This is a genomic window from Bradyrhizobium sp. SZCCHNR1015 (assembly GCF_032489875.1).
In the GTDB taxonomy this organism is placed as follows: domain Bacteria; phylum Pseudomonadota; class Alphaproteobacteria; order Rhizobiales; family Xanthobacteraceae; genus Bradyrhizobium.
This window is the reverse complement of sequence record NZ_JAUEYW010000014.1, coordinates 1-228110: the sequence shown is the minus strand read 5'-3', so window position 1 is coordinate 228110 and position 228110 is coordinate 1. Positions and strand designations below refer to the sequence as shown.

214 protein-coding genes and 2 riboswitches (1 of these 216 running past the window's edge) are annotated in these 228110 nt (G+C 66.1%); of the genes, 105 read left to right on the top strand and 109 right to left on the bottom strand.

The window, feature by feature from the left end:
* A protein-coding gene (locus QX128_RS24245; protein ID WP_316238721.1) for an SET domain-containing protein crosses the window boundary here: on the top strand, positions 1 to 472 show its 3' portion. The gene continues 194 nt to the left of window position 1, outside the view; the window shows 472 of its 666 coding nt (coding positions 195-666); the start codon falls outside the window, past its left edge; the stop codon is at positions 470 to 472.
* Positions 473 to 498: 26 nt separating this feature from the next.
* On the opposite strand, the gene QX128_RS24240 is transcribed toward QX128_RS24245, so the two are convergent.
* The 3 genes from QX128_RS24240 to QX128_RS24230 form a co-directional block, all read right to left on the bottom strand.
* Positions 499 to 1116, bottom strand: a complete 618-nt coding sequence (locus QX128_RS24240; RefSeq protein ID WP_316238720.1) for a class I SAM-dependent methyltransferase — start codon at positions 1114 to 1116, stop codon at positions 499 to 501.
* A gap of 118 nt (positions 1117 to 1234) precedes the next feature.
* The gene (locus tag QX128_RS24235; protein ID WP_316238719.1) at positions 1235 to 1633 is read right to left on the bottom strand and encodes a hypothetical protein; all 399 of its coding nucleotides are present in this window, start codon (positions 1631 to 1633) and stop codon (positions 1235 to 1237) included.
* A gap of 27 nt (positions 1634 to 1660) precedes the next feature.
* A complete protein-coding gene (locus QX128_RS24230) occupies positions 1661 to 1891 on the bottom strand; it encodes a hypothetical protein (protein WP_316238718.1) in 231 nt (76 codons plus the stop codon).
* Positions 1892 to 1991: 100 nt separating this feature from the next.
* On the opposite strand from QX128_RS24230, the gene QX128_RS24225 reads away from it, so the two are divergent.
* The gene (locus tag QX128_RS24225) at positions 1992 to 2810 is read left to right on the top strand and encodes a helix-turn-helix transcriptional regulator (RefSeq protein ID WP_315804268.1); all 819 of its coding nucleotides are present in this window, start codon (positions 1992 to 1994) and stop codon (positions 2808 to 2810) included.
* Between the two features lie 66 nt (positions 2811 to 2876).
* On the top strand, positions 2877 to 3542 hold the full coding sequence (locus QX128_RS24220; RefSeq protein ID WP_315804267.1) for a DsbA family oxidoreductase: 666 nt from the start codon (positions 2877 to 2879) through the stop codon (positions 3540 to 3542).
* On the opposite strand, the gene QX128_RS24215 is transcribed toward QX128_RS24220, so the two are convergent.
* From QX128_RS24215 to QX128_RS24205, 3 genes are all read right to left on the bottom strand, one after another.
* Entirely contained in the window at positions 3520 to 4755 is a 1236-nt protein-coding gene (locus QX128_RS24215) for a GNAT family N-acetyltransferase (protein WP_316238717.1), read from the bottom strand. The genes QX128_RS24220 and QX128_RS24215 overlap by 23 nt on opposite strands.
* A gap of 139 nt (positions 4756 to 4894) precedes the next feature.
* Positions 4895 to 5941 carry an HD-GYP domain-containing protein gene (locus tag QX128_RS24210; protein WP_316182497.1) on the bottom strand — a complete coding sequence of 349 codons (1047 nt, stop codon included), beginning with the start codon at positions 5939 to 5941 and terminating at the stop codon, positions 4895 to 4897.
* Positions 5942 to 6151: 210 nt separating this feature from the next.
* Entirely contained in the window at positions 6152 to 6541 is a 390-nt protein-coding gene (locus tag QX128_RS24205; RefSeq protein ID WP_316238716.1) for a hypothetical protein, read from the bottom strand.
* A gap of 249 nt (positions 6542 to 6790) precedes the next feature.
* Here QX128_RS24205 and QX128_RS24200 point away from each other — a divergent pair, with 249 nt between their 5' ends.
* Together QX128_RS24200 and QX128_RS24195 are read left to right on the top strand one after the other, a co-directional pair.
* A complete protein-coding gene (locus QX128_RS24200; RefSeq protein ID WP_316238715.1) occupies positions 6791 to 8287 on the top strand; it encodes a caspase family protein in 1497 nt (498 codons plus the stop codon).
* Positions 8288 to 8566: 279 nt separating this feature from the next.
* A complete protein-coding gene (locus QX128_RS24195; RefSeq protein WP_316238714.1) occupies positions 8567 to 10540 on the top strand; it encodes a pyrroloquinoline quinone-dependent dehydrogenase in 1974 nt (657 codons plus the stop codon).
* Positions 10541 to 10556: 16 nt separating this feature from the next.
* On the opposite strand, the gene QX128_RS24190 is transcribed toward QX128_RS24195, so the two are convergent.
* Together QX128_RS24190 and QX128_RS24185 are read right to left on the bottom strand one after the other, a co-directional pair.
* Positions 10557 to 10808: a PilZ domain-containing protein gene (locus tag QX128_RS24190; RefSeq protein ID WP_315716061.1), complete on the bottom strand. Its 252-nt coding sequence runs from the start codon at positions 10806 to 10808 to the stop codon at positions 10557 to 10559.
* A 147-nt stretch (positions 10809 to 10955) separates the two neighbouring features.
* Positions 10956 to 11414, bottom strand: a complete 459-nt coding sequence (locus QX128_RS24185) for a PaaI family thioesterase (RefSeq protein WP_409997964.1) — start codon at positions 11412 to 11414, stop codon at positions 10956 to 10958.
* Between the two features lie 253 nt (positions 11415 to 11667).
* Here QX128_RS24185 and QX128_RS24180 point away from each other — a divergent pair, with 253 nt between their 5' ends.
* Entirely contained in the window at positions 11668 to 11964 is a 297-nt protein-coding gene (locus QX128_RS24180; protein ID WP_316182504.1) for a hypothetical protein, read from the top strand.
* Positions 11965 to 12075: 111 nt separating this feature from the next.
* Positions 12076 to 12321 (top strand): hypothetical protein, encoded by a 246-nt coding sequence (locus QX128_RS24175; RefSeq protein WP_315804260.1) that lies wholly within the window; start codon positions 12076 to 12078, stop codon positions 12319 to 12321.
* A 338-nt stretch (positions 12322 to 12659) separates the two neighbouring features.
* Here the strand turns inward: QX128_RS24175 and QX128_RS24170 are convergent, their stop codons facing one another.
* Both QX128_RS24170 and QX128_RS24165 read right to left on the bottom strand, forming a co-directional pair.
* On the bottom strand, positions 12660 to 12899 hold the full coding sequence (locus QX128_RS24170; protein WP_012045383.1) for a DUF6894 family protein: 240 nt from the start codon (positions 12897 to 12899) through the stop codon (positions 12660 to 12662).
* 1266 nt (positions 12900 to 14165) lie between these two features.
* On the bottom strand, positions 14166 to 14459 hold the full coding sequence (locus QX128_RS24165; RefSeq protein ID WP_315804347.1) for a hypothetical protein: 294 nt from the start codon (positions 14457 to 14459) through the stop codon (positions 14166 to 14168).
* Positions 14460 to 15041: 582 nt separating this feature from the next.
* Here QX128_RS24165 and recA point away from each other — a divergent pair.
* Positions 15042 to 16130, top strand: a complete 1089-nt coding sequence (gene recA, locus QX128_RS24160) for a recombinase RecA (RefSeq protein WP_315804259.1) — start codon at positions 15042 to 15044, stop codon at positions 16128 to 16130.
* A 295-nt stretch (positions 16131 to 16425) separates the two neighbouring features.
* Positions 16426 to 17505: a DUF1835 domain-containing protein gene (locus tag QX128_RS24155; RefSeq protein ID WP_316238713.1), complete on the top strand. Its 1080-nt coding sequence runs from the start codon at positions 16426 to 16428 to the stop codon at positions 17503 to 17505.
* Here the strand turns inward: QX128_RS24155 and gcvP are convergent.
* The 3 genes from gcvP to gcvT all read right to left on the bottom strand — a co-directional run bounded on the left by gcvP (position 17484) and on the right by gcvT (position 22038).
* Positions 17484 to 20357, bottom strand: coding sequence for an aminomethyl-transferring glycine dehydrogenase (gene gcvP / locus QX128_RS24150; RefSeq protein WP_316238712.1), 2874 nt, complete (start codon positions 20355 to 20357; stop codon positions 17484 to 17486). The two genes, QX128_RS24155 and gcvP, sit on opposite strands and share 22 nt — an antisense overlap.
* A gap of 157 nt (positions 20358 to 20514) precedes the next feature.
* A complete protein-coding gene (gene gcvH / locus QX128_RS24145) occupies positions 20515 to 20880 on the bottom strand; it encodes a glycine cleavage system protein GcvH (RefSeq protein WP_316238711.1) in 366 nt (121 codons plus the stop codon).
* A gap of 9 nt (positions 20881 to 20889) precedes the next feature.
* Positions 20890 to 22038 carry a glycine cleavage system aminomethyltransferase GcvT gene (gene gcvT, locus QX128_RS24140; protein ID WP_316238710.1) on the bottom strand — a complete coding sequence of 383 codons (1149 nt, stop codon included), beginning with the start codon at positions 22036 to 22038 and terminating at the stop codon, positions 20890 to 20892.
* Positions 22039 to 22184: 146 nt separating this feature from the next.
* Positions 22185 to 22296: riboswitch (glycine riboswitch) on the bottom strand.
* 181 nt (positions 22297 to 22477) lie between these two features.
* Between gcvT and alaS the strand changes: the two genes are divergently transcribed.
* From alaS to QX128_RS24115, 5 genes are all read left to right on the top strand, one after another.
* A complete protein-coding gene (gene alaS, locus QX128_RS24135) occupies positions 22478 to 25159 on the top strand; it encodes an alanine--tRNA ligase (RefSeq protein WP_316238748.1) in 2682 nt (893 codons plus the stop codon).
* 2 nt (positions 25160 to 25161) lie between these two features.
* Positions 25162 to 26391, top strand: coding sequence for a cyclic nucleotide-gated ion channel (locus QX128_RS24130; RefSeq protein WP_316238709.1), 1230 nt, complete (start codon positions 25162 to 25164; stop codon positions 26389 to 26391).
* 764 nt (positions 26392 to 27155) lie between these two features.
* Positions 27156 to 27362, top strand: a complete 207-nt coding sequence (locus QX128_RS24125; protein WP_316238708.1) for a hypothetical protein — start codon at positions 27156 to 27158, stop codon at positions 27360 to 27362.
* 2 nt (positions 27363 to 27364) lie between these two features.
* Positions 27365 to 27652: a type II toxin-antitoxin system RelE/ParE family toxin gene (locus tag QX128_RS24120; protein ID WP_316238747.1), complete on the top strand. Its 288-nt coding sequence runs from the start codon at positions 27365 to 27367 to the stop codon at positions 27650 to 27652.
* Positions 27649 to 27954, top strand: a complete 306-nt coding sequence (locus QX128_RS24115) for a hypothetical protein (RefSeq protein WP_316238707.1) — start codon at positions 27649 to 27651, stop codon at positions 27952 to 27954. Before QX128_RS24120 ends, QX128_RS24115 begins: the two co-directional genes overlap by 4 nt.
* 14 nt (positions 27955 to 27968) lie before the next feature.
* Here the strand turns inward: QX128_RS24115 and QX128_RS24110 are convergent, their stop codons facing one another.
* Positions 27969 to 28475, bottom strand: a complete 507-nt coding sequence (locus QX128_RS24110) for a hypothetical protein (RefSeq protein ID WP_316238706.1) — start codon at positions 28473 to 28475, stop codon at positions 27969 to 27971.
* A gap of 390 nt (positions 28476 to 28865) precedes the next feature.
* On the opposite strand from QX128_RS24110, the gene QX128_RS24105 reads away from it, so the two are divergent.
* Positions 28866 to 30212 (top strand): carbohydrate porin, encoded by a 1347-nt coding sequence (locus tag QX128_RS24105; protein WP_316182525.1) that lies wholly within the window; start codon positions 28866 to 28868, stop codon positions 30210 to 30212.
* Positions 30213 to 30407: 195 nt separating this feature from the next.
* Positions 30408 to 31607 (top strand): adenylate/guanylate cyclase domain-containing protein, encoded by a 1200-nt coding sequence (locus QX128_RS24100; protein ID WP_316182526.1) that lies wholly within the window; start codon positions 30408 to 30410, stop codon positions 31605 to 31607.
* Positions 31608 to 31639: 32 nt separating this feature from the next.
* Here the strand turns inward: QX128_RS24100 and QX128_RS24095 are convergent, their stop codons facing one another.
* The 6 genes from QX128_RS24095 to QX128_RS24070 form a co-directional block, all read right to left on the bottom strand.
* Positions 31640 to 32839, bottom strand: a complete 1200-nt coding sequence (locus QX128_RS24095; protein ID WP_316238705.1) for a hypothetical protein — start codon at positions 32837 to 32839, stop codon at positions 31640 to 31642.
* Positions 32775 to 33182 (bottom strand): hypothetical protein, encoded by a 408-nt coding sequence (locus QX128_RS24090; protein WP_316238704.1) that lies wholly within the window; start codon positions 33180 to 33182, stop codon positions 32775 to 32777. The genes QX128_RS24095 and QX128_RS24090 overlap by 65 nt, the downstream gene beginning before the upstream one ends.
* A complete protein-coding gene (locus tag QX128_RS24085; protein WP_316238703.1) occupies positions 33179 to 33466 on the bottom strand; it encodes a DUF3303 domain-containing protein in 288 nt (95 codons plus the stop codon). Before QX128_RS24085 ends, QX128_RS24090 begins: the two co-directional genes overlap by 4 nt.
* Positions 33467 to 33582: 116 nt before the next feature.
* Positions 33583 to 35001 carry a TolC family outer membrane protein gene (locus QX128_RS24080; protein WP_315804245.1) on the bottom strand — a complete coding sequence of 473 codons (1419 nt, stop codon included), beginning with the start codon at positions 34999 to 35001 and terminating at the stop codon, positions 33583 to 33585.
* A 471-nt stretch (positions 35002 to 35472) separates the two neighbouring features.
* Positions 35473 to 36252 carry an enoyl-CoA hydratase gene (locus QX128_RS24075; protein ID WP_315804244.1) on the bottom strand — a complete coding sequence of 260 codons (780 nt, stop codon included), beginning with the start codon at positions 36250 to 36252 and terminating at the stop codon, positions 35473 to 35475.
* Between the two features lie 83 nt (positions 36253 to 36335).
* A complete protein-coding gene (locus QX128_RS24070; protein ID WP_315804243.1) occupies positions 36336 to 36725 on the bottom strand; it encodes a hypothetical protein in 390 nt (129 codons plus the stop codon).
* Between the two features lie 336 nt (positions 36726 to 37061).
* Here QX128_RS24070 and QX128_RS24065 point away from each other — a divergent pair, with 336 nt between their 5' ends.
* The gene (locus QX128_RS24065; RefSeq protein WP_315804242.1) at positions 37062 to 37607 is read left to right on the top strand and encodes a sigma-70 family RNA polymerase sigma factor; all 546 of its coding nucleotides are present in this window, start codon (positions 37062 to 37064) and stop codon (positions 37605 to 37607) included.
* A 2-nt stretch (positions 37608 to 37609) separates the two neighbouring features.
* Positions 37610 to 38248: a DUF1109 domain-containing protein gene (locus QX128_RS24060; protein WP_316238702.1), complete on the top strand. Its 639-nt coding sequence runs from the start codon at positions 37610 to 37612 to the stop codon at positions 38246 to 38248.
* 5 nt (positions 38249 to 38253) lie between these two features.
* On the opposite strand, the gene QX128_RS24055 is transcribed toward QX128_RS24060, so the two are convergent.
* Both QX128_RS24055 and QX128_RS24050 read right to left on the bottom strand, forming a co-directional pair.
* Positions 38254 to 39363 carry a DUF2336 domain-containing protein gene (locus QX128_RS24055; protein ID WP_316238701.1) on the bottom strand — a complete coding sequence of 370 codons (1110 nt, stop codon included), beginning with the start codon at positions 39361 to 39363 and terminating at the stop codon, positions 38254 to 38256.
* Complete coding sequence (locus QX128_RS24050; protein ID WP_315804239.1) at positions 39360 to 40523, bottom strand: GGDEF domain-containing protein; 1164 nt, start codon at positions 40521 to 40523, stop codon at positions 39360 to 39362. Before QX128_RS24050 ends, QX128_RS24055 begins: the two co-directional genes overlap by 4 nt.
* A gap of 322 nt (positions 40524 to 40845) precedes the next feature.
* Between QX128_RS24050 and QX128_RS24045 the strand changes: the two genes are divergently transcribed.
* The 4 genes from QX128_RS24045 (at position 40846) to QX128_RS24030 (ending at position 45017) form a co-directional block, all read left to right on the top strand.
* Positions 40846 to 41415: a sigma-70 family RNA polymerase sigma factor gene (locus tag QX128_RS24045; protein ID WP_008961196.1), complete on the top strand. Its 570-nt coding sequence runs from the start codon at positions 40846 to 40848 to the stop codon at positions 41413 to 41415.
* Positions 41412 to 42248, top strand: coding sequence for a hypothetical protein (locus QX128_RS24040; RefSeq protein ID WP_316238700.1), 837 nt, complete (start codon positions 41412 to 41414; stop codon positions 42246 to 42248). The genes QX128_RS24045 and QX128_RS24040 overlap by 4 nt, the downstream gene beginning before the upstream one ends.
* Positions 42249 to 42282: 34 nt before the next feature.
* Positions 42283 to 43920, top strand: a complete 1638-nt coding sequence (locus tag QX128_RS24035; protein WP_410053176.1) for a S8 family serine peptidase — start codon at positions 42283 to 42285, stop codon at positions 43918 to 43920.
* A 470-nt stretch (positions 43921 to 44390) separates the two neighbouring features.
* Positions 44391 to 45017, top strand: coding sequence for a TIGR03809 family protein (locus tag QX128_RS24030; RefSeq protein WP_316238699.1), 627 nt, complete (start codon positions 44391 to 44393; stop codon positions 45015 to 45017).
* Between the two features lie 4 nt (positions 45018 to 45021).
* On the opposite strand, the gene QX128_RS24025 is transcribed toward QX128_RS24030, so the two are convergent.
* The 14 genes from QX128_RS24025 to QX128_RS23960 form a co-directional block, all read right to left on the bottom strand.
* Positions 45022 to 46395: a TIGR03808 family TAT-translocated repetitive protein gene (locus tag QX128_RS24025; protein WP_316238698.1), complete on the bottom strand. Its 1374-nt coding sequence runs from the start codon at positions 46393 to 46395 to the stop codon at positions 45022 to 45024.
* A 112-nt stretch (positions 46396 to 46507) separates the two neighbouring features.
* Positions 46508 to 47158: a pyroglutamyl-peptidase I gene (locus QX128_RS24020; protein ID WP_316238697.1), complete on the bottom strand. Its 651-nt coding sequence runs from the start codon at positions 47156 to 47158 to the stop codon at positions 46508 to 46510.
* Positions 47155 to 48138 carry a methylmalonyl Co-A mutase-associated GTPase MeaB gene (gene meaB / locus QX128_RS24015; protein WP_316238696.1) on the bottom strand — a complete coding sequence of 328 codons (984 nt, stop codon included), beginning with the start codon at positions 48136 to 48138 and terminating at the stop codon, positions 47155 to 47157. Before meaB ends, QX128_RS24020 begins: the two co-directional genes overlap by 4 nt.
* A gap of 1 nt (position 48139) precedes the next feature.
* On the bottom strand, positions 48140 to 48481 hold the full coding sequence (locus tag QX128_RS24010; RefSeq protein WP_316238695.1) for a DUF86 domain-containing protein: 342 nt from the start codon (positions 48479 to 48481) through the stop codon (positions 48140 to 48142).
* 1 nt (position 48482) lies between these two features.
* Positions 48483 to 48797: a nucleotidyltransferase family protein gene (locus QX128_RS24005; protein WP_315804232.1), complete on the bottom strand. Its 315-nt coding sequence runs from the start codon at positions 48795 to 48797 to the stop codon at positions 48483 to 48485.
* A 50-nt stretch (positions 48798 to 48847) separates the two neighbouring features.
* Positions 48848 to 49624, bottom strand: a complete 777-nt coding sequence (locus QX128_RS24000) for a DUF3298 and DUF4163 domain-containing protein (protein ID WP_316238694.1) — start codon at positions 49622 to 49624, stop codon at positions 48848 to 48850.
* A 125-nt stretch (positions 49625 to 49749) separates the two neighbouring features.
* Positions 49750 to 51906, bottom strand: coding sequence for a methylmalonyl-CoA mutase (gene scpA, locus QX128_RS23995; RefSeq protein ID WP_316238693.1), 2157 nt, complete (start codon positions 51904 to 51906; stop codon positions 49750 to 49752).
* Positions 51907 to 51925: 19 nt separating this feature from the next.
* The gene (locus tag QX128_RS23990; RefSeq protein ID WP_315804229.1) at positions 51926 to 52390 is read right to left on the bottom strand and encodes a GFA family protein; all 465 of its coding nucleotides are present in this window, start codon (positions 52388 to 52390) and stop codon (positions 51926 to 51928) included.
* Positions 52387 to 54255 carry a methylmalonyl-CoA mutase subunit beta gene (locus QX128_RS23985; protein WP_315804228.1) on the bottom strand — a complete coding sequence of 623 codons (1869 nt, stop codon included), beginning with the start codon at positions 54253 to 54255 and terminating at the stop codon, positions 52387 to 52389. The genes QX128_RS23990 and QX128_RS23985 overlap by 4 nt, the downstream gene beginning before the upstream one ends.
* Before the next feature lie 102 nt (positions 54256 to 54357).
* Positions 54358 to 54849, bottom strand: coding sequence for a 2-amino-4-hydroxy-6-hydroxymethyldihydropteridine diphosphokinase (folK, locus tag QX128_RS23980; protein ID WP_315804227.1), 492 nt, complete (start codon positions 54847 to 54849; stop codon positions 54358 to 54360).
* A gap of 5 nt (positions 54850 to 54854) precedes the next feature.
* A complete protein-coding gene (gene folB, locus QX128_RS23975) occupies positions 54855 to 55223 on the bottom strand; it encodes a dihydroneopterin aldolase (RefSeq protein ID WP_315804226.1) in 369 nt (122 codons plus the stop codon).
* Positions 55220 to 56077 carry a dihydropteroate synthase gene (folP, locus tag QX128_RS23970; RefSeq protein WP_315804225.1) on the bottom strand — a complete coding sequence of 286 codons (858 nt, stop codon included), beginning with the start codon at positions 56075 to 56077 and terminating at the stop codon, positions 55220 to 55222. Before folP ends, folB begins: the two co-directional genes overlap by 4 nt.
* A 74-nt stretch (positions 56078 to 56151) precedes the next feature.
* Positions 56152 to 56559 (bottom strand): DUF4332 domain-containing protein, encoded by a 408-nt coding sequence (locus QX128_RS23965; protein WP_315804224.1) that lies wholly within the window; start codon positions 56557 to 56559, stop codon positions 56152 to 56154.
* Positions 56560 to 56626: 67 nt separating this feature from the next.
* A complete protein-coding gene (locus tag QX128_RS23960) occupies positions 56627 to 56833 on the bottom strand; it encodes a hypothetical protein (protein ID WP_315804223.1) in 207 nt (68 codons plus the stop codon).
* Between the two features lie 335 nt (positions 56834 to 57168).
* On the opposite strand from QX128_RS23960, the gene QX128_RS23955 reads away from it, so the two are divergent.
* Both QX128_RS23955 and QX128_RS23950 read left to right on the top strand, forming a co-directional pair.
* Positions 57169 to 58776 carry a helicase HerA-like domain-containing protein gene (locus QX128_RS23955; protein ID WP_315804222.1) on the top strand — a complete coding sequence of 536 codons (1608 nt, stop codon included), beginning with the start codon at positions 57169 to 57171 and terminating at the stop codon, positions 58774 to 58776.
* Positions 58777 to 58935: 159 nt separating this feature from the next.
* A complete protein-coding gene (locus QX128_RS23950) occupies positions 58936 to 60339 on the top strand; it encodes a M20/M25/M40 family metallo-hydrolase (protein WP_315804221.1) in 1404 nt (467 codons plus the stop codon).
* A 51-nt stretch (positions 60340 to 60390) separates the two neighbouring features.
* Here the strand turns inward: QX128_RS23950 and QX128_RS23945 are convergent, their stop codons facing one another.
* Both QX128_RS23945 and QX128_RS23940 read right to left on the bottom strand, forming a co-directional pair.
* Positions 60391 to 61602, bottom strand: coding sequence for a GGDEF domain-containing protein (locus QX128_RS23945; RefSeq protein ID WP_316238692.1), 1212 nt, complete (start codon positions 61600 to 61602; stop codon positions 60391 to 60393).
* 145 nt (positions 61603 to 61747) lie between these two features.
* A complete protein-coding gene (locus QX128_RS23940; protein WP_316238691.1) occupies positions 61748 to 62842 on the bottom strand; it encodes a trypsin-like peptidase domain-containing protein in 1095 nt (364 codons plus the stop codon).
* Positions 62843 to 63064: 222 nt separating this feature from the next.
* Between QX128_RS23940 and groES the strand changes: the two genes are divergently transcribed.
* From groES to QX128_RS23915, 5 genes are all read left to right on the top strand, one after another.
* Positions 63065 to 63379, top strand: a complete 315-nt coding sequence (gene groES / locus QX128_RS23935) for a co-chaperone GroES (RefSeq protein ID WP_315804218.1) — start codon at positions 63065 to 63067, stop codon at positions 63377 to 63379.
* A 41-nt stretch (positions 63380 to 63420) separates the two neighbouring features.
* On the top strand, positions 63421 to 65043 hold the full coding sequence (gene groL / locus QX128_RS23930) for a chaperonin GroEL (protein ID WP_316238690.1): 1623 nt from the start codon (positions 63421 to 63423) through the stop codon (positions 65041 to 65043).
* 263 nt (positions 65044 to 65306) lie between these two features.
* Complete coding sequence (locus QX128_RS23925; RefSeq protein WP_315716108.1) at positions 65307 to 65537, top strand: hypothetical protein; 231 nt, start codon at positions 65307 to 65309, stop codon at positions 65535 to 65537.
* A 265-nt stretch (positions 65538 to 65802) separates the two neighbouring features.
* Positions 65803 to 66252, top strand: a complete 450-nt coding sequence (locus QX128_RS23920; RefSeq protein ID WP_315804216.1) for an Hsp20 family protein — start codon at positions 65803 to 65805, stop codon at positions 66250 to 66252.
* A 90-nt stretch (positions 66253 to 66342) separates the two neighbouring features.
* The gene (locus QX128_RS23915) at positions 66343 to 66876 is read left to right on the top strand and encodes a hypothetical protein (RefSeq protein WP_316182574.1); all 534 of its coding nucleotides are present in this window, start codon (positions 66343 to 66345) and stop codon (positions 66874 to 66876) included.
* A gap of 108 nt (positions 66877 to 66984) precedes the next feature.
* Here the strand turns inward: QX128_RS23915 and QX128_RS23910 are convergent, their stop codons facing one another.
* Both QX128_RS23910 and QX128_RS23905 read right to left on the bottom strand, forming a co-directional pair.
* A complete protein-coding gene (locus QX128_RS23910) occupies positions 66985 to 67764 on the bottom strand; it encodes a class II aldolase/adducin family protein (protein WP_315804214.1) in 780 nt (259 codons plus the stop codon).
* Positions 67765 to 67869: 105 nt separating this feature from the next.
* Positions 67870 to 69522: a glycosyltransferase family 39 protein gene (locus QX128_RS23905; protein ID WP_316182575.1), complete on the bottom strand. Its 1653-nt coding sequence runs from the start codon at positions 69520 to 69522 to the stop codon at positions 67870 to 67872.
* Positions 69523 to 69963: 441 nt separating this feature from the next.
* Here QX128_RS23905 and QX128_RS23900 point away from each other — a divergent pair, with 441 nt between their 5' ends.
* A complete protein-coding gene (locus QX128_RS23900) occupies positions 69964 to 70884 on the top strand; it encodes a hypothetical protein (protein ID WP_316182618.1) in 921 nt (306 codons plus the stop codon).
* A 230-nt stretch (positions 70885 to 71114) separates the two neighbouring features.
* Positions 71115 to 71531, top strand: a complete 417-nt coding sequence (locus QX128_RS23895; protein WP_315716114.1) for a MucR family transcriptional regulator — start codon at positions 71115 to 71117, stop codon at positions 71529 to 71531.
* A 9-nt stretch (positions 71532 to 71540) separates the two neighbouring features.
* On the opposite strand, the gene QX128_RS23890 is transcribed toward QX128_RS23895, so the two are convergent.
* Positions 71541 to 71966: a SufE family protein gene (locus QX128_RS23890; protein ID WP_315804212.1), complete on the bottom strand. Its 426-nt coding sequence runs from the start codon at positions 71964 to 71966 to the stop codon at positions 71541 to 71543.
* Between the two features lie 74 nt (positions 71967 to 72040).
* Complete coding sequence (locus QX128_RS23885; RefSeq protein ID WP_315804211.1) at positions 72041 to 72502, bottom strand: DUF5330 domain-containing protein; 462 nt, start codon at positions 72500 to 72502, stop codon at positions 72041 to 72043.
* A 452-nt stretch (positions 72503 to 72954) separates the two neighbouring features.
* On the opposite strand from QX128_RS23885, the gene QX128_RS23880 reads away from it, so the two are divergent.
* From QX128_RS23880 to QX128_RS23870, 3 genes are read left to right on the top strand one after another with little or no spacing between them, the layout of a single operon-like run.
* Entirely contained in the window at positions 72955 to 74718 is a 1764-nt protein-coding gene (locus QX128_RS23880; protein WP_316238689.1) for a PAS domain-containing sensor histidine kinase, read from the top strand.
* A complete protein-coding gene (locus tag QX128_RS23875; RefSeq protein WP_316238688.1) occupies positions 74711 to 75403 on the top strand; it encodes a peptidoglycan-binding domain-containing protein in 693 nt (230 codons plus the stop codon). The genes QX128_RS23880 and QX128_RS23875 overlap by 8 nt, the downstream gene beginning before the upstream one ends.
* 49 nt (positions 75404 to 75452) lie before the next feature.
* Positions 75453 to 75803, top strand: a complete 351-nt coding sequence (locus QX128_RS23870; RefSeq protein WP_315804208.1) for a DUF1491 family protein — start codon at positions 75453 to 75455, stop codon at positions 75801 to 75803.
* Between the two features lie 31 nt (positions 75804 to 75834).
* Here QX128_RS23870 and QX128_RS23865 read toward each other — a convergent pair whose 3' ends face one another.
* The gene (locus QX128_RS23865; protein WP_316238687.1) at positions 75835 to 76788 is read right to left on the bottom strand and encodes a DUF2336 domain-containing protein; all 954 of its coding nucleotides are present in this window, start codon (positions 76786 to 76788) and stop codon (positions 75835 to 75837) included.
* Positions 76789 to 77186: 398 nt separating this feature from the next.
* Between QX128_RS23865 and QX128_RS23860 the strand changes: the two genes are divergently transcribed.
* Positions 77187 to 77375: a hypothetical protein gene (locus tag QX128_RS23860; RefSeq protein ID WP_315739858.1), complete on the top strand. Its 189-nt coding sequence runs from the start codon at positions 77187 to 77189 to the stop codon at positions 77373 to 77375.
* Between the two features lie 19 nt (positions 77376 to 77394).
* A complete protein-coding gene (locus QX128_RS23855) occupies positions 77395 to 78156 on the top strand; it encodes a hypothetical protein (protein WP_316238686.1) in 762 nt (253 codons plus the stop codon).
* A 27-nt stretch (positions 78157 to 78183) separates the two neighbouring features.
* Here QX128_RS23855 and QX128_RS23850 read toward each other — a convergent pair whose 3' ends face one another.
* The 5 genes from QX128_RS23850 to QX128_RS23830 form a co-directional block, all read right to left on the bottom strand.
* Positions 78184 to 79674: an acetyl-CoA hydrolase/transferase family protein gene (locus QX128_RS23850; RefSeq protein WP_316238685.1), complete on the bottom strand. Its 1491-nt coding sequence runs from the start codon at positions 79672 to 79674 to the stop codon at positions 78184 to 78186.
* A 108-nt stretch (positions 79675 to 79782) separates the two neighbouring features.
* Entirely contained in the window at positions 79783 to 80286 is a 504-nt protein-coding gene (locus QX128_RS23845; protein WP_316238684.1) for a CYTH domain-containing protein, read from the bottom strand.
* Positions 80287 to 80405: 119 nt separating this feature from the next.
* A complete protein-coding gene (locus tag QX128_RS23840) occupies positions 80406 to 80990 on the bottom strand; it encodes a DUF1254 domain-containing protein (protein WP_315804202.1) in 585 nt (194 codons plus the stop codon).
* Positions 80987 to 81568 carry a DUF1214 domain-containing protein gene (locus QX128_RS23835; RefSeq protein WP_315716128.1) on the bottom strand — a complete coding sequence of 194 codons (582 nt, stop codon included), beginning with the start codon at positions 81566 to 81568 and terminating at the stop codon, positions 80987 to 80989. Before QX128_RS23835 ends, QX128_RS23840 begins: the two co-directional genes overlap by 4 nt.
* A 15-nt stretch (positions 81569 to 81583) precedes the next feature.
* Positions 81584 to 83863, bottom strand: coding sequence for a PBP1A family penicillin-binding protein (locus QX128_RS23830; protein ID WP_315804200.1), 2280 nt, complete (start codon positions 83861 to 83863; stop codon positions 81584 to 81586).
* Between the two features lie 342 nt (positions 83864 to 84205).
* Between QX128_RS23830 and QX128_RS23825 the strand changes: the two genes are divergently transcribed.
* A complete protein-coding gene (locus QX128_RS23825; protein WP_315804199.1) occupies positions 84206 to 84718 on the top strand; it encodes a YcgN family cysteine cluster protein in 513 nt (170 codons plus the stop codon).
* A 168-nt stretch (positions 84719 to 84886) separates the two neighbouring features.
* Positions 84887 to 86470 carry an MDR family MFS transporter gene (locus tag QX128_RS23820; RefSeq protein ID WP_316238683.1) on the top strand — a complete coding sequence of 528 codons (1584 nt, stop codon included), beginning with the start codon at positions 84887 to 84889 and terminating at the stop codon, positions 86468 to 86470.
* A gap of 181 nt (positions 86471 to 86651) precedes the next feature.
* On the opposite strand, the gene QX128_RS23815 is transcribed toward QX128_RS23820, so the two are convergent.
* The 4 genes from QX128_RS23815 to QX128_RS23800 form a co-directional block, all read right to left on the bottom strand.
* Positions 86652 to 88385: a cell envelope biogenesis protein TolA gene (locus QX128_RS23815; protein ID WP_316238682.1), complete on the bottom strand. Its 1734-nt coding sequence runs from the start codon at positions 88383 to 88385 to the stop codon at positions 86652 to 86654.
* Between the two features lie 12 nt (positions 88386 to 88397).
* Positions 88398 to 90515 carry an OmpA family protein gene (locus QX128_RS23810; protein ID WP_316238681.1) on the bottom strand — a complete coding sequence of 706 codons (2118 nt, stop codon included), beginning with the start codon at positions 90513 to 90515 and terminating at the stop codon, positions 88398 to 88400.
* A gap of 258 nt (positions 90516 to 90773) precedes the next feature.
* Positions 90774 to 92366, bottom strand: coding sequence for an MBL fold metallo-hydrolase (locus tag QX128_RS23805; RefSeq protein ID WP_316238680.1), 1593 nt, complete (start codon positions 92364 to 92366; stop codon positions 90774 to 90776).
* Positions 92367 to 92412: 46 nt separating this feature from the next.
* Positions 92413 to 93945: a thymidine phosphorylase family protein gene (locus tag QX128_RS23800; protein WP_316218084.1), complete on the bottom strand. Its 1533-nt coding sequence runs from the start codon at positions 93943 to 93945 to the stop codon at positions 92413 to 92415.
* Positions 93946 to 94334: 389 nt separating this feature from the next.
* Between QX128_RS23800 and QX128_RS23795 the strand changes: the two genes are divergently transcribed.
* A complete protein-coding gene (locus QX128_RS23795) occupies positions 94335 to 94499 on the top strand; it encodes a Flp family type IVb pilin (protein WP_315716136.1) in 165 nt (54 codons plus the stop codon).
* 199 nt (positions 94500 to 94698) lie between these two features.
* Here QX128_RS23795 and QX128_RS23790 read toward each other — a convergent pair whose 3' ends face one another.
* The 3 genes from QX128_RS23790 to QX128_RS23780 form a co-directional block, all read right to left on the bottom strand.
* A complete protein-coding gene (locus tag QX128_RS23790; RefSeq protein WP_316218083.1) occupies positions 94699 to 96195 on the bottom strand; it encodes a porin in 1497 nt (498 codons plus the stop codon).
* Positions 96196 to 96599: 404 nt separating this feature from the next.
* Positions 96600 to 97601, bottom strand: a complete 1002-nt coding sequence (locus tag QX128_RS23785; RefSeq protein WP_315804192.1) for a LysR family transcriptional regulator — start codon at positions 97599 to 97601, stop codon at positions 96600 to 96602.
* A 414-nt stretch (positions 97602 to 98015) separates the two neighbouring features.
* Positions 98016 to 98990, bottom strand: a complete 975-nt coding sequence (locus QX128_RS23780) for a Ku protein (RefSeq protein ID WP_316238679.1) — start codon at positions 98988 to 98990, stop codon at positions 98016 to 98018.
* Positions 98991 to 99253: 263 nt separating this feature from the next.
* On the opposite strand from QX128_RS23780, the gene QX128_RS23775 reads away from it, so the two are divergent.
* From QX128_RS23775 to QX128_RS23695, 17 genes are all read left to right on the top strand, one after another.
* Positions 99254 to 99406, top strand: coding sequence for a hypothetical protein (locus tag QX128_RS23775; protein WP_009027687.1), 153 nt, complete (start codon positions 99254 to 99256; stop codon positions 99404 to 99406).
* Positions 99407 to 99677: 271 nt separating this feature from the next.
* Complete coding sequence (locus tag QX128_RS23770; RefSeq protein ID WP_006614547.1) at positions 99678 to 100352, top strand: response regulator transcription factor; 675 nt, start codon at positions 99678 to 99680, stop codon at positions 100350 to 100352.
* Positions 100353 to 100414: 62 nt separating this feature from the next.
* Positions 100415 to 101791, top strand: coding sequence for a sensor histidine kinase (locus tag QX128_RS23765; RefSeq protein WP_316238678.1), 1377 nt, complete (start codon positions 100415 to 100417; stop codon positions 101789 to 101791).
* A gap of 110 nt (positions 101792 to 101901) precedes the next feature.
* On the top strand, positions 101902 to 103368 hold the full coding sequence (locus QX128_RS23760; RefSeq protein ID WP_315804189.1) for a hypothetical protein: 1467 nt from the start codon (positions 101902 to 101904) through the stop codon (positions 103366 to 103368).
* 107 nt (positions 103369 to 103475) lie between these two features.
* The gene (locus tag QX128_RS23755) at positions 103476 to 103745 is read left to right on the top strand and encodes a hypothetical protein (protein ID WP_315804188.1); all 270 of its coding nucleotides are present in this window, start codon (positions 103476 to 103478) and stop codon (positions 103743 to 103745) included.
* 138 nt (positions 103746 to 103883) lie between these two features.
* A complete protein-coding gene (ccmI, locus tag QX128_RS23750) occupies positions 103884 to 104984 on the top strand; it encodes a c-type cytochrome biogenesis protein CcmI (protein ID WP_316218079.1) in 1101 nt (366 codons plus the stop codon).
* Positions 104985 to 105015: 31 nt separating this feature from the next.
* Positions 105016 to 105570 carry a cytochrome c maturation protein CcmE gene (ccmE, locus tag QX128_RS23745; protein WP_316182607.1) on the top strand — a complete coding sequence of 185 codons (555 nt, stop codon included), beginning with the start codon at positions 105016 to 105018 and terminating at the stop codon, positions 105568 to 105570.
* Positions 105567 to 107546, top strand: a complete 1980-nt coding sequence (locus QX128_RS23740) for a heme lyase CcmF/NrfE family subunit (protein ID WP_315804185.1) — start codon at positions 105567 to 105569, stop codon at positions 107544 to 107546. Before ccmE ends, QX128_RS23740 begins: the two co-directional genes overlap by 4 nt.
* 5 nt (positions 107547 to 107551) lie before the next feature.
* On the top strand, positions 107552 to 108040 hold the full coding sequence (locus QX128_RS23735; protein ID WP_316238677.1) for a cytochrome c-type biogenesis protein: 489 nt from the start codon (positions 107552 to 107554) through the stop codon (positions 108038 to 108040).
* A 328-nt stretch (positions 108041 to 108368) separates the two neighbouring features.
* Positions 108369 to 109712, top strand: coding sequence for a HAMP domain-containing methyl-accepting chemotaxis protein (locus tag QX128_RS23730; protein ID WP_316238676.1), 1344 nt, complete (start codon positions 108369 to 108371; stop codon positions 109710 to 109712).
* 410 nt (positions 109713 to 110122) lie between these two features.
* Entirely contained in the window at positions 110123 to 112126 is a 2004-nt protein-coding gene (locus QX128_RS23725; protein ID WP_316238675.1) for a methyl-accepting chemotaxis protein, read from the top strand.
* Between the two features lie 399 nt (positions 112127 to 112525).
* Entirely contained in the window at positions 112526 to 113557 is a 1032-nt protein-coding gene (locus QX128_RS23720; RefSeq protein ID WP_316238674.1) for an AbiJ-NTD4 domain-containing protein, read from the top strand.
* 1 nt (position 113558) lies between these two features.
* Complete coding sequence (locus QX128_RS23715) at positions 113559 to 114389, top strand: hypothetical protein (protein WP_316238673.1); 831 nt, start codon at positions 113559 to 113561, stop codon at positions 114387 to 114389.
* Between the two features lie 1177 nt (positions 114390 to 115566).
* A complete protein-coding gene (locus QX128_RS23710; RefSeq protein WP_316182733.1) occupies positions 115567 to 117150 on the top strand; it encodes a Do family serine endopeptidase in 1584 nt (527 codons plus the stop codon).
* A gap of 260 nt (positions 117151 to 117410) precedes the next feature.
* Positions 117411 to 118091 carry a response regulator transcription factor gene (locus QX128_RS23705; RefSeq protein WP_315726077.1) on the top strand — a complete coding sequence of 227 codons (681 nt, stop codon included), beginning with the start codon at positions 117411 to 117413 and terminating at the stop codon, positions 118089 to 118091.
* Complete coding sequence (locus QX128_RS23700) at positions 118075 to 119535, top strand: sensor histidine kinase (RefSeq protein WP_316238672.1); 1461 nt, start codon at positions 118075 to 118077, stop codon at positions 119533 to 119535. Before QX128_RS23705 ends, QX128_RS23700 begins: the two co-directional genes overlap by 17 nt.
* Positions 119532 to 122489, top strand: a complete 2958-nt coding sequence (locus QX128_RS23695; RefSeq protein WP_316238671.1) for a bifunctional [glutamine synthetase] adenylyltransferase/[glutamine synthetase]-adenylyl-L-tyrosine phosphorylase — start codon at positions 119532 to 119534, stop codon at positions 122487 to 122489. Before QX128_RS23700 ends, QX128_RS23695 begins: the two co-directional genes overlap by 4 nt.
* A 24-nt stretch (positions 122490 to 122513) precedes the next feature.
* On the opposite strand, the gene QX128_RS23690 is transcribed toward QX128_RS23695, so the two are convergent.
* Genes QX128_RS23690 through QX128_RS23670 form a run of 5 tightly spaced genes read right to left on the bottom strand, consistent with a single transcriptional unit; the run spans position 122514 to position 128530 of the window.
* Positions 122514 to 122756: a formate dehydrogenase subunit delta gene (locus tag QX128_RS23690; RefSeq protein WP_315777578.1), complete on the bottom strand. Its 243-nt coding sequence runs from the start codon at positions 122754 to 122756 to the stop codon at positions 122514 to 122516.
* Positions 122746 to 123594, bottom strand: coding sequence for a formate dehydrogenase accessory sulfurtransferase FdhD (gene fdhD, locus QX128_RS23685; protein WP_315805077.1), 849 nt, complete (start codon positions 123592 to 123594; stop codon positions 122746 to 122748). The genes QX128_RS23690 and fdhD overlap by 11 nt, the downstream gene beginning before the upstream one ends.
* A gap of 1 nt (position 123595) precedes the next feature.
* Entirely contained in the window at positions 123596 to 126475 is a 2880-nt protein-coding gene (gene fdhF, locus QX128_RS23680) for a formate dehydrogenase subunit alpha (RefSeq protein WP_315805078.1), read from the bottom strand.
* 25 nt (positions 126476 to 126500) lie between these two features.
* Complete coding sequence (locus QX128_RS23675) at positions 126501 to 128057, bottom strand: NADH-quinone oxidoreductase subunit NuoF (protein ID WP_316238670.1); 1557 nt, start codon at positions 128055 to 128057, stop codon at positions 126501 to 126503.
* Entirely contained in the window at positions 128054 to 128530 is a 477-nt protein-coding gene (locus QX128_RS23670; RefSeq protein WP_316238745.1) for a formate dehydrogenase subunit gamma, read from the bottom strand. The genes QX128_RS23675 and QX128_RS23670 overlap by 4 nt, the downstream gene beginning before the upstream one ends.
* 262 nt (positions 128531 to 128792) lie before the next feature.
* Between QX128_RS23670 and QX128_RS23665 the strand changes: the two genes are divergently transcribed.
* Complete coding sequence (locus tag QX128_RS23665; RefSeq protein WP_316238669.1) at positions 128793 to 129686, top strand: LysR family transcriptional regulator; 894 nt, start codon at positions 128793 to 128795, stop codon at positions 129684 to 129686.
* A 57-nt stretch (positions 129687 to 129743) separates the two neighbouring features.
* Here the strand turns inward: QX128_RS23665 and QX128_RS23660 are convergent, their stop codons facing one another.
* The 7 genes from QX128_RS23660 to QX128_RS23630 form a co-directional block, all read right to left on the bottom strand.
* Entirely contained in the window at positions 129744 to 130085 is a 342-nt protein-coding gene (locus QX128_RS23660) for an antibiotic biosynthesis monooxygenase (protein ID WP_316182739.1), read from the bottom strand.
* 114 nt (positions 130086 to 130199) lie between these two features.
* Positions 130200 to 130712 carry an isoprenylcysteine carboxyl methyltransferase family protein gene (locus tag QX128_RS23655; protein WP_316238668.1) on the bottom strand — a complete coding sequence of 171 codons (513 nt, stop codon included), beginning with the start codon at positions 130710 to 130712 and terminating at the stop codon, positions 130200 to 130202.
* Positions 130713 to 131048: 336 nt separating this feature from the next.
* A complete protein-coding gene (locus QX128_RS23650) occupies positions 131049 to 131387 on the bottom strand; it encodes an antibiotic biosynthesis monooxygenase (RefSeq protein WP_316238667.1) in 339 nt (112 codons plus the stop codon).
* Between the two features lie 99 nt (positions 131388 to 131486).
* The gene (locus QX128_RS23645; RefSeq protein ID WP_316238666.1) at positions 131487 to 132092 is read right to left on the bottom strand and encodes a hypothetical protein; all 606 of its coding nucleotides are present in this window, start codon (positions 132090 to 132092) and stop codon (positions 131487 to 131489) included.
* Positions 132093 to 132098: 6 nt separating this feature from the next.
* Positions 132099 to 132827, bottom strand: a complete 729-nt coding sequence (locus tag QX128_RS23640; RefSeq protein ID WP_316238665.1) for a hypothetical protein — start codon at positions 132825 to 132827, stop codon at positions 132099 to 132101.
* 1193 nt (positions 132828 to 134020) lie between these two features.
* Positions 134021 to 136345, bottom strand: coding sequence for a PAS domain-containing sensor histidine kinase (locus QX128_RS23635; RefSeq protein ID WP_315805085.1), 2325 nt, complete (start codon positions 136343 to 136345; stop codon positions 134021 to 134023).
* Positions 136346 to 136552: 207 nt separating this feature from the next.
* Entirely contained in the window at positions 136553 to 137866 is a 1314-nt protein-coding gene (locus QX128_RS23630) for a cation diffusion facilitator family transporter (RefSeq protein WP_315805086.1), read from the bottom strand.
* On the opposite strand from QX128_RS23630, the gene QX128_RS23625 reads away from it, so the two are divergent.
* On the top strand, positions 137847 to 137975 hold the full coding sequence (locus tag QX128_RS23625; protein ID WP_315716165.1) for a hypothetical protein: 129 nt from the start codon (positions 137847 to 137849) through the stop codon (positions 137973 to 137975). The two genes, QX128_RS23630 and QX128_RS23625, sit on opposite strands and share 20 nt — an antisense overlap.
* A 74-nt stretch (positions 137976 to 138049) precedes the next feature.
* On the opposite strand, the gene QX128_RS23620 is transcribed toward QX128_RS23625, so the two are convergent.
* The 8 genes from QX128_RS23620 to QX128_RS23585 all read right to left on the bottom strand — a co-directional run bounded on the left by QX128_RS23620 (position 138050) and on the right by QX128_RS23585 (position 146409).
* Positions 138050 to 139018 carry a zinc-binding alcohol dehydrogenase family protein gene (locus QX128_RS23620; protein WP_316238664.1) on the bottom strand — a complete coding sequence of 323 codons (969 nt, stop codon included), beginning with the start codon at positions 139016 to 139018 and terminating at the stop codon, positions 138050 to 138052.
* Positions 139019 to 139154: 136 nt separating this feature from the next.
* Positions 139155 to 139574 carry a CBS domain-containing protein gene (locus tag QX128_RS23615; protein ID WP_172114347.1) on the bottom strand — a complete coding sequence of 140 codons (420 nt, stop codon included), beginning with the start codon at positions 139572 to 139574 and terminating at the stop codon, positions 139155 to 139157.
* A 212-nt stretch (positions 139575 to 139786) separates the two neighbouring features.
* A complete protein-coding gene (gene oxlT, locus QX128_RS23610) occupies positions 139787 to 141100 on the bottom strand; it encodes an oxalate/formate MFS antiporter (RefSeq protein ID WP_316238663.1) in 1314 nt (437 codons plus the stop codon).
* 244 nt (positions 141101 to 141344) lie between these two features.
* Entirely contained in the window at positions 141345 to 142631 is a 1287-nt protein-coding gene (gene oxlT / locus QX128_RS23605; protein ID WP_315716169.1) for an oxalate/formate MFS antiporter, read from the bottom strand.
* A gap of 209 nt (positions 142632 to 142840) precedes the next feature.
* Complete coding sequence (locus QX128_RS23600) at positions 142841 to 144340, bottom strand: tripartite tricarboxylate transporter permease (protein ID WP_315805090.1); 1500 nt, start codon at positions 144338 to 144340, stop codon at positions 142841 to 142843.
* Positions 144341 to 144381: 41 nt separating this feature from the next.
* On the bottom strand, positions 144382 to 144876 hold the full coding sequence (locus QX128_RS23595; protein WP_316238662.1) for a tripartite tricarboxylate transporter TctB family protein: 495 nt from the start codon (positions 144874 to 144876) through the stop codon (positions 144382 to 144384).
* Positions 144877 to 144886: 10 nt separating this feature from the next.
* Complete coding sequence (locus QX128_RS23590) at positions 144887 to 145885, bottom strand: tripartite tricarboxylate transporter substrate binding protein (RefSeq protein ID WP_316238661.1); 999 nt, start codon at positions 145883 to 145885, stop codon at positions 144887 to 144889.
* A 386-nt stretch (positions 145886 to 146271) separates the two neighbouring features.
* Positions 146272 to 146409: a hypothetical protein gene (locus QX128_RS23585; protein ID WP_175345309.1), complete on the bottom strand. Its 138-nt coding sequence runs from the start codon at positions 146407 to 146409 to the stop codon at positions 146272 to 146274.
* 451 nt (positions 146410 to 146860) lie between these two features.
* Here QX128_RS23585 and QX128_RS23580 point away from each other — a divergent pair, with 451 nt between their 5' ends.
* Positions 146861 to 147337: a peptidoglycan-binding domain-containing protein gene (locus tag QX128_RS23580; protein WP_315805094.1), complete on the top strand. Its 477-nt coding sequence runs from the start codon at positions 146861 to 146863 to the stop codon at positions 147335 to 147337.
* A gap of 197 nt (positions 147338 to 147534) precedes the next feature.
* Here QX128_RS23580 and QX128_RS23575 read toward each other — a convergent pair whose 3' ends face one another.
* The 4 genes from QX128_RS23575 to QX128_RS23560 all read right to left on the bottom strand — a co-directional run bounded on the left by QX128_RS23575 (position 147535) and on the right by QX128_RS23560 (position 152332).
* On the bottom strand, positions 147535 to 147870 hold the full coding sequence (locus QX128_RS23575; RefSeq protein WP_315805095.1) for a hypothetical protein: 336 nt from the start codon (positions 147868 to 147870) through the stop codon (positions 147535 to 147537).
* Between the two features lie 592 nt (positions 147871 to 148462).
* On the bottom strand, positions 148463 to 149740 hold the full coding sequence (gene frc / locus QX128_RS23570; protein WP_315805096.1) for a formyl-CoA transferase: 1278 nt from the start codon (positions 149738 to 149740) through the stop codon (positions 148463 to 148465).
* A gap of 65 nt (positions 149741 to 149805) precedes the next feature.
* Positions 149806 to 151539: an oxalyl-CoA decarboxylase gene (gene oxc / locus QX128_RS23565; RefSeq protein ID WP_316218509.1), complete on the bottom strand. Its 1734-nt coding sequence runs from the start codon at positions 151537 to 151539 to the stop codon at positions 149806 to 149808.
* A gap of 61 nt (positions 151540 to 151600) precedes the next feature.
* Positions 151601 to 152332: a GntR family transcriptional regulator gene (locus QX128_RS23560; RefSeq protein ID WP_315805168.1), complete on the bottom strand. Its 732-nt coding sequence runs from the start codon at positions 152330 to 152332 to the stop codon at positions 151601 to 151603.
* Between the two features lie 189 nt (positions 152333 to 152521).
* On the opposite strand from QX128_RS23560, the gene QX128_RS23555 reads away from it, so the two are divergent.
* Together QX128_RS23555 and QX128_RS23550 are read left to right on the top strand one after the other, a co-directional pair.
* Positions 152522 to 154663, top strand: coding sequence for an acetate--CoA ligase family protein (locus QX128_RS23555; RefSeq protein WP_316238660.1), 2142 nt, complete (start codon positions 152522 to 152524; stop codon positions 154661 to 154663).
* A gap of 127 nt (positions 154664 to 154790) precedes the next feature.
* Positions 154791 to 155624: an IclR family transcriptional regulator gene (locus QX128_RS23550; RefSeq protein WP_316238659.1), complete on the top strand. Its 834-nt coding sequence runs from the start codon at positions 154791 to 154793 to the stop codon at positions 155622 to 155624.
* A 120-nt stretch (positions 155625 to 155744) separates the two neighbouring features.
* On the opposite strand, the gene QX128_RS23545 is transcribed toward QX128_RS23550, so the two are convergent.
* On the bottom strand, positions 155745 to 156230 hold the full coding sequence (locus QX128_RS23545; RefSeq protein ID WP_316182750.1) for a hypothetical protein: 486 nt from the start codon (positions 156228 to 156230) through the stop codon (positions 155745 to 155747).
* Positions 156231 to 156655: 425 nt separating this feature from the next.
* Between QX128_RS23545 and QX128_RS23540 the strand changes: the two genes are divergently transcribed.
* From QX128_RS23540 to hyi, 3 genes are all read left to right on the top strand, one after another.
* Positions 156656 to 158458 carry an adenine deaminase gene (locus tag QX128_RS23540; protein WP_316238658.1) on the top strand — a complete coding sequence of 601 codons (1803 nt, stop codon included), beginning with the start codon at positions 156656 to 156658 and terminating at the stop codon, positions 158456 to 158458.
* Between the two features lie 168 nt (positions 158459 to 158626).
* On the top strand, positions 158627 to 160414 hold the full coding sequence (gcl, locus tag QX128_RS23535) for a glyoxylate carboligase (RefSeq protein ID WP_316238657.1): 1788 nt from the start codon (positions 158627 to 158629) through the stop codon (positions 160412 to 160414).
* Between the two features lie 33 nt (positions 160415 to 160447).
* On the top strand, positions 160448 to 161239 hold the full coding sequence (gene hyi, locus QX128_RS23530; protein WP_315805104.1) for a hydroxypyruvate isomerase: 792 nt from the start codon (positions 160448 to 160450) through the stop codon (positions 161237 to 161239).
* 182 nt (positions 161240 to 161421) lie between these two features.
* Here hyi and QX128_RS23525 read toward each other — a convergent pair whose 3' ends face one another.
* Positions 161422 to 162240, bottom strand: a complete 819-nt coding sequence (locus tag QX128_RS23525; protein WP_315805105.1) for an alpha/beta hydrolase — start codon at positions 162238 to 162240, stop codon at positions 161422 to 161424.
* A gap of 235 nt (positions 162241 to 162475) precedes the next feature.
* On the opposite strand from QX128_RS23525, the gene QX128_RS23520 reads away from it, so the two are divergent.
* Positions 162476 to 163399, top strand: a complete 924-nt coding sequence (locus QX128_RS23520; protein WP_315805106.1) for a LysR substrate-binding domain-containing protein — start codon at positions 162476 to 162478, stop codon at positions 163397 to 163399.
* 137 nt (positions 163400 to 163536) lie between these two features.
* On the opposite strand, the gene QX128_RS23515 is transcribed toward QX128_RS23520, so the two are convergent.
* Positions 163537 to 164955 carry an ABC transporter substrate-binding protein gene (locus tag QX128_RS23515; RefSeq protein ID WP_315805107.1) on the bottom strand — a complete coding sequence of 473 codons (1419 nt, stop codon included), beginning with the start codon at positions 164953 to 164955 and terminating at the stop codon, positions 163537 to 163539.
* 663 nt (positions 164956 to 165618) lie between these two features.
* Here QX128_RS23515 and QX128_RS23510 point away from each other — a divergent pair.
* Entirely contained in the window at positions 165619 to 166260 is a 642-nt protein-coding gene (locus tag QX128_RS23510) for a hypothetical protein (protein WP_315805108.1), read from the top strand.
* Positions 166261 to 166407: 147 nt separating this feature from the next.
* Here QX128_RS23510 and QX128_RS23505 read toward each other — a convergent pair whose 3' ends face one another.
* Both QX128_RS23505 and QX128_RS23500 read right to left on the bottom strand, forming a co-directional pair.
* Entirely contained in the window at positions 166408 to 167385 is a 978-nt protein-coding gene (locus QX128_RS23505; RefSeq protein WP_315805109.1) for an alpha/beta hydrolase family protein, read from the bottom strand.
* 139 nt (positions 167386 to 167524) lie between these two features.
* The gene (locus QX128_RS23500) at positions 167525 to 167680 is read right to left on the bottom strand and encodes a hypothetical protein (RefSeq protein ID WP_315805110.1); all 156 of its coding nucleotides are present in this window, start codon (positions 167678 to 167680) and stop codon (positions 167525 to 167527) included.
* 601 nt (positions 167681 to 168281) lie between these two features.
* On the opposite strand from QX128_RS23500, the gene QX128_RS23495 reads away from it, so the two are divergent.
* Positions 168282 to 168671: a DUF1236 domain-containing protein gene (locus tag QX128_RS23495; protein WP_315805169.1), complete on the top strand. Its 390-nt coding sequence runs from the start codon at positions 168282 to 168284 to the stop codon at positions 168669 to 168671.
* Between the two features lie 57 nt (positions 168672 to 168728).
* Here the strand turns inward: QX128_RS23495 and QX128_RS23490 are convergent, their stop codons facing one another.
* The 3 genes from QX128_RS23490 to QX128_RS23480 all read right to left on the bottom strand — a co-directional run bounded on the left by QX128_RS23490 (position 168729) and on the right by QX128_RS23480 (position 170359).
* On the bottom strand, positions 168729 to 169082 hold the full coding sequence (locus QX128_RS23490; protein WP_315805111.1) for a VanZ family protein: 354 nt from the start codon (positions 169080 to 169082) through the stop codon (positions 168729 to 168731).
* Between the two features lie 129 nt (positions 169083 to 169211).
* Positions 169212 to 169811, bottom strand: coding sequence for a thiamine pyrophosphate-dependent enzyme (locus QX128_RS23485; RefSeq protein WP_315805112.1), 600 nt, complete (start codon positions 169809 to 169811; stop codon positions 169212 to 169214).
* Positions 169808 to 170359, bottom strand: coding sequence for a thiamine pyrophosphate-binding protein (locus QX128_RS23480; protein ID WP_316238656.1), 552 nt, complete (start codon positions 170357 to 170359; stop codon positions 169808 to 169810). The genes QX128_RS23485 and QX128_RS23480 overlap by 4 nt, the downstream gene beginning before the upstream one ends.
* A 149-nt stretch (positions 170360 to 170508) precedes the next feature.
* Between QX128_RS23480 and QX128_RS23475 the strand changes: the two genes are divergently transcribed.
* Positions 170509 to 171558, top strand: a complete 1050-nt coding sequence (locus QX128_RS23475; protein ID WP_316238655.1) for a hydroxyacid dehydrogenase — start codon at positions 170509 to 170511, stop codon at positions 171556 to 171558.
* Positions 171559 to 171989: 431 nt separating this feature from the next.
* The gene (locus QX128_RS23470) at positions 171990 to 172202 is read left to right on the top strand and encodes a hypothetical protein (protein WP_315805115.1); all 213 of its coding nucleotides are present in this window, start codon (positions 171990 to 171992) and stop codon (positions 172200 to 172202) included.
* Between the two features lie 8 nt (positions 172203 to 172210).
* On the opposite strand, the gene QX128_RS23465 is transcribed toward QX128_RS23470, so the two are convergent.
* Entirely contained in the window at positions 172211 to 172783 is a 573-nt protein-coding gene (locus QX128_RS23465; RefSeq protein WP_316238654.1) for an N-acetyltransferase family protein, read from the bottom strand.
* Between the two features lie 8 nt (positions 172784 to 172791).
* Positions 172792 to 175149, bottom strand: coding sequence for an Orn/Lys/Arg decarboxylase N-terminal domain-containing protein (locus tag QX128_RS23460; protein ID WP_316238653.1), 2358 nt, complete (start codon positions 175147 to 175149; stop codon positions 172792 to 172794).
* Between the two features lie 143 nt (positions 175150 to 175292).
* Here QX128_RS23460 and cobT point away from each other — a divergent pair, with 143 nt between their 5' ends.
* The 3 genes from cobT to cobS are packed head-to-tail and all read left to right on the top strand — an operon-like array spanning position 175293 to position 177657.
* Positions 175293 to 176348 carry a nicotinate-nucleotide--dimethylbenzimidazole phosphoribosyltransferase gene (gene cobT / locus QX128_RS23455; protein WP_316238652.1) on the top strand — a complete coding sequence of 352 codons (1056 nt, stop codon included), beginning with the start codon at positions 175293 to 175295 and terminating at the stop codon, positions 176346 to 176348.
* The gene (locus QX128_RS23450; protein WP_316238651.1) at positions 176348 to 176941 is read left to right on the top strand and encodes a histidine phosphatase family protein; all 594 of its coding nucleotides are present in this window, start codon (positions 176348 to 176350) and stop codon (positions 176939 to 176941) included. The genes cobT and QX128_RS23450 overlap by 1 nt, the downstream gene beginning before the upstream one ends.
* Positions 176938 to 177657: an adenosylcobinamide-GDP ribazoletransferase gene (gene cobS, locus QX128_RS23445; RefSeq protein WP_316238650.1), complete on the top strand. Its 720-nt coding sequence runs from the start codon at positions 176938 to 176940 to the stop codon at positions 177655 to 177657. The genes QX128_RS23450 and cobS overlap by 4 nt, the downstream gene beginning before the upstream one ends.
* Here the strand turns inward: cobS and cobD are convergent.
* Complete coding sequence (cobD, locus tag QX128_RS23440; protein WP_316238649.1) at positions 177654 to 178706, bottom strand: threonine-phosphate decarboxylase CobD; 1053 nt, start codon at positions 178704 to 178706, stop codon at positions 177654 to 177656. The two genes, cobS and cobD, sit on opposite strands and share 4 nt — an antisense overlap.
* A gap of 37 nt (positions 178707 to 178743) precedes the next feature.
* Here cobD and cbiB point away from each other — a divergent pair, with 37 nt between their 5' ends.
* Entirely contained in the window at positions 178744 to 179715 is a 972-nt protein-coding gene (gene cbiB, locus QX128_RS23435) for an adenosylcobinamide-phosphate synthase CbiB (RefSeq protein WP_316238648.1), read from the top strand.
* Here cbiB and QX128_RS23430 read toward each other — a convergent pair.
* Genes QX128_RS23430 through cobU form a run of 3 tightly spaced genes read right to left on the bottom strand, consistent with a single transcriptional unit; the run spans position 179702 to position 182361 of the window.
* Positions 179702 to 181195, bottom strand: coding sequence for a cobyric acid synthase (locus QX128_RS23430; protein WP_316238647.1), 1494 nt, complete (start codon positions 181193 to 181195; stop codon positions 179702 to 179704). The two genes, cbiB and QX128_RS23430, sit on opposite strands and share 14 nt — an antisense overlap.
* Positions 181196 to 181199: 4 nt before the next feature.
* Complete coding sequence (gene cobO / locus QX128_RS23425) at positions 181200 to 181808, bottom strand: cob(I)yrinic acid a,c-diamide adenosyltransferase (RefSeq protein ID WP_042339416.1); 609 nt, start codon at positions 181806 to 181808, stop codon at positions 181200 to 181202.
* Positions 181809 to 181824: 16 nt separating this feature from the next.
* Positions 181825 to 182361 carry a bifunctional adenosylcobinamide kinase/adenosylcobinamide-phosphate guanylyltransferase gene (gene cobU, locus QX128_RS23420; RefSeq protein ID WP_316238646.1) on the bottom strand — a complete coding sequence of 179 codons (537 nt, stop codon included), beginning with the start codon at positions 182359 to 182361 and terminating at the stop codon, positions 181825 to 181827.
* A 34-nt stretch (positions 182362 to 182395) separates the two neighbouring features.
* A riboswitch (cobalamin riboswitch) is annotated at positions 182396 to 182589 on the top strand.
* A gap of 118 nt (positions 182590 to 182707) precedes the next feature.
* On the opposite strand from cobU, the gene QX128_RS23415 reads away from it, so the two are divergent.
* From QX128_RS23415 to cobJ, 8 genes are read left to right on the top strand one after another with little or no spacing between them, the layout of a single operon-like run.
* Positions 182708 to 183340, top strand: a complete 633-nt coding sequence (locus tag QX128_RS23415) for a HupE/UreJ family protein (protein ID WP_316182768.1) — start codon at positions 182708 to 182710, stop codon at positions 183338 to 183340.
* Positions 183341 to 183343: 3 nt separating this feature from the next.
* The gene (locus QX128_RS23410; RefSeq protein WP_315805170.1) at positions 183344 to 183739 is read left to right on the top strand and encodes a DUF1636 domain-containing protein; all 396 of its coding nucleotides are present in this window, start codon (positions 183344 to 183346) and stop codon (positions 183737 to 183739) included.
* Between the two features lie 20 nt (positions 183740 to 183759).
* On the top strand, positions 183760 to 184797 hold the full coding sequence (cobW, locus tag QX128_RS23405) for a cobalamin biosynthesis protein CobW (protein ID WP_315718434.1): 1038 nt from the start codon (positions 183760 to 183762) through the stop codon (positions 184795 to 184797).
* A gap of 9 nt (positions 184798 to 184806) precedes the next feature.
* Positions 184807 to 188229 (top strand): cobaltochelatase subunit CobN, encoded by a 3423-nt coding sequence (cobN, locus tag QX128_RS23400; RefSeq protein ID WP_316238645.1) that lies wholly within the window; start codon positions 184807 to 184809, stop codon positions 188227 to 188229.
* The gene (gene cobG / locus QX128_RS23395) at positions 188226 to 189497 is read left to right on the top strand and encodes a precorrin-3B synthase (RefSeq protein WP_316182771.1); all 1272 of its coding nucleotides are present in this window, start codon (positions 188226 to 188228) and stop codon (positions 189495 to 189497) included. Before cobN ends, cobG begins: the two co-directional genes overlap by 4 nt.
* A complete protein-coding gene (locus QX128_RS23390; protein ID WP_315805129.1) occupies positions 189490 to 190122 on the top strand; it encodes a precorrin-8X methylmutase in 633 nt (210 codons plus the stop codon). Before cobG ends, QX128_RS23390 begins: the two co-directional genes overlap by 8 nt.
* Positions 190119 to 190877 (top strand): precorrin-2 C(20)-methyltransferase, encoded by a 759-nt coding sequence (locus QX128_RS23385; RefSeq protein WP_316238644.1) that lies wholly within the window; start codon positions 190119 to 190121, stop codon positions 190875 to 190877. The genes QX128_RS23390 and QX128_RS23385 overlap by 4 nt, the downstream gene beginning before the upstream one ends.
* Positions 190874 to 191641, top strand: coding sequence for a precorrin-3B C(17)-methyltransferase (cobJ, locus tag QX128_RS23380; protein WP_316238643.1), 768 nt, complete (start codon positions 190874 to 190876; stop codon positions 191639 to 191641). The genes QX128_RS23385 and cobJ overlap by 4 nt, the downstream gene beginning before the upstream one ends.
* On the opposite strand, the gene QX128_RS23375 is transcribed toward cobJ, so the two are convergent.
* Positions 191605 to 192378, bottom strand: a complete 774-nt coding sequence (locus tag QX128_RS23375; protein ID WP_316238642.1) for a cobalt-precorrin-6A reductase — start codon at positions 192376 to 192378, stop codon at positions 191605 to 191607. The two genes, cobJ and QX128_RS23375, sit on opposite strands and share 37 nt — an antisense overlap.
* Positions 192379 to 192392: 14 nt before the next feature.
* On the opposite strand from QX128_RS23375, the gene cbiE reads away from it, so the two are divergent.
* Genes cbiE through cobM form a run of 3 tightly spaced genes read left to right on the top strand, consistent with a single transcriptional unit; the run spans position 192393 to position 194787 of the window.
* A complete protein-coding gene (cbiE, locus tag QX128_RS23370; RefSeq protein ID WP_316238641.1) occupies positions 192393 to 193628 on the top strand; it encodes a precorrin-6y C5,15-methyltransferase (decarboxylating) subunit CbiE in 1236 nt (411 codons plus the stop codon).
* Positions 193625 to 194029 carry a cobalamin biosynthesis protein gene (locus QX128_RS23365; protein ID WP_316238640.1) on the top strand — a complete coding sequence of 135 codons (405 nt, stop codon included), beginning with the start codon at positions 193625 to 193627 and terminating at the stop codon, positions 194027 to 194029. The genes cbiE and QX128_RS23365 overlap by 4 nt, the downstream gene beginning before the upstream one ends.
* The gene (gene cobM, locus QX128_RS23360; protein ID WP_316218478.1) at positions 194026 to 194787 is read left to right on the top strand and encodes a precorrin-4 C(11)-methyltransferase; all 762 of its coding nucleotides are present in this window, start codon (positions 194026 to 194028) and stop codon (positions 194785 to 194787) included. Before QX128_RS23365 ends, cobM begins: the two co-directional genes overlap by 4 nt.
* On the opposite strand, the gene QX128_RS23355 is transcribed toward cobM, so the two are convergent.
* Entirely contained in the window at positions 194757 to 195887 is a 1131-nt protein-coding gene (locus QX128_RS23355; protein WP_316182778.1) for a cobalt-precorrin-5B (C(1))-methyltransferase, read from the bottom strand. The two genes, cobM and QX128_RS23355, sit on opposite strands and share 31 nt — an antisense overlap.
* Positions 195888 to 195934: 47 nt before the next feature.
* Here QX128_RS23355 and QX128_RS23350 point away from each other — a divergent pair, with 47 nt between their 5' ends.
* Both QX128_RS23350 and bluB read left to right on the top strand, forming a co-directional pair.
* Positions 195935 to 197275, top strand: coding sequence for a cobyrinate a,c-diamide synthase (locus QX128_RS23350; protein ID WP_316238639.1), 1341 nt, complete (start codon positions 195935 to 195937; stop codon positions 197273 to 197275).
* The gene (gene bluB, locus QX128_RS23345) at positions 197272 to 197928 is read left to right on the top strand and encodes a 5,6-dimethylbenzimidazole synthase (RefSeq protein ID WP_316238638.1); all 657 of its coding nucleotides are present in this window, start codon (positions 197272 to 197274) and stop codon (positions 197926 to 197928) included. Before QX128_RS23350 ends, bluB begins: the two co-directional genes overlap by 4 nt.
* Before the next feature lies 1 nt (position 197929).
* Here bluB and QX128_RS23340 read toward each other — a convergent pair whose 3' ends face one another.
* Positions 197930 to 198655, bottom strand: coding sequence for a formyltransferase family protein (locus QX128_RS23340; protein WP_316238637.1), 726 nt, complete (start codon positions 198653 to 198655; stop codon positions 197930 to 197932).
* An 18-nt stretch (positions 198656 to 198673) separates the two neighbouring features.
* Positions 198674 to 200005, bottom strand: coding sequence for a hypothetical protein (locus tag QX128_RS23335; protein ID WP_316218474.1), 1332 nt, complete (start codon positions 200003 to 200005; stop codon positions 198674 to 198676).
* A 734-nt stretch (positions 200006 to 200739) separates the two neighbouring features.
* On the opposite strand from QX128_RS23335, the gene QX128_RS23330 reads away from it, so the two are divergent.
* The 12 genes from QX128_RS23330 (at position 200740) to QX128_RS23275 (ending at position 211061) form a co-directional block, all read left to right on the top strand.
* Positions 200740 to 200949, top strand: coding sequence for a hypothetical protein (locus QX128_RS23330; RefSeq protein WP_316238636.1), 210 nt, complete (start codon positions 200740 to 200742; stop codon positions 200947 to 200949).
* Complete coding sequence (locus tag QX128_RS23325) at positions 200946 to 201653, top strand: RNA polymerase sigma factor (protein ID WP_315805142.1); 708 nt, start codon at positions 200946 to 200948, stop codon at positions 201651 to 201653. Before QX128_RS23330 ends, QX128_RS23325 begins: the two co-directional genes overlap by 4 nt.
* 138 nt (positions 201654 to 201791) lie before the next feature.
* Positions 201792 to 202616 (top strand): flagellin, encoded by an 825-nt coding sequence (locus QX128_RS23320; RefSeq protein WP_315805143.1) that lies wholly within the window; start codon positions 201792 to 201794, stop codon positions 202614 to 202616.
* 61 nt (positions 202617 to 202677) lie between these two features.
* Positions 202678 to 204390: a flagellar filament capping protein FliD gene (fliD, locus tag QX128_RS23315; protein ID WP_316182784.1), complete on the top strand. Its 1713-nt coding sequence runs from the start codon at positions 202678 to 202680 to the stop codon at positions 204388 to 204390.
* Entirely contained in the window at positions 204390 to 204815 is a 426-nt protein-coding gene (locus QX128_RS23310; protein WP_316182785.1) for a flagellar export chaperone FliS, read from the top strand. The genes fliD and QX128_RS23310 overlap by 1 nt, the downstream gene beginning before the upstream one ends.
* Positions 204816 to 205047: 232 nt before the next feature.
* Complete coding sequence (locus QX128_RS23305) at positions 205048 to 205320, top strand: hypothetical protein (RefSeq protein ID WP_315805146.1); 273 nt, start codon at positions 205048 to 205050, stop codon at positions 205318 to 205320.
* 365 nt (positions 205321 to 205685) lie between these two features.
* On the top strand, positions 205686 to 206351 hold the full coding sequence (locus QX128_RS23300; protein ID WP_316238635.1) for a flagellar hook assembly protein FlgD: 666 nt from the start codon (positions 205686 to 205688) through the stop codon (positions 206349 to 206351).
* A 22-nt stretch (positions 206352 to 206373) separates the two neighbouring features.
* Positions 206374 to 207612: a flagellar hook protein FlgE gene (gene flgE, locus QX128_RS23295; RefSeq protein ID WP_315805148.1), complete on the top strand. Its 1239-nt coding sequence runs from the start codon at positions 206374 to 206376 to the stop codon at positions 207610 to 207612.
* Positions 207613 to 207614: 2 nt separating this feature from the next.
* Positions 207615 to 207884 (top strand): hypothetical protein, encoded by a 270-nt coding sequence (locus QX128_RS23290; protein ID WP_315805149.1) that lies wholly within the window; start codon positions 207615 to 207617, stop codon positions 207882 to 207884.
* A 15-nt stretch (positions 207885 to 207899) separates the two neighbouring features.
* Positions 207900 to 208352, top strand: a complete 453-nt coding sequence (locus QX128_RS23285) for a flagellar protein FlgN (protein WP_315805150.1) — start codon at positions 207900 to 207902, stop codon at positions 208350 to 208352.
* A 27-nt stretch (positions 208353 to 208379) separates the two neighbouring features.
* On the top strand, positions 208380 to 210137 hold the full coding sequence (gene flgK, locus QX128_RS23280; protein ID WP_316238634.1) for a flagellar hook-associated protein FlgK: 1758 nt from the start codon (positions 208380 to 208382) through the stop codon (positions 210135 to 210137).
* Positions 210138 to 210152: 15 nt separating this feature from the next.
* The gene (locus tag QX128_RS23275) at positions 210153 to 211061 is read left to right on the top strand and encodes a flagellin (protein ID WP_315805152.1); all 909 of its coding nucleotides are present in this window, start codon (positions 210153 to 210155) and stop codon (positions 211059 to 211061) included.
* A gap of 316 nt (positions 211062 to 211377) precedes the next feature.
* Here QX128_RS23275 and QX128_RS23270 read toward each other — a convergent pair whose 3' ends face one another.
* The 6 genes from QX128_RS23270 to QX128_RS23245 form a co-directional block, all read right to left on the bottom strand.
* On the bottom strand, positions 211378 to 211917 hold the full coding sequence (locus tag QX128_RS23270) for a hypothetical protein (protein ID WP_316238633.1): 540 nt from the start codon (positions 211915 to 211917) through the stop codon (positions 211378 to 211380).
* A gap of 140 nt (positions 211918 to 212057) precedes the next feature.
* Complete coding sequence (locus tag QX128_RS23265) at positions 212058 to 212456, bottom strand: BA14K family protein (protein ID WP_316238632.1); 399 nt, start codon at positions 212454 to 212456, stop codon at positions 212058 to 212060.
* A 123-nt stretch (positions 212457 to 212579) separates the two neighbouring features.
* On the bottom strand, positions 212580 to 213362 hold the full coding sequence (locus tag QX128_RS23260) for an alpha/beta hydrolase (protein ID WP_316238631.1): 783 nt from the start codon (positions 213360 to 213362) through the stop codon (positions 212580 to 212582).
* A 3-nt stretch (positions 213363 to 213365) separates the two neighbouring features.
* Positions 213366 to 214661 carry an O-acetylhomoserine aminocarboxypropyltransferase gene (locus tag QX128_RS23255; protein WP_316238630.1) on the bottom strand — a complete coding sequence of 432 codons (1296 nt, stop codon included), beginning with the start codon at positions 214659 to 214661 and terminating at the stop codon, positions 213366 to 213368.
* Between the two features lie 92 nt (positions 214662 to 214753).
* Positions 214754 to 215374: a nitroreductase family protein gene (locus QX128_RS23250; RefSeq protein WP_316238629.1), complete on the bottom strand. Its 621-nt coding sequence runs from the start codon at positions 215372 to 215374 to the stop codon at positions 214754 to 214756.
* A gap of 81 nt (positions 215375 to 215455) precedes the next feature.
* On the bottom strand, positions 215456 to 216385 hold the full coding sequence (locus tag QX128_RS23245) for an aliphatic sulfonate ABC transporter substrate-binding protein (RefSeq protein WP_316182800.1): 930 nt from the start codon (positions 216383 to 216385) through the stop codon (positions 215456 to 215458).
* Positions 216386 to 217607: 1222 nt separating this feature from the next.
* On the opposite strand from QX128_RS23245, the gene QX128_RS23240 reads away from it, so the two are divergent.
* A complete protein-coding gene (locus QX128_RS23240) occupies positions 217608 to 219443 on the top strand; it encodes a hypothetical protein (RefSeq protein ID WP_316238628.1) in 1836 nt (611 codons plus the stop codon).
* A 313-nt stretch (positions 219444 to 219756) separates the two neighbouring features.
* Here the strand turns inward: QX128_RS23240 and QX128_RS23235 are convergent, their stop codons facing one another.
* Positions 219757 to 220407, bottom strand: a complete 651-nt coding sequence (locus tag QX128_RS23235) for a TetR family transcriptional regulator (RefSeq protein WP_316238627.1) — start codon at positions 220405 to 220407, stop codon at positions 219757 to 219759.
* Between the two features lie 92 nt (positions 220408 to 220499).
* Here QX128_RS23235 and QX128_RS23230 point away from each other — a divergent pair, with 92 nt between their 5' ends.
* The 3 genes from QX128_RS23230 to QX128_RS23220 all read left to right on the top strand — a co-directional run bounded on the left by QX128_RS23230 (position 220500) and on the right by QX128_RS23220 (position 222192).
* A complete protein-coding gene (locus QX128_RS23230; protein ID WP_316238626.1) occupies positions 220500 to 221162 on the top strand; it encodes an O-methyltransferase in 663 nt (220 codons plus the stop codon).
* Positions 221163 to 221245: 83 nt separating this feature from the next.
* Positions 221246 to 221440 carry a hypothetical protein gene (locus QX128_RS23225; protein ID WP_316238625.1) on the top strand — a complete coding sequence of 65 codons (195 nt, stop codon included), beginning with the start codon at positions 221246 to 221248 and terminating at the stop codon, positions 221438 to 221440.
* Between the two features lie 101 nt (positions 221441 to 221541).
* Complete coding sequence (locus QX128_RS23220) at positions 221542 to 222192, top strand: aspartate/glutamate racemase family protein (protein ID WP_316238624.1); 651 nt, start codon at positions 221542 to 221544, stop codon at positions 222190 to 222192.
* Positions 222193 to 222209: 17 nt separating this feature from the next.
* Here QX128_RS23220 and QX128_RS23215 read toward each other — a convergent pair whose 3' ends face one another.
* Positions 222210 to 223568, bottom strand: a complete 1359-nt coding sequence (locus tag QX128_RS23215) for an LLM class flavin-dependent oxidoreductase (RefSeq protein WP_316238623.1) — start codon at positions 223566 to 223568, stop codon at positions 222210 to 222212.
* Between the two features lie 210 nt (positions 223569 to 223778).
* On the opposite strand from QX128_RS23215, the gene QX128_RS23210 reads away from it, so the two are divergent.
* Together QX128_RS23210 and QX128_RS23205 are read left to right on the top strand one after the other, a co-directional pair.
* Positions 223779 to 225446, top strand: a complete 1668-nt coding sequence (locus QX128_RS23210) for a tannase/feruloyl esterase family alpha/beta hydrolase (RefSeq protein WP_316238622.1) — start codon at positions 223779 to 223781, stop codon at positions 225444 to 225446.
* 140 nt (positions 225447 to 225586) lie between these two features.
* Complete coding sequence (locus tag QX128_RS23205; protein WP_315805163.1) at positions 225587 to 225796, top strand: PRC-barrel domain containing protein; 210 nt, start codon at positions 225587 to 225589, stop codon at positions 225794 to 225796.
* A 51-nt stretch (positions 225797 to 225847) separates the two neighbouring features.
* Here the strand turns inward: QX128_RS23205 and QX128_RS23200 are convergent, their stop codons facing one another.
* The 3 genes from QX128_RS23200 to QX128_RS23190 form a co-directional block, all read right to left on the bottom strand.
* The gene (locus QX128_RS23200) at positions 225848 to 226267 is read right to left on the bottom strand and encodes an NUDIX hydrolase (RefSeq protein WP_316238621.1); all 420 of its coding nucleotides are present in this window, start codon (positions 226265 to 226267) and stop codon (positions 225848 to 225850) included.
* Between the two features lie 87 nt (positions 226268 to 226354).
* Positions 226355 to 226816 carry a hypothetical protein gene (locus QX128_RS33255; RefSeq protein WP_410053175.1) on the bottom strand — a complete coding sequence of 154 codons (462 nt, stop codon included), beginning with the start codon at positions 226814 to 226816 and terminating at the stop codon, positions 226355 to 226357.
* An 8-nt stretch (positions 226817 to 226824) separates the two neighbouring features.
* Entirely contained in the window at positions 226825 to 227151 is a 327-nt protein-coding gene (locus QX128_RS23190) for a hypothetical protein (protein ID WP_316238620.1), read from the bottom strand.
* Positions 227152 to 227339: 188 nt separating this feature from the next.
* Here QX128_RS23190 and QX128_RS23185 point away from each other — a divergent pair, with 188 nt between their 5' ends.
* Positions 227340 to 227651, top strand: coding sequence for a hypothetical protein (locus QX128_RS23185; RefSeq protein ID WP_316238619.1), 312 nt, complete (start codon positions 227340 to 227342; stop codon positions 227649 to 227651).
* A gap of 90 nt (positions 227652 to 227741) precedes the next feature.
* Here the strand turns inward: QX128_RS23185 and QX128_RS23180 are convergent.
* Positions 227742 to 228110 (bottom strand): hypothetical protein (locus QX128_RS23180; RefSeq protein ID WP_316182798.1); only part of this gene is annotated, 369 nt, incomplete at its 5' end.

Genomic DNA, 228110 nt, shown 5'->3' with positions numbered 1-228110 from the left:
CGACGGCTCGATCCGCGAGAACGTCGCCCGCTACATCAATCATTCCTGCAAGCCGAACGCCGAGTCCGACGTCAAGCCGCGCAAGAAGAAGATCTTCATCCGGGCCATCAAGAACATCGAGCCCGGCGAGGAGATCAACTACGACTACGGCACGGACTACTTCAAAGCCTATCTGAAGCCGATCGGCTGCAAATGCGATGCCTGCGAGAAGAAGCGGGCGAAGAAGAAGGCCGAGGCGCGCGCCGAGCGGGCGCGGGTGAAGGCGAAGGACGCGCGCAAGGCCGAGAAGAAGGCGAACAAAAAGGCCGAGAAGCTGGTCAAGGACAAGGCCAAGCAGCGGTCCAAGGCAAAAGCCCAATCGGGCGCGGCGGCTCGCGGCAAAGCCAAGTCCCGGCGGCCGGCTGCCGGCAGTCGCGGCAAGACCAAATCCACTCCCGCAAAGACGCTGACCAGCCGCGCCAAGGCGGCCTGATCTGGCGGGCCCGTTTCCGGGATCTCTCAGGACGGCTTGCCGAAGGCCAGCGTCGTCCAGGTGATTCCGGCCGCCCGGTTCTCGGCGCCGAGCGACTCGCCGAGGCGGTTGAGCCGGAGCGTCAGCCCGAGCTGGCGCGCCGGCTCGATGATCGTTTCGGCCGCGACCTCGAACATCCGCCGGCCCGGCGGCACCGGCCCATGCCGCAGCGTCATGATCAGCAGTCCGCCGGGGGCGACCCGTGCCGCGATGTTGGGCAGCGCGCGTCGCCGCTGCGCCTCGTCGAGATGCATCAGAACGGCGGTCAGCATCACCAGGTCGAACTGCTCGTCACGAGCGGCCAGTGCGGCCAGATCGGGAAGGCTGTCGTCGATCCAGGTGATGGCGGGGGAGGGATGCAGTTGCATGGCGCCGACGCGTAGTGCCTCGGTCGGCTCGACGGCCACCACCTGATGTCCAAGGCTCGCAAACCAGGCGGCGTCGCGGCCCGTGCCCGCACCGATGTCGAGCACGCGCGCTGGCGCGGCGGGCAGCAGGTGAAGCACGGCGCCATGGACCTGTTCCGACGGAATGCTCTCGTAGCGCACGAAGAGACTGTCGGCCTCGGTGGCGTAGCCTTCCGTTCCGATCACCTGCGGCTGCATCGCTGCGATCCCCTGTCGATCTCAGATCATGCAGAAGATGCATTCGCCGCGCATGTCAATCTCGGTTCGGTCGCGAGCGCCGGGCCGCTCGATCATGAAGCCCGGCGCTCACCGCCGGTCAGGCCGTGACCGCGACGGTGCTCCGGCGCAAGCCCATATACTGCAATTCGGCGAAGACGCCGGTGCCCACCGCCTGCACCGCGACGAATATCTCGCCGAGCACGTTCGGTGTGACGACGCCCGAGAACAGCAACGCGATGCTGCCGACCGTCCACGCCGCATTGCCGGCGATGACCAGAAGGATCAGCGGCCTTGGAGCCATCTGCCGCCAGCCCAGCCAGCCGACGAAGCCCGCGTAGACGATCAGGAACAGCCCGGTCTCGAGCAGCAGCGCGTCAGGCAGTTGCAGCAGCGTCGCCAGCGGCGAAGCGCCGAAGGTGAGCGCGAGTCCGGCAACGCCGCCGAAGGCGGCATCGGCGAGCAGGGCGCGGCGGAGCAGGGCGGACGAGGTGATCATGTCGGGTCTCCTTCGGTTGGGGGCGGTTCAACGGAACAAGGCCAGGAGCTGACGCCGCAGCCGCGCCGGGCGCAGCGAGCGCGCGGCTCTCGTCTCGATCGCGTACACCTGTGCGAAGACGAGGCTGCCCGTGACGTGCAGCAGCGACTCCGGCATGTTGAGCGAGCGCGCCAGCAGCGATGTCGCGAGACCCGCCAGCCATTGGCTGGCGGCGGTGAAGGGGAAGGAAAGGGTCTCGGGATCGCGCTGCCTGCTCATCGTCATCTCCTGTGGTGAGGACGATGACCTGCGCCGGGAGGCATTTCGATTACCTGGCAGATCATGGAGGCGCTGACGTCAGCGTGATAGGTCTCGGATCATGAATGCACAGCTTGCTTCGGCGCGCGCCGACCGCGCCAGACCCGCTCATGTCGGCGAGCACTTGCGGCAATGGCGGCAGCGCCGGCATCTGTCCCAGCTCGATCTCGCACTCGATGCCGAGATCTCGGCACGACATCTGAGCTTCGTGGAAACCGGCCGCTCCGCGCCGTCGCGCGACATGGTCCTCAAACTGGCGGAGCGACTGGACGTGCCATTGCGCGAACGCAACGTTTTGCTGGTGGCGGCCGGCTACGCGCCCGCCTTCCAGCAGCGCCCGCTGGATGATCCGGCGCTCAAGCCCGCGCGCGAGGCGATGAACCTCGTGCTCAAGGCGCACGAGCCCAACCCTGCGCTGGCGATCGACCGGCACTGGAACCTGGTCGCGGCGAACCGCATGATCGCGCCGCTGCTGACAGGGGTCTCCGAGCGGCTGCTTGCGCCGCCGCTCAACGTGCTGCGGGTGGCGCTGCATCCGGAGGGGCTCGCGGCGCGGACGGTGAACCTCGCCGAATGGGCCGGCCATCTGCTGGAGCGATTGCACCGGCAATGCGAGGCCACCGCGGATGCGGATCTGCTGAAGCTCTATGAGGAGCTGAAGTCCTATCCATTCCCCGCGCGATCGGCGCCGCTCGCGGCCGACAGCGTCGCGATCCCATTGCGGCTTCGGGTCGGCGATGACGTGCTGAGCTTCTTCTCGACGACGATGGTGTTCGGCACGCCGGTCGACATCACGCTGTCGGAGCTGGCGTTGGAGACCTTCTTTCCCGCCGATGAGCTCACTGCGCTCAGGCTGAAGGAGATGGTTACCTCGCCGTGACCCCGCTTGTGTTGGCCGCGCGTGGGCTTATGTTGGGCGCAGCCATGGGAACTTGGAGGCACGCGCATGAGCACCTTGAAGCCGCTGATCATCGATGTCGTCTCCGATGTCGTCTGTCCCTGGTGCTACATCGGCAAGAAGCGCATCGAGGAGGCGCTGAAGCTCGTGCCTGACGTGCCGGTCGAGGTGAACTTCCGGCCGTTCTTCCTCAATCCCTGGGTGCCGCGCGAGGGCATCAGCCGCGAGCAGTACCTCACGACCAAGTTCGGATCGGTCGAAGCCTACAAGGGAATCGCAGGCCGCGTGGTCGCGGCCGCGGAGCAGGAGGGGCTGAGCTATCATCCCGATCGTGTCGCCCGTCAGCCCAACACGATCGATTGTCATCGCCTGATCCGCTGGGCCGGCGAGATCGGCAAGGCGCCGGAGATGAAGCAGCGGCTGATGGAGTTGTACTTCCGCGACGGCGGCGATCTGACCGACGTCGAGGTGCTGGTACAGGCCGCAGCGGATTGCGGGCTCGATGCCGAGGTGGTCCGCAAGATGCTGGCGACGGACGAGGATGTGGCGCTGGTCTCGGCCCAGGCGCAGGAGGCCGCAGAGAAGGGCATCTCCGGAGTGCCGACCTACGTCTTCGCGCAGAAATACGCCGTCTCCGGCGCGCAGGATCCGCAGATGCTGGCGCGCGCCATCCGGCAGGTGTCGGCGGAGGTCAACGCCGAGGCGGCTGAGTAGCCGGCCGGCGCTTTCGGAGGGCGCGGATCCCGTGCACCGCGCGGCGTGCGATGGTCAGGCCTTCGCGTCGCGCAGTCAACGCGCCGTGAATAAGCTCGACGACCGGATCGCGCGCATAGAGCGGGATCATCACGTCGCCGATGGCGAGGCGTTCGCGCCATATCGGGTTGATCATGGGATGGTCGGGACCGGCGGTGGAGTCGGCGGCGTTGATCCTCGGATCCGCGCAAAGGTGCCGCGTCAGGTCAAGCGTCAGCTGGACACCGGGCGAGTATTTCGCGAAGCGCTCGTCGACGCCGAGCTTGAAGAAGAAGGCGCGATCCTGATGCCGCAAGACGACGCCCGCCGCAACGGTGGTGTCGCCCGCCATGAGGCTGATGATCTCGCAGGCCTCGTGCCGCGCCAGCGCCGGTGCAGCGCGTCGGATGAACGCCGCGTCGCCGTCGTGCTGGATCAGCGCAGTGCCGCGATGTCCCTTCCAGCCGCTCGCCTCCAGCACCAGAAACGTCTCCAGCGCAGTGGAGACGTCGCCGGGAGAGCGCGCGACCTCGAAGCGGACGTCGCCATGCTCGGCCAGCCGATGACGCAGGCGGCGCAGCTCCTTCAGCTTCTTGGCGCCAAGCGCGTCATGCAGCATCTGGTCGCCGACGCCGGTCGCATCGAGAAAGGCTCTTTCATAGGATTGCAGCACACGCGGGCGCAGATCCCCGCGACGAAGCGCCGCCTCGAACGCCTGCATCACGGAGCCTGCCAGCGACATGTCGCGCAGCAGCAGGGCCCGAGCGCCCGTTCGTCGCGCGGCATCGAGCAGTTGCGCCGCAGCCCGCTCCGCGCGCACGGCGTCGAGCAGCGGCGTGCACAGCGTGCCGTAGGGATGGCCGCTGGCGAGCGCAGGCAGGGGAAGCCTGCAGGCATGCCATAAAGAGGTCGTGGGCATCAGGCCGATGAGACGCGAGGGCTGATCGTCATCCCATGCGCACAGCGCCGATGTTCCGGTGCGGCCGCGCGCCGTGGCGTTCACCGCGCGTTCCCAGCCGGGCAGGTAATAGCCGTTCGGCTCGCGCGCACGCTGCGCCAGATCCTGCCATGCCTGCGGTGAAACGGTCTCCAACGGCACCAGGTCGGCGGCGCGCTCGCGCGCGAGCGGACCGGCCTGCTGGTTCCCTGCCGTCGATGAAGCAGTCGCCATCGCGCGATCGATGATCTCGGCCACGTCCCGATAATCCCCTCGCGAGGCGGACAACCCGCACCGCGTGGGCGACACTAGCGCAAAGCTGACAAGAGACGCTTGCCGCCGGCCAACAATTCGAATCGATGCGTTAACGGCCGGTTCAGCATGTCGCTGGATGCGGTCAGCGGATCAGCGCGACCTCGCGGAAGGCGCCGATCAGCGGCTTCTCGAGCTTGCCCTCCATCCCCTGGAGGATCTCATAGGCCTTCTCGCGCGTCATCACCGGCTTGTAGCTGCGATATTCGATCAGCGCCGAGAAGATGTCGGAGATGGTGAGGATGCGCGTCAGGTCCGGGATGTTGTCGGCCATCAGCCCGTCGGGATAGCCGCTGCCGTCGAGAAATTCGTGATGGTTGCGTACCGCCTTCAGCACTTCGTCGGTGATCGCTGCGTTGTCCTTCAGTGCATCGTAACCAGCCACGGGATGGGTTTCCACCAGCGTGCGTTCCTTGACGTCGAGCCGGCCCGGCTTGTCGAGAATGGTGAGCGGGATCTTGGCCTTGCCGATGTCGTGGAACATCGCGGCCATGTAGAGACGCTCCAGATCGGAGCTGTGGACGCCGAGGCTCAAGCCGAAATCCACGGTGATGCCGGTCACCAGCAGGCAGTGCTGATAGGTGCCTTCGTGATGGCGGCGAACGGTGGCGAGCCAGTCGGACAGACCGTTTTCCGCTATACAGTCGGCGATCCGCTTGCCCGCCCGCCGGGTCTCCTCGACGTCGATCGCAGTACCGCCCAGCACGGCTGCGAACATCGAGGCGATGCAGGACGCGCCTGCAAATGCAGCCTGGCGGTCGTCGGTCGCGATGCTCTTGGCTGCAGAACCGGGGCGCGCATCGAGCAGCTTTCCGAGCAACTGATTGCGGCTCGGCGTGCTCGACAGCACGCTCGTCGCACCGAGCGCATAGGCCTGGACCGTCGACAGACGGGATTTGTTGTTGGTCAGGAAGATCCGCCGCGGAATACGCGAGAGCCGGTCGGAGATTTCCTTCAATGCGGTGATGTTGTCGACGTGGCGCAGATCGGCGGCCACGACAATCGCGTCGATGTCGCCGCCTTTGAAGTCGGCATCACCGATCAGTTCAGATGTGAGCGAGCAGCGTTCGGCCAGCATGCCGCGAAGCATAGCGAGCTTGGCCGTGTCATCGCCGACGAGGTGAACGTTCATGGAAAACCAGGTCCAGGGTCATTCCGCGTTTGTGGGCCCCGATGTTCCGCAGGAATCGTTAAATTTGAGCCATTCGTTCGCTGTGCGGTTGCGGATTTGCGTTAGCCAAGAACTAACAATCTGCGAGCGGTGCGGTAGTCCGTTCCTGCCCGCCCACAGACAGGGCGAGTTCCGGTCGAGTTGGCGGATCCAGCTCGTCGTCGGAGGGAATTACTTGGTCGGCAGGACGGCTTTGTAATCTTCAGAAACACAGTCGTCGCCGGCCGCCGCGCGCCGCCGGTCGATGATCTCGTTGTGCCTGATCATGAGCCTATAGGTCTGGCGCCGAAGCGCGGTTCCACTGGCGGATATGATCTGAGCCCGCACGCAGGCGGTCCATGTATCGCCGGCATCGGCATGTCGGGCGGATGTGGCCTCGAGATCGCGCGGCAGCGTCGTTGCGACGAAGATCATGTCGAGATTCTTGCGCACGAGAAGGGCGACGTCCGGTGCGGCTTCGGGCGGCGGCGGCTCGGGCGCCTTGGCCCGCATGAAGGCCGGCAGGCGCGCATTGCTGTCGGCGGCGCAGCCGGTCAGAAGCAGCGCCGCGAGCAGCCCCACGTGTGACGCAATCCGCCGCATGTCGCATCGTTCCCCATTGCCGCGCAAGCTAGCGCGTAGCCAGTGATCACGGCTTTGCTGCGGGAATCTCGTGCAGCAACGATGTCGGGGCGCGGGCCGATGCGGCAAGAGCGGGCGTCGACGGCGCCGGCGGTGCGGCATCGTGCTCACCGGATTGTGCCCGTCGGGGTGAACCGGGTCACGAAACGGCCCGACCAACAGGCACGCCATGAGTAGATTGGAGATCCCATGTTTCGGTACGCTCTCAGGGCTGCATTGCTCGCCGGCGGCCTGTTCGCCGGCCTTGCTCCCGCATTGGCCGAAGGCAGCAGGCTGGCGCTGGTGATCGGGCAGTCGGCCTATCGTTCGGTGACGCCGCTGCCGAACCCCGCCAACGACGCCAAGGCAATGGCGAAGATGCTGGGTGAAGCGGGGTTCGACGTGACGACCGCCGCCGATCTGTCGCAGCGGGACCTCAACCGGGAGGTGGGCGACTTTGCTGCCAAGATCGCGGCCAAGGGACCCGACACGGTGGCGCTGGTGTTCTATGCCGGTCACGGCTTGCAGATCGATGGCGAGAACTATCTCGTACCCGTCGACGTCGATCCGCGGCGTGAAGCCGACATTCCGCTGCAGGCCGTGCGTCTCAACGATCTCCTGAACACGCTCAATTCGGTGCCGAGCCGGATGCGCATCCTGCTGCTCGACGCCTGCCGCAACAATCCGTTTCCCGCCATCAGCCAGAACGCGGGCCGCGGCCTTGCGCTGGTCGACACCAAGACCGGAGCGCCGGGCACCTTCCTGTCCTACTCGACCTCGCCCGGCGCGGAAGCCGAGGATGGCACCGGCGCCAACAGTCCCTACACCACGGCGCTGCTGCAGGCGGCGCGGGAGCCGGGCCTGCCGATCGAGCAGGCGTTCAAGCGCGTGCGCGTCGCGGTGAACAAGGTCACCGAGGGCCGTCAGACGCCATGGGATTCGTCGTCCCTGACGGAGGATTTTCGCTTCGTCGGGGCGACGGATGCGGGCGCTGCCAATGCGGGCCCGCGGCCAGTCGTCGCCAAGCGCAGCGTCGACGAATGGAAGCGCAGCCTGGAGGGCAAGCCGATCGAGGCCGCCAACGAGCTCATCGTCGGCGACGGCAGCGTCGAGGCGTATGAGGCGTTCGTCGCGCTCTACACCGCGCCGCCCTATGGCCCGCAGGCGCGCGAATGGCTCGACCTCCACAACAGGATGGCCGCCTGGAACGAGGCGGTGCTGATCAATACGGTGGCGTCCTATCAGGGCTTTCTCGACCGCTATCCGAACAGCGACCTGACCCCGACCGCGCGCAAGCTGATCGAGCGCCTGCGCAACCGGCCGGTGGTGACGCCGGTCGTGGCGGCCGCCAATGCGGCGATCCCGGCCGCTTCGGCAGCCCCGCCGGTCGTGCCGGCCGTGGCCGCGGCAGGCCCCACCTGCCCATGCTCGCAGACGCCTCCGCCGGCCCGGAAGTCGGAGAAGCGGGTCGAGGAGAAGCCGGCGAGGAAGCGCGACGAGGACCCGCCCAAGCGCGCCGGCCGCACGCCCCGGCGCGACCCTGGCGACGATGTCGTCGTCTATGCGCCGCCGCCTCCGCCGCGCGTGTATTATGGACCGCCGGTACGCGTGGCGCCGCCGGTGAGCATCGGGATCGGCGGCGGCTATGGCGGCGGCTATGGACGGGTGCCTCAGAACTATCCGGCACGGCGCGGCTACGGCTACTGAAGCTTGCTGACATCCGTGCATCGATGTGGCCGCCCGCAGGGGCGGCCATTGACGTTGGGCGGGAGGCGTTCGTTCGGGTCATCCTCTCGGTTCCGCCATTCGTCATCGCTCCTCACCACTCGTCCCGCGGATGCCGCCGTCCGTCCCATCCCGCTCGATCCGTCCGCGAAGGCTGCTTTCATCGTCCCGGTGCTCCGCTTCGGATGCCGTCTGAGGGAGGGAAGGGTCATGTCGTTGCGGCGAGCGGGTGTTTGCGCGGGCCTTGTCTGGAGCCAGCTGATGGTGGTGCCGGCCTTTGGCTGGCAGCACTGGGGCGGCGATGCCGGTGGAACGCGGTTCTCGCCGCTGGCGCAGATCACGCCTTCCAATGTCGATCGGCTGGTGCCGGCCTGGGACTATCACACCGGAGATCTGCAGAGCCGGCCGCCTGCAGCAGCCCTGCGCACCAAGTTCGAGGCGACGCCGATCCTGGTCGAGGACAGCGTGGTGTTCTGCACACCGTTCAACGAGGTGGTCGCGCTCGATCCCGGCACCGGCGCGCAGCGCTGGCGTTTCGACCCCAAGGTCGGTGACGGGCGGCGCCCGGCCAATCGCTATGCCTGCCGCGGCGTTGCCTATTGGGTGGACGAGCGGGCGCCCGCCGGCACGGCATGCCGCAGCCGGCTGTTCATGGGGACGGTCGATGCTCGCCTGATCGCCCTCGACGCCCGGACGGGACAGCCCTGCGCCGGCTTTGGATCGAACGGCGAAGTGCGGATCGACATCGGCAAGGACCTGCTGTGGCCGGGCGAGTTCCAGATCACCTCGGCGCCAGTGGCGGGCAGGGACGTCGTCGTGGTCGGCTCATCGATCGGCGACAATGTGCGGGTCGATGCGCCCAGAGGCACGGTCAACGGCTTCGATGCGCGCACCGGCGAGTCGCGCTGGAGTTTCGATCCGTTGATCCATGACGGCATCGCGGCGGGACATGCGAACGTCTGGGCGCCGATGTCGGTCGACGAGGCGCGCGGCCTCGTGTTCCTTCCGACCTCCTCGCCCAGTCCGGATTTCTTCGGTGGTGCGCGTCCGGGTGACAACCGGCACGCCGATTCCGTGGTCGCTTTGCGGATCGAAAGCGGCGCGCTGGCCTGGTCGTTTCAGACCACCCATCATGACGTCTGGGACTACGATCTGCCGGCGCAGCCGATGCTGGCGCGGATCGAGACCGGGCAGGGGGCGCGTGACGTCGTGATGCAGCCGACCAAGCAAGGCTTCGTGTTCGTGCTCGACCGCGACACCGGCGCGCCGGTCTGGCCGGTGGAGGAGCGCGCAGTGCCGCAAGGCGCGGTCGAGGGTGACGTTCTGTCGCCGACGCAGCCGTTCCCGACCCATGTGCCGCCGCTGCTCGATCAGCGCTTCGCGGCGGGTGATATTTTCAGGGCCGTGCCGCGCGTCCTGGATTCCTCTTGCGACGATCAGCTCGCGCCGTTGCGCAATGAGGGTCTCTACACGCCACCGACGACTCAGGGCACGCTGCTGTTTCCGATGACCGGCGGCGGCGTGAACTGGGGCGGCGCGGCGTTCGATCCCGTCCACCAGATCCTCTACGCCAATGTCAGCCGCGCCATCCACATCGTCAGGCTGATCCCGCGCGCGGAAGCCGACCGGATGAAGGCGCCGCGCGGTGTTGATTTTGGACTGCAGCGCGGAGCGCCGTTCGCGGTGACACGGGCGGTCGCGATGTCCAGGCTCGGCCTGTTGTGCAACCGGCCGCCATGGGGCGAAATGGTTGCGGTCGACCTCAAGGCCGGAAAGATCCTGTGGCGCTCGACCGTCGGCACCACCGAGGATCGCGCGCCGCTCGGGCTGGCGTTCAAGTGGGGCACGCCGCTCGTCAACGGCGTCGTGGTCACAGCCGGCGGCCTCGTCTTCACCGGCGCGATGGACGCCTATCTGCGCGCCTTCGACGCTGTCTCAGGTCAGGAGCTCTGGCAGGGCCGGTTGCCCGCGCCGGGCGTCGCCAATCCGATGACCTATCAATGGAAGGGCGAGCAATTCGTGGTGATCGCAGCGGGGGGCCATTCGGAGGCGGGAACGTCGCTCGGCGACAGCGTCGTGGCGTTTCGGCTGGCGCGGGATGGCGAAGGGCCCTCGCTATGGTCACGGACGATTGATCGTCCGGGCGGACGGTTCTCCGCCGGCGCCCTGCTCGCGGCCGGGGTGCTGGTTGGTCTGTTCGTGGCGTTGTGGCGATGGCGCCTGCGGCGGGCCTAACGGTCCGGTACCGCCATCAGTCGAATGCGACGCCGATCCGCTTGTCGTGGCTCCAGACTGCGTGGCAGCGCCGCGTGAACTTGTCGGCCGGGATCACCAGCGTGAAGGCTTCGGGCAGACCGACCGGGCTGACCACCTCGACCCTGGCGCCGGTATCGGACATGTTGCGGACCATGCAATCGACCGCGCCGCCGCCGTCGAACGCCAGCCTGCCCTGCTTCAGCACCCGATGCCTCGGTGCAATGCGCTTGTCACTCGTCTCGCTCATGGCCTGTAACCCGGTGCCGAATGGCGTCACCTTTCGCGTCAAAAGCACCTAAAATAAATCACGCTCGCGTTTCGATCAGATGAATCCGGCCCGCGAGGCCCGGGCCGTCGCCTTCACGTTTCGTTAACCCCGGCCGGGCCGCGCGGATCAGAGCATCGCGAAGGCGCTCGACACCATGGCCACCGGCTTGCCATCGCCGGCGCTGGTCAGTGTGACCCGGCCGAAGCTCATGGTGCGGCCCATCCGCACCACGCGCGCATCCGCCAGCACGTCGGCGGAAGCAATGGCGCGCATGAAATGCGTGGTCTGGTCGACAGTGGTCATCGGCCGGTAGCCGCCGCTGGCGGTGACCATCCCGATCACCATCGCGGTATCGGCAAAAGCCATCAGCGCCTGGCCGCAGACAACGCCATTGTCGCGGCAGAGCCGCGGCGAGAACGGCATGCGCAGGATGGCGCCGGCTTCGCCCAGCGGGGACGGCGCGATGTCCTCGACGATCAGGCCAAGATCCTTGATCCAGGGAGCGAACACGTCATCGAGGATTCGCCTCGCGTCGTCGATGGTGAAGTTCGGGGTCTCATTCGGCACGCGCGGAGGTCCTCCCATGGTCTTGTCGATTTGTCTCGTCGACTTTTGTCGCCGCGATCGGCGGAGCCGCCGGAATGTTGCCGCAGAGCGGCGGCTTGAAAAGGCCGGAGTTGGAAAACTATGATGATGGCACACCGTGGAACAGACGGCAGGTGCGCGCAGACGGTGCGGCCGCGAACATCCCGCCTGCGGTCCACCGTTCCGGCACAGTGTCGCGGGCTTGGCGCATGGCGAGGCGATGGTATAAGGCGCCTCTACCGGGGAGTAACCAATGAAGAAGCTGATCGTGACGATGGCGGTCGCCGTGCTGGCAGGCTGGGCGGTTCCCGCGATGGCGCAAATGCCCAATATCAACCTTCTCGCCGACGGTCCCTCGAAGACGCCCGAGGAAAAGGAAGCTGAAGCGGCGCGGGAGCAGGCCTACAAGGACACCATGCGCAAGATTCCGGACGCCAAGACGAGCGCCGATCCCTGGGGCAACGTCCGCGCGGCGGAGCAGCCCAAGGCGGCGCCTGCCATGAAGACCACCGCGGCCAAGAAGCCGAAGGCTGTCGGCAGCACCAATTGAGATTCATCGCGTTCGGGTCGGGCGGGCTCTGACCCTCCGGGCCAATTGCGGACTCGGATTCCTCGCGGCCCCGTCTATATTGACGGTGTGGCAGCGCGTTGGAGTTCGTCGATGGGGATGCGGCCCCGGGACATTGCCAGCCGGATGGCGGCCCGGCGCCAGAAGGGCGCCGCACAGGCTCGCGACGGCTACGTTCGCGACACGTTCACGCTGCCGCGCGAGCAAGCGCGCGCCAAGGCCCGCGACTATCTGACCCGCTATCCCAAGGCCGGCTACATGAGCGCCGTCGAAAGCTGGCGCGAGCTTCCCGACGGGGCGATCGAGTTCACGATGCGGCGGCTTCCCAGCGCCGATTGAACGATTCCGGCAAGCGCCTCATTCCTTTTCGCCAAGAAGCTTGCGTGTGTCGCGATTGATGAAATGAAGCCGCGTGCAGGCCTTGCAGACCACGGTTTCATAGGAGCACGTGGGATCGCCTGGCTTCGGCTCTTCCAGCCAATGCTGCACGTTCATCCCCGTTCGCGGACATTTGAAGATCAGATTACCCATACAAATTTAAATGTCTGCCAGGATGCAGACAGGCATTTTGATCTCGATCAAGCTCGGCTGCCGAAATGACGCGCACTCGACCTCGCGGCCACAGGCTGAGGTTGTGGTTCTCGTCGGTGACAATCCACAAGAGGTCTGGCGAGCCGTCAGGCCTGATCCAGCGACTCGGCGACGATCCGGATGCGGAAGACCGGCTGCCGTGCCTCGTCGAGCAGCTCCATCTGCCATTCGGAGTTTTCGGCGAGCTTGCGCGAGATGCTGCTGGCCATGTCGGCACAGACGGTGGTCATCTCTTTCCAGGCTGCGTTGCGGTCGGCGCACTCGGTCCCATACTCGGACGCGCCTGAGAAGTGGCCGTTGCGGATACGAAAGAAATAGAGCGGCATTGCCAAAACCGGTGAGCCCTGACCGCCCCAGGCCGCTGGGTTTGATGTACGCACCACAAATGGAAGCGCAAAACCCACTCGGATCAATTCCGGTAAAATACGGTCGGTCGCGCTGTTCGCTTCGGTTAGGCTGATTGCCGTTGGTGATGTGCGGCGCAACCGGGCACAGCGAAGGCCGACGAATGAGCCTCGGACCGCCGCGGTCCGAGGCTCGGCGTCAACGTCGTAGCTTCCCAGCAAGGGCAGTCCGGCAATGACACAATTAAATTAGTACGAAACCTGTCGGCGTGCCTTGCGTCAGATCAAGGTTGCAATCTCGATCAACCGCCGCGGGACGCACTTGGCTGCGGTCGAAGATCCGTTCCGGCACGACTGTCAGTCGGTAAACAATCTGCGTCGCGCCGTCGACCATTTCCAGGAGTTCGTCGCAGGCCGGACAACGCCTCTCTCCCGCGGCGCCTTGCTGCGAGTGAAGCTCGATCCTTTGAAGGCCGGCCCTGCAGGACGGACACGTCACGTCATCTCTTGTCATCGCCGATATGAAGCGCAGCGCCCGCAATCCGTTCCCCGACATCACGACAATGACGGAGGGAGATGCATCCCGAGCGGAGCTATCAACGTCGAAAGCCCCGGACGTCGTCCGGGGCTTTCTTTCGGCGCGGATGGTTTCAGGGCCGTGCGCCTACGGGTGACGGAGCCTGCAAATGTTGGAGCTGGCAGGCTGCAAGGGATCGGTCGACGCCGCATCACTGACAATACATCACGGACAATACGGGTCAGCCATCATCGCAACGAACAAACAAATCCGGGGCTGATCAAAAATTTGCTCAGACGTACGACAACCACGATCCTATAACGCAACCCAAAGTTTATGACAATGGTTTGTGGCTTGAAGATGTCGTGAGCGCCGGCGTGCCGCGTGATGCGGATCACGCGGGTCTTGTCCGGGCCATTCCTCAGGCCGCATCAGGAGCTGCGCGAATGGCGCGCTAGCCCATCCTCGGGCATGGTCCGACACAGGGGCGTTCGAGGTTCGTCGTTTCATCTGTCGCTCGTCATATGGCGGTCGTCGAGCTGCTCGGATGCCGCTTGGTGCGGAACTTCATGGCCGGACTCTGCTTGCAGGGCGGCTGCACATCTGCATCGAAATCGTGCGTCTGCACGCACGATGAGCCGAACAAAAGCAGAAGAGGCGAGGGAACTTCGTTCTTCTCAGGAGAACCACGGACCGTGCGATCTACGCACGCGTGTAGGAGTTTGGTAGTTTCAAGGAAAAGTCTTGACGAGCTCGATCGGTCCAACGATCGCGGCATTGAAGTCGGCGAGGTCTTCGCTGGGAATCCAGTACTCGAGATGCTCTCGGCCGCCGGCCTCATGCACTTCGTACGCGTCGATGAAGCGTCGCAGGATCGCGAAGCGCAGCACATGGCCGCAGCCGCTCGCCGGTACGTTCCAGTCCCTCGCGATCTTCACGGCATAGGCCTCGGTCAGCACCGGGTAGAAGATCGGCTGCTCCGGAAGGCGCGGCGGAAACGCCCGCATGCCCGAGGCCGCGATCAAGGCGAACTCCTTTGGGCCGACCGGGCGCCACAGCGTGAGGGTCTGTTCCTTGTTGGATCCGGTCATGCTGGTCCCGAAAATTGGAAGCGGTAGGGGGCTCACAGAGAAGGACCAGCAGGATGATAGGGCACGGTCGAGACCACAATAGCAACTTATAATTGAAGTGGCGTCTGTCACTGGCGCGAGAGGCGAGGTTGGAGCGCTCGGACAGGCCGGTCGTAATTCGCATGATCGCCGGTCGGCGGCTGCGCCGCTCGCGCGCATGGCCTCCGCCTTCAGCCGAGCCAGGATCCTCTCGCGGTCGCCGTCATCGGCGTCCGACTTCGCTTCCGGGCGCGCTCGTCGGGCAGCGCTTCCTCGGCGGTGCTCGGTGCACTGGGCGCCGGCCCCTCGAGCGGCAGGCGTGTCCCCGCGGTTGTCAGGGGTTTGCGAAGAGACAGGGGTTTGCGAAGAGAAGAGGCGTGATTGTCGAGAAGAACATATTGCGAACAAAGAACGGATGGAGTACATTCACCTCAAGATTGCTGGCCGACCTCGTTAACCGTTTGTCCATCTCGCGAATCCCCGCCATAAGGAGCGCCAATGTCCGCCACCGCCCTGCGTATCGTCGAAGGTTCCTCAATGGATAAGAGTAAGGCGCTCTCTGCTGCGCTGTCCCAGATCGAACGTCAGTTCGGCAAGGGCTCGGTGATGAAGCTGGGCAAGAACGACCGCTCGATGGATGTCGAGACGGTGTCGACCGGCTCGCTCGGGCTCGACATCGCGTTGGGGATCGGTGGGCTGCCGAAAGGGCGCATCGTCGAGATCTACGGTCCGGAATCCTCGGGCAAGACCACGCTGGCGCTGCACACGGTGGCGGAAGCGCAGAAGAAGGGCGGCATCTGTGCCTTCATCGATGCCGAGCATGCGCTCGATCCGGTCTATGCGCGCAAGCTGGGCGTCAACATCGATGAGCTCCTGATCTCACAGCCGGATACGGGTGAGCAGGCGCTGGAGATCTGCGACACCCTGGTGCGTTCCGGTGCGGTCGACGTGCTGGTGGTCGACTCGGTGGCGGCGCTGGTGCCGAAGGCCGAGCTCGAAGGCGAGATGGGCGAGTCGCTGCCGGGCCTGCAGGCCCGCCTGATGAGCCAGGCTCTGCGCAAGCTGACGGCCTCGATCAACAAGTCCAACACGATGGTGATCTTCATCAACCAGATCCGCATGAAGATCGGTGTGATGTACGGCTCGCCGGAGACCACCACCGGCGGCAATGCGCTGAAATTCTATGCCTCGGTCCGCCTCGACATCCGCCGCATCGGCGCGATCAAGGAGCGCGACGAGGTGATCGGCAATTCCACCCGTGTGAAGGTGGTGAAGAACAAGCTGGCGCCGCCGTTCAAGCAGGTCGAGTTCGACATCATGTATGGCGAGGGCGTCTCCAAGATGGGCGAGATCCTCGATCTCGGCGTCAAGGCCGGCATCGTTGAGAAGTCCGGCGCCTGGTTCTCTTACGATAGCCAGCGTCTCGGGCAGGGACGTGAGAATTCGAAATCGTTCCTCAAGACCAATCCGGACATGACCGCCAAGATCGAAGCCGCGATCCGCCAGAACTCCGGCCTGATCGCCGAGCAGATCCTGGCCGGCAATGCCGAGCGCGACGCCGACGGCGAGGAGCCGGCGGAGGAGTAGAGCTACGACGGCGGCGGGTGCCATGGACGTCGTGTTGCCGACGTTCCGGCGCCCGTTTGCAGATGTGTAGTGTTCTGCCGAAATCTGCGTTGCTGCATGACCAATGCAGTGAGCCCGGGTTTCTGAGCGCCGGATACGATCTTCAGCGCGAATAATCGAAAGCGTGCGAGCGGACGAGCGGACCGGATCCGCGCGGCGGCACCGACGTTTCCGGCGCCGGTCCTGGGCGCGGGGAGCCGATTGCGAACGTGTTGATAGCGCCTTGAGCCAATCAGGTCGTGCCGGAGCCAACAGCATGACGCGTTTGATTTTAGCGGCCGATGATCCCAGCGCCGGAGCGCTTCGGAGGGGCGGCTTTGCCGACCTGGTGGTGCCAATTCTCCATCGTTTCGTGTGGGGACCGCTGCCATCCGATGCCGAATTATCGGCTTATCTCGTCCAGCGCACCGTGCGACGGAAGCGGGGGCATTGGTTGGATTTCGCCTCGCGCGTCGACTTCATGGCGGTCGGCGGGCGGAGTCAGAGTTTTCTCGAACTTGTCGACCGTTGCGATAGCGTCGAACTGTGGATGGGGACCCGTCCGAACGATCAGTTGGTGCTGATCTGGCTCTTGGATTATCTGCGCGATTACGCCGAGTTCGCGACGAAGATCGTGTTGCGACACCTCGATGCGCCAGTCTTCGACGCCTTGGCCAGACAACCCGCCGGCCGGACCATTGCCGGCGTGGCGCTCGCGCGTGAGCATCTCGACCTGGGCCATCTGGCATGGCAGGCGTTTCGGACGCCGACGCCGCAAGCCTGGTTCGATCTGTTGAAGCAGGATCTCAGTGCACTGCCGCAGCTTCGCCGCTGCGTGCAGGAGATGCTCGATGAGCTTCCCGGTGTTGCCACGGGCCTGGGAGCATCGGAACTGCGAATCCTCGAATTGCTGTCAGCCGGCTATCAGCACCCCTTCGACCTGTTGCCGCATCATCGGGATCGCTTTCAACGCCGCGTCTATGACTATTGGGAAGGAGGCACGTTGCTTGACGGTCTGGCACTCGCGCCGGTGCCGGCAATTTCGGGCCTCGACGAATGGCCGTTCTCGGTCGAGATGCACGACAGCCGTGAATGCCTCGAGCGCTACAAGGCCAGCAGGCTGTCGCTGACGCCGCTCGGCAAGGCGATCCTCGCCGGCGAGGAGGATTTCAGCAGCCATAATCCGATCCGGCGCTGGTGGGGCGGCACCGAATTGATCAACGCCAATCTCTGGCGTTGGCATGCGGCGCTCATCGCTCCGGATCCGGGCACGTCTGACGTCATTGATTGTCGCGAGCCGTGGCGCCCGATCGCTCGGAACATGCGTGAGGAAGCTTACTCCGCCGCCTGGGCGTAGTCCGCCACCGGCGGACAGGAGCACACCAGATTGCGGTCGCCGTAGACGTTGTCGACGCGGCCGACCGGGCACCAGTACTTGTCGGTGCGCGAGGTGCCCGCGGGGAAGCAGCCCTCGCTGCGCCGGTAGGCCCTGTTCCAATCGTCGTCGGCGATGTCGTGCACCGTGTGCGGCGCGTGGCGCAACGGCGAGGCCTCGATTCCGAAGCGGCCCTGTTCGACCTCGGCGATCTCCTTGCGGATCGCGATCATGGCGTCGCAGAAGCGGTCGAGCTCAGCCTTGGACTCCGATTCCGTCGGCTCGATCATCAGGGTGCCCGCCACCGGGAAGCTCATGGTCGGCGCGTGGAAGCCGTAGTCGATCAGCCGCTTGGCGATGTCGTCGACGGTGACGCCGCTGCTCTGCTTGAGCGGCCGCGGGTCGATGATGCATTCATGCGCGACGCGGCCGCGCTCATTGCGGTAGAGCACCGGGAAATGCGCATCGAGCCGCGCCGCGACGTAGTTGGCGTTGAGGATCGCAATCTCGGTGGCGCGGGTCAGGCCGTCGCCGCCCATCAGCAGCATGTAGATGTAGGAGATGGTCAGGATCGAGGCCGAGCCGTAGGGGGCGGCCGAGACCGGCCCGATCGGATGCGCGCTCGCGCCGTCGGTCGCTGGGTGACCGGGCAGGAAGGGCGCCAGATGCGCCTTGACCCCGATCGGACCCATGCCGGGGCCGCCGCCGCCATGCGGAATGCAGAACGTCTTGTGCAGGTTGAAATGGCTGACATCGGCGCCGTAATCGCCGGGTCTGGAGAGGCCGACCTGCGCATTGAGGTTGGCGCCGTCGAGATAGACCTGTCCGCCGTGGGCATGGACGATGTCGCAGATGTCGCGGATGTGCTCCTCGAACACGCCATGCGTCGAGGGATAGGTGATCATGATGGCGGCGAGCTTGGCGCTATGCACTTCCGCCTTGGCCTTGAGATCGGCGAGATCGACATTGCCGCCTGCATCGCAGCCGACCACGACCACCTCCATGCCGGCCATATGCGCCGAGGCCGGGTTGGTGCCGTGGGCGGAGGAGGGGATGAGGCAGATGGTGCGGTGGCCCTCGCCGCGGGCGGCATGGTAGCCCCGAATGGCCAGAAGCCCGGCATATTCGCCCTGCGCGCCCGAGTTCGGCTGCAGCGACACGGCGTCATAGCCGGAGATGCGGCACAGCCAGTCGGTCAGATCGGCGAACATCGTGTGATAGCCGGCCGCCTGCGCGCGCGGCACGAACGGGTGCAGGCTGGAAAATTCCGGCCAGGTCAGCGGGATCATCTCGGTGGTCGCGTTCAGCTTCATCGTACACGAGCCAAGCGGAATCATCGCGCGATCGAGCGCGAGGTCGCGGTCCGCGAGCTTGCGCAAATAGCGCAGCATCTCGGTCTCGGAGCGATGCGCGTGGAACACCGGATGCGCGAGGTACGGCCGCTGCCGCTTGAGCTCGGCCGGCAGCGCCTCGCGGGCTTCCGCCTCGATCGTCGTGTAGGAGAGGTCGCCGCCGAATGCGCGCCAGACGGCTTCGACGACATCGGCCGTCGTGGTCTCATCGAGTGCGATCCGCAGCCTGCTGCCGTCGCGCCCGAGATTGATCCGCTCGCCTTCGGCGCGGGCGATGATCGACCCGGACTTGACGCCGGCCTCGACGGTGATCGTGTCGAAGAAGGTCTCGCTTTCCGGCGCAAAGCCGAGCTTGCGCAGCCCCGCAGCCAGCACAGCGGTCCGCCGATGCGCGGTGCGGGCGATCGCCTTCAGCCCATCCGGGCCATGATAGACCGCATACATCGCGGCGATCACCGCCAGCAGCACTTGCGCGGTGCAGATGTTCGACGTTGCCTTCTCGCGCCTGATGTGCTGCTCGCGGGTCTGCAGCGCCAGCCGATAGGCGGGGGCACCGCGCGAATCGACGGACAGGCCGACGATGCGGCCGGGCAGCGACCGCTTCAGCGCATCGCGCACCGCCATGTAGGCCGCATGCGGTCCGCCATAGCCCATCGGCACGCCGAAGCGCTGCGCCGAGCCGATCGCGATGTCGGCGCCGAGTTCGCCCGGCGAGGCAATCACGGTCACGGCCAGCAGGTCGGCGGCCAGAATCGCCAGTGCGCCCTTGTCGTGCAGCTTGGCGATCGCGGCGCGCGGATCGCGCAGCGCGCCCGTCGTATCCGGATATTGCAGCAGGCCGCCGAACACCTCGGCGCCGTCCAGATCCTTGGCGGGATCGCCGACGATCAGCTGCCAGCCGAGCGGCTCCGCGCGGGTGCGCAGCACCGCCAGCGTCTGCGGATGCACGTTCCGATCGACGAAGAATGCCCTGGTCTTCGCCCGTGCCGACCGCTCGGCCAGCGCCATCGCTTCCGCGGCCGCCGTGGCTTCGTCCAGCAGCGAGGCGTTGGCGACGTCGAGCCCGGTGAGATCGCAGATCATGGTCTGGAAGTTGAACAGCGCCTCCAGCCGCCCCTGGCTGATCTCCGGCTGATAGGGGGTGTAGGCCGTGTACCAGGCCGGGTTCTCCAGGATGTTGCGCTGGATCACCGCCGGCATCAGCGTGCCGGAATAGCCCTGGCCGATCAGCGAGGTGAAAACCTGATTCCGCGCCGCGAGTGCGCGCATCTGTGACAACGCTTCGGGCTCGCTCAGCGCCGGCCCCAGGGTGAGCGGCGCCGTCTGCCGGATCGTGCCGGGCAGCGTCTGCGCCATCAGCTCCGCCACGCTCTTGGTGCCGACGGTCTCCAGCATCGCCGCGACGTCGCGCGGCGAGGGACCGATATGGCGGCGGGCAAAGCTGGCGGCGGCATCATCGAGCGGCGTGAGCGGCGTGGTCATGAGCAAATCCTCTATGCCTCGTCATGCCCCGCGACGGCGGGGCATCCAGTAAACAGCGACGGCGAGATCGGCAGGCCGTAGCCCGGGCGAGCGCAGCGACCCCGGGACCGCCGGTCCCGCATATCGCTCCGCTCATGCGGGCTACGCACCGCGCGTCTCACGCCGTGTGCGCCTTGTAGGCGGCCTCATCCATCAGCCCGCCGAGCTCGCTCTTGTCGGCGATCTTGAGCTTGAAGAACCAGGCCTTGCCGCCGGCGTCGGTGTTGACGAGCGCGGGCTCGTCGACGATCGCCTGGTTGACCTCGACCACCTCGCCGGTGATCGGCGCGTAGACGTCGGAGGCGGCCTTGACCGATTCGACCACGGCGGCGGCTTCCGACTTCTTCAGCGCCCGGCCGACCTGCGGCAGCTCCACGAACACGACGTCGCCGAGCTGGGCCTGCGCATAGTCGGTGATGCCGATGGTGGCTGTGTCGCCATCGATGCTGAGCCATTCATGGTCGGAGGTGTAGAGCGTAGTCATGGACGTCCTTCAGCGCTTGTAGGTGTTGGGAACGAAGGGCATGGCGGCGACCCGCAGCGGCAGGCGTTGGCCGCGCACATCGGCGAACAACGGGGTGTCGAGCGCAGAGAGAGTGGTCGGCACGTAACCCATCGCGACCGGCGCATTCAGCGTCGGGCCGAAGCCACCAGAGGTGACCTTGCCGACCGGCTCGCCTGAATCGGCCGAAGCGAACAGCGCTGCTCCCTCGCGCACCGGCGCGCGGCCCTCGGGCCGCAAACCGACGCGGCGGCGTGTCGCACCGCCATCGAACTGCGCGAGGATCTTGTCAGCGCCGGGGAAGCCGCCGGCGCGCGCGCCGCCGGTGCGGCGGACCTTCTGCACCGACCATTCCAGCGCAGCTTCCACGGGCGTTGTCGCCGTGTCGATGTCGTGGCCGTAGAGGCAGAGCCCGGCCTCGAGCCGCAGGCTGTCGCGGGCGCCCAGTCCGATCGGCAGCACGTCCTTGTCGGACAGCATCGCCTCGGCGAGCCGCTCGGCCTGATCGGCAGGCACCGAGATCTCGTAGCCGTCCTCGCCGGTGTAGCCCGAGCGCGAAACGTAGCAGGCGAGCCCATCGACGCTGCGCGGCCCCGCGTCCATGAACCGCATCGCCTCGGCCTCTGCACAGAATTTCGTCAGCACGGACGCCGCCTTCGGCCCCTGCAGCGCCAGCAGCGCGCGGTCGGTCAGCGGTTGGACCTCGCAGACGTCGGACAGCCCGTCGCGCAGCAGCGCGATGTCCGCCTCCTTGCAGGCGGCGTTGACCACCAGCACCAGGTGCTCGCCGAAATTCGCCACCATCAGGTCGTCGAGGATGCCGCCCTCGGCGTTGGTGAACTGGGCATAGCGCTGCCGGCCGGGCGGGATGCCGATGACGTCCTGCGGCACCAGCCGCTCCAGCGCCGCCGCGGCGTCGGCGACGTTGCCGGATTTCGGCAGCAGCGCGACCTGGCCCATGTGGGAGACGTCGAACAGCCCGGCCGCGCTGCGGGTATGGAGGTGTTCCTTGAGTACGCCGGGCGCGTATTGCACCGGCATCTCATAGCCCGCAAAGGGCACCATCTTGCCGCCGAGGCTGACATGCAGCGCATGCAGCGGCGTTCGCTTCAAAGAATGGGGGGCAGCCGGTTCAGCCATCGATCAGGGGTCCTCGCGCGGTTCCTCGGGACCAGTCCCGAAAAACGCCACCGAAGCCCCATCTGTCGCTGTGCCTGAGAGTATTATCCCGTCGGCGGACGCGTCCCGGGATCAGGCCCGGCCAGCGTCTCTTTCCAGATGCAGTTGCAGTCGCGAGGGTCCTTTTGCCTGAGAGTTTCCGGGGCGGTTGCTCCTTCGGCGCCGACCCTTGACGTTCAACCAGAACCTCAGAAGGCCAGTCTCTCCCGACGCGACTGTCGTCTATGTCCGGGACCAAACACCAGCCCGCGCAAGCTGTCAACGCGTCACGGCGGCTTTCAACCAGCTTTAGGAGCCGTGCAGCAAGCCCATGATGTTTCTGCACAGTTTCTGGACACGCGAAGTCGCCTTGTCTAAAAGCATTGCCGCCGAATTCCCGGACTTCTTCGATTGGATTGCTATGAGCGGCGTCAACGAGATCAGGTCGACCTTCCTCAATTTCTTCGCTGCGAACGGCCACGAGATCGTGCCGTCCTCGCCGCTGGTGCCGCGCAACGACCCGACTTTGATGTTCACGAACGCCGGCATGGTGCAGTTCAAGAACGTCTTCACCGGGGTCGAGAAGCGGCCCTACAACCGCGCCACCACGTCGCAGAAATGCGTCCGCGCCGGCGGCAAGCACAACGACCTCGACAATGTCGGCTACACCGCCCGGCACCACACCTTCTTCGAGATGCTCGGCAACTTCTCCTTCGGAGATTACTTCAAGGAGAACGCCATCGAGCTCGCCTGGAAGCTGGTCACCAAGGAGTTCGGCCTCCCGAAGGACAAGCTGACCGCGACCGTCTACATCGACGACGACGAGGCGTTCGGGCTCTGGAAGAAGATCGCCGGCCTGCCGGAATCGCGCATCATCCGCATCGCCGGTTCGGACAATTTCTGGCAGATGGGCGACACCGGCCCGTGCGGCCCGTGCTCGGAGATCTTCTACGACCACGGCGACAAGATCTGGGGCGGCCCGCCGGGATCGCCGGAGGCGGACGGCGACCGCTTCATCGAGATCTGGAACCTCGTGTTCATGCAGTACGAGCAGCTCGAGGGCGGGGTCCGCAATCCCCTTCCGAAGCCGTCGATCGACACCGGCGCGGGCCTCGAGCGCGTCGCCGCGGTGCTGCAGGGCAAGCACGACAATTACGACATCGACCTGTTCGTCGCGCTGATCCGCGCCATCGCCGACCTCACCAATGCCGACCCGCAGGGGCCGCAGAAGGCGTCGCTTCGCGTCATCGCCGACCATTTGCGCGCCTCGTCGTTCCTGATCTCGGACGGCGTGCTGCCGTCCAACGAGGGCCGCGGCTATGTGCTGCGCCGGATCATGCGCCGCGCGATGCGCCACGCCCAGCTGCTCGGCGCCCGTGAGCCGCTGATGCACAAGCTCGTCGGCACGCTCTCGCGCGAGATGGGCCAGGCCTATCCCGAGCTGATCCGCGCCGAGGCGCTGATCAAGGAGACGCTGCGGCTCGAGGAGACCCGCTTCCGCAAGACCCTGGAGCGCGGGCTGGCCATCCTCGACGAGAAGTCGGCCTCGCTCACCAAGGGCGACATGTTCGACGGCGACGTCGCCTTCACCCTGTACGACACCTACGGCTTCCCGCTGGACCTCACGCAGGACGCGCTGAAGTCGCGTGGCATCAGCGTCGACCAGGCCTCGTTCACCGATGCCATGGACCGCCAGCGGGCCAAGGCCCGCGCAGCCTGGGCCGGAAGCGGCGAGGCGGCGACCGAGGCCGTCTGGTTCCCGCTGCGCGAGAAGCTCGGGGCCACCGAGTTCCTCGGCTATGAGACCGAGACCGCGGAGGGCGCGGTGACCGCGCTAGTCAAGGACGGCGCCGAGGTCGAGAGCCTCAAGGCCGGCGAGAGCGGCGTCATTGTCCTGAACCAGACGCCGTTCTACGGCGAGTCCGGCGGCCAGGTCGGCGACACCGGCGTGCTCACCGGTGAGGGCGTCCGCGTCCGCATCACCGACACCCAGAAGAAGGCCGGCGACCTGTTCGCACATATCGGCACGGTGGAGCAGGGCACGCTCAAGCTCGGCACCGCGCTGCAGCTCGACGTCGATCACTCCCGGCGCTCGGCGATCCGCGCCAATCACTCCGCGACCCATATCCTGCACGAGGCGCTGCGCCAGGTGCTCGGCGACCACATCGCCCAGCGCGGCTCGCTGGTCTCTCCGGACCGCCTGCGCTTCGACTTCGTCCATCCGAAGCCGATCACCCCGGAGGAGCTCGCCCGCGTCGAGGACATCGCCAACGACGTCGTGCTCGAGAATGCCGAGGTCACGACCCGGCTGATGGGGCTCGACGACGCCCGCGAGGCCGGCGCCCGCGCGCTGTTCGGCGAGAAATATGGCGACGAGGTCCGCGTCGTCTCGATGGGCAATGCCGCGCGCGAGCTGGGCTCGAATGCCATGGGCTGGTCGGTCGAGCTGTGCGGCGGCACCCACGTCAAGCGCACCGGCGACATCGGCCTGATCGCGGTCACCTCGGAGAGCGCAGTGGCCTCCGGCGTCCGCCGCATCGAGGCGCTGACGGCGCGCGGCGCGCGGGCGCATGCCAACCACAATCTCTCGCTCGCCAAGGCGGCGGCAGCCGAGCTGCGCACCACGGTCGAGGATGTGCCAGCGCGCATCACCGCGCTGATGGAGGAACGCAAGAAGCTCGAGCGCGAGCTGTCGGACGCGCGCAAGAAGCTCGCGATGGGCAGCGGCACCTCGATCGGCAACGGCTCGCCGGCAGCCGGGATTCGTGACGTCTCCGGTATCAAGCTGATGGCCCGCGCCGTCTCCGGAATCGAGATGAAGGACCTCAAGTCGCTCGCCGACGAGGCCAAGAAGCAGCTCGGCTCCGGTGTGGTCGCGCTGGTCGCGACCTCCGAGGACGGCAAGGCCGGCGTCGTGGTCGGCGTCACCGCCGATCTCACATCGCGCTTCAATGCGGTCGACCTCGTGCGCGCCGCGTCCGAGGCGCTCGGCGGCAAGGGCGGCGGCGGCCGTCCTGACATGGCCCAGGCCGGCGGCCCGGACGGCACCAAGGCGGAGGCTGCGCTGGCCGCGATCGAGAGTGCGATCGGCAAGGCAGGCTGATCGTGCCGACGCTCGGGCCGGGCGAGAGCGTTCGCGATCCCGATCTGCGCGACCGGCTGTACGAGCTGCTCGAGCACGACCATCTGCCGAGCACGCACGGCTCGCGCATCGTCCAGTTCATCGTGCTCGTCATCACGCTCGACGTGCTGGCGGTGGTGCTGGCCTCCGACCCGGACATCGCGGCTTCCATTGGCGGATTGCTGCGAGCGATCAAGGTCTGTTCGCTGATCGTGTTTGCCGCGGAGTATGTCGCTCGGCTCTGGAGCGTGGCGGGGCACATGCCGCGGCGCCAGTCGCCGCACCGCGAGCGGCTCGCCTACGCCTTGTCCGCGCTCGGCCTGATTGATCTCCTGTCCTTCGTGCCGGCGTCCATCGCGCTGGTGCTTGGCGATCGCACGCTGGAAGCCCTGTGCATCGTGCTGCCGTTCCTGAAGCTGGTGCGCTATTCGCCGGCGCTGCGCTCGCTCTTGTCCGCCGTGCAGGCCGAGCGGCGCATCCTGATCGGCTGCCTCGTCATCCTGGCCGGCGCGGTGCTGCTGTTCGCCTCGCTGCTCTACGCGGTCGAGCGCGATGTCCAGCCCGACAAGTTCGGCACCATCCCGCATGCGATGTGGTGGGCGATCGTGACGCTCGGCACCGTCGGCTACGGCGACGTCGTGCCGGTGACGCCGCTCGGCCGCATCATCACGGTGTTCGCGATCATCTGGGGCTTTGCCATGATCGCGCTGCCGGTCGCGATCATCTCCACCGCGTTCGCCGAGGAGATCAAGCGGCGCGATTTCGTCGTCACCTGGGGCATGCTGGCGCGGGTGCCGCTGTTCTCGCATCTTTCGGCGTCCGAAATCGCCGACATCATGCGGCTGTTGCGTGCGCGTACGATCGAAGCCGGCGAGGTGCTGGTGCGGCGTGGCGATCCGGCGTCCTCGATGTATTTCATCACCACGGGTGAGGTCGAGATCGAGCTGCCGACGCAATGCGTCAAGCTCGCCGACGGCACCTTCTTCGGCGAGATCGCGCTGCTGCACCGGACCAAACGCTCGGGCACCGTGACGGCGACGCGCAAGACCCGGCTGCTGGTGCTCGACGCGCAGGATTTCCACGCGCTGATCGCGCGGATGCCGGCGCTCGCCGCGCATGTCCGGACCATCGCCAAGGCGCGCATGGCCGATTCCGGCGATCTTGCCCTCGCCGAGCTGTCGCAGGCCGAGCACGACGACCAGCCGGACGCGTAGGACGCTGCTCCCGGATCGCTCGCAGTCCCCCGTCCCATCTTCCAACCAGTCAAACAGCCGGGCGTGCACACACGGTCCCGCGGCGCGGTCGCGCCCGGGGGATGCGGAAAGCATTCACCCTCGAAAGACGATGAGGGCGCAGGGAATGCCGGGTGAGGGCCTCACCCATGGCCCGCCTGCGGAAAAAATGCAGGCGGCAGGTACCACAGGTGGTGCCGAACACTCCGGCATTCCCTGCGCGGCGGTTTTAACGCTTATACGCGATCTCCTCGGTGCACCGGGCTTGTTGGCCACCGTTCGCGACAATGCGCTTCAAGCGCATCGCGCGGGACATCAGCATCGGGATGCCAGGACCACGCGACTTCACGTCCGCGAGCGCATCATTCGTCCGCACCCGAAAGCGCGCTGATGCCCTCACGTCCACCGCATTGCCGGCCCAACGTCTCGTGACGACGCGTACGCCCCTCATCCGGACCGGAACGCGGATAGAATAGACATGATTTGCTGATTTTCGGAAGTGGTTTATTTTTCCGCGAAGCTCTTGAAACGAAAGATGTGGCTGAACGGGATGGGAAAATGGAAGCATTGACGCAGGCGATTTTGACCCGTGATCAGGAATGGTCCCGTGCTTTCGTCGGCGCGATAATGCCCGCCGGGCAAATCGGCCAAGCTCGATGCCTCGTCGAAGATGGCGGCCGATCTCGCAAATTCCACCGGGAGGTGCTATCTTTATGTCTTAGGCTCCCTTTTCTCGGAAATGACCAATGTCGCAAATCAAGTCTCGGGTCGTCCCGTCGGCGCTGCCGCCCAGTGAAGCCGAGCTTGCGGATTGGCAGGCATTGAGTCGCGAGGAGCAGATCGCTTGCTTCAAAGAGTTCTTCGCGCACCCTGATTGCGAGACGTTCACTGCCGAGACTGCTGAGGACATCATCGCGGCTGCTCGGCAGCGTGTTGCTGCGCGCCGTGGGTAGCTATCGCCTCACCATTCGAGCACGCGATCCAACTCGCTCAGATCTACGAATACGCCGAACTGCAATTTGGTGCTTATCAGGCGGAAGCCTACGCGTCCGGGCTGATCCGGACCTTCGAGCTGCTCTCAGATTTCCCGGCCATAGGTCAATCAGCCGAGGACTTCCGGCGCGGGCTACGACGGTTTCGATTCCAGGCGCATGTCGTCTACTACACGATATCGGTTGATGTGGTCGAGATCCGGGGTGTAGTGCACCACGCGTGCCAAATCAGATCCAGTCTGTTTGATTGACGCAGTCGGCAGGCCGGGGACTCCATCCAGAACTGGAGAACTCCGTGTTTACCCAAACCATCGCGGCGGCAGGCAACACCGAAATTCCAGCATATCTGACGCTGATCAAGCTCGGATACGAAATCGATCGTCGCTATGAGAGCGACGGCGAACTCTGGAGCGCAACGAAGGGGACGCTTCAACTCGTCGCCGAGAGCCCCCTGCAGCTGCTTGGACTTGCGCTGATGTACATGGAGCGCGGCGCCGACTGGCAGGCAGATGACGACGAGATCGATGCCTTCCTAAAGCGATTCTACCCGTGAGGTCGCGTTGTGATTCATGGAGGCCATTCGCCGGCCAGCATTGCAGCCCGTTCATCTTCCGTGAATTCGATCGCAATGCGTCCCAGCGCGCGTTGGCCGCGCGCGATCGCTATAACGCCAAGGAGTTGGCTGACAACGTCGGCATCCTGCGCCGTCGCGAGGTCGCGGAGTGCCATGTGGAGCAACTGGCCCCACGCCGCTTCGTAGCTCTCGCGCAGGTCAGCCGGCATCGCCGGATTGCGAGAGCCGTCTCGCGCAAGCTCGATGATCGCGATCATCGTGTAGGTCTGCCAGTCGGCAACACCGCGGCGCTCGCGAATTCGGACCAGACCGGGTACGGCGGCGAAGGATGCTTCGCCGACGTCACCTTGGTGGTGCAGCTCATTCCAGAGTTCGTCCCAGGCTGAGCTATCGCCACCTTCGAGGCGTTGCAGGGCTGGGCGCGGGTCGTAGGGAACGCGATAGCCGCCGAGGAGGCTGGCCCAGCGCGCTTCTGACAAATCGGGGTCTGACACTTTCATGCAGCAAGTCTCGTCCAGCTTGGGCGTGATCTCATGCGAGCTGAAAGGCGCAGGTCAACAGCCACGCCACGGTTCTCCAAATTGGTTGCCTTGTCGTGCGTCCGACGCATCTCGATAGCCGCAACGGCGCGGAACACAATATTCCGTAATGCGGCATGTGACACTCATGTCACACTTACGGTTATACCGACTCCCCAATATAATATGACTATTCAAAGGCACCTCGGCGCTTGCTAGGATCGCCTTCCAATCTCAGGTTGACGAATGCGCTCCTCGAATGGGCGGCGGCCGGGATTGAGCCGTGGGGAAGCGCGTGCCGGGACGGAGGCTCTGGGCCGGACGCGACAGAACAACAGCCAGAGCCTGGGGACGCTGCGAGGAGCAGGAAAAATGAGTGGGTTTGCGACGACCGCACGCATGTGCGGCGTAGGGGTTGCTTTGTCTTGTTTGTTGGGCGGCGGTGCGCTCGCTGCCGATCTGCCGATGAAGGCGCCGCCGGTTCCCTATGCCGGTGTCGATGATTTCTGGACGCGGCCATATCTGTTCGGTGATCTCGGCCGGACCAGGCTGAAGGAGCAGGGCATCTCGCTCGCGCTCACGCTGGGCGACGAGGCCGTCACCAACCTGTCGGGCGGCTCGCGCAACACCGCGGCCAATGCCGGGCAATTGTGGTTCGAGGCCAAGTTCGACATGGCCAAGCTCGCCGGCATCCAGGGCGGCCTGATCGGCGTGACGCTGGTCGACCGCTTCGGCAAGAATCTCAACAGCGAAGCCGGCATTCCGGCGCTGCAGCTGACCAACGAGGTGTTCGGCCGCGGCAACATCCTGCGCCTCACCGAGTTCTACTATCAGCAGAAGCTGTTCGACGACCGCCTCGTGCTCAAGGGCGGCCGGCTGCCGGTCGGCTCCGACTTCTTCTTCGGCCAGTGCGAGTTCATCAACCTGACCTTCTGCGGCGGCCAGCCCGGCAACATCCAGGGCGGCTACATCTACAACTGGCCGGTCAGCCAGTGGGCCGGCGTCGTGCACTACAACTTCACCAAGGAGTGGAAGCTGTCGGTCGGCGTCTACGATGCCAATCCGAACTACCTGACGACGTCGGACGCCGGCGTCTACCTGGCGCCGGGCATCGCGCGCTCCAATCCGGCCTCGGGCGTCCTGGTGCCGGTGGAAGTGGTGTGGGAGCCGAGCGGTCCGCTCAACGGCACCTGGCGCTTCGGCGGCTGGTATGACAGCGCTTCGACCATCGACGGCGGTCTGCCCGGCATCACCGGGGTCTACGCCGGCGGTCCCGGCGTGGGCGATCAGAACCTCAGCAGCCAGCGCGGCCGCTACGGCTTCTACGAATCGATCCTGCAGCGGCTGACCGTCGAGGGTCCGAAGGCGCAGGGCTGGTACACCTTCCTCAACACCAGCGTGGCCGATCACCGCACGTCCTATCAGGATTACCAGATCTCCTGGGGCGTCAAGCACACCGGCACCTTCTCGTTCCGTCCCGACGACGAGGTCGGCTTCGCGGTCGGCACCACGCATGTCAACTCGGCGGCGCTGACGCCGAATGCAGGCGGCAACGAAGTGCCGATCGAAGCCTGGTATGGCTGGCAGGCGACCGGCTGGATGAACCTGAAGTTCGACGCCCAGTATGTCATCAATCCGGGCGGACGCGGCTTCAACGCCGCCGGCCTGAAGACCGGCAATGCGGTGGTGCTCGGCCTGCGGACGGTGGTGCATTTCTGAGAAGCCTGTCAGGCGAGGGGCGGATGTGCAGCATCCGTCCCTCGCTGGGCTGAGACGATGAGCCGTCCTTTGCCGACGCCGAACCTGGTGGGCCTGACCATCGGGGTAGGGGCGCGATGCGTTGGTATCGGTTGACTCTTTTGCGCTGCGACACGACATCTCCCTGGCATTGCCGCGCCGGCCCAGGAGACCGCCATGACCGCAACCGACGTCCGTCTCGCCGCCGGCCAGCGCCTGGGCGACGAGGTCGTGGACTGGCTCACCAGCGGCACCCGCGACGAACGCTTCATCGACAACATCTTCGCGCAGATGTGCATCCGCCTGCAGCGCGCCGGAATCCCGGTGAAGCGCGCGTCGCTGCACGTGCAGATCAACCATCCGCAATGGCTCGGCGCGCGCATCCTGTGGAGCGACGGGATGGAGAGCTCCGAGATCAATCGCGTCGACTATGACGTCGGCTCGCGTTCCGAGTTCATCGGCAGCCCGGTGAGCGAGGTCTACAACGGCGCCGACGAGATCCGCGAAAACCTGGCGCGTGATCCCGCGCTCGGCCGGCAGCATGGCATCTATGACGACATGCGCGCGCAGGGGCTGACCGACTATGTCGCCTGGCCGATCTTTCACACGCTCGGCAAGCGCCACTGCGTGACCTTCGCGACCGACCAGCGCGGTGGCTTCGATCATGCCGAGATCGGCGCCCTGAAGCGGCTGCTGCCGGTGCTGGCGCTGGTCAGCGAGATCCGCATCAAGAACCGGCTGGCGCGCACCCTGCTCGAGACCTATGTCGGGCCGCATGCCGGCGAGATGGTGCTGGCCGGCGCGACCCGACGCGGCAGCGGCGAGACCGTGAGCGCCGCGATCATGATCTGCGATCTCCGCGACTTCACCAAGATCTCCGACAATTGGCCGCGCGACGACGTGATCGATCTCCTCAACGGCTATTTCGACGCGATGGTCGAGCCGATCACAGAGCATGGAGGCGAGATCCTGAAGTTCATCGGCGACGGCCTGCTCGCCATCTTTCCGCTTAGCCAGCCCGGCGCCTGCGAGAACCTGCTGCACGCGGTCACCGGCGCCAGGCAGGCGATGGCGGAGCTCAACGCGCGGCATGCGGAAGGCGGCCGTGCGCCGCTGCGCTACGGCATCGGCATCCACGTCGGCGACGTCATGTACGGCAACATCGGCTCGCGCACGCGGCTGGATTTCACGGTGATCGGACCCGCGGTCAACATGGCCTCGCGCATGGAGGCGCTGACCAAGCAGGTCGGTCGTCCCGTGCTGATGTCGCGCGCCTTCGCCGAACTCGTCGAAGGCCCGTTCGCGCTCGAACGCGTCGGCGAATACCCGGTGCGCGGCTTCAACGACCCGATCGAGCTGTTTGCGTTCGAGGGGTAGGGCGTCGAGCTGTGCCGTGCTCACGGCATGGCTCAGCGGCCGAACTCGTCCTGAAGCCGCAGGAATGTCTCGGTCGGGCGATCATAGCTGACGAGCCTGACGTCGAGGTCGAAGCTGGACGCCAGCAGCAGCGCGCGGCGCAGCGCGTCCTCGATCCAGCTCTCCTCATTGCCGAACGCGCCGCCGCCGACGCTGGTGAGCAGGGCAATGTTCGAGCCGCGTGTCGCGTTGAGGACCGCCGCCCAGATCGTTGCCTCGTAGCTGGCCTCGAGGATCAGGCGGGAGAATGTCTGCCAATATCGGGGGGCAGGGGAACAGTAGGCCACGGGGAGCGCGGAGCAGAAGGCCTGCGACACTGTCGGTCGGGGCTCGCCCGCGTCGGTCAGCTCGACGTCGGAATGCAGGCCGATCCGAAGGTGTCCGCGCAATGCGTCGATCTCATCGCCATCGCTTGCGTCGAGGATGGCCGTGATGGTCTCGAGTCCGGTCCGCGTGCACAGGGCGTACCCGTTCGTCATCGCCCAAAGCTCGCCGCCGCGGGATAGACGGGACTTCAGAGCCGCCCCGACATCTGCGAGCGCGTCGAGCTGACGGTCGCGGGTCTGGCCCGATTCACCGCCGACCGGGGCAAAGTAGTTGCGGTAGATCGTTGCGGCGCCGGCGGCGATCGCGCAGGCCGGCCCCTGCGTCGGGTCATGCTGGTAGATCGTCACGCCGTCTTCCGGGGTCGCGTGGGGGCCGATCATCTCCAGCAGATTGAACTGCGAGGCGACCTGGAACAGCGCGCCGGCGAACTCCGGGACCAGATGAAGGGTGCGGACATCGCCGCTGACGAGACTCACGCCGAGCCGCCCGGTTCGACAGGCCGAGTCTTGGACCCTGGTCCGGAGCTCCGACAATTTCGGAAGCTCCAGCCGCCCGGTCTGGTAGCTCTTGCCATTGACCAGAGACGTCAGCCGTCCGTCTTTGCAGACCAGTCTGGCGCGCGTCGAGGCATAGTCGGTTTCCTTGAAGCCGGTCAGTCGTTCGAACCAGTCCACCATACCAGCCTTTCGTTTCTGCCAGCCGACCAGATGCGGCGAAACCGCCTCGGCGTCTGACGTTCGCGCGAGACGCAGTGTAGGCCATCGCAATTCGCCGCAGCAATGAACGACTCTGTCGCCGTGCCTAGAAGATTCGCAGCGGCCGCCACCAGACGAGGCTCGGCGCGAACAAGGCCACAGCGAGCGCAAATGCGCCCCCGGCAATACAGATCGTGACGATGGCGCGCGGCGACAGGCCGCGGGCCTGCGGCAGGAATGTGAGCGCCCGGACGATCGCTCCGGTGATGAAGCCCGCTCTAGCGATCGGCAGCATCGGGATGTCGAGCAGATCTTCGAGCGTACACGCGCGGCTGCAGCTGCCTTGCTCCAGCGTCCACCATTCTCGCAGGCCGCCGATCATTGTCGCCAGCGCGAGCAGCAGCGTTGCCGCCAGCAGCGCCCGCCACGATGGCATTAGCACCGCGATCGCATAGGAGATCAGGCAGACGGCGAGCATCTGCGTCAGGACGTCGAGCATCGTCGCGCGACTCAACTCTCATCCAGGAACGGCGCCACCACCTCGCGCGTCTCCGCGCTGGTGACCACCGGGACGATCTCGAAGGTCATGCCGGTGTTGCGGGCGTTGGACAGGATCCATTGCTGCAGCAGGCGGGCGTCGTTGCATTCCATCAGTTGGAAGCAGCGGTCGAAACTCGGCTCGATCCAGCTGCCGAGATATTTCAGCCCGTCGGGAAAGGTGATGCCGGGGTCGCGAACGCGACGGTAGACGGGAATCGGATCGCGGTCCTTGAAACGCTCGATCACCATGAACAGCATGCGCGCCTCCGCCTGGGTCCGGCGCAGAGTGTGGACGGAATCGAGCAGGTGTTCCAGGTCTCGCGCGTGGCCTCGCGGTCCGAAAGACCGGCTGCGGCACCGGCGGTGAGGGAGCTCTACTGTCCCGACGGCGTGCGCAGGCCGTGCCAGGCGTCGCGCACCTGATGGTAGTGAACCTCGGGCAGATAGTCCGGCGTATTCAGATTGAGGTTCTTGACGTCGAGCCGGCCGACCGCGCTGAGCAGCGTGTAGGAGGCGATGACGCGGTCGCGCTGCGCGCCGATCAGCCGCGCCTTGGCCTGGATCAGATCGGCCTGCGAGTTGAGCACGTCGACGGTGGTGCGCTGGCCGCCCTGGGCCTCGCGCGAGACGCCCTGCAGCGCGACGGTGGCGGCCTTCACCTCGGCCTCTGAGGCGCTGACGGCGACCTTGGCGCCTTCATTGGCGACCCAGGCGCTGACCGCCGCGGTGCGGGCCTGGTTGCGGACCTGGTCTAGCACGAGGCGGCTCTGCGCCGCGAGCTCCTTGCTCTGGCGGGTCTGCGACGCGGCGGTGCCGCCGTCATAGATCGGCGCGGTGACGCTGCCGACGATCGAGGCCTGGTCGGTGCCGAAGGTGCCGAGCGTCTGATCCGAATCGCGGCTGCGGCTGACATTGCCTTGCAGGGTCACGGTCGGCAGCAGCGCGCCCTCGGCGACCTTGATCGAGGTCGAGGCCACGTCGACGTCGAAGCTCGCCGCAGCCACCGCCGGATTTTCCTTGTTGCCAAGCGCAATCGCGTCCTCGCGGCTGCGCGGCAGCAGGCGATCGATCGGGTCGGCCGCGCGCAGCTGGCCCGGCGCCATGCCGATGACCTGGGCATAGGTCGCCTGGCTGATGGCGAGGTTGACCTCGGCGGCGTTGAGGTCGGACTGGCCGCGCGCCAGCCGCGCCTCGGCCTGCGAGGCGTCGGTCGGCGTGACGTCGCCGGCATTGAGGCGGCGCTGCGTGACGGAGAGCGTCTCGCGCAGGAAGGCGACGTTGGAGCGCTGCGCCTCGACCAGCGACTGGTTGGCGAGCACGTTGGTGTAGGCCGTGACGGCGTCGAGCAGCACGCCCTGACCGACATTGCGCAGCGCCTCGCGGCCCGACTGCACCTGCAACTCGGCCATGCGCACGCTGTTGGCGGTGCGGAAGCCGTTGAACAGGGTCTGCGTCACGGTCACGCCGATGGTCCAGGGCTTCAATGTCGCGGTCTGGATCGTGTTGCCGGGCAGCAGATTGCGCACGGCCTGCAGGCCGGCACCGAGGCTCGCGATCAGTTGCGGGCGATAGCCGGCGAGCGCCTGCGGCACGTTCTCGTCGGTGGCGCGCTGGCGCGCGCGCTCGGCGTTCAGCGCCGGGTTGGTCTGATAGGCTTTGACGAGCGCGGCCGCGAGATCCTCGGCGCGCGCGGGCGAGCAGGCGACGACAAAGCCGGCGGCCACGGTCAGGCCGAGGCCGAACCGCCGCGCATGCACCTTGCCGACGCCAAATTGTTTGGCTCGACCCACCATCCGACTCCGCCGCGTCTCACTGTCTTAACCAGTTGTTTACCTGTTTACGGCGGATGGCGGCCACACACAAACCGCGGATATGGAATCCGGCGGGCTTTTCCATGGTTTGTTGTGGCGCTCTCGCCACAGGCCGTTTGTCAGGCGCTTGCGCGACGGTCGTGCGGTAGGCCGGTGGGTGGGCGTGCGCGGACGACAGCGCACGGGCGCACCGCGAATCGCGTCGGTGATATGCGAGTAACTCGCGGCTCGCTCGGTCTACCTCGCGCCGCTTGCGGGGGGAGGTCGAATGGCATCGCGGATGCCATTCGGGTGAGGGGGGACAGGTCCAACGACGTACGCTTCCCGAGCGTCTGCCCTCATCCCAACGCTCACCCCGTGAAGAACGGGGTGAGGGAGCGCACCGCGTCCACGGCTATCGATGAACTGACTTCGAAAAATATCAACTCAGTCGAACTGAGCGCACTGCCAATCTCACCGGTTCTTGTTCACCGGCTTGCGCTTCTCGATGAACGCGGCCATGCCCTCGGCGCGGTCTTCCAGCGCGAAGGTGGCGTGGAACAGGTTGCGCTCGACATTCATGCCTTCGGACAGCGGGGTCTCGAAGGCGCGGTTGACGGCCTCCTTGGCCATCGCCGCAGCCGGGCGCGACATCGATGCGATCTTCTCCGCCGCGGCCATCACCTCGTCCATCAATTTGTCGGCCGGCACGATGCGGCTGACGAGGCCGGAGCGTTCGGCCTCGGCCGCATCCATCATGCGGCCGGTGAGGCAGAGGTCCATCGCCTTGGCCTTGCCGATCGCGCGCGTCAGGCGCTGGGTGCCGCCAATGCCCGGGATGGTGCCGAGCGTGATCTCGGGCTGGCCGAATTTGGCGGTGTCGGCGGCGATGATGAAGTCGCACATCATCGCGAGCTCGCAGCCGCCGCCGAGCGCATAGCCCGAAACCGCAGCGATCGTCGGCTTGCGGCAGCGCGCGACGCGGTCGCCGCCGATCGCGGTGAAGTCGCTCGAGAACATGTCGATGAAGCTCTTGGGCTGCATCTCCTTGATGTCGGCGCCGGCGGCGAACGCCTTCTCGCTGCCGGTGATCACGATGCAGCCGATGGCATCGTCGGCCTCGAGATCGTCGACGGCTGCGGCGATCTCGCGGAAGACGCCGAACGACAGCGCGTTGAGCATCTTCGGCCGGTTCAGGGTGATGATTCCGACCGCGCCTTTGCCTTCGACGATGATGTGCTCGTAAACGCTCATGATCCCACCCCGCAAATCAAAACAGCGGGCAATGTGCCCGCTGGATCGTTACGCATCAAGTAGGTGGGGCGCCGCGCGGCGCCTCAGATCATGAACATCCGCGCCGCCGAGCCCAGGGTGAGCAGGGTGCCGCAGGCGATGAAGATCTTGCCGATGATCGAGGCCTTGTCCCAGCCGGAGCTGTCGTCATTGCTGACCGTGACCATGTTCACGGTGACGTCCGAGGCCGCCGGCGCATCGCTCGGCGCGGCGTCGGCCGATTCCGCGGCAGGCGCGGCCTGAGCCTGGGCCTCGGCCGGCATCGGCGCCGGGAATCCGTCCTGCTTCGCTGCCGGGGCGCTCTCGGCCCCCACCGGCAGGAACGGACTGTAGCTCTGCTGTTCGGCCGCGCGCGCCAATCCAGTGCCAACGAGGCCCAGAACGAACGCGGCGGCAATGATCAATGCTGAACGTCCACTGGCTTGGATCGTCATCGTCGGCTTCTCCCCATCCCGCCAGCCCAAGCCGGAGTGAGACCCCGACAGATGTCGAGAACGGGGCAGAAAATGGGTATCTTCCTGCCGCTCACGGCAAAAGCTGGGCGGCGCCGCACTTTGCGACGCGGCCCATTAAACCTGATCATGCACCTTTCGATTCGGTGCTATGGAGCGGCTCCAAGGAACTGTTCCAAGACTTGCCCGGTGGCGTGCTCTCGGTGTGGCGTAACTCGGATGCTTCCGAGGCCAATGTCCGCATCACGAATTAGTGATCATTATGCCGCGAGAGTAACAAGCTGACGATTCGGGCGAATTGCTGGGGGTGGAGCGGAATTGCGGGAGCGTGACGACGAGTGGACGGGCTGGATGCGCCAGGCCGTCGCCGGTGACGACGAGGCCTATCATCGCCTGCTGAGGGCGGTCACGCCGGTGTTGCGCGCAGCATCACGGCGCGGGCTGGCGCGCGCCGGCCAGCCCCCCGACCAGGCCGAGGACATCGTGCAGGAAATTCTGTTGGCGGTTCATCTCAAGCGGCACACCTGGGACGTCGATGCGCCGTTCGCGCCCTGGCTGTTCGCGATCGCGCGCAACAAGCTGATCGACATGCTGCGCCGGCGCGGCCGCCGGGTGTTCGTCGACATCGACGATTTCTCGGAGACGCTGGCCGACGAGCCGCCGGCACCCACCGTCTCGGCCGGCGAGGTCGAGGCGCAGCTGAAGACGTTGCCGCAGCGTCAGCGCGACGTGCTGCAGTCGATCGCGGTCGAGGCCGCCTCGATCAAGCAGACCGCGGAAAAGTTTTCGATGAGCGAGGGCGCGGTGCGGGTGGCGCTGCACCGGGCACTCGCAAGCCTCACGGCCAAGCTACGGGATACCTGACCATGGACACCGATCAGCTCATCCGCACCCTCGCGGCCGACAATGCGCAACGCGCGCAGCCGGTCGGCATCGTCCTGGCGCTGGCCCTGATGGCGGCAACGCCGGTCTCGACCGCGATGCTGCTCATCGGCCTCGGCGTGCGGCCGGACATCTGGCTCGCGGTGCGCAATCCGTTCTTCGACCTGAAGTTCGTCGTCACCACGGCGCTGGCGATCCCGGCGCTGATCATCAGCCTGCACCTGTCGCGCCCCGAGGCCTCGCTGCAGGGCTTGAGCTGGCTCCTGATCGCGCCGATCGTGGTCCTCGTCGGCGGCATGGCGGCGGAGATGATGCTGCCGCAGCGCACGCCGATGATGGCGCGGCTGGTCGGCCACAATTCGATGGTGTGCATGAGCGCCATCCCCGTGCTGTCGCTGCCGCTGCTGGGCGCGGCGCTGTTCGGCCTGCGCCATGGCGCGCCGTCGCGTCCGGCGATGACCGGCGCGATCGCCGGGCTGGTCTCGGCGGGCATCGCGGCGACGCTCTATGCCGCGCATTGCACCGACGATTCGCCGCTGTTCGTGGCCACCTGGTACACGGTGGCGGCGCTGATCGTGGCCGGGCTCGGCGCGCTCATCGGCGCGAGGGTGCTGCGCTATTGAGCGCGCTACGCCTGCACCGGCGTCGCGGCGTCCTGCACGCGATGGAAGCGCAGCACCTGCTGCGCGGTGGACCGCCGGAGCCGTTCATAGGTGGCCTTGCAGGCGTCGAGATCGGCGATCGCGGTGGTGGCGAGCTCATCGCGCATCAGGATGATCGACTTCACCGTCGGCCATGACAGGCCTGCGACCTTGGCGAGGATCATGACGCCCTCGGCGCGGCTTTCGATCATGATGCTCTCGGCGACCGCGACCGGCACGTTGGCCATGGCCGCAAGCGCCGCATTGGCCTCGTCGAACTTGCGCTGCTCGGTGAACTGCACGACGAGACGGTCGTCGAGCCGGCCCTCGGCATGCAGCGAGCGCACCAGCGCGTGCGCGATCTCGGTCTGGCTGGTCAGCGCCACCGCGCTCGATCGCGCCCGCCGGCCCGCCATGCGCACTGCCGAGGGGACCTCCTGCGCGAGCTTCGGATTTGCCGCCTCGAGCCGCGTGCGGACCGTGGCCGACGCCTTGGCGACCAGCTTCAGATAGAGGTGGCGCGGCAGATTGGGCCGCATGGCGAGGCAGGCGGCGAGGTTTTCGTCCAGCGCGGCGCGATCGACCAGCGTGTCGAGGCTGGCCTCCGAGACGTCGGCGCCGGGATTGCTGACGGTGCTGTGAACGACCTCGTCGTTGCCGCGCCTGAGCAGGATGTCGGTGACGGCGCGGCTGAGCACGCGCCGGAGCGAGATCGCGAGCAGATGCGCCTGGCTCTTGGTCTCGGCTGTGCGGATCAGCGCGGCCTCATCGAGCCGGTCGGACTTCGACAGCACGGGACCTGCGACATCGATGGCGTCGTCATCGGCCAGCCGGTGCAGCGTCCGCGGCGGCGCCGACGCCAGCGGCGCCAGCCGCCGCGCGAGCAGGGCGCGGGCCGAGATCTCGATGTGCTCGACCAGGCATTCGAACACGTCGTCGAACAGCGCGACCTGATCATCGGCGAAGTCCCTCGCGCCGTCGACGAACAGGTCCGTCACCTTGCGCAGGGTCTCGACCCGCCGGGCGACGGTGCCGTGCGCGAGCGTGTCCTCGAGCTCGTCGAGCAGGCTTTCGTTCGGGGCGGGTTTCGGGGTCATGCCGGGATGGCGCAGGCGCTGGTGACGCGATTGCGGCCCTGCGCCTTCGAGTCGTAGAGCGCACGATCGGCCCGGGCGAGCAGCGAATCGGCGGTCTCGTCGCCGCGCGGGGTGGCCACGCCGGCCGAGAACGTGACCTGCAGGCCGGTCGAAAACGCGCTCCAGTCGAGGCCGGCGATGATCTGGCGCAATCGTTCGGCGAGCCGCGCCGCGGCGTCGGCCGGCGCGCCCGGCAGCACCAGCAGGAATTCCTCGCCGCCGTAGCGGCCGAAGCGGTCGCTGCCGCGAATGTTGGCGAAGATGGTGATGGCGAAGGTGCGCAGCACATCGTCGCCGGTCGGATGGCCATGCGTGTCGTTGATGCGTTTGAACCAGTCGAGATCGATCAGCACCACCGAGCAAGGCTGGCCGCCCTGCTGCGCCTGCGCCATCTCCTCGTCCAGCACATGCATGATCGAGTGCCGGTTCAGCGCGCCGGTGAGCTCGTCGAGCTCGGCCAGCTCCTCGATGCGGCGATAGGCTTCCTTGAGCTTCTGTCCGCGCTGGTACAGCGTCTCGCGCAGCGCGCTGGAGAAGATGCCGAGGAACATGCAGCAGGCGATGGTGAGCAGGAAGACCAGCAGCGTCGCGAGCCGCTCGAGGCCGCTGCCGTGCGGCATGCCGAGCGGCTTGTCGGTGAGCAGGAACAATCCCGCCAGGCCGATCGCGAGGAACGTCCAGCAGATCGCGCTCTGGCGCGGCGTCGCCCGCAGCGAGGCAAAGGCGACGACGATGTACAGCGTGCATAGGAACAGGATGCTGACTTCGGGCGCGATGTAGCAGAACGCGACCGTGAGCATCATGCTGGCGAGCGATTGCGGCACCACGAGGTAGTGGTCGCGGAAACGGTCGTTGAAACCGCTCTCCGACAGGACGGTCCACAGCGCGACGGTGAGAATGCCGATCGCTGCGTAGGCTGGCGCGATCGTGACCGGGACGGTTCCCGCCTGGGCGTAGATCAGCAGGATGACGGCATCGATCAGGTAGCATCCGGCGACCAGCGCCAGCATCTGCCGGCGCCGTCCGGCTCGACGCGCGCGCAGGTCGCTGGACGGAGACGGCTGCGCGTCCCCGGCCTCAGCGATATCAGGACTGGGAAAAGGCGGTGCCGTCGTGCCCATGTGCTCGCGATTCTTCGTCGTTGGCTTAATATCTACGTGGGAAAGCATTTAACTTTGGTATCTATGGGCATGGACGAAGAGGCCGCCGCCGTGGTGCTGCGACGGGGAATCTACGGCTTTCAGGGCGGGTAGTTGGCGGGAACGGGCGGAACATGGTAGGCGGGAACCCGCTGGTCGCGATCGACCTGGGCGCTGCAGCGAAATCTGCAAGTCTGTGCGCCAACTCACATTTCGGGACGTATCTTTCCGGTATTTTGAAGATTTTTGCGGTTGTGTTCGAACCGCGACGTCAATCCTCCAGACCAATCTTGCGAGACGGCCATTGAGCGTGACAGCAGCGGCGTCAGATGAAACCCTGATTGCCCGGATCGCTCAAGGCGACCGGCTCGCCATGCAGGTGCTGTACGGACGGCACCATGTCAGGGTGTACCGTTTCGGGCTCCGGCTCGTGCGGGACGAGCAGGTCGCGGAAGACCTCATCAGCGAGGTCTTTCTCGACGTGTGGCGTCAGGCCGGCAAGTTCGAAGGCCGTTCTGCCGTCTCCACCTGGCTCCTGGCGATCACGCGGTTCAAGGCCCTGTCGGCACTTCGGCGCCGGAAGGACGTTGAGCTGGAAGACGAGGCCGCGAACGCGATCGAGGATACGTCCGACGATCCGGAGGTCGCGGTCCAGAAGAAGAATACCGGCGAAGCATTGCGCAAGTGCCTGACGGCGCTTTCGCCTGATCACCGGGAGATCGTCGATCTCGTCTACTACCACGAGAAGTCCGTGGAGGAGGTGGCCGAGATCGTCGGAATTCCGGAGAACACCGTCAAGACGCGCCTGTTCTATGCGCGCAAGAAATTGGCCGAACTCCTGAAAGCGGCCGGCATTGAGAGAGGCTGGCCATGATGGCTTTGAGCAAGATGCTGGAGCAAGAGCCCGGAGAGATCGAACTCCTGCTGCCGTGGTATGCCGCCGGCACGCTGAATGCGCGCGACATGCGCAGGGTCGAGGAGGCTCTCGCCACCGATGCCGATCTCGCCAGGCAGTATGCGGAAATCCAGAAGGAATATGCCGAGACCATCGCGCTGAACGAAAGCCTCGGCGCGCCGTCGATGCGTGCGATGCAGAAGCTGTTCGCGGCGATCGAGGCGGATCCGGTGCAGAAGCCTGCCGCGCCGCGCGGCTTCAGCGCGCGGCTGATGGATTTCTTCGACAGCCTGTCGCCGCGGACCTTGGCGTGGACCGTCAGCCTCGGCGCGCTGCTGGTGCTGGCGCAGGCCGGCGTGATCGGCGCCGTGCTGATGCGCTCGCAGACCGCGACCTATCAGACCGCCTCGGTCCAGGACAAGACCGCAGCGCCCGAGCCCGCGAGCAAGCCGATGGCCGCGCCGCCGAGCGCCGCGGCGCCGGCCCCGGCGGATCGGGCGCCCGAGAGCATGACGCGTTCGCGGATGGCCGAAGCACCTGCCCCGGCCGCACCGCTGATCCGCGGCCTTGGACCGCAGATCGCCGGATCGACCGCGCCAGCCTATGCACTGGTGCGGTTCGCGCCGGAGGCGCGCATGGCCGACATCTCGGCGTTGCTCGACAACTATCAGGCCTCGATCGTCGAGGGCGCCAAGGGCGGCCTGTTCAAGCTGCAACTCGGCGACCGGCCGTTGTCGAAGGCTGAGGCCGACAGCCTGATCGGCCGTCTGGCGCGGGAAAAGATCGTCAGCCTCGCGGTGGCCGCGCAATAGGCCCGCGCCGTCCGAAATTCATTCGGAGGCTCCCATGTCGTCCACTTCGCCGCTCAACTTCGCCAGGTCGGTCGCGATGCTGATTGCCGTCGCATTGCCTGCCTTCGCGATTGGCGATCTCAGCGCCCACGCTCAGGCGATGATGCGCTCGCCCAATATCAACATTCCGAGCCGGGTGCCGAGCATCAACCCGGGCACCGCGATGCGTGCGCCGCCGCCCACCGGGATGGCCCTGCGCCCAATCTTGCCCAATGCGCGATTGGCACCGCACCTGCAGGCGTCCTGCGACCCGGTGGATCGCAGCGCCTCGGGCGAATGTCTCGACCGCCCGTCGGCGACGGGGCACGGGCAGGGCCGGCGAACCCAGGGAAAATCGGACAAGGGCAGCTCCGCCAAGGTGACGCAGCGGCGCGAGCCGAAGGCTGCGGCCGCGGTCGATCTGCGGACCATCGCCAACGAGATCGTCGCCGAAATCGATGACTCTCTCTCGACCGACCAGGCCGACGCGCTGGCGCGTCGCCATGGCCTGCAGCGCATCGGCTCGCAGCGCTTTCCGCTGATCGGCGCCACCATCGGTCTGTTCAGGATCACCGATCGCCGCTCGGTGCAGGCGGTCAGCCGTGCGCTCGCGGCAGATGCCAGGGTGCGTTCGGTGCAGCCGAACTACCGCTATACGCTGCAGCAGCAGAACGCAGCCCCCGTCGAGGGCGATCCGGCGCAATACGCGCTGGCGAAGCTGCGGCTGCCGGAAGCGCACAGGCTGGCCCAGGGCTCCAACGTCACCATCGCTGTGATCGATTCCGGGGTCGATCTCAGGCACCCCGAATTCGCCGACGCGTCGTTCGACGTGTTCGACGCGCTCGGCGGCGACGAGGGGCCGGATGTGCATGGCACCGGTATCGCCGGCGTGATCGTGTCGCACAAGCGGTTGATGGGTAGCGCGCCCTATGCACGCATCATCGCCATCCGCGCCTTCGGCATGGCCAAGAAAGGCGGCGGGCCGGAAAGCAGCTCCTACGTGATCCTGAAGGCGCTGGACTACGCGGCCCTGCACGGCGCCCAGATCGTCAACATGAGCTTCGCCGGCCCGAAGGATGCGGTGATCGAGCGCGCGATCGCGGCCGTCGCTGCCAAGGGCGTCGTGATGGTCGCGGCCGCCGGCAATGCCGGCGCCAAGTCGCCGCCGCTCTATCCCGCGGGCAATCCGAACGTCATCGCCGTCAGCGCCACCGACGACAGGGACCAGCTGCTGCCGGCGTCGAACCGCGGCAACTACATCGCGCTGGCCGCGCCCGGCGCCGGGATATTCCTGCCGGCGCCGGATGGCAAATATCAGATCATCTCGGGCACCTCGTTTTCCGCGGCCTATGTCAGCGGGCTTGCGGCGCTGGTGCTGGAGCGCAATCCGGCGCTGAAGCCCGAGACGGTGCGGACCGTGCTGACGCGCACCGCGCGCGATCTCGGCACGCCCGGACGTGACGATCTGTTCGGAGCAGGGGAGGCGGACGCCCTCGCGGCGGTCCAGGCCGTGGTCTCGCCGCAGGATGCGCCTGCTGCTGCGGCGCCGTCCGCGGGGCTGCAAGCGGAGCCGGCACCGGCCCGCGAGTTGCGCCCGGCCGCGGTGACCGAAGCATCTCCGGCCGGCGATGCGCTTCGGCCCGCGCAGCAATGACGCCAACGTTTTCGTGAACGTTCCGAAATTCTCCTGCTCGCTTTGAACGTGCAGCGGGGCGGTCACGACAGAAAGCATGTGGGAGCGGTGATCCCCTCCCCAAGGCTATATACGGCGCGAGCGCCCATCCACCCCAAGCGCCAATATGGCTCGACCCGTCCGGTTGTCCCCCCGGACGGGTCTTTCATTTTTGAGCGAGGTCGAAGCCCGGCAACGTCGATATCCGGCAGTGTCTCGCGCCCCTGAGGGGAACATCTTTGGGTTGTTTAGGGATGCCGTTGGTCGCGTTCGTATTGCCGCGCCTGGCCAAAGCCCGAAAAAACACGGACAAAATTTCCGCACGACTACGGTTTGGCCGCCAAACAACATGGCATTAGCTAGACTTTGTTAACCTTTTCCACAAAATATTCACGTCACGTTGCGTTGATTCGTGCCGAGTGCGTCCGTCCCCTTCTCTCACGGGCTCCCCTATGACACATCGACCGGACGTGGCTTGTAGCCGCGAACTGGCTGCGCGCTGGTGCGCGCTTGCCGAACGGCGCCTCGACCATCTCACCGAGCTGTTCGATAGCGGCCGCTGGCGCCGCTACTACACCGAGCAGTCGTTTCTCGACGATCTCCGGCACGCCAAGGCTGCGGTGCAGACCTGGCAGGCCCTGTCCCGCGCCGAACCCGAGAGGGTGAGCATCGTGCCGAGTCAGAGGCCGGTCCCGGTGTTGGCCGCGCCACCGGCTCCCGTGCGTCTCGCCGAGCCGGAGCCGATCGCGCGCCGCCCCATTGACGTCCATCCGCACGAGCACCGGCCGATCGCGCTGCCGCGCTCGCTCGAAACCATCCTCGCGGCGTCCGAGATCATCGTCGAGTCCGAGGTCGAACTCGGCACAGAGGATCTGGAGCCCCATGAGGTTATCGAACCGGACCATGTCGCCGCAGACGACCTCGCCGCGGAACTGACCCTCGCGGCGCCGCGTATCGACATGTCGGCGCTGGAGCAGGCCTTGAGCATCGGCATCGAATCCGATGCGGAGTATGACGAGCCCGTTGTCGATCTCGACGCCATCGAGCGCCGCTATCCGGCGCTGGCGGTCGCGTACTAGTTTCTCATCGTGTGACGGCGTTGCCGTTGACGGTCAGCTGCGCAAAGTGCTGCGCGCCGTCCTGCGTCAGGTCCGAGGTGACCGGCTTGATGTGATCGAGCCCGATCACGGCGCCGCGCGGCGTGCCGGAGATCATGTTGTTGCTGACCATGGCCGTGCCCGCGCCTGGGACGACCGACACGCCGACGCCCGCCAGCGCATTGCGAATGACGTTGCCGGAGATCACGACGTCACGGAGATAGCGGCCCCAGCCGGCGACGATGCCGTAGGACGGCGCGTTCTCGACCACGTTGCCGGTCACCGCGGAGTCCGCCTCGACATAGATGCCGATGCCGGCATCGTCGTCAGGCGCTGTGCCGATCGGTCGCTTCGGGATCAGGTTGCGGATGATGTTGCCCTGGACCACGGCGATGCGGCCGCCTTCGTTGAAGTTGCAGACGGAGACGCCGAAGGCGGCGCCGTCCACCGTATTGCCCGAAATCACGGCACCTTCGAACGCGAACTCCGAGTAGAGCGCGACCTCGCGCACGTCGCTGACGCTGTTGCCGACGATCTGGATGTTCGAGGCCGAGTTGCCGCGCACCGCCGAGTAGTCGCAATTCCTGATGCGGTTGCCACTGATGATGACGTTGCCGGCGCGAAAGGCGTTGATGGCATTGCCGTACTGGCCCGAGCCGCCGGGGCCGGCCTTGATGTCCGCGATGAAGTTGTCGAGCACCATGGTGCCGTCGTCGCCGATCGCGGTGCGCAGGATCTCGATGCCGTTGTCGCGCGTGCCCTTGATGGTGTTGCGCGACACGATCAGGCCGAGGGCATCGAACGACACGATCGCGGTGACGGCGACGTCGGTCAGGACGTTGCCGCTGACATCGCCGGAGACCTGCTCGAGCCAGATGCCGCTGCCGCCGGAGCGCGTGACCTTGCAGTCCTGGACCCTGACATCGTTGCCGGCTGCAACGTGAAGCAGGCCGCGCCGCTGGGGCAGGGCGATGCCGCCGCCGTCGAGCGCGATGCCGCTGATACCGAGGCCATCGGCGCCTTCTGCCGAGAGCAGCGACGGGCCGCCGCCGGTGAACACGAGCTTCGTGGCGCCGCGGACGCCGACCAACTGGCTGCCTTTGGCGAGCCTGAGCATCGAGGTCCGGTAGGTGCCCGGCGGCAGCGCCAGCGGCGCCTGCGCCCGCGCCGCCTCGTCGATCGCGCGCTGCAGGGCACGGGTCTGGTCATCCGGGCTGTTGGGCTTGACGCCAAATTGGGTGGCGTCGCGGCCGAGCGTGGAGATCAGCGGGACAGCCTGCGCCGGTTCACTCGGCAGCGCCAGCACGGCGGCAGCGGCGGCCGCTGAAGTCCCGAGCAGGTTGCGGCGGTTGACGTCCATGATGTCAGGCTCGCGTTGGTCAGTTCTCGCTTGCCGAGATAACGCAAAAGCGCTCACGGCCGGCTTGGTCGGACGGTCGCAGCGGCTGTTTGTTGCGGGTAGGGTTAAATCTTTACGCTCGGCCTCGATGCCGCGCCAGCTTCACCAGCTCCATCAGCATGGCTTCGCCGGCATCGACCAGCGCGTCCAGCGTGATGCGGGGGCTGCCTTGTGGCAGTACCGTGCCGGAGCGCGGCAGCGGCGGGATGTGGATGAAGGCGGCGAGCCGCGGGCCGTCGGCGGCCCTGGTCGCCTCGATCGCGCGCCAGCTCAGATAGTTGCAAAGATAGCTGCCGGCATCGCGCGAAGCCCGCGCATCGATGCCGGTAGCGCGTGCCGCGCGCAGCAGTCGCGACATGTGCGGGCCGAAGGAGATCGGATGCGCGCCCGGGACGATCAGGCCCTTGCGCGCGACGTGGCGGTCGGCATCGGGAAAGGTGGTGGTGACCGCGTTGCGGGCACGGGTCTCGATCCGCAGATAGGATGTTCGTCCCGCGAGGCCGAACATCAACAGCGCATGCGGGCGCCGCTCGGCGATCAATGCGGGCAGCTCGCGATCGACGGTATCGTAGGTCACGTGAAAGATGTGGCTGGAGATGTCGACATCAGCCAGCGCCGGGCGCCGCAGCGCCGCGAGCCGTTTCACCAGCGGCATGGTCGGGTTGGACGGCGCGCCGGGAAACGGGCCGAATCCGGTGATCAGGAGGCGCAGCCGCTCGGTCAATTCAGCATCTCCGCAAGCTGCTCGGCGGCCAGCGCCGGCGCGACGCGGCCCTCGGCAACGTCGGTCTCCAGCTTCTTCACTTTCGTACGAATGGAGGGGTCGGTGCGCAGCCGGGCCATCAGGCGCTGCTCCAGCATGGTCCACATCCATTTCACCTGCTGGTCGCGGCGGCGCGCGGCGAACTCGCCGGACGCGACCATCGCCTTGCGATGATCGATCACCTTCTGCCACAGCTCGGCGATGCCCGTGCCTGATATCGCGGAGTAGGTGACGACCGGCGGATGCCAGTGCTCGGAGCGCGGGCTGAGCAGATGCAGCGCGCCGCGATAGTCGGCGGCGGTGATGTTGGCGCGCTTGATGTTGTCGCCATCTGCCTTGTTGATCGCGATCATGTCGGCGAGCTCGACCAGGCCCTTCTTGATGCCCTGCAGCTCGTCGCCGCCGCCGGGCAGCATCAGCGCAAGGAAAAAGTCGGTCATGTCGCAGACCGCGGTCTCGGACTGGCCGATGCCGACGGTCTCGACCAGGATCACGTCGAAGCCCGCAGCCTCGCACAGCAGCATCGCCTCGCGCGTCTTGGCGGCGACGCCGCCGAGCGTGCCGGAGGAGGGCGAGGGGCGGATGAAGGCGTGCTCGTGATGGGACAATCGCGCCATCCGCGTCTTGTCGCCGAGGATCGAACCGCCGGTGCGCGCGGAGGACGGGTCGACCGCGAGCACCGCGACCTTGTGGCCCTGTCCGATCAGGTACATGCCGAGCGCATCGATCGTGGTCGACTTGCCGACGCCGGGCGAGCCGGTGATGCCGACGCGGATCGCGTGCCCCGTCTGCGGCAGCAGTGCCTGCACCAGCTCGCGCGCGGCGGCCTGGTGGTCGGCACGGCGGCTCTCGACCAGCGTGATCGCGCGCGCCAGCGCGGCGCGGCTGCCGGCGCGGAGCGCATCGGCCAATGAGGTGGTGTCGGTGCCCCGCGAGATCATTCTACTTCAAGTCGGTGAGCTTGCCGCTGACGAACGTTTTCAAAGCCGGAAGCTCACCGGCGACGACATCCCAAACGACGGCAACGTCGGTGGTGTGATAGGCATGCCGCAGCAGGTTTCCGAAGTCGATCATTTTCCGCCAGTGGATAGTCGGACTCTCGCTCTTGATGCTGTCGGGAATGTTGCGGGAGGCCTCGTAAATGATCTCGAGCAGGCGCTCTGTCGCCAGGCGCAACAGGCGGTCAGAGCTGAAGGCCGCGAGATCGGCACCGGCGACAAGCTGTTCGATTTCCGCAATGGCTTCGGCAATGTCCCGTAGCCGGTCTTCGACGGTCGGAGGCACCTCAAAACACCTCGATCAGGTCATCAGCAATTCGATCGGCGATCCGCCGCTTCAACAGCGCCCGTTGCGTGATCTGGACGCGCAGTCCGATGTCGTCCTCGATAAGGTGCTGGGCCTTGAAGTGATCGAACGCGGGAGGGAGTCCGGGGGGCGTGGTTTCCACGAGAACGTCGAGGTCGCTGTCAGGACGGGAGTCGCCGCGCGCACGCGAACCGAACAGCGACAGTCGCGTGATGCCGGCCTTTCGCAGGGCCGGCGCAAGGGCCTGCAGCCGGCCGATGATCGTCATGAGGCGAATGTCAGCGACGTCGTTCATGAGAACAGTCTAGCATATCCAGCCATCGGCTGCACGGCCGCCGGTTGGCTTCACTGGTCTTCCGCATCCCCCTTCGGCCTGGCGCCGCCGAAGATCGCCTGGCCCTCCGGTGACAGATACGGCTTCAGCGTCTCCCACGGCACGAAGGCGACGTACTGGCCTTCGGCGTAGGGGCCGACCGCATAAGGCGGGTAGTGGAAGGTCAGGCCGGAGCTCTTTCCGGCCTCCGTGGAGGGAGCGAGCGTCACGGCGCCGATCTTCAGCAGCTTCGGCTCCAGCCCCTTGAACCATTCGGCGGTCGCCGTCTCCGTGGCGTCGCGCTTCTTTTTCTCGGCCTTCAGCGACGTGATCACCGCATTCAGCATCGCCTTCATCGTGGGGCCGTTGTCGGCGGTGTCGGTGAAGAACGGGCGGATGCTGATCGGCTTGGCCGCGGCCTTGTCCCAGAGGATGGTGTTGACGTCGCTGTTGGGATGCGCGGCGCGCGTGTCCATGTAGTCGTCCCGGAGGATGCTGACGTAGCGGTCGGCGACGACCGAGCGAATGGAATATCTGCGCTCGAACGACCACTTGCCGTCGCGGAACGTTTCCGGATCTTCCTTGCGCTCCTTGGCGGCGTCGGCGGCGTTCTTGTCGATCCATTTCTTGCCGTCGGCCAGGCAATAGGCCGCGAGCGGCGCATCAGCCTTGATCCGGGCATCGAGCGTCACGTTGGCCTCGACCGCCTTGGTGTTGATGCTGGCATCCGGCTTGGGATCGGCGGCGAGGACCGGCGCGGCCCAAAACAGGCCAAGCAGCGCAGCGGCGCAAAGTGTCGAACGGGTCATGACTAGCAATATCCAATGGGTGAAGATGCGGATCGCCAGGAAATGCTGAGGTTCATGAGCAACAACGTAACGGCGCACGATCGGACGATCGCGCGCCGAAGAGCTGCGCTCGCGGATTCGAAAAACTATTCCGCTGCCTGGCTGTGGCCGAGCCGCGCGTTGAGCTTGTGGATCAGTTCCTCCGCGGCGTCGGCGATCACGGTGCCCGGCGGGAAGATCGCTTCCGCGCCGGACTTGTACAGCGCGTCGTAATCCTGCGGCGGCACCACGCCGCCGACGATGATCATGATGTCCTCGCGGCCCTGCTTCTTGAGCGCGGCCTTGAGCTCCGGCACCGCGGTGAGATGCGCGGCGGCGAGCGACGACACGCCGAGAATGTGGACGTCGTTCTCGACCGCCTGCCGCGCCGCCTCGTCGGCGGTGGCGAACAGCGGCCCGATGTCGACGTCGAAGCCGATGTCGGCGAAAGCGGACGCGATCACCTTCTGGCCGCGGTCGTGGCCGTCCTGGCCGATCTTGGCGACGAGGATGCGCGGCCGGCGGCCTTCCGCCTCCTCGAACGCCTCGATCAGCGCCTGCAGCTTCTCGGCTTTGCCGGACATGGCGGCGATCTCCCGCTTGTAGACGCCGGTGATGGACTTGATCTCGGCGCGGTGGCGGCCGAACACCTTTTCCAGCGCGTCGGATATCTCGCCGACGGTCGCCTTGGCGTGCGCGGCGTCGATCGCGAGCGCCAGCAGGTTGCCGTTGCCGTCGCCGGCCGAGCGCGTCAGCGCCGCCAGCGCCGCGTCGACCTCGGCCTGCTTGCGCTCGGACTTCAGCCGCGACAGCTTGTCGATCTGCAGCCGGCGCACGGTGGAATTGTCGACCTTGAGAACGTCGAGCGGCGGCTCGTCGGTCGGCTTGTACTTGTTGACGCCGATGACGGACTGGCGGCAGGTGTCGATCCGCGCCTGGGTCTTGGCCGAGGCCTCCTCGATGCGCAGCTTCGGCACGCCGGCCTCGATCGCCTTGGCCATGCCGCCGAGCTCCTCGATCTCCTGGATGTGGCCCCAGGCCTTCGCGGCGAGATCGCGGGTGAGGCGCTCGACGTAGTACGAGCCGCCCCAGGGATCGATGATCCGGGTGGTGCCGCTCTCCTGCTGCAGGAACAATTGCGTGTTGCGGGCGATGCGCGCGGAGAAGTCGGTGGGCAGCGCCAGCGCCTCGTCGAGCGCGTTGGTGTGCAGCGACTGGGTGTGGCCTTGCGTGGCGGCCATCGCTTCGACCGCGGTGCGCACCACGTTGTTGTAGACGTCCTGCGCGGTCAGCGACCAGCCCGAGGTCTGGCTGTGCGTGCGCAGCGACAGCGAGCGCGCGTCCTTCGGATTGAACGGCTTCAGGAGCTTGGCCCACAAAAGCCGCGCGGCGCGGAGCTTGGCGACCTCCATGAAGAAGTTCATGCCGATCGCCCAGAAGAACGACAGCCGCGGCGCGAAGCGGTCGACGTCGAGGCCGGCGGCGATGCCGGCGCGCAGATATTCGACGCCGTCGGCGAGCGTGTAGGCGAGCTCGAGGTCCTGCGTCGCGCCGGCCTCCTGCATGTGATAGCCGGAGATCGAGATCGAGTTGAACTTCGGCATCCGCTGCGAGGTGAAGGCGAAGATGTCGGAGATGATCCGCATCGAGGGCGAGGGCGGATAGATGTAGGTGTTGCGCACCATGAACTCTTTCAGAATGTCGTTCTGAATGGTGCCCGACAGCTTCTCCGGCGGCACGCCTTGTTCTTCGGCGGCGACGACGAACAGCGCGAGGATCGGCAGCACCGCGCCGTTCATGGTCATCGACACGCTCATCTGGTCGAGCGGAATGCCGGCGAACAAGGTGCGCATGTCGTAGATCGAGTCGATCGCGACGCCGGCCATGCCGACGTCGCCGCCGACGCGCGGATGATCGGAATCATAGCCGCGATGGGTGGCGAGATCGAACGCGACCGACAGGCCCTTCTGGCCGGCGGCGAGGTTGCGCCGGTAGAAGGCGTTGGAATCCTCCGCCGTGGAGAAGCCGGCATATTGCCGGACGGTCCAGGGTTGGTTGACATACATCGTGGGGTAGGGACCGCGCAGATAGGGCGCAATGCCGGGCCAGGTGTCGAGGAAGTCGATGCCGGCGAGATCGGCCTCGCCATAGGCCGGTTTCACCGGAATGCCTTCCGGCGTCAGCCACGGCTCGGCGGCCCCCGCGGGCGCGGGGGCTGCGATGGGTTCGAATGCGATGGCGCTGAAATCAGGAATGCGGCTCATGGCCTCGTGTCCTCATCGCTTAATCATGATCCGGATGCTGATGGCTGACGACACCAGCCATCTTCTCCGGTCCGTAGTTCTGCTGCGTGGTCTGGCTCGGCAGGTTGGCGATCGCGACCACCCAGCCGAGCCGCGACTCCGAGCCATATTGCCGCGTCGGCACCACCCGGTCCGGCCGGTCGAAGGTCCCGGTCATGATCTCGATGCGCGGTCCGTCGATACGGCGAAAGCTCAGGGGCGTGCCGCATTGGCTGCAGAAGTCGCGCATCGCGATCGAGGAGGAATGGAACGCGGCCGGCTGACCGCGGGTCCAGGCGAAGCTCTCATTGTTGATTTCAGCGAACGACGCGAACGGCGCGCCCGAAGCCTTCTGGCACATCCGACAATGGCAGATGCTGACCTTGCTCGGCGCCGACATCAGCGCGTAGCGGATCGCGCCGCATTGGCAGCCGCCGGTGAGGACGGGTTTGCTTTCGTCGGTCATGCTGACTCCAGATGCGCGTAGGCGTCCGCGAGCGTCTTCAATGCGTCGCCGCCGGCAAAGACGAAGCTGCCGATGCCGGCCTCGCGCAGCGCAGCTTCCTGTTCGCCGCCGCGGCCTGCCAGATAGATATGTCGCGCGCCGGCGGCCTGAAGGGCCTTGGCAGCGGGAACCGCGGCGTCGGCATAGACCTTGTCGGACGAGCAAAGGCAGGCGATCGCGGCGCCGGAGGCGCGGTAGGCATCTGCGAGCGCGGCCGGATCGGCGCCGCCCTGGCCGTCGATCGCGGCGATACCGCCGGCCTCGAAGAAGCTGCGGGCGAAGGTGGCGCGCGCGGTGAAGTCGGCGGCGGTGCCGAGATTGGCGAGGAACACCGAGGGGCGCTGTCCCTGGCGCTCCAACAGCGCGTCCGAGCGATCACGCAGCTTCTCGAAACCGTCCGCGAGACGGATCGGCGCGAGCGCGGCGAAGGTGAGCGAAGCCTTGTCGATCGGTTGCGGCGCCACCGGTGCGAGCGCTTCGACCGCGACCGCGGCCTCGTTGAGATTTGGAAACTCGCTGGCGCCGGTCAGCACGTCGCGGCGCCTCGCGATGTTGGCATCCCGCACCGCCTTGACCGCGGCGACCTTGGACTGGATCAGCCCGGTCTGCAGAGCCGCGCCCACGCCGCCGGCCTTCTCGATCTCCTGGAACAGGGCCCAGGCGGCGCTGCACAGCTCGCTGGTCAGCGCCTCGACGCCGCCGGCGCCGGCGGCCGGATCGGCGACGCGGGCGAGATTGCTTTCCTCCAGCAGCACCAGTTGCGTGTTGCGGGCGACGCGGCGCGCGAACGCGTCGGGCAGGCCGAGCGCGGTCGTATGCGGCAGCACCGTCACGGCGTTGGCGCCGCCGAGCCCGGCCGCAAACACGGCGATGGTGGCGCGCAGCATGTTCACGTAAGGATCGCGCCGGGTGAGCATGCGCCACGCCGTCTCGCCCGAGATGAAGAGCGGCTTCGGTGCCAGCCCGCACGCCTCCTCGACGCGTGCCCACAGCCGGCGCAGGCTGCGGAATTTCGCCAGCGTGAGGAACTGATCGGTGTCGGCGGCGAGCCGGCCATAGATCATGCCGCGCGCGGTCTCGAGCGCGATGCCTTCGGCTTCGAGCGCCCGCAGATAGGCGACACCAGAGGCGAGCACGAAGGCGAGCTCCTGCGCCTCCGATCCGCCGGCGACGTGCACGACGCGGCCGTCGGCGGCGAAGAACGGGCCTTTGAAGCCGGCCTCGTGCAGCTGCCTGACCAGCGCGCCCGAATTGCCGCCGAGCGTCGATGCGTCATGCGTGCTTGCGCCGCGAACAGCGGCGTCCCCGATCGGATCGAGGCCGAACCGGATGTCGCAGGCCGCGGCCGTGATGCCGCGCTGCTTGACGATATCGGCGACAAGCGAGGCGGGCGAGAGCGAGTCACCGAGCTGCAATTCGATTGCAATCGCAGCATCGAGATGCACGCCGTCGAGCGCGCGCGCCACCGCGTCGGCGTTGGCGGCGAGGCCAAAGCCATGCGCGGCATTCGAGCCGGCAAACACCAGCGACAAACCGGTCGCGCCGTTCTCGAGGTCGATCAGCGCCTGCGCATTGGCCTTGGCCGGATCGGGATGATCGATGCGCTGCATGATCTGCCATGGCGACGATGGTGCGCGGCCCGCGACCGGCGCGGCATGCTTGGCGCGCGGATAGATCGGCTGGATTTCGAGCCCGTCATAGGTCTTGCCGACCAGCTTCTCGAAGGCCGCACCCTTCAGCACGCCATCGACCAGCTTGCGCCAGTCCGCCTCGCCGGCCGGAGCGAAATCGGCAGCCAGTCGCAGATCGTCGGTCTCGGTCGTCATGTCGGTACGCGTCTCCCGGGGCGTCTGTTATCGCGATTGTTGTGGCGCAAAATGCCACGTCAGGGCGGCCAAGCCAAACGGTTGTTTGGCCGGAGATGTCAGCTATTCGGCTGACGGCAGCGGCCGGATTCCGTCGCGCGAAACGGCGAGCACGGCCTCGTCGACGCGGCGCCCGGCAATCCGTCGCGCCGGCACGATCTCGGACAACGGCACCAGCACGAAGCCGCGTTCGAACAGCCGGGGGTGCGGCAGCGTCAGATCGGGCGTGTCGACCGCGATGTCGTCATAGGCGATCAGATCCAGGTCGAGCGTCCGCGGGCCCCAACGCGTCTCTTGCGTGCGATCGCGGCCGAACATGCGTTCGACCGCGTGCAGAGCGCTGAGCAGCCGCCGTGGGGGCATCGCGGTTGCGATCTCGATGCAGGCATTGATGAAGGTCGGCTGCTGCTCCTCGCCCCAAGGCGGCGTGGTGTAGTCGGACGACCGCGCAACGAGCGCAGCCGAGGCACGCGCGCAGATCTCCGGAATGGCGCGCCGGAACGTCGCCCTGACGTCGCCGACATTGCCGCCGAGAGCGATCAGCGCGCTCGCCATCGGGGTTACGGATGCCGGGAGCGCGTCAGCACCACGCCGACATCCTCGAAGATGGCGGCGATCGGCGCATGCGGCTTGTGCACGGTCACTTTGACGGCGCGGATGCGGGCGAAGGTCGACAGGATCGCATCGGCGACCGCGCCGGCCGCGCGTTCGAGCAGGCGGTAGTTGGTGTCCTTGAACGCCGCCGTCGCCGTCTCCACCACGTCGGAATAAGACACGGTGTCGGCGAGGCGGTCGCTGCGCGAGGAGTCCGACAGATCGGTGTAGAGTTCGAGGTCGATGACGAAGCGCTGGCCGACCTCGCTCTCATGCTCCATCACGCCATGACGCGCGTGGATGAGAACGCCCTTGATGAAGATCGTATCGGTCATCGCAGTGCCTCGATTGCCGCGGCCACGCGCACGGCCTGAACCGTCTCGGCGACGTCATGCGCCCGGATGATTGCAGCACCGCGCCGAGCCGCAATCAGATGCGCCGCGATCGAGCCGCCAAGCCGCTCCTGCGGCTCCGACGCCACCACGGTGCTGATGAAACGTTTTCGCGATGCGCCGACCAGCAGCGGCAGCCCGAAGCATGCGAATGCATCGAGCCGGGCCAGCGCCGTCATGCTCTGCTGCGGCGTCTTGCCGAAGCCGATACCGGGATCGAGCACGATGTTCCCAATGGGGATGCCGGCCTTGGCCGCGATGTCCAGCGAGCGCGTGAAGAAGCCCAGCATGTCTTCGATGATGTCGATCTCCGGATCGACGGCAGCACGGTTGTGCATCACCACGACCGGCGCGCCATGCGCGGCGACGACCGTGGCCATCGCGGGATCGCGCTGCAGGCCCCACACATCATTGGCGATCGCGGCACCATGGTCCAGCGCGTAACCTGCAACTTGAGATTTCATGCTGTCGATCGACACGGGCACGCCGAGTGCGACGATCGCAGGCAGGATCGGTCGCAGGCGCGCCAGTTCCTCCTCGGCCGTGACCGGCACCGCGCCCTTGTAGGGGCGGGTCGACTCGGCGCCGATGTCGATGATGTCGGCGCCGGCCGCGATCATGCGCTCGGCCTGCGCGATCGCCCGTTCCGGCGCATCGAAACGGCCGCCGTCCGAGAACGAATCCGGTGTGACGTTGAGAATGCCCATCACCGCCGGGAATGGACGCGAAAGCCACGGCCGCAGCAGCGGGTGGCTCGACGCGAGGTCCGGGGCGGAGTGCGGCGAAATGGCGCTCATGGGCGCCGCTTTGCGCGGTTGGCACCGTCAAGTCAAGGTGTCGCACTGCACAAGCGCGGTCAATCCAGAGCCGATCAATAGCTGATCTTCGGCTCCAGCCGCCGCGCCTTTTCGATGAGCTGGCCGACCGACCTCTCCGACGGCAGGATGCGAACCAGCTTCCGCCGGGTGTTCACTTCCTTGATGTTCTGCGCCAGCCGGGCCGGATTGCGGTGCGCCAGCTCGCGCACGGTGGTCACGCCGGCTGCGCGGACGAGGCAGACCTTGGCCTTGCCCATGCCGGGAATGCGCATGTAATCGGCGGCGTTTGCCCAATCGAGCAGTTGCTGCTCGCTGATGCCGGTCTTGGCGGCCAGCGCCTTGCGCCCTTTCACGGTCCGGGCGGCTTCGAGAAATGCGTCGGTGGTCCGGATGCCCAAAGCTTTCAGCTTGGCGGCATAGAAGGTCGTCATGCCTTCGAGTTCGGTGATCGGATATGTCATGATACTCGGCGCGCGCGAAGGTGCTTCAGATGATCTGGCCCAGGCGGTCGGGCTTGGGGCAACCGGCTCAGGCCGGGTGTGCCTGTCGCGATCGTGCCAACTGATCGGCTTCGATTTGGTCGCGGCCGAACGCAAAAAGTTCACCGGCTGACGGCTGCTGCCCCTGCCGTCGCCATCCAATATCGCTGAGGAGGTCAGGCCCGATGCCGATGATTTCAGCCACGACTTTACTGATGCCGGCCGTTCTGGCCAGCGGCTCAATCAACTCGCTCATGTGAACCCCGTCTCATCCGGTCCCCCACGACCGGACGTCCTCTCGCTGAATTCATCTTGATCGGACGATCCGTGAATTACAAGCGAGGAGCCGGCTTGGTGCGCGAATCGATTCGCGATCGACGATGAACTGTTGCAGCGATGCAAGACCGGATGTTGAATCTACGTACCAAACGTGCGCATCGCGCGGCACCAATGCTAAGAAAAGTGCGTGCCGTGCGAAGAGGTGAGGCACCCTGACGCTGGTTCCAGCTCGCGAAACTCAACTATGTTATCGTACGCGATGCTCCGCACCACGTGTGATGCGAAACATTCTCTCTCGAAAGATGGATCATCATGGCACCATCCGGAAAACCCCTGGCTGATACCGACGACAAGATCTTCGTGGGTGCCGGCGAGCAGCCGGCCTGGTTGACACTTGCGCTTGCCAATCGTCATGGACTGGTCACCGGCGCGACCGGCACCGGCAAGACGGTCTCGCTGCAGGTGATGGCCGAAGGTTTTGCCCGTGCCGGTGTTCCGGTCTTCGCCTCCGATATCAAAGGTGATCTCTCGGGCATTTCGCAAACCGGCGAAGCGAAGGACTTCATCCTCAAGCGCGCCACCGAGCTCGGCCTCACCTATCAACCCGATCAGTTCTCGACGGTATTTTGGGATGTGTTCGGCGAGCAGGGGCATCCGGTGCGCGCCACCGTCACCGAGATGGGACCGCTGCTGCTGGCGCGGATGCTCGACCTGAACGACGTTCAGGAAGGTGTTCTCAACGTCGCGTTCCGCGTGGCCGACGAGAACGGCCTCGCCCTGATCGACATGAAGGATCTGCGCGCGCTGCTCGACGCCATCATTCCGGACGCCAAGAAGGGCGCGGATGCGGACGCCGACCCGCTGGCGCCGATCCGGAAGGCGGCGCAGTCGTTCGGCAATGTCACGCGCGCGACCGTCGGCACGATCCAGCGGCAGTTGCTCGTGCTCGAGAACCAGGGCGGCACGAAGTTCTTCGGCGAGCCGGCGCTGGCGCTCACCGACTTCATGAAGACCGACCGCGACGGCCGCGGCATGATCAACATCCTCGTCGCCGACAGGCTGCTGCAGAACCCGCGGCTCTACGCGACGTTCCTGCTGTGGATGCTGTCGGAGCTGTTCGAGGAGCTGCCGGAGGTCGGCGACGTCGCCAAGCCGAAGCTCGTCTTCTTCTTCGACGAGGCGCATCTGCTGTTCAACGATGCGCCCAAGGCGCTGATGGACAAGATCGAGCAGGTGGTGCGTCTGATCCGTTCCAAGGGGGTCGGCGTCTATTTCGTCACGCAGAATCCGCTCGACGTTCCCGATCGCGTGCTCGGTCAATTGGGCAACCGCGTGCAGCATGCGCTGCGCGCTTTCACGCCGCGCGATCAGAAGGCCGTCGCTGCCGCCGCCGATACGTTCCGTCCCAACCCCAAGCTCGACACCGCCAAGGTGATCACCGAGCTCGGCAAGGGCGAGGCGCTGGTGTCGTTCCTGGAGGGCAATGGCACGCCGGCGATGGTGGAGCGCGTCCTGATCCGGCCGCCGTCGGCGCGCATCGGATCGGTCACGCCGGAGGAACGCAAGGCGGTCATCGCTGCAAGCCCGGTCAAGGGCAAATACGACACCGCGATCGACGCCGAGTCCGCCTACGAGCTGCTGCAGAAGCGGATTAGCGGAACCGCCGTGACGACGGATGCCTCCTCCGGCGGCGTGCTCGGCAAGATCAGCGACATCGCCGCCACGATCTTCGGCACGAATGTCAAGCGCGGCCAGCTCTCGACCACGCAGGTGATCGCGCGCAACGTCGCGCGCTCGGTCACGGACAAGGTGGTCGGCGGCATCGCGGCCGATCTCGGCAAGCAGGTCGGCGGCTCGCTGGGCGGCTCGATCGGCCGTTCTCTCGTGCGGGGCGCGCTTGGTGGACTGCTGCGGCGTTGACAGGGCGCCTTGTTCCCGGCCGGCGTGATGGCCTTGTCATGTCCTCTGCGCCGACTGCGGCGCAGGCGGCATCTTCTGCCTTTGCATGAGGCTGGCCCGGACCGCGCAACGGAGCTACAAGCGGGCCAATAGCCGTTACATGCGAAGGATCCGGTGGCCATGGCCAATGCGCAGCTTCAATCCGTTCTCGATCACATCGATGCCGACTTCGACAACAGCCTGGAACGGCTGTTTGCGCTGATCCGCATCAAGTCGATCTCGGCCGATCCGGTCTTTGCTGACGATTGCAGGGTGGCGGCCGATCACCTCGCCAAGGATCTCGCGACGCTCGGCTTTGCGACCGAGGTGCGCCCGACCGCTGGCCATCCGGCCGTGGTCGGCAAGAGCAACGGTCATGGCGCCGCCAAGCCGCATGTCCTGTTCTATGGTCATTACGACGTGCAGCCGGTCGATCCGCTCGACCTGTGGCACCGGCCGCCGTTCGAGCCTGTGGTCGCCGATCACGCCGACGGCCGCAAGATCATCGTCGCGCGCGGCGCCGAGGACGACAAGGGCCAACTGATGACCTTCGTCGAGGCCTGTCGCGCCTGGAAGAAGGTGACGGGGGCGCTGCCGCTCGACATCACCATGCTGATCGAAGGCGAGGAGGAGGTCGGCTCCAAGAACTTCGTGCCGTTCCTCGAGGCCAACAAGGACGAGTTCAAGGCCGATTTCGCGCTGGTCTGCGACACCGGCATGTGGGACCCGAACACGCCGGCGATCACGACCTCGTTGCGCGGCCTGCTCTATGAGGAGATCAAGATCAAGGCCGCCAATCGCGACCTGCATTCCGGCGTGTTCGGCGGCGGCGCGCGCAATCCGATCCGCGTGCTGACCGAAGTGCTTGGCGGCCTGTTCGACGCCGACGGCCGCATCACCATTCCCGGCTTCTATGATGGCGTGAAGGACGTTCCGCCTGAGGTGCTGGAGCAGTGGAAGAAGCTGAACCTGACGCCCGAGAGCTTTCTCAAGCCGATCGGCCTGTCGATTCCCGCCGGCGAGAAGGATCGTCTGCTGATCGAGCAGATCTCGTCGCGACCGACCTGCGACATCAACGGCATCTGGGGCGGCTATATCGGCGAGGGCTCCAAGACCGTGATCCCGTCGCTGGCGCATGCGAAGGTCTCGTTCCGCCTCGTCGAGGGCCAGGACCCGCTGAAGATCCGCAAGGCGTTCCGCGACTACGTCTCGGCGCGCATTCCCGGCGACTGCTCGGTCGAGTTCGGCGATCATTCGGCGGGCGCCGCGATCGCGCTCGACTGGACCATGAAGCCGCTGGCGGCTGCCAAGCAGGCGCTCACCGAGGAGTGGGGCAAGGAGACCATCCTGATGGGCTCGGGCGCCTCGATCCCGATTGTCACCGATTTCAAGAAGACGCTCGGTCTCGATTCACTGCTGGTCGGCTTCGGTCTCGACGATGACAACATCCATTCACCGAATGAGAAGTACGACCTGAAGAGCTACCACAAGGGCATCCGCTCCTGGGCCCGCATCCTCGCTGCGCTCGCGGAGATGCCGCAGTAGGTAGGCGCTCATCCGGGCTGCGATGCGCTGGTCGTTTGCACCAGGCGCAACTCACGCAGCGCTGGCGACCGAGCTCGCGGTCGGGTCGCTGCCGGCGATCTTGCGCAGCGCTGCGAGATTGGCCTCGGCTGAGGCCAGCCGCCAGCATGATTTGCCGCTCGACTTCGCTTCATACAATGCGGCGTCCGCCGCGAACAGCAGGGCTTCCGGATCGGTGCCGTGCTCGGGCGCGACGGCGATGCCGATGCTGCTGCCGATCTGGACATGCGCGCCGCCCGGCAAGGCCATCGGCGCGGTCATCACCTCGATGATGCGCTCGCCGAGCGCCAGCGCGTGGTCGATCGCCGGATCACCGGCGAGCACGACGAATTCGTCGCCGCCGATCCGGGCGATGACGTCGTCGGGAGCGGCGGTCTGCCGCAGCGTCCGGCCGACGATCTTCAGCAGCTCATCGCCTGCGGCATGACCGAAGGTGTCGTTGACCGGCTTGAAGCCATCGAGGTCGAGATACAGGACAGCAAGGCTGCGATCGCCGCCGGCGTTGAGCCTGCTCTGCAGCGCATCGATCAGGCCGGCGCGATTGGACAGACCCGTGAGCGGATCGAGCCGCGCCCGCTCGTCGCTCTCGCGTTTGGCCTGCATCACCGCCACCAGCATCCTGTTGAGCCGGAACGCCGCGCCGGTCATGGCGAGGAAGTAGACCGGCATCTGCAGATACATCGCGAACAACAGCGGCTCATGCGACGTCGCGACGCCGGGGATCACGGGGCCGATGCTGAACAGGATCATCGTGCCGACGAGGCGCGGCGCGCTGAAATTGCGAAAGCAGATGCCGCCCACCATGGCGGCCGAGGAGATGCAGGTCAATGACGCGGCCACCCAGTCGCCGGACGCGAGGCTGATGCCGACGCCGAAGCCGACGCTGGCGCTCCAGGCCACCGACAGCAGGATGTGGATGTCGGTCGGCGTCGCCAGCCGCTCGCGCGCGCGGCGGTAGGCGATCATCATCACGACCAGACGCGACAGGCAGACCGCGACCTCGAGCACGAACCAGGTGATGAAGAGCGGGCTCGGCGTGCGCAGCGCAAGCGCTCCGGCAACGGCGACGGTGTTGATGGCGCCCCCGGCGAACACCGACCAGCAGCCGTAGAGCTCGCCGGTCAATGCGCCGCGGATATCTGATGACACCGGATATCCCGGGTCGGCCAGCCAGCGCGTCACGCGCCAGCGTGGCAAACTGAACGACAAACCATCACCCCGCATTTCAATACCTCCGCGGGGTTGCAATAAGCGCGACGGCACTTAACAGGCATTTAGAGAGGTATCGGCGTCTCGCTGCATGCTTGATGCACGGTAAAAATTTACTCCACGTGGTATGCGCAGCTCACAGCGTACTGAAGTTGAATTCTCAGCCCGAAGTCCGCGCACGCGCGCGTTCTTCGGCGACTGGCGCGACCTCCACCGTCGCATTGCCGAGCGCGCGGTCGCGCTCGAACACGAGGCGGACGCGCTGCCCGACCGGTGTGAGGCCGATCAGGTTGCGCACCTGCGTGGCGCTGCGCACCGGCATGTCGTTCGCCTTCACAATGATGTCGCCCTTGCGCAATCCAGCGCGTTCGGCCGGCGAGCCCACGGTGACGTCGGCGACGCGCGCGCCTTGAATGCGGCCGTCGGCCGGCGCGTCGAGGTCGAGCAGGGTCACGCCGATTCGTCCGCGATCGACGCGGCCGTTCGCGACGAGCTGCTCCATCACCCGTCGCGCCATGTTGATCGGCACCGCGAAGCCGATGCCGACATTGCCTCCGCCGGGCGAGATGATCGCGGTGTTGATACCGACCAGCTCGCCGCGCAGATTGATCAGCGCGCCGCCGGAATTGCCGGGATTGATCGCCGCGTCGGTCTGGATGAAATCCTCGTAGCCCTGCTTGCCCAGGCCCGTGCGTCCGAGCGCGCTGACGAGGCCGGAGGTGACCGTCTGGCCGAGGCCGAACGGGTTGCCGACCGCGATCACGAAGTCGCCGACCTCGAGCGCGTCGCTGTCGCCGAGTGCGATGGCCCTGAGCTCGATCGGGTCCCTGATCTGCAGCAGCGCGATGTCGGTGGCGGGATCGCGCCCGACCAGGCGGGCGGCGAATTTGCGGCCATCCTTGGTGCGGATCTGCGCTGTCGTGACGTGCTCGACGACGTGATTGGCGGTCATCACGTAGCCGCGCTGCGCATCGACGATAACGCCCGAGCCGGTGGCGCTGATCTGCTTCTCGACCTGCTTGGGGACGTCGAAGAACTCGCGGAACAGCGGGTCCTGGTAGAGCGGGTTGTCCTGGCGGACCTTGCCTTCGACCGAGATGTTGACGACGGCGGGCGTCACCTCCTTGACCAGCGGGGCCAATGTCGGCACCCGGCCGAGCTTGAGATCGGGAATTTGGGCCAAGGCAGGCCCGGTCATCAGGCAAAACAGAATGGCAGGCGCCAGGACGGCCCGGAGAGAAGGCGGAAGCTGCATCGTGATCCCCAACAAGTGCGATCAAGATTTTTTGGCGACGACAGAGCTGGGAAAGCGGCCGGCCCGGTTCAAGAGCCGGGCTGGCAATCGTTCCCCGAGAGTGCCAAAAAATTTGCGTGACCCTCTTGAACGAAAAGTTCGGCTTTCCTAGGTCGTTGCTCGCTCGGGGGCCTGATGGGACCCGAGGCTTGTGACATCGCTGATCTGTGAAGGAGGATGTGCATGCAATTCTGCCCATTGCACGACCGCGTGCTCGTGCGCCGTATCGATGCCGAGGAGAAGACCAAGGGCGGCATCATCATTCCCGACACCGCCAAGGAGAAGCCGCAGGAGGGCGAGATCGTCGCCGCGGGGCCAGGCGCGCGGAATGAGCAGGGGCAGCTGGTGCCGCTAAACGTCAAGGCCGGCGACCGGGTGCTGTTCGCGAAGTGGTCGGGCACCGAGGTCAACATCGACGGCAAGGATCTCCTGATCATGAAGGAGAGCGATCTGCTCGGCATCATCGAAGCTCCCGTGGCGGCGAAGAAGGCCGCCTGATCCCTCAACTGACAGTCATCGAAGGAAAGGAGACGACGAACATGGCTGCCAAGGACGTGAAGTTTTCCACCGATGCGCGCGACCGCATGCTGCGCGGCGTCGACATCCTCGCCAATGCCGTGAAGGTCACGCTCGGCCCCAAGGGCCGCAATGTCGTGATCGAGAAATCGTTCGGCGCGCCGCGCATCACCAAGGACGGCGTCACGGTCGCCAAGGAGATCGAGCTGGAGGACAAGTTCGAGAACATGGGCGCGCAGATGGTGCGCGAGGTGGCCTCGAAGACCGCCGATCTCGCCGGCGACGGCACCACGACCGCCACCGTGCTCGCCCAGGCCATCGTGAAGGAGGGCGCCAAGTCGGTGGCCGCCGGCATGAACCCGATGGATCTCAAGCGCGGCATTGATCTCGCCGTCGACGCGATCGTCGCGGACCTCAAGGCGCACGCCAGGAAGATCACCAGCAACGACGAGATCGCCCAGGTCGGCACCATCTCGGCCAATGGCGACAATGAGATCGGGGGTTTCCTCGCCGAGGCCATGCAGAAGGTCGGCAACGAGGGCGTGATCACGGTCGAGGAGGCCAAGAGCCTCGATACCGAGCTGGAAGTGGTCGAGGGCATGCAGTTCGACCGCGGCTATGTCTCGCCGTACTTCGTCACCAACTCCGAGAAGATGCGGGTCGAGCTCGAGGATCCCTACATCCTGATCCACGAGAAGAAGCTGTCGGGCTTGCAGACCATGCTGCCGCTGCTCGAGGCCGTGGTGCAGTCGGGCAAGCCGCTGCTGATCGTGGCTGAAGACGTCGAGGGCGAGGCGCTGGCGACCCTGGTCGTCAACAAGCTGCGTGGCGGCCTGAAGATCGCGGCCGTCAAGGCGCCGGGCTTCGGCGATCGCCGCAAGGCGATGCTGGAGGACATCGCGATCCTCACCGGCGGCACGACCATCTCCGAGGATCTCGGCATCAAGCTGGAGAACGTGACCCTGTCGATGCTCGGCCGCGCCAAGAAGGTCGTGATCGACAAGGAGAACACCACCATCGTCGACGGCGCCGGCAAGAAGGCCGACATCGAGGCCCGCGCGCAGCAGATCAAGCTGCAGATCGAGGAGACCACCTCCGACTACGACCGCGAGAAGCTGCAGGAGCGGCTGGCCAAGCTCGCCGGCGGCGTCGCGGTGATCCGGGTCGGCGGCGCCACCGAGGTCGAGGTCAAGGAGCGCAAGGACCGCGTCGACGATGCGCTGCACGCCACCCGCGCCGCGGTGGAGGAGGGCATCCTGCCCGGCGGCGGCGTGGCGCTGCTGCGCGCCACCAAGGTGCTCGACGGCGTCAAGACCGCCAATGCCGACCAGAAGGCCGGCGTCGACATCGTCCGCCGCGCCATCCAGGTGCCGGTGCGGCAGATCGTGCAGAACGCCGGGGAGGACGGCTCGCTGGTGGTCGGCAAGCTCCTGGAGAAGGATGCCTATGGTTGGGGCTTCAACGCCGCGACCGGCGAGTACCAGGATCTGGTGCAGGCCGGCGTGATCGACCCGGCCAAGGTGGTCCGTACCGCGCTGCAGGACGCGGCCTCGGTTGCCTCGCTGCTGATCACCACCGAGGCGCTGGTGGCGGACAAGCCGAAGAAGGCCGACGCCACCGCGGCCGCGCCGTCGATGGACTTCTGATCTGATGCAGCCGGGGCCGGCCGCAGCCAGCCCCGGCTGTTCCAGAAAGAAATATCGACAAACAACTGATCGCTGCCCCGTGAGGTCGTGGATCGGCCACAACGCGCAGCTATCAATCAGGCCAACGACCGCAATCCGTCCACAACCGGCCACAATTGCATTCGGTGAGCCGGCTGAGGACGGACCGACGGTCGACGGGAGGTGTGGTTGAGCGCTGTCGCGCCGCCCGGTCTCATCAGCAGCGCGAGCTCGCAGGCCCGATCATGCCAGCCTGGCAATACGATCATCCGCCGCCCAACCCGACCTCCGTCATGAGCATGGGCGATCCGCGTCGCTTGACACGGTTTCTGATCGAGAGCGAACAGCGCGTGGTGGCACACTGCCAGGCCGTGCTGTCGCGCGGTGACATCGATCAGCGCGAGCGCGACCGGCTGGTCAGCGTGCTCCGCGAGGCGACGATGCGGCTGCAGCGGCTGTCTGCCGTGGCCGCCTGACGGGTGTTGCGCCGCGAAAAGGCTGCGACAAAAAATTCGATCTTCCCCTCTTGAAATGGATATCGGTTGTTCTAATTCGTCTGCTGCCGCTTCGGCGGCGCCGGGTGCCATCAGGGCCCGGTCGAAATCTGGGCGCTGACCGGTTGTCTGGTACTCAGTAGTCTCTTGTACCAAGTCTCTTGGTACTCAGACATCTCCGGGACTTTGAAGTCCGCATCGGTTCGGCGCTCCTTCGTATCCATCTTGCTCTCAGGAGGACTTGGCTATGAGGACCTACGACTTCTCTCCGCTGTGGCGTTCGACCATCGGTTTCGACCGTCTGTTCGATCTGCTCGACGAGACCCAGCGCGCGGTCGAGGACAACTATCCCCCGTACAACATCGAGCGGCTCGGCGACGACCGCTACCAGATTTCGCTGGCGCTGGCGGGGTTCGCGCCGGACGAGCTGTCGATCACCGCCGAGCACAACGTGCTCACGGTGGAAGGACGCAAGGGCGACAAGGAGACCCGCGAATATCTCTATCAAGGCATCTCGTCGCGGCCGTTCAAGCGGCAGTTCAATCTCGCCGACTACGTGCAGGTGACCAACGCGGCGTTCGACAACGGCCTGCTGCGGATCGAGCTCGTGCGCGAGATCCCCGAGGCGATGAAGCCGCGCCGCATCGCCATCGGTACAGTGCCGGTCGAGAAGATCGCGCAGCAGAAGGCGGCCTGACGCCTTGTTCGAGTTGCGGCGCGGGCGGCGTGTCGCCCGCGCCCTTGCAGCATCTGTCTCTTGTGAAAGGAGTGGAAGAGGAGAGACGCCATGAGCGAGCACCGTTTTTCGATCACCGCGGGCAGAGCCGGATTCCATCCGGTCTCGCACTACGAGTCGCCGGCCGACCTGCTGAACGATCGCAAGCTGTCACTGGCCGAGAAGCGGCTGATCCTGTCGTCCTGGGCGTCAGACATGTATGCCGTCGAGTCGCAGCCGGGCCTGCGCAAGATTCCGGGCATCTCCAGGCCGCTGCATCTGGCCGATGTGCTCGGCGCGCTGCGTCAGCTCGACCGCGAGGATCAGCCGCCGCGCCCGCGCGGCGGGGCGGCCATGCGCATCGTTCCGCGCGTCGATGTCGAGGCCGATGGCGCTGCGATGGACAGCACCGCTAGCGGCAGGATGCGGCCCGCCGCCCGCCTGCGGTTCTCGCGCGAGGCCAATGTGCGGCGCTATCGCAAGCTGCTTGCCACCCGCCTTGCCGAGCACGAGCGGCGCTTCGTCGAGCGCCGGCTGGCCGAGGAGCTGCAACAAGTGCACGGCCCGGCCGAGCGGCATGGCTCGGCTCGGGCCGGGTGCTGCTGACGAGGGACATCGCCGGACGAATGAAAACGCCGCCCGGAATTGGGCGGCGTTTGACTCCGAAAAGCGTAGAGGGTGATGAACCCAGGCTAGCCGATCATCGGCGAAAAATCAATTCCGGTAGCCCGGGTTGACGCGATCGAGCCGGCGCAGCAGCGGCGGCCACACCAACTGATTGGAGCGCAGCTCGACGCGATCCTCATTGTCGAACAGCTTCGCGTTCTTGTCGATGACCTCGTCGCGCACCGGATAGGCCGAGGGACCGAGCGTGCGGGTGCGCACCTGGATCGAGCAGGCGCGCTCCAGATGATACATGCGCTCGAAGGCGGAGGCGACGGAGCGGCCGACCGTCAGCGTGCCGTGATTGCGCAGCAGCATGTGGTTCTTGCTGCCGAGGTCGTGCTGCAGCCGCGGCCGCTCGTCATGGTCCAGCGCCACGCCTTCATAGTCGTGATAGGCGAGGTCGTGGGTCACGTATTGCGCGATCTGGTTCAGCGGCAGCAGGCCGTCGGCGCAGCTCGACACGGCGACGCCGTCCAGCGTGTGCAGATGGATGACGCAGCCGGCATCCTCGCGCACCTCGTGGATCGCGGAATGGATGGTGAACCCGGCGGGATTGATGCTGTACTCGCTCTCGGACAACTGATTGCCGTAGAGGTCGACCTTGATCAGGCTGGAGGCGGTGATCTCTTCGAACAGCAGGCCGTAGGGGTTGATCAGGAAGTGATGCTCGGGGCCGGGCACGCGGGCGGAGATGTGAGTGTCCACCAGGTCGTCCCAGCCGAACAGCGCCACCAGCCGGTAGGCGGCGGCGAGATTGACCCGCTGTGACCATTCGGCCTCGGTCATGTTCGACGGCACTTCCTTGAGGCGCGCTTCGGCTGGCGACATGGCATTCTCCGATTTCCAAGAGTTGATCGGAGCCTAGGCGGCACGCCGCCGCGCGACAAGACGCGGGGCCGGGGAGCAGTCATGCCGTTCGGCTGAGCAGGCCGCTCAGGGCGCCGGGATCGACAGCAGGCTGGAGATGCTGCGGCCGCGGATGTCGTAGACCCGGGCAAACACGACGTCATCGCGCTTGATCTCGACCATGACCGGGGCCGTCAGTCCCTTGCAGTAGAACTCGCCGAGCGTCATGGCGAAGTCGGCCGCATGGCTGTCCCAGCCGATGGTGAAATCGGGGCCGAGCGCGACCTGGGCGGGGCGCTGCGGGCCGCAGACCGCGACCTTCCATTTGTGCCCGATCGGCGGCACCTCCTGGCGCTCGTCGAGCTGTTCCTTCAGCCCGTCGGAGGCCTGCTTCAGCGCCAGCCCCCAATAGTCGAGCATGAAGCGGGTGTCGGCCTCGCGCACGGTGCCGGCGATGAAGTTGAAGTGGGTGTACTGATAGGGATGCAGCCGGATCATCTCCGCCAGCGGCAGCAGCAGGCCGAAGCAGAACGCGGCGATCGCCACCGGCTGCCAGCTCCGGCGCTCGTCGGCGTTGAGCCACGACAGAAGCCAGGAGAAGGCGATGCCGCCGAGCAGCGCCATCGGCGGGATCACGAACACGAAATGGCGGATGCCGTTGTAGAGCGCCGGGCGTTTGACGATCGCGATCAGGATCGGCAGCGTCGCCGCTAGGGTCAGCATCAACAGGATGCTCTTCTGGCGCGCCGGCATGTCGGGCCGCGACAGCGACATGATCGAGGCGACGACGCCGGCGACGAACAGCGCGATCATCAGTTCGGGCAGTTGCAGCGCGAACAGCGTCGGCAGATACGACCAGGGCATGTCGGGCACCGAGACCAGCGCCCCGTCGAACATCTCCTTCCACGGCTTCTCGAAGAAATGCGAGAAGTAGGTCAGGGCCCGGAACGGGTTGGCCGGTTCGATGATCGACCACGGCCAGATCAACCCCATGATCAGGTAGCCCAGGATCAGGCCGGGGATCAGCACGTAGAGCACGTGGGCGAAGCGGCGGATCGCCTCGCGGGGCCCTTGCGTGCGGTACTCCTCCATGAACAGCGGCATGAAGCCGACCATGGCGTAGACCACGGCCATGCCGCCGAGGATCCGCGAGCCGATCGAGAAGCCGGCGCCGAGGCCGATGATCAGGATGGTGCGTGGCGAGGGGTAGGGATACTCCTCGGCAAGGCGCACGAGGCCCATCAGCAGCACCACCATGGCGACCGCGAAGGGCGCGTCCTTCGGGTTCATGAACATGTGGCCGTAGAAGATCGGGCAGAGCGCCAGCAGCAGCAGCGCGGCGAGGCCGGCCACGGGGCCGCCGATGCGGCGCGCCAGGCGCCAGGTCACGCCGAGGCCAATCAGCCCGACGATGGCCCCGACCAGCCGGCGGGTCTCGAACAATTCCAGCGGCATGATCTTGTGCAGCAGGGCTGCAACCATGTCGAAGCCGCCACCGTACATATAGAGGTTGGCGAACGACAGCGCCGCCTGGTCCCTGAAACCGGAGCCGTACATGCGCAGCAACAGATCGGCATATTCGGCATGGGTGTAATCGTCCCAGCCGAGGCCGTAATCCCGGAACGTCAGTCCGGCCACCACCGCGACTGCGGCGAGCACGAACACGGCGAGATCGTCATACGTCCGCTCGAGGGACCGCCGCGTCGGCGTCTCGAGGACCGAAGTGGTTATCGTTGTCATGGCTGAGTGTGACCCGGCGTCCCCTGGCGACCCCGCTTCCGCGTTTCAGGCTTGTGTTCCCCGCCTGCGTATAGCGCGTCCCGTGTTCGGAGGTGTCGAAAATATGGGAGGCACGCCTTGTCGCAGCGCAGCGGGGACCCGAATTTCGGCTGCTAAGCGCCATATTGGCACAGCCAAATGAACGCCCGCTGAACCAGAAGGACCGGGAGAACCCGAGAGGAACCTCCAGGAATTCCGAGGGTTGGCTGAACCGTATTGTGGCGGCATCGTGGCGGGCGGCGCAGGTCGGATACGAACTTCGGCGGTCTTGGACGAACTTCCGCTGCAAATCGTCGCGGATTTGGACTAGAAACCGGATTCAAGGACGCGCGCAACCGCAGCTATCTAATGTGATTTCGGTCGGGACACCGCCCGGAACCGGCGCATTAGGGGATGAGTTCGATGATGAGTGCAATGTTGGCCGCCGGGGCCCTCGCCATCTTGGCCGGGCTCGGGGCGATCGCCTGGGGAATTCCGGTCAAGGAGTTCAGCGTCGGTAATACGCTGATCCTGTCGGGGACCCTTGGCGTGTGCAGCGGGCTGATCCTGTTCGGACTTGCGGCCGTCCTCAACGAGCTGAAGGTGATTTCGAGCCGGCTGAGGTCGCGTTCGGGCGCCGAGTCCGATGCCAGGCCCCTGCAGCTCCCACCTGCCGCCGGGACGACCGACTTCGAGACCGCCCCGGTGCCGCCGACAGAAGATGTCTGGCGCGAAGGCGGTTCGCCGCGTCCGCGTCCCCGCATGCCGGACCTGTCGGCCCCCTTGTCCTCGGGGCTGTCGTCGTCCTCACCGCTGTCCTCGTCTCCCTTGTCAAGCTCGCTGCGCGCCTCCGAGTCCTTGCGGGATCCCGCCGAGTCGCCGTCCGAACCCGCCGAGCGGCCCAAGCGCAATCTGCTGTTTGCGTCGTCGCGCCGGGAGCGGGAACGCGCGGAGAAGCGCGGCGCCGAGCCGCTGCCGACGGATTTCCGGTCACCGCCCCTCAGCGCCCCGCCGCCCGTGCCGCTGGACGAACCTGCCGCGACCGAGCCGGGCGCGTCGGACGGCTGGTCGCGACCGGAGCGGACGCCGGAGCCTCTGCGCCCGCCGTTCCCGCGGCGCCTGGCGCGGGCCGCCCCGGCCTTCGTCGATCCCGAGCCAACCCCGCCGCCGCCTGAGCCGAAGGATCTGGACGCGCCGGCCGTCAGCATCGTCAAGTCGGGCGTGGTGGATGGGATGGCCTATTCGCTCTATTCCGACGGCTCGATCGAGGCGCAGATGCCCGAAGGGATGATGCGCTTTGCGTCGATCGACGAGCTGCGCGCCCATCTCGAAGGCCGGACCTGAGGCAGCGGGATCACACGGTCAGGTTGAACCCGGCTGGCATACGGTACACACTTACTTGGCGGGTGACAGACTTCTCAAGAAGAAGTCCTCACTATCTTGTCATTTTGCCAGTCATTTGCCCATATTGCTTGCAGAATCGCGAGACAACGCTGCCACTCGGCGCGAGTGATACTTGCGATCGAGGGATACTTGCGATCGACGGTCACAGGGCGGAGCGGGATGAGGGGTCAATGACCGAAGCGGTCGGCAAGAGCTTTATCGATCTGACGGCCGACATCGTGTCGGCCTATCTCAGCAACAACCCGACCCCGGCGGCGGAGATTCCCTCTCTGATCAGCCAGGTGCATGCGGCGCTGACGCGGGTCGCAGCGGGACGAAGCGAGCCCGCGCCGGAGCCGGCGCGGCCCGCGGTCCCAGTGAAGAAATCGATCCATCCGGACTATCTGGTCTGCCTCGAGGACGGCAAGCGCTTCAAGTCGCTGCGGCGGCATCTGCGCACGCAGTACAACATGACGCCGGAACAATACCGCGACAAATGGAACCTGCCGCCGGACTATCCGATGGTGGCGCCGAACTACGCGGTCACCCGCTCGCAGCTTGCCAAGAAGATGGGCCTGGGCCAGCAGCGGCCCGAGCGGGAAAAGTAGCCGAGCCGATCAGGACGCCGCGGCGAGCGCCTCGCGGGCGTCGGCGCGGATGCGCTCGACCATCGAGCGCAGGCCGTTGGAGCGCTGCGGCGTCAGATGCTCGCGGAACCCGAGCTCGTCGAACACCGCGGGCGCATCGATGGTCATGATCTCCTGCGGCGTCCGCCCCGAATACAGCGTCAGCAGAATTGCGATCAGGCCGCGAACGATATGGGCGTCGCTGTCGCCGAGATAGTTCAGGACCGGCACGGCGCTGCTGTGATCGACGTGCTTGGACAGCCAGACCTGGCTGGCGCAGCCCTGCACCTTGTTCGCGGCGGAGTGCTCGTCCTCCGGCATCGGGGCCAGGGTGCGGCCGAGCTCGATCACGTAGCGGTAGCGGTCGTCCCAGTCGTCGAGCAGGGCGAAATTGTCGCGGATGTCGTCGATCGTCATGATGCTCTTCGGTCCCGATGTCGGCTTTCATATAGGCGTTCGGGACGACGAAAGCGACAGTCGGTTCCGCCGGTTCAGGGCGTCGGCGGCAGATGCCATTCGACGGCGAGATCGTCGGTCGAGAGCGTATCGGCCGGCGCGTCGCCCGGCGGAATCTCCTCGAGCACGGGGGCGTCGATCGAGCCGGTGTGATCGTTGCCGCGCTTGTCGAGACTGGCCGGCTTCACCGGGCCGATGAACTTGTCGGCGCCGGCGGGCTTCTCCGCGCCTTCGGCCTTGTCGGTGATGATCTGGTAGATCTTGCGCGCGCCTTCCTGGGCGCGGTGGCCGATCACGGTCGCGGCCTGGCCGCCGACCTCGCAGGCCTGCGGCTGGCGCTTGCAGAACTGGCTCATGTCGGAGACGGCCGCGGTCGCGGCCTGCACGGCTTCGTGCGCATTGATCTGCGGCAGCTTGTCGGCGTCCGGGCTCTTCTCGCGCGGCAGCAGCACCAGCACGAGTCCGAGCCAGAATGCCATCCGAAGCAGAAAGAACATCACGCAACCCCGACCGTGCTGCTGATCTCGCGTGCTCAAATCGCGCAACGGGATCGCAGCTGATTGTTCTATGTCGCGACTGCTTGCATTGGGCTTAATTGGTTGAGATTTCGCGAAGCCGGGCGCTGGATTTATTTCGGAGTCAATTTTTCATTGGCGCCGGGCGCCCGCGCCGTGCAACCGGCTGTAGATCGCGCCGCTTTCGCAACCGCAGGCCCGGCCGGAAACGATGCATTCACCATCCCGGCCGAATGGCGGGCTCACCGCAGTCTGGACCTTAGCGTTCGCTTAATGCGAGTCTGACACGGTGACTTCCGACGACAGGGGGCGTCCCGGCGCGTTCTCTTTGTGAGAACCACCGATTAGGCCGAGGCGCGAGAGCCGTGAGTGTGTTGAGTATCATCCGCGATTGTCTCGATGCGTTATTGCATCCATCGGCTCGAACTGATGCGATGACGCGCGCGCGTCATCGCGCCTTCATCGCGCCGCGCCTGCTGGGCAGCCTCGCCGCCTTCGCCGTGTTTCCCGCCTATCTCGCGCTACGCGGTGCGCCGAGCGCGCTCGAGGTCGGCGCGCTGTCCTGGCTGATCGCGCCCATTCTGCTGTCCTGGTATCTGTCACGCACCGGCCGCTACGAGAGCGCCTGCGCGCTGTCGTCGATGGCGCTGTCGGCGCTGATCATGGCGGTGTCGATCGAGACCGGCGGCATCGAATCCTTTGCCGCGGTGTGGCTGATCGTCGTACCCCTGGAAGCCTCGTTCTCGGCCTCGCGCCGCGTCGTCGTGTTCTCCGCTGGGCTCGCACTGTGCTGCGCGCTGCTGCTCATCCTCATCGGTCATTTCGGGTGGCTGCCGAAGCCCGAGATCAACCCCGCCCTGCGCACCGGGCTGCTCGCGTTCGGCGTCGCCTCGGCCACGCTCTATGCGGCCGTGCTCGCCTTTGCCGCCGACACGCTCGCGCGCACCGGCGTGACGCTGCTGTCGATGGAGGAGGAGCGTTATCGCCTGCTCGCACGTAATATGAGCGACGTGATCTCCCGTCACCGTCGCAACGGCGCGGTCATGTTCATCTCGCCGGCGGCCGAGACGCTGCTCGGCGCGCCGGTCGCGCAGTTGCACGGCCACGGCCTGTTCGAACGGGTCCATGTCGCCGACCGGCCGGCCTACCTCACGGCGCTGTCGGAAGCGGCGGGCGGCAGCGAAGCCTCGAGCGTCGAGTTCCGCCTGCGCCGCGATGCGCCGGGCGAGGGCCGCGGCTTTCATCATCCGGTCGATTTCATCTGGGTCGAGATGCGTTGCCGCCCGCTCGACCGCATCGGCGTGATGCCGGGCGGGTCGGAGCAGGAGGTGGTCGCGGTCATGCGCGACGTCACCGACCGCAAGCTGCAGGAGCAGGCGCTCGAATTGGCGCGCAGCGCCGCCGAGCGCGCCGACGCCGCGAAGACGCGATTCCTCGCCACCATGAGCCACGAGCTGCGCACGCCCTTGAACGCCATCATCGGCTTCTCCGAGATGCTGATGCAGGAGCAGGTGCTGGTGCTGAATGCGGCGCGGCGACGCGAATACGCGCAACTGATCAACGATTCCGGCCAGCATCTGCTGTCGGTCGTGAACGGCATCCTCGACATGTCGAAGATGGAGTCCGGCAATTTCGAGCTGACGCCGGAGCCGTTTGCGCCGCGCGCTGCGCTGATCAATTGCTGCAACCTGCTGGCGCTGCGGGCGCGCGAGAACGGTGTCGATCTGTCGGCCGACGTGCCGCAGGACCTGCCGATGGTCACCGGTGATCCGCGCGCCTTCAAGCAGATCGTGCTCAACCTCGTCTCCAATGCCATCAAGTTCACCGAGCGCGGCGGCCGTGTCACGGTCTCTGCCGGCGTCGACGGCGCGCGCCTGCTGCTGCGAATCACCGACACCGGCGTCGGCATCGCCGCCGATGATCTCAAGCGCATCGGCGATCCGTTCTTTCAGGCCGGCAAGACCTACCAGCGGCGCCACGAGGGAACCGGGCTCGGGCTGTCGATCGTCAAGAGCCTCGTGAACTTGCACGGCGGCGAAATGTCGATAGAAAGCAAGATCGACGAGGGGACCACGGTCACGATCGCGCTGCCGATCAACTTCGTGGCCGAGGCCGCCGCCGGCGCCACCGTCACGCCGCTGTCACCCTCGCGCTCCGCCCAGCCAGGGCAGGTCATGCAGGTGAAGAAGAGTGCCTAGACGAGCTGCAGAGGATGATCCGGCGCCGCCGCGCCGTCGCAAGCGCGCCGCTGCGGTTGCGGCCGTCGTCGACGTGGCGGAGGAGCGCGGCTGGCTGCTGCGGGCCATGCTCTACAGCCCGAAGGATCTGTTTGCGGGCCTGCTGGCCTGTGCGGCTGCCAGCGCCATCATCATCAATGCCGTGTTCCTGCAATCGGGACCGCATCCGGCGCCGATGTTCGGATCGATCGTCACCATTCCGCCCAATCTGACGAGCTCCAATCCGCTGCCGCGGCCCCGGCCGATGGACATCTCGCCGCTCGATCCGAAGGTGATCGAGACGCGGCCCGCTGAAACCAGGGCGGCGGAGCAGAGGGCGGTCGAGCAGCGCGCGACCGAGGCGCGTCCGGATCAGAAATATGCCGATCCCCTGGCCGATCTCGTCCGCTCGGTCAGCGGCGGGCAGGGCAATTTGCCGCGTCCGCAGCCGACGCAGCAGGGCGGCAGTGTTCGCCGTGTGGCTGCGGTCCAGCGTGCGCTGACCGAATATGGCTATGGCCAGTTGAAGCCGACCGGGATGGTCGGCTCCGACACCCAGGCCGCGATCCAGAAGTTCGAGCGTGAGCGCAAGCTGCCGGTGACCGGCCAGGTTTCGGACCGCCTGGTGCGCGAGCTTGCGATTGTCATCGGTCACCCGATCGAATAGAGCAGGGCGGCTGCGACGTGCAGCGCGCTTGCTCCTGCATCGAACCATCATGCGATTGAAGACCAGCATCTGGGTGAGCGCCTATCTGCGGCGCTGCCAGTCGGCCGGCGCGTTCAGCGCGATCCGCCACCGCGGCGCCGAGGAGGCCGGTGCGGTGTTCGTCAAGGTCGCGCTGATGGACGGCACGGCGCAGCTCTATGTCCCCGCGCCGCAGACCGTCTATGACGACAGCCGGCCGATCGACCGCTTCTTCGTACCGGTATCGCCGCAGCCGATCGCGGAAGCGCAGGTCGAGGAGCGTCTCGTCAAGGAGCTGCGCTTCGATCCCGACGCCTGGATCATCGAGACCGAGGACAGGCAGGGCCGTCATTTCCTCGATCTCGTGCGCGAGCGTCCCTGATCATCCTCCGATCCGCGACGGTGATCGCGCGTCAGCGCTTGAAGCCGTCGGTGCCCGTGCGCACGATCGGTCGCGTCGCTGTGCCGGGCCGCGCTCCGCCTGCGCGGACAGACTGGCGCTCGTCGTCGTACAGCATCGTGCGATGTTTGGCCCTGATCGCCGCCATGCCCGAGCCGCGCCAGGCCGCCAGCATGATCAGCGCCGCGCGCTCGCTGAGGCGCTCGTAGAAGCGTGACAGCCGAAACACGGTCTGGACGGACTGGCCCATCTCCGGCTTGAGGAACAGCAGCACGCGCTCGAACACCGGCGCTGGCATGCCGAGCGCCTTTGCGGCACAGGCCAGCGGCTCGCCATGGGGATCGTTGACCACCTCGAGGGTCATGCGTGAGGGCAGGATCAGGCTCTCGCCGAGCTCGATCGTGAACGTCTCGACGTCGGCGTTGAAGGCGGCCATCTCCAGTGCCTCGATCGCATGCACCGCGCGGTGCAACGGCGTCGGCGCGGCGGGCCTCAGCGGCGTGGTGGCGAGGTTCTGCAGGATGGCGATGCGTTCGTGCGAGGCGGCGCGCATGAACATCTCGCTCAGCTCGGCGGCATCCTTCGGCTGCATCGACAGTCCGGACGATGTGTCGTCGCGCGGCGGCATCGGAGACGAGGGGCGAAGCGATGCGGGAATGGGGCCGGCGAGCGGCGGCGCCGGCTCGCTCTGCGCCGGGCGCAAGCCCAGCTTGTTCAGGATCTCGATCGGCGTCGCCGGATAGATCGCCAGCCGCGCACGCACCGCCGCACGGGTCGCATCGTCGACGTCGTCGACCAGACGGGAAGCCAATTCGACGAACTGCCGCTCCTCGTCAGCGGAATGCGCGCTCGCCTGGACATAGAGGTCGGTCAGCACGCGCAGCAGAGTGGGCTTGATGTCGACGCCCTCGCGGCGCGAGAGCGTGAGCAACCCGTCGAAGCCGGGGAACAGCGATGATCTTGTCATGTCGGGGTACGCAACTTCGGCAATCGTTGCGCCGATTAGAGCGGAGTTGTTTTAATGCGGCGTTAAGGAAAACAATCGGTGAAGATGGGTCGAAATGACCTGGTGAGACAAAGGCGCAACGCCGGCTTGCCTTCTCTCCCGCCGGTGCACGCGATCCGTGTCGGGCGGCCCGCGCATTAATATCCTCTTAACCACGTCCTGATCTTAATCGATCCGTTCGATGATCTCGCCTTGGCCGCGTCTCGCGCCCAGCCTGATCTTCGCCGGGCCGAATGCCAAAGTGCAGCGTCATGCGCCGGCATTCGTGATCGTCAGTTCTGCGTGCCCTCTTGCCTGCGAAGTTCGGGCGACGGGGAGTTTTCAGGGGGTAAGAACTTCGGGCACGAAAGAGAGTGGACATGGCGACCATCATTGAATTCCCGGCGGACGTTGCGCGTCGCGCGCGGCCTGCCGTGACCGGCGCGCCGCAGGAGGGCATGGGAACGATCCTGATTCTTCCCGTCGTTCGGATCGAGCGCGAGACCACGACCGACGATCGCGGGCCCCGCGAGGGCACAGCGCCAAGCCGCCGCCGCCGTCGCCGCTGACAGGTCGGGGGACATGGGAATGCCGGCCATCGTCAATCCGGTCCGGCGCGCGCTGCCGGTCCTCGCGCTCGTCCTCGTCGGCGGCCTGCTCGGCGCCTGCAGCGGCGGCGATTTTGGCCGCACCCGCGCCGACATGCGCAATGACGACATGCACAAATGGATCGGCGCGGAAGCCACCGCCAGCGTCGGTGTCATGCCATCGCAGTTCCAGCTCACAGACAATGAGCGCCAGCTGCGCGATCTCGCTTATCCGCTGATCGAGCCGCCGCATTCGCGCCCCGCCTGGAAGAGCGTGTTCGGCGACTATCAGCCGTCGGCCTCGCCCTGGCGCCAGAAGGTCGTGTTCGACCGCACCGCCTATGGCCGCGCCTTGATCGACGAGCCGCACCGCTCGCACGCCTCGCGCTACACCCAACTGATCGACGACGTGCGCGACGACATCACCCGCTTCGAGCCGTTCTTCGCCTCGGCGATCCGCGTCATCGATCTCGACCGCAAGCGCGATGCCAGCATGAAATACATGACCGAGCTCTCGCCGCGCGAGAAGGCCGACGCGGTCGCGCGCATGCAGGAGAACTCGCTGATCGTACAGTGGGTGCAGATCAGCCTGGAGCAGCGCGTCTCGTCCTATCGCTGGGCGCTGGAGCGCCTGGTGCTGCAGGCGCCCGACGGCATGGCCGCCGAGGCCGATCGCCTGATCCATGAACTGGCAGCCCAGACCGCCAATCCGCCGGTCGCGGCGCGGCCCCTGATCGAACGGCCGCTGACGACGCGGGGCTAGCCCGCACGCGGTCGCACGCCGCTTCGCTCAGTCCGGCCTGAGCAGGCGGAAGGCCTCCTCGAGCAGATGCGGCGTGTGCTTGCCGGTCGAATCGCGGCAGGCGCGTTCGAAATAATCCGCCAGCGCCGGCCGGAATTTCGGATGCGCCGCCTGGTCGATGATGGTGCGGGCGCGCTGTTTCGGCGACAGGCCGCGCAGATCGGCGAGGCCTCGCTCGGTCACGAGGACCTGCACGTCGTGCTCGGTGTGGTCGACATGGGTGACCATCGGCACGATGCAGGAGATCGTGCCGTTCTTGGCGGTCGAGGGCGTCATGAAGATCGACAGATAGGCGTTGCGGGCGAAGTCGCCGGAGCCGCCGATGCCGTTCATGATGCTGCTGCCGCGCACATGGGTCGAATTGACGTTGCCGTAAATGTCCGCCTCGATCATGCCGTTCATCGCGATGACGCCGAGCCGGCGGATCACTTCGGGATGGTTGGAGATCTCCTGCGGCCGCAGCACGATGCGGTCGCGCAGGAACTCGATTTCGCGGTTGAATTCGACCGCAGCCTCCGAGCTCAGCGACAATGCCGTCGCGGAGGCGAGATCCATCCGCCCGGAGCGGATCAGGTTCAGCATGCCGTCCTGCAGCACCTCGGTATAGGCGGTCAGATGCGGGAAGGGGCCGTCATCGAGCCCGGCCATCACGGCGTTCGCGACATTGCCGACGCCGGATTGCAGCGGCAGCAGGTTGCGCGGCAGGCGGCCCTGCTTCACCTCGTGTTCGAAGAACTCCAGGATGTGGCCGGCAATCGCACCCGAGTTATCGTCGGGCGCGGCGAAGCTGGTGTTGCGGTCGGGCGCATGGGTCTCGACGACCGCGATGACCTTGTCCGGATTGCAGCGATAGGTGGTCTCGCCGATGCGGTCGCCGGGCGCCACGATCGGGATCGGCTTGCGATGCGGTGGCAGGCGGGTGCCGTAGTAGACGTCGTGCATGCCGAGCAGCGCCGGATTCATCCACGAATTGACCTCGATGATGACGCGGTCAGCCAGATCGAGCCAGGTCTTGTTGTTGCCGATCGAGGTCGAGGGGATCAGCCGCCCGTCGGGCAGGATGCCGGCGCATTCGATCACGGCGACGTCGAGATGGCCGAGAAAACCGAACCACACGAACTGTGCGACATGGCTGAGATGCAGATCGATATAGTCGATGCTGCCGGCGTTGATGCGCTGTCGTGTCGCCGGATCGGACTGATAGGGCAGGCGCAGGTCGATGCCATCAGCCCGGGCGAGCGCGCCGTCGAGCTCGGGCGCGGTGCTCGCCCCGGTCCACACGCCGACGCGGAACGGCTCGCCGCGCGCATGCGCGGCCTCGATCCGGCGCGCCAGCGCGAGCGGCACCGCTTTCGGATAGCCCGACCCGGTGAAACCGCTCATGCCGATATGGTTGCCGGGCTCGACCAGCGCGGCAGCCTCGTCGGCCGACATGATCTTGGCGCGCAGCGCCTGTGACATCACCTGCGATGAACTCATCGTGCAAACTCCATGCGCGATCGTTCGGACCGCCAAGTCCGCGCTGTTTAAGGTGTGCCCTCGACGGGTGATTTGACAGGGGTCAAGCCGCAACGGACCGTGCGTGCATCACAGCCCTGCAAGGCGCGCGCGCCGCAGTTCCCGGACTTTCGCCGCCCGCGAGCGCTCCGTCAGCATGTTGGCCTTGCTGTAGCGCGGGTCGCCGGTGACCTCGTCGCCGACCCAGTCCGGAAGGGTCACGACGGTCGTTTCGGTCGGCAGCTCGATCTCGGCGATGACGACGCCTTCGAGCGGGTCGTGGTAGACGTCGATCTCCCAGACGCCGGCTTCGGCCGGCACATAGTGACGCGTCTTCTCGAGGATGCGTCCGTCGCAATGCGCGAACAGCACCGCGGCGTGGTCCGCGGGAATATCGTACTCGAATTCATCCCGGGCCAGACCTCGGCGGCCGCTCTTCACGCACAGCGTCGTCCGGTTGCCATAGCAGCGAACGCGGACCTTGAGGCCGTCCTGACGTGCGACGAGGCCGTCGCGAAGGCGTTCACTGTGCGTCGCCTGATCCCGCCAAGCATCGGACTTGACGAGAAACTTCCGTTCGATTTCGAGAGGCATGACCTGATGTTGAGCGAAGCGCCGTCGTCCTGATACGTCATAGCAGCGGCGCGCGACGACGACTATGCCACCAAGGATGAAGAGAGCGTTGTCGAATTCATTCCGGACGTCGTATTGACTTATCGTTTGCCGCGCGGCTTCTCGGCCTTGGCCGGTGCCTCGGTCTGCACGCCGCAGCTCGCCGCTGCAAGGGAGGCCTGCGCCTGCGGCATGAGACCCGGCTCGGCGGCCAAGGCCTTCAGCACGATCAAACCGGTCGTCGTCGGCGAATCGATGATCAGCCGGTCGGCGGCCGTGATCTCCTCGTCCTCGGGCAGGTCTTCGTGCTGCGCCTCGGTCATCAGGTTGAGCTCGATCACGCGCTTGCCGGCGGAGCGGTCGTTGATGGCGTAGTAGGCGATCTCGTTGCGCGTGTAGAACGACACCGACGTATAGGCCTGGCTCACCGGGACCGTGAGCTTCAGCGGGCCGTCGGACAGATCGTAGCGGCAGATCGCCATCGCGAACGCCGGATCCATGAACGGCATCGGTGAATTGCCGGGATCGGCCAATGGCAATTGCGTCACGGCGTTCAGCTTGGTCATCGGCGTCAGCCGGGAGTAGGCGTCTTGGGTCGAGATCCGCGGCAGCGCCAGCACGCTGACGAGATGGACCACGCCGCCGAGCAGCACGCCGACCACGATGGTGAACAGCAGCCGGATCATGATGGGCAGCCTACTGTCGTGATCGAGGGCATCGGCGCGTCGCGCTGCGTGCGGGTCGCGACGCCGACCGGCGTGTCATAGAGCCGCAGCATCAGCGCATAGCGCTCGATGCCGCCGGTCGGCAGCCAGTTGCCGGAGCGCGAGCGTGCGGCGACACGGATCTCGAACGAGCCATCGGCGCCTCGCACCAGTTCCTGGCTGGTGAAGCCGTAGCGCTGCAGCGTGTTGGCGACGAGGTGGCCCTTGCGGTCGTACAGCGTGAGCGTCCAGAAGCGGGCGGGCGGCGTCACGCCGCTGACGAGGATGTCGCAGCGCCCGTCGAGCGGCTTCCTCTTGTCGTCTGTGGTGGCGGTGAAGGCCACGCCGTCGCCGGTGCCGATCGGCAATTCGCCATTGCGGGTGATGGTCGCGCGCGCATAGGGGTCGACATCGGCCGTGCCGGTTTTCGGACGCGCCGTCCAGGCGCCGATCGTCAGCGTGCCAAACTCGGTGCCGCGGGTCGTCGTCATCCAGGTCGCGCCGATGCCGACGCCGGTGGCGATCAGGAGCGTGACCAAGGTGATGAAGAGCAGCCGCACGGGGGATCGCTGACGTCAGTTCTTGCGCAGGGCAGGGGTGGCGACGCCGTCGGCCGTTGCCGCGGCGTAGTTCTCGGGGAAGGCGAGCGCGCTCGATGAGACCGGCTTCGCGGGCTTGCGCGGATCCGCCGGCGCGCTCTTTTCGGCGACGCGCGCGGCATCGTCGAGCATCTTCTCGACCTGAACCAGCACCTCGGCGCCGCGGCGGGTCAGGATCGGCGGCGGACCGGGCTTGATCTCCAGGGTCTTCGGCTGGCCGGCCTGTGCCATCGCGGCGGACGCGGACTGCGGCAGCTTCTCGCCCATGCCGACGCCGGGCAGCTCCTTGACCTCGACGCCCTGATGCGCGGCGAGCATGATGTCGTGCCATGTCTGCGCCGGCAGCGAGCCGCCGGTCATGCGGTTGGTCGGCGAATAGTCGTCATTGCCGTACCAGACCGCGCAGGTGAAGTTGCCGGTGTAGCCGACGAACCAGGCGTCGCGATACGCATTGGTCGTGCCGGTCTTGCCGGCGGTCGGAATGCCGTCGAGTGCGGCGCGGCGCGCGGTGCCTTCGCTGACGACGTGGCTCATCATGCCCGCCATGTCGGCGGCAACCGAGGCCGGGATCGCCTGCTTCGGCTTCGGCCCGTCACGGTCCCAGCGCCAGACCAGGTCGCCGGCGCCGGTACGGACCTCCAGCACCGAATGCGGCGTCACCGCCTTGCCCTTGTTCGGGAAGGTCGCGTAGGCGACCGCATGCTCCAGCACCGTGACCTCGTCGGAGCCGATCGGCATCGACGGGGTGTCGGGCAGCGGCGCCTTGAGGCCGAAGCGCCGCGCGACCTCGATGATCTTGGCGCGGCCGGCCTTCGGACCTTCCTTGCCGCCGAGCGCGATCGACAGCTTGACCGGCACGACGTTGATCGAGCGGGTGATCGCCTGCGTCAGCGTCACCGAGCCCGAATAGGAATGGCCATAATTCTGCGGGCACCAGTTGCCGATGCAGACCGGGCCGTCGACCACGATCGAGGTCGGCTTGAAGCCGTTCAGCAGCGCGGTGGTGTAGACATACGGCTTGAACGAGGATCCCGGCTGCCGGTAGGCGTCGACGGCGCGGTTGAACTGACTGGCACCGTAGTCGCGGCCGCCGACCATGGCGCGGATGCCGCCGTCCAGGTCGGAAACGACCGTTGCCGCCTGGGTCGCGTGATAGTCGCGGCCGAACTGGCGCAACTGGTTCTCGATCGCCTCGTCGGCCGCATGCTGCACGGTCATGTCGATCGAGGTCCGCACCACGAAGACGCGCTCGGTGTAGGACTTCGGGAACGTGTCGACCAGCTTGCGCATCTCGTCGAACGCATAGTCGAGGAAGTAGTTCGGCGAGCTCTCGTCGCGGCGGTCGACCGCGAACGCCGGGTTGCGGCGGGCACCGAACACCTGGCCCTCGGTCATGAAGCCGGCATCGACCAGGTTGTCGAGCACGACGTTGGCGCGGGCGCGGGCGGCGGGCAGGTTGATGTGGGGGGCGAACTTGGTCGGCGCCTTGAACAGGCCGGCCAGCATCGCGGCTTCGGCGAGGTTGATGTCGCGCACCGACTTGTTGAAATAGAAGTGTGCCGCGCCGTCGACGCCGAAGGTGCCGCCGCCCATATAGGCCCGGTCGAGATAGAGCTTGAGGATCTCGTTCTTGGTCAGGCGGGTTTCCAGCCAGATCGCCAGGAACGCCTCGTTGACCTTGCGCTCGATGGTGCGCTCGTTGGACAGGAACAGGTTCTTGGCGAGCTGCTGGCTGATCGAGGAGCCGCCCTGGCGGACGCCGCCGGCCTGGGCGTTGGTGACGAGGGCACGCGCCGTGCCGGCGATGTCGATGCCGAAATGGTCGTAGAAGCGGCGGTCCTCGGTGGCGAGCGTCGCCTTGATCAGATTGTCCGGGAAGTCCTCCAGCGGGATCGAGTCGTTGTGCTTGATGCCGCGGCTGCCGATCGGGTTGCCATAGCGGTCGAGGAAGGTGACGGCGAGGTCGGACTTCTTCAGCCAGTCCTCGTCGGCGGTCTCCCGGAAGGCAGGGATCGCGAGCGCCAGCATCAGCACCAGGCCGCCGAGTCCGATCGTGGCGGCCTCCGACAATGGCTCGACGAACACCCAGCGTTTCCAGCCGCCGACATAGAAGCGGTCCATGAACGCGGAATAGCGCTCGTAGAGCTCACGGGTGCCGCGCAGGGAGGAGAACAGCGCCGAATCGAAGCGGGCGTCGAGATCCAGGCGGAAATTGTTGATCCGCTTCTTCCAATCGTCTGGAATGATCTGCCGCACGGGAACCCTGGTCGTTTCGAAAGCGTGTCAGCTGGCTTCGAAAGCACTCAGCAAGTGGGCTGGGGGCCATCGAAGGGTCTTGCGCGATTGTTGCGGCAAACCCATGGCACCGCACAGTCAGCCGCCCGAACCCGAGCACCTGACCCCAAGCCGCGTGCCGGCGCCGCCGCCGGAGTGACTCAATCATCTATCTAGCCGAGCGGGGGTCACAAACCAATGGTTCCGCTCACAATTTGATGCACAAAGCTAACGTGCCGCTGAAGCCGGCAAAGCCCCTTGCGCGGCTCGGGGCCGGGCACCTAGATGGCGGCCACGCCACACGCCCTCTTTGAGAATCGCCCGATGACCGCACCGCTCAAACGTCCCTCGGGCCAGGAGGGAATGTTCTGGAAAACCAAGATCTTGGAAGAGATGTCCGAGGCGGAATGGGAAAGCCTCTGCGATGGCTGCGGGCGCTGCTGCCTGGAGAAGCTGGAAGACGAGGATACCGGCGACATCTACTTCACCCACATTTCCTGCAAACTCTTGGATGCCGGGCTATGTGCCTGCAAGGACTACCCGAATCGTTCTGAACAGGTGTCGGATTGCGTTCGCCTGACACCTGAGAACGTCCGCACCCTGACGTGGCTGCCGCCGAGCTGCGGCTACCGCCTCGTGGCGGAGGGGCGCGATCTCTACTGGTGGCATCCTCTGATCTCGGGCGATCCTCAGACGGTACATGAAGCCGGCGTCTCGGTGCGCGGCCGGGTCGAGGGCACCGAGGAGGACGTTCCGGACGACCAGCTCGAGGACCACATCGTGCAGTGGCCGGTGCTGCTGCCGAAGCGGGCCAAGCTGAAGCGTCGGCCGAAATAGCGCGATCACCTCGCGCCCGCAGCAAGTCACGATGATGCGACCGTTCCCGTGCTGTCGGAATGCACCCATGCACCCGACCCGCTGCCGCACGGGAAAATTATGCCTTAAGTAGTTCGCCAGTCGGCGAATCCGCGCGGCGATGTCGCGCCCGGGCACAGCATTCATCCCATGAACAAGTTTGATCGGCAGACGCATTACCCTGCCGCGTCCCAGTCCTTGCCTGAAGAGATTGCCGCCGAGCTGCCGGCCATTCCGCCGCAGGTGCAGGCGATCGAGGATGCGCCGTCGCTTGCGCCGCCGGTGCCGCTGACCCAGGCCGAGGTGCGCACCATCCTGATGAGCCTGCTGCTGACGATGTTCCTGGCCGCGCTCGACCAGACCATCGTGGCGACGGCGCTGCCGACCATCGGCCGCGAGTTCCAGGACGTGACCAACCTGTCCTGGGTGATCACGGCCTACCTGCTGGCGTCGACCGCGGTGGCGCCGGTGTTCGGCACGCTGTGCGATATCTATGGCCGCCGCTCCATGATCATCACCGCGCTCAGCCTGTTCGTGGTCGGCTCGGTGGTCTGCGCGCTGGCACCGAACATGCCGGTGCTGATCCTTGCCCGCGGCCTGCAGGGGCTCGGCGGCGGCGGCATCATGCCGGTGGTCCAAACCGTGATCTCCGACGTCGTCAGCCCGCGCGAGCGCGGCCAGTATCAGGCCTATTTCAGCGGCGTCTGGCTGCTGGCCGGCCTGCTCGGGCCGGTGATCGGCGGCTTCTTCGCCGACCATCTGCACTGGTCGATGATCTTCTGGATCAACGTCCCGCTCGCGATCGCCGCGCTCGCACTGCTGCTGCCCAAGATGGGCCGGCTGCCGGTCTATCACCGGCTGCGCAAGGTCGACTGGGCCGGTGGCCTGCTGCTGATGGCCTCGGCCGTCGTGTTCATGCTGGTGCTGACCTGGGGCGGGCACAAGCTGGCTTGGCTGTCGCCCACGCTGCTCGCGATGATCGGCAGCGCGGTGGCGCTGGGCTTAGCCTTCGTCTGGCACGCCAAGCGGGCCGATGAGCCATTCCTGCCGCTGTCGCTGATGGGCGGCACGGTCGTGCCCTACGGCATGCTGGCCAGCGGCTGCGCCCTCGGCGCGCTGATCGGGCTCACGGTCCATCTGCCGCTGTACTACGAGCTGGTCTATCATTTGACCCCGAGCCAGGCCGGCCTCGGCCTGATTCCGATCGCGGCGATCTCGACCTTCGGTGCCGCGATTGCCGGTCGTACCATGGCCCGGGTCAAGCACTACAAGCGCGTCGCCATCGTGGGCACGATCATCGGCACCATCGCCGCCGCGGTCATGACGGTGACGACGCCGTCGCTATGGGTGCTGATGGTGCTGCTGTCGATCTACGGCATCGGGCTTGGCACTGCGTTCCCGATCTCGGTGGTGTCGCTGCAGAACGCGGTGGACCGCTCCCAGATCGGCACCATCACCGGCGCGATGAACTTCTTCCGCTCGATGATGTCCTCGTTCACGGTCGCGGCCTTCAGCGCCATCCTGCTGATGGCGCTGGGCGCCGACATCTCGCTGGCAGAGGGCGCTCATGGCGCCGTCAGCGGCATTGCGGAAGCCGACATGATCCATGCCTTCCGCTTCGTCTATGCCGCGGCCACCGCGATGCTCGCCTGCGCCTCCGTCTGCATGATGCTGATGGAGGAGCGGCCGCTGGCCGGCCCGTCGCGGAATGAGGCCGTGGAGCTGGCGGAATAGGGCCGTAGGGTGGGCAAAGGCGCCCGGCAGGACAGCCCTGCGAAGCACGCTGTCGCGCGCCGTGCCCACCATCGTCCAGCACGGCCGCGGCGAGACGGTGAGCACGGCGCCACCACGAGCGCGCGTGAGGCGAGGGCGCGACAGCGCCTTTGCCCACCCTACGGTTCGCCCGTCGGCGCAGCTACTCGCGCGGCTGAACGATTTCGATGTTGTCCTGCCCGCGCGAGCCATCGTCGAGCGATGACTTCACCAGACCGGCCTCGACGCGTTTCGCGAATTCGGTCGTGCCGCCGCTCGCCAGCTCCCTGGCCTGGCTGATCCATTGCTCGCGCTCGATCCGTCCTGCGAACGCCAGATACGAGCCGACCCATTTGGCGTGCTCGGCGGTCCAGGCCGCGATCTGCGCGAAATGCCAGATGCCGAGGCCGTGCAGCCGCGCCTCGTTCTGCTTGCCGATGCCCTTGATCAGCTTGAGATCGTCGGCCTGGCCGCCGCGCGGCGCGACGAGCCCGAGCGGGCGGGCGCCGCCATGGGCGTCTTCGTTCTCGACGGGCGGCATCAGCGCCGGCAGGTGGGCCAGGAGGTAGCTCGCCTCGTCCTCGCTCAGCGGCGTGTCGGCGTGTTCGTCGATGGTGATCGCGCCGGACTTCACCGCGCTGGAATGCGCGGTGTCGAGGCCGGCCGCGAGCAGCTTGGCCTGCGCGATCCAATGCTCGCGCTCGATCCGGCCGGGGAAGGCCATGTGATGGCCGACCCAGTCGGCATGCGCTGGCGACCACGCCGCGATCTGGCTGAAATGATGCACGCCGATGTCGTTCAGGATGCGCTCGTTCTTGGGTCCGATGCCCTTGATGAGCTTGAGATCGTCCGCGGCGCCCTCGGGGGCGGGCAGGGCCGGCGGTCTGTCGTCGGCCGCGGCCGGGCTCTCCGGGGCCGCTGATGCGGCCACCTCGGCGGCGAGCCGTTCCGCCTCGGCGTCCGCGGCGAGGCGATCGGCTTCCGCCCGTGCGGCCGCTTCGGCGGCCAGGCGATCGGCCTCGGCCTTGGCGGTCGCTTCGGCCGCGAGACGCTGAGCTTCCGCCGCGGCCTTCGCAACGGCCTCCGCCGAAAGACGGTCCGCTTCGGCTTTCGCCGCTGCTTCGGCGGCCAAGCGTTCAGCTTCGGCCTTCGCAGCCGCTTCTGCCGCAACACGATCGGCCTCTGCTTTCGCGGCGGCTTCCGCAGCGAGGCGGTCGGCTTCGGCTTTCGCGGCGGCCCCCGCAGCAAGGCGATCGGACTCGGCCTTCGCCACCGCCTCGGCAGCGAGACGTTCGGCTTCGGCCTTCGCTGCGGCTTCAGCCGCCAGACGATCAGCCTCGGCCCTTGCCGCGGCTTCCGCGGCGAGCCGCTCAGCCTCGGCCTTTGCGGCCGTCTCGGCGGCCAGCCGCTCGGCCTCCGCCCTTGCAGCGGCTTCGGCCGCAACACGTTCGGCTTCAGCCTTTGCGGCAGCTTCAGTGGCGAGGCGGTCGGCCTCGACGCTGGCTGCAGCTTGCGCAGCCGGGGAAGGGCTGTCCGCCCAAGGACGAGCCGCCGCGGTTGCGCCGGCGAACGCGACGCTGTTTCCAGGACCGCCCGGCGACATCGCACTGGTGTCACCCAGCCCGACATATTCCTTGAGCTGTCCGCCGATCAGGCAGCCGAGCACATAGGCGCCGACCATCAGCAGGCCGACCTCGAGCCACAGGCCGGCACGTCCGGGCAGCACGCTCAGCAGCGCCATCAGGATCCCGATGACAAGGGCGAGCGTCGCCGGCAGCAGCCAGCTTCTCAGCCAGTCCGGCCGCGGCTCGTCCGACCAGGTGCGCCAGCCGACAAAGCCGCCGATGCCGGCGGCGAGGATGATCCAGAACGGAAATGTCGCAAGGTCGTACATCATGATGTCAGCGCCTCACTTGACGACGAATTCGATGCGGCGGTTCTGCGCGCGGCCTTCGGCCGTGTCGTTGGAGGCGACCGGCTTGTTCTGGCCGTAGCCCTCCGAGGTCATGCGCGAGGTGTCGATGCCGGCGTCGCCGATATAGCCGACCACCGCCGCCGCCCGGCGCTTCGAGAGGTCCATGTTGTCAGCTTCGTCCCCGACATTGTCGGTGTGGCCCTCGATCGCGATCTCGGCGTCCTTGCAGCGCTGCGCAACCTCGATCAGGTGGTCGAGCAGCGCCAGCGAGGCGCGGCTCAGCTCGGCGCTGCCGGTGCTGAAGCGGATGCGGCCCTTGGCGAGCAGCCCGTTGAACGCCGGCTGGCACTCCGCGACCGCCAATGGTGGGCCTTCCGGCTTGAGGCCGATCTTGACGTCGTCGAGCTTGAAGCCGCTGCCGACCGCGTCGGCGAGCTCCTTGCGGACCTGCTCGGCCGACTTGTCGTAGATGGCGAGCCCGTCGACCGTGATCGCCGCATCCTTCGCCGTCAGCGCGCCGGACCACAGCCGCGCCAGCGCCGGGAACGTCGCCTTCAGCGACTGCACGTAATCCTTTGGCGCACCGTCGCCGATCTTCAGGCCGTCCTCGACCGTCTCGGTGATGAAGGTCGTCGTGGCGGCGTCGACGAGATCGCGGCGGGCGGCATCATCAGGCACGTAGCCGCTCAGCCTGACACGGCCATCCTGCTTCTGCAGTCCGAACGCGTAGGGCGAGACCGGGCCGTCGCGGACGTCGATGGATGCGAGCGCGAACGGCGCGGGCAGGGCGCCGGCCAGTTGCTCGCGCACGGTCGCGCCGGTGACATTGGCGAGTCCCACGCCCCTGAGCGAGACCTGGGTGTCGTTGATCTCGGCGCGCCCCTGCGCAAGCTTGGCGAGCTGCTGCAGCAGGCTCGCGCTCGCTTTGGCAACGTCGCCATCGGGGGCGCCGCGGGCGATGCCGATCTGGCTCTTGATCGGCTTGCCGTCGAACTGTCCGCTGGCAGAGGCCAGCATCGCCTCGCGGGCGGTCGCGCTCGGCGCGAGACCTGTGAGGCTCAGGCCGGTGCCGTCGAACTCCGCCGACCAGCGATAGGGCTTGATCTCCGGCGGCAGAATGTCGGCCTTGGCCAAGGTCAGCCCGGCCGGCAGCTTGCCGACGCCGGCCATCGTTTCGTCGTAGGCGGCGGTCGAGGGTGCTTCGCCCGAGATCGCGTAGGTGGCGTCGGAGATGACGACGCGGCCCGTGCTCAGCCTGGCGAGCTCCGCAAGCGCGTAGGACGTGTAGGCACCGAAATCACCGTCAGGCGCGCCGCGTGCGATCTGCATCTGATGCATCACCGACGTGCCGGGCCAGGCCTTGGTCGCGGCGGCCTCGAGCGCGCGCCTGATGTCGTCGTTCGGGACGACGCCGGACATCACCAGCGTGTTGCCCTCGCGGACCGCGCTCCAGATGAAGGGCTTTGCCTCCGGCGGCAGGATCGCCATTTTGTCGAGCACGGCGCCGCCCGGCAGCTGCCGCGTCGCGGCGACGCCGGCCTCGTAGACGTCCGATGAGGCGGCGGCGCCTGCGATCGAATAGGCCTTGTCCGCGAGCGCGAACGTGCCGCCATTGAGCTTGGCGGCCTGGACCGCTCCGTGGCTTGCGATGGCCGCGAAGTCGGCCGGAGCCCCCAGTGCATAGGAGAGGCGATCGACCACCTCACCGCCGGACGAACGGACGGCATTGAGCACGGCATTGCGAACGGCGGGCGTCGGCACCGCGCCTTCGAGCACGAGCTGGCCGCCGTTTCGCGTGGCGCGGAAAGCATAGGGCTTCGGTGTCGGCAGCTTGTCGTAGGTACCGTCGACGAGCCGGACGCCATTGACCGTGGCGGCGTCTGCCAGTTTCGTCGACTGGTCGGGACTGAACTCCGGCCCTGCGATGCGAACGTCGCGGCCCGCGACCGAGACCTTGAGCGCTGCGGCCGTATCGGGGACGGCGGCGGCAATGGCGGCGCGGACTCGCGGCGCAATGTCGTCCTCGACATCAGCCGTCTTGAAGCTCATGGCGGCGAGCCACAGCACGGCAACAGCGATCAGTCCCGCCCACCATTTCGATGGTTGATGCATGTGAGAGCCCCTCGTTTCCCCACCTGCGCCCGGTTCACCCGGATCGTTCCGTTGTTATGAACCACGTGCCGAGCCTATCAGAACAGCTCCCGGAGACCAGCCGTCGGCACGTTGTGTGTTTCAATATGCACAAGCTGCAGGAGCGTCGCCGTCTGCGAGCTTCGCACCGCACCTGATCGTCCTCAGGGTGCGATCAAAGTGTGACCGTTCGACGACGAACATCGCAGGCGCGCAGCCTTCGCGGCGGCGCCGCTCGCATCACTCTTCCAGCGCCCGGCGCAGGCGGCGGATGATGACGCCGCGGGCGCGGTCGTCAGCGGCCTGCTCGATCCGCTCGTGGATGTCGAGCAGCAGGCCCGACATGTCGTTGTGCCAGTCCAGCCGGGTGACCGCCTCCGGCGCCAGCCGTCGCCGGCGTGCGACGTCGAGCGGCGTCGGCACCGCGGTCGTCAGCTCGTAGACGTCGTCGAGCAGGGGGGAGAACACTTTCGCGGTCGGCACGATGCGCTCGGCGACGCGTGCTGCCAGCGCCGTGATCGCGGCCTCCTCGCCATGGGACAGGAACAGGCCGCGCGCGATCGGACGGCGGGCCGCGATCCAGCGGGCGATCTCGGTGCCGTCGGCGTGGCCGGAATAGTCGTCCATCATGCGGATGCGCGCCGCGACCTTGATCTCCTCGCCCTGGATGCGCACCGCCTTGACGCCGTCCTGAAGGAAGCGCCCCAGCGTGCCGTTGGCCTGGTAGCCGACCAGCAGCACGGTGGCGCGGTTGTTCCACAGCCAGCGCTTGAGATGGTGGCGGATGCGACCGGCATCGCACATGCCGCTGGCGGCGATGATGATGTGGAAGCCGGTCAGCTTGGCGATCGCCTTGCTTTCATCGACGGTCTCGGTGAAGCGCAGATGCGACGACGACAGCAGACGGCCGACATCGCTGCCGCCGTCGAGGCTCTCGGTATGCGCGCGGAACACCTCGGTGGCGTGGATCGCAAGCGGCGAATCCAGGAACACCGGTGCGGCCGGAATCTCGCCGCGCTCCATCAGGCCGACCAGATCGACGATCAGCTCCTGCGTCCGTTCGACCGCGAAGGCCGGGATCAACAGCGCGCCCTTGGCTGCTGCCGCGTCGCGCACCTCGCCGGCCAGACGGCCGCGGCGCAGCTCCGGCGTGGTCGGCTCGCGAATGCGGTCGCCATAGGTGGCCTCCGAGATCACGTAGTCGAAACCTTCGGGCGCTTTCGGGTCCGGCTGCAGCAGCTTGGCGTCGGGCCCGACATCGCCGGAGGCGAGCAGCCGCAGCGGCCCGCCGTCGGCGCCTTGTCCTGCGAATTCGATCTCGATCGAGGCCGAGCCCAGCAGATGCCCGGCATTCCAGTAGCGGGCGCGAACGCCCGGCACGATGTCGGTCCAGGTCTCATAGGCGACCGGCTGAAAGTATTGCATCGCCGCGATGGCGTCGGCCTGGGTATAGATCGGGCTGACCTCGCCGCGGCCGCGCGCGATGTTGCGGCGGTTCAGCGCCAGCACCTCCTGCTCCTGGATGTTGCCGGCATCGGGCAGCATCCATGAGCAGAGATCGATGGTGCCGCGGGTGGCGAAGATCTTGCCGTCGAAGCCCATGCGCACCAGCTTCGGCAGCAGGCCGCTATGGTCGATATGCGCATGCGTCAGCAGCACCGCGTCGATGTCGGCGGGACGGAACGGAAAGTCGCCGTAGTTGAGCTCCTTCAGCGTCTTCTGTCCCTGGAACAGGCCGCAATCGATCAGGAACTGGCTCTTGCCGCTCCGCACCAGACAGCACGACCCGGTCACGGTATGCGCGGCCCCGCAGAAGCGAACGGTCACACTCATGCGGCGGTCTCCCGAGAACTCTGGATCGACGATTGCTGACGGTTCATCACGAACGACCATTCGCGCCGTCGGCGAAGCCATAGCCGTGGTTGGCGGCGGCTGCGGCTGCGGCCAGATCATGCTCCGACGGATCGCAGGTGAACACGCGATAAAGTGGCTCACCCTGGTCGACGCGATCGCCGATCTTCTTGAACAGCATGATCCCGGAGCCCTTGTTCACCGGCGCGCCGGCGGTACGCGCCAGGCGATTGAGCCGCAGGCAGTCGATCGCGGAGACGATGCCGTCGTGCTCGGCCTTGACGTCGAAGGCGAGATCGCCGAGCTCGCTGCGGCATTCCGGTGGCCCCTGGGCATCGATGATCTTCAGCATCTGCCTGAGCGCCGCGCCGCTGTCGAGCAGCTCGCGCGCCCTGTTGTAGCCGGCGCCGCCGCGCAGCTTCGGATCATATTCGAGCAGATGCGCGGCGAGCCGCAGCGACTTCTCGCGCAGGTCCGCAGGCGCCGACGGCTCGTTGCCCAGCACCGCCATCACGTCACGCGCCTCCAGCACGGGGCCGATGCCGTTGCCGATCGGCTGGCGGCCGTCGGTCGTGATCACCTCGACCTTGAGCCCGAACCGGTCGCCGACGAATTCGAACAGCTTGCGCAGCCGCATCGCCTCCGCGCCGCTGGTGAGCTTGGCGGTCGGCCCGACCGGCAGGTCGAGCAGCAGATGCGTCGAGCCGGCGGCCAGCTTCTTCGACAGGATCGAGGCGACCATCTGCTCACGGGTGTCGAGGCTGAGCGGGCGCTCGACCGAGATCAGGACGTCGTCGGCCGGCGACAGATTGACGTGGCCGCCCCAGATCATGCAGCCATTGCAGGCCGCAACGATCGACTTCATCTCGTCGGCGCCGACATTCACCCGCGCCAGCACCTCCATCGTATCGGCGGTGCCGGCCGGCGAGGTGATCGCGCGCGACGAGGTTTTTGGAATGGTCAGGCCGTGGGCGGCGACGATCGGCACCACCACCATCGAGGTGCGGTTGCCGGGGATGCCGCCGATGCAGTGCTTGTCGACCACGACCGGCTCGGGCCATTTCAACTGCGTGCCGGCATTGGCCATCGCGCGGGTCAGCGCCAGCAGCTCGCCGGAGCTCATGAAGCTGGCTGAGCCGATCAGGAAGGCGGCGATCTCCATGTCCGAGTAGCGGTAGTGGGCGAGGTCGTCGATCACGGCCGCGATCGCCTGGTCGCTCAGGGTCTCGCCGCGGATCTTGGCACGCACCGCTTCCAGGCTCTCGGGCGGGGTCGCCGGCGACACCGTCGCCAGCGTGCCGGCGGCTTCCGCGAAGCGCCGCATCGCCGGCTCCGACAGGCCGATCTCGTCGGGGCCGACCAGCGCATCGTCGTCGGTGATCAGGAGGGTCGCCAGCAGCGTCCGCGAGTTGCAGCGCAGCTCGACGCGGCTGAAGCCGCGGAAGACCTCGGGCCGCAACGCCTTCGAGCGTCGGGAGATCACGACCACGTTCTCGCGGCCGGTGTCGAGCGCGACGCTGCGGATCTTGAGCTGGGGACGGGCGGAATCTGTTGTGCTCATGGCGGCCAAGATACCCCTTAAGCCCGTCCACGCCATGGCCGTTGACGCAGATCATGCGGCCGGCCTCCCCCGGGGCCGACCGAATTTTTTCTCAATATGTCCGGGCAAGGGCCGAGCTCGGCGATCGCCGGGCCGGCCTGCCGAAGGCGTGGCAAGCAGAAATAAAGCTCAATCAATCCAAATGTTTGCGGATCAGTCGGCGGCGCGGCTGCGTGCCGGATCAGAGAGCAAGGGCGGGGCCGGGGGCCGGCGCGGCGGGCCCGCCAGGTACCTGATCGGGTTAACTGATTGTTCAAGCGGATGACCGAGGGTTTTCGCTGGGGCGTCCGTCCCGGCCTGCGCGCGCCGTTCCGGCGCGATCCCATGATCGAGCCCGACCGGAGAGGTAGATGCGGCAGTTGATTGCGAGCTTCCTGAAGAATCAGGCTGGCGCGACCTCGATCGAATACGCCATCATTGCCGGTGGATTGAGCATCGTGATCCTGGCGGCCGTGAATGGCCTGGGCTCGGGGCTGAGCAGCAAGTTCACCGCGATCAACACCTCGATCAAGTAGCCGGCCGGTCACGCCGCCGCGCGATCAGGTCAGCGCTGCGATCATCGCGGTCCGACAAGTCACAGGCGTCGTGACCCGCACGACGCCTGCCGCATTTCGCCCCATCCCTCGCGACGCGCCGCTCGTCTCCACGAACGAAGCTTCCGGCGGGGGCATCGCCGGAAGCTCGTCGAGCGGTCAGAGGTTCAACGGCCCAGCTTCAAAAGTTACGCTGGGCGCGCAGCAGCATGCTCACCGTGTCCTGGTCCTTGAGCTGGTAGGTCGCGGCCGGCTTGGCCGTGCTCGTGACGGCCGGAGCAATCGCCGTGCCCGAGAATTTCTGGTCGAGGTGGCTGTAGGTCACGTCGGCCGAGAAGGTCAGGCCCTTGACCGGCGTCCATCGGGTGATGAGGCCGATCTGACCGAGATTGAAGTCGGGATTGCAGGTCGAGCCCGCCGTGAGCATGCCAGTGGCGGCAATGCCGGCGCAGACGAGAGCCGAGCCCGTCTGACCATACTTCACCTGGGCATAGGCGCCATACAGCGCCGTATTCCAGCGCGGATCCCAATTGTGGGTGAAGGCGCCGCGCATGCCCCAGGTCTGCACGGTCGACAGGCCCGTGCCGGTGCCGAACACCGCGTCGCCGACGCCGGCGAAGCCGATGCTCTGATAGGCGCCGGCCACGCCCGTGCTGCCGTACATCGAATAGGTCGTGTTGGCGAGGCTCTGGAAGTTGTAGCGGCTCGCGCCGTCGGTGTAGACCGCCTGCAGGTTGACGACGTCGCCCGGACCGGTGGGGATGTTCTTGATGGACAGCGCCAGTTGCGCGGCCCAGCCCCACTTGTCGGAGGGATGACCCGAGGTCTCGGTCGCACCGTAATAGGCCGCATGATTGTCATGCGCGGCGAACGATGCCTGGAAGATGCCCCAGGCCTGGTCGACGCGAACCATGCCGATGATGTCGGGCGCGACGGTGCCGCCGAAGGCGCTCGAGCCGTAGTTGCCACCGAGCACGCCGGCCGCGGTGATGCCGGAGGTGTTCCAGATGTTGGTGGTGAAGAACTGCGTCTGGTCTTCCAGCGAGATCGCGGCGGTGATGCCCTGGCCGAAATCGGCGGTGTAGGTGAACTGGTTGACGCCGTTGTTGGAGCCGCTGCCGCCGACCAGGCCGTCGAAATTGTTGCCGGGATAATTGGTCCAGGGCGCGTCGAAGGTCGACACCGCCTTGCCCATCGTGAAGCCGGCGAACTGGATGAAGGCGTAGTAGACGCCGACGATGCCGCCCGAGATGGCGTCGCCGGTGTAGGACGTCGCGCCGGCGCCGGTGCCGCCGTAGGAGCCCGAGGTCCAGTTCAGCACGGTTTCGAAGTAGGTGCGCACCACGCCATATTCGGTCGCGGTGCGTGTATCGATGTTCAGATCCTGGCGCGAGCGAGTCTGGTAGCGATTGCTCAGGCGGTTGTCGGCGCCGGCCTGCCCCGAATAGGCGCCACCATAGTTGCTGTTGGTCCACAGCGCGGTCTCGGCACGCAGATAGCCGCCGAGCTTGATGCAGGTGTCGGTGCCGGGAATGTAGTAGAAGCCCGTGCCGTAGAGCGAGCACACCTTCACATATTCGACGGCCTTGGCCTTCAGCGGAAGATCCGCGGCCTGAGCCGCAGCGGCGGACAGTATCACTGCTCCCGTTCCGAGAAGCAGGCCCCTCAACGTCTTCATTTCCGTTTCTCCGGTTGACGGCGATGCACACGGCCCCCCGCGTGTCGCCTCTGGCTTCGCCAGATTGCCGCTCTCACACCTCTGATTCCGACGACGGCTCGATCGGCGCGACCGGCGGAATGGTTGAATGAAGTGTGCATGAGCCAATTTCGATTTGATGAATGTGCTCTGCCTTGTTCGAAGCCCACTCGATCGTCGTTAACACGCTGCTCGCACGCACCAGCATCGACGCAGTGACGCCGCGGTTTTGGCCTCGCGGTGTCGATTTGTTAATGGTGATAATCGTGAATAGGCTAGATGGGAATCCCGAACAATCCCGGGCGCTCAGCGCAAACTGCGCACGTCATTGTGCTTCCGCGGCGCCGTCGGTGACGCGCGAAGATTCTCAGGCCACACGTGAAATATCAACGGCGGTTGGGCTCGACGTGCATCGACGCTCGGTGTGACGTCGCTGCTACCAACCCGCGTGCATCGTAATCCGCCGCGCGCGACATTGCGTCCAGCGTGACGCCGCTGCGCCAGCGCTTGACGAAGTCGAGAAAGACCTGCAGCGGCATCGGCGGTTGCCGGCGGCTCGGATGGTACAGGAACAGTCCGGGCGTCGCGTAGCGCCAGCCGGGCAGCAGCCGCATCAGCCGTCCTTCGGCCAGATGCGACTCGATCATCGGCTCGACCAGATAAGCAACGCCGATGCCGTCGAGCGCGGCATTCAGCGCGAGATCGAAGTCGTTGACGATAAGAGAGCCGTCCACGGCAATCTCGGTGCGCTCGCCGCCCTTTTCGAAGATCCAGGGCTGCAGCGTATCGTCGGCAGGGACCCGATGCCGGATGCAGTTATGGGCCTGGAGATCCTCGGGAACGGCCGGCGCGGGATGCGCCGCGAGATAGCCGGGGGCAGCAACCGCAACGAAGCTGCACTCGTCGAACACGCGGATGACCTTCATGTCGCGCTCCACCCGGTGTCCGGATCTGATGCCGGCATCAAAGCGATTGCGCACGATGTCACTGTTGGTGTCGTCGACAGCCAGTTCGATATGGATGTCCGGGTATTCGGCCAGGAACGACCTGATCAGGGGCCCGAGCCCTCTCACGGCGAACACACGCGATACGGTCAGGCGCAGGGTGCCCATCGGCTTGTCGCGGAACGCGTTGATGCTCTCGATGGCCTGGTCGACCCGTTCGAGAATCGGCTGGATCTCCGCCAGCAGGCGCTCGCCGGCCTCGGTGAGGGCCACGCTGCGCGTCGTCCGGTTGAACAGCCTGACGTCCAGCCGCTCCTCGAGGCTCTTGATGGTCTGGCTGATGGTCGGCAAGGAGCAGCCGAGATGAGCGGCCGCCTTGGTGAAGCTCAACGAATCCGCGACGGCTGCGAAAGCGGAGAGCTCGGACAGCTGAACCCGTGCCATCGCTAGGCGTACTGCGCCCGGCGTTGGTCCGCATCGTGCTGAAACATCCACATCCCCTTGATACGCCGCGTCGTGCGGCTGGGACGACTTCGCCAGCGTCGTCCCGACCCATCAGGCACATCGATCTTCCGTCAGGAAGCTGACGCCCGGATCACCATCCCGCGGGGCAGAGCTAGGCGCGACGTGATCATTCCGCAAGCATCCAAGTGATGTCGAAACGATCACGAATCCGCGCCTGATCGCCGGATCGCCATCGCCGGATCGACTTACCTGACCAACGCAGATATTTCCTGCGCCAATCGGAATGCGGTGGCGCCACACGCGGTGGCGAACCCGCGGCAACACTCGGAACTCGCCGCCGAGCGATCGTGATGCACAGGATTGGTACGCCGTGCGAAGGTTCGGAGGTCGCTCTCAACTGGCCTTGCGCGAGCGTGCGGTGGTCCGCGCGGTCTTGTCCGACTTCTTCGGCTCCTCGGCTTTCTTCGGCTCGTCCTTGGCCTTCTTGCCGCTGATCGGCAGCAGCATCTCGCGCTGGCCTTCGACGCGCTTCTTCGGCTTCTTGGCCTTGGCCTTCGGCGCGGGGGCGGCCGCGGCGGGCGCCTTGTCACCCTCGCCGGCAAGGCTGCGCTTCAGGGCGTCCATCAGGTTGATGACGTTGCCGCTCGACTTCGGCGCGGTCTTGGCGGCGATCGTCACGCCGCTGCGCTTCTTGTTGATGAGCTCGATCAGCGCGGCCTCGTAGTGATCCTCGAAGGTCTCCGGCTGGAAGTCGGCCGATTTCTTCTCGACGATGTGCTTGGCGAGATCCAGCATGTCGCCGGTGATCTTCACATCCTGGATGTCGTCGAAATACTCGTCCTCGCTGCGCACCTCGTAGGGGTAGCGCAGCAGCGTTCCCATCAGGCCCTTGCCGAGCGGCTCCAGCGCGATGATGTGCTCGCGGTTGGTCAGCACGACACGGCCGATCGCGACCTTGTCCATGCTGCGGATGGTCTCGCGAATGACCGCGAAGGCATCATGGCCGACCTTGCCGTCGGGCACGAGGTAATAGGGGCGGATCAGATAGCGGCTGTCGATGTCGGTGCGCGGCACGAACTCGTCGATCTCGATCGTGTGCGTCGATTCCAGCGCGATGTCGTCGAGCTCGTCCTTGGTGACCTCGATGTAGGTGTCGGTGTCGACCTTGTAGCCCTTGACGATGTCGTCGCTGGCGACTTCCTCGCCGGTCTCGGCGTCGACCCTGCTGTATCTGATGCGGTGGCCGGTCTTGCGGTTGATCTGGTTGAAGGAGACCTTCTCGGACTCGGACGTCGCCGGATAGAGCGCGACCGGACAGGTCACGAGCGACAGGCGCAGAAAACCCTTCCAATTGGCGCGCGGGGCCATTCCTCAACTCCACTCAACTGCAAACTGACGGGCGTGCTCCCCCGGGACCGGGCTGCTGCGGACATAGTTGTCGGTAGCTGCCGCGAGGATAACACCGCAGGCCCCGGATTCAACAAGCGTAGCTGCAGATTCTGAGAGCGGCGTTAACTGGTCGCAGCCGTGTCCGTCCCGGAACATCATCTGGCGGTCGACGTTGCCAACGGGAGCAAGTGAGGGAGCGCGATACCGCGCTCGATATCGAACAGCAGCGAGCTGAGGGCGCCATGGCAACAAGACGAGGGTCGCAGATCGTCGAAACTCCAACCGAAGCGCGGCAGGGCGAGCCCGGCCCGTCGGTCCTCGCGATGCTGGCCATCTCCACGGGGCTGGCACTGCTGGTCCTGGGCCTCGTGTGGTTCGTGTTCTTCCACACCTGAGAGGCACATCGCGAGGTCGGCCGGCTGCGTGACGCCGCGGCCGACGCCCTTCGCCTGGTCACGAAATCCAGCCCGGCCATTCCCATGGCCGGGCTTTTCATCGTGGTGTCCCGGAGCTTATATCCGCCCCAATTCTGTCGGCCCCTGCCGGCGGTCCCGATCGAGATGACCAAAAAGTAACCTGGTCGCTCGGGTTCCGTTCATGCACGGTTCACGGCCTTCCGGTTCATCTTGAGGGCGGAAATCGTGCAGTTCAGCTTTGGAGGCAAGCGTGCGTCTGCTCGTTGTCGAGGACGATCCGGATCTCAACCGTCAGCTCACCACGGCCCTGAGCGACGCCGGCTACGTCGTGGACCGTGCGTTCGATGGGGAGGAAGGGCACTATCTGGGCGACAGCGAGCCCTATGACGCTGTCGTGCTGGATATCGGCCTGCCCAAGATGGACGGCATCTCGGTGCTGGAGGCGTGGCGGCGCAATGGCCGGGCGATGCCGGTCCTGATTCTCACCGCGCGCGACCGCTGGAGCGACAAGGTCCAGGGCTTCGACGCCGGCGCCGACGACTACGTTGCCAAGCCCTTCCACCTCGAAGAGGTGCTGGCGCGCATCCGCGCGTTGCTGCGCCGCTCGGCCGGCCACGCCCAGAGCGAGCTGACCTGCGGGCCGGTCACCCTGGACACCCGCACCGGCAAGGTCAGCGTGTCGGGCAACCCCGTCAAGATGACCTCACACGAATACCGCCTGCTGTCCTATCTGATGCATCATTCCGGCCGCGTCGTCTCGCGCAGCGAGCTGGTCGAGCATCTCTACGACCAGGACTTCGACCGCGACTCGAACACCATCGAGGTGTTCGTCGGCCGCATCAGGAAGAAGCTCGACTGCGACGTCATCCAGACCGTGCGCGGCCTCGGCTATCTGCTGACCCCGCCGCCGGCCGCAGGCGCCTGATCCGTTTCCGGAGCCAGCCATTCGCGGTGGCCGGGCGCCGGCCGTTTCGCTAGTTTGCGGTCATGCGCCAGAGCTCACTTGCCACCCGGTTGTTCCTGTCCGCGACCGCGTGGCTCGTGGTCATTCTCGCCATCACCGGCATCGTGCTGTCCTCGGTGTATCGCAACGCGACCGAGCGCGCCTTTGATCGCCGGCTCAATCTCTATCTGCGCACCCTGATCGCCGAGGTCGCCACCCCCGACGATCCGCCGGACCGCCAATTCCAGTCATTGGGCGAGCCGTTGTTCGAGCTGCCGCTGTCCGGCTGGTACTGGCAGATCACCCGTACCGACGCCGAGAAGCCGGAGGTACGGGCCTCGCGCTCGCTGTGGGACAAGAAGCTGCCCAAGCTGGAGGAGCAGGGGATCGAGCTGACGGCGGCCGGGATCCGGATCGGCTATGTCGAGGGGCCGGAGAACCAGGACCTGCGCATGGTCGAGCGCCCGGTGGATCTCGGCTCCGACGGTAAGTTCCTGGTCAGCGTCGCAGGCGATGCCTCGGAGATCTTCGACGAGACCCGCAGCTTCGACTACTACCTCGGCGGCACCTTCACCGCGCTCGGGATCGTGCTGCTGCTCACGACCATCTTCCAGGTCCGCTATGGCCTCGCGCCGCTGAAACGCATCTCCGAATCGATCGCCGACATCCGGTCCGGGCGCGCCGAGCGGCTGGAAGGGGAGTTCCCAGTGGAGATCGCGCCGCTGGCCCGCGAGACCAATGCCCTGATCGATGCCAATCGCGAGATCGTCGAGCGGGCGCGCACGCATGTCGGCAATCTCGCCCATGCCATCAAGACGCCGCTCTCCGTCATCGTGAATGAAGCGGCGACCCATGCGGCGGATCCGTTCGCGGCCAAGGTGATGGAGCAGGCGGACGTCATGCGCGACCAGGTCGCCCACCACCTCGAGCGGGCGCGGATCGCCGCGCGCGTCACCATCGTGTCCACCGTGACCGAGGTGGCGCCGGCCATCGAGGCGCTGCGCCGCACCATGGAAAAGATCTACCGCGACCGCGGCATCGTGGTCGCGGCGATCGCCGATCCCGCGGCGAGGTTTCGTGGCGAGCGCCAGGATCTGGAGGAGATGGTCGGCAATCTGGTCGACAATGCCTGCAAATGGGCGACCTCGCGAGTCTCGGTCGAGCTCACCGTGGAGCCGCCGGCCCAGTCCGGGGCCTCGCCGATGCTGCGGATCGTGGTCGATGACGATGGCCGTGGCCTCTCGGCCGCCGAGCGTGCCCAGGTGCTGCGGCGCGGCCAGCGGCTGGACGAATCCAAGCCGGGGTCGGGGCTCGGGCTGTCGATCGTCACCGATCTGGCCGCGCTCTATGGCGGCCGATTGACCCTGGGCGATGCCCCGACCGGGGGCCTGCGGGCGGAGCTGAGATTGCCCGGCGTTTGACGGGGCGGCGAATTTCGCCATCCTAAAGGTGTTCTTAATACCGCGGACCGTATGGTCCGGGCAGGGGTGCGCGATGTGCGCTCTCGCCGTGGAAATTTGCACGCCGGCGCATGGGTCAGACAGCTCACGAGCGGTTAAGGGAATATCTCGGGCAGCTGCCGCCGAACGCGCAGTCGCTCCTGATGCGCGAATTCGAGCGCGCCATCGAGCGTGGCCAGGACGTCGCCGTGGCGACCCTGGTGCTCGAGCAGTTGCGCAAGGTGGTGCGGCCCGTCGCGCCGCCGGCTCCCGCTCCAACATTGGATCCCGTGCGTCCCCAACCCGCCATCGAGGTCGCTCGTCCGCCGGCCCGCGAGGAGCGCCGCCAGAGTGGCGATGGCCCGCGTCGGCTGTTCCGGCCGCTCGACCCGTTCCTCACCGATTCCACCGGTCCTCTCCGTCCCGGCCAGATCCGCCGTGCCTCGCTGTTGCCGGTCTGGCAGTGGCTCGGCCGCGAAGGCGCGCCGGAGCGCTACGCCGAATTCGAGGCCGCGATGTCGGTCGCCGGCGACAGTTCGCGCGAGGTCGAGATGGCCGCACGCAAGCTGCAGCGCGCCGCCGCCGAGGCGCTGATGAACCTCGTCGGCCCCAACGCGACCGGCGACCGCCAGCGCGCGCTCGCCCGCATCGGCGCACCCAGCGTGATCGAGGATCTGCTGCCGATCGGGCTGGTGCTGCAGAATCGCGAGGCGCTCGACGGCCTCAACGGCCGGCTGCCCGGCATCATCCGCGTGCTCGGCGATTCGCAGATTGCCTCCGTCACCGAAGCCATCAACGTGCCGTCACTGCAGACGCCCTCGATGCTGCCGTTCGCACTGTCGCTGGTGATGCAGCGGCTCGCCGCGCCCTGGCAGATCATCCGGCTCGCCACCAAGATCGCGGCATCGGACGATGAGATCCGCGTGGCGGCGACCCCGTTCGGCGTCGCCGTCACCATCGCGCTCAACGATCTCGCCGGCCTCGCCTCGGTGCTGCGCGCCGACATCCGGCGCGGTCATTTCTCCAATCTCGGCGATACGCTGAAGACGCTGCATGACGGCGTTCGCGGCCTGCGCACCGAGCTCGACCTGCGCTCGGAATCGAACTGGGGCAAGCAGCTCACGGCGATCCGCGCCGACATCTCCAATGCCCTGCAATCGGAGATCGACAGCGTGCCGGGCCGCGTCCGCCGCATCCTGCGCCAGCGCGCCGACAAGGACATTCCGGCCGGCGCCGGCGTCGACGGCGGCGAGGTCGAGGAGGTGGCGGCGCTGATCGAGTTCGTCGCGGTCTGCCGCAACTATGCCAGCGAGCTCGCGATCAACGAGGTGACGCTGCGGACCTATTCCGATCTGCAGCAATATGTCGAGAAGGCCACCGAAGCGCTGGTGCAGTCGCTGCGCTCGGGCGACGCGCGGGCGCGCGCCTATCGGCAGTCGCAGGTGTCGGCGGCGATCCGCTTCTGTCACGTCCTGTTCGGCAACGACTACGCCCAATTGATGAGCAGGGCGGCCGAGAACGCGATGAACGGCGAGCGAAAATCCTCGCGCGCCGGTTGAGATTTTCTGCTAGTCTGTCCACGTTTTGATTTTTGCAATTTCAGGTTGACCCCGCCCCGGGGCCACGCATAGGTTCCCGCCAGGTTCCATCCGTTTTCATCAAGACCATGATTTCCGTCATCAACTTCGTCGAGGTCGAGAACCGCGTCGTGCGCGCGACCTATCGCAACCTCATGATCAAGGCCAAGGTCGTGCTCGTCGACAAGACGAGCGGGGCGCCACTCCCCGATCCCGTCACCACCATCGCCTCTCCGGTCCCGGTCGGGTCGCTGCGGATCAGGCTCACCGACCATGTCCGGCCGGGGACCTATTTCCTGGTGGCCCTGAACGGGCACGGCAGCTATCTCGCCAAGAGCGCCGAGTTCGAGGTCCCCTAATTACGTAATTGTCCTGAGTTTTTCGGCTCGGACGGCTGGGCTACCACGGCGGCAAATGTGAATTGCCGCCGGGAACGGTGCTGGTTAAAAGCGGCGCGAGGCGCGCCTGCCGGTAGGCGCTGACTGGAACCCTGTCCGATGACTCTCTGGTTCGTGTTCGCCGTGATGACGGCCGCGGCGATCTTCGCCGTCCTGCTGCCGCTCGGGCTGGGCGCGCGGGCCGCGTCGGACGGGCGCGAGGTCGCCGTCTACAAGGACCAGCTGGCGGAGATCGAGCGCGACGTCGAAACCGGGCTGATCGGCAAGGTCGAGGCGGAAGCCGCGCGGGTCGAGATCAGCCGCCGCCTTCTGGCCGCGGCCGACCAGGAGGACGAGGCTGCGGTGAAGCCGAGCCTCGGCCTGCGCCGCGCGTCGGCGGTGCTGGCGCTGATCGGCGTGCCGATCGTGGCGCTCGCGGTCTACCTCCCGCTCGGCTCGCCGCAACTGCCGGATTTCCCGCTCACCGCCCGCGCGGCGCCCAACGGGACGCAGCCGCTGGAAACGCTGGTGGCGCAGGTCGAGCAGCACCTGCAGAAGAACCCGACCGACGGCCGCGGCTGGACCGTGCTCGCCCCGGTGCTGGCGCGGCTCGGCCGCACCGATGACGCGATTCGGGCCTATCGCAACATGATCACCTATGCCGGCGACGGTGCGGCCAAGCGCGCCGATCTCGGCGAGATGATCACCGCGGCCGCCGGCGGCGTCGTCACCGCCGAGGCCAAGGCGGAGTTCGAGCGCGCCCATGCGCTCGAGGCCGACGAGCCGAAGTCGAACTACTATCTCGGCCTCTCTGCCGAGCAGGACGGCCGCAAGGACGAGGCGGGCGCGATCTGGCGGGCGATGCTGGGCAAGGCGCCCGCGGATGCGCCATGGCGGCCGCTGGTGACGGCGGCGCTGGCCCGCGTCGGCGGCGGCGAGGTGCCGGCGCTGCCGAGCGAGACGATCGCCGCGGCCAAGGACATGAGCGCAGGCGATCGCGAGACGATGATCCGCGGCATGGTCGACCGGCTGGCGGCGCGGCTGAAGCAGAATGGCGACGACGTCGAGGGCTGGCTGCGCCTGGTGCGCGCCTATGTCGTGATGGGCGATCTCGACAAGGCCAAGGGGGCGCTGTCGGAGGCGCGGCAGGCGGTGTCCGGCGATGCCGAGCGGTTGCGGCAGCTCAACGAGGGTGTGAAGACTTTCGGCTTGGATGGATGAGCGGCGTTTCCGCCGCCAACGGGATCAAGGGATGACACGCAAGCAGAGGCGTTTGACGATCATCGGCGGGGCGCTGTTCGTGCTCGCGGTCGCGGCCGGGCTGGTGCTGAATGCGCTGCGCGACTCCATCGTGTTCTTCTCGACACCGACCATGGTGGCGGAAAAGCATATCGGCCCGGGCAAGCGCTTCCGGCTCGGCGGCCTGGTGCAGCCGGGCTCGCTGAAGAAGGGCGACGATCTCGCCGTGACGTTCGAAGTGGCCGATGGCGGCGCCAAGCTGCCGGTCGCCTACAAGGGCATTCTGCCGGATCTGTTCCGCGAAGGGCAGGGCGTCGTCGCCGAGGGCGCGCTCGATGCCGCCGGCGTGTTCAAGGCCGACACCGTGCTCGCCAAGCATGACGAGACCTACATGCCGAAGGAAGTCGCCGATGCCCTGAAGAAGCAGGGCCATTGGAAGGACGATTACGGCAAGCCCGGCGCGGCGGCCAAGCCAGCCGGCGCAGCCACGCCAGCCGGCGCAGCCACGCCAAGCCCGGTGTCGATGCGCGAAGGCGCCGAGAAGACGGCGGCAGGAGCGACGCAGTGATTGCAGAGAGCGGACATTACGCCCTGGTGCTTGCGCTCGCGCTGGCGCTGATCCAGTCCACCGTGCCGATGCTCGGCGCGCATCAACGTGACATCGCCCTGATGAATGTCGGCCGCTCGGCCGCGCTGGCGCAATTGCTGTTCGCCGGTCTCTCCTTCATCGCGCTGGTCACCCTGCACGTGACCTCGGATTTCTCCGTCGCCAACGTGTTCGAGAACTCGCACTCGATGAAGCCGCTGCTCTACAAGATCACGGGTGTCTGGGGCAACCACGAAGGCTCGATGCTCTTGTGGGTGTCGATCCTGGCGCTGTTCGGCGCCATGGTCGCGATGTTCGGCAACAACCTGCCGCTGTCCTTGCGCGCCCGCGTGCTCGCGGTGCAGGCCTGGGTGGCGACCGCGTTCTATCTGTTCATCCTGACCACATCGAATCCGTTCGCCCGCCTCGCCAACCCGCCGATCGAGGGCCGCGACCTCAATCCCGTCTTGCAGGACATCGGCCTCGCGGTGCACCCGCCGATGCTCTATCTCGGCTATGTCGGCTTCTCGATCTCGTTCTCGTTCGCGATCGCGGCCCTGCTCGAAGGCCGCATCGATGCCGCCTGGGCGCGCTGGGTGCGGCCGTGGACCCTGATGGCCTGGATCTTCCTGACGCTCGGCATCGCCATGGGCTCGTACTGGGCCTATTACGAGCTCGGCTGGGGCGGCTGGTGGTTCTGGGATCCGGTCGAGAACGCCTCGCTGATGCCCTGGCTCGCGGGCACCGCGCTGCTGCACTCCGCCGTCGTCATGGAGAAGCGCAACGCGCTCAAGGTCTGGACCATCCTGCTGTCGATCCTGACCTTCTCGCTGTCGCTGCTCGGCACCTTCCTGGTCCGCTCCGGCGTCATCACCTCGGTGCACGCCTTCGCCAGCGATCCGACCCGCGGCGTGTTCATCCTCGGCATCCTCGTGCTGTTCATCGGCGGCAGCCTCACGCTGTTCGCCGGCCGCGCCACCGCGCTGAAGCAGGGCGGGCTGTTCGCGCCGATCTCGCGCGAGGGCGCGCTGGTCTTGAACAACCTGCTGCTCACCGTGTCCTGCGCCACCGTGCTGTTCGGCACGCTGTACCCGGTGATCATGGAGGCGCTCGACTTCAAGCTCTCGGTCGGCGCGCCGTTCTACAACATCACCTTCGGCCCCTTGTTCGCGCTGCTCTTGCTGATGGTGCCGTTCGGCCCGATGCTGGCGTGGAAGCGCGGCGACCTCGTCGCGGCGACGCAGCGGCTGCTCGCGGCCGGCGTCACGGCGCTGGTGGCGATCGCGATCGTCTGGGCCTGGGCGCGCGGTGGCAGCGCGCTGGCGCCTGTTGGCATCGGCCTCGGCGTGTTCGTCATCACCGGCTCGGTCGTCGATCTGGTCGAGCGCACCGGCGTGGCCCGCGTGCCGTTCAAGACCGCGCTGCACCGGACCCGCGGCCTGCCGCGCTCGGTGTGGGGCACCGCGTTCGCGCATGCCGGCCTCGGCGTGGCGCTGCTCGGCATCGTCTGCGAGACCACCTGGAACAGCGAGCTGATCTCGACCTTGCGTCCCGGCGACGTCCGCAATCTCGCCGGCTACCAGATCAAGTTCGACGGCATGAGCCAGCGCCAGGGCCCGAACTTCAGCGAGGTCGTCAGCACATTCGTCATCAGCCAGGACGGCCGGCAGCTCAGCGTCCTGACGCCGAGCAAGCGCAGCTTCGCCACGCGCGGCATGTCGACGACCGAAGCCGCGCTGATGACCCGTGGCGTCAGCCAGCTCTACGTCTCGCTCGGCGATGCCACCGCCGACGGCGGCCTCGCCGTGCGCATCTATCACAAGCCGCTGGTGCTCTTGATCTGGTTCGGTCCGGTGCTGATGGCGTTCGGCGGCCTGCTGTCGCTGTCCGACCGGCGCCTGCGCGTCGGCGCGCCGCGACCGGCGCGTGCCGCGCGCGCGCTGCAGCCGGCGGAGTAGGGCGGATGCGACGTAGTCTCGGTCTTGCGGCGCTGGTGCTGCTGCTGCTCGCCGCGCCGGTGGCGCATGCGGTGCAGCCCGACGAGGTCATGGCCGACACGGCCAAGGAGCAGCGCGCCCGCGCGCTGTCGCGCGAGCTGCGCTGCATGGTCTGCCAGAACCAGTCGATCGACGATTCCGACGCGCCGCTGGCGCGCGACCTGCGCCTCTTGGTGCGCGAGCGGCTCGCCGCCGGTGACAGTGACAATCAGGTGCTGGATTTCCTGGTCGCGCGCTACGGCCAGTTCGTGCTGCTGAAGCCGCGCTTCGAGCGCCAGACCCTGCTGCTGTGGCTGCTGCCGCCGGTGCTGCTGCTCGGCGGCGGCCTGGCGCTGTGGTGGCAGGTGCGCCGCCGCGGGCAGCGCGGCGCGGAGGCCACGCCCAAGCTGACCGCCGAGGAGGAGGCGCGCCTCGCCGCGCTGATGGCCGCCGAGCAGCAGCCGCCGGCGACATGATGATCCGCTAACGCCACGATCCCCTGCCAGTTAGTTACTCCGTCATGTCCGGGCTTGACCCGGGCATCCATGTGGATCCCAGAGTGCCGGACGACGTGGATGGCCGGGTCAAGCCCGGCCATGACGACGGAGAGAGGCGGGCTGAAAGCGCGTGGTGCGAAGGCCGGCTGTCGCGAGTAAGAAGCGAGCGCAGCAAATGGGAACGCGCCGTGGATCCGCAAAACCCCGTGCTTTCCCGTGCTCCGCGCCTACCCGCGCTTTCAGCTTATTTTACCTTTGTCTGGAAGGGTGCGCAGCACATTCCGTCTGACGCGTCCGGGCAAGGTCCATGTTCTCCAACAGTCATCTGACGATCCGCTTCCTCGTGGGAGGCGTCGTCGCCTCTCTCCTCATGCTCCTGGCGATCGGCGGCGGCACCGGCTTCATCGCGGTGCTCTATCTCAACAACCAGATCACCAGCCTGTCGTCGGATTTCGCCGCCCTGAGCGGCCCCGCCCGTGATCATGCGATGCTGACCTATCAGCAGGCGCAGTCGGCGTTCTCCTACTTCCTGATGGCCTGCGTCGCGATCGCCGTGTTCGCCAGCGCCGTTTGCCTGATGACCTATGCCGCCGTGCAGAACGGCATCCTGCGCCCGCTCGCCGCGATGGTCAGCGCCATGCGCGACGTCGCCGGCGAGAAATTCGAGACGCGCATTCCCGGCCTCGGCCTCGGCAACGAGATCGGCCAGCTCGCCGGCGCGCTCGAGGTGTTCAAGACCAACGGCATCGAGCGCCAGCGCCTCACCGCGCGCGAGCTGCAGGAGGCGCAGCGCCAGGGCGAGCGCTCGCGCTTTCTCGACGGCCGCATCCATTCCTTCAACGACCTCGTCGCATCCGTCGTCGGCAGCGTGGCGTCGTCGGCCATCCGGCTGAAGAGCAACGCCGAGACCCTGTCGCGCGCCGCCAACGACACCTCGGCCAAGGCCAATGCGGTCGAGGCCGCCGCCAACCACGCCAATCGCAGCGTCCAGACCGTGGCCGGCTCGACCGAGGAGATGACGAGCTCGATCGGCACCATCAGCCGCCGCGTCTCCGACGCCACCCAGCGCGCCGAGGGCGCGGCCTCGCAGGCCGAGAAGAGCAAGAACACCATCCACGCGCTGTCGGACGCCGCCGAGAAGATCGGCGCCGTCGTCCAGCTCGTGCAGGCGATCGCCTCGCAGACCAACCTGCTGGCGCTCAACGCCACCATCGAGGCCGCCCGCGCCGGCGAAGCCGGCCGGGGCTTCTCGGTGGTCGCCTCGGAGGTGAAGAACCTCGCCAACCAGACCAGCAAGGCGACCGACGAGATCTCGGCGCATGTCGCCAGCATCCAGGGCATCACCGCCGAGACCCGCGGCGCCATCGACGGCATCTCGACCACATTGAGCGAGATCAGCGCCATCATGTCCGGCATCGAGGTCGACACCTCGCAGCAGCGCACCGCCACCCAGGACATCTCCAGGAGCGTCCAGGAAGCCGCCCGCGGCACCCTCGACGTCTCCAACCACATCGCCCAGATCAGTTCGACCTCGGCCGAAACCGGCCGCCTCGCCTCGGAGGCCCGCGACGCCGCCGGCGACCTGTCGCAGCAGGCCGAGACGCTGAAGCGCGAGGTCGATGCGTTCATCATCAGCGTGAAGGCGAGCTGAGGGCAGGCGCACCGCCGGGGGCGCCAGTTGTATTTCTCCGCTGTCATGGCGTGCGTTGTGAGCCCACCTCTCTCCCCTGTCATGGCCGGGCTTGACCCGGCCATCCACGCCGGTCGGTCTGCGCAAGGGATGGATGCGCGGGTCAAGCCCGCGCATGACGACCGGGTGAGTTGAGCGCACCTGCGTCCGCCGCGAGCTGAGTGCACCGGACGGCACGCATCCGGACTGCGTAGCTCGGCGACAAACGATGCCCCCGTCCCCGCGGCTCCGTCTAACCCGCTATTAGTAAATACCGCCCATCGTGCATACAGCACAGCTGTGAGTCGCCAGCCAGGCGGCCGCTGCTGCGGGGCAGGCGCGTGGCGACGTCGGTTCGCCCGCCTGCCGCTCTTGGGGGAGCGGACGAGGACATGATGAGCTTGAAGATCAGGGGGCGTCTCTACGCCGGCTTTGCGGCGCTCATCGCCGCCGGTGCCGTGATGGCGGCGGTGGCGGTGTGGAACCTGTGGGCGGTGCGCGACCAGGTCGCGAGCATGTCGGCGCTGTCGGACGCGACCGCGCGCATCCTGCAGGTCTCCAACCATCTGCAGGCGATCCAGCGCGCCAATTTGCGCTACATCCACGACGCCAACGAGCCGGCGCTCAAGGAGGCGGCCGAGCGCGAGGCGGCGGCGACCGCGCTGCTCCAGGCGGCCACCGCCGGTCGGCTGTCGGCGGAGCAGCGCAAGCTCTACGGCGATCTCACCAGCGAGATCGCGCAGATGAAGACCCAGCGCGATGCGCTCAGCGACGCCGTCAAGCAGGTGAAGTCCGGCCGCGCCGCGCTGCTGCCGGGCGGCGAGGACCTCGCCGCCAAGGCCGCCAAGCTGTCGATCGCGGCGCGCATCAGCAAGGAGCCGGAGGTGATGACCGCGGTCGCGGACATCGACGCCCGGCTGCAGCTCGTCCGCATCGCGACCTGGCGCTTCCTGGCGCTGCGCGACACCAAGTCGGCGTCCGCCTTCCGCGCCGGCGTCGACAATGTCGAGCAGCGGCTCGCCACGCTGGAGGGCGCGTCGCCGCCGGCGGGCGTGCTGGCCGCGATCGCGCCGGTGAAGGCCTCGCTGCAGCTCAACAAGAGCGCGTTCGAGGCCACCGCCGCCGCGGCGCTGAAGTCCGAGGACATCTACGCCAACGCGATCGAGCCGCTGATCGCCCGGAGCATCGACACGCTCAAGGCCGCCGAGACGGCGGTGAATGCCGACTATCACGCCTCGCGCACATCGGCCGAGGGCGCCATCGCCAGCACGATCTCGCTGCAGATGCTGGTCGGCGCCGCCGCCATACTGTTCGGCTGCCTCGTCGCGGTCCTGATCGCGCGCAGCATCACAGGCCCGCTGGCGTCGATGACGCGGGCGATGGGACGGCTCGCGAGCGGCGACGTCGCCGTCGAGATCCCCGGCCGCGGCGCCCGTGACGAGATCGGCGCCATGGCGACGGCGATCCAGGTGTTCAAGGACAACATGGCCGAGACCGAGCGGCTGCGCGCGGAGCATGCGGACGCCGAAGCGCGGCAGGAGCAGCAGCGCCGGGACGACATGGCGAAGCTCGCGCGCCAGTTCGAGCAGGCGGTCGGCGAGATCGTCGATGCGGTGTCGCACGCCTCGAGCGAGCTCGAAGCCTCCGCCGGCACGCTGACCAGCACCGCCGCGCGCGGCCAGGATTTGTCGACAGAGGTCGCCGCCGCCTCGCAGGAGGCCTCGTCCAACGTGCAGACGGTGGCCTCCGCCGCCGAGGAGCTGTCGTCCTCGGTCAGCGAGATCTCCCGCCAGGTGCAGGAATCCGCGCGCATCGCCAGCGAAGCCGTGGCGCAGGCCAACCGCACCAACGAGCGCGTCGGCACCCTGTCGAAGGCCGCCACGCGCATCGGCGACGTGCTCGAGCTGATCTCGAGCATCGCCGGCCAGACCAACCTCTTGGCGCTCAACGCCACCATCGAGGCGGCGCGCGCGGGCGAGGCCGGCCGCGGCTTCGCCGTGGTCGCCGCCGAGGTCAAGGCGCTGGCCGAGCAGACCGCGAAGGCCACCGGCGAGATCGCCCAGCAGGTCTCCGGCATCCAGGCCGCCACCGAGGAGTCGGTCGGCTCGATCAAGGAGATCGGCAGCACCATCGGCCGCCTGTCGGAAATCTCCGCCGCCGTTTCCGCGGCGGTCGAAGAGCAGGGCGCCGCGACGCAAGAGATCTCCCGCAACGTCCAGCACGCCGCCAACGGCACCCAACGCGTGTCGCGGAACATCGATGACGTGCAACGGGGGGCGTCGGAGACGGGGTCCGCGTCGGCTCAGGTGCTGTCGGCGGCGCGGTCGCTGTCGGCGGAGAGCGGGCGGCTGAAGCGCGAGGTGAGTCGGTTCTTGGGGTCCTTGCAGGCGGCGTGAGGGGCGATGCGTGTAGGGCGGATAGCGCAGCGTAATCCGCCACCCCACCCGAGAAAGAGCGGTGGCTTACGCCTCCGGCTAAGCAGCCTACGCACCGCGGATCGGGTGGGCCGTCCCGTAGCCCGGATGAGCGCAGCGACATCCGGGTTCACCTTGACAGCACGTGTGGTCCCGGATGTCGCTGCGCTCATCCGGGCTACGCGCTGTAGCTGCACGGGCGAATACGGTCGTTGCTGCGTCCATCGGGGGACGCGTCGAAAGAGTGGGCCGATGCGTCCGGAGCTCGTCCGAGCCGCAGCCCTGTGAATAATCGGGACAGACGTTGCAATTCCCTCGTTGCTACCGCGAATTGTGTCACGCTCCAGATTCGCGATGGTGTCGGACAAGGGAAGGCTACCGATGTTGACGGACATTTTTACTCACCGGTACGCACAGGCCCGTATATGGGAAACCTTTTCCGAGGAGCAGCGTCGTCTTCTCGTCCAGGGATACCAGCTCCTGAACGACATTTGTCCGTACTATGTAGACGGAAAAGAGGACAAGCATGGGAAGATTTTTTGGACGCGTATACACGACTTGCTGGGGAGGGAGCTTGGTCTGAAGGAATTGTCTCCGCAGCGCTGGGGGGGCTATACCGCGCAGAATGTATGGGTGAGTGGCGAAAATAGCACAGCGAAGATGTGCGAGACGTGGATGCTGGAGCCTTTCAGCGGCAAGATTCCGGCCGATCGTTTCGTCAAAGAGCGCCTGAGCCTGGTCGAGATTGGCTTCCGTGAGCACGAAAATTATGTGGCAGAAATAAATGCTGGGCTCGCGAAGAGCATAGCGGGGGCTGAGGAGTTCGACAGAGTACGAGGCGGCCTCAGGCTTTTACTTCCTACCGCCGATAGCGTCCGAGCTGCCAACGTCAAGTTGAACGCCAGGTTTCAGACGGCCGTGAACGAGCTAAATGCCCGCTTCCGCCAAGCGGATTGTCCGTTGCACTACCACAACGGATTTATTCAGATCTCTCAAGACCAAACGCTCGCACAGGAAATTGAGACGCCGTTTTGGAAGTTGGTGGCCGAGCCAAAGTGGCACAACGTTGATCACGACATGAAGGAGGCTATTGATCTGCGCGACACAGGGGGGCGGGATCCAGCGCTGTACGCCGCCCGCTCTCTGGAGAGTACGATCAAGATTGTCTCGGACGAAAAACAGCTGACCGCAGGCAACGAGAAGGGCGCTCACAACTATATTGACAACCTGAGGCGCGCGAAACTCATCGAGGTGTGGGAAGTGGATGCGCTAAAACATTTTTTCACGAAAGTCCGCAATCCGCTTGGACATGGCCCCGGTACCGCGCCGATGCCGAGCCTCACCGATCACCAGACGAACTGGGCTATCGAAAACTCAATGGTCTGGATCAAAAGCCTAATTCGCAGGATGTGAAATGCACATCTTTATCGATGAGAGCGGCACGTTCAGCGGGTTTCAGACCAATTCGGTCAGCGTTGTTGGTGCGCTAGTGATCCCAGACGTGATGATGGCGAACGTCGAGAAAAAATACGCCAAATTTCGGGACAAGTTGCCAAAAGAAAACGGGGAAGTGAAAGGAAGGCTCCTTAACGAAGCGCAGGTTGATAGGGTCGTCTGCCTTCTCGCGCGCAATGAGGCACTGTTCGAGATAACTGCACTCGATCTCGGCTTGCACCAGGAAAACGCAGTCCGCGACTATAAGAAGAAGCTCGGTGAGCAAATGCTGGCGAAGGTTGCGAATTTTAGAGAGGACGTTCGCCCAGAAGTCCAAGCAGCCAGCGAGTATATCCTGCATGCCCCGCTGAACCTCTTCCTGCAGGCGCTCACTACCTTCGACGTGCTGCACCGAGTTATCAGCCGGGCAACGACGTTCTTCGCGCAACGTAAGCCGTATGAGCTTGGCTCATTCGCGTGGATCGTGGATGGCAAGGAACCCGCCAAGGTCACGAGATGGGAGGAATGGTGGGCGCACTATGCGCAAGGCGCTCTTGCAAGCATCTCAAAGAGGCGACCGGCATGGATGCTTAGCGAACCCTTGGATGCCGATTATTCTTATTATGAAAAATTCAATTCTATGGATGAAAAAGGCGAAGGCGGAACTTCACTGAAGCTTCTGCTTAAGGACATCAAGTTTTCTCCGCAGACGGAGCATGGTCTGGAGCTCGTCGATATTTTAACGAACGGTGTTCGTCGAGCTCTCACCGGCAAGTTGCAACGGAAGGCTGGCAAAACATGCACCGACTGATAATCCACGAAAACGGCGAGCCCTATATATCCTTCGTTCTCTTTAGCGATGATGGGGACATTGTTCACACCGCTTCGTATACCGGTGTGGTCAGCGAGGGCTTTTCGAAGGGCGGGAGGCTAATGCTGACAAAGCGCAATCTCCGGATTGCCTTGGATCGGCAAGGGCGGTGATTGCATGATAACGCGGTCGCCCCTAGTCAACCCGTGTATTCGGAAATCTTTGCCACTTTCTTCCGAAAATCAAAAATTCTCTTGCCTCCCACCCCAAATCACCCTTATCCTCCGCCCATTCCGTTCCACTGAGGGGGCGTATCGCGATCGTCACGGACGTCGGGATGGAATGCGATGGACGCGGGCTGCCGCAGCGGGGGTTGGCCTCGCCGACGAACGGCGGAGCGCGGACGTGAAATCGTGTGGTCCTGGCCTCCCGGTGCTGAGGTCAAGCCGGTGGTGATGATCCGCCGGCGACGGGGTCAATGAGCCGGTCCCCGGGGAGATCACGTATAAGCGTTAACACCATCGCGCAGGGAGGGCCGGGTGTGTTCGGCCAGACCTGTGGTACCTGCCGCCTGCATTTTTTTCCGCAGGCGGGCCACGGGCGCGGCCAGCGCCCGGCCTTCCCTGTGCCCTCGCTGTGAGGGTGCGAGTTCAAGGGCATAGCTCGGGCGCGGGATGCGTCGCGAGGATGTGGAGGCACGACGCGCGGTTCGTTTTCTCCACATGCTGTTTGATAGTGTGGATCAGGATAGTTGCTCCTGGCGTCATTGCGAGCGCACCGGACGGGTAGGCGGATGAGCGAAAGCGTCATCCGCCGGAGGCTGGCTCCAGTGCGGGCGGATGTGCGGCGGCTGGATCGGGGGGCTGTTGGAAAGACGGCGGGTTACGCCTGCGGCTAACCCGCCCTACGAGGGTTACGACTTTGGTCGGACCGGCCAAAATGATGGCCGCGACGGGGCGGTCGGGACGTTGGCAAGTTATTGGGCGTAAACGTCTTTTCGCCCGTCGCCCGCCATCCGCGCCATTCCGCCGCAGTCTGTGTGTCCATCCATTACAGAAGTTTAACGCCGCAGCCAGCACGCCGTAAGGCGGCAAGTCCCATCTTCACTTGCGAACGGGGCGCACAGCCCGGGACACACGTTTAGACCTTGACCAAAATCACTTGCGGAGAAAACCGTATGACTGACCGTCCGACCGACCTGTCCTCGCTTCCATCCTATCGCCAGTCCCGGCGCGGGCTGTTCTCGGCGCGCAAGTTCGCGCTGATGGCCTCCGTGGTCGCGGGCCTCGGTGTCGCCGCCTACGGCCTGTCGCCGCAGGGCGCGCCGCTCGACCTGTTCTCGACCTCGGCGCATGCGCAGGTGGCGAACGAGGTCAGCAAGGTCGCGCGCCCGATCGGCTTTGCCGACATCGTCGAGCGGGTGAAGCCGTCGGTGATTTCGGTCAAGGTCAACATCGCCGAGAAGGTGTCGAAGGACGACAGCGACGAGGATCTGCCGTTCCAGCCGGGCTCGCCGATGGAGCGCTTCTTCCGCCGCTTCGGCGGTGAGAACGGCATTCCCGGCATGCCGGGCCGCGGCGGCCGTGGTGGCGGTCGCGCCGTGACCGGGCAGGGCTCCGGCTTCTTCATCTCCGCCGACGGCTATGCCGTGACCAACAACCACGTGGTCGACAGCGCCAACAAGGTCGAGGTGACGACCGACGACGGCAAGACCTACAGCGCCAAGGTGATCGGGACCGATCCGCGCACGGATCTGGCGCTGATCAAGGTCGAGGGCGGCTCGAACTTCTCGTTCGCCAAGCTCGCCGACGGCAAGCCGCGCATCGGCGACTGGGTGCTGGCGGTCGGCAACCCGTTCGGCCTCGGCGGCACGGTGACGGCCGGCATCGTCTCGGCGGTCGGCCGCGACATCGGCAACGGCCCGTATGATGATTTCATCCAGATCGACGCGCCCGTGAACAAGGGCAATTCCGGCGGTCCGGCGTTCGATGTCGACGGCAATGTCGTCGGCGTCAACACCGCGATCTACTCGCCGTCCGGCGGCAGCGTCGGCATCGCGTTCTCGATCCCCGCCTCGACGGTGAAGAGCGTGGTGGCGCAGCTCAAGGACAACGGCTCGGTCAGCCGCGGCTGGATCGGCGTGCAGATCCAGCCGGTGACGCAGGACATCGCCGACAGCCTCGGCATGAAGAAGGCCGAGGGCGCGCTGGTCGCCGAGCCCCAGGCCAACGGTCCGGCGGCGAAGGCGGGCATCCAGTCCGGCGACGTGATCACCGCGGTCAATGGCGAGCCGGTGAAGGACGCGCGTGAGCTCGCCCGCACCATCGGCGGCATCGCGCCGGGCGCCTCGGTCAAGCTCAACGTCCTGCACAAGGGCGAGGACAAGACCATCAACCTGACGCTCGGCAAGCTGCCGAACACCATCGAGGCCAAGGCCGACACCGGCGGCGACAATGCGAGCCCGACCCGCGGCGCCGACGTGCCGAAGCTCGGCATGACGGTGGCGCCCGCGTCGAGCGTCGCCGGCGCCGGCAAGGAGGGCGTCGTCGTCACCGAGGTCGATCCGAAGAGCGCCGCTGCCGATCGCGGCTTCAAGGAAGGCGACGTCATCCTCGAGGTGGCGGGCAAGTCGGTGACCTCGGCCGGTGACGTGCGCGAGGCCATCAACGCCGCCAAGGCCGACAACAAGAACAGCGTGCTGATGCGTGTGAAGAGCGGCGGCCAGTCGCGCTTCGTCGCAGTGCCGCTGGCCAAGGGCTAAGGCCCTCACGAGATGGGAGACCGCCGGCATGTGCCCCCGCACCGGCGGCTCTTCCTGGGGGCGGGCTTCAAGTTCCGCTCCCGCAAACCTTCCGTTGGATAATGCCCCCCTCCGTCGGAAGGAACTCGGGCGGTGAGGTCCCCCAGCCTCACCGCCCACTTTGCTGCCGATCAACCCCGGGCCCATGCCGCCTTGCACGGAAACGGCGGCCGGTCCATGTAGATGGACATCGAACCGTGACCGCCGCCCCCGTTTCCGCAATGCGCCTCCTGATCATCGAAGACGACCGCGAGTCCGCCGACTATCTCGTCAAGGCGTTCCGCGAGGTCGGACATGTCGCAGACCTCGCCAGCGACGGCGAGGAGGGGCTCGCCATGGCCGAGAGCGGGGATTACGACGTGCTGGTGGTCGACCGCATGCTGCCCAAGCGCGATGGCCTGTCGCTGATCGGCGCGCTGCGCGACAAGGGCAACCGGACGCCGGTGCTGATCCTGTCGGCGCTCGGCCAGGTCGACGACCGCATCAAGGGCCTGCGCGCCGGCGGCGACGATTATCTGCCGAAACCCTACGCCTTTGCCGAGCTGCTGGCCCGCGTCGAGGTGCTGTCGCGCCGCCATGGCGGCCCGGCCGAGGAGACTACCTACAAGGTCGGCGACCTCGAGCTCGACCGGCTGTCGCATCGGGTGGCCCGCGGCAAGGACGAGCTGACCTTGCAGCCGCGCGAGTTCCGCCTGCTCGAATACCTGATGAAGCATGCGGGCCAGGTGGTGACGCGCACGATGCTGCTGGAGAACGTCTGGGACTATCACTTCGATCCGCAGACCAACGTGATCGACGTCCACATCTCGCGGCTGCGCTCCAAGATCGACAAGGGGTTCGACCGCCCGCTGCTCCACACCATCCGCGGCGCGGGGTACATGATCCGTGACGGCCTTCGGTAAGCTGATCCGCACCACGGCGTTCCGGCTGACGCTGGTCTATCTGCTGTTGTTTGCGCTGTTCGCAGCCTCGCTGCTCGGCTATTTCGCCTGGAACACCCGCCGCCTCATCACCGAGCAGATCTCGACCACGGTCACCTCCGAGATCAGCGAGATGACCGACATCTTCGCCCGCTGGGGCCTGCGCGGCATCGTCGGCGCGATCGAAAGCCGCGCGCTGCGGCCGGGAGCCAATCTCTATCTCATCACCACGCCGAGCGGGCAGGCGATCGCCGGCAATGTCGGCTCGCTGGCGCCGGGCGTGATGGGCTCGTCCGGCTGGTCGGAGACGTTCTACCGGCGGCTCGACGACAGCACCGAGCACAGCCACCGCGCGCTGGTCTATGTCACACAGCTCTCCAGCGGTTTTCGGCTTTTGATCGGCCGCGATCTCGAGGAGCGCCGCCGCCTGTTCGGCATCGTCGCCAAGGCGGCGCAATGGTCGGTGCTGGTCGTGGTGGTGCTCGGCATCGGCGGCGGCATCTTCGTCGCGCGGCGCGTGCTGTACCGGATCGACGCGATGACCGGCACGACGCGGCGGATCATGGATGGCGATCTCTCCGGCCGTCTGCCGGTCGGGCGCAGCGGCGACGAGCTCGATCGGCTGGCGGAGAATCTCAACGCGATGCTGGAGCGCATCGAGGCGCTGATGACCGGCCTCAAGGAGGTCTCCGACAACATCGCCCATGATCTCAAGACGCCGCTGACGCGGTTGCGCAACCGCGCCGAGGAGGCGCTGGCGAAGTCGCGCTCCGAGGACGAATACCGCGCCGCGCTGGAGCGCACGATCGAGGAATCCGACGGCCTGATCCGCACCTTCAACGCGCTCCTGATGATCGCGCGGGCGGAGTCCGGGCAGGCGCGCGGCGACATGGTCGAGTTCGACGCGGCCGAGGTCGCCGGCGGCATCCACGAATTGTACGAGCCGCTGGCCGAGGACAATGAGATGACCTTGCGGGTCAAGGCCGCGGCCGCGCCGGTGCATGGCAATCGCGAGCTGATCAGCCAGGCGCTCGCCAATCTCGTCGAGAACGCGATCAAATACGGCAAGCCGGCCGCGTTGCCGCTCGATCCCGCCGCCGCCGCTGACAGCCGCGAGATCCTGATCGAGGCCCGGCGCGAGGGCGGGCAGGTGCTGCTCAGCGTCACCGATCATGGCGAGGGCATTCCCGAGGCCGAGCGCAAGCACGCCGTCGAGCGTTTCGTGCGGCTGGAGGCGTCCCGCACCTTGCCGGGGTCGGGCCTCGGCCTCAGCCTCGCTGCCGCGGTGGCGACCCTGCATGGCGGCGAGCTCCGGCTCGGCGATGCCAGGCCGGGCCTGGTCGCGACCCTGGTGCTGCCGGCCGGCGCAGGCGCACCCGCGAAGCTTGCGGCGCCGGCGCAGGATGTGCCACAGAAGGCCGCATGACCTCATCCGCGCCGGGAAACGCGGACGGGCAGATGCTGGCCGAACGTTTCGTTGCCGGCCCACATGTCCGTGCGCCCGACAAAGCCGAACTCCGTCTCAACGAGTGGCTCGCCGAGCTCGAGCCGTCCTTGGCCGCCTCGCTCCGCCCGCTTCTCGCCGGCGGCTGGGCCCGCACCATCCTGCTCGGGATTGCCGACAGCTCGCCCTATCTGTTCGATCTCGTCCGCGCCGACGGCCATCGTTTGGACCGTCTCCTGCGCTGCGAGCCGCAGGCGCATCTCGCCGAGCTGATCGCCCGCACCGGCCGCGAGGTGTTTGCCGCTTCCAGCGAAGCCGAGGTGATGAGCCTGCTGCGCCGGCTGAAATCCGAGGCGGCGCTCTTGATCGCGCTGTGCGACATCGGCGGCGTCTGGCCGGTGATGCAGGTGACGGCGGGGCTGACCGACGTCGCGGTGTCCTCGGTGCAGATGGCGCTGCGGTACCTGCTGCGCCTGGAGACGGTGCGCGGCCGGCTCGCGCCCGTCGATGCCGACGATCCGGAGCAGGGCAGCGGCCTGTTCGTGCTCGCGATGGGCAAGATGGGGGCGGGCGAGCTCAACTATTCGAGCGACATCGACCTGATCGTGTTCTTCGATCCCGAGGTCAATTCGCTGGCGCGCGACATCGAGCCGCAGCCCTTCTTCGTCCGCGTCACGCAGGCGATGGCGCGGCTGCTGCAGAGCCGCACCGCCGACGGCTATGTGTTCCGCGTCGATCTGCGGCTGCGGCCGGACCCGGCCTCGACGCAGGTGGCGATGTCGACCGAGGCGGCCTTGCATTACTACGAGCGCGAGGGCCGCACCTGGGAGCGCGCCGCGATGATCAAGGCGCGGGTCTGTGCCGGCGACGTCGTCGCGGGCGAGGCGATGCTGGCGGAGCTGTCGCCGTTCGTGTGGCGCAAGCATCTCGACTTCCAGGCGCTGACCGACGTCCACGACATGAAGCGGCAGATGCAGGTCTATCGCGGCCACAGCGAGATCGCGGTCGAAGGCCACAACGTCAAGGTCGGCCGCGGCGGCATCCGCGAGATCGAGTTCTTCGCCCAGACCCAGCAGCTGATCGCCGGCGGCCGTCATCCCGAGCTGCGCGTGCGCCCGACGCTCCAGGCGCTCGACGTGCTCACGGCCAGCAACTGGATCACGGAGCAGGCGCGCGACGAGCTCACCACGGCCTATGAGTTCCTGCGCCGGGTCGAGCACCGCCTGCAGATGATGGCGGACGAGCAGATCCACAGCCTGCCCGACGATGTCGAGGGCGTGAGCCGCTTCGCATGCTTCTTCGGCTATGAGAGCCGCGAGCGGTTCGCGGCTGATCTGCTGTTCCATCTCGACATCGTGCAGGGACATTACGCGCGGCTGTTCGAGGGCGATCCGACCGGCACCGTCAGCCTGCCCGCGGTGAACTATGGCGCCGGGCCTGACGAGCCGCGCCTGATGGAGCATCTTGCCGGATTGGGCTTCCGCGATCCGGTGATGGTCGCCAAGACCCTGCAGCAATGGCTGGCGGGCGAGTACCGCGTGTTCCGTGCGGATGCGACGCGCACCGCGTTCACCGATTTCCTGCCCGCGCTGATCGATGGTCTCGCGCATGCCGACGAGCCGGATCGCGCCGTCGTGGCCTTCGACCGCTTCCTGCAGGCGCTGCAGCTCGGCGGCCGCCTGATCACCCTGCTCGGGCAGAACCGTGATCTCGTTGCGCTCGTCGCGCTCGTGCTAGGCGCTGCGCCGCGGCTCGGCGACATGCTGGCGCGGCAGCCGCGGCTGATGGACGGCCTGATCGATCCGCGCTTCTTCGGCGCCATCCCGGACCGGCGCGAATTGTCGGAGCGGCTGGCCTCGACGCTACAGGATGCCGGGACCTATGAGGAGTTTCTCGATCGCCTCCGGCTGTTCGGCCAGGAGAGCCTGTTCCTGATCGGCACGCGCATCCTCTCCGGCACGGTGTCGGCGCAGCAGGCCGGCACCGCGTTCGCCGACGTCGCCGAGGGCATCGTGCACACCGTGCATGATCTCGTGACCGAGCGCTTCGCCGCCCAGCACGGCCGCATCAAGGGCCAGGAGACCGCGATCGTCGCGATGGGACGGCTCGGGGCCCGCGAGATGACGGCCTCGTCCGATCTCGACCTGATCCTGCTCTATGATTTCGACGGCGATGCCCCGGATTCCGACGGCGAGCGCTCGCTGCAGGGCGCCCACTACTTCGCGCGCTTCACCCAGCGGCTGATCTCAGCCTTCACCTCGCGCACCAATTACGGCGTGCTCTACGACATCGACATGCGGCTGCGGCCGTCGGGCCGCGCCGGCCCGCTGGCCTCGCACATCGACTCCTTTGCGCATTATCAGGAGCAGGAGGCGTGGACCTGGGAGCACATGGCGCTGACGCGGGCGCGGGTGATCTCGGCTTCGCCGGCGTTTCGGGTTCGGATCGAGGAAATCATCCAGGCTGCGCTGCGGCGGGTGCGCGACAGGAGCGCGATCGCGCGCGATGTCGCCGACATGCGCCGCGCGATCGCGGCCGAGAAGGGCGAGGCGGATCTGTGGGACCTCAAGCATGCCGCCGGCGGCATGGTCGACATCGACTTCGTCGCGCAATATCTGCAGCTCGTGCATGCGGCGACGACGCCGGAGATCCTCGACGTCAGCACGCTCGCGGTGCTCGACAATGCCGAGCGGCTCGGCGTTCTGCCGCGGGCCGAAGCCGTGATCCTGCGCCAGGCCGCGCGGCTGTATCACGATCTGACGCAGATCGTGCGGCTGTGCGTCAGCGACAAGTTCAGGCCGGATCAGGCCGGCGAGGACCTGCTGCGGGTGATGGCCCGCGCAGGCGACGCGCCGGATTTCTCGGCGCTCGAGGCGCGGCTGCGCGAGACGCAGACCGAGGTGCGGCGCGTGTTCACCGCCCTCGTGGAGGGATGACCGGGAGCGCGGTCGGACGGCCGCCTATGCCTTTTCCTTGGCGACCGCCGCCTGCTTCAGCCGGCCGATCGCTTCCTTCACCGCCGGGTCGAGGCCGGCGCCGCCGGCATCGTGGTGCGCATAGATCGTCTTGAGCATGCGCGGGTCCCAGAACTTCTTGATGTGCTCGGCGACGCCGGCGACCTCTTTCTCCTGCCCCTGGCTCTGGAAGAACTTGCCGATCTGGTTGGCCATGTAGACGAGGCGCTCGGAGGGGTTATGCGACATGGGTGTTGTCCGTCTGTGTTGGTCGCGCGCCGGTCTCGGCGCCCGCGACGATCCGGTCGGGATGGGTGAAGATTTCGAAGCCGTCGTTGCGGGCCACGGCAATGAGCGTGATGCCCGCGGCGTCCGCCATGCGAATGGCGAGCGCGGTCGGCGCTGACACCGCGACCATGATGGGTGCGCCCATGGCAGCCGCCTTCTGCACCAGCTCGACCGAGACGCGGCTCGTCAGGATCACGAGGCCCTCGCTCGCCGCACAGCGCGCTTGCGCGAGGTGGCCGGCGAGCTTGTCGAGGGCGTTGTGGCGGCCGACATCCTCGCGGAGCGCGACGATGCCGCGCGCCGGCGTCCAGAAGGCGGCGGCGTGCACCGCGCGGGTCTCGTGGTTGAGCTTCTGCAGCGGCTCGATCGCCGCCAGGGCCGCCATGACGTCGCGCGGCGTGAAACGCCGGCCGTCGGGGACATGCGCTGCCGGCCGGACCGCTTCGCTGATGGAATCGATGCCGCACAGGCCGCAGCCGGTGGGGCCGGCGATGTTGCGGCGGCGCTCGGCCAGGCGTTCGGCGAGAGCGTCGGGCAGCCACATCCTGAGTTCGATGCCGTCATCCAGCTCGACGACGTCCAGCGAGATGATGTCGTCGCGGCTCGTGACCAGACCTTCGTTCAGGCTGAAGCCGATGGCGAAGTCGCGGAGGTCCTGCGGCGTCGCCATCATGACGGCCTGGGTGCCGCCATTGTAGGTCAGCGCGACCGCAGTCTCCTCCGGCACGCGGCGGTGGCCCTCGGTGAGGGCTCCGTCGCGCCAGACCAGACGATCCGCGATGCGCACTGCATCGGTCATGCTACTCCGCCGCCTCCACGACCGGGGCGATGCGGCGCGAGTTGCGGGCCTGCTCGTCATAAGCCTTTTGCCAGTCCGACGGACCGTTGGACTGCGACACCTGCACCGCCGTGACCTTGTACTCCGGACAATTGGTCGCCCAGTCCGAGTAATCGGTGGTGATGACGTTGGCCTGGGTCAGCGGATGGTGGAACGTGGTGTAGACCACGCCCGGCGCCACGCGCTCCGAGATCAGCGCATGCAAGGTGGTCTCGCCGGCGCGGCTCGTCAGCCGCACCCAGTCGCCGTCGCGAATGCCGCGCTGCTCGGCATCGTGCGGATGGATCTCCAGCACGTCCTCGCCATGCCACACCACGTTGTCGGTGCGCCGCGTCTGGGCGCCGACATTGTACTGCGACAGGATGCGCCCCGTGGTGAGTAGCAGCGGGAAGCGCGGGCCGGTGCGCTCGTCGGTCGCGACATATTCGGTGACCACGAACTTGCCCTTGCCGCGGACGAAGCCGTCGACATGCATGATCGGCGAGCCCTCGGGATACTTCTCGTTGCAGGGCCACTGCACCGAGCCCATCTCCTCGAGCTTCTGGTAGGAGACGCCGGTGAAGGTCGGCGTCAGCGCCGCGATCTCGTCCATGATCTCGGACGGGTGGTTGTACGTCATCTCGAAGCCCATCGCCTTGGCGAGGCCGATCGTGACCTCCCAGTCGGCCATGCCATTGCGCGGCGTCATCACCTTGCGCACGCGCTGGATGCGGCGCTCGGCATTGGTGAAGGTGCCGTCCTTCTCCAGGAAGGTCGAGCCGGGCAGGAACACGTGGGCGTAGTTGGCGGTCTCGTTCAGGAACAGGTCCTGCACGATGACGCATTCCATCGACGACAGCGCCTGCACCACATGCGTGGTGTTCGGATCGGACTGCAGGATGTCCTCGCCCTGCACATAGAGGCCCATGAAGGTGCCTTCGATCGCCGAGTCGAACATGTTGGGGATGCGCAGGCCCGGCTCGGGGTTGAGCTTGACGTTCCACATCGCCTCGAACTGCTCGCGCACCGCGTCGCCCGCAATATGCCGGTAGCCCGGCAGCTCGTGCGGGAACGAGCCCATGTCGCAGGAGCCCTGCACGTTGTTCTGGCCGCGCAGCGGGTTCACGCCGACGCCGCGGCGGCCGATATTGCCGGTCGCCATTGCGAGGTTGGCGATCGCGATCACCGTGGTCGAGCCCTGGCTGTGCTCGGTGACGCCCAGGCCGTAATAGATCGCGCCGTTGCCGCCGGTGGCGTAGAGCCGGGCGGCGCCGCGGATCGCTTCCGCATCGACACCGGAGATCTTTGCGACCGCTTCGGGGCTGTTCTTCTCCAGCGCGACGAACTCGGCCCAATCCTGGAATTCGCTCCAGTCGCAGCGCTCGCGCACGAAGGTCTCGTTGACGAGGCCCTCGGTGACGATGACATGCGCCATCGCGGTTAGGATCGCGACGTTGGTGCCGGGCAGCAGCGGCAGATGGTAGTCCGCCGCGACATGCGCCGACTTCACGAGATCGATCTTGCGCGGATCGACAACGATCAGCTTGGCGCTTTGGCGCAGCCGCTTCTTCATGCGCGAGCCGAACACCGGATGCGCGTCGGTCGGGTTGGCGCCGATCACCATGATGACGTCGCTGTCCTCGACCGAGTCGAAGTCCTGCGTGCCGGCCGAGGTGCCGAAGGTGGTGGCAAGGCCGTAGCCGGTCGGCGAATGGCAGACGCGGGCGCAGGTGTCGACGTTGTTGTTGCCGAAGCCGGCGCGGATCAGCTTCTGCACCAGATAGGTCTCTTCGTTGGTGCAGCGTGACGAGGTGATGCCGCCGATCGAGTCGCGGCCATACTTCGCCTGGATGCCACGCATCTTGTCGGCGGCGAATTTGAACGCCTCGTCATAGGAGACCTCGCGCCAGGGCTGGTCGATGCTCTCGCGGATCATCGGCTTGAGGATGCGCTCCTTGTGGGTCGCATAGCCCCAGGCGAAGCGGCCCTTGACGCAGGAATGGCCGCGATTGGCCTTGCCGTCCTTGTACGGCATCATGCGCACCACTTCCTCCCCGCGCATCTCGGCCTTGAAGGTGCAGCCGACGCCGCAATAGGCGCAGGTGGTGACGGCCGAGTGCTCGGGCTGGCCGATCTCGATCACGCTCTTCTCGGTCAGGGTCGCGGTCGGGCAGGCCTGCACGCAGGCGCCGCAGGAGACGCATTCCGAGCCGAGGAAGCTCTCGCTCATGCCGGGCGACACCCGGCTGTCGAAGCCGCGGCCCGAGATGGTCAGCGCGAACGTGCCCTGGACCTCCTCGCAGGCGCGGACGCAGCGCGAGCAGACGATGCACTTGGAGGGATCGTAGGTGAAATAGGGGTTGGACTCGTCCTTCGGCAGCCAGGCCGGATTGGCCTCGCCGCAGGCGTCGGCGAACACGTGGTTCTCACCCTGGTTGCCGTAGCGCACGTCACGCAGACCGACCGCGCCGGCCATGTCCTGCAGCTCACAATCGCCATTGGCGGCGCAGGTCAGACAGTCGAGCGGATGGTCGGAGATGTAAAGCTCCATCACGCCCTTGCGCAGCTTCTTCAGCCGCTCGGTCTGGGTGTGCACGACGAGGCCCGCGGCCACCGGCGTGGTGCACGAGGCCGGCGTGCCGGCGCGGCCCTCGACCTCGACGAGGCAGAGGCGGCACGAGCCGAATGCGTCGACCATGTCGGTCGCGCACAGTTTCGGGATCTGCGTGCCGGCCTCCATGGCCGCGCGCATGATCGAGGTGCCCTCGGGAACGGTGATGCTCTGGCCGTCGATGGTGAGCGTGACCATCTTTTCGGACTTGGAGAGCGGCGTGCCGTAATCGGTTTCGTGGATGAGCGACATGGTCGGTGTCCTTGTTCCCGATATCCTATTCCGCAGCCTGCAGGCGCGGCTGCTGGGGGCCGAAATCTTCGCGGAAGTGCTTCAGCGCCGAGAGCACAGGGTAGGGCGTGAAGCCGCCGAGTGCACAGAGCGATCCGAGCTTCATAGTGCCGCAGAGGTCCTCGACCAGGGCGATGTTCTCGGCGACGCGCTCGCCGCGGCGGATCTTGTCGATGGTCTCGGCGCCGCGCGTCGAGCCGATGCGGCAGGGCGTGCACTTGCCGCAGGATTCGATGGCGCAGAACTCCATCGCGAAGCGCGCCTGCTTCGACATGTCGACGGTGTCGTCGAACACGACGATGCCGCCATGGCCGATCAGGCCGTCCTTGGCGGTGAACGCCTCGTAGTCGAACGGCGTGTCGAACAGGGCGCGTGGGAAGTAGGCGCCGAGCGGACCGCCGACCTGCACCGCACGAACGGGACGGCCGGTGAAGGTGCCGCCGCCGATGTCGTCGACCAGTTCGCCCAGCGTGATGCCGAACGCGGTCTCGAACAGGCCGCCGAACTTGACGTTGCCGGCGATCTGGATCGGCATCGTGCCGCGCGAGCGTCCCATGCCGAAATCGGCATAGGCCTTGGCGCCCTCGTCGAGGATGAACGGGATCGCGGCGAACGACAGCAGGTTGTTGACCACGGTCGGCTTGCCGAACAAACCATGATGGGCGGGCAGCGGCGGCTTGGCGCGCACGATGCCGCGCTTGCCCTCGAGGCTCTCCATCAGCGCGGTCTCTTCGCCACAGACATAGGCGCCGGCGCCGGTGCGGACCTCCAGCTCGAACGTATAGTTCGAGCCCGCGATCTTGTCGCCGAGCAGGCCCGCCTTCCTGGCGATGTCGATCGCCTTGGCCATGGTCGCGATCGCGTGCGGATATTCCGAACGCGTGTAGATGTAGCCCTTGGTGGCGCCCACCGCGATGCCGCAGATCGTCATGCCTTCGATCAGGACGAAGGGGTCGCCTTCCATCAGCATGCGGTCGGCGAAGGTGCCGCTGTCGCCTTCGTCGGCGTTGCAGATGACGTATTTGCGGTCGGCTGCCGTCTGCGCCACCGTCTTCCACTTGATGCCGGTCGGGAAGCCGGCGCCGCCGCGGCCGCGCAGGCCGGAGGTGGTGACCTCGGCAATCACGGCGTCAGGCGTCAGCGACAGGGCGCGCGTCAGGCCCTTGTAGCCGCCATGGGCGCGGTAGTCGTCGAGCGACAGCGGATCGACGATGCCGCAGCGGGCGAAGGTGAGGCGGGTCTGCCGCTTCAGCCACGGGATCTCCTCGGTCAGGCCGAGCGAGAGCTTGTGCGACTTGTCGGCGATAACAGCGTCGAGCAGCGACGGCACGTCGTCTGCTGTCACCGGTCCGAAGCCGAACCGGCCCTGCGCCGTCTCCAATTCGACCAGCGGCTCCAGCCAGTACAACCCACGCGAGCCGTTGCGCACGATCTCGATATCGACCTTCCGCTCCAGCGCCGCCTTGTGCAGCGCGTGGGCGACCTCATCGGCGCCGACGGCGAGTGCGCCGGCATCACACGGGACAAAAAGACGCATGCTCATCGCTGGGCCTCCGAGACGAGAGCATCGATCCGGGCTTCGTCGAGCCGGCCGACCAGCCGGCCGTCGATCATCGCCGATGGCGCGGTGGCGCACAGGCCGAGGCAGTAGATCGGCTCGAGCGTGACGCGCTCGTCGGCCGTGGTGTTGCCCATCGCGATCCCGAGCTTGGCCTCGGCGCGGGCCGCGAGCGCGTCGCCGCCAGCGGCCTGGCAGGCCTCGGCGCGGCACAGCTTGAGCACGTGACGACCGGCCTTCTTGGCCCGGAAATCATGGTAGAACGTGAACACGCCGTAAACCTCGGCGCGCGAGAGGTTCAAAGCGGATGCGATCATCGGAATGGCATCCTCCGGCACGTGGCCGAACGTCTCCTGCAACGCATGGAGGATGGGCAAGGTTGCTCCCTCCATCTTGCTATGTTCGGCGATGATCTCGGCGCCGCGCGCCGCGTCCCAACTTTCGTACACCGGCGTCATCCTGATCCCGATTCTGCGTTGCAAGCGTTTCGCACATCCAAATTGGAATTGCTCAAGATATCAATAAAGCAGTCCCGTGCTGCGATAGCGAAACGCAATCGAGAGATAGCTAGAAGTTGACGAAAAACGGGCCTTCGCGCGACCGGCTTGCGGCCGCGTTTTACCGTGTCGGCGACACCCTCGTCGTGATAGGTTTCACCCTGGCCGGCAGCCGCCGAAAACGCGTGGAACCGGGCCGTTCAACCGCTGGAAGGCCGCCCTCTTGATCGACAAGCTCGAATTGCTGCTGGCGCTGGCCAAGGAGCGTCATTTCGGCCGGGCGGCGGAGGCGTGCGGCGTCACCCAGCCGACCATGTCGACCAGCATCAAGCAGCTCGAGGAGATTCTCGGGGTGATGCTGGTGCAGCGGGGCTCGCGGTTCCAGGGGTTCACGCCCGAAGGCGAGCGAACGCTGGATTGGGCGCGCCGGATCGTCGGCGACTTCCGGGCGATGCGCCAGGAGATCAACGGCCTCAAGGACAAGCTGTCCGGCGAGATCCGCATCGCGGCGGTGCCGACCGTGCTCGGCATGGTGGCCTCGCTGACGACGCCGTTCCGCGCCAAGCATCCGGAGGTCCGGTTCCGCATCATGTCGTGCACCTCGGCCGACGTGCTGGGACTGCTGGAGAACCTCGAGGTCGACGCCGGACTGACCTACATCGAGAACGAGCCGATCGGCCGTGTCAGAACCATCCCGCTCTACAACGAGAGCTACCGCCTGCTGACGGCGCCTGACGCCATGTTCGGCGATCGCGAGCAGGTGACCTGGAAGGATGTCGGGCAGGTGCCGCTGTGCCTCTTGACGCCCGACATGCAGAACCGCCGCATCATCGACCGCGCGCTGCGCGCCGCCGGCAACGACGTCACGCCGACGCTCACCTCGAACTCGCTGCTCGTGCTCTACACCCATGTAAAGACCGGCCGCTGGGCCAGCGTGATGCCGGCCAAGCTTGCCGAGACGCTCGGCCTCGCCGACAAGGTGCGCTCGATCCCGATCGTCGATCCCGTGATCAACTACCAGATCGGCCTCGTCATCCCGCAGCGCGACCCGATGACGCCGCTGATCGCGGCCCTGGTGCAGGTGGCGCGCGAGGTCGCGCCCAGCCTGCAGGCGTGAGGCGCATGTCGGCACCGTCACCCGACCTCGCCGGCGTCATCGGCGGACTTCGGGCTCTCATGCGGTCGCGGAGCTCCGGCCTTGCGCGTGGCGCGTGGCCCGGAGCTCGTAATGCGCGGCATGGCCGTCGTAGCGGCTGAGCAGCTTCCGCGCCGCGGGCGGAACCACCGCCGCGTCATGGGCTGGACCCGCAAAGCGAACCACCGCCGCCTGATCGGCGAAGGTCATGATCGTCACGAATTCGACCTCGGCCTCCAGCGGTCTGCGCAGCAGCTCGATGCCTAGAAATCCTTCGATTGCCCGATCGACGATGGCTGGAAAGATCGTCAACCGCAGCAGCTCCTCATAGGCATCGGCATCCACCGCCCTGGTCCAGCCGTGCCAAATCCGCTTCAGCATCGCGATGCTCCCTTGGGTCCGATGATGGTCACCGAACCCTTGCACGGGCGTCGGGCGCCGGACTTGGTGAAAGTTGCGGTCCGCGCTGCGAACTCGCGGAGCGGCTGCCTCCGCTCAGTAGGCCGCAAATTGCTCCCGCATGATCTTCTCCTCCTGCCGGATCCGCAAGGTCAGCGGCACGGCATAGATGATCAGGCCGGCCACGAGCGTGACATAGGCGTGCAGCGTCAGCGCGTAGCCGATCAGCTCAGGCAGGATGTTGAGGAAGTAGTTCGGGTGGCGCACGATCCGGAACAGCGGATGGGTCACCAGCGCGTGGTCGCGCGCGAGCATCAGCTTGACGGTCCAGAGGCGGCCGAGCAACTGCGACACCACGAGCAGCATCACCGCGCCGAACAGATAGATCACGAATCCGATGATGCTGACGGCGTCGAGCGGTGCATCCCGGACGAGGCCCTCGGCCGTCGCGGCGAGATAGAAGGCGACATGCGCGATGGCCAGCCAGCGCGACACGGATGCGCCGTATTCGACGGCGCCTTCGGCGCGCAGCCGCTTCTCGTTGCGGATCGAGATGCCGAGCATGGCAAAGCGATAGGCGAAGGCGGCAACGATAAAGGCGATGATCACACGCGGTACTCCAGTTCTCGGAGCGATTGCCTTAGTTGCCCATGCGTAGGTGCGTCAATACCACGTTCCGCTCATGTTGCTTACCAAGCACGAAGCGATGTCATGATGCGGTCATCCACCTGCGTCATGCAGCCCGCGCTGCCCTTCTGAAGGGCAAGCCGATCGCATTCCTGGGCATCATCCGCCGCGTCCGTGCCTAGGCACGCATCATCAGTCGTGACAGCATACGCCTCTCTCCACCCGTCATTGCGAGCGCAGCGAAGCAATCCAGGCTGCCGCCGCAGGGATGGTCGGCGCTGCAGGTAGGCCTCGCTAGTGCCATCGGCCGGCGAGGGCTCATGCGCTCCCCGAATGCTGAGCTTGCGCCTGGCCCGTGATCCTTAGCTCATAATGCGCGGCTTGGCCGTCATAGCGGCTGAGCAGCCGTTGCGCTGCCGGTGGCACCACGGCTGTCTCATGCATCGGACCGGCGAAGCACACCACCGCCGCCTGATCGGCGAACGTCATGATCGTCGCGAACTCGTCGCCGTCGATCGGCCTGCGCAGCAGCTCGATGCTCAAAAACCCCGCGATGTTCCGGGCCTCGATCCCTGGAAAGATCGCCGCGCGCAGCAGGTCCTCATAGGCATCGGCATTTGCGGGAGTGCTCCAGCCGCACCAGATGCGCTTTAGCATCAGATTGTCCCTCGACAGTGCGATCTCGACTCTCGCGCAGTGAGGTCCGCCAAACTTGGCAATAATTGCTGATCGCCGTCGACGACTGCCACGTGCGGATCAGGCGCCGCCGATCCTCGCCAACAACTCGCGCTGCCAAGATTTGAGGCCAGGGTCGTTGGAACGCATCCTGGCGCTGGCCCTCAACTCAGGTGAAATGTCTTTGCGTTCCGGAGCGAACTGTCGCTCCAGGAGACCTTGCAGCACGGCCTCTGCGTGTCCCGAAACCGGCACACCGATGAGGTCGAACAGGAGCTCGTCGGCTCCAGCCCAGCCTGGAGCGGAAAGCGGCGTTACGGCGCGATACAGGCTGAGACCCAGTGCGACCCGGAGAGGATCGCGACTCGCGAACAGGCCGAGCATGCGCCCCTTGATGCGGTCGGGAAATTGCGTGTATTCCAGAAGCGCGATATTCCTCCAGCGATCGACGGCCATGGCTTCGAGCATACTCGCGCCAGAGCCGACCAACTGCTGTCGACCGAAATACTGTTCAATCCCGATCAGGACCTCGTCGTAGGGAAACGGATCGACCGGGTGTCGGAGGGCATCGCGACTGACACCGATCGACTCGGCCAGAAGCACCTCGCCATCGACCGGCGGACCAGCCTCCACAGGGGTTGGTCGCTTCTCGAACAGGGCCAGTGGAAGAACCCACTTCATGTCCATGGTCCCCTAGATCCGTCGGGCCAGGACGCGGCTATGTCCGGAGTTTCGTTCCAGAAGTTCGTAGACATAGCCGTGGAAGCGGATCGGCAGGTCGTCCGCCGCCAGCCAATATCTGCCGTCATGGTTTCTCTCCGAAAGGAAGAGGCCATCATCGAAATCGACGACCGAACTTTTCGTGGCGCACTTTCCTGGATAACCGAGACGGAGAAAGTCGAGCGCGCGGACGGCATTCTCCGGTGCGAGACACGCCGCGCCATCCGCCGGCCGATACAGCGTCCAATCGATCCGGCCATAGCCGGTGGACTTCAACGCCACCTCGTGAACTGACGTGGCGAGCACGCGAATGCTGGCGTCCTCATAGGACTTCGAGCTTTCGATCGCGAGAAGGGCGTGGTTCTGCTTGTCGGGCTGCTGCCGCGGCACAGCCATCTCGACCAGTGCGGCTTCATCTTGCTGCACTCGCCACGAGGAGTGGAGATAAATGGCGCCGGCAAGGACGATGGGACCCAACAGAAAGCCGTAGCGGCCCTTTACGAGCCCATAGAGCGGAATCGCCAAAAAGGGAGCGCAGGCCAGACCTAGGGGAATCAAAAGAAGCGGCGATGCAAACATCGCCACGAAGACGAGGCTGTTCGGGAGTGACGCAAACAGGGCTGCTTCGGCAAGTGATACGAGGAATACGATGCCAGCCGAGAGGACCACGTCGAGCAGAAGCAGAAGAAGGCGGCGAAGCATTGGTGCACCATGCTTTGGCGACAGGCCATGGGAAGACCCAGCCTCCCGGTTGCAGACCTCCAATCTGCAGGCAAAGAGTTAAGGGCTTGATGATCAAGTCCATCGGCGTAGCACCGCCTTGTCATGTTCGCGGGATCTCATTGCGTAACGCGGTCGCGAGCGCGGGGTGAGTCGCCCGTCGAGCGAGACGAGGCCTCGAGATGCCTTGCGAACAGGTCTCGCGTATCCCCGCGGGCCTGCGCCGAGATATAGAATTCGCAAGCGAAATCAACGTGCGACGCTCTGTCAAGATTGCCAGTGAAAAATATTCTGCTTTTCAGAATTAAAATCCTGTGTCTTCCTATGTCCATCCCGCCTCAAGCAAAGGGGCGTTGCGCGCGATCGTCACGACACGCGAGGCGGGGATGCGGTGGCCGCGGGCGTTCGCAGCGTCGTCTCAGGATGGCGCGGACGAACGGATGTCTTGCGGACGTGAAGTCGCAGCGGCCTGACACCCCGAAGCTGGTGTCCAACTCGGAGCGAGGCTTGGCTTCGCGCGGGAATGGTGGCCAACAAGCCGGCGCACCAGGGCGACTGCGTATAAGCGTGAAGACCATCGCGCAGGGAAGGCCGGGTTTGTCCGGCTGCACCTGTGGTACCTGCCGCCTGCATTTTTTCTCGCAGGCGGGCCGCAGGCGTCAGCCGACGCCTGGCCTTCCCTGCGCCCTTTGCAATTCGAAGGGCATGACTGATCGCATCACTCGGGCATCGTGTGCCGCGAGACCGCGGTGTCATGTTCGAAGCGTCCACGGTGTTCGAATGCATGGCTGTATGAGACGTAAATCCGATCTTTCGCGTGTCGTCCCGGGCAAGCCGCGTCGCGCGAGAGCACGTTGCGGCGCCGACCCGGGACGAATACTCCGCGGCGGGTGTGAGATGCGAGATGGTTGACGAGCGTGCCTCAAACGGCTGCCTGGGGTTATGGGTCCCGGCTCAAGGCCGGGACGACGGCGGTGGTTGTCGATGCAGACAGGGTACGACCAGAGTTCGTAGTTGGGCGCGCTGCCGTAGGGTGGGCAAAGCGGCGCCGTCAGGCGGCGCGTGCCCACCGTCTGCGTCGTGAACATCGGTGGGCACGGCGCGCGATGAAGCGCTGCTCGACACGCAGCTTCACGGGCGCGCCTTTGCCCACCCTACGGCATCGCGCATGCCCCTCAGGCCGCGACCGAGATGCTCGCCGTCGCCTTGTACGCGTCGCGGGGCAGGGTGACGCGGACGACGGTGCCGCACTCCAGCCGCGAGCGCAGCCGCATCGAGCCGCCGTGCAACTGGGCCAGCGAGCGGGCGATGGCGAGGCCGAGGCCGGAGCCGTGATAGGTCTTGGTCATCTGGCTCTCGACCTGCTCGAACGGGCGGCCGAGCCGCGCCAGCGACTGCGCGGGGATGCCGATGCCGGTGTCGGCGATGATGAGCACGACCTTGTCCTCGAACACGCGGCTCCGCATCGTGACACGGCCGCCTTCGGGGGTGAACTTCACCGCGTTCGACAGCAGGTTGACCATGATCTGCTTGGTGGCGCGACGGTCGGCGACGACGGGGATGCTGCCTCCGATGTCGGCGTCGAGGACGAGGCTCTTGTCCAGGGCGCGACCGGAGACGACGCGCAGCGATTCCGCCAGCGTCTTGGCGAGGTCGAGCGGCTCCATGTCGAGCTTCATGCGGCCGGCCTCGATCTTCGACATGTCGAGGATGTCGTTGATCACCTCGAGCAGATACTGACCGGAGGTCAGGATGTCGTGGCAGTATTCCTGGTACTTCTCGGAGCCGAGCGAGCCGAACATGCCGCTGCCCATGATCTCGGAGAAGCCGATGATGGCGTTGAGCGGCGTGCGCAGCTCGTGGCTCATATTGGCGAGGAATTTCGACTTGGTCTGGTTGGCTTCCTCGGCGCGGGTCTTCTCCTGCGAGTATTTCTCCGCGAGGTCGGCAAGCTCGATCGCCTGGCGCTCGAGCGCGCTCTGCGAGCGCTGCAGGTCGATCACGGTGGCGCGCAGGCGCAGGTCGTTGTCGACGAGCTTCTGCTCGTGCTCCTTGATACGGGTGATGTCGGTGCCGACCGAGACGTAGCCGCCGTCCTTGGTGCGGCGCTCGCTGATGTGCAGCCAGCTGCCGTCGTCGAGCTGCGCCTCGAAGGTGCGGCCGCCCGGCGCCTGCTGGCTGTGATCGTGCAGCCGCGTGCGGATCTCCGGCATCTTGCCGACCTCGATGACGGTCTCATAGGAGGTGCCGGGGATCACGGCGGAGTCCGGCAGCTTGTGCAGCTTCTGGAAATGCGAGTTGCACAGCACCAGCCGGTTGTTGGCGTCCCACAGCACGAAGGCTTCCGAGATCGTCTCGATCGCGTCGCGCAGGCGGAGGTCGGCCTCGACGGTCTTCTCGACCAGGCTCTTCTGCTCGGTGACGTCGACGGCGATGCCGATCAGGTGCAGGCCGGAATCGGAGGTGCCCTGGCTGAGCTCGCAACGCACCCGGAGCCAGATCCAGTGACCCTCGGTGTGGCGCATCCGGAAGCTCTGATCGATCTGGTGGATGTCGCCGGCGACGAGCTGGTCAGCGATCTCGAACAGGTCGATGTCGTCGGAGTTCACCAGCGCGTTGACCTCGCCGAAGGTGAGGAGGTCGGTGCGGTTTTCCAGGCCGAGCATCGCGAACATCGAGTTCGACCAGAAGATGCGGCCGCGCGACAGGTCCCAGTCCCACAGCCCGCAGCGGCCGCGATTGAGCGCGGTGTCGATGCGGCCCCGCACGGCGTCGTTGATCAGGTCGCCCTCGCGGGCGCGGGTCGACTGCCAGTGGAAGGCGAAGCCGAGGATCAGCACGACGAAGCCCGTCGTCGCCGACAGCGTGACCGAGAGTGCGGCGTCCGAGCCCCAGATCGGCTCGAGCTTCTCCTGGATCACCACGACGCGGCCAGGCAGCGCCTTGATCAACTGCGACACCGCGAAGGCCGGACGGCCGTTCGGCAGCGTGATCTCGGTGACCGCGCCCTGCAGGCCCGGCGTCGCCAGGAGCTGCGCGGTGGAGATCAGGTCGAGGATACGGTCGTTCTCGCCGAGTCCGGTGTCGACCGGAACCCGGGCGAGAATGCGGTGGTCGGCGCCGGTCACGATCACGTGGCGGCCGGGCGCTGCGCCCCAGGCGGGGATCAGGTCGGGCAGCAGGCTCTGCAGGTGCTCGATATGGGCGATGCGGTCCGGGCGCATCGCCAGATTGCCGATGCGGTCGGCGAGCAGGTCGGAGATCGCGGCCAGGTCGCGCTTGGTCGCGCCGCGCTTCTGACGGCTCTGGTCGAGCACCTGGACGAAAGCGCCGAGGCAGATGGTGACGAGAAAGGCGATGATCAAAGTAGGGACAGCACGACGCAATACCGGCTCAGCAGTCAGCAGCCTTTGATAGGCCGGTTTCGCGATCGATTGCGCCAACCCCTTGATGGAATCAGAAGATTGGACGCACGCGTTCGCGGCATGCGCACGCGTCATGCTGTAGACCCCCGAAACTTCTTGGATACCCGAATTTCGAAAGAGCCCCAGCCGCTTCCGAATCAAGTTGATTTGAATCCAGATTTCTCGGGCTGTCGAGAGTCAACGATTTGGCAAAAGCTAATAAATCTTATCCAATGCGGATTTGCCATGGCGAAAAGCCGGCAGAGTGAGTCCGAAGCGGGAACGCAGCGTGACGTTCAGGCCTCAACCGTGCGGCGGCTCGGCGTGACTGATGACGCGCTTGACGCTCGGGAAGGCGCGACGCACTCCGCGCTCGATGTGGTCGACATTGTCGTGCACCTTCAGCACGCTCATCGACGGCGCTGCGCGGCAGTGGAAGTTGACGATCTCGCCAGCCTCGGTGTTGCGGACGCGGACATTGTGCACGTCGTACATGTCGGTCTCGGCGGCGAGGCGCTGCAGGGCCGCGGCGATCTCGGCGATCCGCTGCGCCGGCGCGTCGACGCCGAACGGCAGCTCGGGCTCGAGCGGCTCGATATGGGTGTCGACCTCGACATCGGCGCCGAATTCGTCGCGGATCGAGCGTTCCAGCTCGTGCGCGATCGCATGTGCCGCGAACAGGCTCATGTCGCCGTCGACCTCGAGGTCGATCGCGACGATCAGGCGCCCGCCGACATCATGGACGGTGACGTGATGGATCGCGAGGCCGGAATTGCGCGCGATCACCATGATGCGCTCGCGCACGCTCTCATTGCTGAGCGCGACCGGTACCGTCGTGAAGGTGACGTCGGCGCCGGACAGGCTGGCATCGACCGCGGCCTGCGCATCGCGCTTGATCTCGTGCACGCGGTCGATCGGGTAGGTGCGCGGCACCTGCACCGTGGCGTCGACAAAATGCGTCGCGCCGACGAGCCGCACCCGCAGCCGCTCGACGTCGACGACGCCATTGATCGAACGGATCGCGGCGCGCGCCTTTTCGGCCGCGCCCTCCGGCGCGCGGTCGAGCAGTGTTTCTACGGTGGAGCGCGCCAGCCGCAGGCCGAGCATCGAGATCATCAGGGCGACGGCGACCGCGGCGGCGGAATCCCCCCACCAGAACCCGAACGCGGTGAGGACCAGGCCGGCGATGACGGCGATCGAGCCGAGCACGTCGGAGGCAAAATGCAGAGCGTCGGCGGCGAGCGCCTGGCTGTGGGTCTCGTGCGCGGCCCGGTGCAGCGCGCGGGCGCGCCAGAAATTGACGGCGATGTCGATCAGCAGCACCACGAACGGAATCGCCGACAGCGACGGCGGTGCCGCCGCCTCGCGCAGCCGGCTGACGGACTCGACCAGCACGCCGCCGGCCAGCACGTAGAGCAGGGCGATGACGCCAAGCGCCGACAGGCTCTCCAGCTTGCCGTGGCCGTAATGATGCTCGTCGTCGGCCGGCCGGTCCGATACCCGAACCACCATCCACGTGATGACGGTGGCGACGACGTCGACGGCGCTGTGCAGGGCCTCGGAGACGAGCGCGAGGCTGCCGATCAGGATGCCGACGATGAACTTCGCCGCGGCCATGCTGGCGCTCGCCGCGATCGAGATCGCGGCGACACGGGTTTTCCCGGAATCGACATGGGAGGCGGCGTCTCTCATGGCGGCGGATGTAGCAGCCGAGGCCGCACCATGAAAGCCGGGATCGCGCGGTCTATGTGCGTGGACCGCGCGCTGTTTCGAGTGCTTCTAAATCTCAGAAGGTTGCGTTCACAAGGTCACCACGATCTTGCCGAGATGCTTGTTCGCCTCCATGTGCGCGAACGCCGCGCCAATGTCGTCGAAGGCGAAGACGCGGTCGATCGGCAGCCGCAGCGTGCGCTGCTCGACCGCACCCCAGATGTCCTTCTTCACCTCGGCGAAGATCGCGCGGATCTCCTCGATCGAGCGGGTGCGGAAGGTGACGCCGACATAGGTGATGCGGCGCGCCGCGTGCAGGTCGAAGTTGAAGTCGGCATGGGTGCCGCCGAGCCGGCCGACATTGACGATGCGGCCGAGGACCTTGGTTGCGGCGAGGTTCTGATTGGCGACCTTGCCGGACACCTGGTCGATGATCAGATCGACGCCCTCGCCGTTGGTCGCCTGCAGCACCTGGTCGACCCAGGCAGGATCGCTAGAGTCGATGGCGAGATCGGCGCCGAACTCCTTGAGCCGTCCGCGGCGCATCGCATCGGTCGAGGAGCCGATCACGAGCCGGGCGCCCTTGAGCTTGGCGATCTGCATCGCCATCAGCCCGACGCCGGAGCTCGCACCCTGCACCAGCATGCGCTGGCCCGGCTGCAAAGCGCCGTTGGTGACGACGGCGTTGTGCATCGTGGTCAGCGCGATCGGCAGCGTGGCGGCCTCGTCGAAGTTCATGTTCGACGGCGCGTGGAACAGCCGGCCATGGTCGGCAAGGGTGTATTCGGCGAACGCCGCGCTGCCCGAGCCCATGACCTTGTCGCCGATCTTCACGCCCCTGGCGTCGGGCCCGAGCTCGGCGACCTCGCCGGCCCATTCCATGCCGAGGACGGTGCCGACGCCGCCGGCGGCGCCATGCACATGCCCCTTGGTCATGCCGAGATCGGCGCGATTGAGGCCGCAGGCGCGCACGCGCACCAGCACCTGCGTGCCCTTCGGCGTGGGCTTGGCGATATCGGTGATCGCGGCGCCCTGGGCGCCGTAGACATAGGCTTTCATCGCAAGGAATCCTGTCGGGTCAGAATGAGCGGCGACCTTACTGTGCCGCACCTCTCCGCGCACCGCCTAACAGGCGGCGCGCTGCTCCGACAAGGTTCTCTCAGTATTGAGCTGGTTCCGCTGACCGGGCTGGACGTCAGGCAGCGACCGGAGCTTCCGCTTCGTCGAAGGCCGAGGAGACGTCGCGCATGCTGATGACGCCGGCGAGCGCGAAGTCGACGATGACCGGGAGGTGGCGGATGTGGTGCACGTTCATCAGGTGCCGCACGTGCTCGAGCGTATCCTCGGTGCTGCAGGAGATCAGCCGCTGCGGCGAGATCAGCTGCGAGACCTTCAGGTTGACGCCGGCGGCGCCATGCTCGGCGATGGCGCGCACGACATCGCGCTCGGTGAACATGCCGGCCGCGGTATTGCCTTCGGTGCGGACGACGTCCTTGACGACGAGGGCGCTGACATTGCTGGCGCGCATCAACTGCGCCGCGACGCCGACGGTCTCGTTCATTCGCACCGTGATCACGCGCGCCGTCTTGTTGCGCAGGATGTCTCCGACCTTCATGGCACCCTCCCGTTTGGATTGGTAGTGGACGAGAGGAAGTCTGGTATACGTTATGCCAGAAGTCAATCGACTCTGATGGCTTTTTGTGCGGTCGGCCACCGGAAAACACGTCAGTGACACTGCCAGATATGACCGGGGGCGTCCCGCCCTGGCGCAAAAAAAGAGGCGCACCGCTGGTGCGCCTCCTGAAGTCGCGGGAAGAAACCGTGGCGTCACGCCATCCTGGCGTCCTGCGTGACCGACTCGGTGACCGGCTCCTTGCCGAGGATGAAGGCCCGGCGCAGCGGCTTGATCACAAACAGCGCCATCAAGGCGGCCGTCGCGTTCAGCGCGACGCCGATCACGAACACGGCCTGCCAGCCATATTTTGCGGAGACGATGCTCGCGAGCGGGACCAAGAGCGAGGCGGTGCCCTTCGCAGTGTAGAGCATGCCGTTGTTGGTCGCGGCGTATTTGCTGCCGAACGTATCGCCCGAGGTCGCCGGAAACAGGCTGTAGATTTCGCCGAAGACGCCGAAATAGACGGCGGTGGCGAGCACGAACACGATCGGGTTGTGCCCGTAGCTCGACAGCGTCAGCAGCATCAAAGCGGCCGTGCCGAAGGCGATGAACATGGTGTGCTCACGACCGATCGTGTCGGAGATCCAGCCGAACACAGGGCGGCCGAAGCCGTCGAAAATGCGATCGAGCGAGATCGCGAACGTCAGCGCCGCCATCTGGAAGCCGGCGAGCGACACCGGCTCGTTGGCGATCTTGAAATCGTGGGCGATCGGGGCGATCTGGGCGGCGGTCATCAGGCCGCCGGAGGCCACCATGACGAACACCAGATACATGATCCAGAAGATCGGCGTGCGCAGCACCTGCGGCGGCGTGTAGTCGATCTTGGTCTGCGGCAGGTTGAGCTGCTTCTTGCGGGCCGGCACCGCAACCGTCGGCGGCCGCAGGAAGATCGCGAGCACGAACACGACCAACCCCTGGCCGATGCCGAAGGTGAAGAAGGCGCTCTGATAACCGCTCGAGGCGATCATGCTGGCGATCGGCACCACGGTCAGCGCCGCACCGGCGCCGAAGCCCGCGGCGGTGGCACCAGCGGCGAGCCCGCGGCGGTCGGGAAACCATTTCAGCGCATTGCCGACGCAGGTGCCATACACCGCACCAGCACCGATGCCGCCGATGACGGCGCCGGCGTAGAGCAGGGTGAGCGAGTCGGCGTAGGAGTTCAGCACCCATGCCAGCGAAATCATGACGGCGCCGAACATGATGACGAGGCGCGGGCCGTATTTGTCGACGAACCACGCCTCGACCGGCACGAGCCAGGTTTCGGTGACGACGAAGATCGTGAAGGCCAGCTGGATCGCCGTGCGACCCCAGTGAAACTTCGCGTCGATCGGATCGACGAACAGTGTCCAGCCATATTGCAGGTTGGCGATCATCGCCATGCAGATGATGCCCATCGCGAGCTGGAGCCAGCGGAAGCCGCTGGACTGTGCCTGGACAGGCGGTGTTGCCTCTGTGCTGGAAACCATGTGTCCTCCCAAACGCGCGCTCTGTTGGAGGATGCCGCTGCGAGCGCGCTCCTCATCTGCGCATCGAGCCATTCTGGTATAACATATTCCAGTCTGCAATATGGCCTGCGACACAGGGTGCGACATGTTGCTTCGCAGCGAAACCGAAATCGTCCGCCAAGCAAAAGAAAACGCTCGGCAAAATGCCGAGCGTCGTCAATCTGGAAGCGTTCTTTTTTATTTTTGCTGCAGCGCGAAGGGTGCGTCAGAGCGTTGATTTCTGCACCACGACCCGCCGCCAGGGCTTGAGCACCGCGATCGCGAGGATCGACGCCAGGATGTTGGCGCCGGCCGCGATGATGAAGACGCGGTCCCAATTGCCGGAGGACTGCTGCATGTAGTTCGCGATCGGCACAAGCAGCGCTGCCGTGCCCTTGGCGGTGTACAGCAGGCCGGCATTGGTGGTGGCGAACTTGGTGCCGAACGTGTCGGTGCAGGTCGAGGGGAAGAGCGAGTAGATCTCACCCCAGGCGAAGAACACGAAGCCGGAGAGGATCACGAACCACACCGGATCGTGGCCCAGCATGTACAGCGCCCAGATGCCGATGCCTTCCATGCCGAAGGCGATGAACATCGTGTTCTCGCGGCCGATCATGTCCGAGATCCAGCCAAAGAACGGACGCGTCAGGCCGTTCAACACGCGGTCGATGGTGGCGGCGAACGTCACCGCCGTCATGGTCATGCCGATCAGCGTCACCGGAATGTTGTCGACCTTCCAGTCCCCGGCGATCGGCTTGAGGTTGGCCGTCACCATCAGACCGCCCGCGCCGACGATCACGAACATGAAGTACATCAGCCAGAAGATCGGCTGGCGGATCACCTCGGTCGGATTGTAGTTGCGGCGGCTCTGGACGAGGTTGGTGTTCTGCGTGACCGCGGGCACCTGGCCTTCCTTGGGCGCGAACAGGAAGAAGGCGAGGATGACGATGATGATGCCCTGGCCGAGACCGAAATACAGGAAGGTGGTCTGGAAGCCGGAGTCGCGGATCATGGCCTGGATCGGTGCGACGGTGAGCGCCGAGCCGGCGCCGAAGCCGGCCGCGGTGATGCCGGCCGCGAGGCCGCGCTTGTCGGGAAACCACTTCAGCGCGTTGCCGACGCAGGTGCCGTAGACGCCGCCGGCGCCGATGCCCGCGATGATCATGCCGAGATAGTAGCCGTTGAGCGAGGTGGCGTAGGCGTTGATCATCCAACCGATGGCGCACAGCACGCCGCCGACGAGCACGACGATGCGCGGGCCGTATTTGTCGACGAACCAGCCCTCGACCGGCACCAGCCAGGTTTCGAACAGCACGAACAGCGTGAAGGCCCACTGGATCGAGGCGCGATCCCAGCCGAACGTCTTGGCGATATCCGGGACGAAGAAGGTCCAGCCATATTGATAGTTGGCGATCATCACCATCGCCAGGACGCCAACTGCGAGCTGCGTCCAGCGGTAGGCGTCGCTTACTCTTGCAGATGCGGGCGCCCCCGCGTGAGCCAAGTCCGTCATGCTTCCTCCAGGCTGTCTATTTTTGTCCTAACAGCTATGCGGGAGTTTGGTATATGATATGCCAATAGACAAGCGGATTCATCGAGCAGGCGGGCGCTGGTAGACCTGCGATCGACGAAAAAAGCCTGCAGAAGCAAGGCAAATCGCTGCAGCGACAATACGACGCAGCAGAGGATATTTGTAGCTCAACTATCGAAGTAAGAACGGGCTCATGCGGCGAACGCCCGCAACCGGTTGTAGCCCTGCTGGATCGCCGACCAGAACAGCGCGATCAACCCGAGCGCCATGATGGTGCCGACCAGCCCGTTGGAGAAGAAGATCGCGAGCGATCCCTGGGATCCCAGCAGCGACTGCCGGAAGGCCTCCTCGGCCTTGTCGCCGAGGACGATGGCGAGCACCAGCGGCGCGAGTGGATAGCCGCACTTCTTGAACAGATAGCCGAGCACGCCGAACACCAGCATCAGCACCACATCGAACGTGCTGCTGTGCACCGAATAGGCGCCGATGGCACACAGCACGAGGATGAGCGGCGCGATGATGCTGAAGGGAATGCGCAGGATCGCCGCGAACACCGGGACGCAGGTCAGCACGACGAGCAGGCCGGCGAGGTTGCCGAGATACATCGAGGCGATCAGACCCCAGACGAACTCCTTCTGCTCGACGAACAGCATCGGCCCCGGTTGCAGGCCCCAGATCAAGAGACCGCCGAGCAGCACCGCCGCCGTGGGGGAGCCGGGCACGCCGAGCGACAGCATCGGCAGCAGCGCCGCCGTGCCCGCCGCATGGGCTGCCGTCTCCGGCGCGACGACGCCCTCGATCTCGCCATGGCCGAACTTCTTGCCGCGCTTGGAGAGGCGCTTGGCGATGCCGTAGCTCATGAACGAGGCCGGCGTGGCGCCGGCGGGGGTGATGCCCATCCAGCAGCCGATCAGGCAGGAGCGCAGCGCGGTGAGCCAGTGTGCCGGCATCTCCTTCCAGGTGTGCAGCACAACGCGCAGATTGATCTGCGCGTTGCCGCCGCGGAAGCTCAGTCCTTCCTCCATCGTCAGCAGGATCTCGCCGATGCCGAACAGGCCGATCACGGCGATCAGGAAGTCGAAGCCGTTGAGCAGCTCGGTGATGCCGAAGGTGAGCCGGAGCTGGCCGGTGATGGAATCCAGGCCGACTGCGGCGAGCGCGAAACCGATCATCATCGCCGCGATCGTCTTGAACGGCGGCTCCTTGCTCAGGCCGACGAAGCTGCAAAAGGCGAGGAAGTAGACGGCGAACTTCTCGGCGGGGCCGAACTGAAGCGCGAAGCCGGCCACCAGCGGCGCGATCAGCGTGATCATGATGACCGCGAACAGCGCGCCGACGAAGGACGAGGTGAATGCTGCCGTGAGCGCCTCGCCGGCCTTGCCCTGCTGCGCCATCGGATAGCCGTCGAAGGTGGTCGCGACCGACCATGGCTCGCCGGGTATGTTGAACAGGATCGAGGTGATGGCGCCGCCGAACAGCGCGCCCCAGTAGATGCAGGACAGCATGATGATCGCCGAGGTCGGCGGCATGCTGAAGGTCAGCGGCAGCAGGATCGCGACGCCGTTGGCGCCGCCCAATCCCGGCAGCACGCCGATGATCACCCCGAGGACGATCCCGAGGATCATCACCATGATGTTGAAGGGTTGGAGGGCGACGGCGAAGCCGTGAAACAGATTGGCGAGTTCTTCCATGCCGGCTTGGTCCTGCAACCCTCAGCGGATGAGTTTTCTTGTTAGAGTCCGAGCCAGTCCTCGACCGGCCCCTTGGGCAGGGGAACCATGAACCAGCGCTCGAAGATCAGATAGGTCACGACCGGCATGCCGATCGCGACCACTGCCACCGTGAGCCAGCCATATTTGCCGAGCCACCGCATGAACCATGCGATGAAGATCATGGAGGCGACGTACAGGCCGGTGAAAGGCAGGGCGCCGACATAGATCGCCGTCGGCACCACCACGCTCATGACCTGGCGCAGCTGCCCCCATTCAGCGAAGACACGGCCGTCATCCTCGCGCAGCGTGCTGCGGAAGTTCATCGCGCTGGCCGCCACGATGAAAAGTCCGACGTAGAATGGGAAGAATCCCGCCCGCGGTCCTTCGGCTCCCCAGTTGATCCCGGCCTTCACGCTGCCGAGGATTACGATGATCCCGAACAGCGCGATCGCGAGCGTGACGCCGACCTCGACCGCCTTGTGGCTCGGGCCGGCGGATCCACCTTGACGGCTCATGCGAGGGCGCTCAGTTCGAGGCCAGGAAGCCGGCTTCCTTCATCAGGAGCTCGTGCCGCTTCTCTTCGGTCTCGACCCATTTGGCATAATCGGCGCCGGTCATGAAGGTGGTGTTGAAGGCGCCGGTCTTCATGAACTCCTGCCACTCCGGCGTCTCCCGCACCTTCTTGAACAGGTCGACGTAGTATTCGATCTGGTCCTTGGTGGCCCGTGGCGACATGAAGATGCCGCGCAGCATCAGATATTCGATGTCGAGCCCCTGCGACTTGCAGGTCGGGATGTCCTTCCAGGCCTTGCCGTCGGTGATCGGCTCGTCATAGCCCATCGGCTTGTCGTCGAAGACGCAGAGCGGCCTGACCTTGCCGCCGCGCCACTGCGCCACCGCCTCGATGGGATTGTTGACGGTGGATTCGATGTGGTTGCCCACCAGTTGCACGGCCACTTCGCCGCCGCCCTTGTAGGGAATGTAGGTGAACTTCGCGCCGGTCGCCTTCTCCATCGCCACCGTGATGATCTGGTCTTCCTGCTTCGAGCCGGTGCCGCCCATCTTCAAGGTGCCGCCGCCTTGCTTGACCGCATCGATGTAGTCCTTGGCGGTCGCATAGGGCTTCTCGGCGTTGACCCAGAGCACGAACTCGTCGAGCGCCAGCATGGCGACGGGAGTGAGGTCCTTCCAGTTGAAAGGAATGCCGGTCGCGAGCGGCGTCGTGAACAGGTTCGACAGCGTGATGATGATCTTGTGCGGGTTGCCGGCCGACGCCTTGACGTCGAGGAAGCCTTCGCCGCCGGCGCCACCGGACTTGTTGATCACGACCAGCGGCTGCTTCATCAAATTGTGCTTGGTGACGATGCCCTGGATGGTCCGGGCCATCTGATCGGCACCGCCACCGGTGCCAGCCGGAACGATGAACTCGACCGGCCGGACGGGCTCCCATCCCGCCAGAGCCGGGATATGCCCTGCCATCAGGGCGATGCCGGCCATAACGGCCACGCGCACGGAACGCTTCATCACGCTTTCTCCCCTTCATTCCCGGAACGCACGGCTTCTTCCGGCCGCTACGCCCAACCAAATCACTGCCCTGTGGAGCCGGCCGGGCATTTTCCGCCGTGCCGCGCTTCAGGCCGTCGCCAGCTCCGGACTCTCCCGCGATGCCCATGCAGCCAAAAGTTGTGTTGGCAGCCGGGACCATTCTGCTGGAGGCGCGTCCGCAGCCAATCGACCGATTTGATTTTGGTATGAAGAGGTGACCGACCGCAATTGAGGAGATTGGGTGGGATGCCTGGGAGGCCAATTTGTCGCAGGCCGTGGGGTGTCGCAAAAAGCAAAAGCCCCGGAGGTCCGGGGCTCTTGATTGGGCTTCGAGGGCTGCCTGCGCGCGCGAAGCGCGCCGGGCCTCAGAGGCCGAAATAGGGCAGGTCGCCGTTGCGGTTGGCGGCGCGGGCGCTGACCATGAGCACGCGATCGAGGGCGGCGAGGAAGCGGCCGAACAGGGACACGGGCTGAACGAGGGGGAGGGCAACGGTCTTGGCCATGGTTTGTCTCCTTCAGTGAGGCGGTATGACGTTCTGACTGAGGAGAATTTACGTATACCAGATGCCAGATACAACGATCGATATTGCATAGCGGCATGAGCATTTTGCGATGCGGCAGGAATGTTACGATTGGGGTTTCTTATCGAGAACGGCATTTTCATATGGAAAGAGCCGCCCAACCGAGGCGCCGGTCGGTCTCGATCCCTCCTCGGCGGACCGAGCCGGCAAACTCCCGGTATCTCGGCGACTGCCGACATCTGCCATCCCGTGCGCCGATCCCGCGCGTGCAACGCGACGGAACGATCGGCCCGAGGTGAGGGAACTGTGCTGCCCGGGCCGCAGTTACTCTGCAACGAAGCGGAGTGGCGTCGCCGGATGTTGATCGTTCAGTGCGTCGCGCTGTATTCCTCGAAACGTGTCATCGGCAGACCTGAGGGCGAAGGATAAGGCCATGCGCGCCTTGATCGTGGCACTGTCCATCCTGGCGATCGCCGGAAGCGCGCAGGTCGCTCACGCTGGTCTGAGCAGCGCACCGCGTGAAGCGTCGGCACCCGCCGATACGGTGATCGCCGCCCAGGAAGCCAATCAGGAGACCGAGAATCAGATCGGCCTCACCAAGGCGAAGCGTCGGGCCGTGCAACGGGGGCTGACCAGGCTCGGGTTCGGCACCAGGATCAACGGGACGTTCGACGAGCAGACCCGCGCCGTCATCGCCCGTTGGCAGGAGGAGCGCGGCTATCCCACGACCGGCTTCCTCAACGCCGCTCAGCACAAGGTCCTGATGGACGCAGCCACCGAGGCTGCCAAACCCGACCGTCAACCCCGCCGCAGCGCGGGGCGCGCGCGACATCAGCGGAATGTCGGAGGTCCCATCGGCGCGATCGGCGGCGCGATGCACCGTGTGGTGGGCGGAATATTCGGCAGGTAGCTCGTCAGATCTTCAAAGAGTCGGAAGACGCTCGAGGCAATTTCTACCGTAGGACCTGCCCGCTGAAGCGGCCTTCGTCTTCTCGACGCCCTGCGCTTGCCGACGGCGGCGATATGAAAGCCCGGCCGAAGCGGGGCCGGATCAGGAGCTGCTGGAGGCGACCTCCGGACCAGAATTGGCGCGCGCCAGCTCGATCGCTATCGGAAGAACCCCCAAAGTCGAACCACAACCGTGTCGCCGCTCTGGCTGCCGTTTCTCACCACGAACGGCGTCGAGAAAGCAATTCCGGTGCTGAAGGTCCGCTCGACATTGGCTGTCGTCTCCCCGACGAAGCTCCAGCGATTTGTCGTTCCTCCGCTGGAGGGAATATCCTGCGTCAGCGAGACCTCCAACAACATCGCCGTACCAAGGACGGACAGCCGCTGAACGGAGACATCGGTTACCACGAATGTCTTGCCGGCGGGGATCGAGAACGCGGTGTCGTGGCCGTCCGGGTGGACGATGTTTGGGGTCTTGGTTCCGCCCTTCGGCACGGACGTTTCGAGTTGGACGGGAGGGTGCCCCAGGATTGGGGGCTTCCTGATTGGACTTACCAAGACATCCCTCCATCACACCACAATCGCCATACGCCGCGTTCCAACGCGTTCTCAAGCTCCGGCAGTGTGAAGTTGGGACGCATCGCTGCACACCTCCACGGGAGCCCTCGCAGAATGCACATCGAAGCGCGAGAGGACCTTGCTCTGGATCAAAACGAAATGTTTCTCGGAGGTCTGCGAGTGGGCAGGGCTATGCCAGTGTGCTCTTCGGGGGCGGTTCGCGTCCGCTCTGGCTGCATATCGTGATTTTCGATCATCCGCGGGACAAAACATCAAAGATCGTAGCAATCGAGGCTGTGGGTCACGAGCAATCGGGTCGGCGACAACTGCTCCGTACATCCCATATTTCAGACATTCTCGACAGGTGCGATCGCCGGCCGTAGCCGGACCAAGGTCATCGTCGATGTGCGCTGGGCGCGGGAAATAGACGGGAACGTGAGAATGAAAAAGCCGCCGGCTGATGCCGGCGGCTTGATGTCGAGGAGCTTCACATTCGGCGGTCGCGCCGCCGATCGTCTCTGACGCTCGATTACTCCGCCGCTTCCTTCCGCGGCGGATCCAGCGCGCCGGAGTCGTGGATTTCGGCGACCTGGTGGTCGCTGAAGCCGAGCACCTGGCGGAGGACCTCGTCGGTGTGCTCGCCGAGCAGGGGCGAGCGGGTCACGTCGGCCGGGCTGTCCGAGAGCTTGATCGGGTTGCCGACCGAGAGATACTTGCCGCGGGTCGGGTGGTCGACCTCGACCAGCGTGCCGGTCTTGCGCAGCGACTCGTCCTCGGCGATCTCCTTCATCGACAGGATCGGGCCGCAGGGGATGTCGAACTCGTTCAGGATGTCCATGGCCTCGAACTTGGTCTTGGTCATGGTCCACTGCTCGATGCGGCCGAAGATCTCGTTCAGGCGCGGCAGGCGGGCGGCGGGCTTGGCGTAGTTCGGATCGGTCTTCCAGGTCGGCTCGCCGATCACGTCGCAGATCTTCTCCCAGACCGGCGCCTGGGTGATGAAGTAGATGTAGGCGTTCGGGTCGGTCTCCCAGCCCTTGCACTTCAGGATGCGGCCGGGCTGGCCACCACCGGAATCGTTGCCGGCGCGCGGCACGGCGTCGCCGAACGGCACGCCCTCGCCGAACTGGCTGTACTCCTTCAGCGGGCCGTGATCGAGCCGCTGCTGGTCGCGCAGCTTGACGCGGCAGAGGTTGAGCACGCCGTCCTGCATCGCGGCGGTGACGCGCTGGCCGCGGCCGGTGTGGGTGCGCTGATAGAGCGCGGTGACGATGCCGAGCGCCAGATGAAGTCCGGTGCCGGAATCGCCGATCTGCGCGCCGGTGACGAGCGGCAGGCCGTCACGGAAGCCGGTGGTCGAAGCGGCGCCGCCGGTGCACTGCGCGACGTTCTCGTAGACCTTGCAGTCCTCGTACGGGCCGGGGCCAAAGCCCTTGATCGAGGCGACGATCATCTTCGGGTTGATCGCCTGGATCTTCTCCCAGGGGAAGCCCATGCGATCGAGCACGCCGGGGCCGAAATTCTCGACCAGCACGTCGCACTTCTTGATCAGCTCGGTCAGGACTTCCTTGCCCTTCGGGTTCTTGGTGTCGAGCGTGATCGACCGCTTGTTGTGGTTCAGCATCGTGAAATAGAGGCTGTCCACGTTCGGAATGTCCTGCAGCTGGCCGCGGGTGATGTCACCCACGCCCGGACGCTCGACCTTGATCACGTCGGCGCCGAACCAGGCCAGCAGTTGCGTGCAGGTCGGTCCGGACTGGACGTGGGTGAAGTCGAGAATGCGAACGCCCTCGAGCGCCTTGGTCATGTGTTGCTCTCCGTAACGATTGGTCATCCCGCATGGCGCGGGCAGGTGATGTCTTGCGGGTGGCCTTACTTCTTCTTCGTCAGCACGCTCTGCGGATTGAGGTTGCCGATACGGCCGCTCTCGGATCCGGCCGCGGGATCAATCACGGCGTTGATCAAGGTGGGCTTGCCGGAATCCATCGCCGCGTTGACGGCGCGCTTCAGCTCGTCCGGCGAGGTCGCGTTGACGCCGACGCCGCCGAAGGCCTCCATCATCTTGTCGTAGCGCGCGCCCTTGACGAACACGGTGGTCGCCGGATCGTCGCTCGCCGCGTTCTGGTCGGTGCCGCGATAGATGCCGTCATTGTTGAAGATGACGACGCAGATCGGCAGATTGTAGCGGCAGATGGTCTCGACCTCCATGCCGGAGAAACCGAAGGCGCTGTCGCCCTCGATCGCCAGCACCGGCTTACCGGTCTCGACCGCGGCGGCGATCGCCGAGCCCATGCCGATGCCCATCACGCCCCAGGTGCCGACGTCGAGCCGCTTGCGCGGCTGATACATGTCGATCACGCCGCGGGCGAGGTCGAGCGTGTTGGCGCCCTCGTTGACCAGGATCGCGTCCGGACGCTCCTTGATGATGGTGCGGAGCACGCCGAGCGCGCCGTGATAGTCCATCGGCGAGTTGTTGTTCATCAGCCGCGGCGCCATCTTGGCGACGTTGTCCTCGCGCTTCTTCTGCACCGCGCTCAGCCACTCGGCCGGCGCCTTGGCCCAGTTGCTGCCCATCGCGTCGGAGAAGGCGGTGACGACCGAACCGATGTCGCCCACCACGGGGGCGGCGATCTCGACGTTGGAGTCCATCTCCTTCGGCTCGATGTCGACCTGGATGAACTTCTTGGGCTGTTCGCCCCAGCTCTTGCCCTTGCCGTGCGACAAGAGCCAGTTGAGGCGGGCGCCGATCAGCATCACGACGTCGGAGTCCTTCAGCACGGTCGAGCGCGCGGCACCGGCGCATTGCGGATGCAGGTCGGGCAAGAGGCCCTTGGCCATGCTCATCGGCAGGAACGGCACGCCGCTCTTCTCGACGAAAGTCTTGATCGCCTCATCGGCTTGCGCATAGGCCGCGCCCTTGCCGAGAATGATCAGCGGACGTTTCGCGTTCTTCAACAGATCGAGCGCGCGTTTGACGGAGTCGGGGGAGGGGATCTGCGCCGGCGCCGGATCGATCACCTTGACCAGCGAGGCGCTGCCTGCCTGCGCGTTCATCACCTGGCCGAACAGCTTTGCCGGCAGGTCGAGATAGACGCCGCCGGGACGCCCGGAGACCGCGGCGCGGATGGCGCGGGCGAAGCCGATGCCGATGTCCTGGGCGTGCAGCACGCGGAACGCCGCCTTGCACAGCGGCTTGGCGATCGCGAGCTGATCCATCTCCTCGTAGTCGCCCTGCTGCAGGTCGACGATCTCGCGCTCCGAGGAGCCCGAGACCAGGATCATCGGGAAGCAGTTCGTGGTCGCATGCGCCAGCGCGGTGAGGCCGTTCAGAAAGCCGGGAGCGGAGACGGTGAGGCAGACGCCCGGCTTCTTGGTGAGGAAGCCGGCGATCGCTGCGGCGTAGCCGGCGTTCTGCTCGTGACGGAAGGAGAGCACGCGGATGCCTTCAGCCTGCGCCATGCGACCGAGATCGGTGATCGGAATGCCCGGCACGTTGTAGATCGTGTCGATCCCGTTCAGCTTCATCGCGTCGATGACGAGATGGAAACCGTCCGTGAGCTCCTCGTGCGTGTCCGGTGCCTCGGTCTTAACAGCAGTCTGCGCCATGCGCCTCTCTCCCTGGTCGTCTACGAAGGCGCTTTGCGGCGACTTCTTCTGTTTGAACCCGTCAGCTGAATAGTTCCTGGCCGTGCGTCTCGACATAGCTCGCAAGGCCCAGCGTGTGATCCCGCGCGCGCTTCTCGGCGAGCTCGGTGTTGCGTTCCTCCAGCGCCTCGATGATCGCGAGATGCTCGGGCAGGGAGGCCGCGATACGGTCGGTGCGCCCGATCGTGAGCTGGCGATAGCCGCGCACGTGCAGCAGGATGTCGTTGGTCATGTCGACGAGCACCGGCGATTCCGACAGCGAGATCAGCGCCTGATGAAACGCGATGTTCGCCTTGGAATATTCCTCGATGTGCTCCTGCGGCGGGCGATCCTTGCCGAAGTCCTTGAAGTAGTCGCGCAGCGCGCTGATGTCCTTCTTGCGCGCGATCGTGGTGATGAGCCGCGCGGCCATGCTCTCCAGCGCCGCCCAGGCGCGGATCATGTCGACGATCTCGCTCTTCGTCCTGCGGACGACGACGATGCCACGGCGCGGCACGGTCTTCACGAAGCCGTCCTGCTCGAGCATCGCGATCGCTTCGCGGATCGGCGTGCGGCTGACACCGAGGCGCTCGGAGAGCGCGCGCTCGTCGAGCATCACGGGCTCGGGCGAGGCGTAGATGTCCATCTTCAGAATGGCTTCTTTCAAGGCCTCGTAGGCCTTATTCTTGAAGCTCGTCTCCGGGGCGATGCGAGCGATCGCGATGTCGGCCTCGGCCATGATGGGCAATGCCTTGTTTGTTTTCTCTGTAGACAAGACCGATCTCCTCTCCTTGGGAGATGCTTGTTTACAGCATTTTGCGTCCAAGATTTTTGGCATACCAGATGCCAGACTGTCAAGCTGCGTGCTTTTTCAGCGTTTCCACATCTTCGTCGCGCTTGACAAAGTTTGCTTCTGGCATACCAAATGCCATAAACGACGAGCAATCCCCAGGAGGAAGCCCCGATGTCTGACGCCATCCCGAATGCCAAGGCTACGATCCGAGACGTTCTCGATCGTGTGAAGGCGGATAAACGCACCAGCCTGACCGCGCCCGAAGGCAAGATCGTCTGCGATGCCTACGGCATTCCGGTGCCGAAGGAGGGATTGGCGAAGTCAGCCGCCGAGGCGGCCAAGCTCGCGGGCGATATGGGTTTTCCGGTCGTCATGAAAATCGTCTCGCCGGACATTCTGCACAAGACGGAAGCCGGTGGCGTCATCGTCGGCGTCAAGACCGCTGACGACGCGCAGAAGGCGTATGAGACCATTCTCGCGAATGCGAAGAAGTACAAGGCCGACGCCAAGATCGAAGGCATCCAGGTCCAGCAGATGCTGACCGGCGGTACCGAGGTGATCGTCGGTTCGATCACCGACGGCTCGTTCGGCAAGCTGGTGGCCTTCGGCCTCGGCGGCGTGCTGGTCGAAGTTCTCAAGGATGTGACATTCCGTCTCGCCCCCGCGACCAAGGACGATGCGCTGTCGATGCTCGACGGCATCCAGGCCCATGAGATGCTCAAGGGCGTGCGCGGCGGCGATGCGGTGAGCCGCGAGGCGCTGTCGGACGTCATCGTCAAGGTGTCGCAGCTGGTCAGCGATTTCCCCGAGATCGTCGAGCTCGACCTCAACCCGGTGTTCGCGACCAAGACCGGCGCGATCGCCGCCGACGTCCGCATCGTCGTCGATTTCGACTACAAGCCGCGTCCGGCGCCGCGCTCGAACGAGGAAATCGTCACGGCGATGAACCGCATCATGAAGCCTTCCGCGGTCGCCGTGATCGGTGCCTCCGCCGAGGACGGCAAGATCGGCAACTCCGTGATGAAGAACCTGATCAACGGCGGCTACAAGGGCGAGATCTATCCGATCCACCCGAAGGCCTCCGAGATCCTCGGCTACAAGGCGTATAAGAGCGTCAAGGACGTGCCCGGCGTGATCGACACCGCCGTGTTCGCGATCCCCGCGAAGTTCGTGGCCGCGGCGCTGACCGAGTGCGGCGAGAAGAAGATCCCCGGCGCGGTGCTGATCCCGTCGGGCTTCGCCGAAGCCGGCGCGCCGGAGCTGCAGGCCGAGATCGTCGAGGTCGGCAACAAGTACAACATCCGCCTGATGGGGCCGAACATCTACGGCTTCTACTACACGCCGGCCAATCTTTGCGCGACCTTCTGCACCGCCTATGACGTCAAGGGCCATGCGGCGCTGTCGTCGCAGTCGGGCGGCATCGGCATGGCGATCATCGGCTTCTCGCGCTCGGCCAAGATGGGCGTCTCGGCGATCGTCGGCCTCGGCAACAAGTCTGATATCGACGAGGACGATCTGCTCGCCTTCTTCGAGCAGGATCCGAACACGAACCTGATCGCGCAGCACTGCGAGGACCTCAAGGACGGCCGCGCCTTCGCGGAAGCCGCCAAGCGCGTCTCCAAGAAGAAGCCGGTCATCGTGCTCAAGGCCGGCCGCACCTCGGCCGGCGCCAAGGCCGCCTCGTCGCATACCGGCGCGCTCGCCGGCAACGACAAGATCTATGAGGACGTGCTGAAGCAGTCCGGCGTGATCCGCGCCCGCTCGCTGCGCCAGCTGCTCGAGTTCGCCCGCGGCGTGCCGGTGCTGCCGACGCCGAAGGGTGAGAACGTCGTCATCATCACCGGTGCGGGAGGCTCGGGCGTGCTGCTGTCCGACTCCGTCGTCGACAATGGCATGTCGCTGATGGCCATGCCGGCCGACCTCGATGCCGCCTTCCGCAAGTTCATCCCGCCGTTCGGTGCCGCCGGCAACCCGGTCGACATCACCGGTGGCGAGCCGCCGATCACCTATGTGAACACGGTCAAGCTCGGCCTGTCGGACGACCGCATCCACGCGCTGATCCTTGGCTACTGGCACACGATCGTGACGCCGCCGATGGTGTTCGCGCGCAACATGGTCGAGGTGAAGAAGGAGATGGAGGCCAAGGGCTTCGTCAAGCCGATCGTCGCCTCGCTCGCCGGCGACGTCGAGGTCGAGGAAGCCGCCGAATATCTCTACCAGAACGGCATCCCGGCCTACGCCTATTCGACCGAGCTGCCGGTCGAGGTGCTCGGCGCCAAGTACAAGTGGGCGCGCGGCGCGGGCCTGCTCTAAGTCATAGTGATGCGAATGCCGCTCCGGCGTCTCGCCGGGGCGGCACTTTCTTTGCTAGCGTGACCAAGCAAGATCCGTCCGTCCTGCAACGACGCCGCCTGTAAATGGCGGTGCAGAGAGGCGCCACGTGATCCGTCGCAAGACGATCGAGCCACGCCCGGATGCCGCGGCCGAGCCCCGCGACGGCGGCGTGCAATCCGTCGGCCGCGCTCTCCAAATTCTGGAAATTCTCGCTGAGGACGACGAAGGCTATCGCCTGAGCGATCTCGCCATCCGTGCCGGGCTCTCCACCTCCACCGTGCATCGCCTGCTGACGACTTTGGAGAAGCGCCGCTTCGTCCAGTTCGACCGCATGGAATCGAAATGGCATGTCGGCGCGCAGAGCTTCGCGGTCGGCGCCACCTTCACCCGCCGCCACAATTTCGTCGCGCTCGCCATTCCCTATCTGCGGCGCTTGCGTGATCAGTCGCGCGAGACCGCCAATCTCGCCGTCGTCGACGATGAATCTTTGATGGTGCTGCTGCGGCTGGACAGCCGCGAGATCATGCGCTCGCTGACCAAGGTCGGCGGCCGCTTGGCCATGGTCGCCTCCGGCATGGGCAAGGCGGTGCTTGCGACCTATTCCGACGAGGATGTGAACGGCATCATTCACCGCCAGGGCATGCCGCGCCTGACCGAGAAATCCATCATCCGCGCCAGCGACCTGTTCCGGGAGCTGGAGACCATCCGCCGCCAGGGCTACGCCGTCGACGACGAGGAGGCGCGTCTCGGCTTGCGCTGCATCGCCGCCGTCGTCCACGATTCCTGCCGCGAGCCGCTGGCAGCGATTTCGGTGTCCGGCCTGGCGAGCCGGCTGACCGAGGAGCGGGTGCCTGTGGTCGGGGGCATGGTGCGGGATATTGCGGCGGAGTTGACGGTGGCGCTGGGCGGTCCCAAGCCAGCGGCTGACCTTGCGGAGTGATGCAGCAACAGCGGCAGATGCGTGCGAGATCGGCGCAGCAGCCGACAAGGGGAAACCAGCCGCTGTGGCGGGATGGCCGGTCCACGCATCGCGATGTGGTCCGAGCGAGACTGAGTCAGATCAGTCGGTGAAATCGATGGTGAAGCGGATCGGGCTGATGGGCTTGGTCACGAAATGGATCGTCTTACCGGCCAACGCCGCCAGCGAGCCCGATGCGAATTTGATGATGCCTGTTCCGGAGGTCTCGTTGCCCACCGGCTTGCCGTCCCGCATCACCGGCGATGCGGTCCCTTCGGTCGCCTGCGTCACCGCGCGCCCGCCCGGGATGCGGTGGACGCCGCCGCCGATCAAGAACGTTCCTTTGGCACCATCCCACTCGACCGTGTTCGAGGCCGTATACACAGCGCCCTTCAGCACGCCGTCGGTGCCGAGGCAGGAATATTCGACCGTCAGGAGGTTGTGATCGGGACGATCGCCGACCGGCTCGGGAAAGGGGAAGCCGACCACCGTGCATTCGTAATGCGCGATCATGCCAGCGCGCGCTGCGGACCCTGTGGCGCTCGCGGCGAGAATGGAACAGGCCAGGATCAAGATGGTGTTGCGCATGGACGCCTCCTCGGCAGGCGCTCGTCCGAGCGGTCGCCGAACGCGCTCTGGTCTCGACAAAATAACACTAGAATCCAAAGTGTGGTTTTGATCTCTATCAACCGGAAGGAGAACGCTGCAGGTCAGTCCTTGTCATCGTCCTGCGCCTGCGGGCGACCGAGCTTGCATGGGCATCAGCAGGCGGAGAGCTTTCGCGCAGTCCGATTACCCGAGCACGCCTCGTCGTCAGACCTGCCGCAGGCGGTCGCTGCGACGGATGGCTGCAAAGCGACCGTGGCGCCGCGCTGCCGCTGAAGCGGGAGATCGGCAGCCAGCTTCGCTGCCCAAGCCGTAGTCAGCTGCGCCGACCTATTTGGGCTTGCCGTCTTGCGCATCGCGCGCAACGATCGTGGTGGATCCCCCGAACACGTCCAGCGAGTTGTGCCATGACCAAACTCACCCGCTTCTCTGTCGCCCCCCTGCACAGCATGACGCGGCGGCTGGCCGACGTCGCCTCGGGCCGGGTCGCGCCCGATCTCGTGATCACGGGCGCGCGGGTGCTGTCGACCTATTCGGAGCGCATTCTCCCCAACCGCGAGCTCTGGATCACCGGCGGACGCGTCGCGGCGGTGAAGCCGGCGGGTGCGCACAAGTCACTTCCCAGCGGCTTTGCGGTCTACGATGCCGCCGGCGGCATCATCGCGCCGGGCCTGGTCGATCCGCACATCCACATCGAATCCTCGATGGTCACGGCCTGCGCCTACGCCGAGGCGGCGCTGCTCAATGGCACCACGACGATCTTCTGCGACAGCCACGAGATCGGCAACGTGATGGACGTCGCCGGCGTCGAGGCGATGCTGGAGGACGCACGGCAGGCGCCGCTGTCGATCTTCCTCACCGTGCCCTCGACGGTGCCGGCGACATCGGCGGCGCTGGAAACGGCCGGCGGTGATCTCACGCCGGACAAGATCGCCGGCCTGTTCGATCGCTGGCCGGAGGCGGTGGCGCTCGGCGAGAAGATGGATTTCGTGCCGGTCTGCATGGGCGACGAGCGTAGCCACGCGATCCTCGCCGCCGCCCTGCAGCGCGGGCGGCCGGTGTCCGGCCATGTCTATGGCCGCGAATTCGTCGCGGCCTATGCCGCGAGCGGCGTCACCGATACCCATGAGGCGATCGACCGCGACATCGCCGACGATCTGCTGGATGCCGGCGTCTGGATATTCCTGCGCGGTGGGCCGCCGACGACCCCGTGGCACAGCCTGCCGCAGGCGATCCGCACCATCACCGAGCTCGGCGCCTCGCACAAGCGCACCGCCGTCTGCACCGACGACCGCGACGCCGACGATCTCATGCTGTTCGGCCTGGACTGGGTGGTGCGCGAGGCCGTCAAGGCCGGGATGTCGCCCGAGCAGGCGTGGTCGATGGGCTCGCTGCTCGGCGCCACGCGCTTCGCGTTGGATGGCGAGATCGGCGGCCTCGGCGGCGGCCGCCGCGCCGACGTCGTGCTGCTCGACGACGGCCTGAAGCCGCAATCGACCTGGTATGGCGGCGAGCTCGTCGTCGACAACGGCAAGATCACCGCGCGGCTCGATCAGGCGCTGTCGCAGCGCTATCAATATCCGAAGGCGGCCTATGCGACCGTGAAGCTGCCGGCGCAGATGACGCTGACGCCGCAGCTTCCCACCAAGGCCTGCACCGTCAACGCGATCAAGACGGCGCTGCCGGGCATCACGTTGATCCACGACAAGGTCGCGATCGAGCCGGCCAACGATTGGGAGACGCTGTTCGCGCGCCATGGTCTCTGCTTCGTCGCCGTGATCGAGCGCCACGGCAAGTCGGCGGGGAACGTCGCGCATGGCCTGTTGAAGGACTTTGGCCTGAAGCGCGGCGCCGTCGCCTCCAGCGTCGGCCATGACAGCCACAATATCATCGTCGCCGGCACCAACGAGGCGGACATGCAGGCCGCGGTCGCCGCGATCGGCCAGCACCAGGGCGGCGTCTGCGTGGTCGCCGACGGCGAGGTGAGGGCGATGGTTCCCTTGCCGATCGCGGGACTCTTGTCGGACAAGCGCGTCACCGAGGTCGCCGAGGAGGTAAAGCTGTTGAAGAAAGAGTGGGCGGAAGCCGGCTGCACCATTCCCTACATGGGCTTCAATTTGATTCCTCTATCGGTCATTCCGGAAATTCGCATCACCGACAAGGGCCTCGTGCTCGTGCCGCAGATGGAACTGGCGCCGCTGTTCGAATAACTACTCGCGTCTCATCCTGTTAGGACATGTCAGTGTCGTTCTGTCCTAACTAATTGAGGCCGCCGGTGTTTTGCCGAGCGTGCCGCATCGTGGGAAAAATCGACGACTGAATTGAGATCGCATCCGTCAGCAGCGAAGCTCGCGCATCAAACAAGCGGGAGGCGCGAGATGGCGAAGATGCGGGCGATCGATGCTGCGGTGCGGATCTTGGAGAAGGAGGGCGTCACCTGCGCCTTCGGCGTTCCCGGCGCCGCGATCAATCCGCTTTATTCCGCGCTGCAACGCCGCGGCTCGATCCGCCACATTCTCGCCCGTCACGTCGAGGGCGCCTCGCACATGGCCGAGGGCTACACCCGCGCCAGGGCCGGCAATATCGGCGTGTGCATCGGCACCTCGGGGCCGGCCGGCACCGACATGATCACCGGGCTGTATTCGGCGATCGCGGATTCGATTCCGATCCTCTGCATCACCGGCCAGGCGCCGCGCGCCAGGCTCTACAAGGAGGATTTCCAGGCTGTCGACATCGAGCAGATCGCCAAGCCCGTGACGAAATGGGCGGTGACGGTGCGCGAGCCTGGCCTCGTGCCGCGCGTGTTCAGCCAGGCCTTCCACATCATGCGCTCGGGCCGGCCGGGACCGGTGCTGATCGACCTGCCGCTCGACGTGCAACTCGCCGAGATCGAGTTCGACGACGAGACCTATACGCCGCTGCCGGTCTACAAGCCCGCGGCGAGCCGCAAGCAGATCGAGAAGGCGCTGGAGATGCTCAACGCCGCCGAGCGCCCGCTGATCGTCGCCGGCGGCGGCGTCATCAACGCCGACGCCAGCGATCTCCTCGTCACCTTCGCCGAGACCGTCAACGTGCCGGTCGTGCCGACCTTGATGGGGTGGGGCGCCATTCCCGACGATCATGTGCTGATGGCCGGCATGGTCGGCCTGCAGACCAGCCATCGCTACGGCAATGCCAATTTCCTGGAGTCCGATTTCGTGCTCGGCATCGGCAACCGCTGGGCTAACCGCCATACGGGATCGCTCGAGACCTACACCAAGGGCCGCAGCTTCGTGCATGTCGACATCGAGCCCACCCAGATCGGCCGCGTGTTCAATCCCGACCTCGGCATCGTCTCCGATGCCAAGGCCGCGCTGGAGCTGTTCATCACGGTCGCACGCGAGTGGCGAAAGGCCGGCAAATTGCGCGAGCGGCAGGCGTGGCCGGCGGCGTGCCAGGACCGCAAGCGCACGATGCTCCGGCGCAGCGATTTCGACCAGGTGCCGATCAAGCCGCAGCGCGTCTATCACGAGATGAACAAGGCCTTCGGCCGCGACACCTGCTATGTCAGCGTCATCGGCCTGTCGCAGATCGGCGGCGCGCAGTTCCTCAGCGTCAACCATCCGCGCCACTGGATCAATGCCGGGCAGGCGGGCCCGCTCGGCTGGACCCTGCCGGCCGCGCTCGGCGTCCGCGCTGCCGATCCCAAGCGCGAGATCGTCGCGCTGTCGGGCGACTACGACTTCCAGTTCCTGATCGAGGAGCTCGCGGTCGGCGCCCAGTTCAATTTGCCCTACATCCACGTCGTCGTGAACAACGCCTATCTCGGCCTGATCCGCCAGGCGCAGCGCGGCTTCTCGATGGACTACCAGGTGCAGCTGTCGTTCGAGAACATCAACGCGCCGGAGGTCGGCGGCTACGGCGTCGATCATGTCGCGGTCGCGCAAGGGCTCGGCTGCAAGGCGATCCGCGTCACCGATCCGCGCCAGGCCCAGGCGGCGTTCGCGACCGCGCGCGAATGGATGGCGGAGTACCAGGTGCCCGTCGTGGTCGAGTTCGTGCTCGAGCGCGTCACCAACATCGCGATGGGTACCGAGATCGACAATGTCGTGGAGTTCGAGGAGGTGCTCGACTTACCGGTCGACGAGACGCCGGCGGGGCCGGCGCGCACTTTGCTGCCGGCTTGATCTCAGCGCACTCCGATCATCGAGGATCACGCCATGCCGCGCTTTGCCGCCAACCTCACGATGCTGTTCAACGAGCTGCCGTTCATGGAGCGCTTCGCCGCCGCCAAGGCCGCCGGCTTCAGCGGCGTCGAATATCTGTTCCCCTACGAGTTCGACAAGGCCGAGCTGCGCGAGCAGCTCGCGCGCCACGGCCTGACCCAGGTGCTGCACAATCTGCCCGCCGGCAACTGGGCGGCCGGCGAGCGCGGCATCGCGATCTTGCCCGATCGTGTCGACGATTTCCGCGACGGCGTGCGCCGCGCGATCGAGTATGCCCGCGCGCTCGACTGCCGCCAGCTCAACTGCCTCGTCGGCATCGCGCCCGACGATGCCGATCCGCGCGAGCTCAACCAGGTGCTGGTGCGCAATTTGCGCTTTGCCGCGATAGCGCTGAAGGCGCAGGGCATCAAGCTGCTGATCGAGCCGATCAACACGCCCGACATCCCCGGCTTCTTCCTCAACCGCACGGCCCAGGCGCTGCAGCTGATCTCAGATGTCGAGTCCGACAATCTGTTCGTGCAGTACGACATCTACCACATGCAGATCATGGAGGGCGATCTCGCCCGCACCATGCAGAAGCATCTCGCCCGCATCGCCCACATCCAGCTCGCCGACAACCCTGGCCGCCACGAGCCCGGCACCGGCGAGATCAACTACCCCTTCCTGTTCCGCCACCTCGACGCCATCGGCTATTCCGGCTGGATCGGCTGCGAATATAAGCCGAGGGCAGGGACCGTTGACGGGCTGGGGTGGCTGGCGGACTACGCGGTCGTTCCGGCGGGTTGAGGTTCGTGGGTGCCACTCGGTCCGACAGCTGTCTTCCGGCTCGTCCCGAGAGCAGGCATCGCGGTTGAAGATGGGAGAGTCCGAAACGATAGGAAGCCGCTGTCTTGAATGGGAAGAAGATGCCGCCTTGCGAGCGGCATCTCCTTTGTGCGGGGGAAGGCGATATTCAAGGAGATATGCCGTCAAGACCTGATGAAGGAGAGCAGGTCGGGGTTGAGGACGTCTGCATGCGTGGTGAGCATGCCATGGGGGTAGCCCGGATAGGTTTTCAGCGATCCGTTCTTGAGCAGGTTGACCGCACGCGGCACCGTACTTGCGAAGGGGACGATTTGATCGGCCTCGCCATGCATGATCAGCACCGGCACGGTGATCTTTTTCAGGTCTTCAGTATAGTCTTCCAACCAGGATTCGACAGTTGCGTAGTGAGCCAGGGCCCCACCGGTCATGCCCTGACGCCACCAGTTGGCAATGATGGCCTCCGAAGGCTTGGCCCCGTTCAGGTTGTAACCGTAGAACGGGTTCTCCGGGACGAACCGATAGAACTCCGACCGGTTGCCCAGCATGCCTGCACGAACCCCTTCGAACCATTCCGGCGGTTGACCGGACGGGTTTTCGTCGCTGCGATACATGTTCGGCGTCAGGGAAGCGACCAGGACCGCCTTCGCAACGCGCTCGTGGTGGCGCGCGACATACCGAGCGACCTCTCCGCAACCTGTGGAGTGACCGATGTGGATCGCGTCGCGCAGGTCGAGGTGCTTGGTCTGATCCGCAAGGTCTGCAGCCCAAGTATTCATGTCGTTGCCGGTGCTGGGCTGGTCGGACCGTCCGTGCCCGCGACGGTCATGCGCGATGACGCGGAAACCCTGCTGCAGGAAGAACATCATCTGGGCATCCCAGTCGTCCGCGGTCAGCGGCCATCCGTGGCTGAAGACGATCGGCTGACCTGATCCCCAATCCTTGTAGTAGATGTTGACGCCATCGTCAGTCGTCATCGTGGGCATCGTGCCGCTCCATCCGTGCTGTCAGATATTTTCACAGGACGCCGATCAATTTGATCCATTGAGCGACGTGTTACTCAGGTTCGCTGGCCGAGCTTGGAGTCGAGTCCCAAGCAGGCCCTTGCCTTGGCAACACCTGTCCGCCAACGCGTTGCCGTTGCGAAGGTAATTCTTGCTTCCGTCAGCTACAAATACCTTGTAGGCTTCGATCTATGCCTTGGAAGCATATTGAGGGCGAATGGAACTGCGGCATTTGCGATATTTCGTTGCCGTTGCGGAGGAAGGTAGCTTTTTGACCGCTGCCCAGCGGCGCCTCAACACTTCACAGCCTTCCCTGAGCCGGCAGATCCGCGATCTCGAATCCGAAGTCGGCGTTCCGCTGTTGGAGCGCCAGGCCCGCGGCGTGGCGCTGACCTCCGCCGGACGCGTGTTTCTCGATCACGCGCGATTGGCGCTGCTTCAGGTCGAGGCGGCGACCGAGGGGGCCCGGCAGACGGCTCGCCCGCAAAAGCCTCTCCTTTCGATGGGATTCCTGGTTGGGCTGGAGGTCATGTGGCTTCCGCAGCTGTTGCGCATCTTGCGCGAGGAAGCCCCGGACGTCGAGGTCACGCTCAGCACGCAATCCTCGCCGGAGCTCGCGCTGGCATTGATGCGGGGGAAACTGGACATCGCCTTCCTTCGTCCCGAGAAAGACAACAAGGGTGTCGTCTTCAAGGTGCTGGCGAAGGAGCCGTTGATCGCGGTGCTGCCAGCCGATCATCGTCTGGCCTCGCGCAAGAAGATCCGGCCGCAGGATCTCGCCCGCGAAATCTATGTCAGTTCGGCGCGGACCTCCCCCGTGTTGCAGGAGGTCATCCAGGACTATGCCTCGCGGGTCGGCATCACCCTGGAGGCAAAGTATGCGGGCGAGAACATATCGTCCGCGATGTCGCTGGTGGCATCGACCGGCGGCATCAGCCTGGTTCCGCTCTATGCGCAGAACATGCTCACACCCAACGTCGTCGCGCGGGCGCTCGAGGGCGGCACCCCGACGGTCGATTTGGCCCTGGGATACAATCGGTCAAACCAGTCGCCCTTGCTCCGCCGGCTCTTGTCGCGCGCCGACGAGCTGGTCGCAAACGTTCAGAACCAGAGCATCATTCGCTATGTTGAAGCCGAATAGTGGGGACGATGGACGGCAGTGACGGCCATTCGGCTGTCGGGCCGCTTACGTCCGCTCGCTCCCTGAACGGACATATCGGGCGCCCAATGGGGCAGGAACTTGCAGCGCTCGCTGCAACCCGAGGCGCCGATGAGGACTCATTGGCCGGGCGCGCCTATCGAAGAGAGCCGAGGGTTACCTGTCGTTCGCGGTTGATCGGTGGCACCGCTCTGCAGCGTCGTTCGCCTTTCGGCAATGGCATGGTTGAACAATTCAACGGCGAGACCGAATGCGGACAGGTCCTCTGGTTCGATGGCTCCATCGTCATAGCCCTTGAGAGTTTCGCCGATGATCGCGTCGACCTCCCGTTGCCATGTCAGCAGATCCTGTTCGGACCCGGCACTGCGAACCTCCGACATGGCCTCGAGAACGCGGCTGCGGCAACTGGTGCTGTCGTTCGTTTCGTCCCGATTCAGATAGCGACGCAGCCAGGCGGCGGCCGAACCGATGCCGGAAAGCGCAAGCAAGGCAAACCAGAAGTAGTCGCTGTACTTGTCCAGAAAGGTTCGCTCCGTGCCGTTGATCACTGCCGCGGCGCCCCGGTGCACGGAAGGTTCGGTCTCCTTCTCCGTGTCGGGCTTCATGATGCGCGAAGCGCCGGCTGTGCCTTGCGTGATCGTGTCGCGGACCGCAAACAGCTGCCGGTAGAACGCCGCCGCCTTGGCCTCGGAGAGTTCCTTTCTTGCCAGGATCAGATGACTGACGCTTACAGTGTCGATCTTGTCCTCCGGCCAGGCCGGTCTCGCGCTGAAGACGCTCGGCGGGATTTCCTCGGCCTCGTAGCGCGGGTGCTTCAGGGCAATAGCCTCGGATGCATCGATCGGAAGAAACGTGGGAGCGCCGCGCTCTCGGGAGGTGGCGGTGATGGCGTCCGCGGTGATCTTGCTGTCGAGCGGACCGACCGCGAGATACGCATCGAGGGTAGAATCTTGCGCAAGCTTTTGGATCTCATCTGTCCCGAATTGCGCCGTGGCCACCTTGTCAGGCTGCACGCCGGAGCCCTCCAGAATGGCCTGGAGGACTGCGACATTTGCCCCGGTCTTCCCGATAATCCCGACCTTATGACCCGCCAGACCGGCGATCTCTTTGATAGTGCCGGTACCCTTCTTCTTGGAATCGCTGCCGCGCCGTCCCGAGGGAGACCACAGGACGACGTAGTTCTTCCGCAGGACCGCCAATGTCTGCGCATCGGGCGGCATGCTGAGATCGCCGCGGCCGACCGCGAGGTCAGTTTTATCGGCGGCCAGGAGTGCGAGAGATTCAGCGGCTCCCCCGGTCGTGATCGGGGACAGCCTGACGGTCCTGCTTTCCTCGCCGAAAGCGTCGGCCATGGCTTGGACCACCCGGTGGTCGTCGCTGCCGGCCGGTCCAACGGCGATCCGGAGGGTCTCGGGCTGCAACACGTAGAAGAGGGCCGCCGCGGCGGCGCCAAACGCAACAAATCCCAAAGCCAACACGATCAGCAACCTTCGTTGACGACCATCGTGAGCACTTTTGACGGGATCGAGCGATGACATCGGCAGACCCTCTGAGAGCAACCGCCTGCAGGGTTACAAGCGCTATGGGAACTTGGGGGAACCGGTCTCGGCGCGCAATGTTCCCCCACCCTCGGCGAGTTCACAAAGGCGAATGGCTGTGCAGGGGCGGTCCTGAAGCTCCCCGAGGTCCTTTGAGTCATTGGCCGACATTCCGTTTCTCGCCTGATATGAAAGACGCTGCGAGCTGAGGCGGTCCTGGAGAACGAGATGACAGCAATTCTTAGCTGCCGGATGACGGCGACCCTTCGCTACCGAACGATGTTGGTTCTGGCGGTGTTTGGCTTCTGTTGTGGCATCGGGGCCAGCCTGGCTTGGGCAGTTGTCCTCTCTAGTCGAGAGGTACCCGATCTCGGCTCAAGGGTGGCCGCCATCCCGATCTTGATGTTGGCTTCGACGGGCGCGTCTTTCCTTCTGGCTCGGTTTGCCCGAAGGCGGCTCAGGACAATCGCATCCGCAAAATAACGTACCACAGGCCCAAGTCAGTCGTGGTCGTATTCGGTCAGCCAAGGGTCAGGACCGGATCCGTCGGTCGGGCCCAGACATCGGCTTGGGGCCACAAGGAGACATTGCCAACCAGGCCGCACCTGTGGTTTCTTCAGTGCGAAATAGCTCAAGTCGGTCCCTTTGCGATTGAAACAAAACATGCCAGGACCATCCACAAGAAACATGCGTCAACTGCCTGACGTCTTCTCATTAAAGCGGCTGCTTCAATCAATCGCGATGCTTGATGCAATCATCTGCCCTGAGTGGGCGTACCGTTACTACTCTTTCAACGCAAATTGGGCCACGGAAGAAATGATGGGCTCAATGCGGAATGGCCAAGGCGACGAGTTTTTCGTATTGTTCAATTCTCATGGCGCATTCATCAAAGGCTTTGATCACGAGTCGATGGTAGCGTCGTTAAGATTACCAAGTGAGCAGTTCTATCGCGATCTGCCTCGCCAGTTCGCAGCTTGTTGCAGTGAACCTGCGTTCTCGCCGGAGTATGTCACATTTTGCATGTGGCGTCTTTCTGAAGCGCCTGCGTGGTCCAGTGCAAGAATTGAGCTGGCAGCATCCGGAGACAGCGATGGCTCGGCCCATCTGCTTTCAATGCTTGATTGCTCGCCTGAAACGTACCGGCGATGGGCTGCTGATTACTATCAAAGAGAAGTGCCTCCACAAGCCACGATCGCTGTATACGAGCATCGTGTGCTAACGAATGAAATCGTTGCTGCTATTAATCCAACAATCGATCTAGCTTCACTCGGTGAGGATATAGTCCAGATCGGCTATCCAACTTGAGAAAATCCGTACCGATGAGATCGGTAGACGTCCGCTCAGGGTCAAAAGCAGTCTTCCGACGGTCGAACGACTTGCTTCCGGTTGAACCCGGGCCGCAAGATCTGGGATGAATCAATCAGCGACACCGGCAAGGGCTGCGTAGCCATGTCACTGGCTTCCAGCGAGATGCTGACGGAAAAACCTGATCATCTCAGTGTGAAGGTGTTGATGAAAATCGTGACGGTCGAAGCCCGGCGCATCGGTGCAAGCCGACGGGTTACCCTGCGCTTCCTTCGGTGTGCAGGTCGCAAGGAAAGAGAAGTGTTTGGCGTTTGTGACGAAGTGACAATCCGGTCTCGGAAGCCCTTGTTTGATCACTGCCGCACAGCATCCCGACAGGCCATCGCCGTTCTGAGCAGGATCGGAACTCCACAATTGCACGGGAACCGCTACTTCCTTCAGGTTCTTCTCGGGGAACACAAATGCCGGATAAGGATCAACGATGACGGCGGCCCTCACACGCGGATCGGACGTGACTGGCTGACTGGGCGCCTCGCCGTTTTCCAGCTGCTTGCAGGCCAACAGGCTGGACGTCGCGCAATTGGGCAGGCCCTTTCGCAAATCGGGATGACCACCGATGACGGCGAGACCCGTATAGCCGCCAAACGAAAATCCGTAGAGACCGATACGCTGGGCGTCGATGCGCGCCGCGTCGGGCCAGCCATCGAGCATGTAGTCGATCAGCCGCTTGATATCCGCAGGGCGCTCCACCAGCACCGAAAGGCTATCGGTACGGCTGGTGTCGCGCCAGGTGTCACCGGGATGATTGAGTGCAGCGACGACAAAGCCCGCGTCGGCCAAGGCGGCTGCAGTGTCATGGTGGCCGCCGAACCATCCTCGTCTGCCGTGCGATATCACGATGAGGGGAAGCTTTTCCCCTGTCACGGCGCATCCGGGGACTGCAAGGAAAATGGCACCACGTGCATCCATTTCGCGCGGGGTCTCCGCACAAGGTGTCCAAACGAGCAGCCTGATCGCCGGTCCCATCCCGCCAGCAGGAATGTCGAAATTTTTGACACCCGCCGCGTTCGCCACTGTCAGCTCAAGGACAAAACAGAAAGCAGTTAGCAAAGTAACGAGACGCATTCTTGGCTCCTGCGGGAAGAGGGCCTGCACAATGGGGAGTTGAACCAACCGATTATGTCGCCTTCGGGTTAAAAGCGGGATCAGCCGTTGTGGCCGAAACGCTGGCTCCCCGGCGTCTTCGACGTGCTCGTCGGGCAAATCACCGCCGATCCTGCGCGCAGCCATCGAACTCGCCAAGCGCAGCGCGCGAAACATGCCATGGATGTAGGTCGAAATTCGCTCGTCGGATCAATCCGATGTCGCAGCTCGTCGCTGCCAGGAAAAAATAGTTTTCTTTTTTCCAGAAATCATGCATGATGCACGCATCCTGTCCCGCCGAGAGGGGCGTAGCGCGCGATCGTCACGACACGTGGGGCAGGGATGCGGTGGCCGTGTTGTGTCGCAGCGTGCTCAGCGCATGTGGACGAACGACGCATCACGGACGCGAAGTCGTGTGGTCCTGGCCTCCCGGTGCCGAGGTCAAGTTCGCGACGAGGGCTTGTGCTCTCGCGCGATGCGACGGGGTCAATCAGCCGGTCCCCGAGGAGAGCGCGAAGGAAGCGTTAAGACCGCCGCGCAGGGAATGCCGGTTGATCGGCTTTGCCTGTGGTACCTGCCGCCTGCATTTTTTTCAGCAGGCGGGCCATGGGTGAGGCCTTCACCCGGCATTCCCTGCGCCCTCTCGATGTCATCGAAGGGCGATCGATCGCAGGACTCGGGCGTGATCCGCCGCGAGAGTGCGAACGTGCGCGTGGTTGTTTGAAACGTGAATAGCAACTGAGCCGTCTCTCCGTGCTGTCCACGACTTCGAAGTTTTGTTCCCGCGGACATGATGAAGTTTCGGCCATTTGGAACCGGAACTGCAGCCGATCCCTTGGTGTTGAACGGCATCTCGAACACACTGGAGGAGAGAGATGATGAGAACCCGTCTTGCCGTTTCGCTGATCGCCACCTCGCTGCTGGCATCGACCGCCGCGTTCGCCCAGTCCACGACCGTCGAAGGTGCCGCCAATGGCGCGGCGGCTGGCGGCGCGGTCGCCGGTCCGGTCGGCGCCATGGTCGGCGGTACGGTCGGTGCGGCCGTTGGCGCCGCGGTGGAGATCCCGAATGCGGTGATCACGTCGATCGATGCCGAGCGTGCGCCCTCGGTCGTGGTGCATGAGCGCGTCGTGGTCGGCGAGCCGCTGCCCGCCACCGTCGAACTGCGTCCGGTACCGCGCTACACCGAGTATCGCTATGCGGTCGTCAACGATCGCCGCGTGATCGTCGATCCGCGCACCCGCCGCGTCATCAAGATCATCGAGTGATCTGACATCCTCGCACCGGAAGGCCCTGCCGCAAACCGTGGCGGGGCCTTTCTGCGTTCAGGTGGTCTGGGTGCGGATCTGGCGCGCGAGCCAGTCGAGCGCGGCGGCCAGGCCGAAGCCGATGCAGGCGGTGGTGGCGTCGACGATGAAATCCTCCAGCCGCGCATGACGCCCGGGTGCCAGGAATTGCGCCAGCTCCAGCGCCCCGATCAGGACGACCGCGATCCCTGTGGTCAGCAGCCGATGGCTGCGATAGGCGAGGCCGAAGGCCAGGCCGATCAGGACGAAGGCGAGGGCGTGCTCGCCGTCCTGTCCGAGATGGGAATGCGGCCGGTAGTTCGGCGGGCCCAGCGTCGCGAAGGCGACGGCTGCGGCGAGCAGCCAGGCCGAAAGGCGGAATACGATCTTCATGAGCTCTGCTTAGCACGATCCGGGCTGAGGGCCGGGCTCACAGCGGCTTGAGCCCCTAGTGTAGTTAACGCGGCGCGGGTCGAGGTTCATGGCGTCTCATCTTACCGCGCGGCGCCGTCGCCGGGCTTTTCAGATCGGCTGCCGCACGCCCAACCCCTGCATGAAGCGCTCGCGAATCTGCGCGGGATCGCGCCGGGTGGCGCCGACGCCGGGCTTGTCGTCGATGCGGGCCGCGATCAGCACCGGGCCGGCGGTTCCCAGCGCCAGATCGACGAGGCGTTCGAAATCCTCCTCATCTGCGGCCCAATGGCTGGCGCGAATGCCGCATCCTGCGGCAATGGCTGCGACGTCGGCCTGCCGGGCCGAGGTCGGCTGGCTGCCGGTGATCTGGTAGACGCCGTTGTCCATGACGATGATGGCCAAATTTTTCGGCGCCAGCGTCGCAATCGTGGCGAGGCAGCCGAGCTGCATCAGCAGCGAGCCGTCGCCTTCGAGCGCGAACACCCGGCGCTGCGGCTGCGCCAGCGCGACGCCGAGCGCGATGGGGCAGGCCAGCCCCATGCTGCCGAGCATGTAGAAGTTCTGCGGCCGCGGGCCCGCCGCCCACAGATCGAAATTGGTGTTGCCGATGCCGCCGATGACGGCTTCCTCATGCTTGAGCTTCGCAACCAGCCGACAGGTAAGGTCATGGCGGTTCATGATCTTGGTGTTGAGGATCGGCGCGGTCATGCGAACGCCTTTCCGCCGGTGAGCAGCGGGGAGAGGATCAGCGCCACCGGCGCCTGCGTCGCGACCGCCTGCTTGATCGAGCGGTCGACCATGAAGTCGAGCTCGTCGAGCCGCGTCATGGTGTGATGCTCCATCGCCAGCGCATCGAGCACCGGCCGCATGGTCCGGCACACCAGCGACTGGCCGACATTGAATTCGCCGAGCGTGCCGCGCTCCGACACGAGCATGATGAGCGGGATCTGGCAGGGCACGACCAGCGAGGCCAGCACGTTGGGCAAGGTCGCGAAGCCCGAGGTCTGCATCAGGAGCGCGCCGCGCCGCCCGCCCATCCAGGCGCCGGCGAGAATGCCGACCGCTTCCTCCTCGCGGGCGGTCGCAAACGTCGTGAAGAACGGATCGTCGTGCAGGCTCCGGATCAGCGGCGTCAGGACGCGGTCGGGAACGTAGGGGATGAGATCGACGTCGTTGCGCTTGAACGTCTGCAGCACGATCTCGTGCCAATTCGGCACAGCGGCTGCGGATCGCGCCGCGTCGGCATCGGCGGCCATTGCTGTTCCTCCGGTCGTCCCTGATGGGGCTCTGTTTGGTGCCGAGCTTGACGGCACCGGGACGATTGTCAACATGCCGGCCCGGCCGGTCAGGCATCCGCCTTTCAAGTCCGAAATCAAGAACCAAGATACCAGGAGGTCGCCTGTTCATGGCCGCGAATTCCAAGCGCGTCTTCTACGTCAAATATCTCGCGCACCCGATCTTCAGCGAGCTGCTCGCCGCACGCCCCGACGTCCGGCTCGACCGGCTGGAGAACGAGAGCTCCGAGGCCGAGACGGCGCCGATCCTCGCGGCGGCCCACGTCTACCAGATCGGGGCGGCCCGGGACGAGCTCGCGCCGCGCTTCCATGTCGATGCAGACCTGCTGCGCCGCGCGCCCAACCTGCTGATCGTGTCCAGCAACGGGGCGGGATACGACCCCGTCGATGTCGAGGCCTGCACCGCAGCCGGCGTCCTCGTCGTCAACCAGTCCGGCGGCAACGCGCATTCGGTGGCCGAGCACACGCTCGGCATGATGCTGACCCTGTCGAAGCGCATCATCCAGTCCGACCGCCGGCTGCGCCGGGAGGCGGACGTCAACCGCAACGATCTGATCGGCAACGAGGTGCAGGGGCGGACGATCGGCATCGTCGGACTTGGCAATGTCGGCCGCCGGGTTGCCGAGCTGTGCCGCGGCCTCCTCGGCATGACGGTGCTGGCCTATGACCCCTGTCTCGCGTCGGAGGAGATCGCGGCCCGCGGCGCGGAGAAGGTGGACCTCCATGACCTGATGCGGCGCTCGGATTTCGTCTCGATCAATTGCCCGCTGACGAGAGACAGCCGCGGCATGATCGGCGCCCGGGAGTTTGCGCTGATGCAGCCGCATGCCTATTTCGTCACCACCGCCCGCGGCTTCATCCACGATGAGGAGGCGCTGTTCGCTGCTCTGAGCGAAAAGCGCATCGCCGGCGCCGGGCTCGACGTCTGGGCCAAGGAGCCGCCGCCGCCGGATCATCCGCTGCTCCAATTCGACAACGTGCTGGCGAGCCCGCACACCGCCGGCGTGACGCGGGAGGCGCGGCAGAACATGGGCCGGATCGCGGCCGAGCAACTGCTCGCCGCGCTCGACGGCGGCCGGCCGCCGCGCCTGATCAATCCCGAGGCCTGGCCGCGCTACAGCGCCCGTTTCCGCGAGGCGTTCGGAGTGGCGCCGGGCTAGCCGGGAGAGGGGGAGTTGCGGAGAGAAGATTTCATGCGTCGCAAGCCGCGGGGTGGTAATGAATCTTCTCTCCCGGGCGGCTGCGGCGACGTGGACATTGCTATTTTCCGCGCCGTCTCGACAGCCCGGCGGCGGCTGATCATTTTTTCAGGGGCGCCATGAGCTTAGGCCATTTTTTTCGCTCGGCGCGGAAGGGAAACTGGTCCGATGCGCCGGCTGAACGCTATCCTGAAGTCGACCCATGGCCGCGTCCGTCGCGCCGTCTCGCAGTTCGTCGCGATTGCCGCCGCAAGCCTGCCTTCGGTCGGAGCCTGAGCGCCGGTTCCACGAGCTGCGTCAAATATTTGCGTCGGCCGCTTGATATCGGTCAACAGCGGACGGAGAAGCGCGCTAACATCTCCTCGATCACTGCGTGAGAGGCAGGAGGTTGCATGTCGCGCTACGTCATCCATTTCCTGAAGGACGTGCTGGGCGAGAATGGCCGCCAGTGCGAGATTTGCCAGAGCACGCTGGAGGTTGAGGCCGACAGCGAAGGCGAAGCCGCAGAAATCGCAAAGTCCAGGTTCTGCGAGCAGCAGGAGCTGCGCGACTGGTCGCTGCACGCCGACCGCATCGAGGTGAAGGCGGCCGACTTTCCCTCCTGAGCTGCGGCTCAGTGGCTCAGCCCAGCCGGTGCATCGCGGGCCCCGGGGCCGAGCGAGCGCTGCACCATCACGGTGTCGCACCAGCGGCCGTAGCGGTAGGCGACGCCTGGCAGCAGCCCCACTCTGGCGAACCCGAAGCGTTCGTGAATGCCGAGCGAGGCGACGTTGTCGGCGTCGATATAGCCGATCATCTGCCGATATCCCGCCGCGGCGGAAGCATCGATCAGCGCCTGCATCAGCAGCCGGCCGACACCGCGGCCGAGATGCTCATGGTGGACATAGATCGAATGCTTGACCGCGAACCGATAGGCCGGCCGCTTCCTGAACAGGACGACATAGGCATAGCCCACGACCTCGCCGCGGAATGTCGCAACCAGATGCGGCAGGCGATGATTGCGCAGATTCTTGCGCCGCTGCTTGAGATCGTCCGGCTCCGGCGCGCCGGAACCGGGGGCGCTGTCCTCGACCCCGCGGCGGACATGCCGCCGGTAGATCGAGAGCATGGCCTCGACATCCTCGTCGCGTGACGGCCTGACGAGGACCGGCGGCTCGGTCTCGCCAGCCGTGATCGTGCTGTCCATGGTTCGAATTACTCTGCGCAGACATAGGTATGGAGCCGGACCCGGCCGGACTCGTCGAGCTCCTTGTACAGCCCCTGGATTTCGACGTCGAAGCCGGGATAGGCGTTGAACGCCCGCTCGAACATCTTGAGGTAATCGATCATCGGCTGGGCGCGCGCGGAGAGCCGCTCGCCCGGAACGATGGTAGCGATGCCCGGCGGATAGACCACGAACGGCGTCGTCGCAACGCGCCCGGCGATCTGGTCGATCGGCAGGTAATCGACCTCGTTGCGCATCAGTGCACGCGCTGCCTCACGCGGCGACATCGCGATCTCCGGCAAATGCTGCGGCTGGAACTGCTTTGCCTGCAGCGCGCTCACCTCGGCCTCGCGATAGAACCGATGCATCTCGCCGCAGAGGTCGCGCAGCCGCAGCTTGCCGTAGCGCGCAAAGCGCTTCCGGGTGAACTCCGGAATGGCGTCCTCCAGCAGCACGTTGTCATCGTGGAGCCGCTTGAAGGCGACCAGGCCGCTGATCAGGGTTCCGGCCTTGCTGGCCTCGACACCCGGCGTCAGCAGGAACAGCAGCGAGTTGAGATCGTTCTTCTCCGCCACGATACGGTTCTCGCGCAGATATTGGGCGACGATCGGCGCCGGGATGCCGTGGTCGGCATAGCCGCCCGTGGCGCGATCGAAGCCGGGGGTGAGCAAGGTCAGCTTGTTCGGATCGGTCATGGTGAAGCCGGCGGCCAGATCCGGAAAGCCGTGCCATGCGGCCCCGGGCGCGAGCTGCCAGAGGGACGCGTCGGTCGCGAGTTGGTCGGTCGAGATCGCCTCCCAGGCCACATCGTGGCTGGCTCCGGGATTGGCCGCATCGGGAATCGAGACGCGATCCGGAACGAACGGCTCGAAGAACCAGCGCCGTGCCGGATCCTTCTCCTTCTCCTCGAATTCCCTGCGCATCGCCCGGATCTTCTTGCGCAATTCGATGCCGAGCCGGATCGTGTCGTCCCACAGCACCTCGCCGGAGCGGCCCTTCATCATCTGCGCGCCGACGTCCAGCGAGGCGAACAGCGGATAGAACGGCGATGTCGAGGCGTGCTGCATGAAGCTCTCGTTGAAGCGCCGATGCTCGATCCGCCGCCGCTGCCCCTTGATGTGGCGGTCTTTGACGTGGATCTGCGAGGCCTGGGAGAAGCTCGCGAGCTGCTTGTGGGTCGATTGCGTGGCGATGATGCCTGGTGCGTCGGGTCCGAGATCGCCGAGGCCCATGGCGAAGCGGCCGGCATAGAGCGGGTGGAACTTCATGAACCCCGCCCAGGCCTCGTCGAACATGATGTAGTCGCAGAGGTGGCCGATCCGCTTCAGGATCATCTCGGCGCTGTGGATCGTGCCGTCATAGGTGCACTGCTCGACCACCGCGACGCGGAACGGCCGCTCCTTGCGCCAGGCGTCGGGGTCCTTCACCAGCGGGTTGTCGCGGATTTGTTGCCGCAGGTGCTGCTCGTCGAGCAGGTCCCAGCGCATCGGGCCGATCAGGCCCCAGGGGTTGCGAACTGTCGGGACGTAGATCGGGACGCCGCCCGAGATGAGCAGCGCACCATGATGGGCCGCCTTGTGGTTGTTGCGGTCGAACAGCACGAGGTCACCATCGGTGACCAGCGCGCCCAACACGACCTTGTTGGAGGTCGAGGTGCCGTTGAGGACAAAATAGGTCTTCTCGGCGCCAAAGATTTGCGCCGCTTCCTTCTGCGCGCGCAGCGCCGGTCCCTCATGGGTCAGGAGATCACCGAGATCGAGCACGGAATTGTCGAGGTCGTCGCGGAATACGGCTTCGCCGAGATGCTCGACGAAGATCCGGCCGATCGGGCTGCGGCTGTAGAACACGCCGCCATTGTGTCCGGGACAGGTCCAGAGCTGGTTGCCTTCCTCAGCATAGTCGACCAGCGTGCCGAAGAACGGCGTCTTCAGCGTCTCCGCGTATTGCTTCAGCCGGCTGATCAGGTTCTTGGCGATGAAGGCGGGCGTCTCCTCCGACAGGAAGACATAGCCGTCGATGAAGTCGAGCACCTCGACCGGCAGATCCTCGAACCGCTTGCGGCGGATTAGGAGGATGATCGGGAAGTCCAGTCCGCGCCGGCGCATCAGATTGATCAGCGACGCCGTCTTGCCCTCCAGTCCCTTCTTGCCCCAGTCGACGACCATGCAGCCGATCGCGGCGTCCGTCTGCACCGCGATCTCGGCGTCCTCCAGCTTGCGGGCCCGCACCACCTCGAAGCCCGAGCGCTGGATCTCCTCGATGATCTGGTTGAAGCGGACGCCCGCGAGATCGTCGGTTTCGAACACGGGCGCGGCGAACAGGAAGGTGAAGCGACGGGAATATTCCATGAGAGTCTTTCGGGCTGGGTGGGGCAGCCACCTGTCGTCACGTTCGATGACGGTTCAATGACAATCGGGCACTCACGGAGCTTGTCTCGGCCGTCTCGCGGTGGCAATCGTCCCGAACCCGAGTGACGCTGAAAGGATCCGCGGTGCTTCCTGAATGGATCAGCCTTGATTGTGCGGCCCCGTCCGAACTCTATCGGCAGGCGGCGCTGGAACGCCAGGCGCAGTTGACCAAGCCGTTTGGCGCCCTTGGGCGATTGGAGCAGGTGGCGGTCGAACTGGCGGCGCTGCAGGCCCTGGAACGGCCGGGGGCCGACAGGGTCCCGGTGGTGCTGTTCGCAGGGGATCACGGCATCGCGGCGCAGGGCGTGTCGGCCTATCCGCCGGAAGTGACGGTGCAGATGCTGCACAACTTCGCGGCCGGTGGTGCGGCGATCTCGGTGCTGGCGCGCAGCCTGGGCTGCCCGCTCGAGGTGGTCGACGTCGGGACGCTGGCGCATGAGCCGGTGCCCGGCGTCGTCGTCGACAAGCCACGGCGCGGCACCCGCGATTTCAGCACCGAGGCGGCGCTGACGCCGGAGGAGGTTGCGTTCGCGGTGGAAGCCGGACGGCGCGCGGTGCTGCGGCAGGCCGATCACGCGCCGCAACTCGTGATCTTCGGCGAGATGGGGATCGGCAACACGACGTCGGCGGCAGCGATCGCCGCAGCGCTGCTGTCCTGTGCGCCTGTCGACACCGTCGGCAGCGGCACCGGGCTCGACGCCGACGGGCGGGCCAGGAAGGCCGCGGTGATCGTCGACGCATTGCGGCGACACGGGCTCACGGCGGGAGCGGCCGTCGCGGACATCCTGAAAGCGGTCGGCGGCTTCGAGATCATCGCGATGGCCGGCGCGATCGTCGCCGCCGCGCAGCGGCGCTGGCCGGTGCTGGTCGACGGCTTCATCGTCTCGGTCGCGGCGCTGGTTGCCGTCCGCCTCAATCCGTCCTGCCGTGCGTGGCTGCTGTTCTCGCATCGCTCGGCCGAACGCGGCCACGCCATTGTGCTCGACGCGCTCGGCGCGCGTCCTCTGATCGACCTCGATCTGCGGCTCGGCGAGGCCTCCGGCGCCGCCACCGCGCTGCCGATCATCCGGCTGGCTTGTGCGCTTCACGGGGGCATGGCGACCTTCGCGGAGGCCGCTGTCTCGGGAGCCAAGCCCTGATGCGGATCGATCTGCTGCGGCACGGGACGACGGGGCGGGACGGCCATCTCGACGGCCGTACCGACCCGCCGCTCAGCGACCTCGGCTGGGATCAATTCCGGCGGCAGACGCAGAGCCGGATCTGGCGCAGCGTTGTCAGCTCGCCGTTGGCGCGCGCACGTGCGGCGGCGGAGGACTATGCGCGACAGGCCGGCTGCGCGCTGGACATCGATGCGGACTGGAGCGAGCTCGATTTCGGGCACTGGGACGGGCGAAGCCGCCGTGACCTCGCCGCCGAGCCCGGGGGGAAAGGTTTGCTCGACGCCTTTCATGCTGATCCCACAGTCCGGGCACCGGGCGGTGAGAGCTGGGTCGATCTGCGAGCGCGTGTCACGCGCGCGACTGATCGCATTCTGGCAAAGTCCGAGCCTGCGCCGGTTCTGGTGGTGACGCATGGCGGCGCCGTGCGTGCCGCGCTGTCGCATCTGCTCGGCTGGCCGCTGCGCCAGCTATGGAGCCTGCGTATCTGTCCCGGCACGCGGATCACGCTCGAAGCCGGGCAGGGCGATGATGGTGTAGCTTGGGGCGAAATCGTCGAGATCATCCAGCCATGATGCTTCGTGAATTCTGGATCGCATTGCAGTTCCTGACGCGGCTACCGACACCGCGCGTCGCGGAGTCGCGACCGGATGATCTCGCGCGGGCGTCGGTCTGGTTTCCGGCAGCCGGACTGGTGATTGGCGCCTGTCTGGCGCTGGTCGCCCGTCTTTTTCATGATGCTGATCCGTGGATCGTCGCGCTCGCCGTGCTGGTCGCCTGGATCTGGATCACCGGCGCGCTGCATCTCGACGGGCTCGGCGACGTCGCCGATGCGTTCGGCGCCGCGCATGGCAAGCCCGAGCGCTTCGTCGCCGTGCTCGGCGATCCCCATGCCGGCAGCTTCGCCTTGGTCGCGATATCGCTGCAGATCGCCGCCAAGCTGGTGCTGACCGCCGAGCTGGCCACGGGCCCGACGGCCTGGGCGCTGCTGCTGATCCCGGCTTGGGCACGGCTGGGAACGCTGGTCTGCACCAAGACGCTACTGTCGTTGAAGCCGGGGCTCGGCGCGAGCGTCTCGAACAGCGTCGGTTGGAATGTCATTATCGCGTGGGGCGGCGTGCTCGTGATCGCCGCGCTGGCCGGCGCGGTCCCGACGCTGCTCGCCATCGTGCTCCTGCCGGCGGTCGCGTTCTATTGGCAATGGCGGCTCGGCGGCATCACTGGTGATTGCCATGGCGCCAGCATCGAGGTCACGGAAACGCTGCTGCTTGCCGCCTGCGTGCTCGGCTAGAAGGCGCCGCCGAGCGCCTGCGCCAGCCGCTGCCACTCGGACTCATCGCCCGGCAGGCCGAAGCGCAGCCAGTTCGGCTGAGCCGGAAAACGCCGGACGTGGATGCCGTGCCGGGCGAGCCGCTCGGCCAATGCGGCAGCATTCGCGTTCTCGACCAGCCTGAACAGGGGTGTTCCGCCAAGAGCCCTGGAACCGAGGCTGTGAATTTGGCAGCCGGACGCGGTCAGCATCGTATCGAGCCGTTGTCCGTCGGACACCAGCCTCACGCGTGCGTCCCGCAGCCATTGGTCGTCAGCCAGAGCAATCGAACCTATCGCAAGCGCAGGTCCAGACACGGCCCATGGACCCAGCGCACGGCGCAATTGATCGGCCAGGTCCTGGGAAGTTATGGCAAAGCCGAGCCTCAATCCTGCCAGGCCGTAAGCCTTTCCGAACGATCGCAACACCAGAGTGGCTGGTGGCAAGTTCGGAATCAGGCTCGCCTCCACGGGACAGAAATCAGCAAAAGCTTCGTCTACCACAAGCAGGCCGTTGCGACGCGCGAGCGTCACGCCGAGCAAGTGGAGCGTGGCGCGTGGCAGCAATCGTCCAGTGGGATTGTTCGGGTTGACCACAATGGCGACGTCTGCTTCCGCCAGCGCATCGACCTTGTCGACCAAACGCACTCGGTGACCGCAGCGGCGCCAGCAGAGCTCATGTTCTTCGTAGGTCGGCGCAAACACAGCGACCGAACTTGAAGCGCGCAGGCGCGGCAGAATCTGCAGCAGCGCTTGGGTGCCTGCGGCCACAACAATCGATGCGGGTGTCCGCAGGCGGTACCGTGCAGCGGCAACGGACAGCAGCGCGTCCTCGTCGGGCTTGCTGGGCAACCGTGTCCAGCTCTCAGCCGGGACCGTCGGCACGGGGTAAGGGATCGGATTGATGCCGGTCGACAGATCGATCCACGGCAGCGGTGCGTCCGGGTAGAGACGGCTGACCGCAGCGAGATCGCCGCCGTGAAGGATCGCTTCCGGCTCATCCTTATGCGTGCTAGTCGCTCTGTCGTCCATCTCGTTCCTTTACATGCCTTTCCTTAAGCGGAGATCGATGTTCGTCTCTCTCGCGCTCACGGCGCTCCTCGTCGAGGCGGCGGTCGGCTATCCCCAGGTGCTGGTGCAGCGGATCGGACATCCCGTGATGTGGATGGGCGCGCTGATAGCATGGGGGGACCGCCGCTGGAACAGGGCAGCAGACAGCTTTGCCGCACGATGCGCGCGCGGCATTGCGCTCGTGTGCCTGCTCGTCGTCGGGATGATGGCCACCGGCCTCATTGCAACATGGGTCGTGCAGGCGCTCGTCGGCGAGCCGGTTGCAACCATCATCCTTGGTGTGGCGGCAAGCAGCCTGCTGGCCCAGCGCAGTCTCGATACGCATGTCGCCGCGGTCGCAGAGGGGTTGGAGCAGCAGGGACTCGACGGCGGCCGCCGGGCCGTGGCGATGATCGTCGGCCGCGATCCCGAGCGGCTGGATGAAGCCGGCGTCGCGCGGGCTGCGGTCGAGAGCCTGGCTGAGAACTTCTCCGATGGCGTCGTTGCGCCGTTGTTCTGGCTGGTTATCGGCGGACTGCCGGGCATCCTGATCTACAAGACTCTCAACACCGCCGACAGCATGATCGGTCATCTCTCTGACCGTCACCGCGCGTTCGGCTGGGCGGCGGCGCGGCTCGATGATCTCGTCAACTTGCCGGCCTCGCGCCTGTCCGCGCTGTGGATCGCAGCCGCTGCGGTCTGCATCCCCAACGCCTCGGCTTCGGCCGCACTGCGAGACGTTGCACGCGATGCATCGAAGCATCGTTCGCCCAATGCCGGCTGGCCGGAAGCGGCGATGGCCGGTGCGCTTGGATTACGCCTGGCAGGGCCGCGCGTCTATCACGGTCATCTCGTCACCGATGCCTGGATGGGAGACGGGCGCGCCGATCTCGACGCGTCCGACATCCGGCGTGCCCTGCGGCTGTATCGGCTGGCGTGTCTGGTTCAGGCGGCGGTCGTCGCAGGCCTCGTCCTGGTCAGGATCCTGTAGTCGCCACGGGGGGCGCGGGTTTGCTCGCCAATGCCAGGATACGATCAACGTCGACGTAGCGCTCGAGATGCGCCGCGAGTGCATCCAACGTTGTGTCCACATCGGTCTCATAAGAGAGGCCGCTGGTCGTCGCACCGAGGCCGCGCAGCCAATGGCTGCGCAGGCCATCGTCGGCGAACAGACTATGCACGTAGCAGCCGGCTACCAGGCCATCAGGCGCGATGGCGCCATCGCGACGACCGTCGGAGAAGGTCAGGAAGGGGCGCTGTGTCGCTGGTCCCTCCGTGCGGCCGATGTGCATCTCGTAGCCGCGGAACGGCAATTGACCGTCCATCAGCGTGCCCTGGACCTCGCGCAACGCCTTGTCATCCGTCAGGGTCGTTTCGACGTCGAGCAGCCCAAGTCCCGTGACGGAACCAGATGCCCCCTCGTGTCCGTCGGGATCGCTGATCATGCGTCCGAGCATCTGATAGCCGCCGCAGATGCCGAGCACGCGGCCGCCGCGGCGCAGATGCGCGATGAGATCGATGTCCCAGCCGGCGTCACGCAGGGCTGCGAGATCGGCGATCGTCGCCTTCGAGCCCGGCAGGATCACGATCGATGCGTCGCCGGGAATTGGCGTGCCCGGCCGCAGGAACTGCAGATCGATTCCATCTTCCAGTCGCAACGGATCGAACTCGTCGAAATTGGAAATGCGGGGGTAGGCGAGGATGACGACCTTCGGCCGTTGTCCTCCCGATGATCCGCGTTCAGCCAGTCCGAGCGCATCCTCGGCGGGCAGGCGGCGCGCATCGGAAAAATGCGGAATGAGCCCGAGCGACGTCCAGCCCGTCCGCTGCGCGATCTCGTTGATGCCCGACGCGAATAACGCCGGATCGCCGCGGAACTTGTTGACGAGGAAACCCGCGATGCGTGCGGCATCCGCGGGCGCGATCACCGCCTGGGTGCCGACCAGGCTCGCAATGACGCCGCCGCGGTCGATGTCGCCGATCAGCACCACCGGAATCTGCACCGCCTGGGCAAAACCCATGTTGGCGATATCGCCGGCGCGCAGGTTGATCTCGGAGGCGGAGCCGGCGCCTTCGACCAGCACGATGTCGGCATCGGCAGCCAGATGGTGAAAGCTCTCGAGCACCGTATTCATCAATTGCGGCTTCATCGCCTGATAGGCCGATGCCTTGGCGTTGCCGATCACGCGGCCCTGCACCACGACCTGCGACCCGATCTCGCTCTGCGGCTTCAGCAGCACCGGGTTCATGTGCACCGTCATCGGCCGCCGCGCCGCGCGCGCCTGCAGCGCCTGGGCGCGGCCGATCTCGCCGCCATCCGTGGTGACGGCGGCGTTGTTCGACATGTTCTGCGGCTTGAACGGCGCCACTTTTAGGCCGCGCAAGGTCAGCGCACGCGCGAGCCCCGCGACGATCAGCGATTTGCCGACGTCGGAGCCGGTGCCCTGGAACATGATGGCGCGCGCGCTCATGAGCCTAGTACTCGATGCCTTCCTGCGCCTTCACGCCGGCCGCGAAATGATGCTTCACGAGGTTCATCTCGGTGACGAGATCGGCGGCCTCGATCAGCTCCGGCTTGGCGTTGCGGCCGGTGACGACGACGTGCAGATCGGGACGGCGCCCTGCGAGCGTGGCGACGACGTCGGCGATATCAAGATGATCGTAGCGCAGCGCGATGTTGAGCTCATCGAGGACGAGCAGCCGGATCGACGGATCCGCCATCAGCTCCTTTGCCTTGGCCCAGGCGCGCTCGGCCGCGGCGACGTCGCGCGCGCGATCCTGGGTTTCCCACGTAAAACCTTCGCCGAGCGTGTGCCACGACACCTGGTCGCCGAACGTCTCGATGGCCTTGCGCTCGCCGGTCTCCCACGCGCCCTTGCCGAATTGCACGACGCCAATGCGAAAGCCGCGGCCGATCGCGCGCAGCATCAGGCCCCACGCCGCCGTCGATTTGCCCTTGCCCTTGCCGGTGTGAACGATGAGCAGGCCCTTCTCCACGGTCTTGGAGGCGACCTCGGCATCCTGCACCGCCTTGCGGTTCTCCATCTTCGCCTTGTGGCGGGAATCGTCGGCGCTTTCGGTCACGGGCATGTTCTCCTTGTCACTTCAAAGTCAGCGGCAGTCCTGCCGCCATCAGGATCACGCGATCGGCCACGGCCGCGACGTCCTGGTTCAGTCGACCCTGGGCGTCGCGAAAGGCGCGCGCCAGCGCATTGTCCGGCACGATGCCCAGCCCGACTTCGTTGGACACGGCCACGATGGGGCCATTCGCGCTCCTGAGCGCATCGATCAGCTCGGCACATCTGGCCGGTACGTCCATGTCGGCGAGCATCACATTGCTGAGCCAGAGCGTCAGGCAATCGATCAGCATCGGCGTGCCCGAATCTCCATGTGCCCGGACGAGGCTAGCGAGATCATGCGAGGTCTCCAGCGTCTGCCATCCCTCGGTGCGGCGCGCCTTGTGCTGGGCGATCCGGTCGGTCATTTCGGCGTCGAACGCCTGCGCCGTCGCAACATAGGTCCAGGGCGGCGGAAGGGCGGTGACGAGCGCCTCGGCATGGCGGCTCTTGCCCGAGCGCGCGCCGCCGAGCACCAGCGTCAGGCGCGGCAGGACGGGGTGCGGCGGGGCAGGGGCCATGGGGACGATTCCGATTGACGGGCTTTGGCGCGACCCGTATCTAACAGATGACGGTTCTCCGAAAGGAGAGATTTAGGGAACACGGTGCGGGTTCTTGACCCAAGGCCGTGGCTGCCCCCGCAACTGTAATCGGCGAGTGTGAGGCCAAGACACCACTGGGAAACCGGGAAGGTGGCCTGATGCAGCGACCCGAGAGCCAGGAGACCTGCCGTCGACATTGCTGTTGGCCGACCCGTCGCGCGGGGAGTCGCGATGCTGGTTCTGATCCCGCCGGGATGGGCGGGATGCCGTCGGATGCAGCGCATCGTCCGGTCCTCTGGGGAGCCGGCAAGCGACGGAGACGGCCATGAAGTTGACCCGTACCACGACCTTTGCAGCCGCGAGCCTGTTGCTGCTCGCCGCCGATCCCGCCTTCGCGCATCACATGATGGGCGGCAAGCTGCCGCAGACGTTTGCGCAGGGGATGCTGTCCGGCCTCGGCCATCCCATCATCGGAATCGACCATCTGGCGGCGATCGTGGGCGCAGGCATCGTTGCAGCTCTTCTGGGCCGCGGCTTCGCGCCGGTGCTCGCCTTCACCACCGCGATGATCGCGGGCGTCGGCCTGCATGTGGCCAAGGCCAACATCCCCGCTGCCGAGCTGCTGGTCGGCCTGACCACCGCCGTGGTTGGGCTGGTGGTGGTGATGCGTGGGCGTTTCGGCGTGTTGCCGGTTGCCGGCCTGTTCGCCGTGACCGGCCTCGTCCACGGATATGCGCTGGGTGAATCGATCGTCGGCGCCGAGAACTCTCCGCTTGGAGCCTATCTCGCCGGGCTGCTCGTGATCCAGACCGTCATCGCGGCCGGTGCGTTCCTCGGCACCAGGCTGCTGTCGGCGAAGGCCAAGGCGGCTGCGCCGCTGGCGCTGCGGCTCGCGGGCGCTGCCATCGTGCTGGTGGGCGGCGTTGCCGCCGCAACGGCCGCCGGCGTGATCGGCTGATTGATGATCGCATCGGAGACTGGAGAGACGACGCTGTTCGTCTGCGTCACCTGCCGCACGCAGGCGCCTGAAGCTGCGCCGCCGGACGAGCCGCGGGCCGGTGCCCGTTTGCTCGCAGCCATCGAGACGGTGCCGGCCGCGCAGCGCGCCGGCGTCACCGTTGTCGGTGTCGAGTGCCTGTCGAACTGCAATCGTGCGTGCACGGTTGCGGTGACAGCGCCGGGCAAATGGACCTATGTGCTCGGCGCGCTCGATCCGGATCTGCATGCGCGGGATGTGCTGGCATTCGCGCAGCTGCATCAGCGCCATGATGCGGGCCTGCCGGCCTGGCGCGAGCGCCCGGAATACATCCGCAAGAACACCGTCGCGCGCGTGCCTGCGCTGTCGGCGCCACGCTGAAACCGAGAGATCGCATCGCCATGACGAAGTCGTTCGCCAAGACGCCTTGCACCATCGTCACCGGTTTTCTCGGCGCCGGCAAGACGACGCTGGTGCGCAATCTGATCGAGACCGCGAACGGCCGCCGGCTCGCCATCATCGTCAACGAGTTCGGCGACGTCGGCATCGACGGCGACATCCTGAAGGGCTGCGGCGTGCCGGACTGTCCGGAGGATCGCATCGTCGAGCTGTCGAACGGCTGTCTGTGCTGCACCGTCGCCGACGATTTCGTGCCCGCGCTCAGGAGCCTGCTGGATCAGAAGGAGCCGCCGGAGCATATCGTGATCGAGACCTCGGGGCTGGCGCTGCCGAAGCCGCTGGTGCAGGCCTTCAACTGGCCCGAGATCGCGACGCGTGTCACGGTCGACGGCGTCGTGGCGGTCGTCGACGGCCCGGCGGTGGTTGCGGGCCGCTTCGCCGACGATCCGGAAGCGCTCGCGGCGCAGCGCGCCACCGATGCCTCGCTCGATCACGACAACCCGCTGGAGGAGGTCTACGAGGACCAGCTGCTGTGCGCCGATCTCGTCGTGATGAACAAGAGCGATCTGATGAGCGAGGAGCAGCGCAAGGATGTCGCCGCCGAGATCGCCGCCAAGGTGCAGCGCGCGGTCAAGGTGATCGCGACCGAGCATGGCAGGCTGTCGGCGTCGGTGCTGCTCGGGCTCGGCGCCGCAGCGGAGGACGATCTCGCCGCCCGGCCGTCGCATCACGACAACGAGGCCGAGCATGATCACGACGATTTTGAGAGCTTCGTGCTCGACGTCCCGGCGCAGGCCTCACCCGATGCGCTCGTCGACCGGATCGCGGCCGCCGTCGATGCGCATGATGTCTTGCGGGTGAAAGGGTTCGTGGAAGTTGCCGGCAAGCCGCTGCGCCTCCTGGTGCAGGCCGTGGGCAGCCGCATTCAGCACCAGTTCGAGCGCCCGTGGCGCTCGGGCGAATCGCGGCAGGGGCGGTTGGTGATCATCGGCGAGCGCGGCCTCGATGCCGCCGCCATCCAGAGCCTGATCACAGGGTAGGCGTCACCGATGCACCTGCTGGCGACAACGGGCGGGGATCTCGACGACCTCGAACAGGCCGTGGATCTTGCGCAGTCGCCGGCCGAGATCGTCGTGCTGTCGTTCTCGGACACCGACCTGTCGGCGTTGGCCGAAGCCTGGACCGCGACGTCGACCGAGCTGCCCAGCCTGCGCCTCGCCAGCCTGAAGCGGCTGAAGCATCCGATGTCGGTCGATCTCTATGTCGACCGCGTCGTGCTCGGGGCGCGCGCCGTCGTCGTGCGTTGTCTCGGTGGGCTCGACTATTGGCGCTACGGGCTGGAGCGCATCGCGTCGACCTGCCGCAGCAGCAACATTCTGTTCGCGGCGCTGCCGGGCGATGATCGCGCCGACGACCGGCTCGATGCGCTCTCGACCTTGCCGCACGACGCGACGTCGCGGCTTTACGGCTATCTGCACGAGGGCGGCGTCGGCAATGCGCGCGAGGCGCTGCGTTATCTCGCGCGCCTGCTTGGCCGTGACGCGCCGTTTGCCGAGCCGATCGCGATCGGTCCGATCGTCGGCTTTACGCGCGACCGCGGCGCGGTCGGCATCGATGACCTCTGCAGCCACGATGATGCACGGCCGAGCGCGCTGATCGTGTTCTACCGTGCGAGCCTGCTCGCCGCCGATACGGCCGGGATTGCGGAATTGATGCGTTCGATCGAAGCCGAAGGGCTGGCGGCGGTCGCGGTCGCGGTGACCAGCCTGAAGGATCCCAGCATCGGCGATGCGCTGGCGCGACTGGTCCGGCACCGGCGTCCTGCGGTCATCTTGAACGCGACCGCGTTCTCGGCGCAGCGTGAGGACGGCACAACGGCGCTCGACCTCGCGGACGCGCCGGTTCTGCAGATCATCCAGGCGCAGAGCACCGAGGACGCGTGGGCTTCCTCGGCGCGTGGACTGTCGCCGACGGACCTTGCGATGAATGTCGTGCTGCCGGAGCTCGACGGCCGGCTGCTGGCGCGCCCGATTGCGTTCAAGGGTGAGGCGCCGGCGGACGAGCGTCTGCAGTTCAGCGCGATGCGTTATGTGCCTCAACAGGACCGTATTGCTTACGTCGCCCGGCTCGCGGCGCGATGGGCGCAATTGCGCGCGCTGCCGGCCAGCGAACGGCGCGTGGTGCTGATGCTGTCCGATTATCCGGCGCGCGGCGGCCGCCGCGGCTATGCGGTCGGTCTCGACACCAGCGCAAGCGCGGCCGCGATCGCGCGGCTGTTGGCGGACAGCGGGTACGACATCGGCCGCGCAGCGCCGATCGCCGACGACATCGAAGCGCTGCTGCGGGACCAGGCAGATGAGCTCGTCGTGCCGCTCGCGACCTATCGGTCCGCGCTGGCGCTGTTGCCGGATGATCTGCAGCGCGCCTTGCACGATACCTGGGGAGAGGCGGATGTCGACCCGGCATTCCGGGATGGCGCGTTCCGTTTCCCGGTGCTGCGTACAGGAAAACTTCTGATTTTGTTGCAGCCGGATCGTGGCCATCGCGCCGACCGCAAGTCCGGCTATCACGACACCAGCGTGCCGCCGCGGCACGCTTTCGTCGCGCTCTACGCGCATCTTCGTGAGGCCGAGCGGATCGATGCGCTGATTCATCTGGGTGCGCATGGCACGCTGGAATGGCTGCCGGGCAAGGCGCTGGCGCTGTCGAACGTGTGCTGGCCGGAGGCCGTGCTGGGCCCGTTGCCGGTGATCTATCCCTTCATCGTCAACAATCCCGGCGAAGCGATGCAGGCCAAGCGGCGGTTGTCGGCACTGACGCTCGGGCATCTGACGCCGCCGCTGTCGCATGCCGGCCTGCACGGACCCTTGCTGGAGCTGGAGGGGCTGGTCGAGGAGTATGCCGAGGCGGATGGTCTCGACAAACGCCGCTTGAAGCTGCTCGAGGAGGAGATCGTCGCGCGGGCCTGGCAGAGCGGCTTGGCCGCCGATTGCGGGCTCGACCGTGCCATGGCCGGACGCGAGGCGATCGCGCAGCTCGATGCGCAGCTCTGCGACATCAAGGAGCTCGCGGTGCGTGACCGCCTGCACGTGTTCGGGCAGGCGCCCGACACGGCGGCGACCGGCCTGTTGGCCGATGCGATCATTGCGGCCGCGGGACAGGCGGCAGCAACTATCGATCGCGCCGACATCGCAGCCCGGATTGACGGGAGCGCGGCGGCCGAGCGCAGCGCGTTGCTCGCCGCGCTCGATGGCCGGCGCGTCGCCGCCGGTCCCGCCGGCGCGCCGAGCCGCGGCCGTCTCGACGTGCTGCCCACGGGCCGCAATCTGACCGCGATCGACCCGCGCGCGATTCCGACCCGCACTGCGGCTCTGGTTGGCCAGCGCGCCGCCGACGAGGTGATCCGGCGCTATCTGCAGGACCATGGCGACTATCCGCGCGCGCTCATGCTCGATCTCTGGGCGTCAGCATCGCTGCGTACCGGCGGTGACGATCTGGCCCAGGCCTTGGCTTATCTCGGCGTGCGGCCGCGCTGGGATCTCAACTCCAATCGCGTCACGGGCGTCGATGTGCTGCCGTTGGCGATGCTCGATCGCCCGCGCATCGATGCGACGCTGCGGATCTCGGGGCTGTTCCGCGACCTGTTCGAAGCGCAGATCGCGCTGTTCGATCTCGCCGTGCAGAAGGTGGCGGCGCTCGACGAGGACGATGCCGACAATCCGCTGGCCGCGGCCCGGCGGCGTGGCGAGAGCCTGGCGCGCGTGTTCGGCGGCGCGCCCGGCAGCTACGGCGCCGTTGCCGCCGATCTCGCGCTCGGGATGGACTGGACGAGCCGGTCGCAGCTCGGCGAGGCGTATCTTGAGAGCACCGCTTACAGTTTCGGCGGAGCGCATGACGGCGTGTCGGCCTCCGACACGTTTCGCGCCCGCGTCCGCAGCGCCGATGCCCTCGTGCATCCGCAGGACGATCGTGAGCGCGACCTGCTCGATGGCGAGGAGGTCGCCGATTTCGCCGGAGGTTTTGCCGCCGCCGCAGCGTCGCTTGGCGCGTCGCCCGCGCTGCTGCATCTCGACACCAGCCGTCCGGAGGCGCCGACGGCGCGGAGCTTCAGCGAGGAGATTGCCCGCGTGGTCCGCGGCCGTCTCGCCAATCCGCGGTGGATCAACGGAATGCTCGCTCACGGCTATCGCGGCGTGGCCGAGATCGCGCAGGGCGTCGACGCGCTCTATGCCTTTGCGGCCACCTCCGATGCCGTCGCCGAGCACCTGTTCGATCTGGCGCATGGCGCGCTGCTGCGTGACGAAGCTGTGCTGGACGGCATGGTCGCGCGCAATCCTGCGGCCGTCGCCGCGATCGTCTCGCGGTTCGAGGATGCGCTGCGCCGGCGGCTTTGGGTGCCGCGCCGCAATGCGGTCGCTGACGAGATCGTGCAGGCTCGCGCGCGCCTCACGCAAAAGGAGAGCGTGTCGTGAGCGCCGCGGTCGAGATCAAGGGCTGGTGTCCGGGCGCGCGGCGTCCGATGCCGAGCGGCGACGGGTTGATCGTTCGCGTCCGGCCGCATGGCGGCGCGCTGCCGGTGTCGACGCTGCGCGAGCTTGCCGAGGCCGCGCGGCGTTACGGCAACGGCGAGATCGACCTCACGCGCCGCGCCAATCTGCAGATACGTGGCGTATCGTCCGAGACGCTCGTGCCTCTGTGGGAGCTGATGGCATCACTCGGCCTGCTCGATGACAGCGCCGAGCGCGAAGCCATCCGCAACATCGTCGTCAATCCGCTGGCGGGACACGACCCGGCCGAACGGGCCGACATGCGACCCGTCGCGGCCGAGCTGGAGACGTTGCTGGCCTCGGATCAGACGCTCCATGCGCTGCCGCCCAAGTTCGGCTTTGCGCTGGACGGCGGCGGCCGGCTGCCGCTGACGGAGCTCGCCGCGGATGTTCGTCTCGTCGCCTGTGGCGGCACTCGGGGGAGGCGTGTCGCCGTCGGCATTGCGGGTTCCGATGATCCCGTGTGGCTCGGAACGACAGCCGTGATCGACGCGGCATCGACGGCCGTTCACCTCGCGCGGCTGGTGCTGCAACTTAGCCCCACGCGCCGCTCCGCGACGTTGCCGCCGTCCGCGATCGCCGCGGTCAGCGCAGAGCTGAACCTTGACGTTTCCGACATCGCGCCACCGTCAGCCGCCATGGGGCAGCGACATTGCGGCGTCATTGCTCTCACGGATCAAACCTGCGCCGTCGGTCTCGGCGTGCCGTTCGGCCGCATCGATAGCGACGCGCTGGCGCGGCTTACGGCCGTGCTCGCGGCACATGATGTCGCCGAGGTCCGCCTGTCACCATGGCGCGCGCTATATGTCGTCGCGGGCGCCGTGAGTGCAGGGCAATTGGTGGCGGACGCAGCCCGGCTCGGCCTGGTCGTCGACGACGCCGATCCACTGATGCGCATCGACGCCTGCTCGGGCGCCGGCTGCTGTCCGTCCACGGAATTGGCGACGCGGCAGCATGCCCGCATGATCGCCGATGCGATGGCCCGGACGGGATTCAACGGCACGCTGCACGTCTCCGGCTGCGCCAAGGGCTGTGCACGGTCGGCGGCTGCCGACATCGTGCTGGTCGGCGAGGCCAAAGGTTATCACATCGTCCGCCACGGCACGGTGAAGAGCGAGCCCTGCGGCATGCTCGATCCCGCCGAGATCGACGGCGACGGGTTGTTCGAAACGAAAGAAAAGGCCGATGTCTGAGCTCCGCGACTACATCAAGGACGGCGCGGAGATCTACCGCCGCTCGTTCGCGACCATCCGCGCCGAGGCCGACCTGTCGCGCTTCCAGGGACTGGAAGAGAAGATCGCCGTGCGCATCGTCCATGCCTGCGGCATGGTCGAGATCACCTCCGACATCGCGATGTCCGAACATTTCGCCGCGGAGGCGCGGGCGGCGCTCGATGGCGGCGCGCCGATCCTGTGCGATGCCAAGATGGTGGCGCAGGGGATCACGCGGGCGCGGCTGCGGGAGAAGAACGAGATCATCTGCACGCTCGAGGCACCCGAGGTGCCCGCGCTTGCCGCGAAGCTTGGGACCACCCGATCCGCCGCGGCGCTGGAGCTGTGGCGGCCGCATCTCGGCGGCGCGCTGGTGGCGATCGGCAATGCGCCGACGTCGTTGTTTCATCTGCTCGACATGCTCGATCAGGGCGCGCCGCGACCGGCTGCGGTGATCGGGACGGCGGTTGGGTTCGTTGGAGCGCGGGAGTCCAAGGAGGCGCTCGCGGCCGATGGCCGGGTGCCGTATCTGATCGTGAAGGGCCGCAAGGGCGGCAGCGCGATGGCGGTCGCGGCGGTGAATGCCATCGCGAGCGACGTCGAATGAGCCTCTTAGACACCATCGCGGGCTCGGCTCATCCCGGCACGCTGTACGGCATCGGCGTCGGTCCGGGCGACGTTCGCTATCTGACCTTGCGTGCCGCCGGCCTGGTCCGGTCCGTCGATGTGGTGGCGTTCTTTGCCAAGCGCGGCATGGAAGGCAACGCGCGGCGGATCGTGACGCCCTTGATGGAAGCCGGCCGCCACGAGCTGCGGCTCGAATATCCGGTCACGGAGGAACTGCCCGTCGCCGACCCGTCCTATCAGTCAGAGATCGCCGATTTCTATCGGCGCGCGTCGGACAGGATCACCGCGCATCTGGCGGCGGGGCGATCGGTCGGTCTGCTGTCGGAAGGCGATCCGTTCTTCTACGGCTCGTTCATGCATATGTGGCGGCGACTGGAGCACGATCATCCGGTCGAGGTGGTGCCGGGCGTCACCGGCATGTCCGGCTGCTGGACAAAGGCCAATGTTCCGATCACCTGGGGCGACGACGTCCTCTCGGTGCTGCCGGGCACGTTGGGCGAGGACGTCCTGCATGATCGGCTGACGCGTTGCGAGGCTGCCGTGATCATGAAGGTCGGGCGCAACCTCGCCAAGGTGAAGCGCGCGATCATCAGCGCCGGATTGCTCGATCGCGCGCTCTATGTCGAGCGCGGCACGATGGAGGCGCAGCGCGTCGCGCCGCTGGCCGAGGTGGAGCTGGACCGCGGTCCCTATTTCTCGATGATCCTGATCCCCGGGCAGGGGCGACGGCTATGACGGGCACGCTGACCATCGTGGGCGTCGGCCCGGGGCGGGCCGAATTGATCACGCCCGCCGCCGCGGCCGCCATCGCAAGCGCGACCGATCTGATCGGCTATGGACCGTATCTCGACAGGGTGACCTCGACGAGTCCGGGCCAGATCCGGCACGCCAGCGACAATCGCGTCGAGCTCGACCGTGCGCGCCACGCACTGGCGCTCGCACGCGACGGCAAGCAGGTCGTGGTGGTGTCGGGCGGTGATCCCGGCGTGTTCGCGATGGCCGCGGCGGTGTTCGAGGCGGTCGAGGCGGGACCGCCGGCTTGGCGCGACCTCGACATCCGCGTCGAGCCTGGCGTCACCGCCATGCTGGCGGCCGCGGCTGAGGTCGGGGCGCCGCTCGGCGGCGACTTCTGCGCGATCTCGCTGTCCGACAATCTCAAGAGCTGGACGACCATCCGTCGCCGCCTCGAGGCGGCCGCCGCGGCCGATTTCGTCATTGCGCTCTATAATCCGCTGTCCAAGGCGCGGCCTCATCAGCTGGGCGAGGCGTTCGCGCTGCTGCGCCAGATCAAGCCGGCTTCGACCGTCGTGGTCATGGTGCGGGCCGCGGGCAGTGGTGATGTCGGGCGGATCATCACCACCTTGGGCGAGGTCGATCCCGGCAAGGCGGACATGCGCACGCTCGTGCTGATCGGATCGACCGCCACGCGCCTGATCGCGCGCGAGGGAAAGTCGCCGTTTGTCTATACGCTGCGCCGTGAGGTCGAGGGCGGCGCATGAGTCAGTTGTGCCTCCAGCCACTGCAATGCGGCTCGCGCGCCGTCCAGCGCGATGCCATGCGGCTTGTCGGGTCTTGCGATCATCACCACGGGAATCGCGAGCCGCCGCGCGGCTGCGATCTTCGGATACGTGGCCGCGCCTCCGGAGTTCTTCGATACCACAAAGGCGATGCGCTCTTGGGTCAGAAAGGCTTGCTCTGTCGGCTCGTCGAACGGCCCGCGATCGTGGACGAAGCGAATGTCGGGCGGCAACGCGACGTCGCCAGGCGGGTCGATGGTTCGCGCGACGTAGTGGTGCTGCGGGGCTGCTGCGAAGGCTGCGAGCTCCAGGCGGCCAAGACTGAGGAATACACGCGCCGGATCCGTTCCGAGCGCGGAAGCCGCGTCGTCGGCACTGCCGACCTCGATCCAGCGGTCGCCGGCCTGGCGTTGCCAGGCCACGCGCCGGATCGACGCCAGCGGCACCGACAGCGCATGGCAGCCTGCAACCGCATGGCGCGAGATCTGGTCGGCGTAGGGATGCGTGGCATCGATGACGGCGTCGATCGCATGATCCCGCAGCCAGGCTTCCAGTCCGGCGATGCCGCCGAAGCCGCCGATGCGCGTCGGCAGCGGCTGCGGTCTGGGCGCGGCGGTGCGGCCGGCGAGCGACAGCGTCGCTGCGAACCGGTCGTCGCCGGCGAGCAGCCGCGCCAGCTCCGAAGCCTCGGTCGTCCCGCCAAGAATGAGAATACGCATGCGGGGCAGTATCCATGGTGAACTCGGCCGCAACTTGCAACGCGCAGCGCTGGCTGTCCATCGTCGGTATTGGCGAGGATGGTGTTGGCGGTCTCTCGACGTCCGCACGACGTCTCATCGCGCAGGCGGCGCTCGTGGTCGGAGGCGCGCGCCATCTCGAGCTTGCCGCGCCGTTGATCGCGGGGGAACGGCTGGCTTGGCCCAGCCCGTTGAAGCTCGCGTTCGATCAGATCGCGGCGCGACGGGGAGAGCCCGTCGTCGTTCTCGCAAGCGGCGATCCTTTCAACTACGGCGTCGGCAAGCAGCTGATGCAGCGTTTCGCGCCCGCCGAGATGTTGTGCGTCCCGCAGCCCTCGGCCTTCAGCCTCGCGGCGGCACGGCTCGGCTGGCCGCTGCAGGACGTGGCGCAGGTGACGCTGCACGGCCGCCCGCTGGAAGGGATCATCCGCCATCTTGCGCCGGGGGCGCGCATTCTGGCGCTGGCCTGGGATGGATCCACTGCCGCAAGGCTCGCCGCGCTGCTGACCTCGCGCCGCATGGGACGTTCGCGCCTGACGGTGCTGGAAGCGATCGGCGGCCCACACGAGCGGGTGCGAGGCGCGCCAGCTGACGCGTTCGATCTCTCCGATATCCATCCGCTGACGACGATCGCGATCGAGGTCGACGCGGAGGTTGATGCGCCCGTGATCCCGCTGACCGCCGGTCTTGCCGATGACCTGTTCGAGCATGACGGCCAGTTGACCAAGCGTGACGTTCGCGCCGTGACGTTGTCGGCCTTGGCGCCGCGTCCAGGCGAACTGCTGTGGGACGTCGGGCTGGGCTCGGGCGCGGTGGCAATCGAGTGGCTGCTGCGGCACGGCTCGCTGCGCGCGATCGGGATCGAGGCGCGGCAGGACCGGGCCGGCCGGGCGATGCGCAACGCGCTGGCGCTCGGCACTCCCGAGCTGAAGGTGGTGATGGGACGCGCGCCGGCGGTGCTGGCGGATCTGGAAGCGCCCGATGCGGTCTTCATCGGCGGCGGCATTTCGGAAATGGGTGTGTTCGAAGCCGTCTGGTCGCGGCTGAAACCCGGCGGCCGCCTCGTCGCCAACGTGGTGTCGCTCGAAGGCGAGGCGCGGCTGAGCGCGTTGTTCGGCCAGCATGGCGGTGAACTGATCCGCATCGCGGTTTCGCGCATCGAGCCGGTCGGCCGCATGCACGGCTGGCGGCAGGCCCTGCCGATCACGCAGTGGCGGGTGACGAAACCATGATCGCGCTCGGAATCGGTTGCCGGCGTGCCGCCAGCGTCGCAGACATCGAGGCGGTGATCGCACAGGCGCTCTCGCTTGCACGCCTCGCCCCGGCAGACGTGGCGGTGCTCGCCACAGCGGCGGACAAGGTCAGCGAACCCGGCGTGATCAGCGCCGCGCGCCGGCTTGGCCGCCCGCTCGTCGGAGTGGCCTCTGCTGACATGGCGGCTGTCGCCGATCGCGCGATCACGCGAAGCGATCGCGTCAGGCGCCTGAAGGGTGTACCTTCGGTCGCCGAGACGGCGGCGCTGGCTGCCGCCGGCGCGAATGCCCGGCTGGTCCTGGCGCGCGTCGCAAACGCCGTAGCGACCTGCGCGCTGGCGGAGGGCGAGGCGGCCATCGATGCGGAGCGTGCGCCATGACGGTGCACTTCATCGGCGCCGGTCCCGGCGCCCCGGACCTGATCACCTTGCGCGGCCGTGACCTGATCGCGCGCTGTCCGGTATGTCTCTATGCGGGCTCGCTGGTCCCTCGCGCGCTGCTCGATCATTGCCCGCCCGGCGCACGTATCGTCGACACAGCACCGATGTCGCTCGACGAGATCGTGGCCGAGATCGAACGCGCCACGCTCGCGGGCGACGACGTGGCGCGGCTGCATTCCGGCGATCTCTCGATCTGGAGCGCGCTCGGCGAGCAATTGCGGCGCCTGGATGCATTGCGGATTCCCTACACGATCACACCCGGTGTGCCGTCGTTCGCGGCGGCGGCGGCCGCGCTTGGCCGCGAATTGACCTTGCCGGGATTAGCCCAATCGGTGGTGCTCACGCGGACCTCCGGCCGCGCGTCGGCCATGCCGGACACGGAGCAGCTTTCGCTGTTCGCGCAGTCGCGCGCCACGCTCGCCATCCATCTCTCGATCCACGTTCTCGACAAGGTCGTCGAGGAGCTGCGGCCGCATTACGGTGACGACTGTCCGGTCGCGATCGTCTATCGCGCGAGCTGGCCGGACCAGCTGGTCCTGACCGGCACGCTGGCGACCATCGTCGGCCAGGCCGCGGCTTCCGCCGTGGAGCGGACCGCGCTGATCCTGGTGGGCCGCGCACTCGCAACCGAGGATTTTCGCAACAGCGCGCTGTACGATGCCGACTATCAGCGGCGCTTCCGCGGGAGAGGGGAGTGAGCCGGTCCATGACTTTGTCCGACCAGCCGGCCGTCGCGGTCGAACACGGCGATGTCGAGGGCCATGTCGTTGTCGCCCAGCGCACGCCGCGCCGTCGTCCAGGCGGCGAGCGCGACCACCTCTCCGGCAGGAAACCCGACCCGCTGGGACTCCTGCAGCACCTGCAGCGCGGTGTTGGCCGTGCGTGCGCTCGTGACCAGCGTGGCCGGCGCACCCGCGTCATGCAGCGTGTTCGCCAGCCAGCCGAGATCGACCTCGCCGGCGCGCGAATGCAGGTCGAGCAGGCCCTGGCCGAGCTTGGTCATCTTGGCGAAGCCGCCGGCCACGGTGACGCGAGCGACCGGATGCCGTCGCAGATATTTCAGCATGCCGCCGGCGAAATCGCCCATGTCGATCAGCGCCGTCTCCGGCAGGCCATGGAGCCGCTGTACGGCCTTCTCGGATGTGCTTCCCGTCGCGCCGGCGATGTGCGGCAGGCCGGCCGCGCGCGCGACGTCGATGCCGCGATAGATGGAGTGGATCCAGGCAGCACAGCTGAACGGCACCACGATTCCCGTGGTGCCGAGGATCGACAGGCCGCCGACGATGCCGAGCCGCGGGTTGAGCGTCTTTCTGGCGAGCTCCTCGCCGCCGGGAATGGAGATCTCGACGGCCACGTCGCCTGTCGCACCGAGCTTTGCCGAGGCTTCGCCAATCGCCGCCGTGATCATCTCGCGCGGCACCGGATTGATCGCAGGCTCTCCCGGCGGCAGCGGCAATCCCGGTCGTGTCACGGTGCCGACGCCGGGGCCGGCGCGGAACGTCACGCCGGAATTGTCTGCACCGCGCCGCAAGGTTGCTCTGACCAGCGCACCATGCGTGACGTCAGGATCGTCGCCGGCGTCCTTGACCACGCCCGCGGTGGCCTTGATGCCGTCGGCCTCATGCATCGCGATCGCAAAGCCGACGCGACGTCCGCCAGGCAGGGCGATCTCGACCATGGCAGGACAGTTGCCCGTGATCAGCAGCTCGTAGGCGGCGCGCGCCGCAGCCGTGGCGCAGCTGCCGGTCGTCCAGCCACGCTTCAGCGGTCGGTTCGGCGGATCCGCGATGTCCATCATGTCGGTTCGCATAGCACATTTTGCCATGCCTCGGCGGCGTTACGGCCATGAGCACGGCGGCGCCCAGCGGAATCATCATCGCCGCGCCGCGTTCGGGCGCCGGCAAGACGACCGTCACGCTCGGGCTGTTGCGTGCACTCAGCCGGCGCGGCGCGCGCGTGCAACCCTTCAAATGCGGCCCGGACTATATCGATCTCGCCTATCACACGGCTGCGGCACAACGGACGAGCTACAATCTCGACAGCTGGGCGATGTCCGCGCCGCAGCTGCTCGGGCTTGCCTGCGGCGTCGCCGCCGACGCCGATATCGCCATCGTCGAGGGCGTCATGGGCCTGTTCGATGGCGCGTCGCATCCCGGGCGCGCGGGCAGGGGCTCGGCCGCAGATCTTGCAGCCCTGACCGGCTGGCCGGTCGTGCTCGTTCTCGATGTCAGCGGGCAGACCGAGACGGCCGCCGCCGTCGCGCTCGGCTGCGCGCGTTTTCGCGACGATGTCCACGTGGCCGGGGTGATCCTCAATCGGGTCGCGAGCGAGCGGCACCGGGCGCTCATCGAGCCGGCGTTTGCGACCGTCGGAATCGAGGTGCTCGGCGCGCTGGCGCGGGACGCGCAACTGACCTTGCCCGAACGCCATCTCGGGCTGGTCCAGGCCCAGGAGATCACGGCCATCGAGGCCCATCTCGAGCGTCTTGCGGCAAGCGTGTCCGGGTCGGTCGATCTCGACGCGGTGCTTGCTCTCGCAAATCCGATTCGGGCGCCTGGCCTCGCCGCGCTGAGCTCCAGCCTCGGCATCAAACCGCCCGGACAGCGCATCGCGCTCGCATCAGATGCGGCCTTCTCGTTCAGCTATCCGCATCTGCTGCGGCACTGGCGCGCTCAGGGCGCGGAGACCATCCCGTTCTCGCCGTTGAACGACGAGGCTCCTGATCCAGCAGCCGACGCGGTGTGGCTGCCAGGCGGCTATCCCGAATTGCATGCGGGACGGCTGGCCTCGGCGCGGTCGTTCCTCGACGCGTTGCGCGCGATGGCCTCGCGCGGCGTGCCGATCCACGGCGAGTGCGGCGGCTACATGACGCTAGGCGCGGGACTCGAAGATGCCCATGGTGTCCGGCATGCGATGGCTGGGCTGCTGTCACTGGAAACGTCGTTCGCGCGACGCCGCCTGCATCTCGGCTATCGTCAAGCGACGCTCTTGGTCGACTGCAGCCTCGGCCCGAGAGGGGCCGTCGTTCACGGCCACGAATTCCATTATGCAACCATCCTGAGCGAGGCAGACGATCCGCTGATCGCGTGCCGCGATGCCTCGGGCGGCGTCATCGCCGAGCGCGGCGCCCGGCGCGGGTCGATGACCGGATCGTTCCTGCACGTCCTGAGCGGGGAGGGCGCATGAGCGAGCCAGGCCGAAGCCCTCCGCAGTTCGACGCGACATTCCGGCAGCGCTTTGCCGAGCTGGTGCGCTGGCGTCGCGACGTCCGCCGTTTCCGCGCCGATCCGGTCTCCCTTGAGCTGATCGAGCAGTTGCTCGCTCTCGCGTCCTACGCGCCGTCCGTCGGCTTCTGCCAGCCTTGGCGGTTCGTGTTCGTCGAGAGCGCCGAACGCCGCGCGACGTTGATCGAGAACTTCCAGCATGCGAACCAGGCGGCGCTCGCCGGCTATGATGGTGAGCGGCGCGCGCTCTATGCAAGCCTCAAGCTGGAAGGCTTGACGCAGGCGCCGGTCCATCTCGCCGTCTGTGCCGACGAAGGCGCTGCCACCGGGCATCGTCTCGGCCGCGCCACGATGCCGGAAACGCTCCGCTACTCGGTGGTCGCAGCGATCCAGACGTTCTGGCTGGCGGCGCGCGCGGAAGGTCTCGGCGTTGGCTGGGTGTCGATCCTGGACCCGGAGGCTGTCTGTCGCGCGCTCGAATTGCCGTCGGACTGGAGCCTGATTGCGTATCTCTGCGTCGGCTGGCCGCAGGAGGAGCATGACGATCCCGAGCTGGAACGTCACGGCTGGGAAACGCGGCTCGACCAGACCGTGATCAAGCCGCTCAAGCGTTAGGTCACGACGCGAGCGCCAACGCCGGCGCGTCAACCGTCATCGGCTCGCCGACGGCGGCCTCGGCGCGCATGAGCTGAAACCGTGTGCCGTGCAGGTTGACGGTCAGTGGAATGCCGCGGAAATCGTCGTGAAAGGCGTGGATGCGGCGCGCCATCTCGGATCGATCGATGTCGGCGGGCATGTCGCATAGGGCGGCGTACATCTGCCTCGTGCTCTTGGTGCCGCTCCAACCGGTGCCGAGCGCCGGCAGCGGGCCGGCCTGGCAGGCGAGGTCGCGCGACATCCGCCAGAACAGATAGGCGAGCCGCACGAACGCCATCTGCTCCAGGCCGCGGACATCCACGCCTTGGGGGATGTCGAACGGCTCGACACCGACGATCGCGCCGCAGTCGACCCGGGTCTCCATCGCGTGGGCCGTCGCGCCGAAGCGCTTCGTACCGTCGTACATTGCGAAATGGGCCGGCGCCCAGCCGGGATAATCCGGTGGGCCCGGATGAAAATTGTAGGCGCCGTAACCGAGCGCCTGAAGGATGGCGGCAGGCACGACGACGCCGGTCGTGAACGCAAGCAGGCGGGATCTGCCGAGCACGTCGCGTTCGATGGCTTCGAGGTCCTGCAGGCTGACCGCGCAGCGGAATGCGAGGGCAGCGTTGTGCGCCCGCAGGAGCTCGGACAACGCGAGCTGCTGGTCACGGCTGCCGGTGAGAAGAATGATGGTGTCGAACATGATTTGTCCTGGCTGGCGTCAGTGGCGATGGGCGTTGAAGCTGGCGGGCCGGCGCATGGCTTCCGAGGCGGCGGTGGCCGCGAACAGATCGGCCGGCAGCTCCTGACCGGGGACGATCTCGAGTACCATGTTGTCGGCCAGCAAAGCGGCCCGCCGCGCCATGCGAACCTCCGGCGCCCACGAGCACAGCGAAAGCTCGAGGCGGCCAAAGCCGCCGCAATCGGCGACGAAGGCGCTCGTCAGCCGCTCGATGCTGTCGGCCGTTGCGCGCGCGCTGCTACCTTCGACATCGCGCAGGATGACCGTGACGCCCCGGCCAGATTTTACTTTCGAGCGCACCACGAGCAGCGACTCCAGCGCGCCGACGCGCCCCGCCCGCCGCGGCGAGCGTGCCACTTCGGCGAAGTCCGGGTCGGGGCCGAGATCAGCGTTTGTCGGCTTCAGATTGTGGACGATCGTCGCGTTGCCGACTCCGGCTTCCCCTGCAACGGCATGGTAGCTGCGGGGAAGCCAGACCGTATCGAGTGCGATCTGGGACGTCACCGCACTCCAGGCCTGGTCGATCAGATAGCCGTCCCAGACATCGGGATATGACGAGGCAATCTCGCGCCAGGTCGTCAGCATGGTCTCGGCCGCCTTGGAGCGGCCGAAATAGAGAGTGCGCGGCGACATCTCCCAGCCGTTCCACTTATGGACGGCGAAGTCGCAGCCGGCCAGATGAGGAAGGCCCGGGGCGGCTTGAAACATCACGTCCGCCTCGACGTACAACAGCGGCTCGCGGTGCCGCTGCCACATCCGCGCGACGAAGTCGGCCTTGTCGGCAGCGCTCAGGCGTTCGCCGGGGCGGCAATCGATCGCCTCGATGTCGAATGGGAGCCCGAGCCGCTGCAGCGAGCGTCTGAGATGATAGACGTGCAAGTCGCCGACCGTCGTCGGATGGCAGGACACGACACGCATCGTAGTTGCGGGTGCCGTCTCCGGAGCAGGCCAGTCGCGGCCGCCCCACCACAATTCATGCGGACCGTCGGCCGAGGTGCCGACGGTGCCGAACGCCGTCAACTTGGATTTCAGGAAATCGAACGCGGGGTTTTCGCCGAAAGGGATCGCCACGGCATCGTGCGAGGTCAGCGTGCCGTACAGCAGCTCCGCACCCGCGCCGGTTGGCGGATCGAGCAGGACGATCGTGCGGCCGCGGCCAGGCGATGGACGTTCGTCGCAGTGAACCAGCGGCCCGAATGTCCGCGACAGCCACTGCAGACGAAGACCTTGCTGCTGACCGAGCCTGACGCCTCGAGCGCGCAAGGCTTGCGTCGGGTCGTCGTCGATGGCTTTCGGGTCTTGTCGCATCATGCCGGGTCCTCCTGCACAATCAAACGGACCACGTCGGCCAATCAGGCGCGTCGATCACGCATGCGCCGGCGTCGGTCACTTGCGATGATGCGAGCAGGACGAAGCTCTCGACACGGAAAACGCGAACTTCGTTTCGCAATGTTGCCGGCGCGCCGCGCGAAGCCCGCACAGATGAATCAACATCGTGGATGCGTAAGAAGACGTACGGGCATTCGCTTTCGATCTGATAGCGCTTGGTCGACGCCGAAGTACGAAATCGGGCATTAAAAAGCAGTCGCGGGCGCGGATCGCGCGCTTCGCGCTGAGATATCGAACGCGACGATACTCACGAAAGTCGACGTCGATCGAAACATTGAGCAACATTCGGTGACGCTACAGACATCGATTGACACCTACGCGTGCGTCGTCGGCGCGCGACGCATCACGTCGATCGCTTCATTTGTCGTTCCATCAGCAACTACAACGTACGAGCACGACAGATCAGGCGCGCCTTGTCGCAAAAATCGTCACGAGATTCAAAAATCGCGTCTGCGGAAACTGACAGAGTCGAAAAATGCGATAATTTCGTCGAGGTGATTCGGAAAAAATTGCCGGGCGAGATGATCGTTTCGCAAGAACTCCGGATCTTGATCGACCGCAGATTTGGTGTGCGCGGTCCGCATCCAGGGATGCTGTTAGTAAGCGTTGCAGCCCGCGTTTTCTGCTGAACTCGTCTTCCGGAATGAACCCGCGCCATGCCGAACATCGGCCTCTCCTTCTCAATGATCGTCGAGCGCTCGATCCGCGTGCGGCAGAATTTGCCTGTCCCTAGGCAAAACATTCCATCTAACTACCTGAAAAATCACGAAGAATCTTCGCCTGCTTCTCTCGATCACAGCGTTCAACGATCGGAAGCCGTCTGCGAATGCCGCATTCGGCATTGCGGGTTGGAGATGCGGAAATGAGCTACGCGCTGGACGTCTGGGCCCCGGCCGATGGCGTATCTTCGAAGGAGCCGGGGTCCCCGGACGTCGCGGTGGTGCTGCCGTCGAGCGAGTCGGTCAGCACCGTTCCAGACTCTGCGCCGCCGGGCGAGACCATGGTCTTCGACGAGGACAAGGATCTGCTCGACCGGCTGGCCACCGGAGAGGAGCTCGCATTTCGCCTTCTCGTCGAGCGCCACATCGACCGCGCCTATGCGATTGCGTTGCGCATCGTCGGCAATGCCGCCGACGCCGAGGACGTCGTTCAGGATACGATGCTGAAGGTCTGGACTCATCGCGGGCGGTGGCAGCACGGCCGTGCCAAATTCTCGACCTGGCTCTATCGCGTCGTCAGCAACCGCTGCATCGACATCCGCCGCAAGCCGCGGACCGAGAATGTCGATGTGGTGCCCGAGGTTGCGGACGGCAAGCCGGATGCCGTGAGCGTCATCGAGCGTGCGGAGCTCAGCGACCTCCTGGAAGGAGCGATGCAGCGGCTTCCGGAGCAGCAACGGATCGCCGTGATCCTGTCGTATCACGAGAACATGAGCAACGGCGAAATCGCCGAGGTGATGGACACGACAGTGGCCGCCGTGGAGTCGCTGTTGAAGCGGGGTCGCCAGCATCTGCGCGACATGCTGCGGCGTCACGAGCGCGACATTCGCGGCGCCTTCACCGATTGCTAACCATAAAATTCCCGGCGCGGGAGAATTCCCGCCTGATTCCCGCAGGCGCTTCCGTTTGATCGGTCAGACGGGGCCGATCCGCACCGTCAGTCCTTCCACGATGCGGCGTGCTTTGCCGATCACTCAGGAGTCCTCACCGTGCCCGCAATTTCCACCAACATCGCCGCCAACTCCGCCGTCCGCTACTTGAACATCAACTCCAACCAGGAGACGAGCTCGCTCTCCAAGCTGTCGAGCGGTTCGCGCATCACGTCGGCCTCGGACGACGCGGCCGGTCTCGCCATTTCCACGCGCATCTCCTCGGACATCACCACGCTGCAGCAGGCCGCGACCAACGCCGCCCAGGCGACGTCGATCCTGCAGACCGCGGATGGCGGCGCGTCGAACATCAGCGACATCCTGGCGCGCATGAAGTCGCTGGCCTCCGAGTCCGCATCGGGCACCACGGTCGGAACCAGCCGCACCTACATCCAGTCGGAATTCTCGCAGCTCATCAGCGAAATCTCGTCGATCGCGACCGGAACGCGCTACAGCGGTCAGAGCCTGCTCGACGGCACCAGCACGTTCTCGTCGGGCGTCTCGGTTCTGGTCGGATCGTCCGCGTCCGACACCATCAACATCACGCTGTCGGATCTCACCGCGAGCACGCTCGGCGTCTCGTCGCTCGACGTCAGCACCCAGACCGGCGCGACCGCAGCCTTGACCACTCTCGACACCGCGATCGACACCGTGTCGAAGGCGCGTGCCGACATCGGCGCGCAGGAGTCGCGCTTCAACTTCTCGGCCGATTCGATCTCGACGCAGACGCAGAACCTGCAATCGGCCAATTCCGCCATCAAGGACGTCGACATCGCCTCGGAGCAGGCGAAGCTGTCGTCGGCGCAGGTGAAGACCCAGGCCGCGGTATCGGCGGAAGCCGCCGCCAACCAGATCCCGCAGTACCTCCTGAAGCTGCTGGGCTGAGCCGTGATCTGCCGGGCCGGCGCCTCGCCGGTCCGGCTTTTTCCTCGGAGGACGACGACGGATGACGGTGAGCAGCGCAACCTCGAGCACGAGCAGCACGACATCGTCTTCTTCATCATCGACGAGTTCGAGCAGCTCGCTCACGACGTCGGGAACGAGCACCACGAGCACGATCGACTGGACCGCGCTGATCGAGTCCGCCGTCAATGCCAAGCTCACCCAGGCGACCCAGATCTCGACCAAGATCACCGCCAATGAGGCCAAGATCACGGCGTACCAGACGCTGCAGACCGCACTGAAGACACTGTCATCGGGATTGTCGTCGCTGGCGACATCGATGGTGAACTCGCTTGCGACCAACGCCTTCGCCACGCGGGCCGCCACCATCAGCGCGACCGGCGACGTCAGCGCCTCATCGGCGCTGTCGATGTCGGTGAGCAATGGAGCCGCGACCGGCAGCCACACGCTGACGATCGGCCAGGTCGCCACGGCGCACAAGGTGACGGGCACGACGCAGTCGAGCCAGACCGCGGCCCTCGGCTATTCCGGCACGTTCTCGCTCGGCCTGTCCGGAGGCAGCACGGCCGACATCACCATCACCAGCGGCATGTCGCTGCAGGATGTCGTCGACGCGATCAACGCGCAGACCTCCACGACCGATGTCGAGGCGTCGATCGTCCAGGTATCGAGCGGGTCCTATCAACTGGTGCTGACGGGGACCCAGGATGCCGCCGACATCACCTATGCAAGCTCGTCCGGGGACGACATCCTCAACAAGCTCGGGGTGACCGACAGCTCGGGAGCCTTCGCGACGGTGCTGCAGACGGCCCAGGCCGCGGAGTTCACGCTCGATGGGATCAGCCTGACCCGCAACACAAACGACATCACCGACGTGCTCAGCGGCGTCACGTTCGATCTGCTGCAGGCGACACCCTCCGGAACGACGCTGACCGTCACCATCGGCGCCGATACGAGCCAGATCTCGTCGGCGCTGCAGACCTTCGTCACCGACTACAATGCGTTCCGCGATGCCGTGATTGCGCAGCAGACCACCAACTCCGACGGAACCGCCTCATCCAGCTCGGTGCTGTTCGGCGACGGCACCATGCGCGACATCATGAACTCGCTTCAGGCCGTGCTCGGAACGTCCGTCGGCGGGCTGACGATGGCGGACCTTGGTCTCTCGTTCAACGAAAAGAACGAACTCGAACTCGATACGGGCACGCTGTCGACGATCCTGAGCACCAATTTGAGCGGTGTGACGACGTTGTTGTCGGCGCAGACCAAGACCTCGTCGAGCCAGCTCAGCGTCGTCAATACCGGGTCGTCGCCGCAGTCGTTCACCCTGGATCTGACGGTGGATGCCTCGGGGAATCTCTCGGCCGCATCCGTCGGTGGCGACAGTTCGCTGTTCACGGTCAGCGGCAACACGATCGTGGGCAATTCCGGGACGATCTATGCCGGCATGGCTTTCACCTATACCGGCTCGACCTCGCAATCGATCACGGTGACCTCGACCCAGGGGCTTGCAACCCAGATCTACCAGATCGCCAAGACCGCATCGTCCAGCACCGGCTCGTTGCAGACTTTGATCGACAATCTGACGTCCCAGGACGAGACGATGCAGGCCAAGGTCAACGACATCAAGAGCTCGGCTGCGACGTTCCAGACCCAGCTCACGGCGCAATACGCCAAGTACCAGGCCGCGATCGAGAGCGCCAACAATACGCTGACCTATCTGAAAGCCCTCCTCAATTCGAGTTCGAGTAACTGATGACCCAGAGTTCGATGGCGCAATTTGCAAGTCAGGCCTACCGCGGCACGGCCGTCGCGGTTCCGCCGCTGCGGGCCGTGATCATGCTGCTCAACGGCGCGGTCACCTGCCTGCAGAAATCCGTGCAAGCGCAGGAGGTGCGTCGCTTCGAGGAGGGGCATGCCCACCTGACCCGGGCAACGGCGATCCTGCGCGGGTTGAGCTTGCACCTCGATTCCACGCGCGGCGGACCGGTCGCCGACCAGTTGTTCGGAACCTACAACGCCCTGATCGTGGCCGCGCTGCGGGCCTATGGTCGACCTCACATGCGCGAGAATTTCCAGCGGATCACCGAAAGCCTGCTGGAACTGCGGCAGGCGTGGGAGGCTGTCGATGTGGCGGCCCGGGGAAAGCGAGCGGCTGCTGATTCGGCCAACCGTCGGTAGATCTCGCCGAATCGGGCACTCGCCGCGCTGCGGAAATCTTGAGAAATCGATCAGAAATGGGCTGCATTGTCTCCCGTTTCGGTATCCAGTGCGGCCTCGCGTGCATACGACTCCCGAAAAGTACGGAGTTTCCAGAGCTTGGTTGCGGTCGATCGTCACAATTGCCGATATCAATTTCGTTCGCGGGCTGAATGCTTTATGACCAAGCTGGAAGCGCTGGATTGGGCGGACGATGGACGTCAGGGAATTCGAGGATCTGATCGGCAGGCTGGGTGAGGACCTCTCGCGCTGGCCGGCGGAGCAGCGTCAATCCGCTGCTGATCTGCTTGCGTCCTCTCCCGAAGCCGATCGATTGCTATCCGAGGCACGTCTCGTTCGTGAGGCGCTGTCGTCGCCGCCGGTTCGTGCACCCGCCGGCCTGACGTCGCGCATCCTTGCTGCGGCCCATCGCCTGGCCCAAGAGGAAGCGGCAACCCCGCCGGCTGACGCCCATCAGCCTGGCTGAGCCTTAGCCAGGACCGCGCTTGCGCGGCTGCGCTTCGGCCGGTCGGACCTCGCCGCTGGAACCGCAACACCATCGCAACTGTCATCTCGCTCAGTTTCTTGAGCTCGCTTGCGCGCGAATCGAGGGCGCCCGAGTGCGACGACGGCGAGCCGTGGCGCCGATGCAGATCGGGGCCTCGCACCAGGCGATTTTTGCCGCCTCTGCGCAACAGCGCGGCGGCAAATTCTGCCGTCGGATCAACTAATTCGATCGACTAATTGTGCGCCTGGAATCGGCGCTCTGGCCGTTTGATCAGCAAACGCCTTCACGACCGCGTGGTCGTGCTGTGTCCCGCCGCCGCTCGCGGCGCGAGCCGGAGTTCTGCCATGACCGTCACCGCCGCGAGTTCGTCGACCGCGACCACCTCATCGACATCATCGTCCAGCGACACATCGCGTACGACGCTCAGCTCGACCGACTTTCTTCAGCTGCTGGTGAGCGAACTGCAGAACCAGGATCCGCTCAACGCGACCAGCGTGACCGACTTCATCAACCAGATGACGTCCTACGCCAATTTCACCTCGCAGCAGTCGCTCAACAGCAGCATGACCTCGCTGGCCGGCTCGTTCTCGAGCCTGGTGACGCTGAATTCGGTGAACTACATCGGCCACACCGTCGAGGCCAAGAGTGACACTGCCGTCCTCTCGAACGGCTCGGCGACGTTCGGCTATTCGCTGTCGTCAGCAGCGTCAAACGTTTCGATCTCGATCAATGATTCCTCCGGAAGCACGGTCTGGACAGGCACCGGGACCGGCAACAAGGGCGCCAATTCGATCACCTGGGACGGCACCGATTCCAGCGGCAATCAGCTCAGCAATGGCGGCCAGTACACGATCTCCGTGACGGCGACGGACTCCGCGGGCACCTCGGTCCTCAACTACACGACGGTCACCGGGACCGTAACCGGCATCGACACCTCGACCAGCACGCCGTCGCTCACCGTCGGCGGCGTTCCTGTCAGCGCCAGCAACATCATCGGCGTCACCTCCTGACCGCATTACCCGGAGTACAATCATGAGTCTTTCTGGAGCCCTGTCATCGGCGATCTCGGCGCTCAACGCGCAGAGCTCGTCGCTCGCCATGATCAGCGACAACATCTCCAACGCCGATACGACCGGATACAAGACCACGTCCGGCCTGTTCGAGCAGCTGGTGACGGCATCGAGCAGCTCGAAAGCCTATTCCTCGGGGGGCGTCTCGGTCTCCGGCCGTGCCAACATCACGCAGCAGGGGCTGCTGGCCGCCACCACCAACGCGACCGACGTCGCCATCCAGGGCTCGGGCTTCTTCGTCGCGACCAACTCGACTTCGGCCGGAGGCGAGACCTTCTACACGCGCAACGGCGCGTTCACGACCGACAATGCCGGCTATCTCGAGAACGACGGCTACTATCTCGAAGGCTGGCGCACAGATGCGAGCGGCAACGTGGTCGGCAACGGCCTCGAGCCGGTCAATACCAAGGTGGCGCTGACGAATGGTGGGGCGACGACCAAGACGTCGCTTGCGGCCAACCTGCCGGCCGATGCCGCAAGCGGAGACACCTTCAGCAGCTCGATGACGGTGTACGATTCGCTTGGCCAGTCGCATACGCTCAATGTGACCTGGACCAAGTCGGCGACGGCGAACGAATGGACTGCCGATGTCGCGCCTGCCACGGCGTCGGACGGCACCGTGACGAGCGGCACCTATACGATCGATTTCAACTCTGACGGCTCGCTGAGCACGGTCTCCTCGACCAATCTCGGCATCACCTGGAACAACGGCGCCGCGGCGAGCTCGATCACGCTCAGCTTCGGCACCACCGGCGGCGGCACCGACGGTCTGACCCAATTATCGTCCGGCAGCACGACGCCGAGCGTCTCCAATTTCAGCGCCAATTCCGACGGCATCTCGTTCGGAACGCTGAGCAGCATTTCGGTCGGCAAGAACGGTCTCGTCGAGGCGACCTATTCCAACGGCCAGACGGTTCCGATCTACAAGATCGCGGTGGCGACCTTCGCCGATCCCAATGGCCTCGTGGCACATAGCAGCGGCATGTACACGTCGACGGCGACATCGGGCAACGCGACCCTGCAGGCATCCGGCGAGAATGGTGCAGGGACCATTTACGGTAGCGAGCTGGAGTCGAGCACGACCGATACCACGGGCCAGTTCAGCAGCATGATCTCGGCTCAGCAGGCCTATTCGGCGGCGTCGCAGGTGATCTCGGCCGTCAACAAGATGTACGACACCCTGATCTCGTCGATGAGGTGATCATGGCCGACCTCAAGAGGGAGCGGCTCGGCGAGGGCGAGGTTCTGCTGAAGAAGCTGCGGCGGCTGAGACTGCGCGCCGCGACCGCCGGCAAGGACGACCGCGTGCAACTGTTGGCCTTGATCGACGATATCGAAACGGTCCGACGAAAGCTGCTTCGCGAATGTGCGCTGCTCGACGAGGAACTCAAGGTCGCCACCGTGAGGGTGACGGCGCTGAATACCTATGCCCGCGTCGCGCAGATCAGTCGCCGACCGCAGCGTGAACAGTAAGAGGGGAGCGACAGGATGAAACACGCAATTCAGGCCGATCGACGGCCCGCAAGCGAGGACGAGGTGCGGACCTTGATCGCGCTGATCGACGAACTCATCGCGGTGGTGTCGGAGGAGAATGTGGAGCTCGCCAAGGGATTGCCGGCCTCGCGCTCGAAGCAGCTCGACGACAAGAACCGGTTGGCCGGGTTGTTCGAGCAGCGGGTGGCCGAATGCGCCAGGCAGACGGCAAGCCTCGACGTCCGCGACCGCGTCCTGCGCGAGCAGCTCATGGAGCACATCCTCAACCTGCGTGGCGCGATGGATGAGAACCTCGTGCGGCTGCGGGCCGCGATCGAAGCCAGCAATCGTCGCATCGAGGCGGTCATGCAGGCGATCCGCGAGCAAATCGCAAATGCCTCCCCCTATGGAGCCGGTGGACGTCGTACCGCGCGTGCGACATCGTGCGGAACCAATGTGAGGGCGTGATGGCCAGCCAGCAGCGGGAGTAGGGCAATGTCGCTCGACATAGCACGGTTGGTCGCCTTCAGCGGCATCTCGGCCACGGAGCTGCAGATCAGCGTGGCGTCGTCGAACATCTCGAACGCCGACACGAAGGGGTATACGCAGAAGACGGCCAACCAGGTCACGAACGTGACCGGGGGAGTTGGAACCGGCGTTTCCATTACCGGCATTTCGAGCAATGTCGACAAGCTGCTGCTGAAATCCCTGATCGGAGCCAACTCCGAGCTCGGCGCGGCCGACACCACGAACAATTACCTGACGCAACTCCAGCAGTTGTTCGGCAGCGCGTCCACGTCCGGCACCTCGACGACGGGAACGTCGCTGGCAAACTCGCTGGCCTCGCTGGAGTCCGCCTTGTCGTCGCTGGCGAGTTCGCCCAGCAGCGTGTCGCTGCAATCGGCCGTGGTCAGCGCGCTGGACGATTTCGCCAGCCAGCTGCGCAGCACGTCGAGCGGCGTGCAGACGCTGCGCGCCAATGCCGACAAGGACATCGCGTCGTCGGTCCAGAGCGTCAACGACGACCTGCAGCAGGTCGCCGATCTCAACGTCGAGATCCGGAAGATGGCGGCGTCCGGCCAATCGACCGCGGATCTCGAGGACGAGCGCAACGCGGCGCTGCAGGACCTGTCGTCCTACATGAACGTCAGCTACTACACGGCGTCGAACGGCGATCTTCAGGTCTATACCTCGTCGGGGCGGGCTCTGGTCGACAGCTCGGCGCACACACTGAGCTATACGGCCTCGGCGAATGTCTCGGCGGCGTCGAGCTATGCGTCCGGCGGCTTCAGCGGCATCACGGTCGACGGCGTCGACGTCACGTCCCAGATCACGTCGGGCAAGATCGGCTCGCTGGTCACGTTGCGGGACGAAACCCTGCCGGCCGCGCAGACCCAGCTCGATCAACTGGCCTCGCAGCTGAAATCGGCGCTGAATTCGATCACTGATAGCGCGTCGGCCGTTCCACCTCCGACTACCCTGACCGGATCGGCGAGCGTCAGCAGCACGACGGCCCTGGCGGCATCCGGAACGGTCCGCATCGCCGTGGCTGACCAGAGCGGCAATCTCGTTTCGTATCAGGATCTCGACCTGTCGTCCTATGCGACGGTGGGCGATCTGGTCACAGCGCTCAACGGCATCTCCGGCGTCTCCGCCTCGATCGATTCCAGCGGGCACCTGTCGATCAGCGCCACGTCGTCGTCGAACGGCATCGCGATCAACGACATGACCAGCGCGATCGGCGGCAGCGGCTTCGCCGGCTATTTCGGCATGAATGACCTCGTCACCGGCACGAGCGCGGCCAATTTTGCCGTCAACAGTAGCATCCTGAGCGGCGCTGCCGGTCTTCCGACCGGCACGCTCGACGGCTCCGCGACCCTGACGACCGGCAGCCAGGTGCTGACGGCCGGCTCGGCGACGGTCATCAACGCGCTCATCGACAAGCTGACCGGCTCGACCAGCTTCGCCTCGGCCGGCGGCCTGAGCGCAACGAGCGGTTCGTTTGCCGACTATGCCGCGGCGATCGTCGCCAATGTGGCCAGCAAGGCGTCGCAGGCCGCGACGGCCTACACCGCGAAATCGACGGCCCAGTCGAGCTATGCGAGCTCGCTGTCCTCGCAGTCGGGCGTCAACCTCGACGAGGAGACGGCGCGGGTGAGCTCGCTGCAGAACAAATACGCTGCCGCCTCGCAGCTGATCTCCGTGATCAACAGCATGTTCTCGTCGCTGCTCACTGCCGTGCAGTCGACCTAGTCCGGAGCGCCTATCATGACGATGCGGATTGCGACATTCTCGAACTCCGACCAGATGATCGCGAGCGCGCTGCGGACGCAGGCGACCATGGCCAACCTCCAGGTGCAGGAGGCCTCGGGGCTGAAGACCGAGTATCTCGCCGGTTATGGCGCCGACACCCAGCACGTCGTCAATCTGCAGGTGTCGGTCACGCGGGCGCAGTCCTATATCGATGCCGCGACCCTGGCCGACAGCAAGGTGCAGGTGATGTATTCCGCCGTAGGACAGGTGTCGGACATCGTCAGTCAGCTGCGCACGGCGCTGAGCGCTGCGAGCTCCGGCAGCAGCACGGGAACCACGTCCGCGATCAGCAGCGCGCAGCAGTTGCTGCAGCAGATGGCGGGCATCCTGAACACCCAGTATGACGGGCAGTATCTGTTCGGCGGCGGACGAACCGCGACGGCGGCGGTCGACACGTCGAGCTTCGCCTCCGGCACGGGATCGCTGACCACGACGGATAGCAGCTACTATCGGGGCGACGGCGAGCTGGCCTCGGTCCGGGTTTCCGATGGGCAGTCGGTCACCTATGGCGTCACCGCCGACAACCCGGCGTTCGAGGAGGTCATGCGGGTCCTGAAGTTCGTCGCCAACAGCTCGACCCTCTCCGGAACCGACGTCACCTCCGCATTGACGCTTGCCGATCAGGCGGTGGACGACGTCGCGACGGTGCAGGCCAAGCTCTCCGACGCGGCGTCCCGGATCGAGAGCGCGAAGTCGCAGCAGACCGATTACAAGAGCTATGCCGAGAGCCTGGCGACCGACCTGACCAGCGTCGACGTCGCTGCGGTCACCGCCCAGCTCTCGACATATCAGGCCCAGCTCACGGCGAGCTATACCGCCATCTCCAAGATCCAGAGCCTGAACCTCGCCAGTTACCTGCGCTGAGACAGCGGCACCGATTGCGGTCGGCGGGATGGGCATGGGCGGATCAAGGAAAACGCGAAAGCTCAGCAGCTCCATCTGCGGGAAGAGGATGATCCGGACGTCGAGCTGCCGAGGAATTCCGCGCCGGAGTCGTCTGCGCCTTCGTCGCCACGGTCATGGGTCTCGAGCAGATCTGGTGGGTGATGGCGCTCGGCGCAATGAGGCGTTGGCAGCATTTGCCGTGGCGCGATCATGACGAGTCCGTCATCCGCGCGGCGGAGGTTGCGCATTGAAGTGCCGGTGCGTCGGGCGAGCCCCACGCACCGGCGAACTCACGTCACCAGCGATGATGGGTGCGGATCACGCCATGGCCGTGGCGGTGTCCGAAATGACGGCCGCCGTGCCAGCCATGATGATGACCCCAACCCGGACCGCGGTAATAGCCGTAGCTGTGCCGCCACGGCCGCGGGCCATAGGAATAGCCGTAGCTGCGATAGATCGGGCGGGGAGCGTAGCTGTAGCCATAGCCGCCGTAATAGGGGCGGTAGGCCGGGTAGTAGCCGCCATAGCCATAGGGGTAGGCGGCGTAGCGATACCCGCCGTAATAGGGATAGGGCGCGTAACCGCCATAATAGGAGGGGGCGGCGATCGCTGATCCGATCACGGCCCCCGCCAGCAGCCCCGCGCCGATCGCGGCGCCGCCGCCCCAGCCGCCATGCCAGCCGCCGTAGCGGACCTGGACGGCATGCGCGCTTTCGGCGCCCGGTTTGGCGGCTGCTGACAGCGACGTCAGCGGCGCAGCCGAGACCGAGTGCAGCGTGGACAGAGAAAGTGCGCCGGCGATGGCGAGCGTCGCGGCGGCTTTGAAGGTGACCATCCTGTTGTCTCCCGTTGATTCTGGGTCATGCTCAACCGGAAGAGACGATCTTCGTTGCAGTCGTCGCGACGGACGTTTTGTCGCGCGCCATTGGTCCAGGTGGCGGTCGATGCCGGAGACCGGCATCGACCCTGGTGTCGTTACGGGCAGGAATGGCGCAGGCCGTCATTGCCGAGATAGGTGCCGGAGCCCGGGTCGTAGGACCGGAAGCGCTGGGCGCAATAGGCCTGGGCATTGGCGGCCTCGGCGCGGCTGTTGGCGATCGCGCCACCGATGATCGCGCCGGCCGCCAGACCGCCCAGGGCCGCGGCACCCGCACCGTAGCCGTGCCCGCCATAGCGATGGCCGTAATAGCCGTGGTGATGACCGTAGCCGCCGCGCCAGTGGCGATACTGCACCTGCTGCAGCTCGGTCGCGTCCTGCGTGGCGGCGGCCGGCGCCGGATGGTTCGGCAGCAACGGCGCGGCGGCGAGCGGCGATGCGGTCGCGAGCGTCATCGTTCCGATGGTGGCGACCGTGAAAAGTTTGCGCAGATCCATCTGCGTGCTCCTTTCTGTTCGTTATGCGGAGGGCAACGGCTCGCCGCCGTCCTCCGTTCCGCGCCGCGACGGAGCATGTCGGCGGCACGAGGTCGCATCCCAGAGGGGAACCGTGACCGCAAGCTACTCGATCAGCGCATCGAGCAGCGCATCCGGACATTCTGTCATCATCGTATGCCCCGCACCGGGCAGCACGATGGTGCGCGATTGCGCGATCGCAGCCGCCAGCGCCTTGCCGGCTTTCAGCGGCGTCATCATGTCCTTCTCGCCGAGGATCAGCCGCGCCGGCACCTTGATCTTGGCCGCCGCCGCCAGCGCATCATGATAGGCGTTGCAGGCGGAGAGATCGTTGAACAGCACGCCTGGCGCGCAGCGCTCCAGGGTCGCCTGCGCGCCGCCATGCATCCACAGCCCCGGCGCGCGGCTGCCGCCGAGCTCGGCGGCAAAACCGAGGCCCCAGATCGAGACCATGTCGATGGCGGCGTGATCATTGGCTTCGGCGGCGTTCAGGAGGTCAGGCCCGACTGTCATCGTGGCCGCGGTGCCGATCAGGCTCAGCGCCGACACGCGATCGGGATGGCGGGCCGCGGCATCGAGCGCGATCAGCGAGCCCATCGAGTGGCCGATCAGGTGCGCAGGCTTGGCGTGCACCGCCTGCAAGAGCGCGACGATCCAGTCGGCCATCGCAGCAATGGTCGGCAGCGCCGGGCCGGCCGAGCGGCCGTGGCCCGGCAGGTCGGGCGCCAGCACGGCAAAGCCGTGATGGGCGAACCAGCGGCTGTGCAGCGCCCAGACCGAATGATCGAAGCCGGCGCCATGGATGAAGACGACGGCGGGCAAGGACGAATCGAACTCGCGGCCGCCCGTGGCGGCGAAGACCTCATGATCTCCGATCGACAGCTGCATGGCTCACACCTTCTGCGAGGCGCGCAGCGCCTGTCCGAGATCGTCGATGATGTCGCCGGCCGCCTCGATGCCGACGGAGAGCCGGATCAGCTCCTCGCCGATCCCTGCCGCGGCGAGCTGGGCTGCGTCCATCTGCTGATGCGTGGTCGAGGCGGGATGGATCACCAGCGTCTTGGCGTCGCCGACATTGGCGAGATGGCTGATCAGCTTCAGGCTCTCGATGAACTTGCGTCCTGCGGGACGTCCGCCCTTGATGCCGAACGAGATGATCGAGCCGGCGCCGCGCGGCAACAGCGCCTTGGCGAGCGCATGGTCCGGATGCGTCTCCAGCGAGGGATGCAGCACCCAGTCGACGGCCTTGTTGGCCGTCAGCGCCGCCAGCACCGCGGCGGTGTTGGCAACATGCCGCTCCATGCGCAGATGCAAGGTCTCGACGCCCTGAAGCAGGTGGAACGCGTTGGTCGGCGACAGGCAGGCGCCGAAATCGCGCAGGCCCTCGGTGCGCGCGCGCATGATGAAGGCGGCTGCGCCGAACTGCTCGTCGAAGACGATGCCGTGATAGCCGGCATAGGGCTCGGTGAGCTGCGGGAACTTGGCCGAGGCGCGCCAGTCGAACCGGCCGCCATCGATGATCGCGCCGCCGATCGCGATGCCATGGCCGCCGAGCCATTTGGTGGCGGAGTGCATCACGATGTCGGCGCCTTGGGTGATCGGCTGGCTGAGAAAGGGCGTCGCGAAGGTGTTGTCGATCAGGAGCGGCACGCCGGACGCGTGCGCGATCGCCGAGACCTTGGGAATGTCCAGTACCTCGAGGCCGGGGTTGCCCAATGTCTCGCCGATCAGCAGCCGCGTGTTCGGCTTGATCGCGGCGCGGAAACCGTCGTGATCCCTGTGCTTGACGAAGCTCGTGGTGATGCCGAAGCGCGGCAGCGTGTGGGCGAGCAGATTGATGGTGCCGCCATAGAGCGAGGAGGAGGCGACGATGTGATCGCCCGCATTCAAGAGCGTGGCAATGGCGAGATGCAGCGCCGCCTGGCCGCTCGCGGTGCAGACGGCGCCGACGCCGCCCTCGAGCGCGGCAAGCCGCTCCTCGAGCACGGCCGTGGTCGGGTTGGAGATGCGGGTATAGATGTGGCCGGCGCGCTCGAGATTGAACAGCGCCGCGGCGTGCTCGGTGTCGTCGAACACGTAGGACGTGGTCTGGTAGATCGGCACTGCGCGGGCGCCGGTTGCGGGATCCGGGTGCTGGCCCGCGTGCAGGCTCAGGGTCTCGAAGGCGGGCGGTTTCGGCGGCGGCATGCGGATCAACTCTCCTCAAGCAGAACGCGTCTTCTGCCACAGATTTCGCCGTCCGTCAGGGGCGGCGCGGCGTGCCGCCCCTCACGCATCGATCAGCCGGCGAAGCGCTGCGGGAAAAGGCCGGCCGAGGCGATCTCGGCGATGGACAGGCGTGCGCTCGGCTTCTCGCGCTCCTTGAGCATGGCCGGCAGCTTGTCGCCATCGCCCTTGCGGCCGACCGCGATCGCGATCTCCACGGCGAAACCGTCGGGGACGCCGAGCGCCGTCTGCGCGGCGGCGACATCGAACCCGCTCATGCCGTGGGTGACCCAGCCGGACACCGCCGCTTGGTTGGCGAAATTGGCCCAGGCCGCGCCGGCATCGAAGGAATGCGTCCGCGTCGGTGTCGGCTCGGTCTTGCCCGCCGGGATGAAGGTCTTCTTCGACAGCACGTAGACGATCGCCGCGGCATGCTGCGCCCAGCCGCGATTGAACTCGACCAGCGGCGCCAGGAAGGTGTCGAACTCGGCCGAGCCGCGCAGCGCGTAGAGGAAGCGCCAGGGCTGCGAGTTGTAGGAGGCGGGGGCCCAGCGCGCCGCCTCGATGAAGGTCAGGAGCTCCGTTTCGGGCAGCGCCTCGTCGCTGAAGCCGCGCGGCGACCAGCGATCGACGAAGATGCGATGCGCCGGATGCTCGGTGATGCGATCGGTCGGCGGGGGACGATGGGCAGTCACGGTGGTCTCCTTCGTTCAGGCCCGTCGTCGGGCCTCGTGCCGCGCCTCGCTGCGGAGCACAATCCTCGGCCCCTGTGTGGCTCACGGCGCCTTGGGAGTCCAGATCGCCAACGCAGATGTGTCCACCTTGACCGGCAGCACGCGCTCGGCAAGGAAAGCGTCCGCGATCTTCTGCTGCTCCGAGAGGCCGGCCGCGGTGACCGCGCCGACCTGGTAGGAGCGGTGGCTGTTGGCCTCCTCGACGGTGGCGGCATCGATGCCCCAGAGCGCCGCGAGCTGGCCGGCCGCGGCGGCCGGATTGGCCTTCACCCATTTGCCGGTCTCGACCAGCTTGCCGTAGATGACGTCGAGCGCGTCGCCATGCCCCGCGGCATAGTCGGCGGCGGCGAGATAATAGCGCTTGTAGCTGGCAAGCCCGTCGCTACCGTCGGCGAGCACGCGCGCCCCGGACTGGCGGATGGTGCTGGTCAGGAACGGATCCCACGCCACCCAGGCATCCACATTGTTGCTGACGAAAGCGGTGCGGCCGTCGGCGGGTGGCAGATAGGCCGGGGTGATGTCCTTGAAGGTCAGACCAGCCTTGGCGAGCGCCGACAGCAGCAAATAGTGGCTCCCCGCGCCCTTGGTCACCGCGATCTTCTTGCCTTTCAGGTCGGCCAGCGTCCTGGTCGGCGATGCCGTCGCCACGAGGATCGCCTGCGCCGACGGCGAGGCGGCTTCCTCCGCGACATAGGCGAGCTTCGCGCCCGCGGCCTGCGCAAACACCGGGACGGTGTCGGCAACATCGGCGCCGAAATCGATGCTGCCGATGTTGATCGCTTCCAGCAGCGGCAGGCCGCTGGAGAATTCGTGCCAGGACACCTTGATGCCGAGCGGCGCCAGCACCTTCTCCAGCTCGCCATTGCTCTTGAGGAGAGCAATCAGGGTCGAGGACTTCTGATAGCCGATGCGCAGCGTCTCGGCGGCGTCCGCTCGCGGCGTGGCGAGCGCGCCGAGCAGGGCGAGCGCCATCACCAGGACGCCGCGGCGGGCGAGATGCGAGGATCGCGCGCGGCGCAGTCCGCTGAAGTACGGGGTCATTCGGAAATCTCCCAAACAGGCGATGGCGTGCACTTGTCCCGGATCATTCGCAGGATCGGGAGTGTTGCGCAATTTTGCAGATCGGTTCGGATGGAGAGGAAAGTTCTTCATGTGGCCGCGTCGCGAGAAGTTTGTTTTCTTGGCGCGTGAGAGACCCGGTGGATAGCCGCTCGCATCCTCGCGGCGCGCATGGCGTCCGAGATGTGTCTGCCGTTTGTCCCTCTTTCGATGAGAGGGCACAGGGAAGGCCGGGCGTCGACTGACACCCATGGCCCGCGTGCAAAAAGGAAGCACGCGGCGGTTACCACAGGATCAGCCGGACATCCGGCCTTCCCTGCGCAATGGGCTTACGGCTTATACGCGATCTCCCCGGTGCGCCGGGCTTTCTGGCCACCGTCATCCGCGAGACACGCAAGCATCTTCGCGAACTTGATACTAGCGTCGGAGTATCAGGACCACGCGATTTCGCCGTCCGGCTCCCCTCGTTCGTCCGCGCGCTTGACGCACGCTGCGACGAGAACCGGCCATCGCATCCCACACCAACGTTTCGTGACGTTCGCGAAGCGCCCCTCTCGATCGGGCGGGATGGGGTGATACAACCATGAATTCCGAAAAAAAGAAACAAGAATATTTTCTGTTGGGGGACTGGACAGGGCAAATCAGCTTGAGAACGCGGGCGAATTTCGTTTTTTCGCGCAAGCGCGAGGAGAAGCAATAGGCTCGTCACGCAAGATCTGGAGCTTCGGCGTATGACAATCGGCTTGTGCCCCTCTGCCTCCACGTCATGGCCGGGCGTCGTCCCGGCCATCTTTGGTAACTCTCCGCGGAGGTTTGGGCGGGTTGTCCGATCGAACGTCCCTACAACTGCCGGCCGAAATGAAGCGCGGGAGCTCATGAGCGGATTTGGCCTGACGTCTGCGACTTGCTCCGTGCAGCAAACCGGCAGCCATTGGGGGCAGTAGCCGCGGAGCAGGCGCATTCGGAGGACAGCCGTGACTAAAGCAAACCTCAGCGACCGAGTCAGCGGCGTCCGATTCAGCCCAAAGGAGAAGTCGAGCACACCGACTGACCGGACATCAGGAACTCATCCAGTCATTGCCATTTCCCGGCCACAGCACGATGGTGCAAAAGTGCGGCAGGAGTCAGGAACGTCATGATCTGGACGATCATCATCCGCCCGTTTATCCTCGCCTTGGCATGCGGTGCAGCCGCTCAATCGGTCGCGAACGCGTCCGACGCCAGTTGGGATAAATGCCTCATAGCCCCGAGACGGGCCTGCGTCCTACGTGAGGCCGCAGAAGTCGCCGGCACCATCGGCGACCCGCACTTGTCTGCGCGCGAACTCGGCGAGATTGCCAAGGCACAGTTGAAGGCCGGCCTGTTCACTGAGGCCGCCACGACGATCGATCTGGCTTTGCAGGTCGCGAAGTCGATCGCCAAGGATAGCTATGATCGCGACGACGCACTCGAGACCATCACGCAGGTTCAGGCGCAGGCCGGCAAGCTCGCCGACGCGCTGGAGACCGCCAAATCGATCGAGAACCGCCACGTACAGGCCGCGGCGTTCGGGGCGATCGCTATTGCAGAGGGGAACGCCGGCCGGCTGGAAGATGCGCTTCGACGGGTGCAGGCGATCGAGGACTTGCCGGATCGTGCCCTCATCATACGCCGGGTGACCTGGGAGCTGCGCGCCAGCGCAGTGGCGCGGGGAGAGGACGACAAGATCGTGGCCGCGCTTCAAACAGTGCTAGCGGTCGAACAGCGGTATCCGCCGCCCATAGTGATTACGGGCGTTCATCACCCCTCGGAATTCATCCCGGCGCTCGCCATCATCGCGCAAGCGCAGGCCCGCGCGGGAAAAGTCACCGACGCCATGCGGGTTGCGAGACTGGTCTCGCGCTCGATGGAGCGCGCCCAGACGTTTGCAGCCATTGGCGTCGCGCTAGCGCGGGCCGGTGCGGTCGGTTCGGCCTTGGAAGTTGCGCGATCGATCGACGATCGCTGGGAGCGCGGCATCGTGCTCGGGTACATTCTCGAGCCTCGGCTGACGCCCGATCTCATCGCCGATGAGGCGACTACGTCCGGCTCGCCTGTGAAAGCGGAGGTCCCTAACAAGGTCCGGGATTTCGTCGCCGCCTTCACAGATCGCGAGCAGCGTGCCACCGTGCTCTGCCTTATCGCGATGACGTTGGCGAACAACGGCCGCCTGGACGAAGCCATCGCGCTCGCGGAGCCAATCGATCAGGACAAACCACGCGCCTTCGCTTGGCACGCCATTGCCAAGGCGCAAGCGAAGGCCGGCATGGCCACACAATCGATCGCGTCCTTCGACCGGGCCGTCCAGGCTGCGTTGTCGTTCCAACCGAACGACGGGATTTTGTCGAAAATCGCCGTCTCACAAGCGGATGCCGATCAGATCGATGAAGCCCTCCATGTCACCCGACTGATCGGCGGTACCATGGCTACGGCGGGATCTGTCGCAAAGGTCATGAGCGATGGCAAGCTCGCCAACGTCGACTATGACCGTCGCTATGCACTGCGCGCGATCGCCAAGGCGCAAGCAAGAGCCGGCAGGACGGTGGACGCCTTTCAGAACGCGTCGGCGCTCAGGCTGGGTCCTGATATCATTTCCCCAGGGCTCGGCGTCGTCGCCGAAGAACTCGCCGAGGCTGGACGGATCGCCGAAGCGATCGATGCCGCCGCGGCCGAGGACAATCTCCATCGTCGCTCCGAGCTGCTCGCATCGATTGCCAAGGCCATGGCTGAAGCCGGCAGGATCGACCAGGCGAAGCAGGTGACGCAACACGTCACCTGGGGGCGCGATCAGGTCGAAGCCCTAGCGTCAATCGGCGGCGCGCAGGCGAAGGCGGGCCTCATGGCCGATGCTCTGGCGAGCTTCGCCGAGGCCATGCAGATCGCGTACGCGCAGCCTTACAAGAACACGACGGCCGATGCCCTCGTGAAGATTGCGAGCCGACTATCGAACTGAACTTGCAGGTCCGCGATCGGTATACGAACACATTGCACGAGATCACCCCATTCTCTTGTTTTGCGCGACTTTCCGGTTAGGTATTTCGCGACACGGTCGGGCGCCTCTGTCATGTCCCGAGATTTCCTTTACAGGCACTCCCGGACTCTGGAGGTCGGTCGTTGGCTGCGGCTGCCGACTTGCGGCGCTGCATCAAGTCAGCGGCGTATCTGGGATACGGCGGCATCACGTCAACGTCGCGTCGCGGCAGCCCGTGGTCGTGCAGAGGTACTCAGTTTCGCTAAGGAGAGGCGGAGACGCGCCGGCTGCGGGACTACCCGGCCTTACGTCTGGGAGGCTTATTCGCGGTGGAAAGATACGCACAGAACATGTCCGCCATCGCATCGGCATAGGCTGATATCTCGGCCCGGCTGCGCGGCGTTTCCGAGAAGTGCTTGCCCACCTGGCTGAGCGTCGTCTTGATCAGGTCGGCGGCCCGCACGCGTTCCGCCTGGCCGGAATCGGGCAGCACCTCGCGCATGAAAGCGAGCATGGCGCGGTGGCCGCTTGTCCTGGCCCGGCGCGCCTCGGGCGCATCGCGATAGAGCGGGGCGGCGTCGTCGAGCGCGCCACGCACCGCGGCTTCGTCGCACTCCGATTGCAGGAACGCGTGAACGAGGGCGCGCAATCGCGTCAAGGGCGGACGGCTGGTGTCCTCCAGAATGCCGTGCAGCAGCTGCGTCGTCTGCTGCCACTCGTCGCTCTGCAGCCGGAACAGGATCGCCGCCTTGTTCGGGAAATACTGATACAGCGAGCCGATGCTGACGCCGGCCTTCTCGGCGACGCGCGCGGTGGTGAAGCGCTGCGCGCCCTCGGTTGTCAAAACCTGAACGGCGGCCTGCAGAATGGCCGCGACGAGGTCGGCCGAGCGCGCCTGTTGCGGCTGTTTTCTCGCGGAAATCTGGGCTTTTCGAGCAGGGGCCATGGCGTGGTCCGGAATGCGATTAGCGAATGCGAATGATTAGTCGTATTTTGACCTGGACGCAAACGACCCACCTCAGAGGACGGAGAACGAACATGATCACCCTCACCACCCAACCAGTGGCATCGCTGCTGGATCGCCTGCTCGCCGAGGCCACGCTGCTGCGGCCGGAGACGAGCCCGATGTTTGCCGGCATGACCGAACGCGGCGAGCAGCTGATGCGCAGCAAGTCCGGCCATGTCGAGCTGTACACGCAGCTGAAGGACTTTCCGCTTCCTGTCTCGCGCGAGACCGGCGTGCTGCTTTACATGCTGGCGCGCAGCTTCGAGGTCCGCACCGTCGTCGAGTTCGGCACCTCGTTCGGCATCTCGACCCTGTTCCTCGCCGCGGCGCTGCGCGACAATGGCGGCGGCCGGCTGATCACCACCGAGTTCGAGCCGTCGAAGATCGCGCGTGCGCGCGGCAATCTGGCCGCCGGCGGTCTGCTCGATCTCGTCGAGATCCGCGAAGGCGACGCGCTGCGGACGCTCAGCACCGATCTTCCGGAGACGATCGATCTGGCGCTGCTCGACGGTGCCAAGCCGCTGTACGGCGATATCCTGGCGCTGCTCGAGAGCCGGCTCAGGGCGGGCGCGTTCATCATGGCCGACAACGCCGACGACAGCCCGGATTATCTCGCCTACGTCCGTTCGCCAAGCAACGGCTACCTCTCGGTGCCGTTCGGCGACGATGTCGAGCTGTCGATGCGGATCGGGTGAGGGGGACACTGACGGCGCCTGTGGCCGCTTGATTGCCCGCCACAAGCGGAGGCCGGCAACAGTGTGTGAGCAGGCTATCGCATATGGAGATACGGGGCTGCCGCGACGAACAAATCCTGGCAATCATTTTCTCCGTCATGCCCGGGCTTGTCCCGGGCATCCACGCGGCTCCGAGGATGCCGAACGACGTGGATGGCCGGGTCAAGCCCGGCCATGACGACGTGGAGGTAGATGAGCGCACCACTCCGATCGTCAAATGCGATCGCCTGATGGTGTGAGGGCCGCAAGAGCCAGCACCCGTCTTCCGAACGGTCGGGAGTTGACGTGCGGGCCGCGATTGGCCACGAGGAGAGCTTCAACATCTGAGCGGCGCGGGCCCATGCCTCGAATCCTCCTGATCAATCCAAACAGCTCGGCGGCGACGACCGCGATGATGGTGTCGATCGCGGCGGCGTGCTGCGCGGGAAGAGCGGAGGTGGTCGGCGCGACGGCGACACGTGCGCCGGCGATGATCACCGATGGTATGGCGCTGGCGGCATCGGCCGCCGAGGTCGTCGAGATCGCGCTGGCGCATCGCGACGGCTGCGACGGCGTCATCGTCGCGGCGTTCGGCGATCCCGGCGCCGCCGAGATTCGCGCGCTCGGCGTAAGGCCGGTGGTGGGAATCGGCGAAGCGTCGATGCGGACAGCGGCAGAAGGAGGGCGGCGCTTCGGCGTCGCCACGGTGACGCCGGCGCTGGTCGCGAGCATTGCGGCGCTCGCCGACGGGCTCGGGCTCGCCGCGGAATTCACCGGCGTCAGGCTGACCGAGGGTGACCCCGTGGCGCTCGCCGCCGATCCCGCCCGGCTGGTCGACGCGCTCGCCGCGGCGACGCGCGCCTGCATCGAGGCCGATGGCGCTGAAGCGGTGATCATCGGTGGTGGGCCGCTGGCCCAGGCCGCCGATCAGCTGCAGCCGCAATTTTCCGTGCCGATCATCAAGCCGATCGCCGCTGCGGTCGAGCAACTGCTCTGCCAGCTGTCCGCCTGAGCGGCGGCGCGCGCCGGCTATGGCCGGTAGCCCGCCGCGGGATGCGGGGCCGCGAGCCGGGCACGGCCGAACAGCTTTTCGCGCAGCGTCCCCGGCTGGTAGGCCTTCTTGTAGCGGCCGCGTCTGGTCAGCTCCGGCACCAGCATGTCGGCGACATCGGCAAAACTCTCTGGTGACAGCGCAAAGGCGAGGTTGAGACCGTCGACCCCGGTCTGCTCGATCCAACTCTCGATGAGATCGGCGACCTTCGCCGGCGAGCCGACGAACACCGGGCCGATGCCGCCGATGCCGACATGCTCGGCAACCTCGCGCACGGTCCACACCCGGTCCGGATCGGCCCGCGTGACGTTGTCCATCGCGCTGCGGCCGGCATCGTTGAGCACGTGGCGGACCTGCTGGTCGAGCTCGTAGGTCGAGAAGTCGACGCCGGTCCAGCCCGACATCAAGGTCAGCGACGCCTCGTGGTCGATGTAGCGGCGATAGTCGGCGAACTTCGCCTCGGCCGCCGCATCGGTTTCGCCGAGCACGACGGTGGCGATGCTGAAGATGACGATGTCGCTGCCCGCGCGACCCGCGTCGGCGGCGGCCTGGCGGATCGCGGCGACGCGCGGCGCGATGATCTTGGCCGACGGGCCGGACATGAACACGCATTCGGCATGCCGGCCGGCGAACACGCGGCCGCGCGGCGAGGTGCCGGCCTGATACAGCACCGGCGTCCGCTGCGGCGACGGCTCGCAGAGATGGATGGCGTCGAGCTGGTAGTTCTCGCCGCGATGGCTGACGCGGTGAACCTTCGTGGGATCGGTGAACACGCCGCTGGTCCGGTCGCGCTTGACGGCGTCGTCCTCCCAGCTGCCTTCCCACAGTCTGTAGACCACCTCCATGTACTCGTCGGCGACGTCGTAGCGGTCGTCATGCGCGGTCTGGCGGTCCTTGCCCATGCCACGCGCGGCACTGTCGAGATAGCCGGTGACGATGTTCCAGCCGATGCGGCCTTCGGTCAGATGATCGAGCGTCGACATCCGCCGCGCGAACGGGTAGGGCGGCTCATAGGACAGCGTGCAGGTGACGCCGAAGCCGAGATGCTCGGTCACGGCGGCCATGGCCGAGATCAGCATCATCGGATCGTTCACCGGCACCTGGATGGCGTGACGGAGCGCCGCGTCGGGGTTGCCGCCATAGACATCGTAGACGCCGAGCACATCGGCGAGAAACAGTCCGTCGAAGCGGCCGCGCTCCAAGGTCTTGGCGAGGTCGAGCCAATAGGGCAGGCGATTGTAGTCGGAGGACCGGTCGCGCGGATGCCGCCACAGGCCGGGCGACTGGTGCCCCACGCAGTTCATCGCAAACGCATTCAACCTGATGTCCGCAGCCATGATGTCCCTCGGCGCTTCCTCGACGCCCATCAGATGGCACGCTTCGGCCGACGTTTTCAATCGCACCCCTGCGCACGGCCGCTTGCGGCGGGCGCAGGCTTGGCTATGGTCGGAAGCGATCGAGCGCGCCGCGAAGCAACGACGATGCGTGACGGGCTTTGGCCCGCAGGTGTGGGGACGACTGTGAGGACGATCGTGAGGACGACCGTGATGACGATCCGTGTGACGGCGCTGACCGCGGTCTTGCTGACGACGTCCGCCATGGCGGCCGCGCAGGCGGAGGAGTTCAAGGCGAGCTGCACCACGCTGGCGCAAGGCTTCTCCGGCAGCGGCCGCATCGTCACGGCGGAATTCGTCGCTGCAGGCGGCGTGCAACTGGCGCCGCCCGCGCCTGCGGGCGCGACCGCACCCGCGCCGGATCACTGCCTGATCCGGGGCAAGATCAACGAGCGTACCGGCATCGACGGCAAGCCCTATGCTGTTGGCTACGAGCTGCGATTGCCCGCGACGTGGAATGGCAAGTTCGTCTTTCAGGGCGGCGGCGGCGTCGACGGCGTGCTGCGCCCGGCACTCGGCCTGCTCACCGGCGCGACGCCGCCCAACGGACTCTCGAACGGCTATGCCGTCGCCTCGACCGACTCGGGCCATCTCGAGGAGCCGGGGCCGCTCGGGCCGTATCTGTTCGGCCTCGATCCGCAGGCGCGGCGGGACAAGGGCTACAGCTCGATCCCGCCGGTGGCCGCGGCGGCGAAGGCCGCGGCCGAGAAGCTGTACGGCAAGGCACCGCGCCGGTCCTACTTCGCTGGCTGCTCCAACGGCGGCCGTCAGGCGATGGCGGTGACGCAGCGCTTCCCCGAGCTGTTCGACGGCGTCATCGCCGGCGCCCCGGCCTATCGCGTGCCGCTGGCCGGCATCGACGTGATCGCGCAGGAGCAGGCGCTGCTGGCGATCGCGCCTCCGGGACCTGACGGCAAGGCCGATGTGGGCAGCGCGCTGACCGACGACGACCTGAAGCTCGTCGCCGATGCCGTGACCGCCTCTTGCGACGGCGCCGACGGTGCCAAGGACGGCATGGTGCAGGATGTCATGGCCTGCCGCTTCGATCCGGCCGTGCTCGCCTGCAAGGAGGGCGAGAGCGCGCAATGCCTGTCCGCTACAAAGCTGAAGGCCGTCAGGCTGATGTTCGACGGCAGCCGCAATTCCATGGGCGGATTGATCTATGCGCGCTGGCCGTATGATCCCGGCCTTGCCGCGCCCGGCTGGCGCGCCTGGAAGCTCGGTACGCCCAAAGCGAGTCCGCCCAATGCGCGCAACCTCACGCTCATTCCCGGCGGCGTCGCCTATGATTTCATGAGCCCGCCGGAGACGCCGGAGGATCTCGTCGCCTGGGTGCGCAATTTCGATCTCGACCGCGATCCGCGGAAGGTGATGAAGGGCGCCGGCGGCTTCGACGCTGGCATGGAATATGAGGCCGCGATCTCGACCGATCTCGACGCCTTCAAGGCGAAGGGCGGCAAGATGCTGTTCTATCACGGCACGGCCGACCCGATCTTCTCGGCGCTCGACACGATCGACTATGTCGATCAGCTCAAGACCAGATACGGCCCTGATGCCGACGGCTTTGCGCGGCTGTTCCTGGTTCCCGGCATGAACCATTGCGGCGGCGGACCCGCCACCGATCAGTTCGACTTGCTGACCGCGCTGGACCGATGGGTGGAGGGCACGGCCGCGGCGCCCGAGGCGATCCGGGCCACCGCGCGGCGCGCGCCCGATGTGCCATGGCCCGGACGCACACGCGATCTCTGCGCGTTCCCGAAGGTGCTGACCTACAAGGGCAGCGGCAGCCTCGAGGACGCGGCGAATTTCGAGTGCCGCTGAACCGGTGGTGCATGCCGTCTGCACGGTGCACGATCACTTGATGAGCGGTTGAATTGGGATGGGTACGAGCCGATCTATCCGCCAGCGCCGGCCTGTCTCCGCAGCGTTGCGGCTCCCATCAGCCCTCAGACCGTTCAATCATGGTTGCCGTCAAGACGCGAGCCTTCACCATTCTGTGCGAGTTCGAGCACGCCCAGACCGAGCTGATCGGGAAATGCGTGGCCTTGAGCGACGGCAAGGCGGGAACCGTCGAGCAGGTGTATCTCGACGAGCTGCATGGGTTGCGCATCACCCTCAGCGGTCATGACGGGCGCTGGCCGGTGTCGACCATCAAGTTCACGCAATCCTGAGCGGCGGCGTTGGTCTCGGATCTGGAGCGCTCAAGCGATCGAGCGGCTCGATCAACGCTGCTTGGCGTGCCCGCTGGCAAAGCTCTCGATGAGGCGCCGCAGCTTGGCCCGGTGCACGCGACGTGCGGCTTCCGCGGCGGGCAGCCAGGCCAGCTTCCGCTGCCCGCGTTCGGGATAGCGTCCATGCTGCTTGGTCACCTTCAGCGGGTAGAGCTTGACCTCGCACGGGATCTTCCGCTTGCCCTTGCGCTTGCTGTGCTTGAAACGGCCGAGCGGCTGGCGGCCGATCTTGCCGCGCAAGCCTGCCTCTTCATACGCCTCGATCGCCGCGACCCGATGCGGATCCTTGCGAAGGATCGGCGAGCCCTTCGGCACCGACCAGCGCTGCTTGCGCCGGGTGGTGATCAGCAGGATGCTGAGCTGCGCGGCCTCGATACGAAAGGGCAGGGCGGCAAATTGCTTGTTCTTCATGAGACCCCCTTTCGTCGAATGCCTTGAACCATACACCGGCTCGATTGGTTCCTGAGAGAGCTGCCGGAAAACCTGGGCCGCTGCATATCAAATGATCCGAGAGCGGGCCGGCGCCGCGGCTACCGTCGATGCTCCCGGCGCGGCCGGCCGCTGCTGGTCTGCCGTCCGGACGACGTTGGTCACGGCCGATTCACCTATGTTGATGCGCGCGGCATCGCCTGATCTAGAGTTGTCGATGCGCATCAATGAAACTGGATGCAATCCCGCATGGAAGTAGAAGGTCAAAAGAAGCGGCGCCGGCGTGTCAAGCAGACGATGTCGCTGGGTGAGCGGTTGCTGGAGATGGCGCGCGAGGCGCGAGACAGGGCGAAACGTCTGCCCCCGGGCATCGAACAGGCCACGCAGCTGCGGCGCGCCCGCGAGGCCGAAGCGATCGTCGAGCTCGATCGCTTCCTGACGGCCCCAGCACGCAGCACGCCGCCGCGATCGCGTTGACGCCGTCTCGCGCTGGCCTCGGACGACGTGGCGCGGCGCCGCGGAGGTCACCATGCAGCAGGTCACCAAGCGGCAATGTCGACCGAGCAACAATGCCGCGGCTGCTTTTGCGGCATGCGGACCCGAATTGATGCAGGCATCGCTGCAGCGACGCGCTCGACAGGATCGACGTCCTGAGCGACCGCAACGACCATGCGTTGCGCAAGGCAGTCCAGAGACGCGAGCACGATCACACCATTTCCAAGGCCGCGCGGATTGAAGAATGTTTGGTTGGTGGCGAGGGCGCCCTCGGCTTCACGGCCGACGGGCGTTTTTTTGGGACGCGGGACGGACGACGTGTCGCGTTGGGGGTGCTCTCGACCGGCTCCGTCCGGCGTCGTCGCGCGCATCGCTGATCTGGCTGCGGCCGCGAAGGCGAGAGCGCCGGGCTGGTGGTATTTCCGGAGCTTGCGGCAACAGGGCTGACCGAATCCGGCCGAGACGGCGAGCCAATTCCCGGCCGCGTCACCGCCAGGCTTTGCGGATATCGCCGATCCGTATCACCGGCGTCACTTCGGTGTTCGCGGTGGCGAGAGCAATGCCAGTTCGCATTCGCGAATGTGGTGCGACGCCGCGAATTTCGATCCCGGGCTCAGCGGCGTGTTCGGTGCGGAACCATTGGCGTTTCCGCGTCCGCGCTGCGATCGTCGCAGGCGGGGAGGGGATCGCGACCGTCGAAATCGACACCCGCAATCTCGACAGCGTCTGTTCGACCAACCTTGTCCGGCGGAAGGATGTCGTCCTGCATGCCCATGCCGCGCTCGTATCGTGCGCCGGTGCAACCGAAGGCGGGCAATTCCCGACGCTGCGCGCGCCCACCGTTCCAAAATGGAACGGAAACCGCGTGTGAGGGGTTCGAGCGTGGGGGGCGACAGCGCTATCCACATTTCTGCACAGCCGTCGCAAAAAGTTCTTGCGCGGGATGCGGCATCGCACTATCTCACCACCACGCCAGCCGGACATCACTGATGACTGAGGCCCCCGACTTTCGGGACCGACGTTGCTTTTCGTCTGACTGGCTCCTGAGTTTTTCTTCAAGAAATGCTCTTGACGGTCTCTGAAAATCGGCTATGTGAAGCGCCCCGGACATCGGGACTTCTTCGGCGAAACAGACGATCGAAGATGATGCACTAAGTAGTTCGAGCGAACTAACAAGTGCGGGCTGTTTGACAAGTGAAGATGAAGAAAGAGAAACGTGGACGGCGGAGTCCTTGCGGGTCTCGGGGTTGAGAGCTTCGGCTTTTGGTTCTGAGATCGGACGAGAAGACTTCGGCGGACAATGTTTCAAAGGTAACACCATGGTTTTCGC

Bases quoted from the DNA above. Each gene is read 5' to 3' on its own strand.
- QX128_RS24240 (WP_316238720.1), bottom strand. From the start codon at position 1,116: ATGCAGCCGCAGGTGATCGGAACGGAAGGCTACGCCACCGAGGCCGAC.
- QX128_RS24235 (WP_316238719.1), bottom strand. From the start codon at position 1,633: ATGATCACCTCGTCCGCCCTGCTCCGCCGCGCCCTGCTCGCCGATGCC.
- QX128_RS24230 (WP_316238718.1), bottom strand. From the start codon at position 1,891: ATGAGCAGGCAGCGCGATCCCGAGACCCTTTCCTTCCCCTTCACCGCC.
- QX128_RS24225 (WP_315804268.1), top strand. From the start codon at position 1,992: ATGAATGCACAGCTTGCTTCGGCGCGCGCCGACCGCGCCAGACCCGCT.
- QX128_RS24220 (WP_315804267.1), top strand. From the start codon at position 2,877: ATGAGCACCTTGAAGCCGCTGATCATCGATGTCGTCTCCGATGTCGTC.
- QX128_RS24210 (WP_316182497.1), bottom strand. From the start codon at position 5,941: ATGAACGTTCACCTCGTCGGCGATGACACGGCCAAGCTCGCTATGCTT.
- QX128_RS24200 (WP_316238715.1), top strand. From the start codon at position 6,791: ATGTTTCGGTACGCTCTCAGGGCTGCATTGCTCGCCGGCGGCCTGTTC.
- QX128_RS24195 (WP_316238714.1), top strand. From the start codon at position 8,567: ATGGTGGTGCCGGCCTTTGGCTGGCAGCACTGGGGCGGCGATGCCGGT.
- QX128_RS24190 (WP_315716061.1), bottom strand. From the start codon at position 10,808: ATGAGCGAGACGAGTGACAAGCGCATTGCACCGAGGCATCGGGTGCTG.
- QX128_RS24185 (WP_409997964.1), bottom strand. From the start codon at position 11,414: ATGGGAGGACCTCCGCGCGTGCCGAATGAGACCCCGAACTTCACCATC.
- QX128_RS24180 (WP_316182504.1), top strand. From the start codon at position 11,668: ATGAAGAAGCTGATCGTGACGATGGCGGTCGCCGTGCTGGCAGGCTGG.
- QX128_RS24175 (WP_315804260.1), top strand. From the start codon at position 12,076: ATGGGGATGCGGCCCCGGGACATTGCCAGCCGGATGGCGGCCCGGCGC.
- QX128_RS24170 (WP_012045383.1), bottom strand. From the start codon at position 12,899: ATGCCGCTCTATTTCTTTCGTATCCGCAACGGCCACTTCTCAGGCGCG.
- recA (WP_315804259.1), top strand. From the start codon at position 15,042: ATGTCCGCCACCGCCCTGCGTATCGTCGAAGGTTCCTCAATGGATAAG.
- QX128_RS24155 (WP_316238713.1), top strand. From the start codon at position 16,426: ATGACGCGTTTGATTTTAGCGGCCGATGATCCCAGCGCCGGAGCGCTT.
- gcvP (WP_316238712.1), bottom strand. From the start codon at position 20,357: ATGACCACGCCGCTCACGCCGCTCGATGATGCCGCCGCCAGCTTTGCC.
- gcvH (WP_316238711.1), bottom strand. From the start codon at position 20,880: ATGACTACGCTCTACACCTCCGACCATGAATGGCTCAGCATCGATGGC.
- gcvT (WP_316238710.1), bottom strand. From the start codon at position 22,038: ATGGCTGAACCGGCTGCCCCCCATTCTTTGAAGCGAACGCCGCTGCAT.
- alaS (WP_316238748.1), top strand. From the start codon at position 22,478: ATGAGCGGCGTCAACGAGATCAGGTCGACCTTCCTCAATTTCTTCGCT.
- QX128_RS24125 (WP_316238708.1), top strand. From the start codon at position 27,156: ATGTCGCAAATCAAGTCTCGGGTCGTCCCGTCGGCGCTGCCGCCCAGT.
- QX128_RS24110 (WP_316238706.1), bottom strand. From the start codon at position 28,475: ATGAAAGTGTCAGACCCCGATTTGTCAGAAGCGCGCTGGGCCAGCCTC.
- QX128_RS24105 (WP_316182525.1), top strand. From the start codon at position 28,866: ATGAGTGGGTTTGCGACGACCGCACGCATGTGCGGCGTAGGGGTTGCT.
- QX128_RS24100 (WP_316182526.1), top strand. From the start codon at position 30,408: ATGACCGCAACCGACGTCCGTCTCGCCGCCGGCCAGCGCCTGGGCGAC.
- QX128_RS24085 (WP_316238703.1), bottom strand. From the start codon at position 33,466: ATGCTGTTCATGGTGATCGAGCGTTTCAAGGACCGCGATCCGATTCCC.
- QX128_RS24080 (WP_315804245.1), bottom strand. From the start codon at position 35,001: ATGGTGGGTCGAGCCAAACAATTTGGCGTCGGCAAGGTGCATGCGCGG.
- QX128_RS24075 (WP_315804244.1), bottom strand. From the start codon at position 36,252: ATGAGCGTTTACGAGCACATCATCGTCGAAGGCAAAGGCGCGGTCGGA.
- QX128_RS24070 (WP_315804243.1), bottom strand. From the start codon at position 36,725: ATGACGATCCAAGCCAGTGGACGTTCAGCATTGATCATTGCCGCCGCG.
- QX128_RS24060 (WP_316238702.1), top strand. From the start codon at position 37,610: ATGGACACCGATCAGCTCATCCGCACCCTCGCGGCCGACAATGCGCAA.
- QX128_RS24055 (WP_316238701.1), bottom strand. From the start codon at position 39,363: ATGACCCCGAAACCCGCCCCGAACGAAAGCCTGCTCGACGAGCTCGAG.
- QX128_RS24050 (WP_315804239.1), bottom strand. From the start codon at position 40,523: ATGGGCACGACGGCACCGCCTTTTCCCAGTCCTGATATCGCTGAGGCC.
- QX128_RS24040 (WP_316238700.1), top strand. From the start codon at position 41,412: ATGATGGCTTTGAGCAAGATGCTGGAGCAAGAGCCCGGAGAGATCGAA.
- QX128_RS24035 (WP_410053176.1), top strand. From the start codon at position 42,283: ATGTCGTCCACTTCGCCGCTCAACTTCGCCAGGTCGGTCGCGATGCTG.
- QX128_RS24030 (WP_316238699.1), top strand. From the start codon at position 44,391: ATGACACATCGACCGGACGTGGCTTGTAGCCGCGAACTGGCTGCGCGC.
- QX128_RS24025 (WP_316238698.1), bottom strand. From the start codon at position 46,395: ATGGACGTCAACCGCCGCAACCTGCTCGGGACTTCAGCGGCCGCCGCT.
- meaB (WP_316238696.1), bottom strand. From the start codon at position 48,138: ATGATCTCGCGGGGCACCGACACCACCTCATTGGCCGATGCGCTCCGC.
- QX128_RS24005 (WP_315804232.1), bottom strand. From the start codon at position 48,797: ATGAACGACGTCGCTGACATTCGCCTCATGACGATCATCGGCCGGCTG.
- QX128_RS24000 (WP_316238694.1), bottom strand. From the start codon at position 49,624: ATGACCCGTTCGACACTTTGCGCCGCTGCGCTGCTTGGCCTGTTTTGG.
- scpA (WP_316238693.1), bottom strand. From the start codon at position 51,906: ATGAGCCGCATTCCTGATTTCAGCGCCATCGCATTCGAACCCATCGCA.
- QX128_RS23990 (WP_315804229.1), bottom strand. From the start codon at position 52,390: ATGACCGACGAAAGCAAACCCGTCCTCACCGGCGGCTGCCAATGCGGC.
- QX128_RS23985 (WP_315804228.1), bottom strand. From the start codon at position 54,255: ATGACGACCGAGACCGACGATCTGCGACTGGCTGCCGATTTCGCTCCG.
- folK (WP_315804227.1), bottom strand. From the start codon at position 54,849: ATGGCGAGCGCGCTGATCGCTCTCGGCGGCAATGTCGGCGACGTCAGG.
- folB (WP_315804226.1), bottom strand. From the start codon at position 55,223: ATGACCGATACGATCTTCATCAAGGGCGTTCTCATCCACGCGCGTCAT.
- folP (WP_315804225.1), bottom strand. From the start codon at position 56,077: ATGAGCGCCATTTCGCCGCACTCCGCCCCGGACCTCGCGTCGAGCCAC.
- QX128_RS23965 (WP_315804224.1), bottom strand. From the start codon at position 56,559: ATGACATATCCGATCACCGAACTCGAAGGCATGACGACCTTCTATGCC.
- QX128_RS23960 (WP_315804223.1), bottom strand. From the start codon at position 56,833: ATGAGCGAGTTGATTGAGCCGCTGGCCAGAACGGCCGGCATCAGTAAA.
- QX128_RS23955 (WP_315804222.1), top strand. From the start codon at position 57,169: ATGGCACCATCCGGAAAACCCCTGGCTGATACCGACGACAAGATCTTC.
- QX128_RS23950 (WP_315804221.1), top strand. From the start codon at position 58,936: ATGGCCAATGCGCAGCTTCAATCCGTTCTCGATCACATCGATGCCGAC.
- QX128_RS23945 (WP_316238692.1), bottom strand. From the start codon at position 61,602: ATGCGGGGTGATGGTTTGTCGTTCAGTTTGCCACGCTGGCGCGTGACG.
- QX128_RS23940 (WP_316238691.1), bottom strand. From the start codon at position 62,842: ATGCAGCTTCCGCCTTCTCTCCGGGCCGTCCTGGCGCCTGCCATTCTG.
- groES (WP_315804218.1), top strand. From the start codon at position 63,065: ATGCAATTCTGCCCATTGCACGACCGCGTGCTCGTGCGCCGTATCGAT.
- groL (WP_316238690.1), top strand. From the start codon at position 63,421: ATGGCTGCCAAGGACGTGAAGTTTTCCACCGATGCGCGCGACCGCATG.
- QX128_RS23925 (WP_315716108.1), top strand. From the start codon at position 65,307: ATGCCAGCCTGGCAATACGATCATCCGCCGCCCAACCCGACCTCCGTC.
- QX128_RS23920 (WP_315804216.1), top strand. From the start codon at position 65,803: ATGAGGACCTACGACTTCTCTCCGCTGTGGCGTTCGACCATCGGTTTC.
- QX128_RS23915 (WP_316182574.1), top strand. From the start codon at position 66,343: ATGAGCGAGCACCGTTTTTCGATCACCGCGGGCAGAGCCGGATTCCAT.
- QX128_RS23910 (WP_315804214.1), bottom strand. From the start codon at position 67,764: ATGTCGCCAGCCGAAGCGCGCCTCAAGGAAGTGCCGTCGAACATGACC.
- QX128_RS23905 (WP_316182575.1), bottom strand. From the start codon at position 69,522: ATGACAACGATAACCACTTCGGTCCTCGAGACGCCGACGCGGCGGTCC.
- QX128_RS23900 (WP_316182618.1), top strand. From the start codon at position 69,964: ATGATGAGTGCAATGTTGGCCGCCGGGGCCCTCGCCATCTTGGCCGGG.
- QX128_RS23895 (WP_315716114.1), top strand. From the start codon at position 71,115: ATGACCGAAGCGGTCGGCAAGAGCTTTATCGATCTGACGGCCGACATC.
- QX128_RS23890 (WP_315804212.1), bottom strand. From the start codon at position 71,966: ATGACGATCGACGACATCCGCGACAATTTCGCCCTGCTCGACGACTGG.
- QX128_RS23885 (WP_315804211.1), bottom strand. From the start codon at position 72,502: ATGTTCTTTCTGCTTCGGATGGCATTCTGGCTCGGACTCGTGCTGGTG.
- QX128_RS23880 (WP_316238689.1), top strand. From the start codon at position 72,955: ATGACGCGCGCGCGTCATCGCGCCTTCATCGCGCCGCGCCTGCTGGGC.
- QX128_RS23870 (WP_315804208.1), top strand. From the start codon at position 75,453: ATGCGATTGAAGACCAGCATCTGGGTGAGCGCCTATCTGCGGCGCTGC.
- QX128_RS23865 (WP_316238687.1), bottom strand. From the start codon at position 76,788: ATGACAAGATCATCGCTGTTCCCCGGCTTCGACGGGTTGCTCACGCTC.
- QX128_RS23860 (WP_315739858.1), top strand. From the start codon at position 77,187: ATGGCGACCATCATTGAATTCCCGGCGGACGTTGCGCGTCGCGCGCGG.
- QX128_RS23855 (WP_316238686.1), top strand. From the start codon at position 77,395: ATGCCGGCCATCGTCAATCCGGTCCGGCGCGCGCTGCCGGTCCTCGCG.
- QX128_RS23850 (WP_316238685.1), bottom strand. From the start codon at position 79,674: ATGAGTTCATCGCAGGTGATGTCACAGGCGCTGCGCGCCAAGATCATG.
- QX128_RS23845 (WP_316238684.1), bottom strand. From the start codon at position 80,286: ATGCCTCTCGAAATCGAACGGAAGTTTCTCGTCAAGTCCGATGCTTGG.
- QX128_RS23840 (WP_315804202.1), bottom strand. From the start codon at position 80,990: ATGATCCGGCTGCTGTTCACCATCGTGGTCGGCGTGCTGCTCGGCGGC.
- QX128_RS23825 (WP_315804199.1), top strand. From the start codon at position 84,206: ATGACCGCACCGCTCAAACGTCCCTCGGGCCAGGAGGGAATGTTCTGG.
- QX128_RS23820 (WP_316238683.1), top strand. From the start codon at position 84,887: ATGAACAAGTTTGATCGGCAGACGCATTACCCTGCCGCGTCCCAGTCC.
- QX128_RS23815 (WP_316238682.1), bottom strand. From the start codon at position 88,385: ATGATGTACGACCTTGCGACATTTCCGTTCTGGATCATCCTCGCCGCC.
- QX128_RS23810 (WP_316238681.1), bottom strand. From the start codon at position 90,515: ATGCATCAACCATCGAAATGGTGGGCGGGACTGATCGCTGTTGCCGTG.
- QX128_RS23805 (WP_316238680.1), bottom strand. From the start codon at position 92,366: ATGAGTGTGACCGTTCGCTTCTGCGGGGCCGCGCATACCGTGACCGGG.
- QX128_RS23800 (WP_316218084.1), bottom strand. From the start codon at position 93,945: ATGAGCACAACAGATTCCGCCCGTCCCCAGCTCAAGATCCGCAGCGTC.
- QX128_RS23795 (WP_315716136.1), top strand. From the start codon at position 94,335: ATGCGGCAGTTGATTGCGAGCTTCCTGAAGAATCAGGCTGGCGCGACC.
- QX128_RS23790 (WP_316218083.1), bottom strand. From the start codon at position 96,195: ATGAAGACGTTGAGGGGCCTGCTTCTCGGAACGGGAGCAGTGATACTG.
- QX128_RS23785 (WP_315804192.1), bottom strand. From the start codon at position 97,601: ATGGCACGGGTTCAGCTGTCCGAGCTCTCCGCTTTCGCAGCCGTCGCG.
- QX128_RS23780 (WP_316238679.1), bottom strand. From the start codon at position 98,990: ATGGCCCCGCGCGCCAATTGGAAGGGTTTTCTGCGCCTGTCGCTCGTG.
- QX128_RS23775 (WP_009027687.1), top strand. From the start codon at position 99,254: ATGGCAACAAGACGAGGGTCGCAGATCGTCGAAACTCCAACCGAAGCG.
- QX128_RS23765 (WP_316238678.1), top strand. From the start codon at position 100,415: ATGCGCCAGAGCTCACTTGCCACCCGGTTGTTCCTGTCCGCGACCGCG.
- QX128_RS23760 (WP_315804189.1), top strand. From the start codon at position 101,902: ATGGGTCAGACAGCTCACGAGCGGTTAAGGGAATATCTCGGGCAGCTG.
- QX128_RS23755 (WP_315804188.1), top strand. From the start codon at position 103,476: ATGATTTCCGTCATCAACTTCGTCGAGGTCGAGAACCGCGTCGTGCGC.
- ccmI (WP_316218079.1), top strand. From the start codon at position 103,884: ATGACTCTCTGGTTCGTGTTCGCCGTGATGACGGCCGCGGCGATCTTC.
- ccmE (WP_316182607.1), top strand. From the start codon at position 105,016: ATGACACGCAAGCAGAGGCGTTTGACGATCATCGGCGGGGCGCTGTTC.
- QX128_RS23735 (WP_316238677.1), top strand. From the start codon at position 107,552: ATGCGACGTAGTCTCGGTCTTGCGGCGCTGGTGCTGCTGCTGCTCGCC.
- QX128_RS23730 (WP_316238676.1), top strand. From the start codon at position 108,369: ATGTTCTCCAACAGTCATCTGACGATCCGCTTCCTCGTGGGAGGCGTC.
- QX128_RS23725 (WP_316238675.1), top strand. From the start codon at position 110,123: ATGATGAGCTTGAAGATCAGGGGGCGTCTCTACGCCGGCTTTGCGGCG.
- QX128_RS23720 (WP_316238674.1), top strand. From the start codon at position 112,526: ATGTTGACGGACATTTTTACTCACCGGTACGCACAGGCCCGTATATGG.
- QX128_RS23715 (WP_316238673.1), top strand. From the start codon at position 113,559: ATGCACATCTTTATCGATGAGAGCGGCACGTTCAGCGGGTTTCAGACC.
- QX128_RS23710 (WP_316182733.1), top strand. From the start codon at position 115,567: ATGACTGACCGTCCGACCGACCTGTCCTCGCTTCCATCCTATCGCCAG.
- QX128_RS23705 (WP_315726077.1), top strand. From the start codon at position 117,411: ATGCGCCTCCTGATCATCGAAGACGACCGCGAGTCCGCCGACTATCTC.
- QX128_RS23695 (WP_316238671.1), top strand. From the start codon at position 119,532: ATGACCTCATCCGCGCCGGGAAACGCGGACGGGCAGATGCTGGCCGAA.
- QX128_RS23690 (WP_315777578.1), bottom strand. From the start codon at position 122,756: ATGTCGCATAACCCCTCCGAGCGCCTCGTCTACATGGCCAACCAGATC.
- fdhD (WP_315805077.1), bottom strand. From the start codon at position 123,594: ATGACCGATGCAGTGCGCATCGCGGATCGTCTGGTCTGGCGCGACGGA.
- fdhF (WP_315805078.1), bottom strand. From the start codon at position 126,475: ATGTCGCTCATCCACGAAACCGATTACGGCACGCCGCTCTCCAAGTCC.
- QX128_RS23675 (WP_316238670.1), bottom strand. From the start codon at position 128,057: ATGAGCATGCGTCTTTTTGTCCCGTGTGATGCCGGCGCACTCGCCGTC.
- QX128_RS23670 (WP_316238745.1), bottom strand. From the start codon at position 128,530: ATGACGCCGGTGTACGAAAGTTGGGACGCGGCGCGCGGCGCCGAGATC.
- QX128_RS23660 (WP_316182739.1), bottom strand. From the start codon at position 130,085: ATGCTGAAGCGGATTTGGCACGGCTGGACCAGGGCGGTGGATGCCGAT.
- QX128_RS23650 (WP_316238667.1), bottom strand. From the start codon at position 131,387: ATGCTAAAGCGCATCTGGTGCGGCTGGAGCACTCCCGCAAATGCCGAT.
- QX128_RS23645 (WP_316238666.1), bottom strand. From the start codon at position 132,092: ATGGACATGAAGTGGGTTCTTCCACTGGCCCTGTTCGAGAAGCGACCA.
- QX128_RS23640 (WP_316238665.1), bottom strand. From the start codon at position 132,827: ATGCTTCGCCGCCTTCTTCTGCTTCTGCTCGACGTGGTCCTCTCGGCT.
- QX128_RS23635 (WP_315805085.1), bottom strand. From the start codon at position 136,345: ATGACGCGTGCGCATGCCGCGAACGCGTGCGTCCAATCTTCTGATTCC.
- QX128_RS23625 (WP_315716165.1), top strand. From the start codon at position 137,847: ATGAACTTCGCCGCGGCCATGCTGGCGCTCGCCGCGATCGAGATCGCG.
- QX128_RS23630 (WP_315805086.1), bottom strand. From the start codon at position 137,866: ATGGCCGCGGCGAAGTTCATCGTCGGCATCCTGATCGGCAGCCTCGCG.
- QX128_RS23620 (WP_316238664.1), bottom strand. From the start codon at position 139,018: ATGAAAGCCTATGTCTACGGCGCCCAGGGCGCCGCGATCACCGATATC.
- QX128_RS23615 (WP_172114347.1), bottom strand. From the start codon at position 139,574: ATGAAGGTCGGAGACATCCTGCGCAACAAGACGGCGCGCGTGATCACG.
- oxlT (WP_316238663.1), bottom strand. From the start codon at position 141,100: ATGGTTTCCAGCACAGAGGCAACACCGCCTGTCCAGGCACAGTCCAGC.
- oxlT (WP_315716169.1), bottom strand. From the start codon at position 142,631: ATGACGGACTTGGCTCACGCGGGGGCGCCCGCATCTGCAAGAGTAAGC.
- QX128_RS23600 (WP_315805090.1), bottom strand. From the start codon at position 144,340: ATGGAAGAACTCGCCAATCTGTTTCACGGCTTCGCCGTCGCCCTCCAA.
- QX128_RS23595 (WP_316238662.1), bottom strand. From the start codon at position 144,876: ATGAGCCGTCAAGGTGGATCCGCCGGCCCGAGCCACAAGGCGGTCGAG.
- QX128_RS23590 (WP_316238661.1), bottom strand. From the start codon at position 145,885: ATGAAGCGTTCCGTGCGCGTGGCCGTTATGGCCGGCATCGCCCTGATG.
- QX128_RS23585 (WP_175345309.1), bottom strand. From the start codon at position 146,409: ATGGCCAAGACCGTTGCCCTCCCCCTCGTTCAGCCCGTGTCCCTGTTC.
- QX128_RS23580 (WP_315805094.1), top strand. From the start codon at position 146,861: ATGCGCGCCTTGATCGTGGCACTGTCCATCCTGGCGATCGCCGGAAGC.
- frc (WP_315805096.1), bottom strand. From the start codon at position 149,740: ATGACCAAGGCGCTCGAGGGCGTTCGCATTCTCGACTTCACCCACGTC.
- oxc (WP_316218509.1), bottom strand. From the start codon at position 151,539: ATGGCGCAGACTGCTGTTAAGACCGAGGCACCGGACACGCACGAGGAG.
- QX128_RS23555 (WP_316238660.1), top strand. From the start codon at position 152,522: ATGTCTGACGCCATCCCGAATGCCAAGGCTACGATCCGAGACGTTCTC.
- QX128_RS23545 (WP_316182750.1), bottom strand. From the start codon at position 156,230: ATGCGCAACACCATCTTGATCCTGGCCTGTTCCATTCTCGCCGCGAGC.
- QX128_RS23540 (WP_316238658.1), top strand. From the start codon at position 156,656: ATGACCAAACTCACCCGCTTCTCTGTCGCCCCCCTGCACAGCATGACG.
- gcl (WP_316238657.1), top strand. From the start codon at position 158,627: ATGGCGAAGATGCGGGCGATCGATGCTGCGGTGCGGATCTTGGAGAAG.
- hyi (WP_315805104.1), top strand. From the start codon at position 160,448: ATGCCGCGCTTTGCCGCCAACCTCACGATGCTGTTCAACGAGCTGCCG.
- QX128_RS23525 (WP_315805105.1), bottom strand. From the start codon at position 162,240: ATGCCCACGATGACGACTGACGATGGCGTCAACATCTACTACAAGGAT.
- QX128_RS23520 (WP_315805106.1), top strand. From the start codon at position 162,476: ATGGAACTGCGGCATTTGCGATATTTCGTTGCCGTTGCGGAGGAAGGT.
- QX128_RS23515 (WP_315805107.1), bottom strand. From the start codon at position 164,955: ATGTCATCGCTCGATCCCGTCAAAAGTGCTCACGATGGTCGTCAACGA.
- QX128_RS23510 (WP_315805108.1), top strand. From the start codon at position 165,619: ATGCCAGGACCATCCACAAGAAACATGCGTCAACTGCCTGACGTCTTC.
- QX128_RS23505 (WP_315805109.1), bottom strand. From the start codon at position 167,385: ATGCGTCTCGTTACTTTGCTAACTGCTTTCTGTTTTGTCCTTGAGCTG.
- QX128_RS23500 (WP_315805110.1), bottom strand. From the start codon at position 167,680: ATGCATGATTTCTGGAAAAAAGAAAACTATTTTTTCCTGGCAGCGACG.
- QX128_RS23495 (WP_315805169.1), top strand. From the start codon at position 168,282: ATGAGAACCCGTCTTGCCGTTTCGCTGATCGCCACCTCGCTGCTGGCA.
- QX128_RS23490 (WP_315805111.1), bottom strand. From the start codon at position 169,082: ATGAAGATCGTATTCCGCCTTTCGGCCTGGCTGCTCGCCGCAGCCGTC.
- QX128_RS23485 (WP_315805112.1), bottom strand. From the start codon at position 169,811: ATGACCGCGCCGATCCTCAACACCAAGATCATGAACCGCCATGACCTT.
- QX128_RS23480 (WP_316238656.1), bottom strand. From the start codon at position 170,359: ATGGCCGCCGATGCCGACGCGGCGCGATCCGCAGCCGCTGTGCCGAAT.
- QX128_RS23475 (WP_316238655.1), top strand. From the start codon at position 170,509: ATGGCCGCGAATTCCAAGCGCGTCTTCTACGTCAAATATCTCGCGCAC.
- QX128_RS23470 (WP_315805115.1), top strand. From the start codon at position 171,990: ATGTCGCGCTACGTCATCCATTTCCTGAAGGACGTGCTGGGCGAGAAT.
- QX128_RS23465 (WP_316238654.1), bottom strand. From the start codon at position 172,783: ATGGACAGCACGATCACGGCTGGCGAGACCGAGCCGCCGGTCCTCGTC.
- QX128_RS23460 (WP_316238653.1), bottom strand. From the start codon at position 175,149: ATGGAATATTCCCGTCGCTTCACCTTCCTGTTCGCCGCGCCCGTGTTC.
- QX128_RS23450 (WP_316238651.1), top strand. From the start codon at position 176,348: ATGCGGATCGATCTGCTGCGGCACGGGACGACGGGGCGGGACGGCCAT.
- cobS (WP_316238650.1), top strand. From the start codon at position 176,938: ATGATGCTTCGTGAATTCTGGATCGCATTGCAGTTCCTGACGCGGCTA.
- cobD (WP_316238649.1), bottom strand. From the start codon at position 178,706: ATGGACGACAGAGCGACTAGCACGCATAAGGATGAGCCGGAAGCGATC.
- cbiB (WP_316238648.1), top strand. From the start codon at position 178,744: ATGTTCGTCTCTCTCGCGCTCACGGCGCTCCTCGTCGAGGCGGCGGTC.
- QX128_RS23430 (WP_316238647.1), bottom strand. From the start codon at position 181,195: ATGAGCGCGCGCGCCATCATGTTCCAGGGCACCGGCTCCGACGTCGGC.
- cobU (WP_316238646.1), bottom strand. From the start codon at position 182,361: ATGGCCCCTGCCCCGCCGCACCCCGTCCTGCCGCGCCTGACGCTGGTG.
- QX128_RS23415 (WP_316182768.1), top strand. From the start codon at position 182,708: ATGAAGTTGACCCGTACCACGACCTTTGCAGCCGCGAGCCTGTTGCTG.
- QX128_RS23410 (WP_315805170.1), top strand. From the start codon at position 183,344: ATGATCGCATCGGAGACTGGAGAGACGACGCTGTTCGTCTGCGTCACC.
- cobW (WP_315718434.1), top strand. From the start codon at position 183,760: ATGACGAAGTCGTTCGCCAAGACGCCTTGCACCATCGTCACCGGTTTT.
- cobN (WP_316238645.1), top strand. From the start codon at position 184,807: ATGCACCTGCTGGCGACAACGGGCGGGGATCTCGACGACCTCGAACAG.
- QX128_RS23390 (WP_315805129.1), top strand. From the start codon at position 189,490: ATGTCTGAGCTCCGCGACTACATCAAGGACGGCGCGGAGATCTACCGC.
- QX128_RS23385 (WP_316238644.1), top strand. From the start codon at position 190,119: ATGAGCCTCTTAGACACCATCGCGGGCTCGGCTCATCCCGGCACGCTG.
- cobJ (WP_316238643.1), top strand. From the start codon at position 190,874: ATGACGGGCACGCTGACCATCGTGGGCGTCGGCCCGGGGCGGGCCGAA.
- QX128_RS23375 (WP_316238642.1), bottom strand. From the start codon at position 192,378: ATGCGTATTCTCATTCTTGGCGGGACGACCGAGGCTTCGGAGCTGGCG.
- cbiE (WP_316238641.1), top strand. From the start codon at position 192,393: ATGGTGAACTCGGCCGCAACTTGCAACGCGCAGCGCTGGCTGTCCATC.
- QX128_RS23365 (WP_316238640.1), top strand. From the start codon at position 193,625: ATGATCGCGCTCGGAATCGGTTGCCGGCGTGCCGCCAGCGTCGCAGAC.
- cobM (WP_316218478.1), top strand. From the start codon at position 194,026: ATGACGGTGCACTTCATCGGCGCCGGTCCCGGCGCCCCGGACCTGATC.
- QX128_RS23355 (WP_316182778.1), bottom strand. From the start codon at position 195,887: ATGATGGACATCGCGGATCCGCCGAACCGACCGCTGAAGCGTGGCTGG.
- QX128_RS23350 (WP_316238639.1), top strand. From the start codon at position 195,935: ATGAGCACGGCGGCGCCCAGCGGAATCATCATCGCCGCGCCGCGTTCG.
- bluB (WP_316238638.1), top strand. From the start codon at position 197,272: ATGAGCGAGCCAGGCCGAAGCCCTCCGCAGTTCGACGCGACATTCCGG.
- QX128_RS23340 (WP_316238637.1), bottom strand. From the start codon at position 198,655: ATGTTCGACACCATCATTCTTCTCACCGGCAGCCGTGACCAGCAGCTC.
- QX128_RS23335 (WP_316218474.1), bottom strand. From the start codon at position 200,005: ATGATGCGACAAGACCCGAAAGCCATCGACGACGACCCGACGCAAGCC.
- QX128_RS23330 (WP_316238636.1), top strand. From the start codon at position 200,740: ATGCCGAACATCGGCCTCTCCTTCTCAATGATCGTCGAGCGCTCGATC.
- QX128_RS23325 (WP_315805142.1), top strand. From the start codon at position 200,946: ATGAGCTACGCGCTGGACGTCTGGGCCCCGGCCGATGGCGTATCTTCG.
- fliD (WP_316182784.1), top strand. From the start codon at position 202,678: ATGACGGTGAGCAGCGCAACCTCGAGCACGAGCAGCACGACATCGTCT.
- QX128_RS23310 (WP_316182785.1), top strand. From the start codon at position 204,390: ATGACCCAGAGTTCGATGGCGCAATTTGCAAGTCAGGCCTACCGCGGC.
- QX128_RS23305 (WP_315805146.1), top strand. From the start codon at position 205,048: ATGGACGTCAGGGAATTCGAGGATCTGATCGGCAGGCTGGGTGAGGAC.
- QX128_RS23300 (WP_316238635.1), top strand. From the start codon at position 205,686: ATGACCGTCACCGCCGCGAGTTCGTCGACCGCGACCACCTCATCGACA.
- flgE (WP_315805148.1), top strand. From the start codon at position 206,374: ATGAGTCTTTCTGGAGCCCTGTCATCGGCGATCTCGGCGCTCAACGCG.
- QX128_RS23290 (WP_315805149.1), top strand. From the start codon at position 207,615: ATGGCCGACCTCAAGAGGGAGCGGCTCGGCGAGGGCGAGGTTCTGCTG.
- QX128_RS23285 (WP_315805150.1), top strand. From the start codon at position 207,900: ATGAAACACGCAATTCAGGCCGATCGACGGCCCGCAAGCGAGGACGAG.
- flgK (WP_316238634.1), top strand. From the start codon at position 208,380: ATGTCGCTCGACATAGCACGGTTGGTCGCCTTCAGCGGCATCTCGGCC.
- QX128_RS23275 (WP_315805152.1), top strand. From the start codon at position 210,153: ATGACGATGCGGATTGCGACATTCTCGAACTCCGACCAGATGATCGCG.
- QX128_RS23270 (WP_316238633.1), bottom strand. From the start codon at position 211,917: ATGGTCACCTTCAAAGCCGCCGCGACGCTCGCCATCGCCGGCGCACTT.
- QX128_RS23265 (WP_316238632.1), bottom strand. From the start codon at position 212,456: ATGGATCTGCGCAAACTTTTCACGGTCGCCACCATCGGAACGATGACG.
- QX128_RS23260 (WP_316238631.1), bottom strand. From the start codon at position 213,362: ATGCAGCTGTCGATCGGAGATCATGAGGTCTTCGCCGCCACGGGCGGC.
- QX128_RS23255 (WP_316238630.1), bottom strand. From the start codon at position 214,661: ATGCCGCCGCCGAAACCGCCCGCCTTCGAGACCCTGAGCCTGCACGCG.
- QX128_RS23245 (WP_316182800.1), bottom strand. From the start codon at position 216,385: ATGGCGCTCGCCCTGCTCGGCGCGCTCGCCACGCCGCGAGCGGACGCC.
- QX128_RS23240 (WP_316238628.1), top strand. From the start codon at position 217,608: ATGATCTGGACGATCATCATCCGCCCGTTTATCCTCGCCTTGGCATGC.
- QX128_RS23235 (WP_316238627.1), bottom strand. From the start codon at position 220,407: ATGGCCCCTGCTCGAAAAGCCCAGATTTCCGCGAGAAAACAGCCGCAA.
- QX128_RS23230 (WP_316238626.1), top strand. From the start codon at position 220,500: ATGATCACCCTCACCACCCAACCAGTGGCATCGCTGCTGGATCGCCTG.
- QX128_RS23225 (WP_316238625.1), top strand. From the start codon at position 221,246: ATGGAGATACGGGGCTGCCGCGACGAACAAATCCTGGCAATCATTTTC.
- QX128_RS23220 (WP_316238624.1), top strand. From the start codon at position 221,542: ATGCCTCGAATCCTCCTGATCAATCCAAACAGCTCGGCGGCGACGACC.
- QX128_RS23215 (WP_316238623.1), bottom strand. From the start codon at position 223,568: ATGGCTGCGGACATCAGGTTGAATGCGTTTGCGATGAACTGCGTGGGG.
- QX128_RS23210 (WP_316238622.1), top strand. From the start codon at position 223,779: ATGACGATCCGTGTGACGGCGCTGACCGCGGTCTTGCTGACGACGTCC.
- QX128_RS23205 (WP_315805163.1), top strand. From the start codon at position 225,587: ATGGTTGCCGTCAAGACGCGAGCCTTCACCATTCTGTGCGAGTTCGAG.
- QX128_RS23200 (WP_316238621.1), bottom strand. From the start codon at position 226,267: ATGAAGAACAAGCAATTTGCCGCCCTGCCCTTTCGTATCGAGGCCGCG.
- QX128_RS33255 (WP_410053175.1), bottom strand. From the start codon at position 226,816: ATGGTGACCTCCGCGGCGCCGCGCCACGTCGTCCGAGGCCAGCGCGAG.
- QX128_RS23190 (WP_316238620.1), bottom strand. From the start codon at position 227,151: ATGCGCGCGACGACGCCGGACGGAGCCGGTCGAGAGCACCCCCAACGC.
- QX128_RS23185 (WP_316238619.1), top strand. From the start codon at position 227,340: ATGCCAGTTCGCATTCGCGAATGTGGTGCGACGCCGCGAATTTCGATC.